The sequence below is a fragment of the Streptococcus sp. ZY171113 genome (assembly GCF_057748235.1).
The window spans coordinates 1548335-1779020 of the sequence record NZ_CM173243.1; the positions used below are offsets into that span (position 1 = coordinate 1548335).

At 48.7% G+C, this 230686-nt stretch carries 205 protein-coding genes, 1 tRNA gene, 7 pseudogenes and 1 riboswitch (2 of these 214 cut by a window edge); of the genes and pseudogenes, 63 read left to right on the top strand and 150 right to left on the bottom strand.

What is annotated here, in order from left to right:
• From AC3ARB_RS07375 to AC3ARB_RS07505, 27 genes and pseudogenes are all read right to left on the bottom strand, one after another.
• Window positions 1-20207, bottom strand: the 5' portion of a protein-coding gene (locus tag AC3ARB_RS07375; RefSeq protein WP_488319934.1) for a GEVED domain-containing protein. The gene continues 6331 nt to the left of window position 1, outside the view; only the first 20207 of its 26538 coding nucleotides appear in the window; the start codon lies at window positions 20205-20207; the stop codon falls past the left edge of the window.
• 241 nt (window positions 20208-20448) lie between these two features.
• Window positions 20449-21597, bottom strand: coding sequence for an N-acetylglucosamine-6-phosphate deacetylase (nagA, locus tag AC3ARB_RS07380; RefSeq protein WP_488319935.1), 1149 nt, complete (start codon window positions 21595-21597; stop codon window positions 20449-20451).
• A 232-nt stretch (window positions 21598-21829) separates the two neighbouring features.
• Window positions 21830-22024: a hypothetical protein gene (locus tag AC3ARB_RS07385; protein ID WP_488319936.1), complete on the bottom strand. Its 195-nt coding sequence runs from the start codon at window positions 22022-22024 to the stop codon at window positions 21830-21832.
• Between the two features lie 43 nt (window positions 22025-22067).
• Complete coding sequence (locus AC3ARB_RS07390) at window positions 22068-22397, bottom strand: hypothetical protein (RefSeq protein ID WP_488319937.1); 330 nt, start codon at window positions 22395-22397, stop codon at window positions 22068-22070.
• A gap of 107 nt (window positions 22398-22504) precedes the next feature.
• Complete coding sequence (locus AC3ARB_RS07395; RefSeq protein WP_488319938.1) at window positions 22505-22951, bottom strand: DUF4839 domain-containing protein; 447 nt, start codon at window positions 22949-22951, stop codon at window positions 22505-22507.
• A gap of 99 nt (window positions 22952-23050) precedes the next feature.
• A complete protein-coding gene (locus tag AC3ARB_RS07400) occupies window positions 23051-23431 on the bottom strand; it encodes a hypothetical protein (RefSeq protein WP_488319939.1) in 381 nt (126 codons plus the stop codon).
• 93 nt (window positions 23432-23524) lie between these two features.
• Complete coding sequence (gene ileS / locus AC3ARB_RS07405; protein WP_488319940.1) at window positions 23525-26284, bottom strand: isoleucine--tRNA ligase; 2760 nt, start codon at window positions 26282-26284, stop codon at window positions 23525-23527.
• A 480-nt stretch (window positions 26285-26764) separates the two neighbouring features.
• Window positions 26765-27490, bottom strand: a complete 726-nt coding sequence (locus AC3ARB_RS07410) for a DivIVA domain-containing protein (RefSeq protein WP_488319941.1) — start codon at window positions 27488-27490, stop codon at window positions 26765-26767.
• 9 nt (window positions 27491-27499) lie between these two features.
• Window positions 27500-28288 carry a YlmH family RNA-binding protein gene (locus tag AC3ARB_RS07415; protein ID WP_488319942.1) on the bottom strand — a complete coding sequence of 263 codons (789 nt, stop codon included), beginning with the start codon at window positions 28286-28288 and terminating at the stop codon, window positions 27500-27502.
• 1 nt (window position 28289) lies between these two features.
• The gene (locus tag AC3ARB_RS07420) at window positions 28290-28547 is read right to left on the bottom strand and encodes a YggT family protein (RefSeq protein WP_488319943.1); all 258 of its coding nucleotides are present in this window, start codon (window positions 28545-28547) and stop codon (window positions 28290-28292) included.
• A 3-nt stretch (window positions 28548-28550) separates the two neighbouring features.
• A complete protein-coding gene (locus AC3ARB_RS07425) occupies window positions 28551-29219 on the bottom strand; it encodes a cell division protein SepF (RefSeq protein ID WP_488319944.1) in 669 nt (222 codons plus the stop codon).
• A gap of 11 nt (window positions 29220-29230) precedes the next feature.
• Window positions 29231-29902 carry a YggS family pyridoxal phosphate-dependent enzyme gene (locus AC3ARB_RS07430; RefSeq protein WP_488319945.1) on the bottom strand — a complete coding sequence of 224 codons (672 nt, stop codon included), beginning with the start codon at window positions 29900-29902 and terminating at the stop codon, window positions 29231-29233.
• Between the two features lie 2 nt (window positions 29903-29904).
• A pseudogene (locus tag AC3ARB_RS07435) lies at window positions 29905-30057 on the bottom strand (cell division protein FtsZ); the annotation flags it as partial.
• 74 nt (window positions 30058-30131) lie between these two features.
• Window positions 30132-31212 (bottom strand): annotated as a pseudogene (gene ftsZ, locus AC3ARB_RS07440) (cell division protein FtsZ); the annotation flags it as partial.
• Between the two features lie 17 nt (window positions 31213-31229).
• Window positions 31230-32606, bottom strand: a complete 1377-nt coding sequence (gene ftsA / locus AC3ARB_RS07445; RefSeq protein ID WP_488319946.1) for a cell division protein FtsA — start codon at window positions 32604-32606, stop codon at window positions 31230-31232.
• Window positions 32607-32768: 162 nt separating this feature from the next.
• A complete protein-coding gene (locus tag AC3ARB_RS07450) occupies window positions 32769-33473 on the bottom strand; it encodes a 5'-methylthioadenosine/adenosylhomocysteine nucleosidase (protein WP_488319947.1) in 705 nt (234 codons plus the stop codon).
• A gap of 7 nt (window positions 33474-33480) precedes the next feature.
• Window positions 33481-33705 (bottom strand): hypothetical protein, encoded by a 225-nt coding sequence (locus tag AC3ARB_RS07455; RefSeq protein WP_488319948.1) that lies wholly within the window; start codon window positions 33703-33705, stop codon window positions 33481-33483.
• On the bottom strand, window positions 33698-34255 hold the full coding sequence (locus AC3ARB_RS07460) for an NUDIX hydrolase (protein ID WP_488321545.1): 558 nt from the start codon (window positions 34253-34255) through the stop codon (window positions 33698-33700). Before AC3ARB_RS07460 ends, AC3ARB_RS07455 begins: the two co-directional genes overlap by 8 nt.
• A 304-nt stretch (window positions 34256-34559) precedes the next feature.
• Window positions 34560-34829 (bottom strand): hypothetical protein, encoded by a 270-nt coding sequence (locus tag AC3ARB_RS07465; protein WP_488319949.1) that lies wholly within the window; start codon window positions 34827-34829, stop codon window positions 34560-34562.
• Between the two features lie 82 nt (window positions 34830-34911).
• Window positions 34912-36297: a bifunctional UDP-N-acetylglucosamine diphosphorylase/glucosamine-1-phosphate N-acetyltransferase GlmU gene (gene glmU, locus AC3ARB_RS07470; protein ID WP_488319950.1), complete on the bottom strand. Its 1386-nt coding sequence runs from the start codon at window positions 36295-36297 to the stop codon at window positions 34912-34914.
• Window positions 36298-36403: 106 nt separating this feature from the next.
• Entirely contained in the window at window positions 36404-37369 is a 966-nt protein-coding gene (locus AC3ARB_RS07475; protein WP_488319951.1) for a Gfo/Idh/MocA family protein, read from the bottom strand.
• Window positions 37370-37394: 25 nt separating this feature from the next.
• A complete protein-coding gene (locus AC3ARB_RS07480; protein WP_488319952.1) occupies window positions 37395-37670 on the bottom strand; it encodes a hypothetical protein in 276 nt (91 codons plus the stop codon).
• A gap of 137 nt (window positions 37671-37807) precedes the next feature.
• A complete protein-coding gene (locus tag AC3ARB_RS07485) occupies window positions 37808-38506 on the bottom strand; it encodes a 3-oxoacyl-ACP reductase (protein WP_488319953.1) in 699 nt (232 codons plus the stop codon).
• Window positions 38499-38735 (bottom strand): DUF2829 domain-containing protein, encoded by a 237-nt coding sequence (locus AC3ARB_RS07490; RefSeq protein WP_488319954.1) that lies wholly within the window; start codon window positions 38733-38735, stop codon window positions 38499-38501. Before AC3ARB_RS07490 ends, AC3ARB_RS07485 begins: the two co-directional genes overlap by 8 nt.
• Before the next feature lie 95 nt (window positions 38736-38830).
• Window positions 38831-39976, bottom strand: coding sequence for a tyrosine-type recombinase/integrase (locus tag AC3ARB_RS07495; protein ID WP_488319955.1), 1146 nt, complete (start codon window positions 39974-39976; stop codon window positions 38831-38833).
• Between the two features lie 405 nt (window positions 39977-40381).
• Window positions 40382-41053 carry a Fic family protein gene (locus AC3ARB_RS07500; protein WP_488319956.1) on the bottom strand — a complete coding sequence of 224 codons (672 nt, stop codon included), beginning with the start codon at window positions 41051-41053 and terminating at the stop codon, window positions 40382-40384.
• A gap of 30 nt (window positions 41054-41083) precedes the next feature.
• On the bottom strand, window positions 41084-41617 hold the full coding sequence (locus AC3ARB_RS07505) for a helix-turn-helix domain-containing protein (RefSeq protein WP_488319957.1): 534 nt from the start codon (window positions 41615-41617) through the stop codon (window positions 41084-41086).
• Between the two features lie 231 nt (window positions 41618-41848).
• On the opposite strand from AC3ARB_RS07505, the gene AC3ARB_RS07510 reads away from it, so the two are divergent.
• The 16 genes from AC3ARB_RS07510 to AC3ARB_RS07585 all read left to right on the top strand — a co-directional run bounded on the left by AC3ARB_RS07510 (window position 41849) and on the right by AC3ARB_RS07585 (window position 49395).
• A complete protein-coding gene (locus AC3ARB_RS07510) occupies window positions 41849-42046 on the top strand; it encodes a helix-turn-helix domain-containing protein (protein WP_488319958.1) in 198 nt (65 codons plus the stop codon).
• An 11-nt stretch (window positions 42047-42057) separates the two neighbouring features.
• Complete coding sequence (locus AC3ARB_RS07515) at window positions 42058-42255, top strand: helix-turn-helix domain-containing protein (protein WP_488319959.1); 198 nt, start codon at window positions 42058-42060, stop codon at window positions 42253-42255.
• 18 nt (window positions 42256-42273) lie between these two features.
• The gene (locus AC3ARB_RS07520; RefSeq protein WP_488319960.1) at window positions 42274-43083 is read left to right on the top strand and encodes a Rha family transcriptional regulator; all 810 of its coding nucleotides are present in this window, start codon (window positions 42274-42276) and stop codon (window positions 43081-43083) included.
• 239 nt (window positions 43084-43322) lie between these two features.
• Entirely contained in the window at window positions 43323-43763 is a 441-nt protein-coding gene (locus tag AC3ARB_RS07525) for a hypothetical protein (protein WP_488319961.1), read from the top strand.
• 2 nt (window positions 43764-43765) lie between these two features.
• Window positions 43766-43942: a hypothetical protein gene (locus AC3ARB_RS07530; RefSeq protein ID WP_488319962.1), complete on the top strand. Its 177-nt coding sequence runs from the start codon at window positions 43766-43768 to the stop codon at window positions 43940-43942.
• On the top strand, window positions 43930-44253 hold the full coding sequence (locus AC3ARB_RS07535) for a DNA-binding protein (protein ID WP_488319963.1): 324 nt from the start codon (window positions 43930-43932) through the stop codon (window positions 44251-44253). The genes AC3ARB_RS07530 and AC3ARB_RS07535 overlap by 13 nt, the downstream gene beginning before the upstream one ends.
• A gap of 2 nt (window positions 44254-44255) precedes the next feature.
• Complete coding sequence (locus AC3ARB_RS07540; protein WP_488319964.1) at window positions 44256-44549, top strand: hypothetical protein; 294 nt, start codon at window positions 44256-44258, stop codon at window positions 44547-44549.
• Between the two features lie 53 nt (window positions 44550-44602).
• Entirely contained in the window at window positions 44603-45808 is a 1206-nt protein-coding gene (locus AC3ARB_RS07545) for an AAA family ATPase (RefSeq protein ID WP_488319965.1), read from the top strand.
• 440 nt (window positions 45809-46248) lie between these two features.
• Window positions 46249-46707, top strand: coding sequence for a hypothetical protein (locus AC3ARB_RS07550; RefSeq protein ID WP_488319966.1), 459 nt, complete (start codon window positions 46249-46251; stop codon window positions 46705-46707).
• Window positions 46686-46919 (top strand): hypothetical protein, encoded by a 234-nt coding sequence (locus tag AC3ARB_RS07555; RefSeq protein WP_488319967.1) that lies wholly within the window; start codon window positions 46686-46688, stop codon window positions 46917-46919. Before AC3ARB_RS07550 ends, AC3ARB_RS07555 begins: the two co-directional genes overlap by 22 nt.
• Before the next feature lie 29 nt (window positions 46920-46948).
• The gene (locus AC3ARB_RS07560) at window positions 46949-47104 is read left to right on the top strand and encodes a DUF2292 domain-containing protein (RefSeq protein WP_488319968.1); all 156 of its coding nucleotides are present in this window, start codon (window positions 46949-46951) and stop codon (window positions 47102-47104) included.
• Window positions 47105-47175: 71 nt separating this feature from the next.
• Complete coding sequence (locus AC3ARB_RS07565; RefSeq protein WP_488319969.1) at window positions 47176-47985, top strand: hypothetical protein; 810 nt, start codon at window positions 47176-47178, stop codon at window positions 47983-47985.
• A 229-nt stretch (window positions 47986-48214) separates the two neighbouring features.
• The gene (locus tag AC3ARB_RS07570) at window positions 48215-48568 is read left to right on the top strand and encodes a replication protein (RefSeq protein ID WP_488319970.1); all 354 of its coding nucleotides are present in this window, start codon (window positions 48215-48217) and stop codon (window positions 48566-48568) included.
• Window positions 48565-48729 (top strand): hypothetical protein, encoded by a 165-nt coding sequence (locus AC3ARB_RS07575; protein ID WP_488319971.1) that lies wholly within the window; start codon window positions 48565-48567, stop codon window positions 48727-48729. The genes AC3ARB_RS07570 and AC3ARB_RS07575 overlap by 4 nt, the downstream gene beginning before the upstream one ends.
• Before the next feature lie 5 nt (window positions 48730-48734).
• Window positions 48735-49097 carry a hypothetical protein gene (locus tag AC3ARB_RS07580; protein WP_488319972.1) on the top strand — a complete coding sequence of 121 codons (363 nt, stop codon included), beginning with the start codon at window positions 48735-48737 and terminating at the stop codon, window positions 49095-49097.
• A complete protein-coding gene (locus tag AC3ARB_RS07585; RefSeq protein WP_488319973.1) occupies window positions 49075-49395 on the top strand; it encodes a hypothetical protein in 321 nt (106 codons plus the stop codon). Before AC3ARB_RS07580 ends, AC3ARB_RS07585 begins: the two co-directional genes overlap by 23 nt.
• A gap of 822 nt (window positions 49396-50217) precedes the next feature.
• Here the strand turns inward: AC3ARB_RS07585 and AC3ARB_RS07590 are convergent.
• From AC3ARB_RS07590 to AC3ARB_RS07600, 3 genes are all read right to left on the bottom strand, one after another.
• A complete protein-coding gene (locus AC3ARB_RS07590) occupies window positions 50218-51561 on the bottom strand; it encodes an MATE family efflux transporter (protein ID WP_488319974.1) in 1344 nt (447 codons plus the stop codon).
• Between the two features lie 110 nt (window positions 51562-51671).
• Entirely contained in the window at window positions 51672-52352 is a 681-nt protein-coding gene (locus AC3ARB_RS07595; RefSeq protein ID WP_488319975.1) for a CPBP family intramembrane glutamic endopeptidase, read from the bottom strand.
• Between the two features lie 9 nt (window positions 52353-52361).
• Window positions 52362-53021 (bottom strand): CPBP family intramembrane glutamic endopeptidase, encoded by a 660-nt coding sequence (locus AC3ARB_RS07600; RefSeq protein ID WP_488319976.1) that lies wholly within the window; start codon window positions 53019-53021, stop codon window positions 52362-52364.
• A gap of 180 nt (window positions 53022-53201) precedes the next feature.
• Here AC3ARB_RS07600 and AC3ARB_RS07605 point away from each other — a divergent pair, with 180 nt between their 5' ends.
• Both AC3ARB_RS07605 and AC3ARB_RS07610 read left to right on the top strand, forming a co-directional pair.
• Window positions 53202-54119, top strand: coding sequence for a metal ABC transporter solute-binding protein, Zn/Mn family (locus AC3ARB_RS07605; protein WP_488319977.1), 918 nt, complete (start codon window positions 53202-53204; stop codon window positions 54117-54119).
• Window positions 54120-54134: 15 nt separating this feature from the next.
• Window positions 54135-55898 (top strand): annotated as a pseudogene (locus AC3ARB_RS07610) (pneumococcal-type histidine triad protein); the annotation flags it as partial.
• A gap of 1586 nt (window positions 55899-57484) precedes the next feature.
• On the opposite strand, the gene AC3ARB_RS07615 reads toward AC3ARB_RS07610, so the two are convergent.
• Window positions 57485-58045 carry a TetR/AcrR family transcriptional regulator gene (locus AC3ARB_RS07615; RefSeq protein WP_488319978.1) on the bottom strand — a complete coding sequence of 187 codons (561 nt, stop codon included), beginning with the start codon at window positions 58043-58045 and terminating at the stop codon, window positions 57485-57487.
• A gap of 121 nt (window positions 58046-58166) precedes the next feature.
• Here AC3ARB_RS07615 and AC3ARB_RS07620 point away from each other — a divergent pair, with 121 nt between their 5' ends.
• Complete coding sequence (locus tag AC3ARB_RS07620; RefSeq protein ID WP_488319979.1) at window positions 58167-59012, top strand: DegV family protein; 846 nt, start codon at window positions 58167-58169, stop codon at window positions 59010-59012.
• A 220-nt stretch (window positions 59013-59232) separates the two neighbouring features.
• On the opposite strand, the gene AC3ARB_RS07625 is transcribed toward AC3ARB_RS07620, so the two are convergent.
• Window positions 59233-65523: an endo-alpha-N-acetylgalactosaminidase family protein gene (locus tag AC3ARB_RS07625; protein ID WP_488319980.1), complete on the bottom strand. Its 6291-nt coding sequence runs from the start codon at window positions 65521-65523 to the stop codon at window positions 59233-59235.
• Window positions 65524-65783: 260 nt separating this feature from the next.
• Between AC3ARB_RS07625 and AC3ARB_RS07630 the strand changes: the two genes are divergently transcribed.
• Entirely contained in the window at window positions 65784-67733 is a 1950-nt protein-coding gene (locus AC3ARB_RS07630; protein WP_488319981.1) for a S9 family peptidase, read from the top strand.
• Window positions 67734-67746: 13 nt separating this feature from the next.
• Entirely contained in the window at window positions 67747-68973 is a 1227-nt protein-coding gene (gene pepT / locus AC3ARB_RS07635) for a peptidase T (RefSeq protein WP_488319982.1), read from the top strand.
• Between the two features lie 62 nt (window positions 68974-69035).
• On the opposite strand, the gene AC3ARB_RS07640 is transcribed toward pepT, so the two are convergent.
• The 37 genes from AC3ARB_RS07640 to yycF form a co-directional block, all read right to left on the bottom strand.
• Window positions 69036-69932: an SIR2 family NAD-dependent protein deacylase gene (locus tag AC3ARB_RS07640; RefSeq protein ID WP_488319983.1), complete on the bottom strand. Its 897-nt coding sequence runs from the start codon at window positions 69930-69932 to the stop codon at window positions 69036-69038.
• Complete coding sequence (locus AC3ARB_RS07645) at window positions 69913-70743, bottom strand: protein-ADP-ribose hydrolase (RefSeq protein WP_488321546.1); 831 nt, start codon at window positions 70741-70743, stop codon at window positions 69913-69915. The genes AC3ARB_RS07640 and AC3ARB_RS07645 overlap by 20 nt, the downstream gene beginning before the upstream one ends.
• The gene (locus AC3ARB_RS07650; protein WP_488319984.1) at window positions 70736-71068 is read right to left on the bottom strand and encodes a glycine cleavage system H family protein; all 333 of its coding nucleotides are present in this window, start codon (window positions 71066-71068) and stop codon (window positions 70736-70738) included. The genes AC3ARB_RS07645 and AC3ARB_RS07650 overlap by 8 nt, the downstream gene beginning before the upstream one ends.
• Before the next feature lie 39 nt (window positions 71069-71107).
• A complete protein-coding gene (locus tag AC3ARB_RS07655) occupies window positions 71108-72088 on the bottom strand; it encodes an LLM class flavin-dependent oxidoreductase (protein WP_488319985.1) in 981 nt (326 codons plus the stop codon).
• Entirely contained in the window at window positions 72085-73278 is a 1194-nt protein-coding gene (locus AC3ARB_RS07660; RefSeq protein ID WP_488321547.1) for an NADH-dependent flavin oxidoreductase, read from the bottom strand. Before AC3ARB_RS07660 ends, AC3ARB_RS07655 begins: the two co-directional genes overlap by 4 nt.
• Entirely contained in the window at window positions 73278-74081 is an 804-nt protein-coding gene (locus AC3ARB_RS07665) for a lipoate--protein ligase family protein (RefSeq protein ID WP_488319986.1), read from the bottom strand. Before AC3ARB_RS07665 ends, AC3ARB_RS07660 begins: the two co-directional genes overlap by 1 nt.
• Window positions 74082-74307: 226 nt before the next feature.
• Window positions 74308-75003 carry a phosphoglycerate mutase gene (locus AC3ARB_RS07670; RefSeq protein WP_488319987.1) on the bottom strand — a complete coding sequence of 232 codons (696 nt, stop codon included), beginning with the start codon at window positions 75001-75003 and terminating at the stop codon, window positions 74308-74310.
• Between the two features lie 517 nt (window positions 75004-75520).
• Window positions 75521-75751 (bottom strand): DUF1797 family protein, encoded by a 231-nt coding sequence (locus tag AC3ARB_RS07675; protein ID WP_488319988.1) that lies wholly within the window; start codon window positions 75749-75751, stop codon window positions 75521-75523.
• 100 nt (window positions 75752-75851) lie between these two features.
• Window positions 75852-76448 (bottom strand): ribosome biogenesis GTP-binding protein YihA/YsxC, encoded by a 597-nt coding sequence (gene yihA / locus AC3ARB_RS07680; protein ID WP_488319989.1) that lies wholly within the window; start codon window positions 76446-76448, stop codon window positions 75852-75854.
• Between the two features lie 9 nt (window positions 76449-76457).
• On the bottom strand, window positions 76458-77690 hold the full coding sequence (gene clpX / locus AC3ARB_RS07685; protein ID WP_488319990.1) for an ATP-dependent Clp protease ATP-binding subunit ClpX: 1233 nt from the start codon (window positions 77688-77690) through the stop codon (window positions 76458-76460).
• A 19-nt stretch (window positions 77691-77709) separates the two neighbouring features.
• Window positions 77710-77880: a hypothetical protein gene (locus tag AC3ARB_RS07690; protein ID WP_488319991.1), complete on the bottom strand. Its 171-nt coding sequence runs from the start codon at window positions 77878-77880 to the stop codon at window positions 77710-77712.
• Window positions 77870-78382 carry a dihydrofolate reductase gene (locus AC3ARB_RS07695; protein ID WP_488319992.1) on the bottom strand — a complete coding sequence of 171 codons (513 nt, stop codon included), beginning with the start codon at window positions 78380-78382 and terminating at the stop codon, window positions 77870-77872. The genes AC3ARB_RS07690 and AC3ARB_RS07695 overlap by 11 nt, the downstream gene beginning before the upstream one ends.
• 78 nt (window positions 78383-78460) lie before the next feature.
• Window positions 78461-79018, bottom strand: a complete 558-nt coding sequence (locus AC3ARB_RS07700) for a YdeI/OmpD-associated family protein (protein ID WP_488319993.1) — start codon at window positions 79016-79018, stop codon at window positions 78461-78463.
• 9 nt (window positions 79019-79027) lie between these two features.
• Window positions 79028-79867, bottom strand: a complete 840-nt coding sequence (locus tag AC3ARB_RS07705) for a thymidylate synthase (RefSeq protein WP_488319994.1) — start codon at window positions 79865-79867, stop codon at window positions 79028-79030.
• 8 nt (window positions 79868-79875) lie between these two features.
• On the bottom strand, window positions 79876-83415 hold the full coding sequence (smc, locus tag AC3ARB_RS07710; RefSeq protein WP_488319995.1) for a chromosome segregation protein SMC: 3540 nt from the start codon (window positions 83413-83415) through the stop codon (window positions 79876-79878).
• Between the two features lies 1 nt (window position 83416).
• Window positions 83417-84109, bottom strand: a complete 693-nt coding sequence (gene rnc, locus AC3ARB_RS07715) for a ribonuclease III (RefSeq protein ID WP_488319996.1) — start codon at window positions 84107-84109, stop codon at window positions 83417-83419.
• A 692-nt stretch (window positions 84110-84801) separates the two neighbouring features.
• Window positions 84802-87210, bottom strand: coding sequence for a phenylalanine--tRNA ligase subunit beta (pheT, locus tag AC3ARB_RS07720; RefSeq protein ID WP_488319997.1), 2409 nt, complete (start codon window positions 87208-87210; stop codon window positions 84802-84804).
• Window positions 87211-87532: 322 nt separating this feature from the next.
• Complete coding sequence (locus tag AC3ARB_RS07725; protein WP_488319998.1) at window positions 87533-87985, bottom strand: ASCH domain-containing protein; 453 nt, start codon at window positions 87983-87985, stop codon at window positions 87533-87535.
• Window positions 87982-88500 carry a GNAT family N-acetyltransferase gene (locus AC3ARB_RS07730; protein WP_488319999.1) on the bottom strand — a complete coding sequence of 173 codons (519 nt, stop codon included), beginning with the start codon at window positions 88498-88500 and terminating at the stop codon, window positions 87982-87984. The genes AC3ARB_RS07725 and AC3ARB_RS07730 overlap by 4 nt, the downstream gene beginning before the upstream one ends.
• 11 nt (window positions 88501-88511) lie before the next feature.
• Window positions 88512-89552: a phenylalanine--tRNA ligase subunit alpha gene (pheS, locus tag AC3ARB_RS07735; RefSeq protein ID WP_488320000.1), complete on the bottom strand. Its 1041-nt coding sequence runs from the start codon at window positions 89550-89552 to the stop codon at window positions 88512-88514.
• Between the two features lie 513 nt (window positions 89553-90065).
• The gene (locus AC3ARB_RS07740) at window positions 90066-91391 is read right to left on the bottom strand and encodes a hemolysin family protein (RefSeq protein WP_488320001.1); all 1326 of its coding nucleotides are present in this window, start codon (window positions 91389-91391) and stop codon (window positions 90066-90068) included.
• 95 nt (window positions 91392-91486) lie between these two features.
• Window positions 91487-92119, bottom strand: coding sequence for an alpha/beta fold hydrolase (locus AC3ARB_RS07745; protein WP_488320002.1), 633 nt, complete (start codon window positions 92117-92119; stop codon window positions 91487-91489).
• 52 nt (window positions 92120-92171) lie between these two features.
• Window positions 92172-92780: a superoxide dismutase SodA gene (gene sodA / locus AC3ARB_RS07750; RefSeq protein WP_488320003.1), complete on the bottom strand. Its 609-nt coding sequence runs from the start codon at window positions 92778-92780 to the stop codon at window positions 92172-92174.
• A gap of 57 nt (window positions 92781-92837) precedes the next feature.
• Window positions 92838-93878 carry a DNA polymerase III subunit delta gene (gene holA, locus AC3ARB_RS07755; protein WP_488320004.1) on the bottom strand — a complete coding sequence of 347 codons (1041 nt, stop codon included), beginning with the start codon at window positions 93876-93878 and terminating at the stop codon, window positions 92838-92840.
• Window positions 93879-93938: 60 nt separating this feature from the next.
• Entirely contained in the window at window positions 93939-95522 is a 1584-nt protein-coding gene (locus tag AC3ARB_RS07760; RefSeq protein ID WP_488320005.1) for a hypothetical protein, read from the bottom strand.
• A 71-nt stretch (window positions 95523-95593) separates the two neighbouring features.
• On the bottom strand, window positions 95594-96823 hold the full coding sequence (locus tag AC3ARB_RS07765; RefSeq protein ID WP_488320006.1) for a DNA cytosine methyltransferase: 1230 nt from the start codon (window positions 96821-96823) through the stop codon (window positions 95594-95596).
• Between the two features lie 15 nt (window positions 96824-96838).
• Window positions 96839-97690 (bottom strand): DNA adenine methylase, encoded by an 852-nt coding sequence (locus AC3ARB_RS07770; protein WP_488320007.1) that lies wholly within the window; start codon window positions 97688-97690, stop codon window positions 96839-96841.
• Window positions 97683-99485, bottom strand: coding sequence for a ParB/Srx family N-terminal domain-containing protein (locus AC3ARB_RS07775; RefSeq protein ID WP_488320008.1), 1803 nt, complete (start codon window positions 99483-99485; stop codon window positions 97683-97685). Before AC3ARB_RS07775 ends, AC3ARB_RS07770 begins: the two co-directional genes overlap by 8 nt.
• Window positions 99486-99561: 76 nt before the next feature.
• Entirely contained in the window at window positions 99562-102219 is a 2658-nt protein-coding gene (locus AC3ARB_RS07780) for a valine--tRNA ligase (RefSeq protein ID WP_488320009.1), read from the bottom strand.
• 13 nt (window positions 102220-102232) lie between these two features.
• A complete protein-coding gene (locus tag AC3ARB_RS07785; protein WP_488320010.1) occupies window positions 102233-102496 on the bottom strand; it encodes a hypothetical protein in 264 nt (87 codons plus the stop codon).
• Window positions 102493-102876 carry a VOC family protein gene (locus AC3ARB_RS07790; RefSeq protein ID WP_488320011.1) on the bottom strand — a complete coding sequence of 128 codons (384 nt, stop codon included), beginning with the start codon at window positions 102874-102876 and terminating at the stop codon, window positions 102493-102495. Before AC3ARB_RS07790 ends, AC3ARB_RS07785 begins: the two co-directional genes overlap by 4 nt.
• A gap of 236 nt (window positions 102877-103112) precedes the next feature.
• A complete protein-coding gene (locus AC3ARB_RS07795; protein ID WP_488320012.1) occupies window positions 103113-103361 on the bottom strand; it encodes a DUF1912 family protein in 249 nt (82 codons plus the stop codon).
• 55 nt (window positions 103362-103416) lie between these two features.
• A tRNA-Thr gene (locus AC3ARB_RS07800) sits at window positions 103417-103487 on the bottom strand.
• Between the two features lie 349 nt (window positions 103488-103836).
• Window positions 103837-104646, bottom strand: coding sequence for a MurR/RpiR family transcriptional regulator (locus AC3ARB_RS07805; protein WP_488320013.1), 810 nt, complete (start codon window positions 104644-104646; stop codon window positions 103837-103839).
• Window positions 104647-105120: 474 nt separating this feature from the next.
• Window positions 105121-105924 (bottom strand): MBL fold metallo-hydrolase, encoded by an 804-nt coding sequence (locus AC3ARB_RS07810; RefSeq protein WP_488320014.1) that lies wholly within the window; start codon window positions 105922-105924, stop codon window positions 105121-105123.
• Window positions 105924-107267, bottom strand: a complete 1344-nt coding sequence (gene vicK / locus AC3ARB_RS07815; RefSeq protein ID WP_488320015.1) for a cell wall metabolism sensor histidine kinase VicK — start codon at window positions 107265-107267, stop codon at window positions 105924-105926. The genes AC3ARB_RS07810 and vicK overlap by 1 nt, the downstream gene beginning before the upstream one ends.
• Entirely contained in the window at window positions 107260-107970 is a 711-nt protein-coding gene (gene yycF / locus AC3ARB_RS07820) for a response regulator YycF (protein WP_488320016.1), read from the bottom strand. Before yycF ends, vicK begins: the two co-directional genes overlap by 8 nt.
• A 215-nt stretch (window positions 107971-108185) precedes the next feature.
• Here yycF and AC3ARB_RS07825 point away from each other — a divergent pair, with 215 nt between their 5' ends.
• A complete protein-coding gene (locus tag AC3ARB_RS07825) occupies window positions 108186-108671 on the top strand; it encodes a hypothetical protein (RefSeq protein WP_488320017.1) in 486 nt (161 codons plus the stop codon).
• Window positions 108672-108790: 119 nt separating this feature from the next.
• Here the strand turns inward: AC3ARB_RS07825 and AC3ARB_RS07830 are convergent, their stop codons facing one another.
• Window positions 108791-111112, bottom strand: coding sequence for a DNA translocase FtsK (locus AC3ARB_RS07830; RefSeq protein ID WP_488320018.1), 2322 nt, complete (start codon window positions 111110-111112; stop codon window positions 108791-108793).
• Between the two features lie 121 nt (window positions 111113-111233).
• On the opposite strand from AC3ARB_RS07830, the gene AC3ARB_RS07835 reads away from it, so the two are divergent.
• The 5 genes from AC3ARB_RS07835 (at window position 111234) to AC3ARB_RS07855 (ending at window position 115316) form a co-directional block, all read left to right on the top strand.
• Window positions 111234-112001, top strand: a complete 768-nt coding sequence (locus AC3ARB_RS07835) for a peptidylprolyl isomerase (protein WP_488320019.1) — start codon at window positions 111234-111236, stop codon at window positions 111999-112001.
• A gap of 186 nt (window positions 112002-112187) precedes the next feature.
• Window positions 112188-112925: an ATP-binding cassette domain-containing protein gene (locus tag AC3ARB_RS07840; RefSeq protein WP_488320020.1), complete on the top strand. Its 738-nt coding sequence runs from the start codon at window positions 112188-112190 to the stop codon at window positions 112923-112925.
• Window positions 112915-113574: a methionine ABC transporter permease gene (locus tag AC3ARB_RS07845; protein WP_488320021.1), complete on the top strand. Its 660-nt coding sequence runs from the start codon at window positions 112915-112917 to the stop codon at window positions 113572-113574. The genes AC3ARB_RS07840 and AC3ARB_RS07845 overlap by 11 nt, the downstream gene beginning before the upstream one ends.
• Window positions 113575-113608: 34 nt before the next feature.
• Window positions 113609-114448, top strand: a complete 840-nt coding sequence (locus AC3ARB_RS07850; protein ID WP_488320022.1) for a MetQ/NlpA family ABC transporter substrate-binding protein — start codon at window positions 113609-113611, stop codon at window positions 114446-114448.
• Window positions 114449-114473: 25 nt separating this feature from the next.
• On the top strand, window positions 114474-115316 hold the full coding sequence (locus tag AC3ARB_RS07855; protein ID WP_488320023.1) for a MetQ/NlpA family ABC transporter substrate-binding protein: 843 nt from the start codon (window positions 114474-114476) through the stop codon (window positions 115314-115316).
• Window positions 115317-115357: 41 nt separating this feature from the next.
• Here AC3ARB_RS07855 and AC3ARB_RS07860 read toward each other — a convergent pair whose 3' ends face one another.
• Complete coding sequence (locus tag AC3ARB_RS07860) at window positions 115358-117814, bottom strand: ATP-dependent Clp protease ATP-binding subunit (protein ID WP_488320024.1); 2457 nt, start codon at window positions 117812-117814, stop codon at window positions 115358-115360.
• Between the two features lie 3 nt (window positions 117815-117817).
• Window positions 117818-118273 carry a CtsR family transcriptional regulator gene (locus AC3ARB_RS07865; RefSeq protein ID WP_488320025.1) on the bottom strand — a complete coding sequence of 152 codons (456 nt, stop codon included), beginning with the start codon at window positions 118271-118273 and terminating at the stop codon, window positions 117818-117820.
• A 675-nt stretch (window positions 118274-118948) separates the two neighbouring features.
• Between AC3ARB_RS07865 and AC3ARB_RS07870 the strand changes: the two genes are divergently transcribed.
• Window positions 118949-119056 carry a putative holin-like toxin gene (locus AC3ARB_RS07870; RefSeq protein ID WP_105125669.1) on the top strand — a complete coding sequence of 36 codons (108 nt, stop codon included), beginning with the start codon at window positions 118949-118951 and terminating at the stop codon, window positions 119054-119056.
• A gap of 162 nt (window positions 119057-119218) precedes the next feature.
• Here AC3ARB_RS07870 and AC3ARB_RS07875 read toward each other — a convergent pair whose 3' ends face one another.
• Both AC3ARB_RS07875 and AC3ARB_RS07880 read right to left on the bottom strand, forming a co-directional pair.
• Entirely contained in the window at window positions 119219-119536 is a 318-nt protein-coding gene (locus AC3ARB_RS07875) for a hypothetical protein (protein WP_488320026.1), read from the bottom strand.
• 101 nt (window positions 119537-119637) lie between these two features.
• The gene (locus AC3ARB_RS07880) at window positions 119638-120120 is read right to left on the bottom strand and encodes a hypothetical protein (RefSeq protein WP_488320027.1); all 483 of its coding nucleotides are present in this window, start codon (window positions 120118-120120) and stop codon (window positions 119638-119640) included.
• A gap of 374 nt (window positions 120121-120494) precedes the next feature.
• Between AC3ARB_RS07880 and AC3ARB_RS07885 the strand changes: the two genes are divergently transcribed.
• Together AC3ARB_RS07885 and AC3ARB_RS07890 are read left to right on the top strand one after the other, a co-directional pair.
• On the top strand, window positions 120495-120821 hold the full coding sequence (locus tag AC3ARB_RS07885; protein WP_488320028.1) for a helix-turn-helix domain-containing protein: 327 nt from the start codon (window positions 120495-120497) through the stop codon (window positions 120819-120821).
• A 361-nt stretch (window positions 120822-121182) separates the two neighbouring features.
• Complete coding sequence (locus tag AC3ARB_RS07890) at window positions 121183-121476, top strand: tyrosine-type recombinase/integrase (protein WP_488320029.1); 294 nt, start codon at window positions 121183-121185, stop codon at window positions 121474-121476.
• A 100-nt stretch (window positions 121477-121576) separates the two neighbouring features.
• Here the strand turns inward: AC3ARB_RS07890 and AC3ARB_RS07895 are convergent, their stop codons facing one another.
• Complete coding sequence (locus AC3ARB_RS07895) at window positions 121577-121819, bottom strand: type B 50S ribosomal protein L31 (RefSeq protein ID WP_488320030.1); 243 nt, start codon at window positions 121817-121819, stop codon at window positions 121577-121579.
• A 128-nt stretch (window positions 121820-121947) separates the two neighbouring features.
• Window positions 121948-125445, bottom strand: coding sequence for a YSIRK-type signal peptide-containing protein (locus AC3ARB_RS07900; protein ID WP_488320031.1), 3498 nt, complete (start codon window positions 125443-125445; stop codon window positions 121948-121950).
• 216 nt (window positions 125446-125661) lie between these two features.
• Between AC3ARB_RS07900 and murD the strand changes: the two genes are divergently transcribed.
• The 3 genes from murD to AC3ARB_RS07915 are packed head-to-tail and all read left to right on the top strand — an operon-like array spanning window position 125662 to window position 129191.
• A complete protein-coding gene (murD, locus tag AC3ARB_RS07905) occupies window positions 125662-127026 on the top strand; it encodes a UDP-N-acetylmuramoyl-L-alanine--D-glutamate ligase (RefSeq protein ID WP_488320032.1) in 1365 nt (454 codons plus the stop codon).
• Window positions 127019-128095: a UDP-N-acetylglucosamine--N-acetylmuramyl-(pentapeptide) pyrophosphoryl-undecaprenol N-acetylglucosamine transferase gene (locus AC3ARB_RS07910; protein WP_488320033.1), complete on the top strand. Its 1077-nt coding sequence runs from the start codon at window positions 127019-127021 to the stop codon at window positions 128093-128095. The genes murD and AC3ARB_RS07910 overlap by 8 nt, the downstream gene beginning before the upstream one ends.
• Window positions 128088-129191 carry a cell division protein FtsQ/DivIB gene (locus AC3ARB_RS07915; RefSeq protein WP_488320034.1) on the top strand — a complete coding sequence of 368 codons (1104 nt, stop codon included), beginning with the start codon at window positions 128088-128090 and terminating at the stop codon, window positions 129189-129191. Before AC3ARB_RS07910 ends, AC3ARB_RS07915 begins: the two co-directional genes overlap by 8 nt.
• A 66-nt stretch (window positions 129192-129257) precedes the next feature.
• Here the strand turns inward: AC3ARB_RS07915 and AC3ARB_RS07920 are convergent, their stop codons facing one another.
• The 3 genes from AC3ARB_RS07920 to typA all read right to left on the bottom strand — a co-directional run bounded on the left by AC3ARB_RS07920 (window position 129258) and on the right by typA (window position 134409).
• On the bottom strand, window positions 129258-131939 hold the full coding sequence (locus tag AC3ARB_RS07920; protein WP_488320035.1) for a cation-translocating P-type ATPase: 2682 nt from the start codon (window positions 131937-131939) through the stop codon (window positions 129258-129260).
• A gap of 341 nt (window positions 131940-132280) precedes the next feature.
• On the bottom strand, window positions 132281-132553 hold the full coding sequence (locus AC3ARB_RS07925) for a DUF3165 family protein (RefSeq protein WP_488320036.1): 273 nt from the start codon (window positions 132551-132553) through the stop codon (window positions 132281-132283).
• Window positions 132554-132567: 14 nt separating this feature from the next.
• The gene (typA, locus tag AC3ARB_RS07930) at window positions 132568-134409 is read right to left on the bottom strand and encodes a translational GTPase TypA (protein ID WP_488320037.1); all 1842 of its coding nucleotides are present in this window, start codon (window positions 134407-134409) and stop codon (window positions 132568-132570) included.
• A gap of 363 nt (window positions 134410-134772) precedes the next feature.
• Here typA and AC3ARB_RS07935 point away from each other — a divergent pair, with 363 nt between their 5' ends.
• Together AC3ARB_RS07935 and AC3ARB_RS07940 are read left to right on the top strand one after the other, a co-directional pair.
• Window positions 134773-136632 carry a DUF1542 domain-containing protein gene (locus AC3ARB_RS07935; RefSeq protein ID WP_488320038.1) on the top strand — a complete coding sequence of 620 codons (1860 nt, stop codon included), beginning with the start codon at window positions 134773-134775 and terminating at the stop codon, window positions 136630-136632.
• A gap of 342 nt (window positions 136633-136974) precedes the next feature.
• A pseudogene (locus AC3ARB_RS07940) lies at window positions 136975-137333 on the top strand (transposase); the annotation flags it as partial.
• Window positions 137334-137413: 80 nt separating this feature from the next.
• On the opposite strand, the gene AC3ARB_RS07945 reads toward AC3ARB_RS07940, so the two are convergent.
• From AC3ARB_RS07945 to AC3ARB_RS07955, 3 genes are all read right to left on the bottom strand, one after another.
• Window positions 137414-137800 carry a rhodanese-like domain-containing protein gene (locus AC3ARB_RS07945; RefSeq protein WP_488320039.1) on the bottom strand — a complete coding sequence of 129 codons (387 nt, stop codon included), beginning with the start codon at window positions 137798-137800 and terminating at the stop codon, window positions 137414-137416.
• 12 nt (window positions 137801-137812) lie between these two features.
• Window positions 137813-138781, bottom strand: a complete 969-nt coding sequence (locus AC3ARB_RS07950; RefSeq protein ID WP_488320040.1) for an ROK family glucokinase — start codon at window positions 138779-138781, stop codon at window positions 137813-137815.
• A gap of 150 nt (window positions 138782-138931) precedes the next feature.
• Window positions 138932-139147 carry a YqgQ family protein gene (locus AC3ARB_RS07955; RefSeq protein ID WP_488320041.1) on the bottom strand — a complete coding sequence of 72 codons (216 nt, stop codon included), beginning with the start codon at window positions 139145-139147 and terminating at the stop codon, window positions 138932-138934.
• Window positions 139148-139306: 159 nt separating this feature from the next.
• Here AC3ARB_RS07955 and rpiA point away from each other — a divergent pair, with 159 nt between their 5' ends.
• From rpiA to AC3ARB_RS08005, 10 genes are all read left to right on the top strand, one after another.
• The gene (gene rpiA, locus AC3ARB_RS07960; protein ID WP_488320042.1) at window positions 139307-139984 is read left to right on the top strand and encodes a ribose-5-phosphate isomerase RpiA; all 678 of its coding nucleotides are present in this window, start codon (window positions 139307-139309) and stop codon (window positions 139982-139984) included.
• Window positions 139984-141195 (top strand): phosphopentomutase, encoded by a 1212-nt coding sequence (locus AC3ARB_RS07965; RefSeq protein ID WP_488320043.1) that lies wholly within the window; start codon window positions 139984-139986, stop codon window positions 141193-141195. Before rpiA ends, AC3ARB_RS07965 begins: the two co-directional genes overlap by 1 nt.
• Before the next feature lie 163 nt (window positions 141196-141358).
• A complete protein-coding gene (locus AC3ARB_RS07970; RefSeq protein ID WP_488320044.1) occupies window positions 141359-141709 on the top strand; it encodes an ArsC/Spx/MgsR family protein in 351 nt (116 codons plus the stop codon).
• Window positions 141706-142266, top strand: coding sequence for a nucleotidyltransferase family protein (locus tag AC3ARB_RS07975; RefSeq protein ID WP_488320045.1), 561 nt, complete (start codon window positions 141706-141708; stop codon window positions 142264-142266). The genes AC3ARB_RS07970 and AC3ARB_RS07975 overlap by 4 nt, the downstream gene beginning before the upstream one ends.
• Before the next feature lie 9 nt (window positions 142267-142275).
• Entirely contained in the window at window positions 142276-143085 is an 810-nt protein-coding gene (locus AC3ARB_RS07980; RefSeq protein WP_488320046.1) for a purine-nucleoside phosphorylase, read from the top strand.
• Window positions 143086-143111: 26 nt separating this feature from the next.
• Window positions 143112-143267 (top strand): hypothetical protein, encoded by a 156-nt coding sequence (locus tag AC3ARB_RS07985; protein WP_488320047.1) that lies wholly within the window; start codon window positions 143112-143114, stop codon window positions 143265-143267.
• Window positions 143268-143298: 31 nt separating this feature from the next.
• Window positions 143299-143469, top strand: coding sequence for a hypothetical protein (locus AC3ARB_RS07990; RefSeq protein WP_488320048.1), 171 nt, complete (start codon window positions 143299-143301; stop codon window positions 143467-143469).
• Between the two features lie 9 nt (window positions 143470-143478).
• Window positions 143479-143655 carry a hypothetical protein gene (locus AC3ARB_RS07995; RefSeq protein ID WP_488320049.1) on the top strand — a complete coding sequence of 59 codons (177 nt, stop codon included), beginning with the start codon at window positions 143479-143481 and terminating at the stop codon, window positions 143653-143655.
• Between the two features lie 243 nt (window positions 143656-143898).
• Complete coding sequence (gene deoD, locus AC3ARB_RS08000; protein WP_488320050.1) at window positions 143899-144612, top strand: purine-nucleoside phosphorylase; 714 nt, start codon at window positions 143899-143901, stop codon at window positions 144610-144612.
• On the top strand, window positions 144605-145381 hold the full coding sequence (locus tag AC3ARB_RS08005; RefSeq protein ID WP_488321548.1) for a LytR family transcriptional regulator: 777 nt from the start codon (window positions 144605-144607) through the stop codon (window positions 145379-145381). The genes deoD and AC3ARB_RS08005 overlap by 8 nt, the downstream gene beginning before the upstream one ends.
• A gap of 16 nt (window positions 145382-145397) precedes the next feature.
• On the opposite strand, the gene AC3ARB_RS08010 is transcribed toward AC3ARB_RS08005, so the two are convergent.
• The 10 genes and pseudogenes from AC3ARB_RS08010 to gloA all read right to left on the bottom strand — a co-directional run bounded on the left by AC3ARB_RS08010 (window position 145398) and on the right by gloA (window position 155115).
• Window positions 145398-145748: a DUF3397 family protein gene (locus AC3ARB_RS08010; protein WP_488320051.1), complete on the bottom strand. Its 351-nt coding sequence runs from the start codon at window positions 145746-145748 to the stop codon at window positions 145398-145400.
• A gap of 426 nt (window positions 145749-146174) precedes the next feature.
• Window positions 146175-146843 (bottom strand): PIN domain-containing protein, encoded by a 669-nt coding sequence (locus tag AC3ARB_RS08015; protein WP_488320052.1) that lies wholly within the window; start codon window positions 146841-146843, stop codon window positions 146175-146177.
• Window positions 146840-147658 (bottom strand): ImmA/IrrE family metallo-endopeptidase, encoded by an 819-nt coding sequence (locus AC3ARB_RS08020; protein ID WP_488320053.1) that lies wholly within the window; start codon window positions 147656-147658, stop codon window positions 146840-146842. Before AC3ARB_RS08020 ends, AC3ARB_RS08015 begins: the two co-directional genes overlap by 4 nt.
• 8 nt (window positions 147659-147666) lie before the next feature.
• Window positions 147667-147999, bottom strand: coding sequence for a helix-turn-helix transcriptional regulator (locus AC3ARB_RS08025; RefSeq protein WP_488320054.1), 333 nt, complete (start codon window positions 147997-147999; stop codon window positions 147667-147669).
• Window positions 148000-148244: 245 nt separating this feature from the next.
• On the bottom strand, window positions 148245-149597 hold the full coding sequence (locus AC3ARB_RS08030) for a recombinase family protein (RefSeq protein WP_488321549.1): 1353 nt from the start codon (window positions 149595-149597) through the stop codon (window positions 148245-148247).
• Window positions 149500-150757, bottom strand: a pseudogene (locus tag AC3ARB_RS08035) (recombinase family protein). Before AC3ARB_RS08035 ends, AC3ARB_RS08030 begins: the two are co-directional and overlap by 98 nt.
• A 195-nt stretch (window positions 150758-150952) precedes the next feature.
• Window positions 150953-151382: pseudogene (gene tnpA, locus AC3ARB_RS08040) on the bottom strand (IS200/IS605 family transposase).
• Window positions 151383-151799: 417 nt separating this feature from the next.
• Window positions 151800-153161, bottom strand: a complete 1362-nt coding sequence (rlmD, locus tag AC3ARB_RS08045; RefSeq protein ID WP_488320055.1) for a 23S rRNA (uracil(1939)-C(5))-methyltransferase RlmD — start codon at window positions 153159-153161, stop codon at window positions 151800-151802.
• A 55-nt stretch (window positions 153162-153216) separates the two neighbouring features.
• On the bottom strand, window positions 153217-154518 hold the full coding sequence (locus tag AC3ARB_RS08050) for an LCP family protein (RefSeq protein WP_488320056.1): 1302 nt from the start codon (window positions 154516-154518) through the stop codon (window positions 153217-153219).
• Between the two features lie 219 nt (window positions 154519-154737).
• Entirely contained in the window at window positions 154738-155115 is a 378-nt protein-coding gene (gloA, locus tag AC3ARB_RS08055; protein ID WP_488320057.1) for a lactoylglutathione lyase, read from the bottom strand.
• A gap of 141 nt (window positions 155116-155256) precedes the next feature.
• Between gloA and AC3ARB_RS08060 the strand changes: the two genes are divergently transcribed.
• Window positions 155257-156915, top strand: coding sequence for an Rqc2 family fibronectin-binding protein (locus AC3ARB_RS08060; RefSeq protein WP_488320058.1), 1659 nt, complete (start codon window positions 155257-155259; stop codon window positions 156913-156915).
• A gap of 100 nt (window positions 156916-157015) precedes the next feature.
• On the opposite strand, the gene AC3ARB_RS08065 is transcribed toward AC3ARB_RS08060, so the two are convergent.
• The 38 genes and pseudogenes from AC3ARB_RS08065 to AC3ARB_RS08250 form a co-directional block, all read right to left on the bottom strand.
• Window positions 157016-157879, bottom strand: coding sequence for a DNA/RNA non-specific endonuclease (locus tag AC3ARB_RS08065; protein WP_488320059.1), 864 nt, complete (start codon window positions 157877-157879; stop codon window positions 157016-157018).
• Between the two features lies 1 nt (window position 157880).
• Window positions 157881-158069: a DNA-directed RNA polymerase subunit beta gene (locus tag AC3ARB_RS08070; RefSeq protein ID WP_488320060.1), complete on the bottom strand. Its 189-nt coding sequence runs from the start codon at window positions 158067-158069 to the stop codon at window positions 157881-157883.
• On the bottom strand, window positions 158066-159340 hold the full coding sequence (gene murA / locus AC3ARB_RS08075; RefSeq protein ID WP_488320061.1) for a UDP-N-acetylglucosamine 1-carboxyvinyltransferase: 1275 nt from the start codon (window positions 159338-159340) through the stop codon (window positions 158066-158068). The genes AC3ARB_RS08070 and murA overlap by 4 nt, the downstream gene beginning before the upstream one ends.
• A 122-nt stretch (window positions 159341-159462) precedes the next feature.
• Window positions 159463-159717: a KH domain-containing protein gene (locus tag AC3ARB_RS08080; RefSeq protein WP_488320062.1), complete on the bottom strand. Its 255-nt coding sequence runs from the start codon at window positions 159715-159717 to the stop codon at window positions 159463-159465.
• An 11-nt stretch (window positions 159718-159728) separates the two neighbouring features.
• The gene (gene rpsP, locus AC3ARB_RS08085; RefSeq protein WP_488320063.1) at window positions 159729-160001 is read right to left on the bottom strand and encodes a 30S ribosomal protein S16; all 273 of its coding nucleotides are present in this window, start codon (window positions 159999-160001) and stop codon (window positions 159729-159731) included.
• A 1069-nt stretch (window positions 160002-161070) separates the two neighbouring features.
• Window positions 161071-162117 carry a glycosyltransferase gene (locus tag AC3ARB_RS08090; protein ID WP_488320064.1) on the bottom strand — a complete coding sequence of 349 codons (1047 nt, stop codon included), beginning with the start codon at window positions 162115-162117 and terminating at the stop codon, window positions 161071-161073.
• 113 nt (window positions 162118-162230) lie between these two features.
• Window positions 162231-163376, bottom strand: a pseudogene (gene glf, locus AC3ARB_RS08095) (UDP-galactopyranose mutase).
• A gap of 152 nt (window positions 163377-163528) precedes the next feature.
• Entirely contained in the window at window positions 163529-164974 is a 1446-nt protein-coding gene (locus AC3ARB_RS08100) for a flippase (protein WP_488320065.1), read from the bottom strand.
• On the bottom strand, window positions 164964-166121 hold the full coding sequence (locus AC3ARB_RS08105) for a glycosyltransferase family 2 protein (protein ID WP_488320066.1): 1158 nt from the start codon (window positions 166119-166121) through the stop codon (window positions 164964-164966). The genes AC3ARB_RS08100 and AC3ARB_RS08105 overlap by 11 nt, the downstream gene beginning before the upstream one ends.
• Window positions 166122-166133: 12 nt before the next feature.
• Window positions 166134-167318, bottom strand: a complete 1185-nt coding sequence (locus AC3ARB_RS08110; RefSeq protein ID WP_488320067.1) for a glycosyltransferase family 4 protein — start codon at window positions 167316-167318, stop codon at window positions 166134-166136.
• Between the two features lies 1 nt (window position 167319).
• Window positions 167320-168453: a glycosyltransferase family protein gene (locus AC3ARB_RS08115; protein ID WP_488320068.1), complete on the bottom strand. Its 1134-nt coding sequence runs from the start codon at window positions 168451-168453 to the stop codon at window positions 167320-167322.
• A gap of 3 nt (window positions 168454-168456) precedes the next feature.
• Window positions 168457-169668 carry a hypothetical protein gene (locus tag AC3ARB_RS08120; protein ID WP_488320069.1) on the bottom strand — a complete coding sequence of 404 codons (1212 nt, stop codon included), beginning with the start codon at window positions 169666-169668 and terminating at the stop codon, window positions 168457-168459.
• Window positions 169668-170684, bottom strand: a complete 1017-nt coding sequence (locus tag AC3ARB_RS08125) for a stealth conserved region 3 domain-containing protein (RefSeq protein ID WP_488320070.1) — start codon at window positions 170682-170684, stop codon at window positions 169668-169670. Before AC3ARB_RS08125 ends, AC3ARB_RS08120 begins: the two co-directional genes overlap by 1 nt.
• Entirely contained in the window at window positions 170684-171820 is a 1137-nt protein-coding gene (gene wecB / locus AC3ARB_RS08130) for a non-hydrolyzing UDP-N-acetylglucosamine 2-epimerase (RefSeq protein WP_488320071.1), read from the bottom strand. The genes AC3ARB_RS08125 and wecB overlap by 1 nt, the downstream gene beginning before the upstream one ends.
• A gap of 10 nt (window positions 171821-171830) precedes the next feature.
• Entirely contained in the window at window positions 171831-172688 is an 858-nt protein-coding gene (locus AC3ARB_RS08135; RefSeq protein ID WP_488320072.1) for an SDR family oxidoreductase, read from the bottom strand.
• Entirely contained in the window at window positions 172688-173734 is a 1047-nt protein-coding gene (locus tag AC3ARB_RS08140; protein WP_488320073.1) for a polysaccharide biosynthesis protein, read from the bottom strand. Before AC3ARB_RS08140 ends, AC3ARB_RS08135 begins: the two co-directional genes overlap by 1 nt.
• Window positions 173735-173736: 2 nt before the next feature.
• A complete protein-coding gene (locus AC3ARB_RS08145; protein WP_488320074.1) occupies window positions 173737-174795 on the bottom strand; it encodes an acyltransferase family protein in 1059 nt (352 codons plus the stop codon).
• A 3-nt stretch (window positions 174796-174798) separates the two neighbouring features.
• Window positions 174799-176022: a glycosyltransferase family 4 protein gene (locus AC3ARB_RS08150; protein ID WP_488320075.1), complete on the bottom strand. Its 1224-nt coding sequence runs from the start codon at window positions 176020-176022 to the stop codon at window positions 174799-174801.
• Window positions 176022-176876, bottom strand: a complete 855-nt coding sequence (locus tag AC3ARB_RS08155; protein ID WP_488321550.1) for an NAD-dependent epimerase/dehydratase family protein — start codon at window positions 176874-176876, stop codon at window positions 176022-176024. Before AC3ARB_RS08155 ends, AC3ARB_RS08150 begins: the two co-directional genes overlap by 1 nt.
• Window positions 176877-176878: 2 nt before the next feature.
• A complete protein-coding gene (locus AC3ARB_RS08160; RefSeq protein WP_488321551.1) occupies window positions 176879-177481 on the bottom strand; it encodes a sugar transferase in 603 nt (200 codons plus the stop codon).
• 6 nt (window positions 177482-177487) lie between these two features.
• Complete coding sequence (locus AC3ARB_RS08165) at window positions 177488-179281, bottom strand: polysaccharide biosynthesis protein (RefSeq protein WP_488320076.1); 1794 nt, start codon at window positions 179279-179281, stop codon at window positions 177488-177490.
• 324 nt (window positions 179282-179605) lie between these two features.
• Window positions 179606-180541, bottom strand: a complete 936-nt coding sequence (locus tag AC3ARB_RS08170) for a glycosyltransferase family 2 protein (protein WP_488320077.1) — start codon at window positions 180539-180541, stop codon at window positions 179606-179608.
• A gap of 90 nt (window positions 180542-180631) precedes the next feature.
• Entirely contained in the window at window positions 180632-181363 is a 732-nt protein-coding gene (locus tag AC3ARB_RS08175) for a tyrosine-protein kinase (protein WP_488320078.1), read from the bottom strand.
• Window positions 181364-181371: 8 nt separating this feature from the next.
• Window positions 181372-182061, bottom strand: coding sequence for a Wzz/FepE/Etk N-terminal domain-containing protein (locus AC3ARB_RS08180; RefSeq protein ID WP_488320079.1), 690 nt, complete (start codon window positions 182059-182061; stop codon window positions 181372-181374).
• A gap of 131 nt (window positions 182062-182192) precedes the next feature.
• On the bottom strand, window positions 182193-183209 hold the full coding sequence (gene galE, locus AC3ARB_RS08185; RefSeq protein ID WP_488320080.1) for a UDP-glucose 4-epimerase GalE: 1017 nt from the start codon (window positions 183207-183209) through the stop codon (window positions 182193-182195).
• Window positions 183210-183302: 93 nt separating this feature from the next.
• Window positions 183303-183602, bottom strand: a complete 300-nt coding sequence (locus AC3ARB_RS08190; protein WP_488320081.1) for a hypothetical protein — start codon at window positions 183600-183602, stop codon at window positions 183303-183305.
• A gap of 169 nt (window positions 183603-183771) precedes the next feature.
• Entirely contained in the window at window positions 183772-184401 is a 630-nt protein-coding gene (locus AC3ARB_RS08195; protein ID WP_488320082.1) for a glycosyltransferase family 2 protein, read from the bottom strand.
• A 90-nt stretch (window positions 184402-184491) separates the two neighbouring features.
• On the bottom strand, window positions 184492-185223 hold the full coding sequence (locus AC3ARB_RS08200; protein WP_488320078.1) for a tyrosine-protein kinase: 732 nt from the start codon (window positions 185221-185223) through the stop codon (window positions 184492-184494).
• Between the two features lie 8 nt (window positions 185224-185231).
• The gene (locus tag AC3ARB_RS08205) at window positions 185232-185921 is read right to left on the bottom strand and encodes a Wzz/FepE/Etk N-terminal domain-containing protein (RefSeq protein ID WP_488320079.1); all 690 of its coding nucleotides are present in this window, start codon (window positions 185919-185921) and stop codon (window positions 185232-185234) included.
• 8 nt (window positions 185922-185929) lie between these two features.
• Window positions 185930-186661, bottom strand: a complete 732-nt coding sequence (cps4B, locus tag AC3ARB_RS08210) for a capsular polysaccharide biosynthesis protein Cps4B (RefSeq protein ID WP_488320083.1) — start codon at window positions 186659-186661, stop codon at window positions 185930-185932.
• Window positions 186662-188134 carry an LCP family glycopolymer transferase CpsA gene (gene cpsA / locus AC3ARB_RS08215; protein ID WP_488320084.1) on the bottom strand — a complete coding sequence of 491 codons (1473 nt, stop codon included), beginning with the start codon at window positions 188132-188134 and terminating at the stop codon, window positions 186662-186664.
• 134 nt (window positions 188135-188268) lie between these two features.
• Window positions 188269-189507 carry an ABC transporter permease gene (locus tag AC3ARB_RS08220; RefSeq protein WP_488320085.1) on the bottom strand — a complete coding sequence of 413 codons (1239 nt, stop codon included), beginning with the start codon at window positions 189505-189507 and terminating at the stop codon, window positions 188269-188271.
• A 9-nt stretch (window positions 189508-189516) separates the two neighbouring features.
• The gene (locus AC3ARB_RS08225; RefSeq protein WP_488320086.1) at window positions 189517-190212 is read right to left on the bottom strand and encodes an ABC transporter ATP-binding protein; all 696 of its coding nucleotides are present in this window, start codon (window positions 190210-190212) and stop codon (window positions 189517-189519) included.
• A complete protein-coding gene (locus AC3ARB_RS08230; protein ID WP_488320087.1) occupies window positions 190202-191398 on the bottom strand; it encodes an efflux RND transporter periplasmic adaptor subunit in 1197 nt (398 codons plus the stop codon). Before AC3ARB_RS08230 ends, AC3ARB_RS08225 begins: the two co-directional genes overlap by 11 nt.
• Window positions 191399-191524: 126 nt before the next feature.
• On the bottom strand, window positions 191525-192307 hold the full coding sequence (locus tag AC3ARB_RS08235; protein ID WP_488320088.1) for an ABC transporter ATP-binding protein: 783 nt from the start codon (window positions 192305-192307) through the stop codon (window positions 191525-191527).
• Window positions 192300-193199: an ABC transporter permease gene (locus AC3ARB_RS08240; protein WP_488320089.1), complete on the bottom strand. Its 900-nt coding sequence runs from the start codon at window positions 193197-193199 to the stop codon at window positions 192300-192302. The genes AC3ARB_RS08235 and AC3ARB_RS08240 overlap by 8 nt, the downstream gene beginning before the upstream one ends.
• Window positions 193200-193212: 13 nt before the next feature.
• A complete protein-coding gene (locus tag AC3ARB_RS08245; RefSeq protein ID WP_488320090.1) occupies window positions 193213-194154 on the bottom strand; it encodes an ABC transporter substrate-binding protein in 942 nt (313 codons plus the stop codon).
• Window positions 194155-194177: 23 nt separating this feature from the next.
• Complete coding sequence (locus AC3ARB_RS08250) at window positions 194178-195152, bottom strand: ABC transporter substrate-binding protein (protein WP_488320091.1); 975 nt, start codon at window positions 195150-195152, stop codon at window positions 194178-194180.
• A gap of 415 nt (window positions 195153-195567) precedes the next feature.
• Here AC3ARB_RS08250 and AC3ARB_RS08255 point away from each other — a divergent pair, with 415 nt between their 5' ends.
• The 7 genes from AC3ARB_RS08255 (at window position 195568) to AC3ARB_RS08285 (ending at window position 200076) form a co-directional block, all read left to right on the top strand.
• Window positions 195568-196062: a DUF6568 family protein gene (locus tag AC3ARB_RS08255; protein WP_488320092.1), complete on the top strand. Its 495-nt coding sequence runs from the start codon at window positions 195568-195570 to the stop codon at window positions 196060-196062.
• A 39-nt stretch (window positions 196063-196101) separates the two neighbouring features.
• A riboswitch (TPP riboswitch) is annotated at window positions 196102-196200 on the top strand.
• Between the two features lie 56 nt (window positions 196201-196256).
• Entirely contained in the window at window positions 196257-196775 is a 519-nt protein-coding gene (gene thiT, locus AC3ARB_RS08260; RefSeq protein WP_488320093.1) for an energy-coupled thiamine transporter ThiT, read from the top strand.
• Between the two features lie 82 nt (window positions 196776-196857).
• On the top strand, window positions 196858-197700 hold the full coding sequence (locus tag AC3ARB_RS08265; RefSeq protein ID WP_488320094.1) for a DUF368 domain-containing protein: 843 nt from the start codon (window positions 196858-196860) through the stop codon (window positions 197698-197700).
• Entirely contained in the window at window positions 197697-198176 is a 480-nt protein-coding gene (locus tag AC3ARB_RS08270; protein ID WP_488320095.1) for an aminoacyl-tRNA deacylase, read from the top strand. The genes AC3ARB_RS08265 and AC3ARB_RS08270 overlap by 4 nt, the downstream gene beginning before the upstream one ends.
• On the top strand, window positions 198173-198568 hold the full coding sequence (locus tag AC3ARB_RS08275; RefSeq protein ID WP_488320096.1) for a PaaI family thioesterase: 396 nt from the start codon (window positions 198173-198175) through the stop codon (window positions 198566-198568). The genes AC3ARB_RS08270 and AC3ARB_RS08275 overlap by 4 nt, the downstream gene beginning before the upstream one ends.
• Before the next feature lie 132 nt (window positions 198569-198700).
• Complete coding sequence (locus tag AC3ARB_RS08280; RefSeq protein ID WP_488321552.1) at window positions 198701-199021, top strand: PadR family transcriptional regulator; 321 nt, start codon at window positions 198701-198703, stop codon at window positions 199019-199021.
• A 2-nt stretch (window positions 199022-199023) separates the two neighbouring features.
• The gene (locus AC3ARB_RS08285; RefSeq protein WP_488320097.1) at window positions 199024-200076 is read left to right on the top strand and encodes a hypothetical protein; all 1053 of its coding nucleotides are present in this window, start codon (window positions 199024-199026) and stop codon (window positions 200074-200076) included.
• 202 nt (window positions 200077-200278) lie between these two features.
• On the opposite strand, the gene AC3ARB_RS08290 is transcribed toward AC3ARB_RS08285, so the two are convergent.
• From AC3ARB_RS08290 to AC3ARB_RS08320, 7 genes are all read right to left on the bottom strand, one after another.
• Entirely contained in the window at window positions 200279-201208 is a 930-nt protein-coding gene (locus AC3ARB_RS08290; RefSeq protein WP_488320098.1) for a metal ABC transporter substrate-binding lipoprotein, read from the bottom strand.
• Window positions 201205-202047 carry an iron chelate uptake ABC transporter family permease subunit gene (locus tag AC3ARB_RS08295; protein WP_488320099.1) on the bottom strand — a complete coding sequence of 281 codons (843 nt, stop codon included), beginning with the start codon at window positions 202045-202047 and terminating at the stop codon, window positions 201205-201207. Before AC3ARB_RS08295 ends, AC3ARB_RS08290 begins: the two co-directional genes overlap by 4 nt.
• Window positions 202040-202771 carry a metal ABC transporter ATP-binding protein gene (locus tag AC3ARB_RS08300; RefSeq protein WP_488320100.1) on the bottom strand — a complete coding sequence of 244 codons (732 nt, stop codon included), beginning with the start codon at window positions 202769-202771 and terminating at the stop codon, window positions 202040-202042. The genes AC3ARB_RS08295 and AC3ARB_RS08300 overlap by 8 nt, the downstream gene beginning before the upstream one ends.
• 185 nt (window positions 202772-202956) lie before the next feature.
• A complete protein-coding gene (gene mmuM, locus AC3ARB_RS08305; protein WP_488320101.1) occupies window positions 202957-203910 on the bottom strand; it encodes a homocysteine S-methyltransferase in 954 nt (317 codons plus the stop codon).
• A 9-nt stretch (window positions 203911-203919) separates the two neighbouring features.
• Window positions 203920-205302: an amino acid permease gene (locus tag AC3ARB_RS08310; RefSeq protein WP_488320102.1), complete on the bottom strand. Its 1383-nt coding sequence runs from the start codon at window positions 205300-205302 to the stop codon at window positions 203920-203922.
• 154 nt (window positions 205303-205456) lie between these two features.
• A complete protein-coding gene (locus tag AC3ARB_RS08315) occupies window positions 205457-205792 on the bottom strand; it encodes a hypothetical protein (RefSeq protein ID WP_488320103.1) in 336 nt (111 codons plus the stop codon).
• The gene (locus AC3ARB_RS08320) at window positions 205782-206684 is read right to left on the bottom strand and encodes an HAD family hydrolase (protein WP_488320104.1); all 903 of its coding nucleotides are present in this window, start codon (window positions 206682-206684) and stop codon (window positions 205782-205784) included. The genes AC3ARB_RS08315 and AC3ARB_RS08320 overlap by 11 nt, the downstream gene beginning before the upstream one ends.
• Before the next feature lie 153 nt (window positions 206685-206837).
• On the opposite strand from AC3ARB_RS08320, the gene lysS reads away from it, so the two are divergent.
• The 3 genes from lysS to AC3ARB_RS08335 all read left to right on the top strand — a co-directional run bounded on the left by lysS (window position 206838) and on the right by AC3ARB_RS08335 (window position 209756).
• Window positions 206838-208328 (top strand): lysine--tRNA ligase, encoded by a 1491-nt coding sequence (gene lysS / locus AC3ARB_RS08325; protein ID WP_488320105.1) that lies wholly within the window; start codon window positions 206838-206840, stop codon window positions 208326-208328.
• Between the two features lie 251 nt (window positions 208329-208579).
• Window positions 208580-209134, top strand: coding sequence for a GNAT family N-acetyltransferase (locus AC3ARB_RS08330; RefSeq protein ID WP_488320106.1), 555 nt, complete (start codon window positions 208580-208582; stop codon window positions 209132-209134).
• Window positions 209135-209222: 88 nt separating this feature from the next.
• On the top strand, window positions 209223-209756 hold the full coding sequence (locus AC3ARB_RS08335) for a biotin transporter BioY (RefSeq protein WP_488320107.1): 534 nt from the start codon (window positions 209223-209225) through the stop codon (window positions 209754-209756).
• 61 nt (window positions 209757-209817) lie between these two features.
• Here the strand turns inward: AC3ARB_RS08335 and gorA are convergent, their stop codons facing one another.
• On the bottom strand, window positions 209818-211170 hold the full coding sequence (gene gorA, locus AC3ARB_RS08340) for a glutathione-disulfide reductase (RefSeq protein ID WP_488320108.1): 1353 nt from the start codon (window positions 211168-211170) through the stop codon (window positions 209818-209820).
• A 119-nt stretch (window positions 211171-211289) separates the two neighbouring features.
• Entirely contained in the window at window positions 211290-212387 is a 1098-nt protein-coding gene (gene dinB / locus AC3ARB_RS08345) for a DNA polymerase IV (RefSeq protein WP_488320109.1), read from the bottom strand.
• A 334-nt stretch (window positions 212388-212721) separates the two neighbouring features.
• Here dinB and AC3ARB_RS08350 point away from each other — a divergent pair, with 334 nt between their 5' ends.
• From AC3ARB_RS08350 to AC3ARB_RS08365, 4 genes are all read left to right on the top strand, one after another.
• Window positions 212722-214290 carry an ATP-binding cassette domain-containing protein gene (locus AC3ARB_RS08350; protein WP_488320110.1) on the top strand — a complete coding sequence of 523 codons (1569 nt, stop codon included), beginning with the start codon at window positions 212722-212724 and terminating at the stop codon, window positions 214288-214290.
• Between the two features lie 18 nt (window positions 214291-214308).
• The gene (locus tag AC3ARB_RS08355; RefSeq protein ID WP_488320111.1) at window positions 214309-215298 is read left to right on the top strand and encodes an ArsR/SmtB family transcription factor; all 990 of its coding nucleotides are present in this window, start codon (window positions 214309-214311) and stop codon (window positions 215296-215298) included.
• Between the two features lie 190 nt (window positions 215299-215488).
• Complete coding sequence (pflB, locus tag AC3ARB_RS08360) at window positions 215489-217819, top strand: formate C-acetyltransferase (RefSeq protein WP_488320112.1); 2331 nt, start codon at window positions 215489-215491, stop codon at window positions 217817-217819.
• Between the two features lie 120 nt (window positions 217820-217939).
• On the top strand, window positions 217940-218359 hold the full coding sequence (locus AC3ARB_RS08365) for a DUF6568 family protein (RefSeq protein ID WP_488320113.1): 420 nt from the start codon (window positions 217940-217942) through the stop codon (window positions 218357-218359).
• Window positions 218360-218423: 64 nt separating this feature from the next.
• Here the strand turns inward: AC3ARB_RS08365 and AC3ARB_RS08370 are convergent, their stop codons facing one another.
• Genes AC3ARB_RS08370 through AC3ARB_RS08380 form a run of 3 tightly spaced genes read right to left on the bottom strand, consistent with a single transcriptional unit; the run spans window position 218424 to window position 220527 of the window.
• Window positions 218424-218873 (bottom strand): hypothetical protein, encoded by a 450-nt coding sequence (locus AC3ARB_RS08370; protein ID WP_488320114.1) that lies wholly within the window; start codon window positions 218871-218873, stop codon window positions 218424-218426.
• Window positions 218870-219793 (bottom strand): serine hydrolase domain-containing protein, encoded by a 924-nt coding sequence (locus AC3ARB_RS08375; RefSeq protein ID WP_488320115.1) that lies wholly within the window; start codon window positions 219791-219793, stop codon window positions 218870-218872. The genes AC3ARB_RS08370 and AC3ARB_RS08375 overlap by 4 nt, the downstream gene beginning before the upstream one ends.
• Window positions 219793-220527 (bottom strand): CppA N-terminal domain-containing protein, encoded by a 735-nt coding sequence (locus AC3ARB_RS08380; protein ID WP_488320116.1) that lies wholly within the window; start codon window positions 220525-220527, stop codon window positions 219793-219795. The genes AC3ARB_RS08375 and AC3ARB_RS08380 overlap by 1 nt, the downstream gene beginning before the upstream one ends.
• A 90-nt stretch (window positions 220528-220617) precedes the next feature.
• On the opposite strand from AC3ARB_RS08380, the gene AC3ARB_RS08385 reads away from it, so the two are divergent.
• Both AC3ARB_RS08385 and AC3ARB_RS08390 read left to right on the top strand, forming a co-directional pair.
• Entirely contained in the window at window positions 220618-222897 is a 2280-nt protein-coding gene (locus AC3ARB_RS08385; RefSeq protein ID WP_488320117.1) for a Xaa-Pro dipeptidyl-peptidase, read from the top strand.
• A 130-nt stretch (window positions 222898-223027) separates the two neighbouring features.
• Entirely contained in the window at window positions 223028-223327 is a 300-nt protein-coding gene (locus tag AC3ARB_RS08390; protein WP_488320118.1) for a YbaB/EbfC family nucleoid-associated protein, read from the top strand.
• 51 nt (window positions 223328-223378) lie between these two features.
• On the opposite strand, the gene AC3ARB_RS08395 is transcribed toward AC3ARB_RS08390, so the two are convergent.
• From AC3ARB_RS08395 to AC3ARB_RS08405, 3 genes are all read right to left on the bottom strand, one after another.
• Window positions 223379-223867 (bottom strand): DUF2625 family protein, encoded by a 489-nt coding sequence (locus AC3ARB_RS08395; protein ID WP_488320119.1) that lies wholly within the window; start codon window positions 223865-223867, stop codon window positions 223379-223381.
• Between the two features lie 3 nt (window positions 223868-223870).
• Window positions 223871-224464, bottom strand: a complete 594-nt coding sequence (locus AC3ARB_RS08400; protein WP_488320120.1) for a 3'-5' exonuclease — start codon at window positions 224462-224464, stop codon at window positions 223871-223873.
• Between the two features lie 77 nt (window positions 224465-224541).
• Window positions 224542-225063 (bottom strand): DUF536 domain-containing protein, encoded by a 522-nt coding sequence (locus AC3ARB_RS08405; protein ID WP_488320121.1) that lies wholly within the window; start codon window positions 225061-225063, stop codon window positions 224542-224544.
• A 118-nt stretch (window positions 225064-225181) separates the two neighbouring features.
• On the opposite strand from AC3ARB_RS08405, the gene aao reads away from it, so the two are divergent.
• Window positions 225182-226354 carry an aminoacetone oxidase gene (aao, locus tag AC3ARB_RS08410; RefSeq protein WP_488320122.1) on the top strand — a complete coding sequence of 391 codons (1173 nt, stop codon included), beginning with the start codon at window positions 225182-225184 and terminating at the stop codon, window positions 226352-226354.
• 39 nt (window positions 226355-226393) lie between these two features.
• On the opposite strand, the gene AC3ARB_RS08415 is transcribed toward aao, so the two are convergent.
• From AC3ARB_RS08415 to AC3ARB_RS08435, 5 genes are all read right to left on the bottom strand, one after another.
• Window positions 226394-227206, bottom strand: a complete 813-nt coding sequence (locus AC3ARB_RS08415) for a Cof-type HAD-IIB family hydrolase (RefSeq protein ID WP_488320123.1) — start codon at window positions 227204-227206, stop codon at window positions 226394-226396.
• Window positions 227207-227271: 65 nt separating this feature from the next.
• Entirely contained in the window at window positions 227272-227892 is a 621-nt protein-coding gene (locus tag AC3ARB_RS08420; protein WP_488320124.1) for a trimeric intracellular cation channel family protein, read from the bottom strand.
• 173 nt (window positions 227893-228065) lie between these two features.
• The gene (locus AC3ARB_RS08425; protein ID WP_488320125.1) at window positions 228066-228269 is read right to left on the bottom strand and encodes a heavy-metal-associated domain-containing protein; all 204 of its coding nucleotides are present in this window, start codon (window positions 228267-228269) and stop codon (window positions 228066-228068) included.
• Between the two features lies 1 nt (window position 228270).
• On the bottom strand, window positions 228271-230499 hold the full coding sequence (locus tag AC3ARB_RS08430; protein WP_488320126.1) for a heavy metal translocating P-type ATPase: 2229 nt from the start codon (window positions 230497-230499) through the stop codon (window positions 228271-228273).
• Window positions 230492-230686 carry the 3' portion of a CopY/TcrY family copper transport repressor gene (locus tag AC3ARB_RS08435; RefSeq protein WP_488320127.1) on the bottom strand. The gene runs 237 nt beyond the window's last position, so the window shows 195 of its 432 coding nt (coding positions 238-432); the start codon falls outside the window, past its right edge — the gene reads right to left on this strand; the stop codon is at window positions 230492-230494. The genes AC3ARB_RS08430 and AC3ARB_RS08435 overlap by 8 nt, the downstream gene beginning before the upstream one ends.

The following is a 230686-nucleotide window of genomic DNA, read 5'->3' on the forward strand; positions in this document are numbered from 1 at the left end:
GTGATAGCTGGCTTACCAGTCTGGGTTGCACCCTGCTTGTCCGTAGACGCCGCAGGAAGAACCGTTGTCGCCATGGCCTTAACCAGCGGCTTGTAGGTCGCAGAAATCTTCTGCTCAAGGATTTCAGCCTCGCCATTCTCGTTGGTAACTTTAACCGCTGCTTCAACTGTCACACCTTGGCCTTGGCCCACAAAGCCTGGGGCTGGAACGAAGGTCACGACACCTGTATCAGGATTAATGGTGTAGATACCCTCGGCCGTTGTCAGAACATTGTCAACCGCATTTGGAATGCTGTAGCCTGCGATTTCACGTTTAGTTTCAGCCTTGCCGTCCTTATCCTCATTGTTTGTGAGGGTGAAGGTCGGACGGCCTGTTTGCGTCGCTCCTGGGAAGTCCCCAGAGGTCGCATTCTCTTTAGTGTTGGTTACTTCTTCAACACTTGGCGTGTACTTGGCTGTCGCTGGGTCTGGCAAGAGAGCTGTCTCACCATTCTCGTTAGTCACTTTGATGGTACCGAGAACTGTCACGCCACGACCTGTGCCCACGAAGTCTGGTTCTGGAATGAAGGTCACCGTACCATCAGCTGCGATGGTATAAGTTCCTTCATTTGGAACAACAACCTTACCAGTCTCATCCGCACCTTGGAGGGTGAAGACCAATTCACGCGTGGTGTTTGGTTTGGTGTCCGCATCCTCAAGACCAGTGGTGATGGTGATGACTGGCTTGCCAGTCTGGGTCGCACCCTGCTTGTCAGTCGACGTCGCAGGAAGAACTGTTGTCGCCATGGCCTTAACCAGTGGCTTGTAGGTCGCTGTGATTTTCTCGGTGAGAACAGCTGATTTGCCGTCTTCGTTGGTAACTTTAACAGCTGCCTCAACCGTCACACCTACACCTTGACCCACAAAGCCTGGAGCTGGAACGAAGGTTACCACACCTGTATCAGGATTAATAGTGTAGATACCCTCGGCCGTTGTCAGAACATTGCCTGTCGCTCCTGCGATAGTGTAGCCTGCGATTTCACGAGTCGTGTTAGCCTTGCCGTCCTTGTCCTCATTGTTTGTGAGAGTGAAGGTCGGTTGGCCAGTTTGGGTCGCTCCTGGGAAGTCCTCGGAGGTCGCGTTGGTCTTGGTGTTGGTCACTGCTTCAACACTTGGCGTGTACTTGGCTGTTACTGGGTCTGGCAAGAGAGCAGTTTGGCCATTCTCGTTGGTTACCTTGATGGTACCAAGAACAGTTACGCCACGGCCTGTACCCACGAAGTCTGGTTCTGGAATGAAGCTTACCGTACCATCAGTTGCGATGGTGTAGGTACCTTCATTTTCAACCACAACCTTACCAGTCTCGTCCGCACCTTGGAGGGTGAAGACCAGTTCACGCGTGGTGTTTGGTTTGGTGTCCTCATCCTCAAGACCAGTGGTGATGGTGATGGATGGCTTGCCAGTCTGGGTCGCACCCTGCTTGTCGCTAGAATTCGCTGGGGCAGACGTTGTCGCCATGGCCTTAACCAGCGGTTTGTAGGTCGCAGAAATCTTCTGCTCAAGGATTTCAGAGTCACCAATCTCGTTAGTCACTCGAATGCTAGCTTCAACCGTCACACCGGCACCTTGGCCGACAAAGCCTGGGGCTGGAACGAAGGTTACGACCCCAGTATCTGGGTTAATGGTGTAAGTTCCCTCAGCTGTTGTCAGAACATTGTCAACCGCATTTGGAATGCTGTATCCTGCGATTTCACGCTTGGTTTCAGCCTTGCCGTCCTTGTCCTCGTTGTTGGTCAACTCGAAAGTCGGTTTACCTGTTTGAGTCGCTCCTGGGAAGTCCTCAGAGGTCGCATTGGTCTTGGTGTTAGTCACCGCTTCAACCGTCGGCGCGTAAGTCGCAGTTGCTGGGTTAGGAAGCAGAGCTTCTTGCCCCTTCTCATTGGTTACCTTGATGGTACCGAGAACAGTTACGCCACGGCCTGTACCCACGAAGTCTGGTTCTGGGATGAAGGTCACGGTACCATCAGCTGCGATGGTGTAGGTACCTTCATTTTCAACCACAACCTTACCAGTCTCGTCCGCACCTTGGAGGGTGAAGACAAGCTCACGTTTAGACGCGTCCTTATTATCCGCATCCTCAAGACCTGTTGTGATGGTGATGGCTGGCTTACCAGTCTGGGTCGCCCCCTGCTTGTCCGTAGAGTTTGCTGAGGCAGTGCTAGTCGCCATAGCCTTAACCAGCGGCTTGTAGGTCGCTGTGATTTTCTCGGTGAGAACAGCTGATTTGCCGTCCTCATTGGTAACTTTAACAGCTGCTTCAACTGTCACACCTGCACCTTGACCCACAAAGCCTGGGGCTGGAACGAAGGTCACGATACCCGTATCAGGGGCGATAGTGTAAGTACCTTCACCAGCAACCGTCAGGCTGGTGCCTGTCGCACCTGCGATGGCATAGCTGTCAATAGCACGAGTCGTGTTAGCCTTGCCGTCCTTGTCCTCATTGTTTGTGAGGGTAAAGGTCGGTTGACCTGTTTGAGTCGCTCCTGGGAAGTCCTCGGAAGTCGCATTGGTCTTGGCGTTGGTCACCGCTTCAACCGTCGGCGTGTACTTGGCTGTCGCTGGGTCTGGCAAGAGAACAGTTTGGCCATTCTCGTTAGTCACTTTGGTAGTACCAAGAACAGTCACACCTTGACCTCTACCCACAAAGTCTGGTTCTGGAATGAAGGTCACCGTACCATCAGTTGCGATGGTGTAGGTACCTTCATTTTCAACCACAACCTTACCAGTCTCGTCCGCACCTTGGAGGGTGAAGACAAGCTCACGAGTCGTGTTTGGCTTGGTGTCTTCATCCTCAAGACCAGTGGTGATGGTGATGGATGGCTTGCCAGTCTGGGTCGCACCCTGCTTATCGCTAGAGTTCGCTGGGGCAGACGTTGTCGCCATGGCCTTAACCAATGGCTTGTAAGTTGCAGAAATCTTCTGCTCAAGGATTTCAGAATCACCGTTCTCGTTGGTAACTTTAACAGCTGCTTCAACTGTCACACCTGCACCTTGGCCCACAAAGCCTGGGGCTGGAACAAAGGTTACCAAACCAGTATCAGGATTGATGGTGTAGGTTCCCTCGGCCGTTGTCAGAACATTGTCAACCGCATTTGGAATGCTGTAGCCTGCGATTTCACGAGTAGTAACAGGTTTCTCGTCCTTATCCTCATTGTTTGTGAGAGTAAAGGTTGGTTGGCCAGTTTGCGTCGCTCCTGGGAAGTCCTCAGACGTCGCGTTGGTCTTGGTGTTGGTCACCGCTACAACCGTTGGCGTGTAGGCCGCTGTCGCTGGGTTAGGCAAGAAAGCAGTTTCACCCTTCTCGTTGGTCACCTTGATGGTGCCAAGAACAGTTACGCCACGACCTGTGCCCACGAAGTCTGGTTCTGGAATGAAGGTCACCGTACCATCATCTGCGATGGTGTAGGTACCCTCGTTTGGAACCACAACTTTACCGTCCTGATCTGCACCTTGGAGGGTGTAGACCAGTTCACGAGTGGTGTTTGGCTTGGTGTCTTCATCTTCAAGACCAGTTGTGATGGTGATGGCTGGCTTACCAGTTTGCGTTGCACCCTGCTTATCCGTAGAGGTTGCAGGAAGAACTGTTGTCGCCATGGCCTTAACCAGTGGTTTATAGGTCGCTGTGATTTTCTCGGTGAGAACAGCTGATTTGCCGTCCTCGTTGGTAACTTTAACAGCTGCTTCAACTGTCACACCTGCACCTTGACCCACAAAGCCTGGAGCTGGAACGAAGGTCACAGTGCCATCAGTTGCGATAGTGTAGGTACCCTCAGCTGTTGTAAGGGTTCGGCCGTCACCAGGAGCCCCCGCAATCGTGTAGCCTGCGATTTCACGAGTAGTACCAGGCTTCTCGTCCTTGTCCTCGTTGTTGGTCAACTCGAAAGTCGGACGGCCTGTTTGAGTCGCACCAGGGAAGTCCTCGGAGGTCGCATTCTCCTTAGTGTTGGTTACCGCTTCAACAGTCGGCGTGTAAGCCGCTGTCGCTGGGTTAGGCAAGAGGGCAGTTTGGCCATTCTCGTTAGTCACTTTGATAGTGCCGAGAACAGTTACGCCACGACCTGTGCCCACGAAGTCTGGTTCTGGGATAAAGGTTACCGTGCCATCAGCTGCGATGGTGTAGGTTCCTTCATTTTCAACTGTAAAGCGAGTGCCGTCACCTGTCGCACCTTGGAGGGTGTAAACCAGTTCACGTTTAGACGCGTCTTTATTGTCCGCATCCTCAAGACCAGTTGTGATGGTGATGGCTGGCTTGCCAGTTTGGGTCGCACCCTGCTTGTCCGTAGAAGTTGCTGGGGCAGTGCTGGTCGCCATAGCCTTAACCAGTGGCTTGTAGGTCGCCGTGATTTTCTCAGTGAGAATTTCTGACTCATTGTTCTCGTTAGTCACTCGAACGCTAGCCTCAACCGTTACACCTGCTCCTTGACCCACAAAGCCTGGAGCTGGAATAAAGGTTACGACCCCAGTATCTGGGTTAATGGTGTAAGTTCCCTCAGCTGTTGTCAGAACATTGTCAACCGCATTTGGAATGCTGTAGCCTGCGATTTCACGCTTGGTATCAGTCTTGCCGTCCTTGTCCTCGTTGTTTGTGAGGGTAAAGGTTGGTTGACCTGTTTGAGTGGCTCCTGGGAAGTCCTCAGAGGTCGAATTGGTCTTGGCGTTGGTCACCGCTTCAACCGTCGGCGTGTACTTGGCTGTCGCTGGGTCTGGCAAGAGAACAGTTTGGCCATTCTCGTTAGTCACTTTGGTAGTACCAAGAACAGTCACACCTTGACCTCTACCCACAAAGTCTGGTTCTGGAATGAAGGTCACCGTACCATCAGTTGCGATGGTGTAGGTACCTTCATTTTCAACCACAACCTTACCAGTCTCGTCCGCACCTTGGAGGGTGAAGACAAGCTCACGTTTAGACGCGTCTTTATTGTCCGCATCCTCAAGACCTGTTGTGATGGTGATGGCTGGCTTACCAGTCTGGGTTGCACCCTGCTTGTCCGTAGAGGTCGCTGGGGCAGTGCTGGTCGCCATGCGTTTCACATTTGGAACATAAGTCGCTTCAATCTTCTTCTCGAGGATTTCAGAATCACCGTTCTCATTGGTCACTCGAACGCTGGCCTCAACCGTCACACCTGCACCTTGACCCACAAAGCCTGGAGCTGGAATGAAGGTCACCGTGCCATCAGTTGCGATAGTGTAGGTACCCTCAGCTGTTGTGAGAGTTCGGCCGTCACCAGGAGCACCCGCAATCGTGTAGCCTGCGATTTCACGAGTAGTGCCAGGTTTCTCGTCCTTGTCCTCATTGTTTGTGAGAGTGAAGGTCGGTTGGCCAGTTTGCGTCGCTCCTGGGAAGTCCTCAGAGGTCGCATTCTCCTTAGTGTTAGTCACTTCTTCAACACTTGGCGTGTACTTGGCTGTTGCTGGATTAGGCAAGAGAGCTGTCTCACCCTTCTCATTGGTCACCTTGATGGTACCGAGAACAGTCACACCTTGGCCTGTGCCCACGAAGTCTGGTTCTGGAATGAAGGTTACCGTACCATCAGTTGCGATGGTGTAAATTCCCTCATTTTCAACTGTCAAGCGAGTGCCGTCGCCTGTCGCACCTTGGAGGGTGAAGACAAGCTCACGCGTGGTGTTTGGTTTGGTGTCCTCATCCTCAAGACCAGTGGTGATGGTGATGGCTGGCTTACCAGTCTGAGTTGCACCCTGCTTGTCCGTAGAGGTCGCAGGAAGAACCGTTGTCGCCATGGCCTTAACCAGCGGCTTGTAGGTCGCTGTGATTTTCTCGGTGAGAACAGCTGATTTGCCGTCCTCGTTGGTAACTTTAACAGCTGCCTCAACCGTCACACCTGCACCTTGGCCGACAAAGCCTGGAGCTGGAACGAAGGTTACCAAACCGGTATCAGGATTGATGGTGTAGGTTCCCTCGGTCGTTGTCAGAACATTGTCAACCACATTTGGAATGCTGTAGCCTGCGATTTCACGCTTGGTATCAGTCTTGCCGTCCTTATCCTCATTGTTTGTGAGGGTGAAGGTCGGACGGCCTGTTTGCGTCGCTCCTGGGAAGTCCTCAGAGGTCGCATTGGTCTTGGCGTTGGTCACCGCTTCAACCGTCGGCGTGTACTTGGCTGTCGCTGGGTCTGGCAAGAGAGCAGTTTGGCCATTCTCGTTAGTCACTTTGGTAGTGCCGAGAACAGTCACACCTTGACCTCTACCCACGAAGTCTGGTTCTGGGATGAAGGTCACCGTGCCATCAGTTGCGATGGTGTAGGTACCTTCATTTTCAACTGTCAAGCGAGTGCCGTCGCCTGTCGCACCTTGGAGGGTGTAAACCAGTTCACGTTTAGACGCGTCTTTATTGTCCGCATCCTCAAGACCTGTTGTGATGGTGATGGCTGGCTTGCCAGTTTGCGTTGCACCCTGCTTGTCCGTAGAGGTCGCAGGAAGAACCGTTGTCGTCATAGCCTTAACCAGCGGCTTGTAGGTCGCCGTGATTTTCTCGGTGAGAACAGCTGATTTGCCGTCCTCGTTGGTAACTTTAACAGCTGCCTCAACCGTCACACCGGCACCTTGGCCAACAAAGCCTGGGGCTGGAACGAAGGTCACTGTGCCATCAGTTGCGATAGTGTAGGTACCCTCAGCTGTTGTGAGGGTTCGGCCGTCACCAGGAGCACCCGCAATCGTGTAGCCTGCGATTTCACGAGTCGTGTTAGGTTTCTCGTCCTTATCCTCATTGTTTGTGAGAGTGAAGGTTGGTTTACCTGTTTGAGTAGCACCTGGGAAGTCTTCTGACGTCGCGTTGGTCTTGGTGTTGGTTACCGCTTCAACCGTCGGCGTGTAAGCCGCTGTCGCTGGGTTAGGCAAGAGGGCTGTTTCACCATTCTCATTGGTCACCTTGATGGTACCAAGGACAGTCACGCCACGACCTGTGCCCACGAAGTCTGGTTCTGGGATGAAGGTCACTGTGCCATCTGGAGCGATGGTGTAGCTACCCTCATTTTCAACTGTCAAGCGAGTGCCGTCGCCTGTCGCACCTTGGAGGGTGAAGACAAGCTCACGTTTAGAGGTGTCCTTGGTGTCTTCGTCCTCTAGACCTGTTGTGATAGTAATGGTTGGCTTGCCAGTTTGCGTTGCACCCTGCTTGTCAGTCGACGTCGCAGGAAGAACTGTTGTTGCCATGGCCTTAACCAAAGGCTTGTAGGTCGCCGTGATTTTCTCAGCGAGAATTTCTGACTCATTGTTCTCGTTAGTCACGCGAACGCTAGCCTCAACTGTCACACCGGCACCTTGGCCGACAAAGCCTGGGGCTGGAACGAAGGTCACAACACCTGTTTGTGGGTCAATCGTGTAAGTTCCTTCACCCGCAACCGTCAAGCTGTTGCCTGTCGCACCTGCGATGGCATAGCTATCAAGAGCACGAGTCGTATTAGCCTTGTTGTCCTTGTCCTCGTTGTTGGTCAACTCGAAAGTAGGACGGCCTGTTTGCGTCGCTCCTGGGAAGTCCTCAGACGTCGCATTGGTCTTGGTGTTGGTCACTGCTTCAACCGTCGATGTGTAAGTCGCAGTTGCTGGGTTAGGAAGCAGAGCTTCTTGCCCTTTCTCGTTGGTCACCTTGATGGTACCAAGAACTGTCACACCTTGACCTCTACCCACGAAGTCTGGTTCTGGAATGAAGGTTACCGTACCATCAGCTGCGATGCTGTAGGTTCCTTCATTTTCAACTGTCAAGCGAGTGCCGTCGCCCGTCGCACCTTGGAGGGTGAAGACAAGCTCACGTTTAGAGGCGTCCTTGGTGTCCGCATCTTCAAGACCAGTGGTAATAGTGATGGCTGGCTTACCAGTTTGCGTCGCACCCTGCTTGTCCGTAGAGGTTGCTGGGGAAGTGCTGGTGGTCATCGCCTTAGCCAATGGCTTGTAAGTCGCCGTGATTTTCTCAGTGAGAATCTCAGACTCATTATTCTCGTTAGTTACGCGAACGCTAGCCTCAACTGTCACACCGGCACCTTGGCCGACAAAGTCTGGGGCTGGAACGAAGGTCACCACGCCAGTAGCTGAGTCGATGGTGTAAGTACCCTCGGTCGTTGTCAGAACATTGTCTGTCGCTCCTGCGATAGTGTAGCCTGCGATTTCACGCTTGGTTTCAGCCTTGCCGTCCTTGTCCTCGTTGTTGGTCAACTCGAAAGTCGGTTTACCTGTTTGAGTCGCTCCTGGGAAGTCCTCGGACGTCGCATTCTCTTTCGTGTTGGTCACCGCCTCAACAGTCGGTGTGTAAGTCGCAGTTGCTGGGTTAGGAAGCAGAGCTTCTTGCCCCTTCTCATTGGTTACCTTGATGGTACCCAGAACTGTCACACCTTGACCTCTACCCACAAAGTCTGGTTCTGGGATGAAGGTCACAGTGCCATCAGTTGCGATGGTGTAGGTACCTTCATTTTCAACCACAACCTTACCAGTCTCGTCCGCACCTTGGAGAGTGAAGACCAGTTCACGTTTAGACGCGTCTTTATTATCCGCATCCTCAAGACCTGTGGTGATGGTGATGGTTGGCTTGCCAGTCTGGGTTGCACCCTGCTTGTCCGTAGAAGTTGCTGGGGCAGTGCTAGTCGCCATAACCTTAACCAGTGGCTTGTAGGTCGCTGTGATTTTCTCAGTGAGAATCTCAGACTCGTTCTTCTCGTTAGTCACGCGAACGCTAGCCTCAACCGTCACACCTGCACCTTGACCCACAAAGCCTGGCGCTGGAACGAAGGTTACCAAACCGGTATCAGGATTGATGGTGTAGGTTCCCTCGGTCGTTGTCAGAACATTGTCTGTCGCTCCTGCGATAGTGTAGCCTGCGATTTCACGAGTCGTGTTAGCCTTGCCATCCTTGTCCTCATTGTTTGTGAGAGTGAAGGTCGGTTGACCTGTTTGAGTAGCACCTGGGAAGTCCTCAGATGTCGCATTGATCTTGGTGTTGGTTACCGCTTCAACAGTCGGTGTGTAAGCCGCAGTTGCTGGGTTAGGAAGCAGAGCTTCTTGCCCCTTCTCATTGGTCACCTTGATGGTGCCAAGAACTGTCACGCCTTGACCTGTGCCCACAAAGTCTGGTTCTGGGATGAAGGTCACAGTGCCATCAGCTGCGATGGTGTAGGTACCTTCGTTTGGAACCACAACTTTACCAGTATCGTCCGCACCTTGGAGGGTGAAGACCAGTTCACGTTTAGACACGTCCTTCTTGTCCGCATCTTCAAGACCTGTTGTGATGGTAATGGCTGGTTTGCCCGTCTGGGTCGCACCCTGCTTGTCCGTAGAGGTTGCTGGGGCAGTGCTGGTGGTCATAGCCTTAACCAATGGCTTGTAGGTCGCCGTGATTTTATCAGCGAGAATTTCTGACTCATTGTTCTCGTTAGTCACTCGAACTCTGGCCTCAACCGTCACTCCTACACCTTGGCCGACAAAGCCCGGGGCTGGAACGAAGGTCACCGCGCCAGTAGCTGGAACGATGGTGTAAGTACCCTCGGTCGTTGTCAGAACATTGCCTGTCGCTCCCGCAATGGCATAACTATCAAGAGCACGAGTCGTGTTGGCCTTGTTGTCTTTGTCCTCATTGTTGGTCAACTCGAAGGTCGGACGGCCAGTTTGCGTCGCTCCTGGGAAGTCCTCAGACGTCGCGTTGGTCTTAGTGTTGGTCACTGCTTCAACCGTAGGTGTGTAAGTAGCAGTTGCTGGGTTAGGAAGCAGAGCTTCTTGCCCCTTCTCATTGGTTACCTTGATGGTGCCAAGAACAGTCACACCACGACCTGTGCCAACGAAGTCTGGTTCTGGAATGAAGGTCACCGTACCATCAGCTGCGATGGTGTAGGTACCTTCATTTGGAACCACAACCTTACCAGTCTCGTCCGCACCTTGGAGGGTGAAGACAAGCTCACGCGTGGTGCTTGGTTTGGTATCTTCGTCCTCAAGACCAGTTGTGATGGTGATGGCTGGCTTACCAGTTTGGGTCGCACCCTGCTTGTCAGTCGACGTCGCAGGAAGAACTGTTGTTGCCATGGCCTTAACCAGCGGCTTGTAGGTCGCAGAAATCTTCTGCTCAAGGATTTCAGAGTCACCGTTCTCGTTAGTCACTCGAACGCTAGCTTCAACCGTCACACCGGCACCTTGGCCGACAAAGCCTGGGGCTGGAACAAAGGTTACGACCCCAGTATCTGGGTTAATGGTGTAAGTTCCCTCAGCTGTTGTCAGAACATTGTCAACCGCATTTGGAATGCTGTAGCCTGCGATTTCACGAGTAGTACCAGGCTTCTCGTCCTTATCCTCATTGTTTGTGAGAGTGAAGGTCGGACGGCCAGTTTGCGTCGCTCCTGGGAAGTCCTCAGAGGTCGCATTCTCCTTAGTGTTAGTCACTTCTTCAACACTTGGCGTGTACTTGGCTGTTGCTGGGTCTGGCAAGAGAGCAGTTTGGCCCTTCTCGTTGGTCACCTTGATGGTACCGAGAACTGTCACGCCTTGACCTCTACCCACGAAGTCTGGTTCTGGGATGAAGGTTACCGTACCGTCAGCTGCGATGGTGTAAGTACCTTCGTTTGGAACCACAACTTTACCGTCCTGATCTGTACCTTGGAGAGTGTAAACCAGCTCACGTTTAGACGCGTCCTTATTGTCCGCATCCTCAAGGCCAGTTGTGATGGTGATGACTGGCTTACCAGTCTGGGTCGCACCCTGCTTATCGCTAGAATTCGCTGGGGCAGACGTTGTCGCCATGGCCTTAACCAATGGCTTGTAGGTCGCTGTGATTTTCTCAGCGAGAATCTCAGACTCATTGTTCTCGTTAGTCACTCGAACGCTAGCCTCAACCGTTACACCTGCTCCTTGACCCACAAAGCCTGGAGCTGGAACGAAGGTCACCACGCCAGTAGCTGAGTCGATGGTGTAAGTACCCTCGGTCGTTGTCAGAACATTGCCTGTCGCACCTGCGATGGCGTAGCTATCAAGGGCACGAGTGGTGTTGGCCTTGTTGTCCTTGTCCTCATTGTTTGTGAGAGTGAAAGTCGGTTTACCTGTTTGCGTCGCACCTGGGAAGTCTTCCGAAGTCGCATTGGTCTTGGTGTTGGTGACTTCTTCAACACTTGGCGTGTACTTGGCTGTCGCTGGGTCTGGCAAGAGAGCTGTTGCACCCTTCTCGTTGGTCACTTTGATGGTACCGAGAACTGTCACGCCACGACCTGTGCCCACGAAGTCTGGTTCTGGAATGAAGGTCACAGTGCCATCAGTTGCGATGGTGTAGGTACCTTCATTTTCAACCACAACCTTACCAGTATCATCCGCACCTTGGAGGGTGAAGACCAGTTCACGTTTAGACGCGTCTTTATTGTCCGCATCCTCAAGACCTGTTGTGATGGTGATGGCTGGCTTGCCAGTCTGGGTCGCCCCCTGCTTGTCAGTCGACGTCGCAGGAAGAACTGTTGTCGCCATGGCCTTAACCAATGGCTTGTAGGTCGCTGTGATTTTCTCAGTGAGGATTTCAGACTCATTATTCTCGTTAGTCACTCGAACGCTAGCCTCAACCGTCACACCTGCACCTTGGCCGACAAAGCCTGGGGCTGGAACAAAGGTTACGACCCCAGTATCTGGGTTAATGGTGTAAGTTCCCTCAGCTGTTCTCAGAACATTGTCAATCGCATTTGGAATGCTGTAGCCTGCAATTTCACGTTTGGTTTCAGCCTTGCCGTCCTTGTCCTCGTTGTTTGTGAGGGTGAAGGTCGGTTGGCCAGTTTGAGTCGCTCCTGGGAAGTCCTCAGAGGTCGCATTGGTCTTGGTGTTAGTCACCGCTTCAACCGTCGGCGTGTAAGCCGCTGTCGCTGGGTCTGGCAAGAGAGCTGTCTCACCCTTCTCGTTGGTCACTTTAATCGTACCCAGAACTGTCACACCTTGACCTCTACCCACGAAGTCTGGTTCTGGAATAAAGGTCACCGTGCCATCAGCTGCGATGGTGTAGGTACCTTCATTTTCAACCACAACCTTACCAGTATCGTCCGCACCTTGGAGGCTGTAAACCAGTTCACGAGTGGTGTTTGGCTTGGTGTCTTCGTCTTCAAGACCTGTTGTGATGGTGATGGCTGGCTTGCCAGTTTGGGTCGCACCCTGCTTGTCCGTAGAGTTTGCTGGGGCAGTGCTGGTCGCCATGGCCTTAACCAATGGCTTGTAGGTCGCTGTGATTTTCTCGGTGAGAATTTCTGACTCATTGTTCTCGTTAGTAACTTTAACAGCTGCCTCAACCGTTACACCTTGGCCTTGACCGACAAAGCCTGGGGCTGGAACGAAGGTTACCAAACCGGTATCAGGATTGATGGTATAAGTACCCTCTCCTGCAACGGTCAAGCTGTTGCCTGTCGCTCCCGCAATGGCATAGCTGTCAATGGCACGAGTGGTGTTGGCCTTGCCATCCTTGTCCTCATTGTTAGTGAGGGTGAAGGTTGGCTGGCCAGTTTGAGTCGCACCAGGGGAGTCCTCTGACGTCGCATTCTCCTTAGTGTTGGTTACTTCTTCAACACTTGGCGTGTACTTGGCTGTCGCTGGGTCTGGCAAGAGAGCTGTCTCACCCTTCTCGTTAGTCACTTTAATCGTACCCAGAACTGTCACACCTTGACCTCTACCCACGAAGTCTGGTTCTGGAATGAAGGTTACCGTACCATCAGCTGCGATGGTGTAGGTTCCTTCATTTTCAACTGTCAAGCGAGTGCCGTCACCTGTCGCACCTTGGAGAGTGTAAACCAGTTCACGTTTAGACGCGTCTTTATTGTCCGCATCCTCAAGACCTGTTGTGATGGTGATGGCTGGCTTACCAGTCTGGGTTGCACCCTGCTTGTCAGTCGACGTCGCAGGAAGAACCGTTGTCGCCATGGCCTTAACCAGCGGCTTGTAGGTCGCAGAAATCTTCTGCTCAAGGATTTCAGACGCACCGTTCTCATTGGTCACTCGAACGCTGGCCTCAACCGTTACACCAGCACCTTGGCCGACAAAGCCTGGGGCTGGAACGAAGGTTACGACCCCAGTATCTGAGTTAATCGTATAGATACCCTCGGCCGTTGTCAGAACATTGTCAACCGCATTTGGAATGCTGTAGCCTGCGATTTCACGTTTGGTTTCAGCCTTGCCGTCCTTGTCCTCGTTGTTGGTCAACTCGAAAGTCGGTTTACCTGTTTGAGTCGCTCCTGGGAAGTCGGATGAGCTGGTATCTTTTGAATCCCAAGTCACGACATCAACATAAGGTTGATAGGTGGTCTCAATTCGCTCGGCTAAGGTTACTGGTTCAAAGCGTTTTCGCTCGTCCTCAGTCAAATCAGCTGGAATTTCGCTCGTCACGGTCACAAGAGCTTGAACCGTCACCGCAGGAGCCTGGCCAGTAAAGGTTGGTTCTGGAATAAAGCTCACTTGACCCGTCTCATCGACCCTGTAGGTTCCGACTCCAGCCACCACTAGGCGATCCGTGCCGTCGGTAGCATCTTTGAGGGCATAAGCTGTAATCTCACGCTTGGTCACCGCTTTATTGTCGTTGTCGTCATTGCTGGTCAGGGTGAAAATCGGCTTGCCTGTCTGGGTCGCACCCTGCAGGTCTCTTGAGGTCGCCAATCGGAAGGTGCCTTCAACAGCCGTCACGGTCGGCGTGTAGGTCGCTGCAATCCGCTTAGCCAATTCCTTCGGTTCAAAACGCTTGGCTTCTTCCTCACTCAGACCTTCAGGAATCTCGCTCGTCACGGTCACAATGGCCTCGACCGTTACTGCTGGAGCCTCACCAGTAAAGGCTGGCTCGGGGATAAAGGTCACTTGACCTGTCGCTTCATCAAGCGTGTAGGCACCAACACCAGCAATCAGTCGGCGTGTGGTTCCGTGAGTCGCATCTTTCAAGGCATATCTCGTGATCTCACGCCGGGTCGTATCATTGCTGTCCTTGTCCGCATTACTGGTCAAGGTGAAGGTCGGCGTCCCTGTCTGGGTTGCCCCTTGCAAGTCCTTAGAGGTCGCCAAACGGAAGGTGCCTTCAACAGCCAAGACGCTCGGGGTGTAGGTTGCTTCAATCTTCTGGTCCAATTCCTTAGCCACACCATCCTGGTTGGTCACCGTGATGGTTGCCTCAACAGTTACTGCTGGAGCAGGACCTGTGAAGGTTGGTTCTGGGATAAAGGTCACCTCGCCAGTTTCAGCATCAACCGAGTAGGCACCAACCCCCTCAATCAAGCGAAGGGTGGTTCCATGGGTCGCATCCTTAATGGCATAGCCGGTAATCTCACGGCTGGTGACGTCAAGATTATCCTTATCCGTGTTCCCGTTGAGAGCAAAGGTCGGTGTCCCTGTCTGGGTCGCCCCTTGAATGTCCTCGGAGGTCTTAGACTGGCTGCTTGGTTGCACCGCCGTTACGGTCGGAGTGTAGGTCGCCTCAATCTTCTGAGCCAGAGGCTTAGAAACATTGTCACCGTTGGTGACTGTGATGGTCGCCTCAACGGTTGCTGGGGTCGGGGTGCCAACGTAGGCTGGGTCTGGAACAAAGGTCACCTGGCCAGTCTTAGAATCAATTGAGTAGGTACCAACATGTTCAAGAACCACCTTGCCATCAGCGTTAGCACCCTTGAGGGCAAAGCTGCTAATCTCACGCTTGGTCCGATCCAGTTGGTCCTTATCCGTGTTTTCATTGAGCCTGAAGTCTGGCTGACCTTTCTGGGTCGCCCCTTGGATGTCCGTGGAAGTCTTAGACTCACTGGCTGGCTTAACAGCTGTCACCGTCGGCGTGTAGGTCGCCTCAATCTTCTGAGGCAGAGCCTTAGACGTGCCGTCTTGGTTGGTAACTGTAATCGTTGCCTCCACAACAGCTGAAGTAGCCGTGCCCACAAAGGTTGGGTCTGGCACAAAGGTCACTTCCCCAGTCTGGGTGTCAATGGTGTAAGTCCCAACACCTGTCAGAACCACCTTGCCACTAGCGTCAGCACCCTTGAGGGCATAGCTGCTAATCTCACGCTTGGTCCGCTCCAGTTGGTCCTTATCCGTGTTCTCAGTGAGGGCAAAGGTTGGTGTCCCTTTTTGGGTCGCCCCTTGAATATCCTCGGAAGTCTTAGGCTCTTTAGCCGTTATCAAGGGGTTTACCGTTGCCTGATAGGTGGCCTCAATCCGATTGTCCAAGGCCTTGGCGCCAAAACGTGCTTCCTCTTCTTGGGTCAATCCCTCAGGAGTAGCACTGGTCACGGTCACAATGGCCTGAACGGTCACCATCGGTGCTGAACCCGTAAAGGCTGGGTCTGGCACAAAGGTCACCACACCCTGGTTATCCACACTGTAAACACCGACACCAGCAATCACACGGCGGTTAGGGCCGTCGTTGGCATCTTTAATGGCATAGCCTGTAATCTCACGTTTGGTAGTTGGATCCGAATCCTCGTCATTGATGGTGGTCAAGGTAAAGGTCAAGCGACCCGTCTGGGTTGCACCTGGCAAATCATCGGTTCGATCAGGTGTGCTGGCGGTCTCCAAGGGCAGGACCTCTGGGGCAAAGACGCCCTCAACCATCTGGTCAACCCGTTCTAAAATCGCCTCTTTACCCTTCTCATTGGTTACTTGAATCTTACCTAGAACGGTTACAGGTGTTGGCGTTCCAAAATAACCTGGTTCAGGAATAAAGCTGACCTCGCCATTCGTCGCATCAACGCTGTAAACCCCTTGGCCAGGAAGGACCAGTCGCTCCACCGCAAGCGGATTGCCCTGAGCATCAGTTCCCTTGAGGGCATACGACACCACCTCACGCGCCGTGATGTCAATATTATCCTTATCAGCATTAGCCGTCAAGGTAAAGATTGGCTGACCAGTTTGGGTCGCCCCTTGAACATCTCGGTCCCTAACCGTCGTTGCTGTCCCACTCACAGGACGAACAAACGGCTGGTAGCTAGAGGTGATAAAGTTAGGCAAGTCACTGGACTGACGGTTCTGGTTGGTCACCGTCAAGGTCCCACCAACATAAGCTGGCAAGGGCCGACCCGTAAAGGCTGGGTCTGGAACAAAGCTCACCTCGCCGTCATTTGCTCGAATGCTGTAAGTCCCCTGACCCTTAATCTCAACCGTACCAGCTGCTGTCAAGGTCACTTCTTGACCAGAAATGGTGTAGGTGCCTGGCGTCGTCAGGGACTGATCCGCATCATCAAGGAGGAAGAGCTTATAATTACCCAAACGACGAGTCGTTGTCGCCAGGTTGTCCTTATCTGTATTGTTGGTCAAATTAAAGGTTGGTCGCCCGATCTGGGTTGCCCCCTGCAAGTCAGAGGTGTCCGCTGGTATCTGCCTTCCCGTCACCGGGTTAACCGTTGGCGTGTAAGTCCCTTCTGCCTTATCGGTCAGGGTCAGGGTCTGACCATTATGGTTGACCCTAACTGCTACGGTCGCCTCGACCACCGCAGGGGTCACTGGCCCCTTGTAAGCAGGGTCTGGCACAAAGGTTACCTCGCCAGTCCTTGCCAGGGTGTAGGTTCCTTGACCAGCGACTGTCAGGCTTTGACCATTGCCTGTGGCCCCTTTGAGGGCGTAGCCCGTCACCGTCCGACTGACAGCCCCATTGGCCGCCGTGTCAAAACGAGGCTGGCCTTTTTGGGTAGCCCCTTGCAGGTCGTTGCTGACAACGGGACTAGCGTCAGGTGTTTCTGCCACCACCGTTGGGGTGTAGGTGCTGGTCGCCATGGTGCCGTTAACGTCTGGGCGTTGCACCCTAACTGGAGTGGCTGTTCCGGTAAATTCTGGCCTTGGCACAAAGGTCACCATGCCGTTCGGCGCTACCGTGTAGGTTCCCTGGCCAGCGACCGTCAGGCTAGTCTGGCCGTTGTCAAAGGTCGCTGGACGCGTGTTATCGATTGGCACATCGGCATGACCTGGGGTAAAGGTCACTTGACCCGTCTGGGTTACCCCTTGGAAATCAAGGCTGGTCGCTGGACTAGCTGTCGGAGTCACCGCTGTAACCGTTGGGGTATAGGTGTTGCTGGCCACCGTCCCGTTAATATCTGGACGTTGAACCGTCACCGTCGTCCCTTGACCTGTAAAGGTCTGCAGGGGAACAAAGGTCACCAAGCCATCACGAGACACCGTGTAAGTCCCTTGGTTAGCGACAGTCAGGGTCGTTTGGCCATTGTCAAAAGTAGCTGGCTTAGAAACGTCAATCGGCACTTCCGCATGACCTGGGGTAAAGGTAATCTGACCCGTCTGGGCCTTGCCTTGCAGGCCTGTGCTCGTTGTGCCAGTCGCTGTCGGGGTAACACGCTCAACAGTTGGGATATAGACCCCGTCCATGGTCCGCTGGCCGTTGACACCGTCGTTGATGTTTGGAACAGTTTGAGCGGTCCAAGAAGAAGTCAAGCCATTCTTATCAGTCCCACGAAGAACAACACCCCTGGCTGTGCCAACGAAGGTCGGCAGCGGGGTAAAGGTCACCGTGCCATCATCAGCGACAACATAACTCCCCTGACCAGTCTCAGTATAACTCCTCACCAAGCGACCATCTGGAGTAACAATACGAACGGCAATGCTCTCGTCCATTTCATTGTGACGATTCGCTTCAGAACGGTCAGCACCATAAGCGGTAAAATCTACTTTTGCAGACTGATTCACCCCCTGAGGGCCTGTCGTGGTTTCTTTTTCACCCCGAGGTGGGACAACTACCGTAAGCAGGAAGTCCTCAACCTCACCTGAGATAGCTGTTCCCGTCGGCTCTGCCACTTCGTTTTCGCTCATGGCAATCCGCACACGCGCCGCCACACGGTGGATACCTGGGTCAATGCTTTCCCAAAGGCCACCGATACCAAAGTTCAGCGATACCGTACCGCTACCCGTTACAGTCCCCTTGGTTCGCTCGTTCTCCTCGAATTGCCCATTACCGTTCAAATCCAACCAACCTGAAATGTGGGCGGGTTGCGTACCATCGGAATTAGCCAGCACGTTGAGCACATAGTTGGGGTTGGTCACGTTTAACTCAGGGTAACGTTTACCTCGACCCAGCAACTGCTCCTCACCCTCGTCGCCATCCAAGCCAGTTTCTGTCACAACTTCGTCATCGGCGGTAAAGGCATGGGCAAAAACGCCTGGTGCCACCTCAACCGTCTGGGTACCGGTAATATCATTTGGCAAAACAGACGGGTTGATGTAGTCAAAGTCAGGTCGAACTGACCCTAGATAAGGCTGAGCACTAGCAGTTGTTCCCGAACCACGGTTAATCAGGTGAATGGCCTGACCATAAGAGTCAGGAGCATCCCCAGTATCGGCAATCAAGAAACCAATCTGCATGGCCTGGTTACCACCTGTGTTGATGTACATACCAACCTCGGTCGCCCCTTGGGTGATGAAGAGCGGTGCAGTAGTCCCCCTATCAGCCCCCCTACGTTTAGTACTCACGTAAGGACCAACAACCTGAGTCCCCACACCGGCATTGGTCACATCAGCAGGTTGCAACATGTATTTCAGTTGGTTAGCACTGATACCACCTCTTGCAAAAGAAGCAGAGTCGACAGTCACAAGATTGGCATCACCGCCATTGTTTAAGACCAATGGTTTCCAGGAGTCCGTCACTCCAGGCTCATTAACTACGGTAAAGACGTCAAACTCACTACCGTTGGTGGTCATGGTAATAAATTCCCGATGACCAGCCGATTCACCATCAGAGATGATCATGGTTGACGGCACTTCACGACCGCCAACAAAAGTGGTTACCTTGAGCTGGATACCGATGTTCCCACCACTAGCCTGAGCAGTAAAGGTGGTCAGATTAGTGCCCGTATCCACTCCTGCAGCTTTCAAGTTTGACCAAACTGTGTCTTGCGGGGCAACAATGACTTCAGCAACGGTTGTCTGGTGACTGGCCCCTGACCGCCAGTGGTTGTTGAGGTTGGCATTATAGCCACTAGCGGCATGGGTGTCGCCTGTAATGGTAATCCCTAGGTCTTTTTCAACCCGCTCCTTAAAAATATCGGTAGCGTTAAAGGGTTTGAGGCCTATAACTTCCGCCCGAACCCGGTAGCCAGGGAAGAGTTCCTTATCATAGACTGTTCCAACTTGAAGAGCAGGGAAGTCATCTTTATGTTGCTTGGTAGGTGAAAGAGGAATCCCGGTTTGTCCCCGACGAGCCCAACCTTTAATATTGGTTACTGCACTGGCGTCACCAAAGTCAATCCAGAGGATTTGGTTGGTCATGGCCAACTTCTCTTCACGGGTATAGTTGACTGCACGGAAGCCCGAATACCCTTCAGTCTCTTCTGGAGCTGCGGAGCCTGTGGTCTTGTCATCCAGACGAACATTGAAGTTAACCAGGTTGTTACGGCCGCCACGTTCCACGACCACCGCCGCCATGGCTGAGGCCTGGTTGTCGGCCAGGACATACTTGGCTAGAGCTGGGGCTGTGCCCACCTCGCTATGAACCACCACTTGGAAGCTGACTGGCTCGTCCTTGGCTTGAGTGGTTTGCTGGTTGACCGAACGGCTGGTTTGGTAAACCACCTGACCAGTCGCCACATCGGTGTAGGTCACCTTGTAGGTGGTTGCTGCGGTTCGAGGGGTCGCTAAAACAACCGCTTGCTCAGCCTGGCTGTCGCCAGAGCTGGCCTCGGTTTTTTCGGTTTCAGGGCTGGTTTCCTTGTCACTTGGCTGGGTTGTTTCCTCGGCCTTGGTTACTGTCGCCTTGTCAGCGACCTTGTCTTCCGCCACTGGCTGGACGGTTGGCTCAGCCTTGGTTTCTATCACCTTGTCAAGGACCTTGTCTCCCGCCACTGGCTGGCTGCCTTCAGCGACCTTATCACCTGCCCCTACCTGGGTCTTCTCAGGCTCCTTGACCTCCTCAAGCTGGGCTGGGCCTGCCTCAGCTTCAACTGCTGGGCTTTCAGCAACCTCGTTCTCTGCTGGAGCTGGCTCAGGTGCTGGGCTATTGGCCTCCAAAACCTCTGGTGAAATAGCCGAGCTGACCTCGGGTTCAGGGTCCTCACTCGGCGCCTCCTCTGTCGGGCTGGTGCTGGTCGCCGTCTCTGGCTGAACCTTGGATAAAAGGACCTCCTGGGCACTAACCACAGGGCCGCTCAACATAAAAGACCCGACCAAAACTGAGGCAACACCAACGGTCAACTTCCTCAGGGAATAACGTCTAAAAATATCAGGTTTGTGACTTCTGGAAAGTCGCTTCTTATCTGCCATATAGCTATCCTTTCTGTACGTTTAAGACTGTAAAATAAACGACACCAATTGGCCTTGATTTGCACATTTGTGAAAAACGATACAATAAGACCAGTATAATTTCCATTATACTAAAAAAACTTAGAAAAAGCTAATCATTTTAGGGGATTAGGGACAGAAAAACAGGGGGAGATTTAGGGAGAATTTTTAGAACCCCTATCAAAAAACACAGCTCCTTTCGGAAACTGTGTTTGTCCTCGTTTTAAGCCTGATAAACCTTTTCACCGTCGATAAAGGTAGCTTCCAACTCCAGATTTGGTCGCAGGACGATGAAGTCAGCCTCATGGCCTTTTTTGATTTGGCCACATTTGTCGTCAATCTTACAAGAGATGGCTGGGATAAGGCTAGCCATGCGAACTGCCTCAACTCGAGTAGCAATCCCCCAATCGACAACGTTCTTCAGTCCCTGATAGAGCTTGAGGATAGACCCTGCCAGGCTGGCTGGGTTATCCTTGAGACGGGCTGTGCCATTTTCCACGATAACCGGGAAATCACCCAGCATGTAGTCGCCCTCGGGCATGCCGCCCGCCCGCATGCAGTCGGTGATCAGGGCCACATGGTCGTGGCTCTTCTGGCGGATAAGGATGTCGCAGGCCTTAGGGTTGACGTGGTGGCCGTCGCAAATCAGCTCGGCATAGGTGTTAGGGATGTCATAAACCGCCCCCACCATGCCTGGCTCCCGGTGGTTGAGGCCCCGCATGCCATTGTAGGCGTGGACCCAAACGCTGGCCCCAGCATAAACCGCTTCTTGAGCCTGAGCAAAGGTGGCGTTGGAGTGCCCCATGGCCACCACCACGCCCTGGTCGGTCACGTGACGGACAAAGTCAGCCACACCCTCCCGCTCGGGTGCCAGGGCAATCTTGGAAATCAGGCCCTGGGCAGACTTCTGCCAGGTCTCAAACTGCTCGATGGATGGGTCGCCCATGTAGGCAGGGTTTTGAGCCCCCTTGAACTCCTCGGTGAAGTAAGGCCCCTCAAAGTAAAGGCCACGAATCTTGGCTCCCTTGGCGTTCTTGGCCGCCACCACCTTGCCACAGACCTCGTTGAGAATCTCAAAGGTGGAGGTCAGGGTGGTCGGCAAATAGCTGGTCACCCCAGTTGACGGCAAACCAGCCGAGATGGTTTCGATGGCCTCCACCGTGTTGTCCATGACATCGCTGCCGCCAAAGCCGTGGATGTGGGTATCCACCAGACCAGGGGCAATGCTGTAACCCGTGTAGTCCAAAATTTCTGCCCCAGCAGGTGCTGCCGCTACCCAGTCGCCAAAACGACCGTCAACGATGGCCAGGTAGCCACCCTGACGCTCTTCGTAAGGGTAGAAAAAAGAGTCCGCCTTGATGTATGTCGTCATTGAAATCGCCTCCATATTTTTCTTCTATTATACTCCTTTTGAGTCATTTTGTAAACGGTCTAGACCAGTTTTAGCCGAAAACAAACAGGTTTTTCAACAAACACTCCCCTGAACGGTGGACTGGGGAGTGATAGGGATGTTTGAGCTGACCAATGGACGAGCGCCTTAAACATTGCCCATCATGACAGCATGCTTGAGGTGGTCCTGATAGACAGCAACCTAGGCTTTCCAGTCAGCCTTGAACTGCTGAAAAAACAAGGTTAGCAAAGACCTCGTGGGGCTTGTACGGTTCAATCCAGAAGGCCTTGTCAACGGCCTTATCCTGACAAACATCGGCCAGGTTAGTCCGCATGTTCTGCCCGTCTGCCGAATCAGGTCGCTCTGTGACAAAGTCTTTTTTGAGCTGGCCCAGGTGTTCTATCTTCAATCGGTCAACCTTATTTTTCTCTACCAGACCAGCAAACTTTTGCCTAGAGGAACATCCCGCCAGCATAGACTTTGAGCTGAGGTTTGATTTGCTCATAGTGGAAGCTGTCATAGGCCCGCCAGGCTTGATGGGCCTCCTCGGTCAATTTGGAGGTGCTGAGGCCAGCAAAGAAAGCAAAAGCCCGATGAAACTTCTCGACTTCAATCAAAAAGGCATTGTCAACAGCTTTGGCCCTTCGAACATAAGCCACCGCATCGGTCAGTCTGGAGTGCATGTTTTGCTCATCTGCAGAGCCAGGCAACTCCGTAGCAAAAACTTTCTTGAGCTGGCCCAAGTGTTCCAGCGTTGCTTGAATCAATTGATAGTCTGTCATAACGACCACCTGCTTTCTATATGTTGTTATTATTAATTTTACTCCTTAAAAATTGACTTGTCAAGTAAAAAGCGAAACAACTGAACAGCTGTTTCGCTTGGAAATCGCTAACGTGCTGAAACCTCAATCGGTTCCAAAATCAATAATTCTCCCCTCGTAAATTCAATCACACGTGCCTTGATGTGCAGGTTTTGTCCTAAATAAAGATCGGCTAACTCACTAAGTACAGACATGGCTGGAGCAATATTTTGGAACTGCATATTAACCCCTAAATAATGTGTTTCTTCCATAGACATCCAATCCCCGCCATTGATTAAAATATCGTATCGAGTTTTGTAGTTTCCATGAGGATTGATGTAAGCCACATGACCATCAAATTCAATCACTTTCCCTTTATATTTTTCAGCAAATTGACGCCCCAACTCTGGTCTATTGCTGGTTAAAATAGCTGCCAAATCAGGGTGAGCTTGCCCGATTACTTCTGGGATTGGTTCTTCACTAGCTTCTGTTTGCGAAGAACTGCTCGTTTCAGATGACGATGAATTGCTAGACAATTGCGTTGAGGAGCTGTCCTCGCTAGAGCTTGAGGAACTTTCTTGACTAAAAGAGGTCGAGGACATTTCCGGCTCTTCTTCTATTTCCTTAAGAATAATTTACTTTCGATTCGACTCAAAACGATAACGCAAGTCCATTTCGCCAGTCACCTCAAAACTCACTTGCCCATCAACACTAGGGTCATCATCTTTTTTCAGAACCAAGTGATGCTGCCCCCTGGTCAATTCTGCCGTAAAATTGCTAGTTGTGCCGTGGTCAATTGTGCCTAATGGCTGTTCATCCAAGTACACCTGGACATCGTATTTGCTAAATAAAAGATTTTCCTGTGACTCCAACTCTAAACTAACTGGGTAGGTCTTTTCTGTGACAGCATTGATACTAGAATTATCAGCAGTTGTGTCCGCACTGCAAGCTCCAAGTATTAATAAAGCCAGGCAAGTCACAAGCATGCCTACAAATTGTTTCGTGTATTTTAACATGATACTCCTCCAAAAAAACTATACCTCCATTATATATATATACCTTGTCAAGCAAAAAGATTAGGAAATTTTCATTCCCTAATCTTTTTTTCATTACTCAAATCCCTGAGCCACAGCTTCTGGGAATTCAGCTTCCACGATACTTGCACAGTGGTCACAGATAATCGCATTGTAGCTGCGTTCTGACACGGTGGTGTCGATGCGGCGGCAACGCCCACAAACCTCACCTGCGGCACGTTCAACGGTAAAGCTTTCTTGCTCACCCTCAAGCAAGGTCAATTGAGACACGATGAGGAGTTGAGCCAGGTCGCTCTCAAGAGCATCCAGAGTGGCTTTCTGATCAGCCGTCACGGTTGCGGTCAGGTGAGCCTCCAGAGACTTACCGATAACCTTCTCGTTACGGGCTTCTTCCAGGGCTTTTTGGGCCTTGCTGCGGAAGGCCATAAAGTCTTCCCAGGCCTCCAGAATAGCGGTGTCGCCTGCGATGATGTCTGCCTCTGGCAAGTCAGTCAACTGGACAAATTCTGCGGTTTCGTGCTCCAAGTAAGACCAGATTTCCTCAGCGGTGTGGGGGATAATCGGTGTCAAAAGCTGGGTCAGTTTGACCAGGATGTCATAGAAGACCGTCTGCATCTGACGACGGGCTCTGCTATTTTTCCCTTCAATATAAACCACGTCCTTGGCGAAATCAAGGTAGAAGGCTGACAAATCAACGTTGATGAAGTTAACCAAGCTCTTGTAGATGGTCAGGAAGTCGTAGTTGGCGTAGGCTTCACGGATGGTGGCCACCAGACGGTTGAAGTTGACCGCCATGTACTGGTCAACCGGACGGAGCTCGCCAAAGGCCAGGCGATCGGTCTCTGGATTGAAGTCGCTGGTGTTGGCGATGAGGAAGCGCAGGGTGTTGCGGACCTTACGGTAGGTCTCAGAAACCTGACCGAGAATGTCCATGGACACCCGAACGTCGTTTGAGGTATCCACCGATGCCACCCAGAGACGGAGGATTTCTGCCCCGTACTGCTTGGCCACGTCGTTTGGCGAGATGATGTTGCCCTTAGACTTGGACATTTTCTCGCCCTTGCCGTCCAGGACGAAACCTTGAGACAGGACGCCCTTGTAAGGGGCATGGCCGTTAACAGCGACAGAGGTGATCAAGGACGAGTTGAACCAGCCACGGTACTGGTCAGAACCTTCCAGATAGAGGTCGGCTGGGTAGGCCAGGTTTTCACGGGCCTTCATGACCCCGTTCCAAGAGGAACCAGAGTCGAACCAAACGTCCATGATGTCGGTTTCCTTGGTGAAGATGCCATTTGGCGACCCTGGGTGGGTGAAGCCTTGAGGCAAGAGGTCTTTGGCCTCCGATTTCCACCAGATGATTGACCCTTCTTTTTCAAATAGCTGAGCAACGTGGTCGGTCACTTCCTTGGTCAAAATGGCGGTGCCGTCCTCCGCATAGAAGATTGGCAGGGGAACCCCCCAAGCCCGCTGACGAGAGATAACCCAGTCGCCACGGTCCCGAATCATGTTGTAGAGACGAGTTTTACCCCAGGCAGGAATGAACTCGGTTTTCTCAATGTTGTCCAAGATGTCCTGACGGAACTTGGATACCGATGCAAACCATTGTGGCACCGCTCGCCAGATGATAGGCTTCTTGGTCCGCCAGTCAAATGGGTAGGAGTGGTTGATGACTTCGCTGGCCAAGAGCAGGTCACCCAGTTTTTCGGTGACTGTTGGCACAACCTTGTCGTAGAATTGGCCCTCAAAGTCAGGACCAGCTTCAGCAGTCATCAAGCCTCGGCTATCAACCGTCACCGCTACTTCTAAGTTATACTTGATACCGACATTATAGTCATCCTCACCGAAACCAGGGGCCGTGTGGACAATACCCGTACCTGACTCGGTGGTGACGTGGTCGCCAAGGATGACCAACTCATCCACTGCGGTATCCCAAGGGTGCTCGGTCACAATGTATTCCAGTTCTGACCCCTTGTGACGGGCCACAAGTTCGAAACTCTCCCAGCCAAATTTAGCGGCCAGCTTGTCCACTAGAGCCTCACCAACGACAAACTTACGGCTGTCGCCGGCAGGTGTCACCACCACATAGTCCATGTCTGGCCCAACGGTCAAACCACGAGAGGCCGTGATGGTGAATGGGGTTGTCGTCCAAACCACGATGTAGGTATCGGTGTCCAAAACGCCCTTGCCATCCTTAACCTTGTTGGCATAGTAGAGAGAGGTCGAATCAATGTCATGGTACTCGATTTCCGCTTCAGCCAGGGCTGATTCCGATGACCAAGACCAGTAAACTGGCTTGGCACCACGGTAGATGTAGCCCTTGTCAGCCATAGCTCCAAAGACACGGATTTGTGCCGCCTCAAAGTCTGGAGTCAGGGTGATGTAAGGATTGTCCCAATCCGCTGAAACACCCAAACGCTTGAAGTCTTCCCGTTGCTTGTCTACTTGTGACAAGGCGTAGTCGCGGCACATTTCCAGGTAGGTGTGGAGTTCAAGTTCCTTGCGTTTGACGCCTTGCTTGGCCAGAACCTGCTCGATTGGCAGACCGTGGGTGTCCCAACCTGGCACAAAAGGTGCTGAGAAGCCTGACATGGACTTGGAACGAACGATGATGTCCTTGGAAATCTTGTTAAGGGCGTGACCAACGTGAATGTTACCGTTGGCGTATGGTGGGCCATCGTGGAGGTGGAAGCCTGGCTTACCAGCGTTCAGCTCCTGACGGCGTTGGTAAATCTTAGCTTCATCCCAAGCCTTTTGCCACTCAGGCTCCTTGGTCGGCAGACCAGCTCGCATGGGAAAGGCCGTCTGGCCCAGATTGAGGGTTTCTTTTAATTTCATAATCTTCTTCTTTCTATTTTTTTATCGTTTAGAGCAATGGTAAACACGGTCGAAACAGACGTCCCCATCTACTGGTTAAAATGGGTAAGCTCCCGAAATGTGATAAACTTTTCTAGAATAACCCGAGGACGACGATTTTCAAGACCATTCGACAATAATGGTCTGGAAAAACTAGTGCAGGTTTTAGCTGGTTCCATAGAAACCAGCCTACCACTATGAGCAGGCTTGACCTGCCATAGTGGTTAAAGATGTAAAAAACGAGCCTTCATCGCAAAGGACGAAAGCTCGTGGTACCACCTTAATTCAGACAGGGCAAAAAGCCCTGTCCCTCTTTGGCTGGTAAGGTCAGCCACCCCTGCTAATCTACTAAGTTTTCAACTAGCATGCTAAAGAAGGATAGGCCTACTAAGAGGGATTGCAAGGCTTACACCAACCCTTGCTCGCTGAAAATATCTTATTAGGTCTCTGTTTCTTGTTCGCTTAAATCTTTAATTTGAAGGTTTGGCTATCTTTAGAAGCTGACGGGTCATGCCTTTCAGCTTTGGCGTTGGCCTCAGCAATCCGACGTTGGAGCTCTGCCATTTCTTCCGCAGAGAACTGACGGGTCGCATCAATCGACTTGCTGTCGTCAGCGTCAGGCACGTGCTCACCTAACACTTTTTCGACAACCTCTTTAAACGCAGCATCTGAATTTTGCAGGTAAACAGCTGTCGGCTGGAGCAATTCGTCCCACTCAGGAGAGTTAACCAAACCTAGTTGCCCCTCAACAATCGCCAAGAGGCGTTGGTGGAAGATACGGCTCTGACGTTTGAGGTCTTCGGTTTCAACCGCAACCCGCTTGGCATCGTCTGAAGCACTGCGTAAAATATCATTGGCCTTAACCTTGGCTTCTTCAATCAGCTGTTTAGCATCGTAGCTGGCCTTACTGAGCAGGTTATCGGCTTCAACACGGGCTGAAGCTTTCACTTTTTCAGACGTTTCTTGGGCTAAAATCACCGACTGGGTCAGCGACTCTTTCATGTCACTAAAGTAAGCCAACTTTTCTTCCAGGTCACGGATATGCTGCTCTTGCTCACGCGTCGTCCGAACAAGACTTTCATAGTCACCAATGACAATATCTAAAAATTCATTGACTTCGTCACGATTGTAGCCACGAAATTCATTTCTAAAGGATTTTTCCTTAATATCAAGTGCCGTTAACACCATAACTTCTCCTTATTTTTTCACGATTTCTTCAATCATTAGTTTGTGCTTGTTGGTCTTGGTTACCCCAAGATCTTCTAGCAAGCGAAAACGCCCATAACCTCGGCAACTAACCAAATCACCCAGATTGAGCTGTGTTTCAGCCTTAGTGACCTCACGATAATTTAGCTTCACTCTTCCTTTGACAATCAGCTCTTGAGCCTGACTTCGAGACAGGCGAGTCACCTCGGCTACCAGTTTGTCCAAGCGAAAACTAGATACCAAAATCAGACGCGTATTGCCGCTCTCCTCAATGGTGAGAAGCTGGTCAAAGGGGATTTCCTTCAAGGATACTCCTGTTTTGGCCATCTTATCCGTATGACTAACAATGTAATTCACCATTTGCTTGGCAAGGACAACCTGAGCCCTGCCTTGGGACACCAAGACATCACCAATCACTTGGCGATTGACGCCCAAGCCCTTGACCAAGGTCCCTAAAATCTGCGAATGGCTGAGCTGGCTAAACTTGGCCTGGTAGGAAATTTCCAGGAGGGCGATTTCAAAATCTGCTTCATCCAACTCATAGTAAGTCGGTGCAAGCAACAAACGAGCGTATTCCAAATCAAGCACTTGCTTGCTCGAATAGTAGGTCACACCCGCTTGACCCAAAACGCTTTGGGCAATTTCTTGCTGCCTCGGGTCCAAAAAATCAGTTAGTTGAACCACATATTGCCGCTCCAGGCGATCAACCAAATCCATGAGTTTGTCTACAAAAACGTGTTCCGTCGCATCAAAATGCTGATAGAGCTTGTCTTGTCCCATCCTAGAACACCAAAGACAGTAAGAGACGTTCGAGAAGCTCCAAACCAAACATGGCTGCAAACACCGTGAAATCTAAACCACCGATTTGCAAGTTAAAGCGGTAAAGAGGCTTCAAAATTGGACTGACAAGGAAGTCAAGCCCCTCTCCAAGCTTGGATTGCCTCAGACTAGGAACCCAGGACATCACAGCATAAGCCAGCAACAGATAGGAATAGACCTGTCCGATAAGCCGTAAAAACTGAACGATTAGTATCAACATGGCTTATCGCCTCTTGATGTCGTAATCGTAGCTAACTTCTTGCCCCTTGGTTTGCGGACGAACGTCCTCAATGTCAACAATTACACCACTTGGTGTCAAGAGGTAAATGGTCGCACCAATCCGTTGAAAGTGACCATTTACCACACGACAAGCCCCTGTCAAAAAGTCAATACAGCGACGTGCTTGAGCTTCCTGCATGTATTCAAAATCAACCAGGACGCATTGGCCCTCCAAAAAGATGTCTGCGATGGTCGTCGCATCTTCATAACGTAGAGGGTGCTTCAAGCTAATCTTGGTCTGACCAACTTCCCGACTGACAGGGGCTACTGGCCGCTGACTTTCTCTCGGTTGAGGACGACTGGTTGGAGCTGTTGGCCGTTCTGGCAGGGGAACACTTGGACGCTGGGCCTGTTCCACCTGTGGTCGATTGGGAGTCGCATCCTCCACTTCCCTCACACGGTCATGCTGGGGACGACTGGTTGGAGCTGTCGGACGCTCATAACGAGGGCCGTCTGGCTCCTTTTGAGTAGACTCTTCCTTAACTTTTTCTTCCTTTTCAGGCATAGCTGGCGCTTCCAGATAGGAGTCTTCTGTAACCTCGTCAACCCCATCAGCCAAATCATCTGAGCTAAAATAAGCAGCAATTTTACTAAATCTATCGCGTAATGCCATAGGTCTCTCCTTTACTCAAAGAATAAGGAACCAATGCGAACAAAACTAGCACCTTCTTGAATGGCAGATGAAAAATCCCCACTCATGCCCATGCTTAACTCTGTCAATGGCATATTCTTTATCTGTTTTTCTTGCAAGGCCTCTTTCAAGCGTCTGGTTTCTGAAAAAATCTGAGCCAACTCTTCCTGGCTGGCCTCAAATGGGGCCATGGTCATCAACCCAACAACCTCAATTTTATCCAAATCGGCCAGCTCCAAAACAAGCTGGTCCAATTCATCAGGAGAGAAGCCATGTTTACTGACTTCACCAGAAACATTTACTTGAAGGAAACACTTAATGGGCGATACCGCCCGTTTTTGGATTTCATGGGCCAAAGACAGGCTGTCCAAGGCATGAAAATAATCCACATGATTGATAACCTCCTTGACCTTTCGGCGTTGGAGACTACCAATGAAATGCCAAACCAAATCCTGACCCTGGCAAGTTGCTTTCTTGTGGAGAAACTTATCCACACGATTTTCACCCAAATGGCGAACACCTGCGTCAATCAGGTTTTGCGTTGTTTCTACGTCAACGTATTTGGTCACTGCAATCACTTGCACACTGTCAGACGGGCGACCTGCCTCTTGGCAGGCCGCCGCAACCTGATCAGCAACCACTTGAACCTGTTGCGTCAGTGTCATGATTAACGATTTCTAAAGAATGGTGGTGTTTCCAGTTCGTCATCACCATCAAACTTGTTCTCTGAGAATGACGACATGGTCAGTTGGCTTTCCAGCTGACCTTCTTTAGGACGGGCAATAGCGTCACGTCTCAAATCCCAGTTGCCAAAGGCGTCTTGTTCTTGGTAATAGTCCGTTGAACGTGCTGCTGGAGCTGCTGAGAAATCACGAGGCTCAACCGCATCAAACTGTGGTCGGCGATCGTAAGCCGCTTGACTAACTTGCTCGCTGGCATACTGGGCACCAGCTTGTTGGCCTGTACTAGCCTTGAAAGCCCGTGGTGTGCTACGGAATCCTGAAACTTGCTCAACCTTGTCCTTGCGAACACCTGTTGCCACAACGGTCACGCGAATTTCGTCCCGCATGCTGTCATCAATTGAGGTACCCAACCAGATGTTAACACCGTTACCCGCTGCTTGACCAACGATTTCTGAGGCTTCTTCAGCTTCTGTCAAGGTCATGTCCAGACCACCTGTAACGTTGACGATAACATCTTCTGCACCGTCGATGGTGGTTTCAAGAAGCGGTGAGTAGATGGCCTTACGAGCTGCCTCAACAATCCGCTCTTCACCGGTACCGATACCGATACCCATGAGGGCATTGCCCTTGTTGGCCATGACGGTTTTGACGTCTGCAAAGTCCAGGTTAATCAAACCAGGGCTGGTAATCAGGTCGGTAATCCCTTGAACCCCTTGGCGAAGAACGTTGTCCGCTTCGCTGAGGGCTTCAAGAAGAGGGGTTTTCTTGTCGACAATTTCAAGCAAGTTGTTGTTAGAAATGATCAGCAAAGTATCGACTTGCTCACGCAATTCTTCAATCCCTTGAATGGCATAAGAGCTCCGCTTATTGCCCTCAAAGCCAAACGGACGGGTCACAACCGCAACAGTGAGTGCACCAATGCTCTTGGCAATGCGGGCGATAACTGGTGCAGCACCTGTACCAGAGCCACCACCCATACCAGCAGTGATGAAAACCATGTCCGCACCAGAAAGTGCTTCTGTCAAGGTCTCTTCGCTTTCTTCAGCAGCCTTACGACCAACTTCAGGTTGACCGCCTGCACCCAGACCACGGGTCAACTTAGGACCAAGCTGGATAACGGTTTCGGCCTTAGACGAGCTCAGGGCCTGGATGTCCGTGTTGGCAGCGATAAACTCAACCCCTGCAACACCTTCGTCAATCATGCGGTTAATGGCATTACCGCCGCCACCGCCGACACCGATAACTTTAATAATGGCACCTTGAACAGATGCGGCATCAAATGAAAATCCCATAATTCACCTCATTTTTCTTAATCAAACATATTGCCAAAGAAATTCCGAGCGATGTCGCCGATATTTTTCTTGGCTGGTTTTGTTGTTTGTGTTGAATTAACTGTTTTAGCTGACTGCTCAGTTGGTGTCGGGTTTGCAACACGGTCACGAGCTGTCTCGACAGGACGTGCTGTCGATGGGGTTTGTGGCTTCGATGGGGTAAAATCAATCGGTTTTCTCCGTAAGAGTTCCTCACCTGCTACTGCTTTTTGAGCAATAGCATCCACTTCACTCATGTGACCAGCATACTCAACCAAGCTAATCACATTTGAGAAAATCGGGTTGCGAATACCAACTTGGTTTGGCATGTGCAACTTGACTGGCACACGGAAAATCTCCTGAGCCAAATCAACAACACCTGGCAAGATTGCCCCGCCACCCGTCAAGACCAGACCACCTGGCATTTCCGCCAAACGACGGCGGTCCAAATCTTGCTTAATCCGTTCCAGCGTCTGACGCACACGTGCCGTGATGATTTCAGCCAAATAACGTTCTGTAATCTCAACAGGTTGGCTCTCTCCGACAATCTCCACCTGAACGGTCTCTGTCGTGCTGGCCGTTGCCAAATCTGCACTACCAAAGTTGTACTTCAGGTTTTCAGCGGTCTGCAAGGAGGTCCGAAGAACCTTGGAAATATCCTTGGTCACATAGTCCCCACCTTCCATGTGGACATCTGAATACTGGAGTTCCTGGTTACGCATGATAGCCACCATGGTCTGACCGCCACCCATATCAAGAACAGTTGCACCAAATTCACGCTCGCCCTCATTGAGAACCGAGTGGGTCAAGGCCAACGGACTGATGATGATGTTTTCCAACACCACACCAGCCTTCTCAACTGTCTTACGCAGGTTATGCAACATGGTCGCTGGACCAGTGTAGATGGTACCACGCACCTCCAAACGAATCCCCATCATGCCCCGTGGGTCACGAATGCCTTTGAAGCCATCCAGGATAAACTCCTCTGGAATGAGAGAGATGATTTCCCGTTCAGGGGTAATGCTCTTGGTCAAGGCTGACTTAACCACATTTTCCACATCTTCATCACGGATTTCCTTAGAATCCCCTTGAACAGCAATCATACCTTGTGCTGGCTCAATTTGCAACTGATTGGCTGGCAAGCCGACACTGATTCGATCAATGGTCATGCCAGCTTTTTCTTCTGCCTGCTCCAAGGCTTCACGAATGCTCTGGGTTGCTGCTTCAATGTCAATGATGATGCCATCCTTGATGCCCTTACTCGGAACATTGCTGACACCGATAACGTTCATATTGGCGTTGACAAACTCCGCAACAATAACCTTAATCGAGCTCGTCCCTATATCTAATCCTGTAAAAAAGCCATTTCTAGCCATTCACTCGACCTCTCTATCTTCTAATCATTTTCATCTGTTCGCTGCCAATCTTTGACAGACAAAAAACAGACTTCTCTCTGATAGTATAACACAAACTGGCACAAAATGTTATCTTTTTGTGCCAGTCTTTTTTGATTTTTCAAGCCTAAATCAAACTTGTCATTAAATTGTAACATTTCCCAAGGCTGCAAGCCCCGCCAGGACCATCTGGGCCGAACGTTTTCCGGCTTCAATGATAAATTCTTCAAAGCTCACATTGGCCTCATGGTCAGCTGTGTCACTCATGGCACGCACCACCAAAACTGGCAAGCCCAAACTATGAGCCGCCTGGGCAATAGCCGCCCCTTCCATTTCAACCGCCAAAACCTCTGGAAAATGCCCTTTGATGTCTTGGATAATTGCAGAGCTGGCAATAAAGCTGTCACCTGTCGCTATCAAACCGACCCTAGACCTCTGCTCCTGCTCGGCTAGGACTGCCTCAAAAGCCTTAACCAAGGCCGTATCACAGGGAAAATACAAGGGTTGACCGGACATTTGCCCGTGAGGGTAACCAAAAGCAGTCAAATCCACATCATGATAAACCAGCTTATCGGCTAGAACCACATCCCCAACTGCCAAGCCCTGGGCTACGGCCCCAGCTGAACCCGTGTTGATGACGGCTGTTACGCCAAACCGATCAGCTAAAACAGCTACGCTCATGGCTGACATAACCTTCCCAACACCACTCTGCACCAAGACCACTGACTGGCCTGACAAGTTACCCGCATGGTAGGTCCTCCCTAGAACCTCATGATCCTTACGGTTATCTAATACCTCTAACAAGGCTGCCAGCTCCTGGGGCATGGCAGCGATAATTCCAATCGTCATCTGTCACCTACAATCTAAACATGGCATAAAGCAAGGCTAACAGCAGAAGGAAAACCAGCACCAAGAGACGATTCAAGGTGGATTGAAACCCTCCGCGTCGCGCATGCTCCCGCGTTCTACTTTTTTTAATCAAGGGCTTTGGAACCTCCGCACTCACTTCAACGTGCTTGTCCCAGTTATCCCCTTTTTTTGCCTCAGCTATCACCTCATCAGTCAAGAGCGGCTTAGGCATGCTGACCACCTCGATTCAGGGCATAGTGTTGCAGGGCGATGATGGTCTTGGCGTCCTCGATGTCACCAGAAGCCACCAACTCCATGCACTCCTCATAGGTCAACTCCAAGAGCTCGATGGTCTCATCAGCGTCCTTGGGACGAGGGTTAGGCACCTTGGTCAGGTTGGTCGCCAGGTAGAGGCGGAGTTTCTCGTTACAAAAACCGATGGCGGAGTAAAACTGGTAGAGGAAGGTCAAGTCGCCCGTGTAGCCCGTTTCCTCCTCCAGCTCCCGCAGGGCTGTAGCTTCTTCCGAACCTGCCTCGCCAAGCTCCAGCTTACCAGCAGGAATCTCATAACTGACCTTTTCGATGGCCTTGCGATACTGTTTAACTAGGATAATCTTGTCCTCTGGCGTCACCGCCAAAACACAGACCGCCCCCTTATGGAAAATCAATTCCCGCGGGGCAGTTCCCAAGCCGTTCGGCAGCTCGACCTCATCGACCACCACCTTAAAAATATGGCCGTCAAAAATTTCCTTACGGCTGATGGTTTTTTCTTCAAATTGCATGATTATTTCCTCCGATTGCGTAAAGAAGTGCCTAGATTTTTCCAAGAAAAACTCTTTTTCTTCAGGGCTCAAATAGCCATTCTTGTTGGCTTCATTCAGGTAAGCTGTAAATTCTGAAACTTCCAATTCATAATAGGTTTCATCTGTCCAATAGGCGGCACTGTGGTTTCTTTGAACACATCGCTCCAAAAGGATTGTCTGTCCTTCAAAGAGACAGACTGTTTCAATCATCCACTCATTCTCGTAAAACTTAACCCGAAACCATTTTTCTAGATTCTTGACTTGACCACCTTGATCGTCAACCTTAATCTGAACCTGCTTCATCTTCTACCACCTTTTCTGAAAAATAAGACTCATAAACCAGGACTAGGCTCTTCCTATCATTCGCTGTCAGAAACTTTCTAGCAAGAGCCAAATCTAGAAAGTCCAGAAAAAGTTCCTTAGACACCTTAAAATACTCAAATTGCACCCAGTAAACAAAGCTACGTTCCATCGGGAACCTAGTTTCGAAGAGGAGCTCGTCCTGTAAGTGAACAAGGCTGACAACAACATCCCCCTCATGTCCCATTGACACTAGCCTTGTCACCTCTAGTGCCCTCTTTTCACTATAAATGGGGTCCTTCAGCAAGTCAAGGAATTCTGGAATGGTTTTTGGATTAGTTCTTGTCATGAGCTGGATAATGTGGCAGGCGTTTGGCATAGCCGTCCTTGTTCTCCTGGCGATTACGGCCGATGGCCACGCTGTCCGCTGGTACGTCCTTAGTAATGGTTGAGCCTGCCGCTGTCAGGGCATTGTCCCCGATGGTCAATGGGGCAATCAGAGTTGAGTTTGAACCAATGAACACATGGTTACCAATTGTGGTTTTGAATTTGCCTTTGCCATCGTAGTTAACGGTGATGGTGCCAGCACCAAAATTGACATCGCTACCGACTTCTGTGTTTCCGATATAAGTCAGGTGACCAGCTTTGCTATTTTCCCCGATAGACGAGCCCTTGACCTCCACGAAGTTGCCGATGTGGACCCCACGAGCCAGACTAGAGTCAGGGCGAATGTGGGCGTAAGGACCGACCGTTACGGCGTCTGCCAGGTCAGAGTGCTCAATCATGGAGTTGGTGATGACCGCCTCCTCACCGATGGTGCTGTCAACAATGTAGGTTCCGCTGGTCAGAAGGGTCGCTCGACCAACCTTGCTGTGGCCCTTGATGGTCACGTTAGGCTCGATGATGACCTCAGGTGCCAGCTCAACATCGCTGTCGATGTAGGTGGTCGCTGGGTCAATCAAGGACACCCCGTTAATCATGTGGGCCGTGTTGATACGGTCCCGCATGATGCGTTCAGCCGTGGCCAGAGCTACTCGGTCGTTGACACCCAAACTCTCGTTAAAGTCGCGGAGCTTGTAGGCACCAACCTTCTCACCAGCTTCCTTGAAAATACCGATAACATCGGTCAGGTAATACTCACCCTGGGCGTTATTGGTAGTGATGTTTTTGAGGGCTTCAAAGAGGCGTTTGTTATCGAAAACATAGGTGCCGGTATTGATTTCCTTGACCTGCTGCTCGAAATCGCTGGCGTCTTTTTGCTCAACAATCTTGATGACTTCCTCGTGCTGATTGCGAATAATCCGACCGTAACCAAAAGGATTGTCAGCCTCAGCCGTCAAGATGGTCGCCACGTTCTTGTGGTTGATGTGGAACTTGATCAGGTTAGCCAGGCTCTCACCCGTAATCAGGGGCGTATCACCTGCAATAACCAGGGTTTGACCGTCCAAACCTGCCAGGGCAGGCTCAGCCATCATGACCGCATGGCCTGTCCCCAACTGCTCGCTTTGAAGGACAAAGTCAGATCGCCCATCCAGTTCAGTCTGAACCAGCTCCGCCTTGTGGCCGACAACGGTCACCAACTGCTCTGGAGCAATGGCTTGCACGCTACGAAAAACGTGTTCCAGCATGGTCAAGCCCGTCACACGGTGGAGGACCTTGGGCAGGTCAGATTTCATGCGGGTTCCTTTACCCGCTGCAAGAATAATCGCGTAATTTGACATGGATAATTTCCGTTCACTTTCATTTTTTAAGAAAATGGCAGAGCTGGCTAAGAAAAAAGCCCAGGCAACTGCCCAGGCTCTATTATAGCATATTCTGCCAGTCTTGTTAAGCCAAAGCCTGACAAGCATCGTCCAAGACTGTCATAACCGCTCGGCTATGGTCCAGCTGGGCTTGGGCTGCCGCACGGTCATCAGTACGAATCATGGCCTCAAAGGCGACAAATTCCTCATACATGCGGTGGTGGGGGCTGTTGTGGTCTCCTATCACCGGTTCTTGACCATTGAGGGAAAGGGTGACCTCTGGCATGGCATTGGTTGGTCCCGTCAGGGTCAAGGAACCCTTGTTGCCCTGAATGGTCGAGCTGATTGGGGCCGAACTGTCCTTGGAGCCGATACAAACTGCCTTAAAATGGCCGTAGTCCATGGTCAGGATGCCAGACGTGTCCACGCCCCGCTCCAGGTTGGGCAGGTAGGTTACCCTCTCTGGCCGACCAAAGAGGCCGACAACCAGGTGAATGTTGTAGATGTTGAGGTCACGCAGGGCCCCGCCACCCTGAGCAGGGTCAAAAGCTGGTGCAATCTCCCCACGCTTAAAAGCATCGTAACGAGAGGAATACTGGGAGTAATTACAGGTCACAATCTTGACCTCACCCAACTGGTTCAGGTTGGCCTTCATATAGGCAAAGTTACCCAGGTACTTGTTGGTGATGGCCTCCAACAAAAAGCGGTTTTTCTGCTCTGCTATGGCCACCAAATCCTCCAAATCGGCCGCTGCCAAGGTAAAGGGCTTCTCGCAGATGACGTGCTTACCCGCCAAGAGGGCCTGCTTGGCATAGGCGTAGTGGAGGTGGTTGGGCAGGGCCACATAGACCGCCTCGACTTCAGGGTCGGCGAGGAGTTGGGCGTAGTCGCTAGTGGCGTAGCCAATAGCAAAGCGGTCAGCCAGTTCCTGGGCGATAGGCAGGCTCCGAGGGGTTGACAGGATGGCTGTCAGCTCAATCCCTTCAACCGTTTGAAGAACAGGCAAGACCTCCTTGACAATCATGCCAGTACCTAATAAAGCGAGTTTCATGGTATTTCCTTTCTTTCTCTCTCACCTAAAAAACCTGACCTGCATGGCCTGACCAAGGGTGCATCATCCAATACATCCCATAGTAGTTCCCCATGTAGCCTGGTGGGACTGAAATCAGATTGCCCTCAGTTAAGTTAAACTGCTCCATGACCTGGGACAGGGGAACGGTCCTGGCCTGGCTTTGCTCGTGTTCTTGGTCGCAAACAAACTGCCAGTCTCCTGCTTGGCCGTGATAGGCTCTCTTGAGTTCTCCCCCCTCAAGCAGGTGACAACACACTAAAACTGTTTCATCGTGAGACATGGGATTTTCCTTTCATTTTTGCTTTTCCGACGGTTGTTTTTCCAGTAGTTGCTGGAGCTTTACTGCATTAATTTGGCACTCTAGACTACTTTTCTTATTCTGCCAGTCCTTTCAGCTAAGAAGCCAACCAGACCTCTCTACTTCAACCCCCAACCACCGTCAATGGTGATGATTTGACCCTGCATAGACTGGGCTCTCCCTGAAGCCAGAAAGAGGGTCAGGTCAGCGATTTCGTCTGGCTGGGTCCAGCGGCCAATCGGGGTTTGGTCAGCCACCCAGTCAGCCAGGCCGCCGGGCTCAAAGTCGACTGCGGTCATGCCCGTCTGGACAGCACCTGGCGCGATGCCAAAGACCTGGATGCCTGATTTGGCATAGTCTAGGGCCAGCTGCTTGGTGAAGCCCGCCAGGGCGTGCTTGGAGGCTGTGTAGGCCGATCCGCCGCCGCCTGCTAGGCTGGAGGCAATGGAGCACATGGTGATGATGGTGCCTGATTGATTAGCGACCATTTGGGGTAAATAGTGGCCGACCAATCTGGTCACGCTGAAAAAGTTGACCTCAAACAGACGTCTAAACTCCTCTTCTGTCGTGTCCAAATGGGGCTTGTAGGCATCCAAAACACCTGCGGTCAAGCAGAGCAAATCTGGACTGGGACAAAAGTTCGCCAGCAGCGATAAATCACCTGTCACATCCTGCTGGAGGAAATGAAAGTCCCCTTCCAAATCAGGTTTCTCAGAGACGTCCACCCCATAGACTGCCCAGCCATTGTCCAAAAGCAAACGAGCCTGGGCCAGGCCGATCCCCGAGGAGACGCCTGTAACAAGGGCGGTTTTAGTCATGGACTTCCACCCAGTCGGTGGCCAGCACATCACAAGGGGTCGGGCTCCACATGGAGAAGCCCTCACCCTCGCCAGTCACGTTGATGAGGAAGTAGGGTGTGGCCTTCAATTTTTGGCCGTGGACCTCGATGGTGTCAAAGAGCTGAACGTAGTTTTCAGCCCCACCCCAGCCGGTGCGAACGTACTTTTTCTTGGCTTTCAGGCCTGGTAAAATCTCTTCAAATGTCATGGTAAACTCCTTTCAGTATGTAAAAACGTTGATTTTATGGGCTTTTTCAAGGGAAGCCTAACCCCTCTTTTTAGTTTTTGTGGACTTTTTAGGGACTAGAGGCTGGCCATGGCTTTTTCAAAGTAGGTTACCGCCTCTTTTTCTTTGTCCTTGGATAGATGCCCATAAATATCCATGGTCATGGCTAGGGTCGAATGGCCTAGACGGTACTGGAGTTCTTTATAGCTAATGCCAGCGTTTAGCAAGAGACTGGCGTGAGTGTGGCGGAAAGCGGGGAAGGTGAAGCGGGGAATGCCTACCTCTTTGCAACGCCTATCTAGAAATTCTTGTCTAGTGGCCAGGTTTTGGCGCCCCTTGGTCGGGGTGCTAAAAACAACCGTTGGCCCTTCTGCTCCTGCCTCGCGGAAGATTTGTCCTTGTCTGACTTTGTAGAGCTTGAGCAAGTTGACTGTCTTTGGGTCTATGCTGATGATCCGATGTCCCGCCTTACTCTTCGGCGTCCCCACCTTATCCACTAGGCGGTGATAGTTCTTGGAAATGCTGACGGTTGCCCCTTCTAAATCAATATCCGACCAGTCGAGGGCGGCCAGTTCACCGAAACGGCAACCCGTGGCCAAGAGCAGGCTATAAAGCACATAGTCGAAAAAATAACGGTAAGCCTGATGAGAAAGGTTTTCCATATAAGCCAACAAGCGTTTAAGGTCGCTGGGATCAATGAACTTAATCGCCTTACTTTCTCTTTCTGGTTTTTTGGGTAAAATGGTTTCCCGGGCGGGGTTATAGGGCAAGATTTGGAGACTAACAGCATGCTGGAGTATTCGCCGATTGATTGAGTGAACCACGGCAAAGTGGACATAACGGGCGGATAGTTCATTAACAAACTTCTGAACAACTACAGAAGTCAGCTTCTCGGGTTTGATATGCCCAAAGGCTGGCACAAGGTGGTTGGCAATAAGGCCTTTTGTCTGAAGGTAGGTTTGAGGCTTGACGGTTAGCTGATAGCTTTCCAGCCACAAGTCAGCTAATTCCTGATAGGTCTTGACCGCTACAGCCCTATGGACCGTTGACCCTGCTTTCTCAAAGTCTAGGATTTTACGCCTTGCCTTTTGGTCTAGTTCCCTCTTGGTGCGTGCTGATACCGTTGTTTTGACTTTCTTTCCTGTCACGCTATCGATGCCCAGGTAAACGCTGGTGCGGTAAACGGTCGAGCCGTCTTTTTTGGTGTAAGTTGTGATTTTCATGTTCTAACCTCTTTCCTAACTATCAGCAGGCAAGCCGTTATCAAGGGTTTTAGGTTGAGTTAGTTCATGAAATGGGATATAATGAATTTGTATTTCATATTTTTCATTATACCCAAGGAGTCAGCAGCTGCTGGCTTTTTTCTAGTCCTGACCGTTAGCCAGCGGTCAGGACTTTTCTTTTTGCCTAGAATGCTCCCAGAATTGACGAGACCGCCCCTATTTTCGCTTGTTTTGAGGCAGTCGGTAAATCAGGGCAAGGGCTAAAAGCTCGCTATGGGGCTTATATGAGCTTGTGGTGGTTGTTTCCATTTTGGAAAGAGCTGGGGCTATCACGCACCCCACCAGCGGACTTCTACAAGTCCGTTTTTTCTTTTGGATTTGTGGTAGGTCTGAAAAGTTCCTACATCACGGAAACAGTCCTAGGCGTTCCCGTTCGGCTTGCAGGGATTGGCCTAGCATATCAGCCAGGGCAGTCACGTCCTGATTGGCCAGGGCTTCCATGTAATCAGCTCTGCTATTTTTTGAAATGATGACGGGGGCATCCAGCCAGAGCATAGCCAGGTAGAGCACTAGGAGGCGGCCCGTCCGTCCGTTGCCGTCGCTGAATGGGTGGATACGCTCAAACTGGATATGGCTATCAGCCAGTACCTCAAGGCGTTCCTGGTCAGTCTGGGCCTGGTCTAGTCGCCAGTTGGTGTTATCGCACCATTGGAGCATGAGGGGGTAAACCTCGGCAGGGCTTGCGGTCTGGAACTCAGCCCCGATGATGGCGTTCTGCTGGGTCTTGAACTGCCCCCGGTCATGCTGCAGGCGGTCAGTCAGTCGCTCATGAATGCCTAGGACGACATCGATGGACAGGGGCGATTTATCCGCCAGGAGATCCAGTAGGTAAGCAAACGCCCCCTTGTGGTTCTCAATCTCGTAGAACTCACGGACGGATTTGCGACCAGTCGGCAGGGCGTTTTCTAGGATAATGCTGACGGTTTCGGGGAGCGTGATGGTGTTGCCCTCAATCCCGCTGGAATGGTAGGACATGCGGACAAGCACATCATCAAGATAGCTGTTGGAGTAGGGCATAGGTACCGCCTTTCTTTTAAGTTATGAGTGTTAAAACTCCCACTTATTGCTTTCTTTCGGTGGCTTTTTGACTTTATCAGCCATTTCAGCGACTAGATTTTTTACGATTTGCTTGTCAGCCTTTGGTAAAATACCGTAGTTAAGCAGAAGCTCTTCTTCTGGAGTGTATGAAAGACTGTTAACGGCAGAAAGAAAAGACATCAGTGTGGAAAAATCTGGTTCAGGATTATATCGTCCACCTTCCACATACTGGTTTTCTAATTCTTCTAGCATATCATCGCCTAGTATGGTGGCGATTCTAGCCTTAACAGGGTTCGCCCAGTCATTGGGGTCTTTTTTGTTTAGTTGTTGTCTTACCTCGTACTCGTCTCTATGGTGGCTATATCCTAGCAAGTAAGCCACCGACACCCCAAAATAATCCGCCAGTTGCTGGGCTTTGTCAGGTTTGATTTGGCTTTCACCGTTTTCCCAGCTTTGCAGAGTTCGTAGCGGTGTACCGGTTTCTTTAGCAAATTCTTTCTGAGTTTGCTTTTTTTCTTTTCGCAATTCTTTTAGTCGATTCATTTTTATCAACACCTTTCAAGCACATTATAGCACTTTTTAAGCAAGTACGCAAAAAAATCGCATATTTTGCAAAAAAACACTTGACACCGCTAAAAAGTTGCGGTATTATGTTTTTGTGACGCAGGAAAACAGCGGTTTTCTAGAAATCACTCAACACTTTTCACCCACTCAGCGGTCTGGTTTGACGGTTAGGCGTCCGCCGCTATAATCATCAGAGAAAGGAGCTAGGACATGAAAAATAATTTTCGGGTACTGCTGGCCAAGAAACGGAAAAAAGTTTCTGACGTTGCTGAGGCTACGGGTATTGCCAAAAGCACGCTGACGGCCTTGTACTATGAGCGAACCAAACGCCCTGACATTGAAACGCTGACCAAGGTGGCTAACTACCTGGGCGTGACGATTGACGAGCTACTGACCCCAGAGGAATAGGAGAAAACACCATGACACCAACACTAACACAAGCACGATTACAAGCAGGCTATGACTTGGAAACCGTGGCAGACAAGACAGGGCTGACAGTTGCCACCGTGGCAGACTATGAGGCTGACAGCAGCGACATCGATTGGCTAGCTCTTGAACAATTATGCGACCTTTACCGCACGCACCCTAACAATGTATGGTTAGGCGTTACGACTTAAAACAGAAAGCAGGCAAGCATGAGAAGAAATTACCAAAAATTTGTAGATGAGTTTCTAACTGAAACGGGAATGAGTGGGGCAGAAATGGCAAGAGCTATTGGATTAACGGCTGACACTATCCAAGGGCTACGCCGTGGCAGTATCTCAAGTCCGCAACATACCACTAAGCGGAAAATCAATCAGTTCGTTTTGAATTACCGGAAAGAAAACAAGACGAAAACGACACCGCAGACCAATCTTTTTGAAAATCTGTTCGAAACCCAGGTACAGACGTCTGAGCTGACCTTGACCGCTGAGGATGGTACCCAATACGTTTCCAGTCGGAGCGTGGCAGAGTGGACGGAGAAAGAGCACTTTATCTTGCTACGAGATATTGAGAAATATATCAGCTATTTAACTGATGATGAACAAAATACAGAACTGTATTCTAGCTCAACCATGCGGTTTGAAAGCTATTTTGTAGAAGATAGCCACCAAGTCGAAGAGGGTGGCAGACGTTACAAGTTTTACTGGTGCAGTCGCAAGGGTTGCGAGATGATCGCCAACAAGATGACCGGTAAAAAGGGCGTGAGGTTCACGGCTCACTATATCGAGGTCTTCCATGCCATGGAGCAGGCTTTGAAGGCTGACCAACCGACCCCAGCCCCTGAGAAGCTCACAGAGCCCACAGAGACCGCTCAGACCGCCCCAGAGCTACCGCAGGGCTTGCGAGAGGTTGAACGGCTGTATATGGACACCCTGGCCCAAGAAATCGCTAAGACGGACGACATGGCCACCAAGATGCAACTGGCTGAACGGCTGACCCAGCTTGTGCAGTCGATGAATTAAAAAAAGCACCCCCAGGGGTGCGTGAGAGCAACAAAAAAGGCTTAACCGACGACCAATCGCAAAGCCTTTGACATCAACAACTAAAACACAATAACAAGCAGGCAAGCCGTTATCAAGGGTTTTAGTAAGTTTTCATAGCTAGATTATACCATAATCGGCTAGGATTGACCAGCCCCTTCCCCGACCATCAAAAGCAGGGGCAACCCGTATGGTAAAGACAAACCGAGAGAGGAAAAAACATGGAACAATTTTTTAAAGATTTTGAAGCAAAGTTACAAGTGACTGATGAAAAGCTGGATATTCTGAGCGAGTGGCATATAGCAAAGGGGCATACTGGAGCTACTGAAATCGCCGAAGAATGCAGAACAGCTATAACGTCTTTATGGATTGAATTTTACAGGCTATCAGAGACTTATAAACAGCGTGAAGCCAGCCATGAGGCGTTTTATCAAGCTAATGTAGAAACAGTGATCAATGAACTACGCCGACAGGACGAGCGAGAAGCAAGGGTTAACGAATTGCTGGATAGAAACCGTCCGAACTGTTTACTTTTTGATTTACTAGCAAAAGAGATGGAAACTTTTAGAACGGAAGACCAAGGAGAAGTGTCCTCATATTCTATTTGGTACTATCTACGCCGTCTAGTCAAAGAAGATTTAAAAGCGAGGGGAGTTATCTAATCATGAACGAGCTTAACTTGACCATGCCCCAGTTATTGGCTTTTCTGGCTATCACACTCCCCCTGGTGGCCGTTTTATGGGTTGACCTACTGATGGTAAGGCCAGAGGAACAGACGGCCTTATACGAGCTATTAGAGGCCCTAGAACGAGGGCAGGAGGAAACAGGATGGAACACTTAGAAAAAAGGGTCTTGGAATTGATACCCACAGGCCGACAACGCCCCAAACCAGCCAAGGAAATAGCCCAGGCGGTGAGCATCTCAGAGCGGTCAGTTATGGACATCATCGCCCGACTGATAAGCAAGTACCGAGTTCCCATTATTGGGGAGCGTGGCGATAATCACGGCTATTATATCCCAGCCGATGAGACCGAACGCTTGGAGGGCTTGCAGGCTCTACGCAACCAAACCACAGAGCAGACCAACCGCTTGAACGTGGTCACCTATTGCAGTTTGACCGAGTGGCGGACATTGCTAGAAAGCGAGGGCTAGGCATGAACCAAATAACACTATTCACCCGTGAGTGGCTACAAGAATTTAAGCGTAATTTACTGGCCACGGTGGGGCGTTTCCTGGAGTTGCAGACCAAACCCCAACCGAGGGTAACAGGTCTTATCAGTCGCCAGCAGGCTATGACAGAGCTAGGCATTAAAAAAGCCCAGACTTTCAGAGACTGGGAAAAGCTAGGACTAAAACCCTACCACCCACCGATGGAGGACACCAGGACCATTTTTTACAAGGTCAGCGACCTATTAGAGTTTTTGGGGGCGGAAGATGGCAAGGTATAACATGCACCCCGCCCAGGGTGGCGGACATTACCACGACATCAAGGAGGGAAAAGATGACATCGATTTTTAATTTAGGAGATATCTACACTTCTAACAAGGTAGGAGGCTCACCATCAGCCATCAAAGGTTTATTGAGGCGTGGCCAGGTTATGGCGTTATCAGCACCTAGAAAGTCGCTAAAAACAAGTCTGGCAACTCAGTTGACGCTAACCGTTGCAAGGGGAGGTAACTGGATTGGTTGGGATTGCCATAAGTTACGGGTGCTATTTGTTAACATCAACCACGCAGAAAATGACTGTTTGCTGAGATTTTCCCATCAATTACACGCTTTGGAGATTGAGGAGCAGGAAAAATTAGACGTTGACATTTTAACCGTCGGCAAAGGTGGCACGCTGAGGGAGTTGATTGATCACTTAACGGAAAACATGGGCGGTTACCCCTTGATTGTCTTGGATGGTTTGGACTATTTGACATTTGAACAGGCAGAGTTAAATCCTCTTTTGCATCAATTGACCGAAAAACTAAAGTGTTGTTTGGTCGTCACTACGAGCCACCAGCAGAGACCACGAGGAAACGAAGAGGCCCAGCAGGCGACCAAGTGGTCAGAGGCGTTAGGTTATAGCGATACATTGCTAGAGTTTTTTGAATTACAGTTACATCCTGAATTATTGAGGCGTGAACGCTTGGAGGCAGTTTGGCCCCTATCTAAAAAAATTCTAGAAAACCATGCCAAAAACTACTACCTGATGAACATCAAAGGAGATTACCCAACTAAGGCAAGCAGTACCAGCGAGGAACTCAGGGAGCATTTAGCTATTGCGTTAAGAGAGTTACCGGAGGAAACATTAACAGGGCTTTTGAATCAGTTTGACCACATTGACTTGCCACTAAAATATCGGACCTATTGGCGACTTGAAGTGGTCACCGCAAACCAGCCGCCAGAAGATGGGGAGAACCATTTATTTTACTATCCGACCTTGAAACAAGATGAAGAAAAAATCTTGATTTTCCATGAGCCAGGGATTGAGCTGGACGAAAAATATTTAGAAACGTTTTCGCCATTCGATGAAGACAAAGCCGAGGAGGTGGCCAAGCAACTTTCTAAGCGATTAGAGCAGTTTGTAGAAAAATTTGACCGCTACCCAAATAAAAAAGAGTTTGCGGATTTTTGTAAAATATCACGCCCGACCCTTGATAAAAAATTAAAGCTTGCTGGAGAAAATTTATTATATACAGATACAGAGGTCAGGTTCGTGTAAAGTGTAAAGTAAAGTAAAATGCGTGTAAAGTTTACAGTGTAAATTTACACGTGTAAAGTGTAAAAAATGTGTAAAATTTTTACACGATTTTACACTTTACACGGCACGTTATCCCCCTCTTGTGTAAAGTGAGTAAAGAGGGTGTAAAGTTTACACATGATTTTACACGACAACACCCCTTAAAGCCTTGATATAATCAGCTTTCCAAGCAGGTGTAAAGCGTGTAAAATGGTGTAAAATTTTACATTGTAAAAAAGAGAAAATCAACCTAAACAAGCTATCGCAGTTTAGGTTTTGGGAGTTTTCCGAAAAAACGAAAATAAGGAAAGGGAAAAGGGGCGACTGAGCTACGCCCCCTTTATCCCTTGTCCTGAATTATTTTCGGAAGTGCGAGGAATTGGATAAGATATTTAAAAAACAATATATGAGGTAACGAGGTCATGCACTGGATAGAAGATAAAAATTTTTTAAGCAGCCGCAACATGCCACCGATGAAGAATAATGACGAGGTCTTGACGTGGTTAGCAGATAGTGACGTGATGTGTTATGTGTTTGGATTGGCTAGAACTTTTTTAATTTTTGATTATGATACGCATACTTGGCGAGGGATAAACTACGGCAAAACTGATAGGGTGCTACCGTCTAAGAAGAAAGGGATAAAAAGACGAACTAAACGAAACTATGAACTTTTTGAGAGGGCTGGGATTGATTTAGTAGAACCGTGCTTTTCAAACCATCGCATCAGCGACTGGGAAAATTTTAGCCAGTCTGCTATTATCCAACGACTGAAACAAGAAAAAGACATTCTGAGGCATATTGCTGTCTTAGCAATTGCCCAGAAACATATCTTGACGATTGAGAGGGAGGGGGTGAAAATATGGCAAGGGGCGGACTGGTAACCCAGCAAACCTTTAGCTATACCTTTGCCTATCGCCCTGATATGCTGGCCTTTAAGAATGGTCTGGTTGGCTATTTTGTGGGCAGTCACGAGGGCCTGGCCTATGCCATTGACTACGGCAAGGGGACGGTATCGGTGACCTATGAGCATGACCAAGACTTATCAAGCGACCTGGAGCGAATAGCTAGGGCATTTGATAGTAAGCAAAAATAGACAAATATAGACAGATAGGAGGGGGAATATTGAAAATTGAAAAGGACTTTATTTATTTTGAAAGAAATGGTAAAATAGATTTAGTAACAAAGCCAGAGTTTGGAAGTATCACTTTAAAAATTCAGGATGGTGTAGTTACTGAAGTCGAGACAATCGATAGGAAAAAATATAAAAAGCTGACTTAACAATGCGTTGAGAGGCACTGAGATTATTATATCTTGGTGCCTCTTTATTTTTGATATAAAGGAGTAGAAAAATGATTGATTATAATAAACTGATTCAGGAAGCAGATGAAAAAGGGGCTGAGATTTACGGTATTGTCGAATGGGAAAGAGCTAAAAAGACTGGTGAGACCTTAGAAGGAACTACGCCAGATCCCAACACAGTAGGATTGAGTGATGGAGACCGCTGGGCCATTATCAATAATGAGCTGGCGAAAAGATTTGAAAATCCACTGGACAGTTATAATCTTGCGAAGAAAGAGGAAGAACTAATAGAGATCGGTAATCAAGCACGGGCGATTGTTGATGAATTTAATGAGTGGGTTAAAAAGTTAGAGAAGAATAGCGACTATACAGAAGAGGGCAAAGTTAAATTGTATAACTCTAAAAGAAGTGAGGCAGAGGCGGCTATTAAAAATTTAGGCGATCGTCAGCATGACATTTCTATTGAAATTGGTAATGCTCGCTATAAATCGATGGAGGAAGCTTTATCAGCAATCAAGCAAAATTCTAAACCGTCTGACTTGACGGCATCTGATATTGCTTACATGCAAACTATTTTATCGCAAGATAATAGCGAAAAGACAAGAATGGAATTAGCTGATAGTTTCAATTATCATTTATCGGCTCTAAATATTATCAACGCTTATCGCAATAAGGAAGATCTAAATTCTCATGAAATTGTACACCCTCTAGAAAATCAGCTCAGAGCTAAGCCAAGTTTGATAAGGTTGACTGATGTAAAAATCAATAATATTGGGTTTTATACCTATCAGCTATTGAGAAATTTAAATAATAAACTTTTCTTGAGCGGGAACGAACATAGGGGGAGTGATTTGTTTTGATTAGTAGTAAGGTTATCAGGCGGCGGTTGAAACGCTTGGCTGGTTTAACTATTGATCAGAAGAGCGTTATAAATATCGATGATTGTATTAAGCAATTGCGAAACGGTGATACGGTAGATTGGGAACGTTATTCGGTAACGCCAATCCTTAAGAGTATAATCGAACAGTTAGCTAATCAAGGAGGTGAACTAGAATAGACGAGAAACTGACACCTAAACAAGAGAGGTTTATGCTTGCCCTTGCGACGTCGCCCAGCATTGTCAAAGCTTGCGAGGTGGCAGGCATTGCCCGAAGTACGGGGCAAAAATACTTGAAATTAGTGGCCTTTCGCCGTGCTTTTCGTGAGTATCGTAGTGAGCTGATGCAACAGACGACAACGCAGTTGCAGACGGCCAGCCTTGAAGCGGTACAGGTTTTGCGGGAAATTATGCTAGATGACACCGTAAGCCCCTACGCTAGGCAACAGGCCGCCCAAACCATCCTAACAACAGCATACAAGGCCCATGAAATCGAGAGCGTTCACGAGGTTTTAGAAGAGTATGAGATGCGTTTTTCTGAGTTAGCTGAAGGAGGTACCCCGTGAAGAAATCAGCGATAAAAAGGCGACTTGAAAAGTTGAGACCATTAGAGCAAGGTGGTCGAGTCTATTTTGCGGACACGCAAGAAGAGGCCGACAATTTCAGTAAGCAAAGATTGCCTGCTGGTTCAGTGATTTTTATCGGCGATTGCGACATACTGGATTGAGTAGCATGACCATTAGGGAGCGACTTGGCAGCCTAAAAGTTATCGCCTGGCTTATTGCAGACTTGGAGCAAGAAAGAGAGTGGGCCAAGACTACGTTGGATCCGTTCCCTGGTCAATGGAAAAAATGGGAGGATATGCACCAGGGTAGTATTGATGAACTGAAAACCCAGCAGCAGGCCACCCATGACCTTATCGGCCGATTGAACTACCAAATTGACCGTGACATGATGCTGGCCAGGTATCGGGATGGCTTGAAGTGGGAAGAGGTTGCCCAACGCTTGCAGTATTCGGCCAGTAACCTCAAACGACGGCATAAGCTGGCCATCGAGGAACTGGAGGCACTAGATGACGAAAACCAAACACGCTGAAAGGGTGCTGAGGAATTACCGCAATTTTCAAAAGCTGGCCAGTCTATCAGACAAACCCTTTTCAGTACATGGTCAAATGTTAGCCGATGAAATAGACAGGGTCATAAACGGGTTGGCAGGCCTTGAAAAAGCCATCTTGGTCAATTGGTATCAGACCACGCCAAAAGCACGGCAGAGCCGTCAGCAGTTTTGCCTTGATCATGGGATTAGTACCGAGGACTACAACCAGGTAAGAAATCAGGCCCTTGCCAGCTTTGCCCGTGAGTATCTTGGCGGTGTTTTGTTGATTATGGACTGAGAGGCATGCAGAGCCACGAGAACAGGGCAAATCAAGCGACTAGCTACCCAGTCAGAGAAATAGGCACGCACCGCCTAAAATCGCTCTACGGCCTTTATATGAGCTTGTAGCGTGTCCTATTTTTGTGGTATAATACCCGTGGCGTTAACCTATACCGCCTGGAAAGGAGGTAAGGAGAATGCTCAAAGCTCTTTTACTCTTTTTGCTTGCTGCAATCCTTGAGGCCGTTATCGGTTGGATTGTGACTTACTGGCTAGATAAGTTTATCAAGTAAGCAAAAATCACAGGTTAGCACCGTCTAGCCCACAAGAAAAGCCCTCAGCTACTCGCAATAGCTGGGGGCTTTGTGTTGGCGTTAGCGACTGCTAAGCCTTTTACTCTTCCCTCACATTATCGCAAGTTTTGGTTAAGTTGTCAAGGGTTATGCTATCACGCACCCCATGCGAGGATACACTAGGAAACAGTAAAACACAGTAGCAAGCGGTGCGTGACTATGCTATAATGGTATCACCTTTTTCTTACATCGGCAGGGCAAAAGAAAAGCACCTTATGAGGTGCTAGTTCCTTGCCTGCTGAACTCGTGTACCTAGTTTTTGGCTAGGTCTTTTTTTGTGGACTTTTTAGGGACTTTTGACGATTTTTCAACATCTTTTAACAATAGGGCGAAACCTCAAAAACCTTTATTTTATGCGATTTTTTAGGCTATATCAACCGCTAACAGTTTTCCGTCTTGACAATCTCTTCAAATGTCATGGTTGTCTCCTTTTTCTTACCATTTTACCATAAAAAAACAGCTCTTGAATAGTGAAGAGCTGTTTCTGATTAAAGTTGTGTAGTGAGCCGTCTCAGACTAGATCGTAATGACAGGTACAACTGGATTGTCATCGGCACCCAAATCAAGGGTTCGCAGAGGATAACTCCCAGATAACCCAACTGAGGGATTAAAAAGACCACGAACAGCACTTTTCCGACCAGCTCAATCACACTGGACAACAATGGGGTCAGTTTTTGCCCCAGTCCCTGGAGACCATTTCGAAAGACAAAAAGACAACCCAAAACAGGGTAAAAGGGGGTCACCAACTTTAGGTAACGGTCAGCATTGTCCAAGAGCTCTGCTTCTTGCGACCCCGACACCAGACTCACCAAAACAGGAGCAAACAGGTAGAGGAGGGCCATCGCGATAAGGCCCCAGATGGTGGTCAACAAACAGGCCGTTTTGATGCCCCGAACAATCCGTTCTGTCTGCTTGGCCCCAAAATTTTGCGACACAAAGGTGGTCACACTGGCCGATACCGCCGTCATCGGCATGAGCGACAGGGCCAAAAGCCGACGTGCCGTGGTCTGGGCCCCGATAATCAGTACCCCAAAACCATTGATGGCCGTCTGCAAAATCACCGTCCCGATGGACACGATGGAAAACATAAAGCCCATGGACAGGCCCTGCCCCAGCAGGTCACCGTAAATGCCCTTGTCCCAAGAAAGATGACGTTTTTGCGGGATTAAGATGGGAACTTTTTTCCAGATGTACCAATAGCAGAGCACCGCAGCCACCGCCTGAGACACGATGGTTGCCAGCCCCGCAGATTGAACCCCCAAGCCCAACTGGGTGATAAAGTAAAGGTCCAAAACAATGTTCAAACAGGCCGAAAAAATTAAAAAGTAAAGGGCGACCAAACTATTACCAATGGCCCGCAAGAGACCAGCTCCCATATTGTAAGCAAAGGTCACCCCAATCCCCATCAAAATCATGTGGATATAGGTATAAGACTGGTCCGCAATCCCATCAGGTGTCCCGATAAAATCCAGCAAGGGCTTGAGCCCCAGCTGTCCCAATAGCATAATGAGGCCACTCAAGACAGCAACAATGGTCAAGGTTGCCGCCACAGACTGCTTGAGCTCTTCCTCAGCCTTAGCACCGTAATGGCGAGCGATAACAATTCCCATACCATTACCAACCCCCAGCGAAAAGCCGATAATCAACTCAAAAATCGCCGCCGTCGCCCCAACAGCTGCCAAAGACTCCTCACCCAAATAGTGGCCAACAATCATGATGTCAGCTGTGTTGTACAGTTGCTGAAAGACATTAGATACCAAAATCGGCCAAGCGAACTGCAAGAGGGTCGGCAAAATCGCCCCCTTAGTCAAGTCAATGACCCGTTTCGTCATACAGCTTCTCCTTCTACTGAAAATACCTCTATTCTACATAAAAAAGACAGGGAGAGCAAGCCTAGCGTTTGCCCTTCCTGATAACTGATATTGCCCTCATTTACAAAAAACTATGAAAAATAAAAAGACCAGGTCGCTAAGGCATTATTCAAAAAATGCAAGCTAATCGGATAAGCCAAATTATCTGTCCGCTTATAAAGGTAAGCAAGAATGAAGCCATTCCCTCCATAAACAAACCAGCTGGGTAAATCGGTCGGGCCATGCAAGGCTGCAAAAACAATGCTCGATACCAGTACAGATACCCAATTGTTCCGACCAAACAAGCGCGTCATCAAAATACCACGAAAACATAGTTCTTCCACAAAGGCAGGCAACAGGGTTGTACTGAACCAAACAAAGGTCGGAGGCAGCTTCCCAATTTCTTCAATAATAGCTTGATTATTGGCGGTTTCAGATTGCCCAATCGCCTCCAGCCAGAGGTAGGCCAGTTGGTCAAGCAACTGGACAAGCCCCAAAAGCAAGCCGATAAGTACCACCGTCTGCCAGCGAAAGAAGGTCCAATCAAACCGCACATAGCCCCACTTTTTTGCCAAAACATAGGTTAGATAGGCAACCAACACGACCGATAAAGAGCCGATAAGTGTTTGAGACCAGGAATAGCTCCCCTGCCACGGGACCGTCATTAGGGCATCTGGAATAACAAAAAGCACTAAAAGGCCAAAAAAACAAAGAAATGAGGTCATCCAATTAACAAGACCCAGCTCCAAAAATTTCTCTTTAATCCTGCACATTTTTCCCCCTTAAAACCAACCCATCAAGCTCAAGAAGCCAAGGAAGTTGTTAAGGCTGTGAGCCAAGATAGCATACTCTAGTCGCCCTGATTTGTATCGGATAAGGGCCAAAATCAAGCCCATACCGCCGTAAATCAACCAGCTGCCCACATCAGTCGGACCATGTAAGAGAGCAAACAGTAGGGTCCCTAGAACATGCCCCAGCAACTCAAAACGACCACTGAATACTGCTGGTATAAACCCTCGACAGAGCAGCTCCTCACCTAGTGGTGCTCCAATGACAACTGCCAAAAAGATAAAGAAAACGGGCAGCTGTCGAGACAGGTCTTCAATGAGTTGTTGATTGGCTGTTGTGGTCTGACCCCCTAACTCAATGAGATAGGACCCCAGTAAATTCACCACATACATCAGGACAAAGGCAGAACCTGCTGTTAGCCAAGCAGACCTAGACCACCAAACACGATCAAAGCTAATCAAGCGTCGCCATTTCCCCAGCCATAGGAATAGGGCAATTAAAAAAAGTTGAAAACCAACAAGGATAGGAACAAGCCCAGCTGGTACACTGTGACCCATCAGGATAGCAGCCCCAGCGATTCCCATGGGAAGTGACCCAAAAATAAGAAGAAATACCGCTAAACCAGCATTTAGAAAACGTTCTCCGATTGACATCTCTCATCCTTTCTAGCCCTGCGGGGCAAGACCGTTAAACACTGTAATTACCTTACTATTCTACCAGTTATTGTAAACTTTTTCAAGATTTTCCTAATTCAAGGTGGGTATTAGGAAATCGCTTGACAAAGTCCTTAACCGGTGTTACAATTTTATCATTAACCAGTTAAGGAGGACAACATGAAACACCCTTTTAAGGCCATCTTGGTCTTTTTGGTCGCTTTATTGGCCTTGACTGGCTGTCGGGACAAACCCACCCAGAACAGCCAAGGTTTGAGGATTGTGACCAGTTTCTACCCCATCTACGCCATGACCAAGGAGGTCTCTGGCGATCTCAACGACGTGCGGATGATTCAGTCTGGTGCTGGGATTCACGGCTTTGAACCCTCAGTATCAGATGTCCAGGCCATCTACGACGCCGACATCTTCATCTACCACTCCCACACTCTGGAGAGCTGGGCTGGGCGATTAGACCCTAGCTTGGAGAATTCCGATGTGATTGTGGTCGAAGCCTCAGAAGGCATGAGCCTGGAACGGGTGCCTGGCCTAGAGGACATGGAGATTAGAGAGGGCATCGACGAAGCCACCCTCTACGACCCCCACACCTGGGTTGACCCGACCCTTGTGGCCGAGGAGGTACGGTTAATTGCCGAGCATCTCAGCCAGTTGGACCCAGAAAACGCCGACGTCTACCAGAAAAACGCGGAAAGCATGGCAGCCACAGCTGAAAAAATGGCTGAGGACTTCAAAGCACGCTTTGCTAAGGTCAAGCATCGGACCTTTGTCACCCAGCACACCGCCTTTTCTTATGTGGCCAAACGGTTCAATCTGGAACAGCTGGGCATCGCTGGTGTCAGCGACCAGGAACCAAGCCCCCGTCAGTTGGCTGAAATCAAAGATTTCATCGACACCTACAAGGTCAAGACCATCTTTACCGAAAAAGGGACGTCAGACAAGTTGGCCAAGGCCTTAGCCACTTCAACCAAGGTCCAACTCAAGGTCCTCGAACCCCTGGAAGCTGACCCACAAAACGACCTCAGCTACCTGGAAAACCTGGAAGCCAACCTGAGCGTGTTGGCTGAAGAACTCGAAAACTAGACGAAAGGATTTGTCATGAAGAAAAAGTATATTTATAGCTCCGCAGCAGCCCTCCTGCTCAGTATCATCAGCTATCAGGCTGGTCTTCAGCAGGCCACCCTTGCCAAAGAAGACAACCGTGTGGCTTATGTTGGCGAAAAAAGCGAAGCTAGCAAGAAAAAAGAAATCATCACTGACACCAAAAACATGTCTCCTGATGAAGTCAGTGCCAAAGAAGGCATCAACGCGGAACAGATTGTCGTTAAAATCACTGACCAGGGCTATGTGACTTCTCACGGTGACCATTACCACTATTATAACGGTAAGGTGCCATTTGATGCCATCATCAGCGAGGAGCTCATTATCAAAGACAGCGACTACGTCTTTAACCAAGCCGATGTGGTCAACGATGTTAAAGATGGCTACATCATTAAAAAAGATGGTCAATATTACCTCTACCTCAAGGATACCAAGAAAACAACTAACGTCCGCACCAAGGAAGAAATTGCCCGTCAACAGGAAAGTTCCGGCACCAGCAGACCGAGTCATGAAACTGGCCGCGGCTCTGCCAACAGCTCAGGTAGCTCTCACAGCAATAGCTCAAGACAATCCAGCGGCAACTCTAACAATCAGGCTTCTGGAAACAATAGCCAGTCTAGTGCCAAGCCTTACACCACCGATGACGGCTATGTCTTTAGCCCGACAGATGTTATTGATGATTTGGGTGATGGCTTCCTCGTTCCTCACGGTGACCACTTCCACTTTATTCCTAAAAACGACCTATCTCCTGGCGAATTGTCTGCGGCTCAAGCCTTCTGGAATGCTAAAAAATCAGGACAAGCAGGCAACAGCAAGCCTCAAGCTCCAAGCAGTCACACCGCGTCACATTCAACCTCTGCTGGTTCAACAACAAGTCATCAGCCAGTAGGCAACCATGCCGTGACCGCTCCTACTCACCAGCAGACAAACACTGGACACACCACTCATCAACAGCATGCTGCAGCGACTCCTACCCCTGCTGGTAATACCGTAGCTACCAACAAGCCTGCAACCGCACAGCCACAGACCCCACCAGCAAATCAGGCTGAAACCTTGTCTGACTTGCTGCAACAACTGTACGCTCAGCCATTGAGCAACCGCCACGTGGAAGCAGACGGCCTGGTCTTTGACCCAGCCACCATCACCAAACGGACGGCCTCTGGTGTCGTTGTCCCACACGGCGACCACTTCCACTTTATCCCATTCAGCCACATGTCTGAATTAGAGGCTAAAATCTCACGGATAATCCCTATCGGACAGGCCCTGCCAGCACCAAGCCAACCAGCGGCACCCGTTGCTATCGCAAAACCTGCCCCAACAACCCCACCAGCAACACCGACCAAACCAGTTGTTACCGAAACACCTGCGAAACCAGTCCTACCTGAAACGCCTGTAACACCGACTAAACCAGTTTACCCTGAGACACCTACAACGCCAGTTAAACCAGTCCTACCTGAGACACCTACACAGCCAACTATTCCTGAAACGCCAGCTGAAGACAGCAACAAAGGACCAGTTGACCTCTTGGGCAAAAAGATTGAAAAATCAGCCAAGGGCAAGGACGGCCTGGTTTATACCACCAGCGATGGTTACACCTTCACCGCTGAGAGCATCCTGGAGTACGATGACCAAGGCCTGCGGGCTGAACACGGTGACCACGAGCACTACATCTTCTTCCACGAGCTGGAGGACTTTGAGCTGGAGGCCGCCCAAAACTACATCAACCGTGAACACCTGACCGCTGTCAAGCCAAGCACTTACAGCAAGGCTGAGATTGAGGCCAAACTCCGTTACATTTCCTTGGAAAATGGGGTGCCTTACGACCTCTTGATTGTAACAGGTAACCAGGTCATCATCCCTCACGGCAACCACTCCCATATCGGCAACCTGGACAACTACCCTGTTGCCCTGCGACTGGCTGACCACCACGATTTGGACGAATACCGAAACCTCTTGATCAGCCTCAAGATGAGCCACCTGCGTCTGCAAGACGGCGTGCGGTCTGCTTACCGCCGCAACGATGTGGTTGTTGTGGTTAACAACGATGGCAGCGAACGCGAGGTCAAACTGGAAGCGGTCAAACTCAATCTGGACTACGAGGAAGTGGATTACAGCGGCTTGGTAACTGCTGTCGATCCGAACGAGGCTAAGTTGGCCTACATTGCTAAACAGTACGGCGTGCCTAGAGACCATGTTCGCGTCCTCTTTGACAACCTGGTTATGGTTGAAGATCGTGGAGGGGTCAACTTGGATTTGGTGGACATCAACGATGAGGTCATCTACACTCTGCGTGACCGTGGTAACCAGCCTGCTCCAGTTGAAAACAAACCAACTGATCATCCAAAAGTTGAAACAGGCGATGTGGTTAATCCAACAACACCTGCCAAACCGGCCGAAGAAACAGAAACACCTGCCCCTGAGACCAACAAGCCACTTACGAGCGACCGTGCCAGCTTGATTGCCCACCTGGGCCACCACTATGGTGCCGCTGCTGAACAAGTCAGCTATATGCCTCGTATCGGCTACATCGTGGTCCCAGTCTCAGGAGAAGAAAACTTGATTATCTCTGAAGAATTGGCCAAGGCCAGCCTCAGCGACCCAAGCCTCCTGCCAGCTCTGACGGCTAAAGAGGAGGAAGAAGAAACTCCGATTGTGGACAATAAACCTGAGACTAAACCTGAGACCACTCCTACCACGCCTGCAAAACCAGTTGAAGACCAGGAAGCCCCTGCTCCAACTCCTGTCACAGACAAGGAAACTCCTAAAGAAGACAAGACTAATCCTCTTACTCCAGACAAGGAAAAGGATAGTTCTAATCTCACTGAGGACAAACCTGCTGATGAAACACCTGTGACGCCTGAGACCAGCACTGACTCAGAGACAGCTGATAAGCCTGCTCCAAGTGAAGAACCTAGCACTGAAGAAGCCGCCGCAGAGGAGGAAGGGGAATTGGACGACTACGATCGTGCTATGAGAGCTCGAGCCAAAGAATTTGGCATGGATGCGGAAGCCTTTGAAGACGCCCTGATTAACATCGCTTTGGAACACAATGTCGGCCTCGACAGTTTCCAATACCATCCTGAAAACCGAACCGTAAGCTTTATTGATGCCAACGGCAAACGTCAAGTTGTTCGAGTTCCAGGGCATTAAAATAAACGCCTAGCTTAAAATAACTGACAAAAAACTCCCCTTAGCGTATCGACTACAGACAAGACTGTCTCTCGAACGCTCAAGAGGAGTTTTACTATCATACTAAAAACACCCCTTTTTCTAGTTTACTAGATACCGCAGGGGTGTTTTATTTGGTCACACTTTTAGAATCAGTTCTCTAAAGATTCAGGCTTGTTTTAGTTGGGCAATAGAGGCAGGCCCATCGCTGCCATTTCCTCAATAGACACGACCATCCCATCGCCAATCCACTTGGCCAAGGTCGCAATGATGGCATGGCTAAAAAATGACGTCGAATAGGTGGACAATTTTCGGCGACTGAGCCGTTGGTAGGCTCTAAAACGCTTGGCCACAGTAGCTGTCAAAACGTGATGAAATTGATGGTGAAAGGCCAAACGAAAGAGTCGAACCTCCCGCTTAGCCTCTGACAGCAAATAAGCCCAGGCTTGAACCACTTGATTTTTCAAATCAAATTGCTTCAAGCCATAAAAAATCCCCTGCAAGGTCCTGGTCAACAGTTGCGAAAAAATCGCCTCCTTGCTCTTATAGTGACGATAAAAAGCATTTCGCGACACCCCTGCACGCCCGACCAACTCCGAAACCGTGATTTGATCCATACTCTTTTGCTCAAGGAGCAATAGCAGAGCAGTCTCTAAAGCCTCCTTGGTTAAGCGTTTAGCTTCCAGATTAGATTGTCGAAGGTTTTGAAGGGAATTTTGTGACATGAATTTTTTCGGCATAACAGTCTCTCTCTGAGTGTGACAGCCGATAAGTGGAATAAGACAAAATCGGCTTTCTATGCTATAATTTTAAGTGAAAGCCCCTCATTTGTCAAGTCACGGGGCAACGGAGGACTATGCTATGACATGGAAAATTATTGTAGATTCAGGTTGTAATTTCAGACAACTCCCAAACCTTGCACCAGACACCACCTTTGTCAATGTTCCCTTGACCATTCAGGTCGGCGACCAGGTTTTTGTTGACGATGATGGCCTTGATATTGCAAATATGATGGCAACCATGTATGCCAGTTCAGCTGCCGCAGGATCAGCCTGCCCAAGCCCAGAAGCCTATCGCCAAGCCCTCGAAGGAGCTGACAAGGCCATTATTGTGACCATTACAGGAACCTTGTCTGGTAGCTTCAACAGTGCCCGTTTGGGAGCAGAGATGTACCTCGAAGACTATCCTGATGCTCAAATCCATGTCCTTGATTCCCTCTCAGCTGGTGGTCAGATGGACCTCTTAGCCTTAAAAATCAATGACTTAATCGCAGCTGGTCTGGAATTTGAACAAGTCGTTGCCGACATCAAAGCCTATCACGCCAAGACAAAATTGCTCTTTATTCTGGCCAAGGTAGATAATCTCGTTAAAAATGGCCGTTTGAGCAAGTTGGTAGGAGCCGTTGTTGGCCTCCTCAACATTCGTATGGTCGGACAAGCCAGCCAAGAAGGCACCCTGGAACTTCTCCAAAAGGCCCGTGGCCAGAAAAAAGCTGTCCCAGCTGGTGTCGAAGAAATGATTAAAGCTGGCTACAAAGGCGGACGTGTGATGATTGCCCATAGCAACAATGACAAAATCTGCGACCAGCTGAAAGCGGCAATCACCGAAAAATTCCCTAACGCCATCATTGACCTCATTCCCACAACTGGCCTCTGTAGCTTTTATGCTGAAGACGGCGGCATCTTAATGGGATATGAAATTGACTAACACCTCTTCAAAAACCCACCAGCTATGCTGGTGGGTTTATTATTTTTCTCTGCGAGAAAAACTGGCTGGAAGCCATAACAGCCACGGCCTTGCCCCTCTTGAAATGAGGAGCAAGGCCGTGGCTTAAAGCTTTTATGATGTCATTGTCCACTTGACAGGGAGCAGTTCACTAGGCAAGTGGAGGCTATTGCATTTAAGAGTAACAAGCTCCTAGAGACAGCTAGTCATTCTTTTTAAGACCAGCCAAGCCAAGTGTCGCCAAGAGGCTGGCTGCACCGATGGCCATCAAGACTGAATCGGCATCACCTGTCTCTGGCAGGCTTGGTTTGCTGCTGTCTGTACTTGTTGCTGGTGCTGGACTAGCCACAGGTGCTTGGGCAACTGGCTGGATAGCCACTGGAGCTGGTGTGTTAACTGGCACCTGGTCTACTGGGAAGACTGGTTTCTCATCAGCTGTCACGCTGTCACCTTTTTGAGTGACTGGCCTTTCTGGTCCAGTCGCTTTTGCTGGCAACTCGTCAGCCCTTACACCCTCACCATGTTGAGTAAGAGGCGTTTCTGGTCCAGTCCCATTAGCTGGAACCTGGTCAAGTGGGAAGGACGGTTTTTCCTCTTCAGTTTCAGGAAGGAGTTTAGCGTCTGGCACTTGGTCGATTGGGAAGCTTGGTTTCTCCTCAGCCGTCACACCCTCACCGTGCTTAGTAACCAGTTCTTCTTTCTCTTCAGGTTGGACAACTTTGGTGCCTCGAAGGACAATATGAGTGACTGGCAGGCTAACGCTCTTCACATCAACCAGGCGTTCACCCGTTTTGACACCGTTGGTAAAGGTGTCCTCATAGACCTTGATGAGGCGACCATTGACACCAACCTGGGCCACGACCTCTTGGCCCAGAGGCAGGCTAGCATCGTCCAGGTACTCAGTGTCAAAGGCGATGGTCTCTGGCACCTCACGAGGAACTGTCGTCGTCGTGGTAATCGGACGGGTGCCGACCAGAACAAGTCTATTCACAGGCTCAACACGATCTTTTTCTTCGACCAAGCGTTCCTCACTGGTTTCATCAGCCTTTTCATAGACACGGGTGACATAGCCAACTCGACCTTCTCGAATCAATTCCTCCTGACCGAAATCAAGGCTGTCCACCTCTAGTCGATCCGTGCCAAACGGCAATTCTTCCCGTTCTTCTCGACGAATCGGCACTTCTGGCCTGGTAGGAGATTCGGGACGAGTACCAATCACGATAACCTCATTGACTGGTTCTTCTCGACGAACTTCTGGGTCCAGAACGGCGATGGTCACCCACTTGCCGTTGACCAGCTGCTGGCGAACCTTCTTAACAACTTTACCAGGTTTGCCCTCAACCTCAACCTGACGATAACCGACTGGCTTAGTGGCATCTTCACGAGTTGTTGAAGTAAATGGCAGAGCTTCATCAACGAGTTCTTCTCTGGTCTCTGCTTCTTTCAACTGACCTAAAGCATGGGCAAAACGAGCAATCTGACTAGCCGTTACCAGGTTTTGACGCTGCAATTGGTTAAAGAGGGTTTCTAATTCCTGGATTTGAGCATCCGATTCACCCAGACGGGTTTTGGCTGCTGCCAGGGCCGTGGTGTATGGCGTCAAGTCATCTGGAGCATTGGTCGGAACAATCAGACCCAGACGCAACTCAGCTGCTGACACATACTTGTTTGCCTCGCTAGCACGGTTACCGTAGGTTTCTGTTGCGGTCAAAATAATCTGTTTGGCCGCAATTTCCTTGCCAAATTCAATTCGTTTGGCCTTGGCATCATCAGCCCAGTTGGAGATGGTAAAGGTATGACGCTCATCATTACTATCAACCACGACCAGGCTACCTGCCTTGAGGCGACCGTTCGAGCCAGACTGACGAGGAACGTATTCCAGATGGGTCAGGTTAATCGGTTCACGCAGAGTAGCCGTTGCTGGCTTGCTAAAGCCGCTGCCATCCCAGGCGGAGTGCCACATGGTGCCAGCATTGCCATCAAAGGCCTTCCAGAAGTTCTCATTCTGACCAGCCTGTTCACTGGCGGTTGCTGACTCGATGTCCTGACTGGTTACTGCCACCTTATGGCTGACCAGGTTCATGCGAGCCGCTGCTGCTTGGTTGGCCAATTCTCTGGCCGCATCCAAGCTCAAACCAGTACCCACACCAGCCATCAACTCCACAACACTATCCTTGTAGGCCACCAGGCTATCCTTGGTATAGGTGCCATCTTCGATTGGCAAGTGAAGTTTTACCGCCTCTTCCAAAATCAGGTCAGGTGTGACCTCAATCTCCTCAATCCGCAGGTTATCCATGATGAAGTCGTTGTAGCCACGGAAGTTGGCATTGCCACCTGACTCACCCTTGGTGTCGCCACCACGGCTGGTTGAGAAGATACCAATCCAGCTCTGACCAGATTCGCTGCCATTAATCACATAGGTGGCTCGACCAGCCTTTTCACTACCCTCCCAGGTGTTCTTGAGTGGGTGCATGGTCAACTGGTCTGGGCTACGGTACTCGCCTTCACCGATAACAAAGGCGTAAGCATCATCTGAACCAGCCTCGTAATCGAAGGTCACCCGATAGGTCTTACCAGCTTCAAAGGCAAAGTTTTGCGGCACAGTCTGGTAAACCAAGCGGTTGCGGCCAACTAGGCCATTAGTCTTGAGTGACCACTTGCCGTCGATAACATCATCAATCTTCTTGCCATTCCAGCCCCGTTGGGTGTATGGTTCGTTCTTCTCTGACAAGTGGGTTCGGTTGTCCTCAACCCCTTCGATGCCACCTATAACAAATGGGAAGATTCCCTGTGGCACATGCTCAAAGTCTTGGAAGAAGACCTTGGTCTTGCTGAAATCATGCTCACCACCGTACATGGTCGAGTTGTTTTCAAAGACACGCACCTCGTCAAAGTAAACCAGGCCCTCACTGGCAACCGCCTCACCCTTGCGGGTCAAGGTCAGGTTGACATTTGAAACATCCTCACCTGTCGTAAAGAAGACATAGAGGTTCTGGAAGTAGCTCTTGTTGTCAACGGTCGCATTCCGCTCCCAAGTGTTATGGGCATAGGCTTTGACATAGTTGAGGGCCAGCGACTGACCAGTGCTGTTGCTGATGATCTTGTCACCAGTGTTAACAGTCAGGGTCGCCTCTGCTGTGCTGCGGTTGTCCACACCGACATAAACGGCATAGGACGTGTTTGGTTTGAGGTCAGTCAGGCGTTGGGACACGGTCACATCGCTGGTGCTTGATGACAGGGCCAACATTGGGTTGTCACCTTGTGAACGGACAATAGCCGCCTTATCGGTCTTATTGATGGCCCATGGGCTCAAGCTACCGCTGTTAAAGCCTTGGTCAACGATGTGCATGCCATCGCTCCACTTGACGTCTTGGTTGGTCTGTGGACTGCGGTAAAGCACATAGGCCTCATTAGCTGGCACGTCGATGGTGACGCGACCATTAGCCACGGTCAGTTGACGCTCCTCAGCCTTACCAGTATCGGTCAGCTTATAGAGGTAAACTGGACCCGTTTGCCAGTCACTTGGCAGTTCCCAGCTGGTGCTGCCTGCTTGGGTGTTGAAATAGTAGAACTTCTTATCAGCCGTCGCCAGATCACCGCCATTGGCATCCCAATCCCATGGAATCAGGTAGGCAGAGCCATCCATGACGGTACGACCGTCCAAGGTCATGGTCCGCTCACGGTAGCCTGCGGCGTTGACATCATTGGACTTACGACGGATAACCAGCTGGCGGTTGTTATCATCCTTGAGCTTGATTTCCATCTCTGGGGTCCAGTTATAGGTCTGGCCGTTATCTGTCATGCTGACAGGGGTGCCGTTGGTCCAGTTGGTCACCTTGAAGTGCTGGACAAATTTGGTTGGAATGTTGGCACGGAAGAGGTTGGTCATGTAGCCCAGGTAGTCACTGCGGCCTTGCCAACCTTCAAAATCCTTCATGTCGTAACCACCCAGAAGTGGGTTGTTGGCGGCACCACCGTAGTTTGGATAGTCCCCCACCCATGAATCTTTTTGGTGGTTGCGGATGAAGCGAACGATGTTACTGTTGATGCCCTTGAGTGAGAAACCACCATAGGTCAAATCCGATGCCCAGTGTTGGAAGGTTGAATCGTATTCACCAGCATAGCCCCATTCGTAGGAAGCCCGCCAGCCGTTCTCGTTAATCTCTCTGGACAGCATGTGAGTGGCCCAGGCAGAATCGTTACCAGCTTGGCCATTGCCCCAAACATCGACATAGATAAAGTCTAGCCCCTCACCAAGAGCGTCCCTCAGGTCCTTGAAGCGGTCGAAACGACCGTTGGCCATGTCGTAATCGGAGTTGATGTTGATGCCCTGGTCAATCCAGTTCCAGCCGTAACTATAAGAGCCGTCAGCGTTCTTGCGCAGGCGTTCTGGGTTGAAGTACTTGGACTCTGGGTAGGTTTCAGAGGCGTTGACGTGGATACCGAGCTTGGCACCATAAGGACGAGCCTTTTCAATCAGGGTCTTGAAGTCCTCAACCCCACCAATCCGTTTACCGACGTCCGCATAGTTGAGGTGCCCAGAGTCGTGACCCTCACTACCGTAACCTTTAAGAAGAATCGATTGCCCCAGACCATCGGTGTGGAGGGTGATTTTCTTGATGCCGTCAAGGGTCATGAGGAAGGGGTTCTGAGCCTGAGAACCAAAGTTCATGGCAATCCGGTAAGCCACCAAATCAGGCACACTCTCATGCCCTTTCGGATTGTTCATGATGGTCCGATAAGCGATGGCGCCATCCTGCCAGTCCACGCGGCCGTCCTCGTTTTGGTCCTTGGTCAAGACCACCTTGGCACTTGGCAAAACAAAGGTCCGCTCGTCGTAAACCTTGTTTTCATAGGCCCGCTGGTAGATGTAAGGCGAGCTTTGGATACCGATAAAGTTCTCACCGTTGGCAGAGAATTTGTTGGCGGTCAGACGAGTGAAGTCGTTGGCCCCACCACCGTAGTTGTGTTGGGAGTTGCTCCAAACCCCTGCTGCCAGCTTGTTGTTGGATACAAAACCATACATGTAACCACGAGCTGCCATATTAGCCATGGTCTTGGTCACCGCCACCTCTTCGTCACCCGTCTGATGGGTGTTAGTGGACATGCGGGCCCCATTGAACTTGGCTTCGCTATCAGCACTTGAGACAGATACCAGGTGACTACCAGGCAACTCAATGGTTTCAATCAGTTTGCGTTTGTCATCAATGGTGCTACCAGCTACCACATTGTTGTGGTTGACCACTTCGGTCACATCATAGTGGAGCTCATTCTTGACCAGCTTAACCTGAACCTTGAGGGTAGCATTCACCAAATTTTCATCAGAACGGACATTCAGAGTGTAGCGAGCGGTGCTGTTATCAACCTTCTCATAAGCCACTTCTGGAGCCAACTCGTGACCATTGATTTTAACCTTATTGTTAGCGATGACCTGACCTGGCAGGGTCTCACCGTCCAAGGTATATTCCCGAATCCGTGGGAAAGCACGGTCAATCTTGGCTGTCAACTCACCTGAGCTCAAGGTATCATAATGGTACTGACTCTCGTCAACCCGAGTATCATCAACCGTTTCAGTCTGAGGTTTGGCAGCAGCGACTCCTGATTGGTCGTCCGTCTTGATGTCCACTCGGGTCACTTGACTGCCGAAACGGCCGACTTTAAGGGCAATCTTCTTGCTATCACCCAGAGCTTCCATAACAGCTGTTGGGACGGTAAAGGTATCAAAAACAGGGTTACCGTTGACGCTGGCATTGAGCTGGCCGTCATGCTTGAGGCTGATTAAGAGCTCGTTGGTTGACCCCTTAACTGGCTCTTGGGCACTGCGGTTCTGCAACCATTGGCCCGTTTGACCAGCCGCCTTGTATTCCCAGAACCAGCCGCCGCTATCGTAACCGACAAAGATATGGTTGTTGTGGTCCTTGTGGTTGAGGAAAACGCCAAAACGACCAGCATCTGGCTCGGATTGTTCCACAAAGGTCAGACCAACCGTCGCATTGCCAGTGTCGTCCACCCGCAGGCCCTCTTTTTCAAACAGGGCTACATTAGTACCGTTATCGTTACCCTCTGATGGCGCTAGAGCGTTGTAGCGGACACCTCCAGCTTCCTTGACCTCAACGGTTCCTGCCACGCTTGACGTCGCTCTCCAGTCCACCGTCTTAGCCGCTGGGCTGGTGGTTGACGCCATGAGTTCAGGCTCTTTTTCTTCTGTTTTGGGGTCAATGGCTGACGCTTCTAAAGAAGAGGCTGCTAAGTCATCCGCTGGAGCTTCTTCTTTCTCGGGTTCAAGGCTTTTAGCTGCTTCTGCTTGTGGTTCTGTTTTAGCAGGTTCAGGCACCAGGGCTGAGTGCCCCTCAGGAGCCAGTTCCCCTGTCTCCTGATCCGCATGAACAGTCGTTCCACCGACAATACTCATGCCAATCAATACCGAGCAAACACCGACACTCAGCTTCCGAATGGAAAAACTTGAGCGTTTGGAAAATAGGTCTTTACCCATGATAAAAATCCTCCTTTTTTGCACACAAAAAGTGTAATCGTTTTCTCAATATCTATATAATAACGAAAAAAACAAGAAATAGCAAGTCCTTTTTGTGTGTTTTTGACGGTTTTTTTGAATAAATAAACAGAAGTTATAAAACTAAGACAAGTATCTTTCTAATCAAACAGACCTGCTCTGCTATTTCCAAAAAAGTTAACAGAACAAGAGGAAAAATGTGATATAATGAGAAGGAAACCATACGGAACCTTTGGAGGAAAATGATGAAAAAAATCAGCAATGACAGCCTTTTTGACCTAAAAAATATCAGCGACCTGGTGACGCATGATGGCTATGCTTACTTTGTTGAAACAGGCATCGACAAAGCTTCAAATGCCTATCAAGCCCAACTTTACCGCCTCAATCTGACAAGAGGTGATAAGGTTCCTTTCGGCAATGGGGGAAGTTTTTACCGTGATTTAGCCCTGAGCCCCGACAAACAATACTTGACCTTCCTGGGTAAAACAGATGCTAAAAGCCCTGCTCAAGTTTATCAAATCCCCCTGACTGGTGGCTCTGCTATTGCCCTCACTAAGGAAAAAACGGGGGTGTCTCGCTACCTTTGGGCAAGAGACGCCAAAACCATCTACTACCAGACAAGCCCAGAAGTTGACAACGATAAGACTGAGGACAAGGAGCTCCTTGCTCCTCGTGTCTTTAACAAGGTTCGTTACCAGATGGACGGCCGTGGCTACCTGACCGAGAACCAAGCCTATCAGGTTAAATCCTTGTCGCTCGGTCAAGAGCCTCAACTGGTCTTTGAGGCTGACCAAGACTTCTCTTTGGCTCATGTGACGGCTGATGGCAAGCAGGTGCTCTATAACCAAGCCAAAACCACTCCAGAAGATTTTTCTTGGCCGCTGGGCCAGGTCCTGAGCTACCAGCCAGACATTCAAACCAGCAAATCCCTGACTGCCCATGTGGATAATGGCAACCTGTCCCTGGTAGCGGTCAGTCCTGATGAAGCCTACTACCTCTTGGTCGGTAACCAGTTTGATTACCAGTTCGTCACCCAAGACCAGCTCTACCTCTATGACGTGGCGAGCGGGCAGTTGACTTCTCTGACCAAAGATCTGGACCATTCCGTCGGTGATGAAATTGTGGCTGACTTCCAGCAGGGCAAGATTGGAGTTGCCATTAACTGGCTGGACAAGGAGCGTTTTGTCTTCTCGGTGACTGATCAGGGCCGTGTTCTCCTCTATCAGGGCCATGTATCTGGGGAAATTCGCCCCCTCATCGAGCAAACGCTCCATGTGACGGGAGCAGCCTATCTAGCTACTGAGGAAGCCTTTGTCCTCTCCTACTCGACAACGACTGTTCCTAGCCGCTTGGCCCTTCTAAAAGACGGTCAGCTACAAGACCTCTATGACCCCAACAAGGACTTCCTGACTGAACACCAGCTGGTTGAACCGCAAGGCTTTACCTATAAAGGCTACGCTGATTGGGACGTTCACGGTTGGTACCTGCCACCTCTTGAACAAGCTGACAAGCACCCTGCCATCCTTTATATCCACGGTGGCCCTCAGGTCTGCTACGGGGAATCCTTCTTCCATGAAATGCAGGTTCTGGCTGCCCAAGGCTACGGGGTCATCATGCTCAACCCTCGTGGTGGTAGCAGCTACGGTCAGGAATTTGTGGCCGCTATTCTTGGAGACTATGGTAACCACGACTACGATGATTTGATGCTGGGTGTTGACCATGTCCTGGCCCAACACCCTGAAATTGATGCCAGTGCCCTTTATGTAGTGGGCGGTAGCTACGGTGGCTTCATGACCAACTGGATTATCGGTCACACCGACCGTTTCAAGGCTGCCTGCACCCAGCGAAGCATTTCCAACTGGCTCAGTTTCTATGGTGCCAGCGACATCGGTCCCTTCTTTGTAGAAAATCAACTGCAGGCCGATTTGACCCAGGCTGACAAGCTCTGGCAGTTATCCCCTCTAGCTCATGCCCACAAGGCCAAGACACCTCTGCTAGTTCTCCACGGGGAAGAAGACCGCCGTTGCCCACTGGAGCAAGGCCAGCAAATCTATATGGCTCTGAAAAAAGCTGGTGTGGAGACCAAATTCATCACCTTCCCAGCCTCCAGTCACGGCCTATCCCGTGATGGCCTGCCAAATTTGAGAATTAAACGCCTAGAAGCCATCCAAGACTGGTTCCAAACCCACTAGAAAGAAGAAACCCATGTACCCAAATTTATTAGACCGTTTTTTGACCTACGCTAAAATCAACACCCGAAGTGACATCAGAAGCAAGACCACACCAACCACTGAGAACCAAAAACGCTTCACTCTGGATGTTCTCCTGCCAGAAATGGAACGGATTGGACTGACCGATATTCACTACATTGAAGACAATGGTTACCTGGTCGGTACCCTGCCAGCCACCGATCCAACCATGACCCGCAAAATCGGCTTCATTGCTCATGTAGACACGGCAGACTACAATGCGGAAAACATCCAACCACAGGTCATTGAGAACTACGACGGCAAGCCCATTCTTTTGGCCAAAACAGGGGCCCATCTGGATCCCAAAGATTTTCCCCAGTTGCACAACTATCTGGGCGATACCTTGATTACAACGGACGGCTCTACCCTTTTGGGAGCAGACGACAAGGCTGGCATTGCTGAAATTTTGACAGCCATGGAATACCTGATTGCCCACCCTGAGATCCCTCACGGGGAAATTCGTGTGGGATTTGGGCCGGATGAAGAAATTGGCATCGGGGCAGACAAGTTTGACGCGGCTGATTTTGATGTGGACTTTGCCTACACCTTGGACGCAGGCCCGCTGGGTCAAATCCAGTACGAAACCTTTAATGCGGCGTCAGCTACCCTGCATTTCCAAGGGCGAAATGTCCATCCAGGTACCGCTAAAAACCAGATGATTAACGCCCTCCAAATGGCCATTGATTTCCATAATCAGTTGCCAGAACACGACCGACCAGAAAAAACGGATGGTTATGAGGGCTTTTACCACCTGCTGACCATTGACGGCGTAGTGGATCAGGCCAAGGCCCACTACATTATCCGAGATTACGATACGGTGAATTTTGAACAGCGCAAGCAATTTTTCAAAGACCTCGTGGCCAAGATGAATCAGGAACTAGGTGAAGAACGAGTAGTCCTGGACATGTACGACCAATACTACAACATGCGTCGGGTTATCGAGGAGGATATGACCTCCTTCAACCTTGCTGTTGAGGTCATGACTGAGCTGGGAATCGCTGTCGATGTGGCCCCAATTCGTGGCGGCACAGACGGCTCCAAAATCTCCTTTATGGGCATCCCGACTCCCAATCTCTTTGCGGGTTGGGAAAATGCCCACGGCTGCTATGAATTTGTCAGCCTCCAAACCATGGCACGTGCTGTTGATGTCATTATCGGCATTGTCAGCCGTCGAGAGGCCTAAAAACAAAAAAGCCTCACAAAGCTTGTAGCGGTGACTCGCAAGGCTTTGTGAGGTTTTTGTGACTATCTGCCATAAACTGGCAAGCCCAATTCTCCTGTCGCCTCGGCCAAGAGCTGGGCGATATCTTCTGTCAAGGTCAGGCTTTGGGCCCGCACCTCGGTCGGAAAGCGGTAGAGCTTCTGGTTGAGGCTGACAAAACGGGCCTCTGGGTTGGCCACCGTCCGAGCCTGAAAAGGCTGCTTGATGTATTGGGGCGTGGTGTAGCCAACCCCTATCTCGATGTAGAGGACCTTGCCCACCTCATGTTGGCTGAGGAAGGTCTTGTAGCGGGCCTCTTGCTCGTGGAAATCACCATCTTCTACCATGCCACTGTCAGCGTTTCGCTTATTGATTTCCAGCGGGGCGTCACAGACTGGGCAGAAGGGAATTAAGTCCCTTGGCACCTTCATGTCAGCCTGCTGGGCAACCATTTGCCACATGAGCTCATCATTCCGATAGGTCTGGGCATGGCAATGGCGGCTGCATTGCATGAGGGCATACTTGCCCTGAATATGGAAAAGCCGATCCGTGTCATAGTCGGCCACCTCAAAGGCATTGTCCGCATTGGTCGTGATGACAAAATAGGGCTTACCCAGCTGGGTCAGCATGGTTTTGAGGTTGACATAGGCCGCTCCCAAGGGCTGGTCCAGATAGTTGAGGACCACGAAACGGCTATGAAAGGCCCAATACTCCTCCAAACTCTCCAGATGAAAGAGACTGGCCTGGAGCATGTCCAAAAAGCCATACTTGGCAATAAAATCAGGGAAATTGTCCTCAAATCGGCTACCGATATAGGTAAAGCCATCCGAGGCCGACATGCCAGCTCCAATACCAACCACAATGGCATCCGCCTCGGCCATGAGGCCAGCCAAGAGCTGGCCTTGGGTTAGGTCACTTGTCTCAAACGACGTCCAAGTCATCGGGCACTCCTTTCGTATGGTCCTTGGGGGCAAGCCCCAGCAATTGGCGATAAATCACCTGGTCCTCTGGGTCATAGACCGCAAAAATCACCTGTAAACTGCTCTCACGCGCCGCCAGCCAACTGGTGACCGTCTCCACTGCGATCTTAGCCGCCAGGTCCTTGGGAAAGCCAAATTGGCCAGTTGAAATGCAAGGCAGGGCTAAACTAGCCAGCCCCTCTTTATTTGCCAAGTCCAAACAGGCCAGATAGGACTGTTTGAGCAAATCGGCTCGAATGAGGGAAACAGGTTTTCCTGCTGGGATAAAGGGCCCAACCGTGTGAATCACCGCCTTCGCAGGCAGATGAAAGGCAGGGGTCAACTTGGCTTGCCCCACCGCTTCCTTCCTGCCCTGCTCTGCCATTAGCCTAAAACAGGCCAAACGCAGGGCCGTGCCAGCCCAAGTGTGGATGGCGTTGTCCAGGCAGGCGTGGTTGGGTTCAAAACAGCCCAGAAGCTGACTGTTGGCTGGGTTGACGATGGCTGCCACAGCCAGCTCCGTCAGGTCGCCCTCGTAGAGGTAGAGGTTGTGTCCCACCTCCTGGCAGTCCGCCAAGGTCTTGACCGTTCGGCCATTTCGCCAGGTCAGGTAGCGGGCCTCAAGCTCCAGGTAAAGAGCCGAAGCTTCTCCAGCAGGTCGGGTGTTGACCAGGGCCCGCCAGCTTGTCTCTGCCTCAGTCAAGTCATCTGGTAAGGCCTCAGCCTCACCACGCTCCGCCTGCAAGAGCCCAATCATGGCCTGCAAGAGGGCCAGTTGCTCCTCCTTAGGCATCTTCCAAGCCAGCAAACGCCGCCTCATCAACGCCCGTCAAGCGAACCAACCAGTTCTCCTCAGCTTTTGGAGAGTTGAGCAAGGTCGGTTGGTCTAGAGCTGCCTCGTTCCTGGCCACAATGGTGCCTGCCAGGGGCGACAGGATGCCCATAACGGTCTTGGACGCCTCCAAATTGAGGATCAGGCCGTCTTTCTCCAAGCGGTCGCCCTCCGCAAATTCCACGTAGCCGATGGTGCCCACGTCATCCTGCAACTCAGGTGTCATGCTGATGGTGTAGGTGTCGTCCGTTTTCTCTACCCAGAGGTAGTTTGCAAATTTTTTCATGATTTTCCTTCTTTCTTTTTTGAAAAATAGCAGAGCAGCCTAGCTGATTAGGTCAGCCAAGAGCTCCAAACTTCTTAAACGATTGTCAAATCCAGGGACCAGAGGGATAATTAACAACTCATCTGCCTGACCGACCTGGGCCAAGTCAAGCAATCTCGCTCGAACCTGGTCAGGTGTTCCAACCAGCAAGCGTTCCCGCTGCTTAATGAGCAGGTCTTCTTCCTCAGCGGTCAGCTGGTAGGCCTTGGCCGTCGCCACACTGGGAAAGGTCTTAAAGTGATTAAAGTCTTCCTTGCCCAAGAGCCAGATTCCGACAGCTCTAGCCAAATCCTCAGCTGCTTCAGTCGTCTCAGCAACCACCACAAAGACGGCCAAGATGGCCTGGGGCTGGGCCTGATAAACCGATGGCTTAAAGGCCTGACGGTAGCGGTCAAAGCTAGCTCGGATAACCTCAAAAGGGTCATCAAAGAGGTAGGGAAAGAGGCCCAGCACATAACCCAGGCCTTGACGGCCGGCCACCTGAGCCGACTGGCCACCCATACCCAGAGTAAAGGCTGGGGGCAGGCCAGCCCCACGAGGGTTGGCAAAGGGTTGGGTCTCGGCCGTCAAGTAGGCCGTGATTTGAGCCAAAACCGCCTCAAAGTCACCAGAACCCTGCTGGCTCTTGAGGGCCCGACTCACCCGAGCCGTCCCCAGAGAATTGCCCCAACCCATGTCTATCCGATTGGGATAAAGGCTGGTCAGGGTGGCCACTAACTCAGCCAACTTAAAGGGGCTATAATGCAAGGCCATGATGCCCCCAGATCCAATCCGAATCCGCTGGGTTTGGCTGGCCAGATGGGCCATGACCAGCTCTGGGCTGGAAATGGCAAAGGCATGGACATTGTGGTGTTCAGCCACCCAAAAACGGTGGTAGCCCAAGCTGTCTGCCCGCTGGGCCAGCTGGACCGTCTCTGCCAGAGCCTCCTGGGCCGTCCGGCCCTCATCAATCAGGCCATAATCCAAGACACTTAATTTCATTGATTCTCCTTGTCATAATTGGCCGCCAAGCCCCGAAAAACCGCCCGCGACTGGTCGGGCAGGCTCTCCCCATAGTCCATCAGAGGCACGATGTCCTTGAAGGCCGCTTGGGGAATGGCCAAGCGTTCCAGTTTGTCTGGTTTGATGAGGAGTTCTATCTGGTCAGCCTGATGGCTTTCAATCTTCTGGGCAAATTCTGGATCCACCAAGAAAGGGGTGGACAGGCCAATCAAGTCAGCCGTCTCCAGGGCCTCCAAACATTTATCAGGAGTATTGATGCCCCCCGTTGCCATAATGGGCAGGCGGTGGCCAAACCGCTCCCTGATAACCTGGGTGACCAGGCGACCCTGGTCAGGTCCAGCAGACCGCACCCGGTTCCTGAAAACGTCATGTCCCCAAGAGGCTAGAGCCAGATAGTCCAGCTCTGCCATGTCCAAAAGCCAGGTCAACAAGGTGCTAAAGTCCTCAATGGCGTAACCGATGCTAGCCCCTCGGGTCTCCTCAGGCGTAGCTCGGAAGCCCAGGATAAAGCCCGACGGGGCCTCAGCCTTGATGACCGCCTGAACGGCTCGGAAAATGTCCAAGGTCAACTTGGCCCGGCTTTCCAAGCTCTGACAGCCGTAGGCATCGGTCCGCTGGTTGCTGAAGGTGGAGAAAAAGGTCTGAATCAGGAGCCGCTGGGCCGAGGACACCTCAACCCCAGCAAAGCCCGCCCTGATAGCCCGTCTGGTCGCCGCCGCATAGGCCTCAACCAGCTCCTCCAACTGCTGTGCAGTCAACTCCCGCACCTCATGGGGAATGGGTGAGTTGAGTCGCATGGGGCTGGGGCCATAGACAAAGCCATCCCGAGCTAGGGTGTGGCTGGAAAAACGGCCAGCATGGGTCAGTTGTAAAACAGCCTTGGCCCCCTGGGACTGCATGGCCCCTGCCAGCTGGGTCAAGCCAGGAATGGTGGTGTCCTCCGCCACACTAAAACCATACTCAAAAAGCTGGCCTGCTGGGTCCACATAGGCTGCCCCTGTGATTTGCAAGGGGGCTGAAGCTGCCCGTCGCTGAGCGTAAGCCAAATCCGCCTGCGTCACCAGACCAGCCGCCGTTGACGAATTGGTCACCATGGGCGACAGGACAAAACGGTTGGCCAGAACTGTCCCCTTGGGCAGAGTCAGAGGACTGAATAAGTCAGTAACCATCATCGCCCACCTCCCTGAACCAGCTGGTCAAAGGCTTCAAAATCCAGCTCATTTTCCAGCGTGACCTGATAGGTTTTGAGGGACTGGCCCAAATCAGCCAAGGCCACCAAGAGCCGCTCCCTGATTTCTGCCACCGTGAAATCCGTCGGGCAGAGGTCAGAGAGATTGGCCATAGAAGCGGGATTGACCTCAGGGTAGGTAAAGGTGGTTGCCTGGCCACCGATGCCAGCGGCGTAAAAATCGGCCACCAACTGGCCTCGCTTGGCCTGGTCCCCACAAACGCTGAGGTAGATGGACACCACAATCCCATCCTTAATCCGCCGCTGGGCCAGACCAGCAAATTTCTTGCCAGCGATGGACAGGTCGAAGTTGCCTGGGCAGTAGGAATCCACCACCTCGTAGGCCTCAACCGTCACCCCCTGGTCAACTAAGAGCCGCTCGACCAACTCTTTCATGAGCTGATAGGCAGCCTTTATCTCCAGCTTCTGGTCAAGCGGGTTGGGCAAAAAGAGGGAAAAATTCAGAACCCCCTCATCCGCCACGACCGCAAGACCGCCCAAATTTCGAACCACAGGCTGGTAGCCCGCCGCCTCAATGACAGTCAACCCCCGCTCCAAATCAGGCACCTGCTTGTCCAACATGCCCAAAATCACCGTCTCCTCCAAGGGCCAGAGGTGGGCGATAACCTGCTGAGGGTTGCGATTGACCTCACGCAAAAGAACCTCCGTCCAAATAAAGGGGGAGCTAGGCTGGTCAAAGGCATAAATCGGATAGGCCGCCAGGCGACTGAGGTAAGTGGTCATAGGAACTCCTTCTCTCTTCATTATACCATAAGTTTGCAGGATGAAACCAGTTTCAGCGAAAAAAGCTCGGCTTCCTCCCTTTTTGGGAAAAATAGCAGAGCTGGCTAGAGGATTATCATAAACTTTTCTGACTAACACATCACCTCTCCTAAAACCTGAAACCGTGAGGCCTTTCAGAACTAGACGACAAAAAAACTGGCCGCAGCCAGTTTTTTTGTCTCAAATCTTATTCGCCGCCGAGGTAGTACTCTTTAGTGATGTTGAGTTTCTCATCCAATTCGAACACCAGTGGTGGGAAGTTTGGAATTTCAACATCCATGATTTCGTCATCTGACAAACCTTTGATGTGCTTAACAAGGGCACGGATTGAGTTACCGTGAGCACCAACGAAGACGTTTTTGCCGTCTTTAAGAGCTGGAGCAATCTTGTCTTCCCAGAACGGAAGGGCACGCTCAAGGGTCACTTTGAGGTTTTCTGCATCAGGGATAACAGACCCATCAAGGTGAGCGTAACGACGGTCAGTGTGGGCTGAGTGCTCATCGTCTTTGGCCATATCTGGAGGCAAGACATCGTAAGAACGACGCCAGATGTGGACTTGGTCATCACCGTATTGCTCAGCAGCCTCAGCCTTGTTTTTACCAGTCAAACCACCGTAGTGACGCTCGTTCAAGCGCCAAGACTTCTCAACTGGTACCCAAAGCTGATCAGCAGCTTCAAGGGCCAAGTTAGTGGTCTTGATGGCACGTTTCAGAACTGATGTGAAGGCCAAGTCAAACTCAATACCAGCTTCTTTGATCAGCTTACCAGCGTCGATCGCTTGCTGTGTCCCTTTATCAGACAAATCAACATCTGCCCAACCTGTGAAGAGGTTGGCCTTGTTCCACAAAGACTCACCGTGGCGAGCAAAAACCAATTTTACCATTTGGATTCTCCTTTTTTCTATGTGGGTCTAGGCCCACTTACCCTTACTATTTTACAGGATTTTTGTGAAAAATGCTACTAAAACTTGCGATTTTTTTGGAAAAATGGGAGTGGGGCAAAAATCGGCAACCCAAAGGGCTCGATTTTGTCGCCCCACCCCCGCACAGTTGAGTAGGGCTGTAAAAGCTGATGAAAGCAGCGAATTAGAGCCCACTCAACCACTGCGTCTTGCATAACAAGCGATATAGCACTAAAAATCCGAGACTTCATTTCCCAAAAGAAAAGGCCAGGAAGGCAGAACCAGCCAGTCAAGCAGAGCAGCAAAAAACGGCCAGTTGCCTAGCCGTCTGCTGCTCTTAGAACCTGTATTCACAATCGAAGTATTTGATTGACTAGGCTAGTTTTGGTGCAATCGAGAAACATTTTTGCAGAAATACTGCCCGTATTACCAAAAAATGTGACAAAGAGTGAGCCAAAACTAGCCAGTCAGGTGAATACTGAGATGTGAGTACAGGTTCTTAATAGAGCAGGTCGTAGATTTCCATAGCAATCAGGTCGATGCTATCGAAGGTGTAGCTTTCGCGGGCCGCCACATCACGGAGAGTGAAGGTTGGGCCGTTTTCTGGGTCGTTGTTGAAGGCCACTTCTGCCACCACAACACCCTCACGTTCAAAATTACGTTTCAGGTTGCTACCGTCTGTTGCCATCAGCTCCAGGCGGTTGATGATTCTAACCAAATGTGATTCCATTTGTTTTCTCCTATCTTATGTTTACCCTACCATTTTACCATATTTTTAGGCTGACCAAAAGAAAAATCACCAAATTTAGCGATTTTTCCCCTCTTTTTTCCTATAAACTGTCCAAAATAGCGTCCCAAGCCGCGTCATACCCCTCTCTGGTTTCAGACGAAAAGATGATAAAGGTATCGGTCTTGTCAAACTCCAGCTTTTTCTTGATGGCTGCTTCATGCTTGTTCCACTTGCCACGGGGGATTTTATCAGCCTTGGTAGCGACGACAATAACTGGAATCTCATAATACTTGAGAAACTGGTACATCTGGACATCGTCCGCTGTCGGGTCATGCCGCAAATCCACTAGGCTGACCACGGCACAGAGATTGTCCCGACTGGTCATGTATTCCTCAATCATCTTCCCCCATTTGGCTCGTTCGGTCTTGGAAACCTTAGCATAGCCGTAACCTGGGACATCGACAAAGCGAATCTTGTCATCAATGTTGTAGAAGTTGAGAAGCTGGGTTTTCCCCGGCTTGCTGGAGGTCCGAGCCAGGTTTTTCCGACCCAGCAAGGTGTTGATAAAGCTGGACTTGCCCACATTGGAGCGACCAGCTAGAGCAATTTCTGGCAGGTCGTCTTGGGGGTAATGGCTCTTGTTGGCAGCTGACAGGAGCAGGCTAGCATTGTGAGTATTGAGAACTTCTTCGCTCATGAGCCCTCCTTAGGCGGTTTCGAGGACAGGTTTGTCTGTCCCGTCAACAGCGGCCTTGGTGATCCGAACCAGAGTAACCTCTTCTTGGCTTGGCACTTCAAACATGACGTCCAGCATGGTTTCTTCGATGATAGAGCGAAGGCCACGGGCACCAGTTTTACGCTCGATGGCTTTGCCAGCGATACTTTCCAGAGCATCTTGGTCAAATTCCAAATCAACCCCGTCGTAAGACAGCAGGGTCTGGTATTGTTTGACCAAGGCGTTCTTAGGTTCAGTCAAAATCCGCACCAAGTCATCAACAGTCAGCTGCTCAAGAGCTGCGATGACAGGCAAGCGACCGATAAATTCTGGAATCAGGCCAAATTTCTGGATGTCTTCCGAGATGATTTCTTGCATGTAAGAGGCATCGTCATCAATCTTGCGGCTGTTTTGGCCGAAACCGATGATTTTCTCACCCAGACGTTGCTTGACAATCTCTTCAATGCCATCGAAGGCTCCACCCACGATAAAGAGGATGTTCTTGGTGTCAATCTGAATCATCTCCTGGTTAGGGTGCTTGCGACCACCCTGCGGTGGGACGCTGGCAACTGTACCCTCAATGATTTTCAGGAGGGCCTGCTGAACCCCTTCACCAGACACGTCACGGGTGATGGAGACATTCTCCGATTTCTTGGCAATCTTGTCAATCTCATCCACATAGATAATGACCCGCTCAGCCCGCTCGATGTTGTAGTCAGCGGCCTGGATGAGTTTGAGGAGGATATTTTCCACGTCCTCACCCACATAGCCAGCCTCGGTCAGAGCAGTCGCATCTGCGATGGCAAAAGGCACATTGAGGCTCTTGGCCAGGGTTTGGGCCAGGAAGGTCTTACCAGAACCGGTTGGGCCAATCATGAGGATGTTGGATTTCTGCAAATCCACTTCCTCGTCTTCATCTCGGCTCTCTGCAAAGCTAATCCGTTTGTAGTGGTTGTACACCGCTACTGCCAGAGCCCGTTTGGCTCGGTCTTGACCGATAACGTAGGTGTTAAGAATGTCCAAGAGTTCCTTGGGTTTTGGCACATCAGCCAAATCAGCCAGCACTTCTTCTGACAGTTCTTCTCGGATAATTTCCTGAGAGAGTTCCACACATTCGTTACAGATGAAAACGCCGTTTCCTGCAATGATTTTGCGGACTTCTTCTTGGTGCTTGCCACAGAATGAACAACGCACAAACAGGTCAGTGGTTCGATTTCCTGCCATGATTTCCTCGTTTTTCTAATTAAAATAAGCTGCCGTAAAAGGCATGAATGGTCACAACAATATTGCTAAAGGCATTGAGGAGAAAGAAAATCCCCAGGCCATAGCGGCGTTTTTGAAAGGCTGGACCTGCTGCTAACAGGCAAATGCCACAAAGAAAGGCGGTAATCACCCCTAAGATGCTACGTTGCACGGTTCTCCTCCTTTGTTCTCTGGTAGGTCGTGATGGTAAAGGCATGTGGGTTGGCCTCATCAGCCTCGATGACCTGCTCTGCTATTGGCACAAAAAGGGACCAATCCAGGGCAGGGAAATGGGTGTCGCCAGCAAAGTCGCCAGCCACTCGGGTCACAATCAGGCGGTCGCAGTGGGGCAGCATGGCCTCATAGACCTGGGCACCACCAACGATGTAGAGGTCCTTGTTCTGGCCCTCGAACCAGTCCAAAACGGCCTGGGGACTGTTCAGGGTCTCAACCCCGTCAAGGCCAGCCTGCCGGCTCAAAATCAGGGTCTCCCGACCTGGCAGGAGGCGACGGTTCATGCCGTCAAAGGTCACCCGCCCCATCAGGAGGGCCTGCCCCATAGTGGTCTCCTTGAAATGCTGCAATTCCTTGGGCAAATGCCAGGGCAGGCGGTTGTCTTTTCCAATCAACCCCTGCTGGTCCTGGGCCCAAATGGCAATGATTTGTTTGCTCATAAGCCCTTCCAAACTTAGTTTAGTGAGACTATTTTACCAAATTCCAGCAAAAAATGCTCGAAAAAACTTTTCGAGCACCTAATCTTCCCCCAAACGCCCGTAATCGTCCCAGTCCCCGTAGAGCTTGCCCTGACGGGTTTGGGTCAATAGCCGAGCTAAACTCTTGTCATAGGTTTGGGGTTGGTTTTTCCGTTGAAAGGCCAGATTACTGAGCCTGACCTCCTGATAGAGCCGAGGAAAGCTGGAAAAGGTCTCCCAGACCCCTTCTGCTTTCAGGATATCAACCAAGTCTTGGTCCAGGTCAACCGTCAAGTCAGGCAAAACAGCCCGGCCCTGGTCGGTCATGAGGCCAAGTTTTTCCAGGCGTTTGACCCTGGCCTTGTTGAGGGCTGTCCAGTTGGACTTGGGCCGCCTGGGTGAAAACCGTTGCCAGGTCTGACCATCCACCTTTTTCAGGGTGCTGTCAATCCAGCCCAAGCACAGGGCTTCTTCGACAGCGTCCAGGTAGTAAAACACCTGCTCTGCCGTCGGCCGTCCCCGCTTGAGCTGGAGCCAGCACTCGGTCTCAGCTCTGCCATGTTCCGAAAGCCAAGCCCGAAAGGCCTGACGGTTCGTTAGGTTCAGTTGGTTCTTCATGGGCAACTCCTAAATAGCCAAGTCAAACTTGAGCTGGGGCAGGACAGGATCGTAGTCCACCAACTCAAAGTCTTCTGGCTTGATGGCAAAGAAATCTGTACCGTCTGGGACATTAAGAACCAAACGAGGATGGCAGTTGGTCGGCTCTCGGCGGAGCAATTCTTTCGCCTGCTCAAACTGGTTGTCGTAGATGTGGAGGTTGTTGATGAAGTAAAAGAACTTGCCCACCTTCCAACCAAAATGCTTGGCAATCATCATCTGCAAGGCCACATACTGCATGGCATTGATGTGGTGGGCCACCAGCATGTCGTTAGACCGCTGGGTCAGGGTGGCATCAAGGAAAATCTCATCGCCAACCTGACGGACGTCAAACATGGTCTGGAAGGCACAAGGGTAGAGGCCGTCAGTCGCCTCAAAGGCTTCATAATCCCAAAGGGAAATGACATTGCGACGGTTCCAAGGGTTGTCAGCCAATTGCTTGAGGAGCTTGCCAATGATGTCATGCTTTTTAACGATAGCCCCGTAACGTTGACCGATAGTCCCTGTGCCTGCAACCTCCCAGTCATTCCAGTAGGTCACGCCATACTTGTCCTGCAAAACTGACAGGTCGCTGGTCTGGTCCTGATAAATCCAAAAAATCTCACGGATGGCTGATTTGATGGCGATGGGGCGCAGGGTGGTAATGGGAAAGTCGCCCTGGCTCAGGTCGTATTCCGCAAAGGAACCCGTGATGTACTTGGAGTTGGCCGTACGACCGTCCTTGTACTTAGGTCTAGCCTGCTGGCTAAAGACCCCATCTTCTAAAATCTCGCGGATATTGTCTTTAAAAATCTGGTCTGCTTTGGTCATGATTTTTCCTACTTCACTAATTCTTGGGCATCCTTGAGCTTGACGGACACGATTTTGGACACGCCCGACTCCTGCATGGTCACCCCGTAGATGCTGTCTGCCGCTGCCATGGTCCCACGGCGGTGGGTCACCACGATAAACTGGCTGGACTTGTCAAAGCGGTTGAGGTAGTCGCCGAACCGTTTAACATTGGCCTCATCCAGGGCCGCCTCCACCTCGTCCAGAATCACAAACGGTATGGTTTTGACGCGGATGATGGCAAATAGCAGAGCGAGGGCCGAGAGGGCCTTCTCCCCACCTGACATGAGGTTGAGAGACTGGATCTTCTTGCCAGGAGGTTGGACAGAAATCTCCACCCCAGCGGTCAAAATGTCGTTCTCGGTCAAGACCAAGTCAGCTGAACCGCCCCCAAACATCTGGGTAAAGGTGGTCTTGAAGCTCTCTCTGATGGCTTCAAAGGTTGATTTGAAGCGGGCCTTGACCTCGCCATCCATGTCGTCAATGGTGGCCTGGAGCATATTTTTAGCCTCCAAGAGGTCGTCTCTCTGGCCAGACAGGAAGGTCAGACGGTCAGCCACCTCCTTGAACTGGTCAATGGCTTCTAAGTTGATTGGCCCTAGGGCCTTGATTTTTCTGTTCAGATCCTTGAGGGTCTGGCGGGCCAGAGGCAGATTCTCTAAAGGCTGGGCAGCCGCCACCGCCTCACTATAAGACAAGGAATAATCTTCGCTCAGGCGGCGGGCCAGGCCTTGCAGGCCCTCGGTCACCTGGGTCAGCTGGACATCCAGGGTCGCCTGCTGGCGAATCAGGCCCTCGTTGCTCTGGCTGGCCTTTGTCAGGGCCTCATCAATGTCCTCCAAGGCCGCCTGACAGTCTTCCAATTCAAACCGCAGGCGAATTTGCTTGGTCTGCTCCTCCTCCTGCTGGCGGCTGGCCTCCTCGTGCTGCTGGCTCAAACGGGCCAGGTCTTCAGGGGCCAGGTTCTGACTGTCCTCAGCCACAAAGGCCTGCAAGTTGTCACGCTCCGCCCGCAGGCGGGCCAAATCGCCCGCCAAGCGGCTCTGGGTACTGGCCTCAAAGGCCTTGGCTGAGGTCGCTTCTTGTTGACGGATTTGGAGCTGGTTCAGGGCCTGTTGGTGGTCTTCCCGTTGCTGGTTGATGCTAGCCTTGTCGGTCTTGAGCTGGTCGATGTCAGCCGTCAGGCGGGCTTTTTTCTCAGCAATGCTGGTTAATTGGGCCTCGATGGCCGCCTTGTCCTCCGTCAGGTCGGTCTGACCTGTGGCCGCTTGACGGGCCATTAAGGCCTGATGGACCTTGTTGAGGTCTGCCAGACGCTCGGACAACTGCTCATAGGCCAGGCGCTGCTTTTGCTCCTCCAGACGGGCGGCTTCGCCGGCCTCCTTGATGACCAAGAGGTCAGCCTCCTGCTGCTCGATACTGGCTCGCACCTGGCCGACCAGGCTTTCCTGGGCCAGCATCAGGCTTTTCTGCTCTGCTATTTCCCCAGACAAGCGATCAAGCTCCGGCTGGATAAAGGTCGTGGACTGCTGGCGGTTGGCACCACCCGAAAAGGACCCACCCGGTCGCAGCTCGGTGCCGTCCAGGGTCACCAGGCGAACCTGGTAGTTGAGCTGGCGGGCCGCTGCCGTGGCCTGGTCGGTGGTCTCAAAGATGGCCGTCACGCCCAAGAGGTTGTGGATGATGGTGGCCACTTTGGCGTCAAAAGCCACCAAATCGCTGGCCAGCCCCAGATAGCCCGGACTCTGCTCCAGCTTGATCCGATGGTGGTCGGCCAAGACCCGAGGTTTGATGGTCGTTAGGGGCAAAAAGGTGGCCCGACCCTGACGGCTCTGCTTGAGAAAGGCGATACCGGCCTTAGCGGCCGCCTCATCCGCAACAATCACGTGCTGGCTGGCGCCCCCAAGGGCAATGTCCATAGCCGTCTGGTAGCGGCTGTCAAAGGTCACGGCCTGACTGACCGCCCCCAAGATACCTGGCAGGCGGTTGCCAGCCTGCAAAACAGCTCGAACCCCGGCGTAGAAATTGCTATGGTTCTTCTGAATCGCTTCCAGACTGGTCTGCTTGGCCTCCCTGGTCTTGATGCCATCCAAGAGGTCAAAGAGCTTGGTCTGTTCCTGACTGTACTTGGCTTTAGTCGCCTGCAAGGTCTGGTCAGTCTCTTGGTAGTCTGTCAAGAGGCTGGCCACCTGGTTCTGGGCAGCCTGATAGTCGGCCAAGGCCTGCTGGGCCTGGGCCTTGACCTGGGCCAAATCAGCCGTCAGCTGCTGGCGTTCCTGGTCTTCCTGACTGGCCTGTTGAGCCTGCTGGTCCAATTCAGCCGTCAGGGCAGTCAGGCGGTTGGTCAAATCAGCCTCTCTTTGCATGAGGCCGACAAAGTCCTCCCGCAAGGCCTCAATCAGCTGGTCTGGGCTCTGTGAAAAGCGAGCTAAGTCTGCCTGACTGGCCGCAATCTGCTGGGCCAAGTCCGCCAAATCAACCGCCAGCTGCTGGCTGGTGGCCAGGCTCTGAGCTTCCTCAGCTTCCAGTTCTGACAAGCGGGCTTCCAACTGGGCTAATTGGTCCCGGGCCTGATCCTTGGTTTTTTCAGACTGGTCCATTTCCAACTGTTGCCGCTCCAGCTGGCCCTTGAGGTCAGCCGTCAAGCGGGTCAAATCAAGGAGCCTGGTCTGGCTGGCTTCCAAAGCTTCAGACAGGCTCTGTCGCTTGGCTTTGAGGGCCTGGTTTTGGTCTTCCAAGTCTGACCGCTTGGCATGGTAGGAGCTCAACTGGTCAGAGACCTGAGCCAGCTGACCTTCCAAGTCCTCCTGCTTGGCCTTTTCCAGACCGATGTCCGTCACCAGCACATCCAGTTGCAACTTGGATCGTTCCCCATCCAGCTCCAAGAAGGCCGTGGCCGTCTCAGCCTGCTTCTCCAGGGGCTTGACCTGGTTGTCCAGCTCGTAGATGATGTCTTCCAGACGGTCCAGGTTGTCCTGGGTCTGGTTGAGTTTGGTCTGGGTTTCTTTCTTTCTAGTCTTGTATTTGAGAACACCAGCCGCCTCTTCAAAGATGGCCCGACGTTCCTCTGGCTTGGCATTAAAAATCGCCTCGACCCGCCCTTGAGAGATGATGGAGAAGGAATCCCGACCCAGACCCGTGTCCATAAAGAGGTCATGGATATCCTTGAGCCGGACCTTTTTCCCATCAATCAAATAATCGCTATCCCCGTTGCGGTAGATGTGGCGTTCCACCGCCACCGTCTCCTTGGCCCCAGCCAAAAAGCCGTCGCTATTGTCCAAGACCACCTTAACCGCCGCATAGTTCTGGGCCTTGCGGTCCTGGGTTCCCGCAAAAATCACATCGGGCATCTTGCCCCCCCGCAGGCTCTTGGCCGACGACTCTCCCAGAGCCCAACGCAGGCTCTCGGTGATGTTGCTCTTGCCTGAACCATTGGGACCAACGACCGCCGTTACCCCCTTGTCAAAGGTCACCTTGGTCTTGTCCGCAAAGGACTTAAAGCCCTGCATTTCAATCGCTTTTAGAAACATACTAACCTCGTTGGAGCTGGTCCAAGGCCGCCTTGGCCGCCTCCTGCTCCGCTAACTTCTTGGATTTGCCCTGGCCCTTGCTAAGAACCTGGCCGTTGACCAAGACCTGAACCTCGAAAAGTTTGGCATGGGCTGGCCCAGATTCTCCGATGACCTCGTAGCTGATGGCCACGTCCCCATCTGCCTGCAAGAGCTCCTGCAAAGCTGTTTTGTGGTCCGACACTCGGGCGTAGTTGCCCTCTTCGACCTGAGCGATAACCACCTGATTGAGGAAGGCCTCGACGGTTGCCATATCCGTGTCCAATAGCAGAGCTCCTAAGAAGGCTTCAAACAGGTCAGCTAGAATGACTGGCCGTTGACGCCCACCCGTCTTTTCTTCCCCCTTACCCAGCTTGACATAGGCATCAAAGCCACAACGCCGAGAAAAATCAGCCAAACTCTCCTCCCGCACAATGGCCGACCGAAGCTTGGACAGGTCCCCTTCCGGTTTCTTGGGGTATTTCAGGTAAAGGTAACGGGAAATAACCAGCTGCAAAACAGCGTCTCCTAAAAATTCCAAACGCTCATTGTGTGAAACCTTTAGGAGGCGGTGCTCATTGGCAAAACTAGTATGAGTAAAAGCCGTCTCCAGTAAGCTCGAATCTGAAAAATCGATTCCAAACCTATTCCGCAAATGTTCGACTAAGGTCATCATGACCTCCTTTCTTAACGATGAAAAATAATCCTCACTATTATATCATAAAAACAGCCCGAAGGCTCTTGTAAGGACATCTATACCGAGCCGTACGCATGAAGAAAATGCATGCAACTATCTTTTTGAGTTACATGCATTTTTCGGAAATTTTCTTGAAAACACCTCGATAATCGGTACTATTCTATTCATCTCATGAAAATTATACCAAAATTTTCATCTAAAAAGTGCAACACTTCTCTGAAAAATTGTTTTCTGAAATCGTCGTTTTCTTCATGCGTTTGTCCTACATCTATACCGAGCAGTAAGAGTGACAAGCAAAATTACCTAAGCCTTACAGGTCATAATTTATCGTACGTTCGTTTATTTTAGAACGCTAAGGTTTTCTGAAGGCACAAACTTAGAGATAAGAGAGCAAGTTGCTGGTCGCAAAACAAACTGACATCAGACAAAAAATCAATGAAGGTGCTGCATCATTTCACACAACTTAAAATCAACAAAAAATTGAGCTTACATCCAACTTTACCACCTTTAATCGTCAAGATTGGCTCTCCCCTACTTTAGGACTAACCTCTATCATAAGGTCGGGAAAATTTCTGGTCAACCGCTTGTCACTGCTCTTCCCCAACAGATCTAATCCTAAAGGGCCTTTCAACACTAAAAAACCTCGACAAATTGTCAAGGTTTCTTGGGTCTTACCGCACCTCTGCTCCAACCTGCTCGGTCAGGGCCTTGGTGATTTTGGCCATGTAGTTGGCCACTTCCTCGTCGGTCAGACTGGCGTCGGCTGCCTGGAAGGTCAAACTGTAGGCCATGGATTTGGTTCCTGCCGGCAACTTGTCGCCCTCATAGACGTCAAAGAGCTTGATGGCCACCAGGCGTTTGATGCCTGCGCTAGCCATTGTTTCCAAAACGGCCTGATGGGTGGTTGCTTTTGGCAATAGCAGAGCCATGTCACGGCTAACGGCAGGGAACTTGCTGATGTCTTCAAAGACCGCGCGCTCAGGCAGGGCCGCCTCGATGGCCGTCAGGTTGAGCTCCGCCACATAGGTCTCTGCGATGTCATAATCCTTGGCCGTCTGCGGGTGAACCTGGCCGATAAAGCCAAGCACGGTGCCGTCAGCCAAGCTGATGCTGGCAGTCCGACCTGGGTGCATGCTAGCCAAATCCTGCTTGGCGGTGTAAACCACGTTCAAGCCCAACTTGGCAAAAATAGCTTCCACAATGCCTTTGAGGTAGAAGAAGTCAACTGGCACCGCTGGGGTCTGGAAGTCTTTTTCCGCCACCAAGCCTGTTACGGCGATGGCTAGACTGTCGATTTCCGTCGGCAGGTCTGTTTGCGGGTTGCCAGTTTGGGCAAAGACACGGCCGATTTCGTAGAGGGCCAGGTTCTTGTTCTTACGGTTGCTGTTATAGCTGATGATGTCCAGCATGCCAGCCACCATGTTCTGGCGGAGAACCGCCCGGTCTTGGGTCATTGGCCACATGAGTTCGGTCAGCTGGGTTGGATTTGGAGTGAACTGAGTCGCTTTTTCAGTAGTTGTCAGGGCGTAGGAGATGACCTCCGTCAGACCTGCTCCTTCTGCCAGGGTCTGCACCTGACGGCGGAGGGTTTGGGTGGTGGTCAATTCACCAGCTGTACCAGCCGTGCTTGGCAGGGTTGATGGGAGCTTGTCGTAGCCATAAATGCGGGCAATCTCTTCCACCAAGTCGGCCTGAATGCTGATGTCCCAACGGCGTTTTGGCACACTGACCGTAAAGCTATCAGCAGAGCCAGCCAGGCCGAAACCGAGTTGGGCAAAGATTTGCTCCAAGTCAGCATAGGTCAACTCAGTGCCCAGACGGCTGTTGACATGGGCTAGGCTACTGGTCACCTCAACTGGTGCGGTGTCCAAGTCACCTGCTACCAAGCTACCTGCGGTTGGCTGACCGCCTGCCAATTCTTGTAGGAGGGCCGCCGCGAAGTCAAGAGCTTCAGACACAGTCGCCACGTTGACACCTTTTTCAAAGCGAGAGGAGCTTTCTGAACGGAGGTTGAGGCGGCCAGAGGTCTTGCGGATGGACTTGCCGTTGAAAACAGCGGCTTCCAGAACCACATTTTTCGAGGTTTCATCAATCTCAGTTGATTGACCGCCCATAACACCCGCCAAACCGACTGGCTTATCGGCCACGGTGATCACGATATCTTCTGTGGTCAACTCACGCGCCACGCCGTCCAGGGTCACCAGCTGTTCACCAGCACGGGCCTGACGAGCCACGATGTCACGGCCCTCAAACTTGTCCAGGTCAAAGGCGTGCATGGGCTGGCCAAAGTAGAGCAGGATATAGTTGGTCACGTCCACAACGTTGTTGGTTGGGCGGATGCCTGCATTCATGAGGAGGTTCTGCAACCACTGCGGACTTGGAGCAACGGTGACGTTCTCCACTACACGAGCCTGATAGCTGGCCACCTGGTCACTCTCGATAGCCACGGAAATCAGGTCGCTGGTCTGCGTTTGGCTTTCGCTCAGCGATTTTTCAGGGAAATGGGTGGGCTTGCCATAGATAGCCGCCACCTCATGAGCCACGCCTCGCATGGAGAGGGCGTCAGCACGGTTAGGCGTGATGGAGAGCTCGATGATTTGGTCGTCCAAATCAAGGAGGGAGAAGACCGGCTGGCCAACCTCAGCCTCTTCAGGCAGAATCAGGATGCCATCGGCAAAAGCTTTAGGCACCACGCTGTCGGAAATGCCCAGCTCGCCCAGGGAACAAATCATACCCAAGGACTCCATGCCCCGGATTTTGCCCTTTTTAATCTTGTAGTTGTCGGCGATTCGAGCCCCTGGCAGGGCCACCATGACCTTGATGCCGGCACGGACGTTTGGTGCCCCACAGACAATTTGGCGAGGTTCCTCATCGCCTGTGTCCACCTGGCAGAGGTGGAGGTGGGTGTCAGGCACGTCCTCGCAAGAGAGGACCTGGCCAACCACGATATTGGACAGGCCCTCAGCTGGAGAGGTCACACCCTCCACTTCGATACCTGTTGTTGACATTTTTTCGGCTAATTCAGCAACTGGGACGTCGATGTCGACCAGTTCTTTGAGCCATTTGTAAGATACTAACATGGAATCTTCTTTCTGTTTTTCTTTTTCGTTTGATACTCTCCTTAGGTGGTGGCGCCGTTGTGAGCTTGAGGGCGCTTAGCTCTAAGATTTTCTACCTTGTCAGCCTAAGGGCTGCCAAGGAAAATCAAGAGCTAAGTCTACTCAATCTCCCTAACTAACTGGAAAGCCCTAAGTCTTTCCAGTTGCGCACAACTCACCACGGCGGAGAGTATCTTTTAGGGCAAGCAGAGCTTGCCCTCTGACATTAGCAACTGTCTGAATGATAAGCTAAGCTCGCTGGATAGCGAAGACAATTGTAGGTGTCCTAGCTTCGCTCGTTTTCTTAATCTTGATTTGGAACGGGATAGACCACTTCAAATTCTTCGCAGACCATGAGACTTTGGCCATTGAAGGTTAGGCCTGCTTCTTCATACCAAGGTCTAAAAACTTCTTCGTGGACTTTCCGCCAATAGGCTAGACTGCGGTCACCTTCGCCTTCTTTGTAGGCGTGGTCTTCTGTTACCTCGTCAAAAGTGGTCACATAGACCTTGGTTGGCTTGGTCACACAGACGGCCTTACCTTGACTGTCCAAGATGATGTCATAGCCTTCTGTGTCTGGCCGGGATTCGTTTTCCAAGGCATAGAAATCATAACCTGAGGTGGTAGCCGTTTTCTTTCCTTCTAAAACTAGCTGGGCTAGCTCATCTGGTAGGCCACCGAAGGCCCAGGCCTCGTAATCATCTCCTGCTTGGGGGTTAATCTTTTTATAGTCTTCCCATAGTTCTTGGGGTGTCATCGGTCAATCCTCCGTTTTAGGAGCCAATCCACATCGACCTTGTCGCCGACTGGAAAAGTGTGTTCAGCAAATTTTTCAAAGCCGTAGTTGGCATAGAAACGCTGGGCCTTGAAATTGTGTTCCCAGACGCCCAACCAAACCCAGTCCTGATCGGACTGACTGGCCAGTTTCAGAGCTTGTTCAAAGAGCAACTGACCGTAGCCCTTTCCTTGATGGCTTTGGAGCAGGTAAATCCGCTGGATTTCAAAGCCATTTTCCAATTCTTGCTCGGTCTGGGAAGGTCCCCAGTTGACCTTGAGGTAGCCGATGGCCTGCCCCTTTTCTCGCAAGAGATAGGTGAGTGAGTTGGGGTCTTGGATTTCCTGACTTAGGGTGTCCAGGTGATAGGCTGTGGCAAAGTAATCTTGCAGGTCGTCTTCGGTGTTATCCTGACCGAAGGTTTCCCTGAAGGTGGTCATGGCTAACTGCTGCAAATCTGTCAGGTCAGCTAGGGTTGCCCGAGTCAGCTCTGCCATTTCCCCTACCACTAGAACTGCTCCGAGAAGCGGGCGTCGCCCTGGTAGAAGCCGCGGATATCGTTGATGCCGTAGCGGAGCATGGCGATCCGCTCCTGGCCGAGGCCGAAGGCGAAACCTGAGTAGTGCTCTGGGTCAATGCCACTCATTTCAAGAACGCGAGGGTGCACCATGCCGGCACCGAGGATTTCGATCCAGCCAGTCTTCTTGCAGACGTTACAACCGTCGCCGCCGCACTTGAAGCAAGAGACGTCCACCTCAACCGATGGCTCCGTGAATGGGAAATAAGACGGACGCAGACGAATCTTGCGGTCCTCGCCGAACATCTTTTTGATAATCATCTCCAGCGTGCCTTTGAGGTCGCTCATGGCGATGTTCTCGCCCACGACCAGGCCTTCAATCTGATGGAACTGGTGGCTGTGGGTGGCATCATCGGTGTCCCGACGGAAAACCCGTCCTGGCGAAATCATTTTAAGAGGGCCCTTGCTGAAATCGTGCTGGTCCATGGTCCGAGCCTGAACAGGACTGGTGTGGGTACGGAGCAAGATTTCCTCGGTGATGTAGAAGGTGTCCTGCATATCACGGGCTGGGTGGTCCTTGGGCAGGTTCATCCGCTCAAAGTTGTAAAAATCACGCTCCACCTCAAAACCGTCCACGATTTGGAAGCCAAGGCCCAGGAAAATGTCCTCAATCTCCTGGCTGGTCTGGGTCAAGATGTGGCGGTTGCCCTGGTTAATCGGGCGACCTGGCAGGGTCACGTCCAAACTCTCAGAAGCCAGTTGCAGCTGGATTTTTTCTTGTTCCAATAGCTGAGCGGCTTCATCAAATGCCGTAGTCAAGACATCACGCACTTCGTTGACCAGCTTGCCGACAATGGGTTTCTGGTCATTGGATAGGTCTTTGAGGCCCTTGAGCAGGTCAGTCAGGGAACCTTTTTTCCCCAGAACCTGAACCTTCAAATCCTGCAAGTCCTTAGCCCGATCAGCTCTAATCTCCTTGAGTTGAGCCAGCGTGCTCTCTCGTAATTCCTGTAATTGTTCTTGTAAGCTCATGATCTTCCTTTCTGTGTTGAGCAGGTCTGGGTGGCAGGTGAAAACAGTTGGAAAGCTACTGCTCGTGTTGTCGGTTGCTTTTAGGACTAGGCAGGGCTCCGAAAGCAGTACTGGTGGTACGGTAAGGAGACCTAACGATGTCATAAAAGGTAACCGGCAGCACGAGACAAAAAACGTGCCAATACTCCCCTATCACTAGCGGAGCGTTGACACGCGGTACCATCCGTTTTCATCTGCCAAGCAGACCTTAATTTGTCGTCTTTGTGTCAGTGAATTCAACCAGCTTTCACTGGATTGGCTTGCAGTCATGGCCAATCTCCCTGGACAGTTTCCCTTGGTTTACTAGTCTGACAGACGAGTATTCAGTTCTTATAGCCCTATATCTTTAATTGATGCCTCATTTAGGTCGCTTTGCCGTACGACTAGTACAGCCCGCAGCGACCTTCATGGTCCTAAATTAAAGCTAAAGCACTATGTCAATTCTATCAAAAAACTTGCCTGCGGGCAAGTTTTTTAGTCGTTTTCTTCTAGGGCTTCAATGAGCACTTTGAGTTTAATCACGCGACCATTTTTAACCTTGTCGTTAATCAGAGTGACTTGCTTGTCCTTGCTGGTCACCTGGTAGGTTTCCTTCTCTTCTTGAGTCGGAATGCTACCAATCCCAGCCAGGTAGAAACCGGCCATGGTATCAACATCATCATTTTCCAGTTCCAAGTCAAAGTGGTCATTGAATTCATTGATGGTCATGGTGCCCTGAACGATGTAGGTGTTTTCGGCGATTTCAAAGACAGACTCGGCTGCTCTGTCGGTCTCGTCATCAATCTCCCCGACAATCTCTTCCAAGAGGTCTTCAAGAGTGACTAGGCCCGCTACCCCACCGTACTCATCCAGAAGAATGGCCATCTGCCGTTGACTGCTCCGCAATTCCCCAATCAAATCGTCCACAAAGACCGTGTCAGGCATAAAGAGGACGTCCTGCATGAGGCGGCGAATGTTGAGGTTATCAAAGCCCTCCTTGTAGGCGGCGTGCAGGAGCTTTTTGATGTGAATGAGGCCGATGACCTTGTCCTTGTCCCCGTCATAGACAGGGATACGAGAGAAGTTTTCCTTGAGGATGGCAGCGACAATAGCAGAGCTGTCATCGTTGATGTCCACCATAAAGGCGTCAATCCGAGGGACCATGACCTCACGGGCCAGCATCTCATCAAGCGAGAACACGCCCTGAAGCATCTCAATCTCGTCAGCATCCAGCTGACTGTCGCTCTTGGTCAGGAAATACTCAATCTCATCCCGCGTCATCTGCTCGTCCGCATCGTCAAAGGCCATGGGCGTCAGGCGACTGAGCAGATTGGTCGAAGCCGACAGGAGCCAGACAAAGGGCGAGGCCAGTTTTTCCAAAAGCAAGACCACTGGTACCGAGTAGATGGCCAGGCTCTCCTTGAGGTTCATGGCAATCCGTTTGGGGTAAAGTTCCCCCAAAACGATGGAAATGTAGGTCAGAAAAGCCAGAGACAGGAGACTCCCTGCCGTTTTTGCCGTTACCGTGTTGCCAAACCAGGTCGCAATCACAGCTCCCAGATTATCCGCCAAGCGGGCACCCGAGAGCAAGGTAATCAAGGTGATGCCCACCTGAATGGTGGACAGGAAATTATTGGGATTTTCCAGCACCTTGACCAGGCGGACGTATCGCTTGTCGCCTTCTTCGGCCTTCTGCTCCACTCGTGAACGGTTGAGCGACACCAGGGCCATCTCCGTGGCCGAGAAAAAGGCGTTAAAAAGGGTCAACACCAACAACAAAAACAGTTCTAAAACAATGGTCTGACTACCGGGGTCTTCCATGGATGGTCTCCTCTAAAAAAATATTACGTTTACCATTATAGCATAATCGCTCCTTACTTGTCCATTTTGGTGAAATAGCAGAGCTAAACAGCCACTTAGGCATCCGTCAAGGCCTCAACCCCAGCCAAAAACGACCTTATCGCCATTGCCAATCGGCCGGGCTGGTCCTTGGTCATCTCATGCCCTGAACCTGGGATGAGGTCAAAATGGCTATTCTTGAGCAAACTAGCCAATTCTCGACTGGCCTTGTGATTGATTTTGTCCTGATCACCGCAGAGCAAGAGAACAGGCTTGTCGCAGGTGGCCAGATGCCTAGTCAGGTCAAATTCAGACAAACTACCATAAAACCCCAGCAGATTGGCCTTGTCCATGCCCTGTTTCTTGAAAAACCAGTTGGGAATGAGCTTGAAGATAAAAGACTGGAGCTGATAGGTCCGATTGTTCTTGAGCCGATACTGGCCAGCCACCACAACCGCTCCTGCGACACGGGGATGATTCAACAGACTCAAAGCCAGCATGGCTCCCAAGGACAAGCCAACCAGCACAACCGGTTCCTCAGACTGGGCTAATGCTGCCTTGACCAAATCGGTCAACTCCTCAAAAGTAGCTGGTAAGCGGCCAGCCTCAAAGAGGTCCAAAGTGACACAATCACTAACCTGTAACTCAGCTCGAACCTGGTCCCAAGCTCGGCTATTTTGACCCAAACCATGTAAAAAAATCAGTTTCATTGGGTGTCCCTCCTATGCAAAAAGTACCGGGTTACCCCGGCACCTCGTGTGATTATGCTTTTGCAGCTTGATACAACTCATCAACCTTAGTCCAGTTAATGATGTCAAAGAAGGCTTTGATGTAGTTAGGACGCACGTTGCGGTAGTTGAGGTAGTAGGCGTGCTCCCAAACGTCCAAGCCAAGGATTGGGGTCAAGCCAGTCATGATTGGGGTATCTTGGTTGCCAGTTGACGTCACTTCAAGCTTGCCTTCCTTGTTGACCACCAACCAAGCCCAACCTGAACCAAAACGAGTGGTTGCAGCTGTTGTGAAAGCCTCTTTGAAGGCATCGAATGACCCAAAAGTCGCTTCGATGTCAGCCAAAAGCTCTGCAGGCACCTCTGTTTTCTCTGGAGACAAGAGTTCCCAGAAGAGGGCGTGGTTGAGGTGACCGCCACCGTTGTTGATGACAGCCTGACGGATGTCAGCTGGAATGCTGTCCACATCTGACAAGAGAGCCACCAAATCTTCACCGATTTCAGGATGTTTTTCAAGGGCAGCGTTGACGTTAGCCACATAAGTCGCATGGTGCTTGTCGTGGTGGAGGGTCATGGTTTCTGCGTCAATCACAGGCTCCAAGGCGTCGTAAGCGTAAGGCAGGTCAGGTAAAATAATTGCCATTTGAACAATTCCTCTTTTCTTTTGATAGTTCTATTATAAAGGAAAATGGCAGAGCTTTCAAGGTTTCTGCCCAGCAATTTTCAACAAGGCGATGTCAAAGAGGTAGTCCTTGTCATAGACCCCCGTCTTAATCTGATAATCCGCCTCAATCAAGGCCAGAACCGACTGTTTGAGCTGGGACACAGACAGGCCTCGACTATCCCGCAGGGCAAATTTGACCTGGTAGGGATTGACCTTGCGGCCCAAACTCTCGGACAAATCTGCCACCATCTGGCCCTCCGACTGGCCCTTCCTGGCCAAGAGCTGGACCTGCAAAAAGAGCCGCAACTGCCCCAGCATGATGGCAATCAACTTGACCTCCTCCTCGCCCTGGAGTCGCAAATCCCGCACCAGCTCCCTGGCCGCATCAATCCGCCCGCCCAAAATCAGCTGGGTCAAATCAAAAATATTGTCTTGCAAGGTCTTGGGGATAGCCTCTTCAATGTCCTTTTGGGAAATGGCCGAGCTGTCCAGCTTGTAGTCCTTTAGAAAGAGCAGGTTCTGGTTGATTTGCCCAAAATCCATCTGAGACTTAGCTAGCAGTAAATCAAAAGCCCCAGGCTCAAAGACCAGACCCAGTCGCTTGATTTCCCCCAGAAAATGGCTTCGCAAGTCAGCCTCTTTCAGGGGTGCCGCTTCAAAGACCAGACCATCCCGCTTGAGGAGCTTGACCAGCCGCCGCTTGCCATCCAGCTTGCCAGCCGCCAAGACCACCAAGCGGGTCGTGTCCACCGGATTTTCCAGATAGGCTTCAAAGGCCTTGAGCTCCTTTTCATCCAGATAGGCCTTCTTATCGGTCGTGATATCCTGAAAATTGTCCAGAATCACCACCTTCTGGTCGGCAAAAAAGGGCAGGCTCTCCAAGTCCATAGCCACCGCCGCATAGTCGCTCTCCGCCATGTCAAAATAAGCATAGGCCAAATCACTAGGCTCATAGCCAATCCTATCCAACAAGGTCGTCTTCAGGTGGGCATAAAGCCCTACATCCTCACCAGCCACTATCGTCAGGGCAGGCAAATCAGCTACTGTTAATTGATTAAGCGTTTTGAATTGTGTCATACCCCCATTATAACAAAAACCACGACAACTTGTCGTGGTTGGAGACGATTGAATTTTTTCCTAATAATTGAGTTTACTCACCCATCCAATCGCGTCATGCGGTGGGGTATCAATATCAATCCAGATAAATTCAATCCCAATCACACCATCTTTAAATTTACTAAGGCGAATACCGTTAATCTGCAACTCTTCGAGTTTCTTGCCAGTCAATACTTCTCGCTCTTTCAACTGGAAAACACCACGTAAAATCCACTCCCCTAGAATCTCTTGTTTCTCCGTTGATTGAATAGCTTTTCCTGTCTCTTGGTTGATATAAGCCTTAATGACATCGCCAGAAGACAGAAATTTCAAATCAAAGGTACGATTTTCCTTTGGAAGAGCTAATTTCTTTGTCCCGTCTTCAAAAGTTCCAATATTGACACCAAAGAAATGAGGGTTTTTGTCGTGAAAATTCTTGGAATCTGGTAATGGAATATAGACCTCGCTGACTGGTCGGTAAACTAATTTTTCAATTTCTTTAGCTAAATTTTCAACTCCAGATGCCTTTGCAAAGTGTAGCAAATCAGAACGGATAGCCTTCATTTCTGATTTTTCTACCTTAGTAGACCATTTTTTCAGCAGTATGTCTTCTAAAGCCTGAATAACATAGGCACGCTCTTCTGATGATAAGTTTTGCCCAAAGGTATCTCTGATTTTTTCAATACGAGCAATTCGATCTTTTTTAGCTAATTTTGAGCCGCCATCAAAGGCATTAAAGCCTGAACTTTCTTCAACCTGACCATTCTTATCCGTAATGACCCAGGAGACTGTTTCAATGATTTCCGTCTCTGCTTTTGTCTCATTTAACAAATGCAACTGCTCAAAAACATAGAAGGGATCTTCAATGTAATGAACATCCCACTGGTCAACAACAATCTCTTTGTTGTTAAAGGTCATGTGTAGTTGGCTATCTGCCGCAGTGTATTTATAAATATGATTTCCATCCGTAAATCGGAAATTGGTTGGATTTTTCTGATTGGTGGATCCCAGAATTTCTAAACGATCAATATCAATGGGAAGATAGGAGGTTTCTCCCACGAAAATCTGAGGACTTTCTCCCTTTGGTGTCGGCATCAATACATGATATACTGAATCAACCGATACATCATCTGATTTAAAACCTTTAATCTGAGCCTTAGAGGATTCAATCCTCTGATTACGTAGAGAAGCAATCCGAAGTGCCAACTCCCTATAACGTTCTTGATTCTCTTTATCGGCAGTCGCTTTGTCGGGAGAAATATCCGCATAGAATTTAATCTCACTCAAAATATCTGTCCATGACTGGGAATCTTTCTTGAATTGAGCCACCTTCTGATCGCCAGAACCTATTCCAAAAGACTTGATACCAACCAAATACTTATGCTTATCATCAACAACCACAGAGGCATCATAAGAAGTGTTTGCTATATCTTCTGCTACTGCATTAAACGCTTTCTGAAAAACAGTTTCTTGAAACTTAGAATTGACAATCGGAGCTACATAATTTTGCCCATCGTGTCCTTCTTCTGCCTCTGCCTTTTGAGAAAAAGCCTCGCTCAAGCTCGCAAAGTTAGTAATTAAGGTCCGATACTTGTCTTTTTGCTCTGCCTTTAGATTTTCCCACATAATCTTACCTCACTTCGTCTTATCTCAATTATACCAAAAAGAGATTAGGTTTTCACTAATCTCTCAACTAACTAGTTATTCGTAAAAGCAATGCTATAAAACTCCAAATGACCACCTTTTTTAATAAGTCTTAAATAATCCAAATCCGATAAAATCCCTAAACCATCTTGATAAAAATTAATCGTCTCCACGGCTTGCTCATAGGTATCAACATAGTCTCGAACATAGGATTGTCCCTCAAACTGACCATTCATCTTGGTATAGATGATTGCAACATTTCCAGTACGTTCCAATTGTAAGGCAATTTTGGTTTGGTTCAAAGCACTTGCAATATTAGCTGCAATTCGCTTAATAACAGGAACAACCACACTATTCCCAGCTTGTTTATAAAGTTGACCATTAGAAACATTTTTAGGAATCTTAAAAGTTTTTGGATAGCCTTGAACATTGAAGGTTTCCTTAGGAGTAAGCTTCCGAATCTCGCCACTATCTGTCAAAATCAACGGGACATTATGCCCACCCATCCCCATATTAGCTGTCAAGGTTGGAACCACACCACTTTTGTTCTCACGAACATACTGGCGACGCCATTGATAAACGGTGTCTTGACTGTCAATAGATGATTTTAATTCATCATAAAACGGTTGCTTACCGTCACGATAATAGTAATTTTCTTCCAGACTTGCACCAAAATCAATGACATCTTTCAAGGTAGTTGTTAACTTAATCTCGTCTGGAAATTCAAAATGGTCATAGGCTTCCTTGTTATCAAAACCTACGATATAAATACGCTCACGGTTCTGAGGAATATTTCCATAATCCTTACCATTGAGAACTTTCCATTTGATAAAATAATTATTCTCCGTCAAAGCTTCACGAATAACTTTAAAAGTATTTCCGTGGTCATGGGAAACCATATTTTTGACATTTTCCACAAAAATAGCTTTTGGTCGCTTGGCTTCAATCATGCGGAGCAATTCGAAGAAAAGACCGCCACGATCATCTTCAAAACCTTTACGGTAACCAGCAATCGAAAAGGCTTGGCAAGGGAAACCACCGACGATAACGTCCACTTCTCCTTTTATATCCTCAGCTGGAACAGCGTGAATATCACGTCCATCCAAAAATGTATCGGGGTAATTCAACTGATAAGTCTGCCTCGCATACTTATCAAACTCGTTAGCATACACCACTCTGAACTCGTTGGTCTGCTCAAAGCCCAACTCAATTCCACCAACGCCAGAGAAAAATGCTGCAATCGCGTATTTCTCTGCCTGGTTCGAACTTACAGAATTTGTCATGTAAGCACCTGCTTTCTAAAAAATTTGTAAAAATCTATCGATTTCCTTTGAAGATACTCGGTTACTAAAGAAAATATATTCCATACCTTTTTTTGATTTTCCAGCACTATAATTAAGAGAGTACGGGAAGTACTCAAAGTTAGAATATAATTTCTCAATTTCATCGTGATAGTCATAGGTAAGAATCCATTTATGATGTTCCATATACTTCACAATTGTATCTCTCAATTCAGCATGATCTACGTATTCATAAAAGTTTGTATATAGTTGCTTTCCTTTAATAAAATATGGAGGATCAAAAAAAGTTAGTGAACGCTTTGTACGTCTAATATTATTTTTGATAAAATCAATAGCATCTAAGTTATACAAGCTAATTCTGTTCCTATTACTAGCTATCAGCTCAATTTTACTTATCAGCACCTCTGCATTATACCGACAATCCATTTTATAATTACCTGATTGGTTTCTACCTCCTATAGGACCAGCTTGAATTATCCCAGATCGATTTGTTCGATTTAAATAAAACGTAGAAAATCCAAGAGTAAGTAAGTCAACACTTTCTTTGTTTTTTTGAATACTCTGCTGTTTACCCCATTCTTCAATTGTAAATTCTGCTTCTCGTACTTTTTTTATAAAAGCTTCAGTGTTATGTAAAATAGAGTACCACATTGCATAAATCGATTTATCAAAATCGTTTAACATTATTTTCTTTACATCATTATTAAATAATAATTTAAGCGCTACTGCCGCACCTCCGCAAAACGGCTCTATATAAGTATCAACATCATTGCTATGTACCAAATATTTGACATATTGATAGGTCTTATTTTTTCCTCCAGGATAGCGTAACGGGCTAAAATTATCCATTATTTCCCCCCTCCGATAACTTGTCAAATATAACAGAAAAATATCTACTAAACTTTCTTCCAATAGATTGAATGCTAACGGTACTAATTTCCGTCTTATAATCATGAAGCATACCATTCAAAGTTTCAATATCAATCTCATGCTTATTTAAAGCTTTAGACTCTGTCTTTGAAAGTTTATTTTTTGTTACCAAATGATTTTTTACCGAAGAAACAAGTGAAGGTAGATTCTCCTGAGATTGTTGCAACCCAACTAAATCTGAATATGCTTTTGTAGAATATTCAATTAAATTTCTAAGGAGGAATGCAATAATAATATGATTGCCAACATCTCCTGACAAAACATTGTAATTTTGTAGTTTTCTTATCACTTCACAAATTTTAAAGTACTCATGCTTTGCAGATATTTTCGCTAACGCTTCAATATACCATTGGGTGTTAAACAGAACTTGATAGTCTTGATGCACAGTAACTACTTCTATATTTAAAAGTATTGGAAAGGATTTTCGTTCAGCATCATATTCGGCATTGATAGTGTATCTACCATTATCAGATCTCTGATTTACTACATTATTATCAATTACAATATTTCTGCTTTCACATCTAATTACAACTCTCTTATATTCTGAACTCTCCCTTGGAACTTTATTATTCTCATTATCAATCAAATCAATACAGTTAATTAAATCATAATTAGGTGTACTAATAACAACTTGTTCCTTAGGAACAAAGAATTTATATTTTGGTTCTTGACTTTGTGTATCATTATTATCCGTAATATTGTCATATGTATCATTTACTGACGAGTTAGATGGTTCCTCATTCCCCTGTCCACAATCTTCACTAGTTTTTGCATCATTATTTAGAGAATTACTAAATGAACCTTCGTCAGAACCTGTTATTTTTTCAAACTCTTTATATTCTTTAATTTTTTCAGCTAAATTAGGTATCTTTTCGATAATCTCTTTCCACTGTTCCTGTTTAGCAAAAGTTCGTGTATCTAATTGTTTATCAATCCAAACTGCTTTACCTAGCAATCCTAATATTTCATGGTAAACTTTATCATTTTTTGATATAGTTTGAAACTCATCATTAAACTCAAGTTCCAACTCTTTAACTAATGGTCTTAAAACTCGTGATACCAGAACATCTGTATCTAAGTGAGTCAACTTTTCCAAATTAGACTGATAAGTTAAAGTTGCATTATGCACAGAAATTAAATAATTTAATTGTTGTATAGCATTTCTTATAGCAACTTTACCTTCTGGTGTAATAACTTTAATTTTATCCAAAGATTCATCACGTGTTAAACCTTTATTTCTATACTGATTATAAAGGTTATGGTAAAATACTCTTTTATCCGTAGCACTCCATGTCTTAATCCCATCCACATGTTTTGCACTAATTTTAAAAAGTGCATCATCTCTTGTAGATTCGGTTACAATATCACAACTAACTTCGAAATTTTCTATACGCAAGTTTAATCGTTCAATTTTTTTGCGTTCCGAACTTTTCAACAAAAATTGGTACTGAAATAAAAGTTTTAACGAAGCAATTCTTCTATTACCCTCTAATACCGTATAATGACCTTGTTCATTTTTTAGAACAATAACACGCTCACCTAATGTGTTATACCCATTTTCTGCAATTTGAAATGCAAGCTCTTTAATCTGTTCAAAATCAAGCAAATATTTGATTATTTCTTCCTCACTTTTAAAATCAAACATTGAAAACCTAGGATTACTAAAATCTAAATCAATGTTTAGTGGGTTTAAAATTACAGTTTCTAACTTCATTTTTCACTCCAAAAATATATAATCACTCCATTATACCACAAAACCCAGCCTTTTTTAAGCTGGGCATTTATTTCTATTAGCTTAACTTCACCAACTTCTCCATCTCTGCAATCCGCTGTTTGGTCGCGTCATACTTGGTTTGGTAGTCGGTTTGTTTTTGGCGCTCGGCGGCAACGACTTCTGGTTTGGCGTTGGCGACGAAGCGTTCGTTAGACAGTTTCTTGGTAACCATGTCCAGCTCTTTCTGCCACTTGGCCAGTTCTTTGTTGAGGCGTTCTAGTTCTTCCTCAACATTGAGGAGGTCGGACAGAGGGAGGAAGAGTTCAGCTCCCGTGATGACGGCTGACATGGCCAGTTCTGGGGCGGCAATGACAGAGCTAATCTCCAGCTTCTCTGGGTTGGTGAAGCGTTTGATGTAGTTGATGTTCTGGTTGAAGAAGCTTTCAAGCTCGCTGTCTGCGGTCTTAATCAGCAGGGTAATTGGCTTGCTTGGTGCCACGTTCACCTCAGCACGGGCGTTGCGGACAGCCCGAATCAGGTCTTTGAGGCTTTCAACACCTGCGTGTGCTCTGCCATTTTCAAAAGCAGGATCAACCACTGGGTAGGCTGCCGTCACGATGGAATCAGCCGCATACTGGCCGAAGATTTCCTCGGTCACAAACGGCATAATCGGGTGGAGGAGGCGGAGGATGGCGTCCAGGGTGTAGAGGAGGACGGAGCGGGTCATGACCTTCTCGGCCTCGTTGTCGCTGTAAAGGACCTCCTTGGTCAGCTCCACGTACCAGTTGGCGAAGTCTTCCCAGATGAAGTTGTAGAGGATGTGGCCGGCCACGCCGAACTCGAACTTGTCGAAGTTGTCGGTCACCTTGCCGATGGTCTCGTTGAGGTTGTGGAGGATCCAGCGGTCGGTCACGTTGCCAGCTTCCTCGGCAGCAACCTTCTGGACATTGGCACGCGCCTCATCGAGGGTCAGGCCCTCATTGTTCATGAGGATGTAACGGGAAATGTTCCAGATCTTGTTGATGAAGTTCCAAGAAGCATCCATCTTCTCGTAGCTGAAGCGGACGTCCTGTCCTGGGGCAGAGCCGTTAGACAGGAACCAACGCAGGGCATCTGCACCATATTGGTCGATGACATCCATTGGGTCGATACCGTTTCCGAGCGACTTAGACATCTTGCGGCCCTGCTCGTCACGGATGAGACCGTGGATAAGGACATTCTTGAATGGGCGACGGTCTGTGAATTCCAGGGATTGGAAAATCATGCGAGACACCCAGAAGAAGATGATGTCATAACCTGTTACCAAGGTTGAGGTTGGGAAGTAACGGTTGAAATCATGGCTGTCGGTGTCAGGCCAGCCCATGGTTGAAAACGGCCAGAGGGCTGAGCTGAACCAGGTGTCTAGCACGTCTTCGTCCTGCACCCAGCCGTCGCCTTCTGGTGCTTCTTCGCCGACATACATGTCGCCTGCTTCATTGTACCAGGCTGGGATTTGGTGACCCCACCAGAGCTGGCGAGAAATCACCCAGTCATGGACATTTTCCATCCATTGAAGGAAGGTATCGTTGAAGCGTGGTGGGTAGAAGGCAACCTTGTCTTCGGTCTCTTGGTTGGCAATGGCTCGTTTAGCCAATTCATCCATCTTGACGAACCACTGGGTGGACAGGCGAGGCTCAACCACGGCACCTGACCGCTCAGAGTGACCAACCGAATGGACACGTTGTTCAATTTTAACCAGGCTACCGATTTCTTCCAGTTTGGCAACAACAGCCTTGCGGGCATCGAAACGGTCCATGCCTGCAAATTCAGCAGCCAATTCGTTCATAGTGCCGTCGTCGTTCATGACATTGACTTGTGGCAAGTCATGGCGTTGGCCAACCAGGAAGTCGTTGGGGTCGTGGGCTGGGGTGATTTTCACGACACCTGTTCCGAATTCTGGGTCAGCATGCTCATCGGCCACGATTGGGATAGCCTTGTTAATGATTGGCAGGATAACGTTTTGACCAATCAGGTCCTTGTAACGTGGGTCTTCTGGGTTAACAGCCACCGCCACGTCACCAAACATAGTTTCTGGTCGAGTAGTCGCAACTTCTAAACCGCGCGAGCCATCTTCCAACATATAGGTCATGTGGTAGAAGGCACCTTCAACGTCCTTGTGAATAACCTCGATGTCAGACAGGGCGGTACGGGCAGCAGGGTCCCAGTTGATGATAAACTCGCCACGGTAGATGAGGCCCTTCTGGTAGAGGTCCACAAAGACCTTGCGGACGGCCTTGGAGAGGCCCTCATCCAGGGTGAAGCGGTCCCGCTGGTAGTCCAGAGAAAGACCCAGCTTGCCCCACTGCTCACGGATGGTAGCGGCATACTCGTCCTTCCACTCCCAGACTTTGTCCAGAAATTTCTCACGGCCCAGGTCGTAGCGGGAAATGCCCTGCTCCCGCAGGCGTTCCTCAACCTTGGCTTGGGTGGCAATCCCTGCGTGGTCCATACCAGGCAGCCAGAGGGTATCAAAGCCCTGCATGCGTTTTTGGCGGATGATGATGTCCTGCAGGGTCGTGTCCCAGGCGTGGCCCAAGTGGAGCTTGCCCGTCACGTTTGGCGGCGGAATCACGATAGAGTAAGGCTTAGCCGTCTCGTCACCTGACGGTGCGAACACGTCTGCCTCAAGCCATTTGGCGTAGCGACCAGCTTCTACTTCAGCTGGGTTGTATTTAGGGGAAAGTTCTTTTGACATGGGATGTCCTTTCTTAAATAATAGTTTTCATATAATTTTCAAAATCAGCAAAGGATTGATAATAAAATTTATCCGACTCATGGTTAACAATGATTAATAAAGGTAAGGATGAGAACGAAAAATCTTCCTGTATTTCTTGCAACACTTTTTGGAGTTTTTTACTCGTTAAAGGATAACTCTTTTTATCCACTTTGCCACCTGTAAAGATTCTCTGAACAGAAAAACTTCTTGGCAAAACCGTCACAATAATCTCTTCGAGATAGAAACACATTGTCATGCCCCAACCACCTCAATCTTGACCCCATCAGGGTCTTCAAAGTAGAGAGCATAGTGGTTCTCTCCTCCTGCGTGGGGATAACGGTCATCGTAGAGAAGGTTGACGCCTCTGGCCAGTAAATTCTCTCGGAGTTGGTCAATATTTTCCCTGCTGCCGCCGTGAAAAGCCAGGTGATTGAGCCCAGTTCGGCAACGGTGGTAGCCTGCCTCCAGGAAATCAGCCGGCGTTTGGACAAAAACGATGTAGTGCTCGGCCATTTTCATAGAAAAGCCTGGAGGCCAGTCTTGATAGGGCTCATAGCCCAGGCGAGGGAGCAAAAACTCGTAGAAATCTCGGCTTTTTTGCAAATCCGACACGTAGAGTTCGATGTGGTGGAGCATGGGCCTCCTTTCTGACAACAATAAAAGCCCCTGCCATCTGACAGGGACGAATTTCTTTCGATTTCCGCGGTACCACCCAAATTCGGGTTTGCACCCGCAACTTTATTTATTGATTTGTTAACTGTCAGCAACCAGTTTTGACATTTGGGCGGATTTCTCAGCAACACCGCTTCCTGTACCAAATGGGGGTCAAAACACCTCTGATAGGCTTATTTTACCACGTCTTTTGGAAAAAATCAATAATGACGTTGGCCCAAAAGGCCATCTGGTAGGTCATGGAAGGATTTGCCAGCGTGGTAGTTGGCAAACTTGCCCAAGAGGTAGTTGTAGGCATCTAACTTGGCCTCGTAACGGATGTAGGCCTGGGCTGCCGCCTCGTCACCTGTCTCATCAGCCACTTTCTTACTCTCCACCATGGCCATGTCGTTAATCATAATCTGGGTCTTGACCCAGGCCTCAAAATCCGCCCAAAACTGCTCTGCCATTTTCCAACACCTCCAAAGATAAAAAATAGAGCCAGTCCGCTGACCAGCTCTTCTCTGCCACCACCGAGAATTGAACTCGGAACTGAGCATTACCATTGCTCTATTATACCATTTAACTATAGCGGCGATTACTTTTATAGTATATCACCTCTGAAGAAAAATTGCAAGCCTTTTTTGCAACTTTTTTTGTAAGATATCCTAAAACTTCCAAAACAGTTTGGATTGAAAACGGTATCTTCCAAAAGTCAGCGTCATCAAAATTTTACAAGTTCAAATTCAATAAGGACTACGGTAGTCGGCCTTGCGTTCTCTTTGGGAGCAGCGGCTCCGTTGACACCGAACCTAAATGCCATAGCAAACTTTTGGCGAATGTTCCTAAGTGCTGAGGTAACTCCAACATGAACCTTTAAGTATGCATAAGAAATCTTATCATTTCTAAGATGGATATCCCCGCTACAATCTTAACAGATCCTTTTTAATCAATGATGGTATCCTTGAAGATGGTTTCTTTTTTCGATTTGTCAATAGAAAGGTAATAGGCATAGAGCACGTCCATCATCATCAGGAGAGGAAATTGTGGGGAAATGCGATTACCATAGCTGAGGTGGTGGGCAGAAGCTACCAAAATATGCTCGTCAATCTGACTATCTTGGGGAGCTTGGGCAGAGATGAGGACCGTTTTAGCTCCCTTTTTACTGGCAATCTCTAGGGAATTGAGAATGGCTTGGGTTTGGCCGGTCAAGGAGAGGCCAAAGACTATACAGCTATCGTCCAGAATGCTGTTGGTCCAAATCATATTATCAGCCTCAGAAATGGCATCACAAATCAGGCCTAGTCGTGTAAATCGAAGTTTGGTTTCTTTGGCGACCAAACCCGAACTGCCCACCCCATAAAAGTAGACCCTGCTGGCCTTGTCTAATAAACTTGCAATTCGCTCCAATTTATCCTCATCAACCAAATCATTGGTTTGATCAATAATGGATTTGTAGTCAACGAGAACCCGTTTGGTCAAATCTTTTTGGATGTGCTTGAAATTTTCATCCAGTTGTTTTTGATTGCTTTGGTAATCAAAAACAAATTCACGATAGCCTTTGAAGCCACATTTTTGAGCGAAGCGGGTCAGAGCTGCCGGAGAAACATGTAGGGTTTGGCTAACGGTGGCTGAACTGAGATCACTGAGATCGGCTTTACCATCCAAAAAAAAGTAAGCGATGGTCTTCTCAAGTTTGGTCAGTTGACTGAGGTGGTTCTCGATATGCGTCATCAGGTGCTGGCTTTGAGGCATGTGTCAATCCTTGTTTTTTTCTACTAGTATAGCATAAATTGTTTGGAAAATAAATGAATATAAACAATCTAATAGAACAGGCCAGATTAAAACAAACCTGTTGCCCTTCCTTATCTTACCCCAACAACTGGTCGTACAAAAAATTGGAATAAGAAAAGTATTTCTGAACGTAGACAAACTCTCTAAACGACAGAAAAAGAGCAAATACAGAGTTTCAACATCCCCTTGCATTCACTCTTAAACATTCTGGTTTAATAGCGTTTTAAGAGTTTTTATATTTTTTAACAAAAGAAAAAGAGGCTGGGACAAAAAGATTTTGAGTTTTCGAAATCTCATACAATTATCCCCTGATGAAACAAAAAAAGGCGAACAAAGAGAGGTCCTGATTTTCAGAAATCCTTCTCTGTTCGCTTTTAATATTGGGGTTTGGACTTTTGTCCCAGCTCTTCGGTCTGACCACCCCAAAGGTGGTTGCTAAATTTTGGTCAAGGGGCTGGCCGTGTCGGGCGAGGTGTCGTAAACCTTGAGTTGGTTGCCGACCTCGATACCGGCCTGCATGAGGCTGGTCTCCATGGTCATTCGAGCCAGTTCCTTGATGTTGTTTTCCTTGCTCAGGTGGCCCAGGTAGATTTTTTTAGTCCTGCTGCCCAGGGTTCGAACCATGGCAGCTGCCCCATCCTCATTGGACAGGTGGCCCTGGTCGGATAGGATCCGTTGCTTAGTTGACCAGGGGTAGGAGCCTGCCCGCAGGATATTGACATCATAGTTGGATTCAATCAGATAGGCGTCAGCATTTTCAATAATACCCGCCATCCGATCGGACACATAACCTGTATCCGTCAAGGTGACAAAGCTCTTGTTATCCTTCATGAGGCGGTAAAACTGAGGCGAGGCCGCGTCATGGCTAACGCTGAAACTCTCCATGTCCAAATCACCAAAGGTCAAGACAGAATTTTCCTCGAAGATGTGCTTGTGGCCCACATCAATCTTCCCCAAGGCCTCATCCATGGCCATCCAAGTTTTTTGGTTGGCGTAGATGTCTAGGTCGTACTTACGGGCCAAGACCCCAACCCCGTGGATGTGGTCCTTGTGCTCGTGGGTCACGAAAATAGCGTCTAAATCCTCTGGTTTGCGGTCAATTTCCGATAGGAGGCTAACAATTTTCTTACCAGACAGGCCTGCATCGATTAGGAAACGTTTTTTAGGCGTTTCCACATAGAGGCAGTTACCTGTTGAGCCTGAGGCCAAGATACTGTATTTGAAAGCACTGGTTTGCATTAGGCCTCCTCCCATTCGTCCAAGGACATGGCTTCACGGTCATAGGGAAGCACCAGGGTAAAGGTTGATCCCTTGCCTTCTTCGCTCTTAGCCCAGATAAAGCCCTTGTGGAGCTTGATGATTTCCTTGGCAATGGCCAAGCCCAGACCAGTTCCCCCTTGCTCACGACTTCTAGCCTTGTCCACCCGATAAAAGCGGTCAAAGACCAGCGGTAAATCTTTTTTAGGAATTCCCAGCCCTTGGTCTGAAATGGACACGATTAACTGGCTGTCTGTGGTCTTCATGCTGACGGTAATCTTGCCCCCATCAGGCGAATACTTAATAGCATTGTTGAGAATGTTCTCGATGACTTGGGTCATCTTGTCCGTATCAATTTCAACCCAGATGGTCGTGATGGGGTAATCTCGCACCAGGTCATACCGCTTGCCACTGATGGTGTGCTGGCTCTTAACCAGGTCAAAGCGGTTAAGGATATGGGTCATAAAAGCGGTAAAGTTTGTCCACTCGACATTGAGGGCAGTCGCCTGGTTATCAATCCGTGACAGGGCCAAAAGGTCTGTAATCATCCGCATCATGCGATTGGTTTCATTGAGAGACACTCGGATAAACTCTGGGGCCACTTCCTCCCGCAGAGCCCCCTCATCCAAGGCCTCCAGATAGGACTTGACCGAGGTCAAGGGGGTCCGCAACTCGTGGCTAACGTTGGATACAAAGAGACGGCGTTCCCGCTCCTCCTTGTCCTGCTCAGTCGTGTCATGAATCACGACAACAAGACCTGAGATGAACCCTGATTCTCTACGGTTGAGGGCAAAACGCATCCGAAGGGCAGAAAATTCGCCAAAGGCATTGCGACGATTGATGGTAAGGGTCGGGGTCTTAGATACCAAATCATGATAGGTGTAGTCGTGGTCGCCATCAAACAAGTCCACGATGTTCATCTTGAGGGCCACTTCTCTGCTCAGGTTCAGGTGCTTTTGGGCAGTTTGGTTAATCATGATGATTTGGCCAGCTCGATTGGTCGCAATAACCCCGTCTGTCATATAAGACAAGATAGAGTCCAAGCGGTTCTTTTCCTGAGACAGGTTTTCATGGGTAGCATGGAGGACGTCGGAGAGGTCGTTAAGCTGGTGGGCCAGCTCACCCAAGTCATTTTTAGCCGTCACCTGAATGGCTTCGCCATAGTTTCCTTCGATTAACAGTTTGACCTTTTCATTGAGCCGCCTAATGATTTGAGCTTCACGGTAGTCCTTGATGCCCAAGTAGAGGAAGTAAAGAGCCACGAGCAACAGCAACCCCAGGAGGACAAACTGAACCAGGGTTAAATTTTCAAACGCCTTAGTCATAGGATTTCATGTAGTAGCCCACTCCGCGGCGGGTCAAAATGTACTCTGGACGACTAGGCTGGTCTTCGATTTTCTCCCGCAAGCGACGGATGGTCACATCCACCGTCCGCACATCGCCAAAGTAATCGTAGCCCCAGACCGTTTCCAAAAGGTGCTCCCGAGTCATGACCTGCCCCATGTGGTTGGCCAGATGATGAAGCAGTTCAAACTCCCGATGGGTCAGTTCCAGCTCGGTCCCGTGTTTCTTGGCCACAAAGGCATCTGGTACGATTTCCAAATCGCCCACCACCAGGCTCTTATTGGCAGAACTAGCATTTTCCTCGGTCACGGCTGCCTCGATGGTTTCGGTCCGTCTCAGGTGGGCCTTGACCCTAGCCAGCAATTCCCGGTTAGAGAAGGGCTTGGTCACATAGTCATCTGCCCCGATTTCTAGGCCGATAACCTTGTCAAACTCGCTGTCCTTGGCTGACAACATGATGATGGGCAGGTGGCTGGTCTTACGGATGACCTTGGCCACCTCCAAACCATCCAGCTCTGGCAGCATCAAATCTAGAATCACCAAGTCTGGCTGCTCCTCCTCAAAGGCGGTCAAGGCTGCGCGGCCATCATAGGCCGTTACCACCTCATACCCCTCCTTGGTCAAATTAAACTTGATGATGTCCGAAATCGGACGCTCATCGTCAACAATCAAAATTTTCTTCATCTGGGTTACCTCACCATTACCCTTTGCAGGGCTTTTTTCAATTATACCAAAATTTCTGCCACTTGAGAAATCTGGACTACCCAGTCTAACAGCCCTTCCTTAAATCAACCTGACAAGCCAATCCTTTCTAGCAAGCAACTCTCATAGCTTTTTTCTACTAGCTAGACCTGATACTTTATGTTATAATAAATTTAAAACTATCAGGAGGACAGCTCATGCTTATTGAACTCTACACCGAATCCCCCGACAGCTTTAGCCTAGCCACCATCGTCCACCAGACCCCCGGCTGGCTCCTAATCAAAACCTATGACGAGTTGGGCCACCAAGACAGCTGGCAGCTGATTGCCAGCCATGTGGTTCAAGACAAGGTTAGCTCCAGCCCCTATCTGGACTTTTATGCAGATTTGATTGCTGGTCAGGAGCAGGCCGAGCAAGCCCCTATCAAACCAGATGAGGCAACGGTGGCAAGCTTTCTGACAGCTTTTCAGGGCCAGCTAATGACCGCCTGCTGGTCGGATGACCTAGAGGCCTTTGGTCTCCTCCAAAACCAGGACGGCAACTGGACCCTCCAAGCCTTTGATTGGGAGAGCTTTTCCTTTGGGGAAATAGCTGAGCTGAAAACAAAGGACTTGGTGCGACTCATTTGGGAGGTCCGTTCAGGACACTTACTGGACTACCTGAACCGCTCCACAAGAAAATAAGCATGAACTCCGTTTTCAATCACCTAGTGGCAGTAGCCGTTTAATGAAGTTGTTCAAAACCTAGCCAACGAAATACCGCCATCAGTCAATGCTGATGGCGGTTTTTACTAATCTACTTTCTAAGAGGTCATCAGAACCTTTCTTGGTTTGGTGCCTTCAGCTGGGCCAATGACCCCTGCTTCTTCCAACTCACCAAGCAAGTCTGTCGCTCGGTTGAAACCAATGGACAGGCGGCGTTGGAGCATGGAGGCGGAAGCCTTCTGGGTCTCTATGATGAGGGCCTTGGCCTCCTCAAAGAGGGGATCTCCCTGACCAGCTCCGCCATTGCCAGAAGCATCGTCCTCCGCCACCTCACCAGGGTCAAAGGTCTCATCGTAGTCGGCATCGGCCTGGGCCTTGATGAAGCTGACAATCCGCTCCACATCATCGTCGGAGATGAAGGAGCCCTGGAGGCGGACAGGGTGGTTCTCGTCAATGGGCTTGAAGAGCATGTCGCCTCGGCCCAGAAGTTTCTCGGCCCCGTTGACATCCAGAATGGTTCGGCTGTCGGTACCGCTGGAGACAGCAAAGGCAATCCGGCTCGGGACGTTGGCCTTAATCAGGCCGCTGATGACGTCAACCGATGGCCGCTGGGTGGCCAAAATCATGTGGATACCAGCCGCACGAGCCTTTTGTCCCAGACGGATAATGGCGTCCTCGACCTCCTTGCTGGCCACCATCATGAGGTCGGCCAACTCGTCCACGATAACGACCAGGAGGGGCAGAGGGATGTGTTTCTGGTCAGAGGTCTTGTTCCAGTCCTCCACCTTGGCGTTGTAGCCAGCGATGTTGCGGACCCCAACCTTGCTGAAGAGCTCGTAGCGGTTTTCCATCTCATCCACCACCTTTTGCAGGGCCTTACTGGCCTTGCGGGGGTTGGTCACCACAGGAATGAGCAGGTGGGGAATGTCGTTGTAGACCGATAATTCAACCATTTTGGGGTCAATCATCATGAACTTGACCTCGTCAGGCCGAGCTTTCATCAGAATGCTGGAAATGATGCCGTTGACGGCCACCGACTTACCAGAACCGGTCGATCCTGCCACCAAGATATGGGGCATGCGAGCCAAGTCAAAGGAACGGCTAGAACCGTTGACTGCCTTACCAAGCGGCACTTCCAAGAGCTTGGTCGGGTCGGTATTGGACTGCTCCCAGAGCTCGCGGAAGGAGACGGTGGCAATCTCAGAGTTGGGCACCTCGATACCAATCAGGGACTTTCCTGGAATAGGGGCCTCGATGCGGACATCCTTGGCCGCCAGGGCCAGGGCCAAATCGTCTGCCAGATTGGAGATGCGGTTGACCCGAACCCCGACAGCTGGTTTGATTTCATACTTGGTCACGGACGGGCCGATTTCCGCCCGCTCCACGGTCACCTTGATGCCGAAGCTGGCAAAGGTCTGCTCCAATATCTTGATGTTCTCACGAACAATCTTTTTCTCCTTGGACTGGTTTTTGGGCTTATCTGGGGCAAAGAGATCAATGCTGGGCAGTTTATAGAGGAGGGCTTGCTTGAGCTGGCTCGGTCCAGGGAAGCTGGATTGAGGCTGACGCAGGTCTTCCACTTCGACCAAATCAAAGTCAAAATCGGGGTCATAATTGCTGACGGAAGGCTCTGGGAGGAGGATTTCCACATCCCGTTCAGGCCATTCATCTGGCACAGGCAGTGGCTCTTCCTGGTCAAGGACGTCATCCAATGCCGCCTCAGCAAGCACTTCTACTGGTTCTTCTAAGGCTTCTGCTTGAGCCAGGCGAGCCTCCTCTTTCTGGAAGAACCTCTCCTGCCGCCGCAACTCTAACCTTTCGCGATAAGAAGCCCAGCCATTTCCCAAAAAACGGCTAAAATCATCCACCGTCCAAGGGCTCATGAGGAACAAGCCCAGGAAGAAAAAGAGGCCGGCAATCAGATAGGTCCCTTGATGGGAAAAGAGAAAACTAACGGGCTGATAGAGAAGGGAGCCCAGCAGTCCCCCGCCCATAAAATGAGCCACTCGGACTGCAAGTAGCTCCTGCAGCCCCACATTAAGGGTCATCAGAATAGCCCCCTTCTCCCCCAAGGGTGCCTGGGCCATAAAATAGGCCTGCCAGCCAAGTGAAAGGCTCATGAAACTGGTCCAAAATCCAACCACCAGGCCCTCTCGTCCCCTAAGGTAGGCTCTCGCCCACAGGTGAACTAAAACCACGGGTAGGGCAAGCAGGCTCAGTGAACCAAAGACTAGCCGAGCCAGGTTATAGAGGCTAATCCCCATCAGTCCTAAACGAATGATGGCAAAGAAGATGGCCAAACTCACCAAACCTTTAAGCACTGTGGTTTTAACGGCCCTCTCTGGTGAGGGCGATTCTTGTTTTTTATGAGACCGTCTGGAACCAGGCCCAGAGGTCTTTGCTCTAGTCTTTTTTGTCATAGGTCTATTTTACCATAGACCGCTTATTTTGCCCATCGCCAGCTAGGCAGATGGAAAAATCATTGGGACTTTTCCATTTTTATGGTAAAATGAAATCAAAACCTTATATGGAGATATCACAATGAAACACCTTTTCGTCCTATCCCTCCTGTCCATCAGCCTTCTGACCGCCTGTCAGGCCCAGAACCAAGGTACCGTTAGCTCAACCAGCAACCAGACCCTCTCGTCTAGCGACATTCAAAAGCAATTAGAAGAGCGACTGGTCCAGCTCAACCAGCTTGATTTTCCTCAGATGAACCCTGACATTGCCGCCAATGAAGCAGCCGTCAAATTAGCCACCTCAAAAGGTGACATCACCATCAAACTCTTCCCTGACCTAGCACCGCTGGCTGTGGAGAACTTTTTGACCCACGCCAAAAACGGCTACTATAAGGGCGTCAGCTTCCATCGGGTTATCGAGGGCTTTATGATTCAAGGCGGTGACCCAGAAGGGACTGGCCGAGGCGGCCAATCGATCTGGGCTGGCAAGGATGCCAAGATTGACAACGGCAGCGGCTTCAAGAATGAGCCATCCGACTTGCTCTACAACATTCGAGGGGCTCTGGCCATGGCCAATGCTGGCCCAGACACCAACGGCAGCCAGTTCTTCATCAACCAGAACCAGGAGGACCAGTCCAGCAAGCTCCACCCCCTCTACTACCCTGAAAAAATCATTACTGCCTATAAAGAAGGCGGTAACCCTAGTCTGGATGGCGGCTACACCGTCTTTGGCCAGGTCATCGAGGGCATGGACATTGTGGACAGCATCGCAGCCGTCGAAACCGACAGCCAGGACAAACCTCTGGAAGCCGTAACCATCACAGCAGTTGAGATTATCAAGGATAAGTAAACTGGCACAAGGCAGTTAGGACAGGGTCCTAACCGCCTTTTTCGTTTTTTTGTGGCCAATAGCAGAGCTGTACTGGTACAGGCGTAACTTTTTTTCTTATTATATAAAAGAAACAAATCGTTTTCATCTTTATTTCTTGAAAACGATAACCTATTTATGATATATTAGACGGCGAAGGAGGTTTTTATGCTCATTGACTTAGAAAAAGTCGGAAAATCCTACCCAAAAGCTAACTTTAACTTGGAAAATATATCCTTTCAGGTCAAAGCCAGAGACTGCATCGGCCTGATTGGCCAAAACGGGACAGGCAAGTCCACCATTTTGAAAATGATGTGCGGTCTAGTACCTCATGACCGTGGCCATATCACCTATCAGGGACAGGACATCAGCTCCCTGACCCCTGACCACTTACGAGCCATGCGTAAGGAAGTGGCCTACATCTTCCAACAGGCCAATCTCTTGGAAGGGGAGACCGTCCTCTACCACCTCAAACTGGTTTACACCTTGAGACGGGAGAAGCCTGACCTGGCAGAAATTGACCGGACCCTAGCCTTCATGCGATTGACCGACCTCAAGACGGTGGCCTGCCGCAACCTGTCTGGGGGACAGAAACAGAAGGTGGCCATCGCCATGGCTATCTTGCAGCAGCCCAAGGTCCTGCTCTGTGACGAAATCAGTTCAGCTCTGGACGCCAATAGCGAACGGGAAATCTTTGACCTGCTGGACCAGCTCCGTCAGGAAACGGACATCGCCATTGTCATGATTTCCCACAACCTAAGCCTGCTCAAGAACTTCTGCGACCAGATTCTGATTTTGGACAAGGGAACCATTGCCGAGCGTTTGGTGCCTGTTAAGACAGCAGACGGCGATCGGGACCAGCACTACCTCACCTACCTCAAGGAGTTTTTCAGCCATGCCAACTAATATCAGCAGCCACATTCCTGGCATTATTGAGGCCTTCTGGGAAACCAACTTTATGGTGGGCCTATCCATGGTCTTCTGCTTTATCCTGGCCCTGCCCTTGGGGGTCGTCCTCTTTGGCCTGAGAACCCCGGTTCTCTTTGAAAACAAGCCGGCCTACCAGGTTCTCAGCACCTTGCTCAACACCCTGAGAAGCATTCCCTTTCTGATTTTTATCTTTATCTTGATTCCGGTCAGCCGCTTTCTCTTTCAGACCTCCTTTGGTAATCTGGCGGCCACCCTGCCCTTGACCCTGGTCTCGGTCAGCCTCTACGCCCGTTTTGTTGAACAGGCCCTGCTCAGTGTGCCACAAGCCATCATCGACCGCAGCTTGAGCATGGGGGCCACCCCCTTGCAGATGATTGCCTACTTCCTCTTGCCTTCCAGCAAGCGGGATCTGGTCCTGTCCTTTACCTCGACCACCATCTCCATCTTGTCCTACTCGACGGTCATGGGGGTTATCGGGGCTGGCGGCCTGGGCGAATACGCCTATCGCTACGGCTATCAGGAGTACAATTACCCCCTCATGTATGCCATTGTCGTGATTTTTGTCATCTATGTCTATGTGGTCCAAAATGTAGGCTACTTCCTGGCTAAATGGATTAGCCGCTAACTCTGTTATCATTTTTATAAAAGGAGATTCTGTCGTGAAGAAATTCATGCTCACCGCCCTCACCCTCTTGTCTGCTGCTGGCTTGGCAGCTTGCGCTGGCAAATCTGCTGACACGAGCTCATCCAGCTCTGCCATTGACCAAAAACCAAGCGAGCCGCAAGTGGTCAAGGTCGCAGCCCACGTCTACCCTATGCTAGACATGCTGGAAATGGTCAAGGACGACCTGGAAAAAGAAGGTTATGCCCTTGAAATCGTCAAGGTTTCTGACAACGTTCAGGCCAATGTGGCCCTCCACAACAAGGAAGTTGACGCCAACCTCTTCCAGCACAAGCCCTTCATGGAGCTCTACAACCAGGGCAACGGGGCTAATCTGGTGCAAATCCAGCCCATCTACACCAACGCCGCTTCCTTCTATGCCAAGGACTTCAGCACCATCGAAGACCTGCCAGAGGGTGCGGATGTGGCCATCCCGAGCGACCCGTCAAACATGGCTCGGGCCCTACGCCTCTTGGCCGAACACAAGATTATCGGTCTGGACAATGACGGCTATGCGGTTAGTCTGGACAATGTGACCGACAACCCTAAAAACCTGACCTTCACCCCTGTAGGCCTCCTCAACCTCAACGAGGCCTACCAGGAAAAGGACATGATTTTCAACTACCCAACCTACATCTCTAAAATCGGCCTCAACCCAACCGACAACGGTTTGATTTTTGAAGCCGAAGACGATGTGACCTTTGCAGCTTCTCTTGTTGCCCGTGAAGACAACAAGGACAGCGATGCGGTCAAGGCCCTCAAAACGGCTCTGACCAGCGACGAAATCCGCAACTTTATCGACACCCAACTCAAAGGCCACGCCAAACCAGCCTTTTAAGCCCCTAATAATGAAAGGAAATCCCATGAAAAAATTGATGCTCTCTGCCCTGACCCTCTTCTCAGCTGCAACCCTTGCTGCCTGTGGTAGCCAGTCTGCCGACACGGCCGCTTCAAGTTCAGCAGCGTCATCTGAAGCACCAAAAGAACCTGTTGTGGTCAAGGTTGCTTCCCACACCTCACCCATGACTGACATGTTGGAATTGATTGTGGACGATTTGGAAAAAGAGGGCTATGCCCTGGAAATCGTCAAGGTTTCTGACAACGTTCAGGCCAACGTGGCCCTCCACAACAAGGAAGTTGATGCCAACTTCTTCCAACACAAGCCATTTATGGAACTCTTCAACGAGGGAAATGGGGCTGAATTGGTTCAGGTTCAACCGATTTACAACGCCAACGTGTCCTTCTATGCTAAGGACTTCAGCGACATCACCAACTTGCCTGATGGTGCTGATGTGGCTATCCCAAGCGACCCAACCAACATGGCTCGAGCCCTTCGCCTCTTGGCCAAGCACGAGATTATCAAACTGGGCAAGGACAGCTACACCGTTACCCTTGATGACATCACTGAAAATCCTAAAAACCTGACCTTCTCACCAATCAGCCTCCTCAACCTCAACGAGGCCTACAACGAGAAAGCCATGGTCTTCAACTACCCTGCCTACATCAGCAAAATCGGCTTGACCCCAGCTGACAACGGCCTGATTTTTGAAGACGTCAGCGACAACACCTTTGCCGTTTCCCTGGTTGCTCGAGCAGACAACAAGGACAGCGATGCCGTTAAGGCCGTCCAAGAAGCCCTGACTAGCGATGAAATCAAGGACTTCATCGACACCAACCTCAAAGGTCACGCTCAACCAGCCTTCTAGGCTAGACGCAAAAAACACCTGGAAATCAGGTGTTTTTTTTATCATGATACCGACTTGGTAAAGGTCAGCTGGCCCTTACTGAGGCCGATTTTGAGGGTTTGGCCAGCCTTGAGCTCTCCTGAGAGGATGAGCTCGGCCAACTTGTCTTCGACTTGGGTCTGGATGGTACGACGGAGCGGACGGGCGCCCAGCTCGCTGTCGTAGCCGTCCTTGGCCAGGTGCTTGATGGCTGTTGGCTGAATCTTGAGCGTCATGCCCAGCTCTGCCATTTGCCGCACCAGCGGCTGAACCATAATGGCCGCAATCTCGTGAAGTTGAGGCTCTGTCAGGCTATGGAAGACCAGTTTCTCGTCAATTCGGTTGAGGAACTCTGGGCGATAGGCCTTTTTAAGCTCCTCGAAAATCCGTTTTTCCATAGCGGACTGGTCCTGAGACAGGTCCTTGGCCCCGAAACCGACGGTTTTGTCGTCCCGAATGGCTGTCGCTCCTAAGTTGGAGGTCATGATAACCACGGTGTTACTAAAGTCCACCTGGCGGCCCTTGGTGTCTGTCAACTGACCATCATCCAGGAGCTGGAGGAACATGTTGAAGACATCGGGGTGGGCTTTCTCCACCTCATCAAAGAGGAGGACTGAGTAAGGCTTGTTACGGACCTTCTCCGTCAGCTCACCGCCCTCATCGTAGCCAACGTAACCTGGAGGGGCACCGTTGAGGCGGCTGGCCGCAAATTTCTCCATGTATTCACTCATGTCAAAGCGAATCAGGGCTGATTGGTCATCAAAAAGGACTTCAGCCAAGGCCTTGGCTAATTCCGTCTTTCCGACACCTGTTGGCCCTAGGAACATGAAGGAACCGATTGGCCGCTTGCCGGTCCGTAGGCCAGATTGGTTGCGGCGAATGGCCCGACTGACCGCTGAGATGGCCTGGTCCTGACCAATAACCCGCTTGTGGAGTTCTTTTTCCAGATTGAGGTACTTGAGGCTATCGGCCTGAGTCATCTTGCCAACTGGAATGCCCGTCAGCTGGCTGAGGGTATCCAAGATAACCTCCCTGGTCACGGTTGCTGATGGTCGCTGGTCAACCTGCTTGCTGGCTGCCTTGAGCAGTTTGGCCAGGCTCTTGAAATCACCAGCTAGGATGGCCTGGTCTTGGTCAGACAAGACAGGAAGCTCTTCTTTTTTCAAGAGGCCTTGAACCCTGGCTGAGGCCTCATCCAAGAGGTCAATGGCTGAATCTGGCAGGTTCTTGCTGGTCAAGTAGCGTTTGGCATACTTGACCGCCGTCTCAACCGCCTCATCAGTGATGGTCAGATGATGGTAATCCTCGTAGGAGGCCTTGAGCCCGTGGAGAATCTCCAAACTGTCTTCCAAGCTCGGCTCTTCTACCAAAATCTTAGCAAAACGCCGAGACAGGGCCGCATCTTTTTCGATGTGCTTCTGGTATTCGCTGAGGGTGGTTGCCCCGACCATATGGAGGGTCCCACGAGACAGGGCTGGCTTGAGGATATTGGCCGCATCCAGGGTGCTGTCAATCCCAGCTCCAGATCCCATAATGGTATGAACCTCATCCACAAAGACAATCACATCACCTGCCTCTTCGATATCGGCAATGATTTGGGTCATCCGCTCTTCAAAATCTCCGCGGAAACGGGTACCCGCAACCACTGTGGTCATGTCCAGTTCCAAGACCCGCTTGTTGAGAAGCTCGTAAGGCACTTCACCATGGACAATCCGCTGGGCCAGGCCATAGGCTAGGGCAGTCTTTCCGACACCCGCTTCACCAACCAGAACAGGGTTGTTTTTGGTCTTTCTGCTAAGGACCTGAACCATGCGGGCAATTTCCTTGTCCCGCCCCAGAACAGGGTCAATCAACCCCTGACGCACTTGCTGGGTCAAGTCCTTGGTATAGTCCTCCAACTCCCCGATTGGAGTGGGCAGACTGCCTCCCATCATGTTCATGTTGAGATTAGGCAGTTTTTTAGGCCGTTTTAATTCGTAGATGGCCTTGATTTGTTCCTTGGTGACACCTGCTTGATGTTCCAAGGCCCGACGCAAAGCTGACAAACTGACACCTGGACGCTCACCTGCCTGTTCCTCAAAGCCAAGCATGGCTAACAACTGCATTGGTAAAAGAACCTTGTTAATCAACATGGCAAAGAGCAAGTGCTGACTTCCCACCTCAGTGCTCTCAGTCAGCTCTGCTATGGTTGCCGCATCAGCCAAGAGCAAGTCCACCACACGAGACCAAGGACGAGGATCAAAGTCTTCAGGGAACTCTTGCTTAGGGACACTTTCTAGGGTCAAAATAGCTGCCGCTTCATAATCCGCATAGGACAGACCCTTTTCTTCAAACTCTGCAAAAACCATGCCGGCCACTGAATCCTGGACAATCACCATGGCCAAAAGCAGGTGCCAAGACTCCAGGTAGGCACTCTCGTAACGGGCTGCCTGACGTTGGGCAACCAGCAAAATATCCGTTAATTTCTGTGAATAGTTCATCGCTTATCCTTTTCGGTCTAATTGTTGCAAAAGGTGGCAGAGCATCTTGGCCCTCAACTGAGCAGCCTCCTGGCCCAAAACCCCATCGCTGGCCAGACTAGCCACCAGCTGGGTCTCCCGTTGGGTCATGATGCCCTCGTCAGACAAGTAGGTTAGCACCTGACCCCAAACCTGTTCACTGACCTGTTCTCCCACCTCAGCCAGAAGGTGCCTGAGCAGCTGATGCTGGTCAGAAAAAGTCAGGCGGGCAATACGAATGTAACCAGCCCCACCACGCTTACTTTCCACTAGATAACCCTGTTTCTCTGTAAATCGTGTCTTGATGACATAGTTAATCTGACTGGGCACAACACAAAAACGATCTGCCAGCTGGCAACGTTTGAGCTCTGCCCAGCCTGCCTGTTCAACCAAGGCTCTGATGTAGGCTTCAATCTGGTCTGAGGTGCTTTTCGCTGTCATCGGCCCTTCCTTCCTTGACTATCTTTGACCTTCCTATTATACCAAAAATTTTGCCCCCTTGTAAAATGAAGTGTGGCTAACAGCCCCTTTCCAACTTCAAAACAAAGCAAACATCAGCTCTCTAATAAAAGTTGCTACAATATAAAACAGCGACGGTACTCTACTAAAATCCTATCGAACAGGCAAGCCAATGAAACAATGGCGGTTCACTCTTTCGTCAAACTCTTCTATTGCTAAACGGGAGCTACTGATGGAACCTTTACAAGATGACAACAGATACAATAGCCATCACGCACCAAAAAAGCCTCCTCCGATGTCTCGGAAGAGGCTTACTGGCAACAGTTCTGTACTGTAAATAGGGTTTCTTATTTGAGACCGTATTTATTATCAGTTAGTCGGTCATCAGTTTTCAATAAACTTAGAAAGGCAATCTTATCAGGTATTAAGCTAAAAATGGTTGTCGTCTGCTATCATCACTTCATTGAGATGGCAATCATTTTGGCAATCAAAAACTAAAGTCTTGTCGGCAGATAAAAGGAATCCATTTGAAGAAATGATTTAGCCGTGGTATAATGGAGCAGTAAATAAGTTATGACGGTAGCTACGAGTTTCGTAGAAAGGTGGTGGTGCTTATGAAAGTAAGTGCTAAAATCTGGGTAGAAAGGAGTAGCTCTTTTGTCCACAGCAGAGGCTTTACAGTTGATGTTGGAGTTCGGTGGCTTTGTCCTCAGTCTCTTATCGCTGATTATTGTCCTTATTAAGCTGAATGATAAAAAGAAATAACCGTCTCAAACTTTAGCGAGTTGACGGTTATTTCTTAATCTAAAACTTAGCTACCGTCTTAAACGGATTTACACTGGGAGTTGTTGGAGCAACTCCCTTTTATAATTCCATTATAAGCTATTGGTGGGGAATTTGCAAGTGAGAACTAAATTGTGTACGAAATTATTGCCCAATTGAATCAACAAATGTTTGTAACTCATCTCGGTATTCTTTCAAGAATTTAACGAGTTCCTCTTTACCCATTAGCTTCTTAGTTCCCATACTACCATAGGCGTCTTTTTGTTGTTGGACGCCTTGGTCTATACCTTCCTTCATGCTTTGAAAAGTAGCGTCGTCACTAAGACCATATTCGTCTAATTTTTTCTGAGCATTATCATAGTAATTGTTAACAATTTTTCCATAAATTTCAATGTAGTCGTTATAAGTTTTGATAGCTTCAATATCTGCATCTGTTACTGGCCCAGTAGAAGGTTTTGTCACAGGGGCTGTACTTGCTTCTGTGGTACTGGTGCTAGTAGAAGGTTGCGTTGATGATTGGCTTGAAGTTGAGCTAGTAGATGATGCTTTACTACTAGCTGTTGTTACTTTTTTTCAGATTTTTGGTACTCCTTATAATCATCTGCTGTAAAGAAAGTTACCGTCCATCCTGTTGGGTCATACCCCTCATCAAAAGTAATTTTATCGCCTTCTTCAAGGTTCACACGATATGGTTTCCCAACTTCCTCAATCATTTCAAAAACTTTTGACTTATCACCAGATGTGAATACCTCAACAGTGGCGTAAGCATTTTTAGCTTCATCATCTGCCGAATATTGTATATCCGTCAAAACGACATAGTAAGAACCTGGTTGGATGTCAGTAGGAACTTTATAGCTACCTGGTGCAAAAAACTCAACAGTCTCTCCACTCTGTCCGGTTTCCGTTGTACTTGTTTTTTCTACACTCTGTGTAGTTTCAACTGTATCTGTTTTTGAGTCTGCTGTACTGCTATCATTTTTACCACATCCAACTACTAAAGTTAAGGAAGCCAAAGTAAGTAAAGCGATTTTTTTATATTGTTTCATGTTTTTTCTCCTTCAAAAAGTTTGTAATTTTATGATAATGGCTAAAGGTTTGCGATAGCTATTTTTATTCTTGATAGTTTTAGATAGAGTTTTGTAGGTTTCATAATTTCAAAACTTGCCATGCTTTCTCCTCTAAATTCCTATTTTAAGATAGACCCCACTTTGATTATAAAACGGCTTAACAACAAGCCTATTTAAGTTTTAGTTTGAATAGTAATTATTGAAAATAGGGGTTTTACTCAAAACTTCATCTACTCTATTTTCTACATTATATCACAAAGGTTCTAAAAACAGAACTAATAATAAAATTGTTCTGAAATTGTGGATATATTTTAATCAAAGTCGATGTTATTCTAGGTTCAGAGGATAATATCATGGAGAACAACAATTTATCACGGTTTGTAGCCGATAGGGTCAAAGAGTTAAGAAAGCATAAAGGATTAACCCAGGAAGCCCTTTCTCATGCTTCAGGGCTAGATGTAAAATATGTTAATAAGTTGGAGAACTACAGGCATACCGCACGTTTAGAAACTTTGGAATTATTACTAAAATCGTTAGAGCTAACCTATAGTGAATTTTTCAATTTCGACATTCAGGCTGATACAGCACTGATTGAAGAATTACTTGTAACTATCTCTAGACTACCTAAGGATAAGCAAGAGAAAAAAATCAAGGCTCTTATTAGCTTGCTTGAAGAATAGAAAATACCACTTGATGTTCAAATGAATCAAGTGGTATTTTAGATAAATGATACCATGTGCATCGAGTAGATTTACATATCGGGTTTGATGGTATCTCCGTTTATCTATAAAGTTTTGCTCTTGAAAATGAGTAATGTGGTAAACAGACTTATCGTTTAACTCTGTTACAAGCCCTGCTTTTTCTAGAGTATTTAAGATAGCTGATTTTAGTCCTGTCAATCGTAATATCATGTAGGCTTCACATACACCGTCATCATCAGTATTTTGTAACATGTGAAAATAAAGAGCCTGAGACCCTATCACTGTAGCTAAATTAAAGAAGTGGCAACGTTATCGGAAAGAGCAAGCCTTTCCTACTCGCTTGAAAGATGATGGTTTGGTCTTTGTCAATCTCGATGGTCAGCCTCGTAGTTTTGATTACATCAACTATCATCTAAAGGTAATTTTGAAGAAGTACGGTCTTAAAAAGATTACGCCTCAAGGGTTTCCGCATACGCATTGTAGTTTACGTTTTGAAGCTGGAGCTACAGTAAAAGAAGTACAAGAGCGTTTGGGTCACGAAGATATAAAGACAACCATGAATATCTACGCCCATGTGACAAAGGAAGTAAAAGAGCAAACCGCTCAAAAGTTTGCTCAATTCATGAGTATGTAGGCTGATGGCAATCAAAATAACCATCACGCACCAAAGAAGCCTCTCCCGATGTCTCGGAAGAGGCTTACTGGCAACAGTTCTGTACTGTAAATAGGGTTTCTTATTTGAGACCGTATTTTTTGTTGAACTTGTCCACGCGGCCATCTGCTTGAGTGAACTTTTGACGGCCAGTGTAGAATGGGTGAGAGTCAGATGAAATTTCCACACGGATAAGTGGGTAAGTTTCGCCCTCAAATTCTACAGTTTCTTTAGACGGCTTAGTAGAACCGCTAAGGAATTGGTAACCAGTCGTTGTGTCAAGGAAAACAACTGGACGGTAATCTGGATGGATGTCTTTTTTCATGTTAATGGTCCTTTCTGCCATAGCCCTTTGCGAGCCATAGTTATTAACCATTATATTTTATCAAAAATAGCAGAGCTTGGCAAGAGATTTACCCACTTTTTACCAATTTATTTGCCAGTCACCTTGTCCTAGTCCTCCCGTTGCTTGGTTCGTGCCATACCAACTAGACCTGTGTTGAATAAGAAAGCACCAATCAAAGGAACAATACCATCCAGCTCTCCTGTATTTGGCAGAGCTGGGGTAGCCACCTGCTCTTTGAACTGCGGTGTGGAACTAGTAACTGGAACGGCCATGACTGCTGGGGCAGACTGGACTGACACCTCTGAGGTTTTCGTCTCCTTACCAGCTATCAAACTTTGGAGAGTTCCTGACAATGGCTCCGTCGTCGGAGCAGTATCTGAAACTACTGTCTCCTCCTCTGGCAGAGGGTCGGCGGTCGGAGCCTCCGTTGGAATGGCGGTCTTGTCCTCTGGCATAACATCAGCAAAGTCTGTTGGGTTGAACACATACTCAGGCAGAGGGTCTACGGTAGGGGCTGTATCTGGAATAGCGGTCTGCTCCTGTGGCATAACATCAGCAAAGTCGGATGGGTTGAACACATACTCAGGCAGGGGTTCTGCGGTCGGAGCCTCCGTTGGAATAGCGGTCTTATCCTCTGGCATAACATCAGCAAAGTCGGCTGAGTTGAACACATACTCAGGCAGAGGGTCGGCTGTCGGAGCCTCCGTTGGAATAGCAGTCTTATCCTCTGGCAGAACATCAGCAAAGTCGGATGGGTTGAACACATACTCGGGCAGGGGGGCTGCTGCTGGAGCTTCCGTTGGAATAGCGGTCTCCTCCTGTGGCAAAACATCGGCAAAGTCGGATGGGTTGAACACATACTCGGGCAGGGGGTCGGCTGTCGGGGCTTCCGTTGGAATGGCGGTCTTATCCTCTGGCATAACATCAGCAAAATCGCCTGGATTGAACACATACTCGGGCAGGGGGTCGGCGGTCGGTGCCTCCGTTGGGATGGCGGTCTTGTCCTCTGGCAAAACATCGGCAAAGTCGGATGGGTTGAACACATACTCGGGTAGAGGGTCGGCGGTCGGTGCTTCTGTTGGAATGGCGGTCTTGTCCTCTGGCATAACATCAGCAAAGTCTGTTGGGTTGAACACATACTCGGGCAGGGGGTCGGCGGTCGGTGCCTCTGTTGGAATGGCGGTCTCTTCCTTAACTTGGTTGGCCAAGGCCAGGCACAAGTCTCGCTTGGTCCGCAGGGCCTCTAGGGTGGCCAAAATAGCCTGATAATCTGCCTCCAGTTTGGCTTTTTCTTGTTTCAAGTCCGTCAGGTCAGCCTGACGCTTGGCCAGATTCGCAGCCAGTTGGTTAGCGGTAGCTAGGGCCTGACGGAGGGCTTGCTCCTCAGCTTTTAAAATCTGCTCCTGTTGGCTGAGTTGGTCTAGACTTGCCCTAAGCTTGGTCTTGTCCTCTCCAAGCTGGGACAGGGCCTTATCAGCAATCGCTAAGGCTTCCTGAGCAGCTGCCAACTGGGCTGGGGTCACGGTGCTAGCAGTCAAGTTCTCTAGCTTGGCCAACTCCTCCTGCAGGCGGTTCAACTCCTTGCCTGTCGGTGACTTGGCGTTCAAAACCATGGTGGTCACAATCTGACGGGTCTGGAAAACCTGCTGCTCAATCTTAGTCATGGTCTCCTCAAAACGCTCTGGCTCAACAGGATAGATAAAGGTGGTCTGAGGAAGGAATTGAGCAGGCGAACTGGAAGTAGAGACAATATCATCTCCCCAATAGTGCTTCACCTCTTGTGTCTCAATAAGGGGGTCAATTTGCTGTATGTCGTCAGGTTCATTTCCAAACATAGTATATACAAACCACTGACCATCATCAGTTAAGGCAAATACTTTTGAGAAGTGTTTATGTTCTATCAAAAACTCGGAAGTAATCGGAAAATGTCTAGCATTGACACCCGTTCCATTTGGAAGCTCCCCGTGAAATGCTCGTTTGACAGGCAAACCACCAATCATATCAGTTTTATCATCATGGATATGTTGTGCTACTTTTGAAAAAGCACTACTTTCAGGAGCAAAATAAAAGCTAGTGCCTTCATACTCAATTTTTGAGACTTTCTCAAATGATTGGGCTTTAGTAAAGATATTGACATTCAACCTCGTTCTATCCCCATCTGTACTAGAGGTTTTAAACTCTTCAAGACTTACCCTAGTATCATCAGGATTCCCAAATACCCCTTTGTCCGCCAAAGTAGGTGATAGACCTGGCAGGCTGGTCAGAGTATAGCTGAAGTCCCCGCCTGCCGCCCCCATACCCAAGGCCACATTATTGAGGTTGAGCAGGTTTTTAGCGTGACCAAAGCTGGGCTTAGTATTGGTGTACTCGGCGAACCACTGCATGAGCAGATAGTAGGCCAGTTCCCGGTCGCTGTGGATAAACTGGTCGTTCAGGTGGCGAAGAGGGGTAGTGGAAAAGGCCAGGTTTTCCGTCACCCGATCGTTGCCACCTGGCGTCTTGAGGTTGTTGGTGCTATGGCGATCTTTCTTATCGGGAATCAGGCCCTTGTTGAGCTCATCTGCACGGAACTGGGCATAAGCCAGGGCATCATCAGTCACCACAATGTTTTCAAAGGAAATGCCGTTGAGGGCACGAAGTTCCTTAATGTAGTCCACCGTGTGCTGAGACACCTGACGCAGGTCTGGCTTATAGTCAGGGTTGTAGGGTTGCTCAACACGAACAGGTGCACCGCTGTAACGGACACTTTCCACCGCCCATGACCGACGAGAGCGATCAGCGAAAAAGTCCTCGTAAATCCCTGATGTCCGACGAACAACCGCTGTCTTACCTGTTTCTGCAAAGTAAGCTCGGCTATCTTCCAACTCCGCCTCCAGGGTCTTATAGAGGTAACGGCGGTACTCAATGTCCGTCACCTGAGCCTCAGGAGGCACCGCCTCAAAGTAGCTCCGACCATCTGGTAAGACCAAATCATGGATAACTGGTACCGATTCGTTGGCATCCACCCAACTCTTGGCCTCAGCGATAGCTGCCTCAACCCCTGCGATTTTTTCTTTGAGTTCAGAAATTTTTGAAGCATTCTCGGCCTGGACAGCTTTCTCAGCCTGATCAGTCGCCACCAACTGGGCCAGGTCTTGGGCCGCCTGGTCACGCTTGGCTTGAGCCTCTGGTTGGGCCTGCTCCAAATCTGCCAAAGCCGTGGTAGCCAGGCTAGTCATCTGGCTGGTGTTAGCCTGCTGAGCCTGGTTGCTGTCTAGGTCAGTCTGAATGGCCTCTTCTGATGGTCCTGGGTTAGCGGTCAAACTTGAGATGGCTTGCTCCGTCTGGCTAATTTCCCCAGTCACAGTAGCGAGTGCTGCCTCTGTTTGCCCCAGAGCCTGCTCCTGCTGGCTGATTTCCTGGTCTAAACTCTCCTTGGTCTGGTCTAGATTGCACTCACAGTCCTGCTGGGTGGTCTGATCCACAGGGGCCATATCTTCCGCCTGAACGGTCACACCAGTTCCCAAGAGGGCCACGGTCCCCAAGAGAACGCTGGCAGTCCCCAGACTGGATTTTCTCAGTGAGAACCGCTGGGCAAGATCAAACAAACGACGTTTCTTCATCATAAGCTAAACTCCTAAACATTATATCATTCCTATTATACCCCCCCCGATGATTTTGTCAACCAATAGTCAGAATCGTTCAGAAATTTCTGGGCTTGCTATCTGACAGAACGTCATTCGTTTGCCTATCCAAATCAAACTGGCCACCAACTTCTCATTACCCTTTCCCTCTAAATTATGGTAAAATAAAAGGGCATCTTGTATAGAATGGAAGAAGACATGAACCCAATCACAACATTTCAAAATCAAAAAGTCCTTGTTCTGGGCCTGGCCCGCTCTGGCGTGGCAGCAGCCCGCCTCCTAGACAAGCTGGGGGCCATTGTCACCGTCAATGACAGTAAGCCCTTTGAGGAAAACCCAGACGCCCAAAACCTCCTCGAAGCAGGCATCAAGGTGGTCTGCGGTAGCCACCCGATTGACCTCTTGGACGAGGACTTTGCCCTCATGGTCAAAAACCCAGGCATTCCTTATAGCAACCCCATGGTTCAAAAAGCCCTGGAAAAGGGCCTGCCCATCTACACTGAGGTCGAGCTGGCCTACCTGATTTCTCAGGCGCCGATTGTGGCCATCACAGGCTCCAACGGCAAGACCACAACCACAACCATGATTGCCGAGACATTTGAAGCAGCTGGCCGCCGAGGTCTGCTCTCTGGCAACATCGGTTTCCCAGCCAGCGAGGTGGCTCAGACCGCGACCGCTGACGACACCCTGATTATGGAACTGTCTAGCTTCCAGCTCATGGGCACAGACAGCTTCCGCCCTCACATTGCCGTCATCACCAACCTAGTGGCCAGCCACATCGACTACCACGGCGACTTTGATAACTACGTGGCGGCCAAGTGGAACCTCCAAAACCGCATGACAGCCGACGACTACTTGGTCCTTAACTGGGAACAGCCCTTGGCAAAAGAGCTGGCGCAGAAAACCCAAGCCACGGTGGTCCCATTTTCTAGCACCCAGCAGGTGGACGGGGCTTACCTGATGGACGGTCACCTCTATTTCCGAGGAGAAGCCATCATGCCAGCTGATAAAATTGGCGTCCCAGGCAGCCACAACGTGGAAAATGCCCTGGCAACCATTACAGTCGCTAAATTGTCAGGCCTGCCCAACGAGGCCATCGTTTCCGCCCTCAGCGGTTTCGGCGGGGTCAAGCACCGCCTCCAGCAGGTGACAACCATTGACGGGGTCACCTTCTACAACGACAGCAAGTCCACCAATATCCTGGCTGCCCAGATGGCCCTGTCTGGTTTTGACAAGAGCAAGGTTGTCCTGATTGCGGGTGGTCTGGACCGAGGCAATGGATTTGATGAGCTCTTGCCAGACATCCAGAACCTCAAACACATGGTGGTTTTGGGTCAATCCGCTCCTAAATTGATTGCAACTTGTGAACAGGCTGGTGTGGCTTACAGTCAGGTGACTTCCGTCTCAGAGGCAGCCAAGGAGGCCTTTGCCCAGGCTGAGGCAGGTGACGTGGTCCTCTTTAGCCCAGCCTGTGCCAGCTGGGACATGTACAAGAACTTTGAAGAGCGGGGCGACGATTTCCTGAAAACTGTTGACCAGCTCAAGGGAGGTCAACATGTCTAAGAAGATTGTTCTAACAGGCGGTGGGACCGTTGGCCACGTGACCCTCAACCTCCTACTGATCCCTCTGCTCATCGCTGACGGTTTTGAGGTCCATTACATCGGTGATAAAAAGGGTGTCGAGCACCAACAAATCAGCCAATCAGGTCACCCAGTGACCTTCCATGGCATTGCGACTGGTAAACTCCGCCGCTATTTCAGCTGGCAGAACCTGATGGACATCTTCAAGGTGGCCTTTGGGGTCTTGCAGTCGCTGGGCATCTTGGCCAAGGTTCGGCCCCAGGCCCTCTTTTCTAAAGGCGGTTTTGTGTCGGTGCCACCAGTTGTGGCCAGTCGTGTGCTGGGCATCCCAGTCTTTATCCACGAGTCTGATTTGTCCATGGGCCTAGCCAACAAGATTGCCCTCAAATTTGCTACCAAACTCTACACGACCTTTGAACCTGAAATCAACTCTCCCAAGGTCGAACAGGTTGGGGCGGTGACCAAGGTGGCTGACCAGTCGCTATCTGACGATTTGGCTGACAGTTTGGCCGCGGTTAAGGCTCACTTTGACCCTGCTCTGAAAACCCTGCTCTTTGTGGGGGGGTCGGCTGGGGCCAAGGTCTTCAATGACTTTGTCAGCCAGAACCCTGGCCTGACCCAGTCTTACAACGTTATCAACCTGACAGGTGACAGCAGCCTCAACACCCTCAGCCAAAACCTTTACCGTCTGGATTATGCCACCGACCGTTACCTGCCCTTGCTAGATATGGCTGATGTGGTGGTCACCCGAGGCGGCTCCAACACCCTCTTTGAACTGGTGGCCATGCAAAAACTCCATGTCATCGTCCCGCTTGGCAAGGCAGCCAGCCGAGGTGACCAGTTGGAAAATGCGGCTTACTTTGAGAAGAAGGGGTACGCTGCGGTTCTTCAAGAGGAAGAGCTGACGCTGAACAAACTGAATCAGGCCGTCAACAAACTCTTGGGCCAAGAAAACACCTACCGCTCTGCCATGTCCCAAAGCCCAGAAATCACGGCGCTAAGCAGTTTCTATGGGCGGCTCTTGACCGATATGGGGGTGAGGCATGGCTAAGAAATCCAAAAAGGCGACTAAAATCCCTGAACAACCACCCTTAACCGAGTGGCAGAAACGAAACCTAGAGTTCCAACAACGCAAGCTGGAACGTCAGGCTGCTCAGGAACGAGCCGAAGCCCAAAAACAAGAGGAGAAACGCCAACAACTGACGCAGCAGCTGAATAAATCCAATGAAAAAGCACCTCAAAAAAGTGCCGATAAAGGGAAAAGTACCGCTAGTCCAAAAACTAAGCCCGTCAAGCCCAAGAAGACCCTGCTGTCAAGTGCCGATAAAAAAGCCTTGCCCCTCTTGCTCCTTTCGGCCCTGGTCTTGCTCTTGTCCTTGTTTATGATTAGTCCTTATAGCAAGCAAAAGACCTTTATAGTCACCGGCAATGATCATGTTTCCCAAGCAGATGTGGTGACGGCCACAGGCATCAAGGATCAGGATTACATCACTAGCCTGATTGGCAGGCTCAAGGCCTACGAGAAAGCCGTCGCTAAAAACAATCCTTGGGTCAAAACGGCTAAAATCACCTACGATTTTCCCAACACCTTTCACATCTCGGTGGAAGAGTCTCCCATTATTGCCTACAATCAAACCAAGGACGGCTACCGTCCTGTCCTGGCAAACGGTCACCTGATTGCGACCTATGGTGATGGCCAACTGCCTGAATTGGCCTTGGCCTTGCCATTTGAAAAGGAGGCTGACCGCCTTAGCTTTGTCAGTCAGTTCATGACCCTGACTCCTGAACTCCGTAGTTCCGTTCAGGGCTTGACCTTTGCCAATTCACAGGCGACAAAAGACCTGCTCGTTCTAACCATGGCTGAGGGGCATACGGTCCGGGTTCCCCTGTCTGAAATCGCCTTAAAACTTCCCTACTACCAATCCATTAAGAAAGACTTGATTTACCCAACCATTGTGGACATGGAGGTGGGAATCTACACCACTTTCCCTGAACTGGAAACGCAGGCTTCTGAAACCAAGGCCAGCAGAGAACGGGAACGTAAAGAACAGGAAGCCCTGGCCAGCCAAGCAGCCAGCACAGCTGCTAGTAGCAGTCAGACGGAAACCAGTTCCTCTTCAACGACCGCCTCGTCCTCTTCTGACTAAATTCACCAACAACAAAAACCAGCTCCTGAAAAACAGGGGCTGGCTTTTTGAGCTCATTATAAGGGCTTAGATGGCATTTTTATCATGACCGAGTGAGCGTTGAACGGCTTTCACGATTTCAACCACAACCAGCATGAGGCCTGAACCAATGATGGCTACCAACCATTGGGTTGGGGTCAAAACGGTCACGTGGAAGAACTTGCTGAATCCAGGAACCACGATGGTCACCATGAGCAAGAGGAAGGCCGCAACAACTGACCAGTTGAAGAGCTTGTTCTTGAATGGGCCAACGGTGAAGATGGACTGGTAAACAGACTTCACGTTGAAGGCGTGAACCAACTGGATGAGGCCCAGGGTTACATAAGCCATGGTCAGAGCATCAGCATGGATGGCTTCGTAGCCAGTATGCTCTGGGAATTGCAGGGCAAACCAGTAAACACCAAGCACCAAAATGGTTTGCAGGATACCTTGGTAGATGATTGACTCAAGGACACCGCCGTCAAAGAAGCTTGACTTACGGCCACGAGGCTTCTTAGCCATAACGCCTGGCTCAGCAGGCTCAACACCCAAGGCAATCGCAGGAAGAGTATCAGTTACCAGGTTAATCCAGAGCAAGTGAACTGGCTCCAGAACGTCCCAACCAAAGAGGGTTGCCAGGAAGATACAGAGCACTTCAGCCGTGTTGGCAGAAAGCAAGTACTGGATGGTTTTTTGGATGTTTGAGAAGACCTTACGTCCTTCTTCAACCGCCACGATAATGGTAGCAAAGTTATCATCAGCAAGGACCATGTCAGAAGCACCTTTAGAGACTTCTGTACCGGTGATACCCATACCGATACCGATATCGGCAGTCTTCAGAGACGGTGCGTCGTTAACCCCGTCACCGGTCATGGCAACAACCTTGCCTTCATTCTGCCAAGCCTTAACGATACGCACCTTGTGCTCAGGTGATACACGGGCATAAACAGAGTATTGCTTGAAGACTTTTTGGAACTCCTCGTCGCTGAGTTCATTGAGTTCCGCACCCGTAAACACGTGATCTTCCGTATCTTCTGGATCGATGATTCCTAGTCGCTTCGCAATAGCTTCCGCTGTGTCTTGGTGATCACCAGTAATCATGATTGGACGGATACCAGCTTCTTTAGCCACACGAACGGCTTCCGCTGCTTCAGGACGCTCAGGGTCAATCATACCAACCAAGCCTGAGAAGACCAAGTCGTTTTCAACAATTTCAGTTTCAAGAGTTGGAACAGTCTCCGTGTACTTGTAAGCCATCATGAGGACACGAAGGGCTTGTTTGGCCAGAGACTTGTTGGTGGCCAAAATCGCCTCACGGTCAGCATCTGTGATTGGACGGATTTGACCATTGTCTTCAATCTTAGTCACACGTTTGAGGAGCTGGTCAGGGGCACCCTTAACGGCGACGAAGTAACGGCCGTCAGCTTGCTGGTGGATAGTTGACATGAGCTTACGCGTCGAGTCAAACGGCAATTCAGCCACACGAGGCTCGCCAACCAGGACTTCACGAACGTCAAAGTTCTTGTCCAAACCGAACTGCACCAGGGCAGTCTCCGTTGGGTCACCAATCAATTTACCAGATGGGTCAACCTTGGTGTCGTTGGCAAAGTTCATGACACGGAGGGTTGAGTTGCTGGCTTCAAAAGCTGCTGACGCATTGAGCAACTCACCGTTGGTGTAAACTTTCTCAACGGTCATCTGGTTCATGGTCAAGGTACCCGTCTTGTCAGATGCGATGATTTCCGTTGAACCCAGGGTTTCTACCGCTGGCAACTGACGGATGATGGCATTACGCTTGGCCAATACTTTTGTACCGAGGGACAAGACAACGGTAACGATGGCTGGCAAACCTTCTGGAATAGCCGCAACCGCCAAGGCGATAGCTGTTGTCAAACCTTTCAAAGCTGCTTGACCACGCAAGAGACCAACCACAAAAGTCACCGCAGCGATAACCAGAACCGCATAGGTCAAGATTTTAGACAGGTGGTGGAGGTTTTGCTTGAGTGGGGTATCGCTCTCGTCAGCGTTAGCCAACATGCCGGCGATGTGACCAACCTCGGTGTACATACCAGTATTGGTCACCACACCTGAACCACGACCGTAGGTCACGTTTGAGTTCTGGTAGGCCATGTTGACCCGGTCACCGATTGGGGCATCCGCCGCCAAGTCAACAGACAGGTCCTTATCAACTGGAACAGATTCACCGGTAAGAGCCGCTTCTTCGATTTTCAGAGAGTTGGCTTCCAGGAGACGCATGTCCGCAGGCACAACGTCACCCGCCTCCAGCATAACGATATCGCCAGGCACCAATTCTTTTGAATCCACTTCGATTACGTGGCCGTTACGACGAACACGAGCAACTGGTGACGACATGTTTTTGAGGGCTTCAATGGCTGCCTCTGCCTGACCTTCTTGGTAAACACCAAAGGCGGCGTTGAGAACAACGACAGCCAAGATGATGATGGCATCGGGCAAACCGTGAGTCCCTTCGGTCACAACCGTCAAGACTGCCGCCACCAAAAGGATGATAATCATCAAGTCCTTGAATTGGTCCATGAATTTTTGGAGCAGGGTGCGTTTTTCACCCTCGTCCAATTCGTTGCGGCCGTAAGTTGCCAAACGTTCCTTGACCTGGTCGTTTGACAGGCCATCAATGGTACTGCCTAGATCGGCCAAGACTTGGTCGCTAGGCTTGGTGTAGTATTGGTCACGTTTTTGTTCCTGTGACATGGAATCTCCTTTCGGTCTTTTTCCCACAGAAAAAGACCTGTTTATTTTCTAAACAAGTCTCGCGGTTTAAGGTAGGGCCGGAAATTGCTTTCGACATGACGACACTACCACGATTGACCCTCGGACCAACCGTCTGCTACTCCCTTGATATGAATAAAGATATTATACACAAAAAGATAAGAAAAGACAAGAATTTTAGTTTGTGACCAAAACAAACGCAGTGGCTCTCTAGTCAGGTAATCTCAGAAAAATCCTTAGAAACCGCCTCAACACACCTACTCATTTGCCATTATCCTATGACCGCACAAAAACACGCCTCCGTAGGGAAGCGTGCGATTGTCTTATTTTTGCCGATTAAGGCCCTTTGACACCTTGGTCTTTGCACTCAGACCAAGCATGTCCTTAATCACATAAACTCCCAGCAAGCTCATCAGAAAACCAACGAAAAACTCTGGGGGCGATTGGAGCACCCTGACAAAACCCAGGACACTCAACACCAAAAAGATGCCGATGCTACCAACCAACAGTACAGTGTTCATGGTTCCCTTGACCGTCTTAGGCACCCAAACCAGGTAGTAGAGGGTCAAAAGAAGCCCAGCAATCAGGTAGAACATGCGAGCCTCCTTGATTAGTCCGCCAGCTTTTTGTACTTGGCAGCCTTCTCACGCTCGGCTTTGTTGAGCAATTGCTTACGCAGACGGATGGATTCTGGGGTAACTTCCATGTACTCGTCGTCATTCAAGAACTCCAGAGACTCTTCCAGGGTCAAAATGCGTGGGGTCTTGATGACAGAGGTTTGGTCCTTGGTTGCAGAACGGACGTTGGTCATCTGTTTGGCAGTTGTGATGTTAACGGTCAAGTCGTTCTCACGCGAGTTTTCACCGATGATCATGCCCTCGTAAACTTCCGTACCAGGGTTGACAAAGATGGTACCACGCTCCTCAATCCGCATGATGGAGTAAGTCGTTGCTTTACCTTGGTCGATAGACACCAGGGCACCACGGTGACGGCCACCGATTTCACCTGGAACAACTGGCAGGTACTGATCAAAGGTGTGGTTCATGATTCCGTAACCACGGGTCATAGAGAGGAACTCGGTTGAGAAACCGATCAAGCCACGGGCTGGCACCAAGAAAATCAGACGGGTTTGACCATTGCCGACCATTTGCATGTCCAGCATGTCACCCTTACGCTCAGAGAGAGCCTGGATGATTGACCCTTGGTATTCTTCTGGAGTGTCGATTTGTACCCGCTCGAATGGCTCGCACTTGACGCCATCAATGTCCTTGATGATAACTTCTGGACGAGACACTTGAAGTTCGTAGCCCTCACGACGCATGGTTTCAATCAGGATAGACAAGTGAAGCTCACCACGACCCGATACGGTCCATTTGTCTGGTGAATCGGTGTTTTCAACGCGGAGGGAAACGTCGGTTTGGAGTTCAGCCAAGAGGCGTTCTTCCAGTTTACGAGAGGTCACCCATTTCCCTTCACGACCCGCAAACGGCGAGTTGTTGACCAAGAAGGTCATCTGAAGGGTTGGCTCGTCGATACGAAGAACTGGCAGGGCTTCAACCGCATCAGTCGGCGTTACGGTTTCACCAACGAAGATGTCTTCCATACCAGAAACGGCAATCAAGTCACCAGCCTTGGCTTCCTTGATTTCACGACGCTCAAGGCCGAAGAAACCAAAGAGCTTGGTGACACGGAAGTTTTTGGTCGTGCCGTCCAGTTTGGACAGGGTTACCTGGTCACCAACCTTGATGGTTCCACGGAAGACCCGACCGATACCGATACGGCCAACGAAGTCGTTGTAGTCCAAGAGCGATACCTGGAACTGGAGGGGCTCGTCTGAGTTGTCAACAGGAGCTGGAATGTGCTCAATGATGGTGTCGAAAATCGGAGCCATGGTTTTTTCCTGGCTGGCTGGGTCATCTGACAAAGATGAGGTCCCGTTGATGGCAGACGCATAAACCACTGGGAAGTCCAGCTGGTCGTCATCGGCACCCAGCTCGATGAAGAGCTCCAGCACCTCGTCCACAACTTCTGCTGGACGAGCAGACGGCTTGTCAATCTTGTTGATCACAACGATTGGGGTCAGGTTCTGCTCCAAGGCCTTTTTCAAAACGAAACGGGTCTGAGGCATGGTGCCCTCGTAAGAGTCAACCACCAACACAACACCGTCAACCATTTTCATGATCCGCTCAACCTCACCACCGAAGTCCGCGTGTCCTGGCGTGTCCATGATGTTGATGCGGACATCGTTGTAGGCAACGGCCGTGTTCTTGGCCAAGATGGTGATCCCACGCTCTTTCTCGATGTCGTTGGAGTCCATGGCCCGCTCAGCCAACTCGGTCCGCTCATCCAGGGTTTGTGATTGCTTGAGCAACTCGTCAACCAAGGTCGTTTTCCCGTGGTCAACGTGGGCGATGATGGCAATGTTACGAATATCTGTTCTTAAAGTTGTCATATAATCCTCTATTTTCTAGTTTAACTGAACAATTATAGCATACTTTTTGGAAAATAGCAGAACAGACGATGGTGTAAATGTTTTCAACTTTTTTCTGTCGTCAGAATTAATCTAGTCTTTCTCTTAAAACATCAAAGAAATTTTCCCAACAAATTTTTATGATGACCTATTGTTTGGTTTTTTGTGTTGTTTTGTTTCTGAAATTATTGGAAGAAGCCAATTTGTGAAACTTTGTTGAAACAAAATTGAAAAACAGTCGTTTTTTTTTTTTTTTTTGAAAACTTTTTTCAAACAAAGAAGCAAAATGTTTGACTTTTCAAAAGGATAATCTTATAATAAAATAAAACAGAAGAGGTGAAATCTATGACAAACCATCAAAACCACTTACATAGCACTGAAAAAAATTTCCGTTACGGTATTCGAAAGTTTAAATCCGGTGCTGCATCAATCGCCATTGCTTCTAGCTTTCTATTCTTAGCTACACCATCAGTCCAAGCCTTAGAACCAGAGGCTCTTTCCGTCGAGGTGGTTAGCGACAAAGAGGTGGTTAGCGACAAAGAGGTGGTTAGCGACAAACAGGAACAAGATAGCAATCAGATGTCCCAAAACACTTCCCAGGAAACAGCTCCCCCTCAGACTTCTCCACGCAATGTTGCCAATCTTGAATTCGATAATGAAGGTGAATTGTCGTTGACAGATGAATTTAGTCATGAACCAACACCTGAAACACCTCCAGTTACTAACTCAGTAATAGAACCTGTCACCACAGTTGAACAAACTGCTCCCAGTGTACAAACAACTGTCCACGAAATCTATACCTTTACTCAAGCACCTTTCGATATACCAGTTGCTCTTGTAGCATCTTCTAGTCCTGTTGAGGCCAGTATTCAAACCGTCACTTCCAATTCTTCTAATCCTCTATCAGAACTTGAGGCAACAGCAAATGGACATCTTGTTGGTCAAATTACCACACCCGGTTTACATCACCTGCAAATCTCCTACACTAATCAAGGAGGACAAACCACAACTGAAACAATAACCGTTCACGCTCTGGAAGTTAGAGCTTTAAAATGGGCTCGTTTCTTTAATGCTCAAATCACAAACGAGCAAGTTCTTAACAACGTCCTTGTCAATCTAGGTAATGATACGACAATCGCTCCAGAACAAATCACCAAACGTGTCTTAACATCGCTCAGTGATTTTCCAACAAGTACTGAACGCATTGAAGTTGAAATTAGTTTGTCAAACGGCCTATCTACAATTGTCGATGCGACTCCAATTATTAACCGCAAACCATTAATTGAAGCTGTTGAAACAGCAGCCCGTAACAAACGACTTGCACTAAGTAGCAATCGCGAATTGACAAGGGAAGAAAAAGCAGATTTACGAGCAACTATCGAGCTTGAACGCCAGGCAACCATAACAGGTATCCAATCATCGCCACTTTCACAGGTGCTTGCTATCCAGACAGAGGGACTAAAAAAACTGACAGCAATCAGTCTTAACTCTCCCTCAAAAACGGAAGCCCGCCTAAGCTTAACCCAGCTTGCTAATGAGAAAAAAGAGGCACTCAACCGTCGTGAAGACCTGACAGATGAAGCTAAACAAGCCGCTCAAGCACTTCTAAACCGAGAAACCATCAAATTACGTGATGCAATTGCCAAGTCTCAAACAAAAGCCGAGATTGCTATTGTCAAGCGTAAAGCAGCTGAAGTCATTCAAGGAATCAATCCAGTCGCTGATAAAATTATCAAACCGGTTCTTCCCCCAACAGTGTCGACCACCTCAGAAACTCCTGCTGATGAGCAAGCGTTACGGGATATTATCAATGATGAAGCTCGTAAAAAACGCCTCGCTCTGACCTTCCATCACGATTTAACTGTTGAGGAAAAAAACGAAGCACGTTTAACCATTGAACGTGCTCGTCAAGCCGCCTTATCCAACCCTTATTCCGCTCAAGAACTTGAGGCTCTCAAAGCTATTACTCTAAGCTCCCCTCTAAAAACTGAAGCTCGCCAACGTTTGATGCAGTTGGTTGAAGAGAAAAATGCAGAGCTGGAAGGACGTTCAGATTTAACAACAGCCACTAAGCAGGCTTCACAAACCCGCCTTAAACGTGAACTCATCAAACTTCAAGATGCCATCAATAAGGCAAGGACAAATTCTGAGGTTGCTATCGTCAACCGTTATATTAAAAAAGTCATTCAGGCTATTGTCCCTTAAAACAGATAACTTGGTGTAACCTACCGTCATATCAACCAGCTCATCAGCACAAATCATTAACGATGACCAAGCCTTACTGGACATCATTAATGATGAAGCCCGTAAAAAACGGCTGGCTGTCAGAGCCAGCCGTGACCTGACCACTGAAGAAAAGAATCTTACTCGCCAAGCCATTGAACGAGCTCGTCAAGCAGCTCTAGCCAATCCTAGCTCACTCCAAGAGGCTGGGCAAAAACTAGTTTCAGAATAGAAAAACGAGCATTTCCGCAGTTGGAGATGCTCGTTTTCCCATGTCATGGTTTATAATTATTATAACCACAAAACAACTAGAAAGCCATGACGATGTATAAAGAGTATAACACAAATCAGTTGAGTTTGGAACTAAATCTTGCTTACGATATTCCGATGACGCCGAGGCTAGGCTCATCAGTCTTTTTGTGGACTGTATCCCTCATTCTGTTTTACTGGAAGAGAAGTCTAACACTGGCCGTCCGGCCTTTCATCCTGCCATGCTCATGAAGATGACCCTCTTCGCTTATGCCCGCCAGGTCTTTTCTGGTCGCAAAATCGTGCAAATGAACGAGGAACTGATTCCCATGAAATGGCTGATCCAGGAGACCTATGTCAGCTACAAGACCATCACTAATTTTCGTTCTAGTAAGCATGCCAACAACTTGATTAAGACTGCCTTTATCCACTTCCCCAAAACAGTTTATTTTTTGGTGGATAACTTCCCCATATAACAGAGAAAAAGCCCTCAATTCTGAGGACTTTTCACCATTTATTTCACTTTCCCATCCCAGTTCTCAAAGCCGTCTTGGAGAACATAGACATCTGTGAAACCTGCTTTTTTGAGGCTAATGGCCGCATTAGCCACTGCCTGACTGCGGGTCGTGTCGTAGAGCAAGACAGGTTTATCCTTGCGGAGGGCCGATAGGGATTCCTGAAATTGCAGAGCAGGGAAATTACGGGCCCCCAAGATATGAGCTTTCTTGAAGGCTTTTGGCTCCCGAATGTCAATCAACTGACCCGTTCTCAAAATAGCCTTGAAATCCTCGTTGGACAGGTAGGTAGCTGCGTTTTTCACTCGGAAATGATTCCACACCAGGTAAATCATAAGGGCGGGAGCTACCAACCAAGCCATAAGGGTTGTAAAGAGACTAGACATGACAGACCTCCCTTACTTGACAAACTGACTGGCCAGGCTAGCAGCACCGATGATACCCGCATCGTTACCCAGCTCTGCCATTTTCAAAACCGTGGACTGCCGCACCTGAGGGAAGGCAAAGCGGGTGAAGTTGGCCGCAATCCGAGAACGGAGGAACTCGCCCGCCGCAGAGACGCCGCCGCCGAAAACCACGCTGTTGGGGTTGAGGATGTTGGAAATGTTGGCTGACGCCAGACCCAGGTAGTAGGCCACCTTGTCCACCACGCGGTTGGCAAAGGCATCGCCGCTCTCGGCCGCCACAAAGATGTCCTTGCTGGTCACGGTATCGCCATTGTCGATGGCCGCCTTGATGGCAGAAGCCCCCTCATAGCTCTCGGCCAAGAGACGGGCCACACGGACCACGCCAGTCGCCGAAGCCACGGTCTCCAAGCAACCCGTGTTGCCGCAGGTGCAAGCAAAGCCACCGTCTGGCTCCACGATGATGTGGCCAATCTCACCACCAGCACCCGCCAGGCCGTGGATTAAGTTGCCGTCAGCGATGATGCCACCACCGACCCCCGTGCCCAGAGTCACAAAAACCACGTCCGGCTGGTTGTCCCCAGCCCCGACCCAACGCTCGCCCAGGGCCGCCACGTTAGCGTCATTGTCGATGGCAAAGGGGATCTTTAGGGCTTGTTCAATAGCAGAGCCCACTTCCTGGGTTTTAGCCCAGTTTAGGTTGAAGGCGCCCGTGACCGTTTTTTTCTCACGGTCAACCGCACCAGGCGAGCCCATGCCAATACCAGCGATGTCTGCCGCCGTCAGGCCGTAGAGCTCTAAGCGGTGCTGGATGGAGGCGATGATGTCAGGCACGATGTGCTTGCCCTCGTCCAAAATGTTGGTCTCAATGGCCCACTTGTCCTGAATCTGACCATCCAGGGTCAAAAGCCCAAATTTGACGGTCGTCCCGCCCAAATCAATACCCAGTAGTTTTTTTGTCATTTATAGTTCTCCTTTTTCTGTCTGAGGTGGTGTCAGATGATGCTGTGGTCTAAGAAGTCGTCTCTGTTATAAGATACCCTTCTTCCGCATTATTGTTCTAGAACAAAATCCGAGTTGGAGCTGTTGCTACTCCTCACCAACCTGGTCAGTTTATCCCAACTTGTTTTCTTCCCGCTGGCTTTCCAAACGGTGTTCCCGCCGCAAAATCAATTCGGCGACAATGAAATCCTCTCGGTCCAACAGGCCACCGTCATAAAGCCACTTGAGCTCTATGCTCATGACTTCAATATCGTAAAGGCGTTTGCCCATGTAAACAATCAAGCCAAAGCCTTTCAACAACTGTTGCACATCATAGAGGGTTTTCATGCTCTTAGTTTACCAAAAAGTTTCACGATTTTCAAGTCATTTTTTGAAAACGGTTGCTACGGTTGAGAGACACACTTAGCGACTGCACCGCTTTCAACTTTCTAGCAAAGCTGACCAAAATATGGTAAAATAAAGAGAAAACCATTTGAGGAGGACCACATGGAAGAACTGAAAAAACAGGCTGGACTAAAGGCCGCTGAATACGTCAAAGATGGCATGGTTGTGGGTCTGGGAACAGGCTCGACCGCCTATTATTTTGTGGAGGAAATCGGCCGCAGGGTCAAGGAAGAAGGCCTTCAGGTGACTGGGGTAACCACTTCCAGCCGAACGACTGCTCAGGCTGAGGGCTTGGGTATTCCTCTGGTGTCGCCTGATGCGGTTGACCGAATTGATGTGACTGTTGATGGGGCCGACGAGGTTGACCCAAACTTCAACGGCATCAAGGGTGGTGGCGGTGCCCTGCTCATGGAAAAGGTGGTGGCAGTGCCGACTGACCATTACATCTGGGTGGTTGATGAGACCAAGCTGGTCAGCCAGCTGGGAGCCTTCAAGCTCCCAGTTGAGGTGGTTCAGTTTGGTGCTGAACGCCTGCTCCGCCATTTCGCCCAAAAAGGCTACAAACCGGCCTTCCGGGAAACTGAGGGCCAGCGCTTCATCACCGATATGGGCAACTTCATCATCGACCTGGATTTGGGGGCAATCGCTGACGCAGAAGCCCTCGCGGCGGAATTGGACACCACAGTCGGTGTCGTGGAGCACGGCTTGTTTAACGGCCTGGTCGATACCGTGATTTCGGCAGGCAAGGACGGCCTGACCGTTTTAGAAAGAGGAAACTAATGTCTAAATTTGAACGCATTCATGTCATTGTCATGGACTCGGTGGGGATTGGTGCCGCACCTGACGCTGACCAGTTTTTTAACGCTGGGGAAAACGACACCCAGTCAGATACCTTGGGTCATATCGCCGAGACCTCTGGACTCAAGCTGCCTAACCTGACCAAGCTGGGTCTGGGCCATATCCCTCGTGAAAGGCCTCTGGCAGGCATTTCTACGGAAAATGAGCCGAGCGGTTATGTGACCAAGTTAGAGGAAGTCTCTTTGGGCAAGGACACCATGACCGGCCACTGGGAAATCATGGGCCTCAACATCACCGAGCCTTTTGACACCTTCTGGGACGGTTTCCCTGAGGAGATTTTGGTCAAGATTGAGGAGTTTTCAGGCCGCAAGATTATCCGTGAGGCCAACAAGCCTTATTCTGGTACGGCTGTCATCGATGATTTTGGCCCTCGCCAGATGGAAACAGGCGAGCTGATTGTCTATACCTCAGCTGACCCAGTCCTCCAAATCGCTGCCCACGAGGAGATTATCCCGCTGGAGGAACTTTACAAGATTTGTGAGTACGCCCGCTCCATTACCTTGGAACGCCCAGCCCTCCTGGGTCGGACTATCGCCCGCCCTTATGTGGGCGAGCCGGGCAATTTCTCTCGCACGGCTAACCGCCACGACTACGCTGTGTCGCCTTTCCAAGATACCGTCCTTAACAAGCTGGCTAATGCTGGTGTGCCGACCTACGCTGTCGGTAAAATCAGCGACATCTTCAACGGGTCTGGCATTACTAATGATCAAGGCCACACCAAGTCTAACAACCACGGTGTTGATGTCTTGATTGAGACCATGAAGGACGCAGCCTTTACCCGTGGCCTGTCCTTCACCAACCTGGTGGACTTTGATGCGGTTTACGGCCACCGCCGTGACAGCGATGGCTACCGTGACTGCTTGGAGGAGTTCGATGCCCGCCTGACTGAGATTTTCGAAGCTATGGGCGACAAGGACCTGCTCCTGATCACCGCTGACCACGGCAACGACCCAATCTACGCTGGTACTGACCACACCCGTGAGTATGTTCCCCTTCTGGCTTACAGCCCAAGTTTGACTGGTTCAGGAGTCCTGCCAGTCGGCCACTTTGCCGATATTTCAGCGACGATTGCTGACAACTTCGGTGTGGACAAGGCCATGATTGGCGAGAGTTTCTTGGAGGCTTTGGTTTAATAGCAGGAGGGACAATGCAGAAATCGGTAAGTCAGGCATCCGATTTTGTCGTACTGCCCCCGCACGGTTGAGTCGGTTTCTCACAGTCATTTGGCCAAGAGAAGCCCCTCAAGCACTGTTCCTTGATTAGAAGTCTATTTTTGCTAAATTGGGAGAAAATGAGATGACGACACCAGTAACTATCTACCACAACCAGGCCTGCAGCAAGTCCCTCAAGGTCTTGGATCTCTTGACCGAGGCTGGCTACGAACCGACAGTTATCAACTATTTGACAGAAGTGCCAAGTGTCGAGGAGCTAAAAGCCCTCAACCTGCCAGCCCAGGACTTGATTCGCCAGACCGACCCGCTCTATGCGGAGTTAGGACTGCCAGAAGATTTGTCTGACGAGGACATTTACACCACCCTGACCCAGCACCCATCCCTCATTCAACGGCCGATTGTTAAGACAGCTAAAGGCAGTCTGATTTGCCGACCTGTGGAGCGAGTTTGGGAGTTGGTGGAGAAGACACCATGATTGAAAAAGTCGAACGCTTGATTGACCAAATCAACCAGATTCATCACCAATATTCTCAGGATTATTTTGAGACGGGTAAGGTGGAAAAGGTCAACCTATCTCATACCTTATCCAAAGTGCCTTTGGACCATATTTTGTCTTATCGGTTGAACCTGCACGAGGTGATTAACGATTACCTTTATCGGGCAGACGTTAAGGATATCCATTTCTATTATCGTGTGAAGACGACTGAATCTATCGTGGATAAGGTTGCTCGCTATCAAGCGAGAGAAACTAAATACCCTGTCAATAATATCTTGAATGATATTTTTGGGGCACGAGTGATTTTGTCATCGGATCAAATTGGGAAAGTTTTGACGTCCTTGGACGACTGGAAAAATCAGTACGGTCTCAAAAATTGGTACCTGAGAGATGTTGATGGTTATGTTGGCATCCATGTTTATTTCAAGAACAAGAACAATTTCTACTACCCTTGGGAATTGCAAATCTGGGATGAGAAGGATGCGGAAGCTAACATCGCCAGTCACATCAAACACAAACGACATTTTGTTAAATAAGGAGAACCCATGTCATTACTAGAAAAGATTAGAGAAACCCAAACCTTTTTGGAAGAAAAGGGCATGACTGCACCAGAATTTGGCCTGATTTTGGGGTCAGGTCTGGGTGAGCTGGGCGATGAGATTGAAAATGCCATCGTCCTGGATTACGCTGATATTCCTCACTGGGGGCAATCCCATGTGGTCGGCCACGCTGGCAAGCTGGTTTACGGCGATCTTTCTGGCCGTAAGGTCCTGGCTTTGCAAGGCCGTTTCCATTTTTATGAGGGCAACCCCATGGAAACCGTCACTTTCCCTGTTCGGGTCATGAAGGCCTTGGGATGCCATAGTGTCATCGTGACTAACGCCGCAGGCGGCATTGGCTTTGGCCCAGGAACCCTCATGGTCATCAAGGACCACATCAACATGACGGGCACCAACCCTCTGATTGGCCCTAACTTGGACGACTTCGGCCCCCGCTTCCCCGATATGTCGGACGCCTACACCAAGGCTTACCGAGAGCAGGCTTTCGCTGTTGCGGGAGAATTGGGGATTGCTCTGTCAGAGGGCGTTTACCTGGGCGTGAGCGGCCCTACCTATGAGACACCAGCCGAGATCAGGGCCTTCCAAACCATGGGTGCCCATGCGGTTGGCATGTCCACGGTGCCAGAAGTCATCGTGGCGGCCCACTCAGGTCTGAAAGTTCTGGGTATCTCAGCCGTCACCAACTTTGCAGCAGGCTTCCAATCTGAACTCAACCACGAAGAAGTGGTGGAAGTGACCCAGCAAATCAAGGGCGACTTCAAACGCCTTGTTAAGGCCATTTTGGCGGCCTTGTAAAAACGATAAAACAGAGGAGTAAACACATGAAAAGCTGGCAAGTTAATGTTTTTGCCTTCTTAGCAGGGGCCAATTTGGTTCTAGCACTGATTGCCTTTCTGCAAAAGGACAGTTTTTGGAATAATCTGCTCTTTGCTTTGCTGTTTTCGGCTATTGCTTGGGGCAATCGGCGTGAGAAGTAGGCTGATGTGTCGTTGAAAAAGGAGACGGTCTATGAAAAAATCGACGGTTCAACTCATTTGTGTGGTTTTTGGACCCAGTGCTCTTTTTGAAAGCTACCAACAATTTACCAAGGGTAAGCCAGAGTTGGGTTGGCTATTTCTGGTCTTTGCCTTGGGATTTGCTTGCCTATGGTTTATCCTAAACAAGCAGAAGAAATTTTAGGAGTTCGATATGAAAACCCCTAACTTTTACCTTGTTGCTGCGACCCTCAATGGTCTCATCGCCATCTATCATCTTGTTTCTGGCAAGGGCACCCTCAGTATGGGGCATCTTGTCATTACTGTCAGTCTGCTAATCCTCTGCAAAAACACTAAAAAACCCAAACTAAGCGACCGCAGTCGCAGATGAATTTATCATCAAAGAAAGGAATGAGAGTTTGTTCATCTGATTTGAACACGAGCGAAAAGCTCGCTCACCTTTCTGACACTTAGTTATACGATTTATTATCAAAGAAAGGACAGGGCACTGGGTTCATCTGATTTGAACTCGGGCTAGAGGCTTTGTCAAAAAGATAACTCGCCTTAGACGCAAGCGTCGTCACTTGAGTTCCTGTTTTGACTGTGCCTCTTTAACGCCCTTAGTATCATTATTATGTCTATCCACATTTCAGCAAAACCAGGCGAAATCGCCGATAAAATCCTTTTGCCAGGTGACCCCTTGCGAGCTAAATTCATCGCGGAAAACTTCCTTGAAAACGCCGTTTGCTTTAACGAGGTTCGCAACATGTTCGGTTACACCGGTACCTACAAGGGCCACCGCGTTTCTGTTATGGGAACCGGTATGGGCATGCCGTCCATCTCGATTTATGCCACGGAACTGATTCGTGACTACGGTGTTAAACGCCTGATTCGTGTCGGCACAGCTGGAGGCCTCAGCCCTGACATCAAGGTGCGTGATTTGGTGCTGGCTCAGGGAGCTGCGACCACCTCAGCCATCATCCGCAACGACTGGCCAGACTACGACCTGCCACAGATTGCGACTTTTGAGCTCTTGGACAAGGCCTACCACATTGCCAAGGACCTGGGCATCAAAACCCACGTTGGTAACGTCCTGTCCTCTGACCTCTTTTACTCCGAACGCCTCTTTGCCAAAAATCTGGAGCTGGGCAAACTGGGCGTCAAAGCGGTTGAGATGGAGGCCGCTGCCCTCTACTACCTAGGGGCCAAATTTGGCGTTGAAACCCTGGCCATGATGACCATCTCTGACCACCTCCTGGACCCTAGCCAGGACACAACAGCTGAGGAGCGTCAAAACACCTTTACCGACATGATGCAGGTCGGCTTGGAGACCTTGATTGGTGACTAAATCCCCTGCCTTCAAAGAGCTCCTGGCCATCTACGCCTACCAGCCGGCCCAGGTTTTGACGGCTGGCCAGCTCTCGCCCGATATGGCTCTGCTCCTGGCTTCCCTGGTCGAGCGGCGGGAACTCAACGTGGCCTTTCTCTATGACCGTTTTGGGGAAATGGCAGAGCTGCTAGACCACTACGGCCTGCCCCCACTCAGTCCCAGCATGGAAGAGGAGTTGCTGGTCAACTACCTCTATGACTTGGAGGCCAAGGTCAAGTCAGGCCAGTTGATTGACTTTGTCCGTGCAGTTAGCCCCATCATCTATCGGCTCTACCTGCGGCTGCTAACCCAGCAGGTGCCTGACCTGAAAAACTACATCAAAAACGCCAAAAATGACCAATATGACCGCTGGCTCTTTGACCGAATGACCGAGAATAAAGACCCAGCCATTCAAGCCTTTATCAGTCGCAAACGAGATAGTCGGGTCACATCCAGTAGCCTCTTGGATGTTCTGGACTTGACCACGGTGTCTGAGGAGATTAAATCAGCAGCTCGGCTATTGCGGCAGCTGGAAAAAAATGTCCGCAATCCCCTGGCCCACCTGATTAAGCCCTTTGATGAGGCTGAACTCCATCAGACGACAGGCTTCTCGTCCCAGGTCTTCTTGGAAAAACTGATTTTTCTGGCCCAGGCGTCAGGTTTGACCTACGACCAGACCAGCTTTTACTTTGACCAGGCCAATCACGTCCTGCTTAAAGCACATGATGATAGCCCTAAAAAGACCTGAGCCAAGCTCAGGTCTTTTAGACTAATAAAAATATCGCAAGAAGGGTTAAGAGGTAGGCAAAAAGGGCCAAAAAGAAGTTCCACCGCCAGAATAATTTGAACCATTTTCGATAGGAAAAATGGTCTGAGGCTTTGGCCAACCACAGGGTCAAAATGATGGCCAGTACAGCCACCAAAACAAGGTAATGGGGGAGAAAGGAATTGCCGAAAAAAGATTTTGAGACCAGGACAAGACTAAGAGCGTAAAGTGGCCAGGTCAAATCCGTTACCAAAAAGGTCTTGGTTTTCAGAGGAATGGCAGTATGAATCCCTTGAGCTAAAAGAGGCAGGGTAAAAACAAGGCTTGCGGCTAATAATTTATAAATCATCATACTCCTATTGTAGCGTGAAATGGAAAAAATGTAAACTCACCGATGGGCAACAGTTGCTAATTCCCTAAAAAATTCTTCCTGTAACGAGACAACTTGACACCGTCTTGAATTTTTGTGACAAAAGACTGATTAATCTTCCAGACGACTGACTGTCCAGACCAAAACCAAACCTTGTTTCTGAGGAATTCACCAGTTTCTTCAACTGCTCACTGTTTTCACTGGCTACGTCGTCTCACTCCTAGCATTTTGACAGTTCCTGCATAGACGGAACGAAAGCAGCAAGCTGGACGCTTAATCTGCAGATTTCTCTAACAAACCAACTACCTCAACGTGTGCTGAGAGCTTTCTTCTATACTAATAGACGAAAGGGGGTGAAAGAGATTTTAGAATGATACTGTGGAACGGAAAATATAATCTTGAGCTTCACTTGCTACTTTTTATTTCTTTACTTAGTAAGCTCAGTTTTTCTTTAATATCTATCTTGGTTTGTAAAATTAATTCATTAATCCATACTGTATCATCATTTCTATATGGATCTTGAAAAAACCTTCGTATAAATTTTTTCAACTGAGTACTAAATAACCATCTCAAGTTAGAACTATCGTTTATTATATTGAAATCTATGACTGTTTGCTTTGCATCAACACTAGCAAACAAATATCTTAGTATCAAGATATCGCAAAAAGTAAACGGCATTATTTCATCTTCAAACTGTAATAGAGACATATACGGCCCTCCATATTTAGTATCGTCTGTTACTAATGAACAAGCCCCTAATGTCTGAGCTAAGGAAATTGCGTAAACCTCACCTAAATCACCAGCACTATATAGTATTTTATTTTCTTTAACCTTTTCTCTGAAAATATTTAGAACTTCTAATTCCCTTAAATATTCTTCTGTATATAATTTTATTCGTCCACATGTAATATCAGAATCAACCAAATGTAGAATATCTTTACCATGGTTATTCAGCTCAATGTTTCTAATCTGCTCATAAATCAGTATCTCATCCTTGAAAAAGTCGAACAATATTTCTTGACAATTTGCTCTATAAAAGTGAATAATGACATTTGTATCTAATGAGGCTTTCAATACTTTAAACCTCCAATTAGTTCATCTAAATCACAATCAGTCTCTGAATTACTTTTCAACTCATCGCTAATATCATCGATTGTTAAATTATAATATTTTAAAGTTTTTTCCAACGTTTCTTTAGGAATCGCATTATTATTATAATTAAAAATTGCATAGTCAATATATTCAAGAGGTATATCGACAACTTCACTTACAATATTTAATTTTGAATTTCCACCAACACTCCTTAAAAGATTCCCAACTTTTTTTTCAATCTTCTCACTATCAAGTTGAAGCTTTTGTTCAGGTGTAATGAGTTGTAAACTTTCAAGTCTGTTTAATGCCATATCAAAACTAACATTAAATTCAGACATCATTATAGCAATATCTTTTGCAGAAAGATTTTCCTTAGATGCATTATCTAACTCTAAATCCAGAAAACGTCTTATTTCGTCTTCTGGCATCAATAAGCAAGCAGCAAAATAATTCGCTTCTTGTTCTTGTTCATTTACATTTAAACCACTGACGGTTTGTGAATTATCTATAAATGAAGTGTTCGACGTAAAATGTAATACAATATGTCCAATCTCATGAGCTAGTGTAAATATCTCCCGAGATAGTCGCACACTGCTATTTGTAAAAATAATTTTATCTTGATTTCTTTTTACTGTAAATCCTAAATCAGCAGTTTCTCCTAACGGATATCTAAATACTTTATACCCTAATCTTTCACAATCTTTGAATAAATCAACAATACCGTATCTACTCGTAATACAGTTTTCCCTCACAGCATCTACTTTTTTACGAATATATTTCTTTCTACTATTTTCCATCAACACACCTAATCTTCAAATCCAGTAAGTTTTTTGTACATGTTTTTATTTGCATAAAATAAATCCAGCATATCAAAAATTTCATTAGATGCCCACTCTGTCTCTCCCACTCTAAATGCTACACTGGGTACTTCATCCAAAACTCTCGTTATATCTCCAACTGTAACATCAAAAACAGCAGCAATTCTAGATAGTATATCCAGTGTGATATTATTTGTTCCTTTTTCTATTCTCGCATATTTTTGACGACTCACACCAATTTGCTCAGCAACAAACTCTTGATTTAAATTTTTTGCATTCCTCAAAGACCTAATACGGCCACCTAATATTTCATTCATCATTGTTCCTCCATTATTTCCTAACATAATTTTACCAAAAAATATAACTTTGTTCAACCAGAATGTTATAAAACCATAACATTCTGAGCGATATTAACTTGTAGCCATTTCACTTATAGGTAGGAAGTAAATAGAACCTGGCTGGAAAATAACAGTTTAGGCTTATAGCTCCTTACAGCATCCCCATTTAACGCAAAAAGGCTGTAACCACAATGGTTTCCCACTGTCGTCACAGCCTTTCTTTTTCTCTATAAGTCTACCTCAGTTCCTTCCAGAACGCGAACCGTGATGTCGCCATCAAGTCCTATCCTGATATGGTCTAGCACTCGGCACATATCTGAGGGGTTGAAGTCTATCTGCTCCTGCCTAAGCAGGTCACTCAATGCCATGCTGTAGTGCTTATCCAGTAGGCGATTCTCTGCTAAGATTTTCTCCCACTTGCCATCAAGAAAATCAATGTTCTCGCTTAGTAGCTCTAACGCCTTTATGAAAATCTGCTCGAGTGTCGCCTCATCCAAATGGCTACTGTAACACCCTTCCACTCCCTTTATGCGATAGCGGTTGTTACATTGCCAAACTTTACGTTTCCCTCGGCTGGTTGACCAATTCTTTCGTCCAAAGGCAGAGCCGCAAGCTTCGCAGAACACCTTGGTGGTAAATGGGTTGTTCTCACTCTGCATGATATAGGACTTGAGCTGATGTTCCTCTCGGTAGTTTTTGCACCTAGCGATTTCCAATTGAACAGTCTCCCAAGTCTCCTCATCAATGATGCCCTCATAGCTGTCTTCCACATAGTATTGGTTAACCTGTCCATCATTGGCAATCCGTTTCTTGGTCAAAAAGTCAACGGTGTAAGTTTTCTGAAGTAAGTCATCCTCTTTGTACTTTTCGTTCTGAAGCATTTTGAGGATGGCTCCTGGACACCAGTTTGCCTTGCCTGACCAACCCTTGACGCCTTCCTTATTGAAATGCCTTGCGATGAGTTCTGGATTGTAGCCGTCAAGGTACATGTCATAAATGTCTTTTACCACCTGGGCTTGTTCTGGGTTGATGATGAGCTTACCCTCTTCATCCTTATCGTAACCCATGAACTTGGTCGCATTGACTTGCACTTCTCCTCGCTCGAAACGTTTTCGAATACCCCAGGTCGCATTCTCTGAAATGGAGTGTGACTCATCCTGGGCTAAGGAGGATAAAATGGTAAGAAGTACCTCGCCCTTGGCATCCAAGCTATCGATGTTCTCCTTTTCAAAGGTAACCCCAATCCCAAGTTCCTTGAGTTCACGGACACACTTAATGCAGTCCAAGGTGTTTCTCGCAAATCGAGAAATAGACTTGACTAGGATGCGGTCAATTTTACCTTCCCTACAGTCTGCTATCATGCGGTTGAAGCCCTCACGCTTCTTGGTATTGGTTCCTGAAAGCCCCTCGTCGGTGTAAATGTCTACCAAGTCATAATCGTCATGCTGGACGATATAATCTTGGTAATGTCGCACCTGGTTCTCATAACTTGATAGCTGTTCGTCTTGGTCGGTGGACACTCGACAGTAGGCGACCACCCTCAACTTGGGGTTGAGTTGGTGTGTTGTCTCCACCTGCACCTTCTTGGCAGGTATAAGTGTAATCTGCTTTGCCACGGTCGTTCTCCTTCTTTTTGATGGTGTATTGTTTTGTCAAGTCCAGTTTCCAACTATCCAATAAGGACCCTTTGATTTTTATACCCTCGCAAGTTGACTTCCCCTGTTTAAGATAAGTCGCACATATCCAAGTGGGGGTGCGATAGGGAAGCTGTCGGCGTAGGCTTTTCTTACAGTAAGGGCAGAAGAGCTTTCCTGTATAGGGATAGCGTTTGGCATAAACTGCTGGGTTGGTTGTCCCCTTTCGCTTCTGTCGGCACTCCTGGGCTTGTTGCCACAATTCTTTGGAAACAATAGCTGGGTGGTGATCTTCCATGTAATAACTATCTACCGAACCTTTGTTCAGTAAAGTATGATGGCCAAGTGATGGGGTATAGAATTTTTGAAAGTGCCAATCCCCTTTATACTTTTCGTTACTTAATAAATTTCGGATGGTGCTTTCGTGCCATTGACGATTGGTTACCGTCAGCACCTGATTCGCACTCAGCTCTTTGACAATACGATTTGCCCCTTTTTCCTGAAACATAGGCTTCGAAAATACGCCTTACAATCTCAGCTTCTTTTTGGTTGATAACCAACTGCCTATCTACGACATCATAGCCCAAGAAACGCCTGGCATTAATATGGAATTCCCCTCGTTGAAACTTCTTCTGATAGCCCCATCTCACGTTAAAACTGTGGCTGGTTAACTCCTCCTCCGCATAGGAAGCTAGAACTGTTAACATGACCTCTCCTTCTGAAGAGAGAGTATGGATGTTTTGCTCTTCGAAGAAGATATCTACTCCCAAGAGTTTCAACTCACGGCCGACACTCAGAATGGTTTCCGTGTTTCGTGCAAACCGACTGATGGACTTGGTATGAATACAGTCAATCCGACCTTGCCGACAAAGCTCCAGCATCCGTTGAAATTCTGGTCGAGCTGTTTTCTTACCTGAAATCCCCCTATCCATAAACACACCAATAAAATCGACATCGCTTCTATCCTTCTAGTGATTGTGATAGTAGGCAATTTGATTCTCAAACGACGCCAGTTGTTCTTCTTCCATACTCGATACTCGAACATAAGCACAAACCCTTAATCGCTTCGGTTTCCTTGTTTTAGATTCAATTTTTCGAACCGTCATCTGTTTTCCTCCTACCACTATATATCACTCTAAAGCCTTTATTTATCAAGTCATAAGGGCTTAAGTCAAAACCACCCGTAAAACGGGTGGCTTGTACACCGCCTGTAAGGCGATTCCCTCCAGCCGCTTCTAAAGACGCTTACTGAACGGTGTTCAGGCTGCTTGATTACTTAGACTAGCCCGTTTAACGGGCTTTTATCTTGTTCTGAAACCTCCGTCCGAAAACGGTTCCTCATATTCTTTAACACTCAAGAATCGAGTGCAATGTCATTCCTCTCTTGCTCACGGATATACTTCGCCACTGTTTTCTCATTAAGACCAACTGTGCTCACGTAATAACCCCGAGCCCAAAAGAGCGATTTCCGTACTTATACTTCAAAGAGCATGTTTATCAAATATCATCAGAGCACTTTTACTTTTCAGATAACCCATAAAATCGGAAATCGCAAGCTTTGGTGGTATCAACACGAGCATATGAATATGATCAGGCATCATGTGTCCTTCTATGATTTCTACACCTTTGTAAAGACACAACTGCCGAATGATACTAATTAAATCTTCACGAACCTTGTAATAGATTGCCTTACGGCGATAGAAGGTGTAAACACGATATGATAGAGCACATCCATTTGGTGTGTGATAAGCTGTAACTGGTTGAGCCATTTCTCTCGCTTTCCCTTTTCTAGGCTCAAGCTCAACCAGTCCACTGGACTAGTTGAGTCCTCCTTATTTAGCCTGAACAAGACTTATCCTGGAAAAATAAATGGAAGCTAAAAGCCTTGTCAGCCACCAGCATAGCTGGTGGTTTTATTGTTTTTCTCTGCGAGAAAAACTGGCTGGAAGCCATAATAAAAAAGGCAAGAACACTCTAAACTGTTCTTGCCTAAGCAATAATGATAATGACGTATCTACTTTTTGTCTACGCAGTCAACCTCCAAATAGACGTTAACATCAATGAACTTTTTTTGAACCTTTTTTATATCAAAATTTGGTTTTTCAATAAAGACAAAATGCTTGAAGAAGTGCTTAAAATAAAGGATTTTTAGCCGTTCCTTCGTTGTAGCAACACTACGCACTCCACATGATGCGTCTGTGGAAAAAGATCAACAGGCTGCACCTTGGTCAGCTGGTAGCCCAGCTCAGCATAGAGTTTAACATCACGCGCCATGGTCGCCACGTTGCAGGAGATGTAGGTGATTTTTTCTGGGGCCATGGCTGCGCTGGCACGGATAAAGCTCTCTGTCAGGCCTTTTCGTGGTGGGTCAACCAGGATGACACTTGGTCTAATGCCCGCTTTTGACCAGTTTTCCATAGCGGATTCAGCGGTGTCAGCCACGTAGCTGGCATTGGTGAAGCCGTTGCGTTGGGCATTTTCTTGGGCGTCTTGGACAGCCTTTTCCACCACTTCAACCCCGTAAACAGCCTTGACCTGCTTGGCCAGAGAGAGACCAATGGTCCCAATTCCAGAATAGGCATCGATAACCACGTCGTCTGCACCTAAATCCGAAAAGTCAATGGCGGTCTGGTAGAGCTGCTCTGCCATTTCCGTATTGACCTGATAAAAGGACTGGGCCGAAATGGCGTAGGTATTGCCCAAGAGGGTGTCTTCAATGGTGTCGCTGCCGTAGAGGGTGGTGAAGTCAGGACCAAAAATAACATTAGTCTTTTGGTCGTTGATGTTCTGGATGACCGATACCAGATTAGGGAAGTCGGCCACCAGCCGCTCAATCAGCTGGTCAATGCGAAAGAGCTTGGGACGGGTTGTCACCAGAACCAGCATGAGTTGGCCGCTAACATGGCCACGACGGACCACCAAGTGGCGGATAAGCCCCGCCCCAGTCTCTTCATCATAGGGCTTGAGGTCAAAACGGCGGAGCAAGTCCCGTGTGGCATTGATGAGGCGGTCAATCTCTGGGTGCTGGATGTAGTAGTTCTCGATGGGCATGAGGTCGTGAGAATGCTTGCGGAAAAAGCCAGTATGGAGCTCACCATTAACCCGACGGACAGGAATGCTGGCCTTGTTGCGGTAGGCAAGTGGGTTTTCCATACCCAGAGTATCCGCGACAGGCACCTCAGTGATGCCTGCAATCTTGCTGAGTGTGGTCTCCACCTGCTTTTTCTTGAAGGCCAACTGCTGGTCATAAGTCAAATGCCCCAAATCCGCAATGCCAGTTCTCAGGTAGTCGCTCTTGATGTCCTGGTTGCGATGAGGTGATAGGCTATGGTAGGCCTCTACCTTGCCAAAACCAACCGTCTTTTTGACCTTCAAAACCCGCATGGCGATGGTCTCACCTGGCAAGGCATTGTCCACAAAAAAGACCTGGCCCTCGTGTTTGGCCACGCCTTGACCCTCGTGGGTCAAGTCGACAATCTCAACGTCAATCACATCATTCTTTTTTAACATGTCTTCTCTTTTCTAAAAAATGGGTGTAACCCTTGGTTACACCCATTATACCATATTATCGTAATCCCAGCTCTTCTAAACGGTACTGGTAGGCCTCAAAATCAATCAGAAGCCCCTGACCGCCATAGCTATCGTAAGCATCCACCCAGTCGCCTTGTTCTGGGATGGTCATCCGCTGAATACCATTTTGAGCTGCTGTTAGACCGCTCAGCCCATTTTTTAAGACAAATGGAAAGGAAATGTTGGTAGAGGTCAAGGAGTAGATTTTTCCTAGAGCTTCCGAACCAGTAAAGAGTATGGTTGGGTCCTTGACTTGTGCAATAATGGCTTGCATGACCTCTTGTTGTCGACGGGTTCGACCATTGTCTCCTTCATCATCGCCTCGGAAGCGGGCGTAGTTGAGCAGGGTTTTACCGTCCATCTGTTGTGGGCCTACGGCAATGGTTTGATAGAGACCTGTACTGAGGTTCTCTCCCAAATCATCGGGAACGTCAACACTGTTTACAACTTCTCCCTCAATGGTGGAAAACTGGGCGTCCATATAAACCCCATTTGGAAAGAGGGTATCAACGGCCAAGGCGAAGGTCTCAAAGTCAATCATGGCATAATATTCAATATCAATGTCAAAATTAGCCTTCAAGGTTCGTCGCATCAGTTCAGCTCCTCGGTTATTATCCTGTTCCCCTAGTGTAAAGGCTGAATTCAGCTTGTAATCATAAGTATCCGAATAGCTGTATCCCTCAATGTTCACTAGGGTATCTCGCATGAAGCTGACCAGTTTGACCTGGCCTGATCGGTTACCGATATTCACCACCATGATGGTATCTGTGCGAGCTTCAGTTGATTCCTCTGTGACCCGTTTGTCGCTCCCTAAAATCAATATATTGACCCCGTCACGAGTCTTTTGACCAGCAAAATACTCTGTCAGGGCTGGTTGAAGCTTATCTTGACCGCTGCCGATGCCTAGCATCCCCTTGACAAACATGGCAGACATGGCCAGCAGAAGAACCAGCATTAGGCTGATAAAACCTTTGAGCAAACGCCCGAAACAACCTGAGTTTTTTTGGTGGTGGGTTAGTTTAGCTGGTTTTGTCCCTGTTTTCGGACGAGTTTTAAGGGGCTTTTTAGGCTTTGTCACAGCTTCTGATCGAGATGGAGCAGTTTTAACCCGTCTCTTTGTTCGCCGTTCCAAAGGTGGTTCCTGACTGGGAGTATTGAAAACAGCACCTTCTAACTTGGCTTCCAAATAGGACAGCTCCTCCATCTGTTTATCAGTCAATGGTATGACGCTCTTTTTCAAAAAATAATACCGAGATTGTTCATGATCGGATAGTAACTGTTTCAATTTTACACTCATGTCCAGCTCCTTTCCCTTGTTACTCTCTTCATTCTATACCGAAAGCCACTGACTGTCAACTGTTAGGGGAAGCAAAAAGCCTGTTCTACCTTAATCCTGTCTCTACTGAGCTCCTCAAGGTCAAGAGATAAGCATTCCACCTAGCAAAAAACTCAAAAGTCCTTGTCAAATGAACTTCTGAGTCCTTTCATACCATTGTCAAACAAGGTATTTGCTCTGCTATTTTTTCAAACGAATGACTTCAATCTTATAACCGTCTGGGTCTTTCACAAAGTAGTAGTGTGGCTCTTGCCCTGGCAAGCCTTTAAGGTCAGTCACCTCGTAGCCAGCAGCCATGTGGGCAGCGTGGCTCTCTTCCAAGTTCTCAACGCCAACCGCCAAGTGGCCGTAGCCATCGCCCAGGTCGTAGCCAGGGTGGTCGTAGTTGTAGGTCAACTCCAACTCAAAGTCCTCGCCCTCAGTCTTCATGAAGACCAGGGTAAACTTGTGGTCTGGGAAGTCCTTACGACGAACTTCCTGGAAGGGAAAAGCAGTGCTGTAAAACTTAATAGACGCCTCCAGGTCTTTGACGCGGATACAAGTGTGCAACAATTTCATGAGCAAGCTCCAATCTTTTTGATAAGTCTATGATAACGAAAAATACCATAAATTTCAAGTTTTCAGCCCCTTTATGCTATAATAGAGACAGCAAATCTGGCCGTTTCTAATCGGACCAGACCCTAGAGAAAGAGGTATTTCATGTCCTTTGACGGCTTTTTTTTACACCATTTAACCAAAGAATTGGAAACGGCCCTGGTTGGGGGGCGAATTCAGAAGGTCAACCAGCCATTTGAACGAGAACTGGTTCTGGGCATCCGTAACCACCGTACCAACTACAAGCTGCTCCTGTCGGCCCACCCTGTCTTTGGCCGGGTTCAGCTGACCCAGACCGAGTTTGAAAATCCCAAGGTTCCCAACACCTTCACCATGCTCATGCGGAAATACCTGCAAGGAGCCATCATCGAGGCCATCAGTCAGGTGGACAACGACCGGATTCTGGAGTTCAAGATCTCCAACAAGAACGAGATCGGTGACCAGGTCCAGGTGACTTTGATTGCGGAAATCATGGGCAAGCATTCCAACATCATCCTTGTGGACAAGGCCGAGAGCAAGATCATCGAGTCCATCAAGCACGTTGGCTTCTCCCAGAACTCCTACCGCACCATTCTGCCTGGCTCGACCTACCTGGCCCCACCTGCTACCGACAACCACAACCCCTTCACCATCAGCGACGCCACGCTCTTTGAGGTCCTCCAGACTCAGGACTTGACCCCCAAGAACCTCCAGACCCTCTTCCAGGGCCTGGGGCGGGACACAGCAGCTGAGTTGGCGGCTACTCTTACCACCGATAAAAAGCTTCCTGCTTTTCGGGCCTTCTTTGCCCAGGAGGCTACTCCTTATTTGACGGAAAATAGCTTTGCTGCTCTGCCATTTTCTACCAAAAAACAAGCGACCGAGAGCCTCTCGCAAGCCCTAGAGGCCTTCTACCGCGACAAGGCCGAGAGCGATCGGGTCAGCCAACAGGCCAGCGACCTGGTCCAGCGAGTGGACGCCGAACTGGCCAAGAACCGCCTCAAGCTGATCAAGCAAACCGAGGAGCTGGCAGCCACGGAGACGGCCGAGGACTTCCGCCAAAAAGGGGAGTTGCTGACCACCTTTATCCACCAGGTCCCCAAGGACCAGGACCAGGTGACCCTGGACAACTACTACACCGGTGAACCCCTGACCATCGCCCTGGACAAGGCCCTGACCCCCAGCCAAAATGCCCAACGCTACTTCAAGAAATACCAGAAACTCAAGGAGGCAGTCAAGCACCTGACCGGTCTGATTGAGGAGACCAAGCAGACCATCCTCTACCTGGAAAGTGTGGAGCTCCTGCTCAGCCAGGCCAGTCGGGAGGACATTGCAGAGATTCGGGACGAGTTGGTTCAGACCGGCTTTATCCGCCGCCGCAGCCAGGACAAGCTCCACAAACGTAAGAAACCAGAACGCTACCTGGCCACGGACGGCAAGACCATCATCCTGGTCGGCCGCAACAACCTCCAAAACGAGGAGCTGACCTTCAAGCTGGCTCGGAAAAACGAGGTCTGGTTCCACGCCAAGGACCTGGCTGGCAGCCACGTGGTCATCAAGGACAACCTAGACCCGACTGATGAGGTCAAGACTGATGCTGCGGAGCTGGCCGCCTACTACTCCAAGGCTAGGCTATCCAACCTGGTCCAGGTGGACATGATTGAGGTTCGCAAACTCAACAAACCGACCGGCGGCAAACTAGGACTAGTCACCTATACGGGTCAGAAAACCCTGCGTGTCACCCCGTCGGCTGAAAAAATTGACGCCATGAAACTCAAGGACTGATTGGCTCCCATATCAAACGAGACAAGAAAAAGCTTCTCACTGGTTGCAAGAACCTAGCTGAGAAGCTTTTTTCGGTGGTCTAACCACCTCATTTCAGGACTTAATTGGTTCGCTCCACCCGCCCTGTGCGGTAGTCAAAAACCAGCCCTTCCTGAACATTAGGAATAAAAACATTAAATTCCAAACTGCCATCAGAAGATTTGGCCTCCAAGTGACTACCGCTGGCCAGGATATTATTGCCCTCGTAAATCAAGGTCACCCGGTAACGAACGGTTTTGTTGTTATCCAGTGCCTTACGAATCAGGGTCTCATAATAGTTCTGACCTGTTGAGCCCTCATTATTGGCCTGATTGGACCAGGCGGACTGAGTGGCGATGTTAGCTGGATTACTGGTTGAGGCATCAAAGCCTTTGAGGCTACCTGCCAAGGCATAGCCAATCAAATGCCCCCGATCCACTGCATGGTCGTATTCCCCAGGCAGGTCATGAATCTGGTGCCAACCTGGTGGGCGGTAGCTATTACCACCTTGGCCTGTCTGGTCCCTGTCTCGGTACTGACGGGTTGACTTATTAAGCAAGGCATTGGCCCGCCAAGGAACAGTCTTTCCTTGAACTTGCTTGGTTTCATTGTTAACATAAGGGAGACTGGCCACACCAGCATCCAAGTCTGTCTTGTTACCCTTGACGACAAAGGCCCCCACTCCATTCCAAGCCACCTCTCCCCCCAACTGTTTGGCCACTTGGTCAGTCAGGACAGAACTGGCCAGCTCTTGGTCTGGTGCTTCTTCTAGGGGCTGGGCGGTTGTTTTCCAGAGGCCAATAGCAGAGCTAGAAGCCTGGCCTCCTGTCAAAAAATCCGTGACCTGGTTGACTTGATTAGTTGATACCCCAAAGACTAGGGCAATGATTAGCCCTGCAAGAGAAAGGAGGGCTTTCTGCTGTGATTTCCCGTATTTTCTTGACATCTTACTTTCCTGTAAATTTTCCAATCAGTTCCTGCCACTTATCTGGTGACAAAATGCTCCAAATATTTTCACCATCTCCGATAACGCCATAGCCAACCATCAGGCCAAGAGCTAGGAAAATCACTCCCAAAAGAGCCAGGGCTAGAAAGAGCACCAAGCGTCGCCAAACATAACTCCAACCTGTCCTCATGACACACCACCTTCACGACGGATAGCAGCTCCCAACTTGGCCAATTTCTCATGGAAGTTGTAGTAGCCACGGTCCAGGTGGCTAAGATGGGTCACAATGGTTTGCCCCTGAGCCACCAAGCCCGTCAAAATCAGGGCTGCACTAGCTCTCAGGTCTGTTGACATGACCTGGGCACCCTGCAAGTCGCCACCACCGTGAATAATTGCCGTATCTCTGAGGATTTCCGAGTAAAGACCCATCCGACGCATTTCTTCCAAATGCTGGAAACGATTTTCAAACACGGTCTCAACCATGGTTGACTCACCAGGGACGACAGCCATAAGAGCCGTGAATTGAGCCTGCATGTCAGTTGGAAAGCCTGGGTGAGGCAGGGTCTTAACAAGGGTTGGCTTGAGCTTGTTGACATCTGAACGCACACGGATACCACCTGCCTCTTCCGTTACCTCAACACCCATTTCCATCAATTTGGACAAGAGGGGGCGATTGTGTTCCCAGAGGGCATCTTTAATCAGGACATCACCGCTGGTCATGGCCGCAGCGACCATAAAGGTTCCTGCCTCAATTCGGTCCTGAACCACATCGTGTTCAGCGCCGTGCAGGCGTTTTACTCCATTGATGACCAGGGTTTCGGTACCAGCACCTCTGACATCGGCACCCATTTTGTTGAGGAGGGACGCGAGGTCAACGATTTCTGGTTCCCGCGCAGCGTTTTCGATAACCGTTTTACCTTCCGCCAAGGTGGCTGCCATCATCAGGTTCTGGGTAGCTCCGACACTTGGGAAGTCCAAGTAAATGTTAGCACCCTTGAGCTTGTCTGCCTTGGCCGTGATGTCACCGCCAGACTGGCTAATCTGGGCACCCATTGCCTCCAAGCCCTTCAAGTGCAAGTCGATGGGACGGCTACCGATGGAGCAACCGCCAGGCATGGAGACAACGGCCTCCCCGCAACGGGCCAGGATGGGACCCAGAACCACAATGGAAGCCCGCATGCGGCTAACATACTCATAAGGTGCCTTGTGGTGGATAAAGGCTGTCGCGTCAACCACCACCTCGTGGGCAGCCTGGTCGAAATCAACAGTAATACCCAAACCACGCACCACATCGTTCATGACAAAAACGTCCGACAAAATCGGGACATTTCGCAGGGTCGTCTTACCGTCCTTGGCTAGAATAGTAGCTGCCAAGAGTGGCAGAACTGCGTTTTTCGCCCCCTCAATGGTCACCTCGCCCTGCAGGCGGGTCTGGCCGCCATCAATAATAATCTTGTCCATCTTAACTCCATTTCTTAACTGTACTTAGGCCTATTATACCACGTTTTTCCCTGAAAGGCTCTTTGAACCATTCAGACAACCTAAAAACTCCCACCACTAAGTGGTGAGAGTTTAGAAACAGACTAGGCCTCAGCCTTGTCCTTCTCGTCAATGACGATTCTAACTTTTTTACCCTGAGTTGGAACAGAATAGACAACCGTTCTAATCGCAGTGATTGTGCGACCCTTTTTACCGATAATCCGTCCAATATCCTGCTGGTCCAAATCAAGATGATACTCCAAAAACTCAGGTGTATCTTGAATTTTAATGGTAAACGCATCTGGTTGTGAAATCAAAGGTTTCACAATCGCAATAATCAGATTCTCTATTGTGTCCATAGGTCAGTCTCTTATTTTGAGAATTTTTGCTCGTGGAATTTCTTCAGAACGCCAGCTTGTGATAAGAGGCTACGAACAGTGTCAGACGGCTGAGCACCGTTAGCTAACCACTCAAGAACGCGGTCTTCTTTGATAGTCACCTTGTTTTCAGCCAAAAGTGGGTTGTATGTACCAACAGTTTCGATGAAACGACCATCACGTGGTGCACGTGAATCTGCAACGTTAATACGGTAGAAAGGCTTCTTCTTAGAACCCATACGAGTCAAACGGATTTTTACTGCCATTTTTATAATCTCTTTTCTTTTTTTGTTTTTGGGGTCAATAGCAGAGCTACTAACCTACATTAACTATTTTACCACAAAAATCTCCCCTGTCAAGAAAAAAACTTGACAGGGGAGGAATTCTACACATGTTCAAGAAAATAGTAAATACCCTTAGGCTAATAATCCTCTCGAATCTCTTAATGCTGTTCTCAGTGCCTTTTGATGCAAGAACAGTAAATAAGATAAGCAATACCATAACCAACAAATGCCCATAGCAGGGGCAGGAACCAACCTAACAAGATGAACATCATCACCATGCCTAGTTCAACAAATAAGTGCCTCACAATGGAAAGATTTAGGCGTTTGACCAATAAAGGCTCGCCACTATCTATATAATAGATCAAATTAACTAGAAATTATATCAAGTCTGACAATTATTCTAGTAAAGAACCATAGTTTCATCAACCTATCTCAATAGCCTCATCTTCAATTTTACTAAAAATTCATGAATCGCTTCAACATTAAATGCATATAATAAAACAACGTAAACTATACAGCCTATAACTGACGATAGTAAGAGGACCAAAACTGTCGTCGAAATAGTCATCAACAAACCAGCTACTGCCCCTCCCATAATAGCAGTAGCCAATAGGAATTTCAAATAAAAATGCCAATAGGTTAGCAATTTAAAGCCAGAAGCCTTTAACAAATAGAAGGCTACTAGCAATTCGGCTAAGACTGTGGTCCAGGCAGCACCGTTTTGATGAAATAGCGGGATCGATAAAAAATTACAACTAATGTTCAGGACAGCACTATAGAATGTCGCCTTTAAAATCTTGGACTCTTGACTTTGGCACCACCAGTCCTCTTGGAACATCCGAAAAAGCCTAACTCAGCTGTCCAACCATCTTCCTCCGGAGGACTTGTTCAATTGGCATAACAAATCTCGATGTCTCCTTTCGACAATTCGATAAGGAATAGAATGGCCAACAGTAACAAACCTGTGTTGAAGGATTTTTCGAACGGAATAACATTACTATGTTCTCAAGTTGCACATGGACAATATTTTCTGATAATAGGTATTAAGAATCTACATGAAAGATTCTCTCATCAAAGCTTTTTGAATTGCCCTTTTAGTAAAAGCACCCTCTCTCAACTCTGAAGCTAACACGTTAATATTAGCTTTCATTTCTTGATATTGTTCACTTGAAACATTATTGATAACAGATGTTATATTCGATAAATCATTTACTACAATACCTATATTATGATTCAAAACAAAATCAGCTACAGCAGCTTCCCTCCACGTGATGATAGGTAACTCTGCAACAATAAATAAGGATGTTTTATGAGGATTATTAAATTTTAAATATTGCCCTGTCATTCCTCTACAGCCATCAATACTATCTCCATCCCAAACAAGACCAAAACTGCCTTTAATGTTTTCAATCAGTCTCTCTGGTGAAAAACTTCCCTTATAATGACCATTAACTGCCAGTCGTTCCTCATCCAAACCAACACCATATAAATTGACTTGTAAATCTGGGTTGCATTCTACCATTTGGTATATATACGAGCTTTTCTGAGGAACTAAGTTTCCAGCAATCGTTAACGGCTGATCTACTTCTCTAATATCAGTGACTATCGAATCTGTAAGGTAATCAAAAATTTCCAATACCACAAGCTTATTATCAACTATCCCTTTTTCAATAAGATATGTTTTCATGCAGTCATTATGAACGATAATTTTATCATATAAGTCTATTGCTTGTATTTCCCTCTGTTCAATCTCTCCAAAAGCTCTTAGACTGTTTAGATCATGTATCAGAGTTGTTAACTTAATTCCTTTCCTTTGGATGAGGCGAAGAAACACTTTCCCCAACCTACTAATGTCCGTATGATTCTGAAATAGTAAATTATCCCCCCTTTCCACCATTAAATACAGCTTACCAAAGTAAATTAACGGTATAAGAAAGCTCCAATAAATCTTTTGAAAAATATTCAATTTTCCTATTTTTATTTGAATAGGATAAACTGTCATCCCCAAATCCCGACAAATTGATATAATATCTTCCGGAGCCTTAGTACCTGCGTGATGAAACTTGCCACCTATTGAAATTTCAATACAATAATCCATTCTATCTCCCTTTTCTAAAATAACAACTCCTCAAAGAGAAAAATTCTCTTCTGATAAAAAAGTTGATTCATTAGTAACAATAGCCATTACTTACTCGATAATTCTTACCTTACTCACTTCTGCTCATTCCCGTTCAATTCATTTCTGACACAAGTCAAGGCAGCATCGATGACCTGGTGCATGTCGTAGTAACGGTAGTGACCCAGACGCCCACCGAAAATCACGTTTTCCTGAGCCTCAGCCAATTTCTTGTAGGCCTTATAGAGGTGGTTGTTGCGGTCGTTGTTAACAGGGTAGTATGGCTCATCGCCACGGGTCCAGGTTTTAGAATACTCGCGAGTAACCACTGTCTTAGGCTGGGTACCAAATTCAAAGTGCTTGTGCTCAATGATGCGGGTAAATGGTGTCTCTGCGTCTGTGTAGTTGACCACGGCATTCCCCTGATAGTTTTCCATATCCAGGGTTTCGGTCTCAAAGCGCAGGCTCCGGTATTCCAACTCGCCCAATTCATAGTCGAAGAACTCGTCAATCATACCCGTGAAAACCACTTTAGGGTAGTCTGCCAGGTACTGGTCCTTGTTAGCAAAGAAATCCACACCTGTTTCAACGTCAATGTTATCATGGGCCAACATCTTCTCAACGATTTGGGTATAACCACCGATAGGAATCCCCTGGTAGCTGTCGTTGAAGTAGTTGTTGTCGTAGGTCAGACGAACTGGCAAGCGGCGAATGATGAAGGCTGGCAATTCTGTACACGGCTTCTCCCACTGTTTCTCTGTGTAAGACTTAATCAATTTTTCATAGATGTCTGTACCAACCAGAGAAATGGCTTGTTCTTCCAGGTTTTCTGGGGTTTTACCACCCAAAACCGCACGCTGCTCAGCAATTTTCGCTTCAGCCTCAGCAGGCGTCACCACACCCCACAGTTTGTTAAAGGTGTTCATGTTGAAGGGCAGGTTGTAAATCTCGCCCTTGTAGTTAGCTACTGGCGTGTTGGTGTAGCGGTTGAACTCCGCAAACTGATTGACATAGTCCCAGAGGGCCTTGTCAGAGGTGTGAAAGATATGCGCACCATATTGGTGAACCTGGATACCTTATTGGTGAACCTGGATACCTTCTTCTTCGCGGGTGTAGATGTTTCCCGCAATGTGGTCACGTTTTTCAATGACCTTAACTTTTTTACCCTTGAGGGCGGCTTCATGGGCAAAGACTGCACCAAAGAGACCAGCTCCCACAACTAAATAATCATATTGTGACATAATTTCTCCTTATTCAAATGTTTAAATATACTCAGCTTTAATTCCATTACAATAACTATACATATCTCCTTGATTTCCATTACTCTAATAAGGGACGACTAGACATATATTTTCGGAAATCTCTAGTACACACTTCTGAGACTTTATTATAGCTATTTGCTATCAGTAATTCGCATCCCTATTTTTGAAAAATAAGAGATAACAATTTCAACACCTAGCAGATATAAGACTAAAAAATAAATTATTACACCCCAAATAGAAGAAATTAAAATAGAGTATATAACACTATCAACACTGCTTATAAAAACATAGACTCCCCCACCCATTATAGCAGTAGCCAATAGGAGTTTCAAATAAAAACGCCAATAAGTTAGCAATTTAAATCCAGAAGCCTTTAACAAATAGAAGGCTACTAGTAATTCAGCTAAGACTGTGGTCCAGGCAGCACCGTTTTGATGAAATAGCGGAATCAAGAAAAAATTACAACCAATATTCAAGACAGCACTATAAAATGTCGCCTTTAAAATCTTGGACTCTTGACTTTTGGGTAACAAGAGACAAGTCGATAAAAATGTCGCCAATAAAGCGAAAAAGATAGCTAGTACTAAAATCTGCAAACTCATACTCGCAGGAATAAAGGACTCACCCGCTATGAAAAGAATGATTTTATCAGACAAGAGGTAAAGCCCAACAATGACGGGCAGCATGACTATAATTAGGTACTGCCAAGTTTTCTCCACAACTTGATCAAATTTTTCAGATTCTTGGCGAATCAAATAATAGGACAACCTTGGTGTCGTCACAGCCAATAAAGAGGCCAAGATATTTTTGACAATTGTATAAATCCTCACCGAGGTTGCATACAAACCGACTTCATAATCCCCTGATAAAAAACCAAGCATGGTCATGTCTGAGTTAACATAAATAACCATGGCAACCGAAGTCGCAAATAAGATAAAAATCGGTTTAAAATGTTTCTTAAGCTCCAAATTTAGTGTCAATCTGAGATCAACAAACCTTCTTAAGTATAAAAAGTTTAAAATACTTGAACCTGATTGCGAAACAACTAGAATCCAAGCATAATTAAGTAAGTCCTCTCGAGTATGCACAAAGAGAAAAATCAATAGAATGGATACAATTTGAAAAAGAATTGTTCTTAAGGTAACATATAAGAAGTCCTCTATAATCGTAAAAAACCAAGATACAGAAATCGTTGTCCCAAGAATGGTTATTGATTGAATGATTAACAATAACAGGTAATCCTTCAGGCTATCAATGAAAAAAATCGATAGAAAAAGTAGCAAATAAGCTATTCCTGTTGCCAAGACATTCAAAGAAAAGAGTTGACTAACCAGCTTTGATAGCTTTTCTTTGCTATCCTTAACCTTTGCCCCTTCCCTCACTGCATAAGCCGGTATCCCTAAACCAGATAAGAGGATAAAGTAGCTCATGTAACTTGACACAAAATTGATTTTACCGACATTCTCAATCCCCAAAATTCTATTGATATAAGGTAAGGTAATAAGGGGAAACAGTATGGTAAGGACGGTTCGTAACATATTTAACAGAGCATTGACATGTAATTTTTTAGTCTTCAATATGTTTGTCCTCAAATTCTTTATAGACTGCTTGTAGATGACTTTCAATCAATTCTGAAGCTTGATGAATGCTTTCAATCTCCGAAAACTGTAAAACCTTTTTTCTAGCCAGCCGATAACGGATGGATTTCATCACTCGATTTCCAATACGTTCAAACGAGTAAAAAAATCGTCTAACACCATCTCCTTGTTCAACTGGAATGACCGCCGAAAACTGAGGATAAAGACCGCTCAGCCGGTAGCGTAGCGGAAAGCTCTGATAGCCTGATAGAAGAGTCGGGTCTAGGTCTTTGACAGCTGCTAAAGCTGAGTCTGCCCAGATTGTCTCGACACTGTAAAGACGCGGAACACGTTCATCCCATTGGTAGTTCTCATGACCATTAAAATGAGGAGCATCTTCTAACTTACCTGTGTGGGCTCCCGTCGCTGACGAGGACGAGCCACTTGATGAGCAAATACCAGAAATAGTTAATGGAATGCCTAGGGTCACACATGGCCGATCAGCCAATAGGGTTAATGCCATTGATAAATAAATGTCTGGAGAGAGACCGCCAACAAATTTTCCTGTCTTATCCTTAATCTGTTTTAGCAAGTCATAAGAGACTAAACCATGATAAATCTTGACCATTTCTTTATCTAAATAGTCCAGACCACCATCATTCAAGAGTCTTTTAAGTGATTTCTTAGTGTCAATAGTCCAGATATGGGTATTAGACGATGTGATTCTTAGATTTCCATTGTCCTTATCTGGACTATATACTTTAGAATCTGGCCAAAAATAAACAAGGTCCAACGAAGGCCGAATAGCCTGAATCCCTTGCTGCTCTGCCCATAGGGCTGCTGGTCTTAAAAAGCTAGTCACACCATCATCATCACCAATCATACAGACATACCTGCCCTCAACCAAAGACAGAGCCTGATCGAAGTTATCAACAAATGACAAGGGACTATCTGAATAATGATAGGTGATATTATCTCTCATCAACAAATCATCTATTTGTTCCCTCAAGGTGGGCTGATCACTATTGTCCTGAATAACAATCTGACAATCATCCGATAACTGTGCTAATACTTGACGAATAGACTGCTCAGCATAGACAGCACGATTTCGAGTTGGTATGACAACAGAGAGTAAAAATTTCCCCATTTCTTTGCTCCTTTACTTCAAAATAGCCTCAAAAAATTGATTCAACTCATCCTGCGTTTTGCTGTAATGGTGCCATTCCTCTGACGCACGGTAATTATTAGCCCCTAGACGGGCTTGTAAAGCTACATCGTTCTTTAACAAGGTTAGTTTTCGAGCTAAGTCACTAGCGTTTTTAGGTTCAAACGTCAAAGCATTGTAGCCATCTTGAAAATATTCTTGAGTTGCCTCATAGTCCGATAAAATCACAGGTTTTGAAAAATGGCCTGCCTCAATAGCTGGTCTAGGCTGATGGGCTGCAGTGGACGGAAACACAATCACATTAGCCATTGTCATGTATTCGGCGATACCTTGGGTAAAGCCGGTTAATCGCACCTTGTCTGCTGCCATCAATTTATGCAGACGCTTCTTAACAGAAAGCAAAAACTGCACATAAGACAACTGATAGGCATGCTTTAGCAGATGTGACCAGGACAAGAGGGATTGGTCAACTTTTCCTGCGACAAAAAATAGGCTATCATCATCCAATTGTTCAATAGCTTTCAAAAGCACATCCAGCCCTTTGATTTGAATGGTTCCACCCATAAACAGGCCAACAAAACGTTCCTTAGCTAACTGGTGTTTTTGCCGGACGTCTCCTGCATCTAATCTTTTGATATCATTGGGGTCCAAACAATCTGGAACAACTAATTGATGGGGGCGGGATAAGGCTAAATAATCTTTCTCATGTGCCGCAATATAAGCAACACCAGCAAAATGGTTCTCGTAAATAGCCTTAAAAATTTTATTCAAAGGATTTTTTGTAAAGGTTTCACGAACAATTCCAATATTGATGACCTGTTCAGGAATAAATTTAGCAATCGGTGCAATCACAGAGGTGTTATAAAAAATGCAGTCGGGTTCAAGCGACATGAGCTCATCAACCAATACTTTCACCTGCTTGAAACGAAAGAGCGTGTTCCAAAAATAGCGACTCAAGTAACTTGGTCGCCCAGAATAAATATTAACTGATGGAATTGGGGCTTTTATTTCGTAAGTGTCTAAGCCAAGGACTTCTGCTTGTTCGACAATCTCTCGACTACCATTAGGAACGGCTAGTAGCACTTGATAAGTTTCCTTTAACATCATGGCCACATCAAATAAACTTTTTGTACCTCCGCCTAAGCCAGAGACATGATGCAATAATATGATTTTCTTCATTTTACATTAACTTCCTAAATGCTTCAACAAACTCTTGGTGCATCTGTTGAATATAATGACGACTGTCATAAGGTTGGGACCAGTCGATAGCCTGAACTGCCTCTGCCAGGTCCTTCGGTTGATCCGAGGTAGAAAAATAGAGCAAGTCTCCGACTTGTGAAGTCCGAATCGCTGGCAAGTCTACCGACAAGACCCTTAAACCATTGGAGAGGTAACTTAAAATTTTAGATGGGAAGGACGAATCATTATAGGCCTCATCTAAATTTTGTGGACACAAGCCTAGATGGCACTTCTGTAAGAAACGACTGTAATCATCGCCTGATAAGATGCCCTCATAGACCACTTGACACACATTCTGACGGTTGGACTGCTCGATGCTCTCTTTTAGCTGTTGAACATCTTCATCTTCTCCAAAACCTAGAATATGAATTTTATAACGTTCAGGTAGATGGGCTGCTAAACCAACAGCCTGCCCAGAACCCTTGGTGCTGTTGATAACACCCGCATAAACCAAATGAATGAAGTCATCCTCAAATTGTTCACCATACTCCGGCATCACCTGATAAGTGCCATTGAGAATCGCATATGGGCGATTAGTCGGATTGATTTTTTGATTCAAAAGTTCCGTAGAGACAATTAATTTCTCTGCTTTTTCAAACAAATACCATTCCATTTTTTTCTTTAATGGCGACATGGGGATAATTTCTTGAAAAATTTCTGAGGCAAAATAAAGTATCTCAATATTTCGGTACTTTGCCCATAAACGAAACAAGAGTAGTGGTTCATAAAGGACAGGAGAATCAACGAAAAAAACCGTTTCATTCGCATCACATGTCTTCATCAAGTACCAGGTCAACCATAGTCGGTTCCTAATTTTCCCAAGTTCTCTCAGCAGGGGGTTGCGATGGCCTCGGCTACTCGCCTGGGTTAGGGTCACCCCTTCCCGAATGCTCTCACTCCGAAAAGGATAAAATCCCGACTCGTGTCTCGTTTCTGCAGCTGAGATAATCTCTGCTTTCTCCCCTAATTGAACCGCAATATTGGCTAAATAATCAACAACAGCAGCAGTCGCTGGAGAAAAAACCCTCTTCTCCTCTGCGTATCTACCACTATCATGAAAACTGACAAATTTCATTCGCTACTCTTCTCCTAAGGAATAAATAAATATATAAGAAATTGGGATAACCAAACCTAACTGAGTCGATGTAAAAACAGGATTAATAATTGATAAAACTACGAATAGTAAAGCATTGAGTTGGAGAATCGTTTTCCCTGTTTTTGGCACTCTCCTAGACATACCACTCAGTAGATAAGTAAATATTAGCACCAATAATAGCACTAATGCTACTCCCACTAAACCTGAGCTACCTAATAAGTCTAGTACCTGTGAATGCCCTCCAACAGATAGGGGATCTCTGGCCCCATAGAGAGGATTAGCACTAAAACTCTCTAGACTCATTTGATAGAGACGCTGCCTCTCTCCAATATCACTACCTAAATCAGAAGAGTTAGTCAATAAGCGATAAATTTCAATAATCCTAATCTGAACACTGGCATAATTCGAAAATAAGCGAATCAAGTAATTGAAAATGGTATCTAAATTAAGGTAAACAACGATTGATGGCAATAAGCTAAATAAAATCACGAAAAATTTGGTTACTGCCTTTAAACCAATTGTATAAGACAGCACCGTAGCTGGAAGCAACAATAGAATAAGGCTTGTGTATTGTGTTTCGATAGCACAAAGTACGGTTAATGAAAATAAAAGGAGGTAACGCTTTAATCTACTATTTTTATAAAGGTATAGAAACAACGGAACCATAAACAATAGTAAATAAGAAAACCCAAAACTCCCTATATTCTGCAGCCGATATAAAATTTTTAGTGAACTATCCAGAGTTGATGTCGCTAAGAATCGTGATGGGATATTATATCGTAAGTTACCAATTATTGTCGTCAGCAAGGTTACTATCAGTAACATTTGGAACCATGATTTGATTTTTTTGAACGATATTTGCTCTCTCAATGCCCCTTGACTTGCGATATGACTCAACCAAAACAAGGGAAAAAGAAACTGGAAAGCAATAAATACTGATGTCAAAAATGAATAGTTTAGCTGCCATTCGCCAATATGGAGAACTCTAACCACACCTAAACTAATCACCAAGGCTAAGAGAATGCGTATATCAAGCTTTCTATGCATAAAAATCGCACATAGAAACAAGAAAAAACTCAATAAAACAAATAAATTGTATACACCCAAGTTAACTGATACAAGTGGAAGCAACATAGGAATTAGGAATAAGCCAAAGCTCCACTCCATTAAGGTCACACTACTAACTCTAAACATTAGTAACCCCCTACAACCTTTTCAAAAGAAGATTTTTTCGGCAAAATTGCCTCAAAGCTTTCTTTTATCAATGCAACACACCGCTCAAATTCAGCGTCCGTCATCTCCGTGTCGTTCAAGCACATCATCGGAACTTCTTGTTTTCTAATGCAGGACACTGCTTCGTCAATATGATAAGCTGGAATTGATTTTCCGACTTTCAGGGAACGTGGGTAAAAATTACCACTTGCCAGCTGCCATTCTTTAAAGACCCATTGGTTAACATCTGTCATCTGCCTAAAACGATTGCGACACGTTTCATCAAGGATATCCTCATAACGTTCCCAAACCTCTTTGAAGGTTGATTTCAAAAAAGAAACCGGCAAATGCTGTTGAAGCATTCCAGGGAACCGCGGTGCTGCTAGTAAGAACAGGGTTCTTAGGTTATCAATACCATATTTGTAATTAAACCACCCAAATGGGTTTTTCTTAATCACTTCCCGCATATTAAAGGCATTATTAATAACCCCAATATCGCGAAACGGTGCCATGATATACATGTCTTCCATGTTGTAACAATGAGCCGTTAGAACGGCTGAATCACATGGTTTACCATGGTTAAAGAAAAAATTTGGCTTAAGCGATTTTAGTAGAAAAGTATCATCGTTAAAGTAGACAAATTGCTCTGCCAACCCCTCTATACGATGAAGATTAAGCTCAATGGTATGACTGGAGAAGGTTGGTAAATAGTGCTCAGGAATAAAATCACTATGCTTAACAATATTTAGCTTAGGATTTGAAGTATCCAACCATTTGGGCAGGTGGCCCCAAGTGACAAAATGAATCTTATTGACCCAAGGGCAGAAAGTTTCCACCCCCCGAAACCAATACTGTAAATTATCCCAGTCACGGTACCGATGAGTGCTATTGTCATCGCTCTTTTTAAGGTTCGGCTCATAAGATTGACGTTCTTGTCGCCATTCTGGATCATTGCCATCTACCCAAATCATGACAAAATCAATTTTTGGTTCTTGCACTAATCTTTTCTCCATACCATTTTATTGATAATACCAACATAACTTTGGATAATCTTCACAACTTTTGTGCTAACGTTATTATCAACGTATGCTGGAACATCACTTGCAAAGGCCCCTTCATCATTCAGACCAACGGCAACGTTGACCGCTTGGAGAACCTGTTCCTCACTGATTGAACCAATTGTAAAGACACCTTTTTCCATTGCTTCTGGTCTCTCTGTTGAGGTCCGAACAGATACTGCTGGAAAATTAAAGTAAGCACTCTCCTCAGGTAGCGTACCGCTATCAGAAACCACACAAAAGGCCTCTTGTTGCAATTTATTATAGTCAAAGAAACCTAAGGGCTGATTCTGAATGACACGTCGGTCAAATTCAAATCCACGCAACTCAATAAATTTCTTAGACCTTGGGTGACATGAGTATAAAATCGGCATATCGTAGGTCTCTGCCAAGGCATTAACAGCATTCATCAACGAAAAGAAATTTTTCTCAATATCAATATTTTCTTCCCGGTGAGCGGACAATAGAATGTAACCTTTCGAAGTCAAACCTAAGCGGTCAAGAACGTCACTTGCTTCAATGGCATCTCTATTTTTATCGAGAACCTCTGCCATCGGAGAACCGACAACATAGGTGTACTCTGGTTTTACACCAGAATCTAGAATGTATTGTCGAGCATTTTCTGAATAACAGAGGTTGACATCACTTGTAATATCAACAATTCGACGGATAACTTCTTCTGGTAGGTTCTCGTCCTTACAACGGTTTCCAGCTTCCATATGGAAAACTGGAATTTTAAGACGTTTGGCAGCAATTACCGATAGGCATGAATTGGTGTCACCCAAAACGATAAGAGCTTCTGGTTTTACCTCTGATAAAATATCATAAGACTTAGCAATAACATTTCCCATGGTATGACCAATGTTATCTCCGACGACACCGAGGTAGTGGTCTGGTTCACGTAAGCCGAGTTCTTTGAAAAACACCTCGTTTAGGGTATAATCATAGTTTTGACCGGTATGAACAATAACATGATCAAAGTACTGGTCACATTTTTTGATGATTTCTGACATTTTAATGATTTCTGGGCGGGTTCCCAACAGTGTCATCAACTTTAATTTTTTGATTTCCGGCATTTCTTCTCTCCTAGAGGTCGTAATGTGGGTAAAGTTCTTTGTGGTCTCTCATCCACTCGGCGAGTTCTTTCACCATCACATCGTAGCTGGGAATTTCGTAATCAAATCCTTCAAAACGAGTTCGGACCAACGATTTATCAGCGGAAAAACTGCTCTCCTTGGTGATATCGATTTGATCTTTTCTGATGTGAGTGTTAAACAAGTGTAATAAATCGTATTTGGTAATTGAAGTACTTGGTACAGTGTTGTAGAGGCCATTAGCACGTCTGAGTGCAGCTTGTTCCATCGTTTTAGCCAATTGTAAGGTTGTTTGCCCTGTCCAAATAGCTTTTTCAAAGCCTTTTACTGGTCCTTCTTGTTTCATAAACCAGTTTAGTAGGCCAATACCATTTTGATTGATATCTGGTCCAACAATGGAATTTCTCAAGGTGATGTTTTTATCATCGTCTAATTCACCAAGAGCTTTAGATTTATCGTAGAAGAGGGTGCCATTGGGAACAGACTCTTCGGTGTATTGCCCTTCTTTTCCAGAAAACACACAGTCCGTACTCATCTGAATAACCTGTGTTTTGGTGCCTGCTGTGACTTTGGCCAAAAAGTGTGGCAAGTAAGCATTAATCATGACGGCATCAGCATGGTTGTTCTCTGCAAACTCATTTAACAATCCAACACAGTTGATCACACTATCAAATTTATCCTTGCCGATAACCTCTGTCAAAAAGGCTGTGTCTGTAACATCTCCGACGACAGAATCGACCAATTCTGACGGTGTTCTCGCAAAGCCTAACACATCATGCCCTTGTTCTTTCAGATAAAGTGAGATGATGTGGCCAGCCATACCATTACAGCCTAGAACTAAAAATTTCATTAGCGGTCTCCCCATGTTGCCAAAACTTCTTGAATATAATCCAAGCTCAACAACTTCTCCTTAACTTCTTCCACAGACATCAAAGTTGTGTTGTTACTATTAAATTCTGTCAGAACATTTCTTTCTGCGTTACCTTCGCTAAAGTACTTATCGTAGTTCAGTTCACGCTTGTCTGATGGTACTCGATAAAAATCGCCCATATCAATGGCATTAGCACACTCTTCATTGGTCAACAAGGTCTCATACATCTTTTCACCATGACGAATACCGATAATTTTAATTTCATGACCAGGAGCAAAAATCTCCGTCGTTGCCTTGGCCAATGTTTCAATAGTACAAGCTGGTGCTTTTTGAACAAGAATATCACCACTGTTACCATGACGGAAGGCAAACACCACCAAATCAACGGCCTCTGGCAAGGACATGACAAAACGAGTCATATCTGGAGAAGTGATGGTAATCGGCTTACCTTCTCGGATTTGTTCAATCCACAGTGGTACAACTGAACCACGGGAGCAAAGAACGTTACCATAACGGGTGCAGTTGATTTTTGTTTTTTCCTCACTCACGGTGCGGCTCTTAGCAACAATGACTTTCTCCATCATCGCTTTAGAAGTCCCCATAGCATTTACTGGGTAGGCAGCCTTATCTGTTGACAAACAGATAACAGACTTGACACCTGCATCAATGGCAGCTGTCAAGACATTTTCTGTCCCGATAACATTTGTTTTGACAGCGTCCATTGGGAAAAATTCACATGATGGCACCTGTTTTAGGGCTGCTGCGTGGAAAACAAAATCCACACCATACATGGCATTTCGAACTGACTGAATATCCCGTACATCACCTAGATAAAATTTAATCTTATCTGCGTATTCAGGGAATTTAGCTTGGTATTCATGACGCATATCGTCTTGTTTTTTCTCATCACGAGAAAAAATTCTAATCTCAGCAATATCGGTTTTCAAAAAACCATTCAGAACAGTGTTACCAAATGAGCCTGTTCCTCCTGTAATAAGTAAGGTTTTGTCTTTAAAATCTGACATGATTATTCTCCTTTTTTAATAAAGTAACGCTTTTCCAAAGGAAGCGATAGTTTCTTATCAACAATATGAACTGATAGAAAAGCAAACACAGATGTCAAGATAGTTGTTATCAAAAACATCATAACAGCAAACAAATTATTTTCTAACCGACTAATGTAAAAATGATGAATCGCATTTAGAACAACCATATGGTAAAGGTAGAACGCATAAGAATAATCTACTTTCAACCGTTTTCCCTTACCCGAATAAGCAAGGGCAAACAATGCAATCATCAATAGAAAGGTCGTTATCACATTATAACGTACACCTTCAAACATTACCGTTAAATGTGATGGGAGAAAATTCCAAACAATATAAAGTATAACAATCGGAAAACAATATTTGCTCAAGTTTGGAATAATAATATTCCTTTTATAATAAACCATCATTCCAAATAAAAAGATATAAAGGAATGGCAGAATAGATACCGATAATAACTTATAAATAATTTCTGGATAGAGAGTATGAAGCTTCTCTAAAACTATCGCAAGAATTGCTAAGGATGATAAGAGGAGCACCCAAATTTTGACAGATGCATCTTTTAATCGTTTAGCAAACCAATAAACTAAAATATAAAATTGGATATCGACAGTAATTGTCCATAAGGCACCGTTCGGAACTCCTACTCCGTACTGGCTTAACCAACTTCCTGTATAAAACTGGAAAACTGTTAATTGGGTTATCAAATATAGAACCAACTCTTTTAGCGTTGGGTAGAATCCTGCTCCAAAAATAATAATCATCACATTAAGCAAGACACAAATCCAAAGTGCAGGAAATATCCTAAAAAATCGTCTCACCCAAAATTCTTTGAGAGGATAACGTTCAACTGACCGTGCCACCAGAAAGCCACTTAAACAGAAAAACAGCGGAACCCCTCTAACAATGTAGGCCATTTTATGGATAATAGGATTATCTATTCTGAAATGACCCAAAAAATGCCCTAATAAAATGATAAAAGCAACAACGAGTCTAATAATATCAAAATAATTATCGTTAAGACTAACTTTTTGTTCTTTCAAGAGCTACCCTCCCATAAATACTTCATCTAAGCGATTTAAGAGTTTTTCTTTATTGAATACCTTTCGAGAATACTCCAGGGCTGAATGGCCTAGTTTTTCTCTCTCCTCGGTAGACATAGCTAGTAATCTTTCAATCGTCAAGGTCAACTGATTAGCATCTTCGGCAGGACTTCCAAAACCAGCCCCTGCTTCCAAAATAATATCTTGAACTTCTCCATCAGCTGATACTAGAATTGGTTTCCCGCAGGCCAAACAGGATTGCGTCTTAGAAGGAATTGTTATTGAGAACACCTCACTCTTAGATAATGAAATCAATAGAGCATCAGCCATTGCCAGGTAAGCAGGAATTTGTTGGGCAGGTTTTCTGTCAATGAACAGGAAATTGGACTCCAATTTTTGATCACTAACTTCCCTTTGGAGCAACTCCTTATAACGACCATCACCTATTAAGACAAAAGTAACTGCTCGTCCTTTTTCTTTTAACTGATTGGCGACCTCAACTAGGGTACTTAGACCTTGAGCATAACCGATATTACCTGCAAATACAATATTAAACCGTTCCGTATCAAAGTGTTCTCGAACGCTCTCATCAACTACCGCTACGGGTTTATAGTAATCCTCGGCATATTGAGGCCAAAATTCAACCTTGTCAGCCTCAACACCTCTTCGATAAATCGGAGCCATAAAACTCTTAGAACTCGTAAAGATTCGCTGACTATTATGATAAATGTAGTCAACCATTTTTTGAATCGGATACAACAAGTATTTATTTGTTATGCCTGTGATAATGGCAACATTCTCCGGCCATAAATCCGTGACGTACAAGTAATGGGGGACCCCCCGCATTTTCGCATACTTGATTCCCACCAAAGCCTGAGTCATCGGAGATACCTCAAACGTGTAAACTAAATCTGCTTGAAGTTGCGTTTGCTTAACCCATTTGTAGCCTTCTACAACAAAGGACAGGTAATTCCGAATGAGATTAAGAGAACCTTTTTGGCGTGCACGAATGGGCAAGCGAATAATATCAATTCCCTGCCAAGTCTCAAAACGTTTTGAGGTATGGCTATAACCTTCATAAAACTCACCTTGAGGGTAATTAGGAATTCCAGTGACGACCGTCACTTGATACCCACGCTTGACCCATTCTTGGCACATGTCATTGATTCTAAATTCCTCGGGATAAAAATATTGAGAAATAACTAAAATATGCTTTTTCAATGCCACTACCTACTCTCAGTCGAAATCACCGATTCTTCAAAAGTTTTCACATGATAATCAAAATCGTATTGACTTAATTCTTTAGAGTAGACCATGTTGCCAAACAATTTCTTCATACTATCAAAACCAAAAAGAAGATGAATCAGAGGGTTAAAGACCCTTGTCTGATAAATCTTTTTGCCATGAACCTTAGCAATCTCTTGAACAAGGTTAGATGTACAGATGTAATCCTTGTTCTGAGGGAAAAAGACACCAGTTTCTTGTCTAAGCATGACCTGCTTTAAAAACTCACACAAATTATCAATGTGGAGCATGCTACGTTGATTTTCTATGTTGGGAAAAACAGGTGTCAAACGTGCCAACTTGGATAACCTAGGATAATTTCCTTTAGAGTTTTTGCCATAAATCATCGGTGGTCGAAGAATAGTGACCTTGAATGCCTCATCTGCCAACTGATTGAGTGCTTTTTCAGCCTGTAACTTACTATCACCATAGAAATCACTCGGAATTGGCTCCGTCTCCCTAGTAATCACTCGCTCTTTAGCTGTACTATCACCATAAACAATAATACTACTCATAAAGACAAACTGTGCTATACCCTCAGCTTTGGCTTTTTGGGCAACAGCTGTCGTCAAGTCTGTGTTAACTTGATAGTAAAGGTCTTTCTTACTAGGATCTTTGGAAAAATGAGCAATCCCAGCAACATGAAAAATAGTATCATAGCTTGAAAAATCTTTTTGAGCCCAATCATTCCTTTGAAGGTCATGCTCCTCCACAAAAAAATCAGAATCGCCGTCAACATAGTTCATAAACGAGCGACCGATATAACTATTGGCCCCTGTAATGAGAACACATTTCATCATCAACTCCTTTTCCCTTGGCCTGTTCCACCCTCAACAACACCTTCGCTTCTAAAGACACTTAAAAATGTCCCTAAAAAACACTTGATATCGAGAGCTAAGCTCATGTTTTGGACGTAGTACCCATCTAGTTTGGCTTTGACGTCAATTTCTAATTCGTCACGGCCGTTAATCTGAGCCCAACCCGTCAAACCTGGACGGATGGCATTGGCACCGTACTTGTCTCGCTCAGCAATCAAATCGTACTGATTCCAAAGAGCTGGACGAGGACCGACGATGGCCATTTCTCCTTTAAGGATATTAAAAAGCTGTGGCAACTCGTCCAAACTGGTTTTCCTTAAAAAAGCTCCTGCCTTGGTAATCATCGCCGAGGGGTCAGCCACCAAGTGGGTCGGCATATCGGCTGGTGCATCCGTATACATGGTCCGAAACTTATAAATGTTAAAGTGTTCCTTATGGCGACCGACACGTTTTTGCTTAAAGATGACTGGACCTTTTGAATCCAGCTTAATCCATACCGCAATAGCGACTAAAATCGGACTAAAAACAAGAATGGCAACTGCGGCTACTAAAAAATCAACCAACCGTTTCAACATAACATATATCATTTCTTACCCCTGTTTTGCAAAAGCAATCAAGCTTTCTTTTAACTCCTCTGTCGATAAGGACAAGAGGCTGCTAATGTAGGCTTCAACCACAGCCTTCTCCTTGTTCTGGACTTTGCCAACAAAAATCTTATGATGAACTTGTTCACCAACCAATTCGTCTCCTGTCAGCAACTCTTCGTACAACTTTTCACCTGGTCGAATACCTGTCTCAACAATTCCAATGTCTTCAATCCGATGACCACTCAACTTGATGACCTTCTTGGCCAAATCTCTAATCAAGACTGGTTCACCCATATCCAAGACAAAGATTTCACCACCTTTAGCCAGATAACCTGACTGGATAACCAAGCGACTAGCTTCTGGAATGGTCATAAAATAGCGGGTCATTCGGAAATCGGTCACTGTTACTGGCCCACCTTTGGCAATCTGCTCCTCAAAGAGGGGCACAACACTGCCTCGACTGCCCAAGACATTACCAAACCGTACCGCTGAAAATTGCGTACCATTCTCGCTGTTGAGATTGGCCACAACCATTTCAGCAACCCGTTTGGTAGCCCCCATGACATTAGGCGGGTTAACAGCCTTATCAGTGGAAACCATGACAAATTTAGCCACCTTGGCAGCTTTGGCGGCTTCAGCCACATTTTTGGTGCCAAAAATATTATTTTTAACCGCCTCGCGTGGGTTGTATTCCATCAGAGGCACATGTTTATGGGCTGCTGCGTGGTAAACAATATCGGGCTGATAGGTTGCCATCACCTCAAAAATGAGGTCTCTGTCCTGGATATCAGCAATAACTGGAATAATTTCTATCTGGCCCTGATACTTGCCTGTCAGTTCACGATGAATTTGGTAAATCGAGTTTTCACCATGTCCCAAGAGCAGCAAACGTTTGGGAGAAAACAAGGAAACTTGACGACAAATTTCTGAACCGATTGAACCGCCAGCACCTGTTACCAAAACAGTTTTCTCTGCAAAATAAGTACCCAGGTCATCCTGATTAAGAATAACTTCTGAACGCCCCAAGAGGTCCGCAATCTCTACTTTTTTCAGGGTCGCAACAGATAGCTTGCCTGAAATCACATCCTCAACTGCTGGCATGGTATTGACTTCAACCCCGACTTCGTTACAGAGGTCAATCAATTTTTCACGTTCCTCCTTGGATAAGGACGGGATAGCAATGGTAACTTGATCAATCTCTAATTCATTTACCAGACGAGGCAGGTCATGGCGACTACCAAGAACCCTTTTCCCTTCAAGATAGGTACCGTGCTTATTGACATCACCATCAATAATTCCGATAACTTCAATATCTGTCGATGATGACTCAACCGTTCTAATAAACAGTTGTCCCCCCTTACCTGCTCCTGCAACGAGGGTTCGCTTACGTCCCTGTTCGCGACGCTTGCCCCCAGAAGGCTCCTTAATCAGTCGCCAAATCAGACGAGGTGTTACAATCAGAATGATGGAAAATACCGCTGAAAGAAATAGAAAACGTTGACTCCATTGCTCCTGAGTAAGGCTGAGAACAATCCCCAATAAACCACAGGATAGCAGTACCGCTAAAGCAATACTAAAAACATTCTTATGACTCGTAAAGCGAGTTATAATCGAAAAGACACGCAAATAATTTGCAATCACAAGGTAACTCACCAAAACAATGCCCACCGATATGGGAAAATAGCTTGACAGATTAGAAGCCAAATCCTTCATAAACAAGGCACTAAATAAGAGGGAAAGTAAAATCATAACGGCATCTAAAACCATCAAAATTCCTCTTTTAAACTGTCGATTCATTCGTTCATTCTCCTTTAATTGTCCCTTACCGTCCCTCAAAAAGAATGTTCGGTTTTTACCCCCCTCCCCCCCCCGAAATTTGAAGTTTTCGTTTGGGAGTCTGTGACAAGTTCTACTTTTTTAACTGAATGTCAATACGATTTAAAGTTCTATACCTTAACTCATTATTGAAAATGTAAGCCCCTTTTAAAGGTATACTCTTTCTTTTTCCTAAGCTTAATCGTCAAAACTATTGGGAAGTTGGCTCTGCTAATACTAAGCATCTTGATACATACGTTCTGTGCCAAATTTGGCCTCCCAACCCATAAAAATTGTAGCAAAACATTATTGTCCTAAGAATCGTCTTACCGCATTTGAAAGGTTAACAGCCGTTAGTATGGCATTAAGTTTCGTCTTTAATCTAATATGCGGAGCCCACAATAACTTAGGAAAGTAAGTATAAAAATAACGGTCGATCCCTACTTGCAAGTCTCTAGGAACTTGACTGGCTAGCTGAATCCGATTCTTCAAGTTAATAACTGCCGGTGCCAAATAAGCCACTTCATATGTTGAAAATTCTGGAAAGTTTGAAACAATCAAGTCAAATACCTCTTTTTTCATTTCCAAAACATCAAATACGGAATGATTCAATCTATGGGTAGTGCTTCCATCCCAGCGTCGATAGGCATAATAGATTTGACTTGAGACAACCATTTGACGACTTCTTTTCGTCGTCAAATAAGAAAACAAACTATCTTCAGCAATCCGTCCAACAGGAAAGCGAGAATCTCCAATCACTTCTCTTCTGAAAAGACGGCCACCAATCATTCCTGGAATCTTATTGGTCAACTGATAGGTCAATGCTATCCTGCCATCAATCACTTCATCACAAAATGGTCTATCAACGCTCTTATCAGGATAAATCCAACGATAACTCATATTGACGATATCCGCTTGCTCAGCCACCAACACGTCTAAGACATCAGCTAAGGCATGATTTTCAATCAAATAATCATCCGAATCAATGAAAAAAATATAATCACCTTTGGCATGGTCTAAACCTACATTTCGTGCCACCGATTGCCCCTGGTTTGTTTGGGAAATCAGTTTGATGTTCCTATGTCGTTCTGCATAAGCTTGGCAAATCGCTAAGGACCCATCTGTTGAACCGTCATCAACTAAAATAATTTCAAGCTCAACACCTGTTTGAGCCAAAAGGCTTTCCAAACATTCAACCAAATAAGCTTCTACATTATAAACGGGAACAATAATCGAAATCATAGACCTCTCCCATCTCTCAAGCCAGCAACTGCAATAGCAATCTGCCTTCTAGACGTTAGGTTATTCAAAAACCGTCCTCCCGCTCGTTCTTTAATCATTTTTTTGTTTTCGTTTCCGTTTCTTAGGTTTAGCGGTCTGCCCATATTGCCCATACTGGCCATAAGAGCCGTATGAACCGTAGCTGTCAATGCTGTTGCCAACCTTGTTAAGGATAACACCTAAAAACTGAGCACCACTCTGCTCCATCTGCTCCTTAGCCTTGGCCACAAAGCGGCGTTTGATGACTCCTGATTCGGTAACGATGATAGAGGCATCACATTTTTTGGCAATGATAGCCGAGTCAATAACCAAACCAATCGGTGGCGAGTCAATAATGACAAAATCATACCACTCTCTGACATTGTCCAACAGTGAGTTGAAATGAGCATTCTGTAAGAGGCTGGTCGGGTTGGGTGGCACCTGGCCTGACGGAATAACTGAGAGGTTCTCAACATTGGTGTCACAGATGACCTCTAACAACTCACTATTACCTGATAGGTAAGATGTCAACCCTTGGATCTTGCCTGTCGCCTTGAAGGTCCCTGACATGACCGAGTTGCGGGTGTCCGCATCAATCAAAAGGGTGGTAAAGCCTGCTCGGGCAAAGGAAATCGCTAGGTTAACCGACGTCGTACTCTTACCCTCACCAGGTTGAACCGACGTCAGCACAATAGTCCGAATATCTGCACCGCTGAACTGGATGTTGGTCCGAATAGAGTTGTAATACTCCTCCGTCTTCTTCACCTCATGGGCACGATGCCTTACTAATTCTAAATGAGCCATGACTCCTCCTACTTCAGTTGGTCAATATCTGGCACAATACCGAGCAAGGTCATGCCGAGAACTTCTTCGATATCTTCTGGACGTTTAACACGATCGTCCAAAACTTCTGCCAAGAGCACACTAACGACCGCCAAAAAACCACCGACTAAAAAGCCCAAAATGGTGTTGCGTTGAACACGTGGAGATGAGGGGCGTTCTGAAGGCTCAGCTTCTTCTATGGTATTGATTTTTTCGACGTTGGTGACGGCCTTGATTTTCTCAGCCGCCACTTCTCGAACGGCGTTGGCCAAACGAGCTGCTTCTTCTGGGTTACCATCACGAACAGAAATCGAAATAATCCGTGTCTCCGTTGGGATAGACACTGAAATCTTAGAAAGAAGACCTCCTTCTTTCATGGAAAGCTTCTCTCGGGCAATCACATTGGACAAAACATCCTTAGAAACGATGATTTCCTTGTAGTCCTTAACCAAGAAATTTCCTGTCTGGAAATCCTGGGCGGTCAGCGTTTCTTGACCAGCTTTCTGGTTAACCACGTAAATCTTGGTCGTCGAGGTGTAAATCGGGTCGAGAACAAACAAGCTCAGAGATAGAGCAACTGACGCTGAAAACAATGACACCAGAATAATCTGGAATTTTCTATACCACAACTTCTTCAACAACTGAAGTAAGTCGATTTCTACTACTTGGGTCGTGTCCATGAGGTCTCCTATAAGTCAAAATAATAGCAAATGGCTAAAAGAAGCCATTATCCTAGTCCATTATATCACAATTCCCTTAGATATAGCAAAAGAATGCCTTATGAAAGCATTCTTTTCCTTGTTTCTTGAGCTTAATCATCAAAACCGTTCGGGTGTTGGCTCTGCCAACGCCAAGCGTCTTGGCACATGCGTTCGATGCCGAAACTAGCCTCCCAACCGAGCTCTGCCTTAGCCTTGTCAACACGAGCATAGCAAGCCGCGATGTCCCCCGGACGACGCGGGACAATCTTGTAAGGAATAGGACGACCGACCGTTTTAGACATCTCGGCCACAATTTCTAGCACTGAGTAGCCCGTACCAGTTCCCAGGTTATAGACCGACAAACCAGTCCCTGGCGCTAAACGCTTGAGGGCAGCCACATGGCCCTTAGCCAAGTCAACCACATGGATATAGTCACGGACACCCGTTCCATCAACCGTATCATAGTCATCCCCAAAAACACTCAACTCCTGCAACTTACCGACAGCCACCTGAGTGACATAGGGCAAAAGGTTGTTTGGGATACCCCTTGGGTTTTCCCCTAACTCCCCTGACTCGTGAGCACCGATTGGGTTGAAATAGCGGAGCAGAACCACATTCCAGTCCTTGTCAGATTTGTAAAGATCAGTCATGACCTCTTCTAACATCAACTTGGTCCGACCGTAAGGGTTGGTAGCCGACAGGGCAAAGTCTTCTGTAATCGGTACTGTTACTGGATCACCATAAACCGTCGCAGATGAGCTAAAGATGATGTTTTTGCAGTTGTAGGCCGCCATCACCTTGAGCAGATTAACCGTTCCTGAAATGTTATTGTCGTAGTAATGAAGAGGAATCTGTGAGGATTCACCAACTGCCTTCAAACCAGCAAAATGGATAACACCATCAATCTCATGGGTTTCAAAAATCCCTTCCAAACAAGTCTGGTTGCGAATATCCCCTTCATAGAAGGTCACCCTTTTACCAGTCAAGGCTTCAACAACAGCCAAACTCTTGGCACTAGAGTTACTAAGGTTGTCTAGGACGATAACCTCATGCCCCGCCTCCAAAAGTTCCACACAGGTATGAGAACCAATATAACCTGTTCCACCAGTCACTAAAATAGTTGACATATGCGTCTCCTTTATATCATAAAAATAGTAACACGATTATTAACCAGTTCCACTCTAACAGAGAACTGGAGCATACTTCCACTAAGGCCAGGCTTACTTGCGAAGAAGTTTACGAACTGTATTCGATAAATTGACCGCAGTCAAAATGGCATTTATCTTGGTCTTAAGCCGAACATACGGGTCAAAAAGCAATTTGGGGAAGTAGGTGTAAAATTGTTGGTCAACAGCTGTTCGTAATTCTTCAGAGACCTTCTTGGTTGCTTGTACACGATTTTTCAAAATAACAGCTGTTTCGGCGAAATAGACAGTCCTGTACTTAGCCATTTCAGGATACAATACACTGACTTGTCGGTAGATGTTCTCCTTAATATCAAAAACATCTAGTAAACTCATGTCCCGACGATGAGTGGTGCTACCATGCCAACGTCGATAAGCATAATAAATCTGATTTAGAATAACATTTTTACAGCTATTCTTAAAACTTAGAACCTGTATCCACAATAAAAATGTTAAACCGATTGGACTAAGTTTGACCCAATTGAGGACGCTTTTTGCAGAAATACTAAGCGTAGACCAGAGTATCTGACGGTGAGTGAGCAAAAATGAGCTTGTTCAAGTCATTGGTTACATTGTGAATACAGGTTCTTAGATAAGAAAACAACTGGTCCTCAGAAATCTTTCCAACAGGGAATCTGTAACCTTTTAAAATATCCTTCCGAAACATTTTGGCCCAAACTGTAACCGAAATCCGATTGGTCAACTGATAGGTCAATGCTATCCTGCCATCAATCACTTCATCACAAAATGGTCTATCAACGCTCTTATCAGGATAAATCCAACGATAACTCATATTGACGATATCCGCTTGCTCAGCCACCAACACGTCTAAGACATCAGCTAAGGCATGATTTTCAATCAAATAATCATCCGAATCAATGAAAAAAATATAATCACCTTTGGCATGGTCTAAACCTACATTTCGTGCCACCGATTGCCCCTGGTTTGTTTGGGAAATCAGTTTGATGTTCCTATGTCGTTCTGCATAAGCTTGGCAAATCGCTAAGGACCCATCTGTTGAACCGTCATCAACTAAAATAATTTCAAGCTCAACACCTGTTTGAGCCAAAAGGCTTTCCAAACATTCAACCAAATAAGCTTCTACATTATAAACGGGAACAATAATCGAAATCATAGACCTCTCCCATCTCTCAAGCCAGCAACTGCAATAGCAATCTGCCTTCTAGACGTTAGGTTATTCAAAAACCGTCCTCCCGCTCGTTCTTTAATCATTTTTTTGTTTTCGTTTCCGTTTCTTAGGTTTAGCGGTCTGCCCATATTGCCCATACTGGCCATAAGAGCCGTATGAACCGTAGCTGTCAATGCTGTTGCCAACCTTGTTAAGGATAACACCTAAAAACTGAGCACCACTCTGCTCCATCTGCTCCTTAGCCTTGGCCACAAAGCGGCGTTTGATGACTCCTGATTCGGTAACGATGATAGAGGCATCACATTTTTTGGCAATGATAGCCGAGTCAATAACCAAACCAATCGGTGGCGAGTCAATAATGACAAAATCATACCACTCTCTGACATTGTCCAACAGTGAGTTGAAATGAGCATTCTGTAAGAGGCTGGTCGGGTTGGGTGGCACCTGGCCTGACGGAATAACTGAGAGGTTCTCAACATTGGTGTCACAGATGACCTCTAACAACTCACTATTACCTGATAGGTAAGATGTCAACCCTTGGATCTTGCCTGTCGCCTTGAAGGTCCCTGACATGACCGAGTTGCGGGTGTCCGCATCAATCAAAAGGGTGGTAAAGCCTGCTCGGGCAAAGGAAATCGCTAGGTTAACCGACGTCGTACTCTTACCCTCACCAGGTTGAACCGACGTCAGCACAATAGTCCGAATATCTGCACCGCTGAACTGGATGTTGGTCCGAATAGAGTTGTAATACTCCTCCGTCTTCTTCACCTCATGGGCACGATGCCTTACTAATTCTAAATGAGCCATGACTCCTCCTACTTCAGTTGGTCAATATCTGGCACAATACCGAGCAAGGTCATGCCGAGAACTTCTTCGATATCTTCTGGACGTTTAACACGATCGTCCAAAACTTCTGCCAAGAGCACACTAACGACCGCCAAAAAACCACCGACTAAAAAGCCCAAAATGGTGTTGCGTTGAACACGTGGAGATGAGGGGCGTTCTGAAGGCTCAGCTTCTTCTATGGTATTGATTTTTTCGACGTTGGTGACGGCCTTGATTTTCTCAGCCGCCACTTCTCGAACGGCGTTGGCCAAACGAGCTGCTTCTTCTGGGTTACCATCACGAACAGAAATCGAAATAATCCGTGTCTCCGTTGGGATAGACACTGAAATCTTAGAAAGAAGACCTCCTTCTTTCATGGAAAGCTTCTCTCGGGCAATCACATTGGACAAAACATCCTTAGAAACGATGATTTCCTTGTAGTCCTTAACCAAGAAATTTCCTGTCTGGAAATCCTGGGCGGTCAGCGTTTCTTGACCAGCTTTCTGGTTAACCACGTAAATCTTGGTCGTCGAGGTGTAAATCGGGTCGAGAACAAACAAGCTCAGAGATAGAGCAACTGACGCTGAAAACAATGACACCAGAATAATCTGGAATTTTCTATACCACAACTTCTTCAACAACTGAAGTAAGTCGATTTCTACTACTTGGGTCGTGTCCATGAGGTCTCCTATAAGTAATGATTATCTAGTAATTGCTGGGCATTGTTGACAAAGAGGTCGTCTGCCCGTTGTTGACCAAAGTCTGAACAAATCCGTTCGTAGGCCTTGCTCATCTGAGGCTGGCGTTCTGCCGTGTTATGCATGTCACTGGCCACACAATGGACCAGGTCATTCTCAAGGAAAAAGCGGGCCCGTTTCTTAAATACCTTGTATGAATCACCAAAAAGCTTCGGTTTGAGAACATTAGAACTATTGATTTGCATATAAGCTCCCATATTGATGAGCTCTGTCACTTTTTTCAAGTCAAATTCCAAGGCATTGTAACGTTCGATATGGGCAATAATCGGGGTCAGACCTGACATCGCCAGCTTGTTAACAGCCTGATGCATGTCCTTATAAGGCGTCACTGTGCTAAATTCCACCAAAACAAACCGAGTCTCAGCCATAGTTGGCACCTTGCCCTGCTCTAATTTCTCTAGAATGTCCGGCGTGAAAAAGAGCTCGCCACCATAGTGAAGCTTCAGGTCAGGGAATTTCCGCTTAGCAGCCTCCTTGACATCCAAGAAATTAGTCAAAATCGTTTCTTCAGGCGTTTCAAACATCCCCTTGCGACGATGCGAGGTAGCTACGATCTGACGAACCCCTTGATCATAGCTCATTTGCAACAAATCCAGAGACTCCACAATCGTTTTGGGGCCGTCATCCACGGCAAAAATGATGTGCGAATGAATATCAATCACTTAGTTTCCCTCCATCGTGTCATAAATGGCTTGCTTGGCAGCCTCTAAACTAGCCTGATCCAAGCTCACCATATACAGGGCTGCCTCTGGCATCGCATAGGATGGCAACTGACCGATTGAACCCGTTCCAGAAACGGCCTGTGAAGTCACCTGATACTTGGACTTACTGGCCAACTGACCATTAGCCAGGGCCAACATCTCTGATAAAGGCATGTCAGTCTGAACTGATGTCCCCAAGCCATCAATCAACGCATTGTAACTGCTCAAGGAATTGACCGAAGCCAGCTTATCAATCAAGGCAGCGATAACTTTTTGCTGGTTTTTCCCACGGTCATAATCCCCATCCTGCAAGCTGTATCGCTCGCGAACAAAGCCCAGAGCCTGATCAGAATTAAGACTAACGGTACCGACAGGGAAATGATATCCACCGTACAGACTGGTAAATTCTTGGTCATTCACCACTTCAATCCCACCAACTAAATCAATCAAATTAATAAATGAAGTAAAATTCAAGCGGGCATAATAATCTAATTTAATCCCATAAAGGTTTTCCAAAGTGCCAATCGAAGCATCAACCCCATAGATACCAGCATGAGTCAGTTTATCCGGTTGACCTGCCCCGCCACCTGCAATCGGCACATAGGCATCACGCGGTGTTGTTGTCAGCAAAATCTTCTTTGTCCGACGATTGACCGTCATGATGATGTTGACATCCGACCGTGAAACCGTCGAGATAGACCCATGAGAATCGATACCGCTGATGTAAATGTTGAAACTGTCAGCTGTCTCCTTGACATCCTCAGCTTTGGGTGCTCGTTCAACAGCCTTTTCAACCTTGGTTGTGTAAATCACTTTAATCTTATCGGCAAATTGGTCATCAATAGCTTCCAACAAAGGCACATAAGCGTCATTAAGCACCATGGCCTTTTGACCATCTGCCAAGATTTGCTCGTAAGCCACTTGGTAAGAGGACACCATTTCTGTTGCTGGACTAGGCAACTGAGCCTCCTGCAACTGCGCCAGCAAATCAGACAAACCAGCCTGATCATTGGCTGCCCCCAAGAGACTGGTAACTCCCGATAGGTCCGTCAATGGACTGTCTTTACTAACCGCCACCGCCAGGTTGGTCTGAGCAATTTTAGTGGTTTGGTTAAACTGATTGGCAAGGTTAATGGCCGAGCGACCAACAAAAATCCCGCCAAGCAAGCAGAGACTGGCTAGAAACAGGAAAATTTGGGTAAACACTGTTGCTTTTTTCAGCAACCACAAGAAGAGGCTTAAAAGGAAAAAGCCTACCAAACCGCCAAGCAAGAGAACGGCCGTCTTTTGGGTATCAAACAGGTGATGTGTCATCACCAAGTAGCCAAAATAGGTCGCAAGTGCCGTGTAGAACACCAAAAACAGCAAGCTAATCACGCTTAATTTTTCCTGACGACGCCCACTTGACGGCTTTCTTGCTGCACGTTTTTTCATCTTATTCCTGCTGACCTTCCAACTTGTTAATCTCCTACATTATACTCCTTTTTGTGACGTTTTTCAATAAGAAACACCCTAGATTGTTTGATAAGGCAGAGAAAAAACAGGTGGCTTACCACCTGTTTCAAGGATCACTCGTATCTCAGGGCTTCGATCGGATCCAGCTTGCTGGCACGGTTGGCTGGCAAGAGGCCGAAAAGAATACCAATGAAAGCTGAGAAGAGCAAACTTCCTAGCGACGCCGTCCAGGAAATACTGAAAGTCAATTTAGGATTTATCTGACCGATGAGCGTGGTCAACCCGTAAGCCAAACTCAAGCCAATCCCACCTCCCAGCACAGTCAGCACAACAGCCTCAATCAAGAACTGAGTTAGAATCTTGCCACGGGTGGCCCCCAGAGCCTTCCGGAGACCGATTTCACGGGTTCGCTCGGTAACAGACACCAACATGATGTTCATGACCCCGATGCCACCAACCAAGAGGGAAATCCCAGCGATGGAGCCGATAACAATCGTCACCATAGCAATTTCAGCGTTCAGCTCGGCCATATAGTTACTCATATCAAAAATCGAGTAACGCCCTTCTCTCAGACCAGCCACTTGGGTCAAGGTTAGAGCAGCCTCGTGACCAATCTCATCTACCCGTAGGGGGTCTGAGGCATAGATGATAATGCTCTGTGCATTTTCAGGAATCCCAAATTCCGCAACAACTTGGTTGAGCACCATGATAGCATTGCCATCAGAAGCCATCCCATACATGGCTGTCCCTGCGTTGGGATCCTTATAGACACCAACAACACGATAGGTCTTTTCACCGACCGAGACCACCTTATTGAGAGCCTCTTCATTAGAGCCAAAAAGTTTAACGGCCAGCTGAGTATCCAACATGATAATCCGAGCAAACTGACGATAATCCTCTTTGGTGAATCGGCGACCAGCTAGAATATCGTAGTTTCTAACATCAAAATAGGTCTCACTAATCCCTGTAATGTTAACGCTATCTGCTTTCTTATTCCTAAATTCTACTGCCGCAGTTGTGTTGTTAGTCAGATAGTAGTTATCTGCACCATCAACACGAGTGATAACTTCCTTCAGCCAATTTTCATCTGGACTAGGGGCCTCAGCCTTGTAGCCCCCACCAAAAAATGCTCCGAATGCCTCACCTGCGTCTTCTTCAGGCTCGCTCTCATAAAACAGATTGATGTACTGGCGTTCCTTGGACATAGCTTTCGTGAACGATTGTTTAATCCCGTCCCCCAAGGCCATGATAACCACCACCGAAGCAACCCCGATGATGATGCCCAGCATGGTCAGAAAGGACCGCAACTTATGCCCCATGATGGAGCTAATGGCAAATTTCCAATTTTCCATAGTCCCTCCTTAACGATTTCGTCTATCTTCGGTGATTTCACCGTCCCGAAGGACGATGACCCGCTTGGCGTGGGCCGCAATCTCAGGCTCGTGGGTAACCATGACAATGGTCTTACCCTCGTCGTTCAAGGCCTTGAGCAGGGCCATGATTTGCTCACCCGTTTTGGTGTCCAAAGCCCCTGTTGGCTCGTCCGCTAAGATGATCGACGGATTATTGACCAGAGCCCTCGCGATAGCCACCCGTTGTTTCTGTCCTCCGGACAATTCTGACGGTAAATGCTTCATCCGTTGGCCCAACTCGACCTTTTCCAGAAAAGTTGCAGCCAGCTCCTGACGTTTAGCAGCTGGTACCCCAGCATAAATCAGGGGTAACTCCACATTTTGCAAGGCATCCAGCTTGGCCAGGAGGAAAAACTGCTGGAAGACAAAACCGATTTCCTGGTTACGGAAGTGGGACAGCTCCTTCTCAGACAGGTCTTCTACCTGGGTGCCGTTGAGCTGGTAGTCACCACTTGTCGAACGGTCCAAGAGGCCAATGATGTTCATCAGGGTTGACTTACCAGACCCAGACGGACCCATGATAGCCAAAAATTCACCCTTATCAACAGTCAAGTCAATGCCTTTCAAAACCTGCAAGTCCTCGTCACCATTGCGGTAGGACTTGGTGATGGCTTCCAGGCGAATCAATTTGTCATCACTTGTCACTAGGCACCTCCCCTGGCATGTCTGCCGCGTCCACAACTTCTTCTGGTTTCAATTTTTGACCGTCCTTGAAATCAAATCCTGGGTTGCTAATCACCGATTGGTTGGTCTCAAGACCAGAAGTCACCTCTTGGTTAATAGCATCAGCTCGACCAACCGTCACTTCAACCTTGTCCAGGGTCATCTTGTCCTTGTCATAAACCCAGACATAAGATTTGTCACCTTCTTGGACCAAGGCTGATGTTGGCACCAGCTTGCTAACAGATTTATTGATGACCTCGATATTAACCTTAAAGCCTTGACGAAGACCAGCTATATCCCCGGTAATATCAACCTTGAAAGGATAATTCGCTCCTGAACTAGAGCCTGAACCACCTGTACTAGAGCCTGCTTCTGACGGGTAGTTGGAAATGTACGAAATCTTACCTGGCCAGGACTTGTCTGGGAAAACCTTGGAGGTCAATTTGACCTCTTGATTAACCGTCATATTGGCCAAATCGTACTCCGTCAAGCCTCCCTCAACCTGAAGCTGACCTTCACTGACAATGTGAACCACCACTTGGCTTGTGGTCTTAGAAGGGTCAAGGGATTTGGTCACTTCAACAACGGTCCCCTCAACAGTACTCAAAATCAGGAGCTGATCCAGAGCTTCTTGAGCCTTATCCACATCCTGTTGGGCACTGGCATAGGCATCGTTAAGGTCGGCCAATTGGTTGTTTGCCGACCGTTGCACCTCGGCCGCATTGCTAGTGACCGAACCATCTTCACTCACTGTTTCCGTTGCAGGCAGACCATAGGTTCTCAATTCGTAAATCTGACGGCCAACCTTGTCCCGTGCACGCACCGCTTGATCATAGGTAGCTTGGGCATTTTTCGTCGAATACTGAATTAAGGCTTGTCCAACTTTAACCTTATCCCCAACATTAACATGAAAGGTTGCCACTTCACCCTTGGCACTATCGTAATACACCTTTTGCTCACTCAAGGCTTTGACGGTTCCTGTCAAAAGTGTTGAGGAAGCAATAGATCCCTCGGTGACAGGTGTCACCTGATAGGCCATCCCCATGTCCTCAGGAGAACGCCCCCCTCGGCCAAAGACCAAGTATCCCCCCAATAACAGAACAGCTAATCCGCCACCTGCAAACCCAATCACTTTTTTAGACAATTTCTTTTTACCTTGTTTTGACATGCTTATTCTCCTTTTGTATCGTTTTTTTAAGACAATTATAATCTAACACAAAAATCCTGTCAAGCAAAAACTAGCACTTTTGATCATTTCACAAAAAAACTTGAAGCACGAGGCTTCAAGTTGCGATTAGGCCAGGTGATGGCCGCTGGATTGATGAAAAAGCTGGAGCAGGTCTGGCACCGTCAGCCGAGCTTTTTCCTCGCCTGAGATGTCAACCACCACACGCCCTTCATCCAGCATGATCAGGCGGTTGCCGTACTGGATAGCGTGCTCCATGTTGTGGGTAATCATGAGAGCAGTCAACTGGTGACTGGTCACGATTTTCTGAGTCAACTGCATGACCAAATCGCTGGTCTTAGGGTCCAGGGCCGCCGTGTGCTCGTCCAAGAGCAAGAGCTTGGGCTTGACCAAGGCCGCCATAACCAGGGTTAGGGCCTGGCGTTGGCCGCCTGACAGAAACTCCGTCGCCACCTTGAGGCGGTCCTCCAGCCCTAGGCCCAGTTCTTCCAAGGCTTTGGTAAATAGCTGACGCTGCTTAGCCTTGACACCCCAGGAAAGGCCACGGCTCTCCCCACGCTTGTGGGCGATGGCCAGGTTCTCCTCAATGGTCAAACGGGAAGCCGTCCCCATGCGAGGGTCTTGAAAGACCCGGCTGATGTCCTTGGCCCGTTTGGCCGTCGGCAGGTCCTTGATGGACTGACCTTCTAGGAGAATTTCCCCCTCATCAACCAGCAGCGTTCCCGCCAGACAGTTCATGAAGGTTGATTTACCAGCCCCGTTACCACCGATAACAGAGATAAAATCCCCCTCATTGACGGTCAGGCTCAGGCCACGGAGAACATGGTTTTCATTGATGGTACCTGCTTCAAAGGTCTTGTGTAGGTTGCTTAATTCCAAGAGTTTACGCATGATGTTCTCCTCCTAACTTGGGTTTTCGGATGGCCAGTTTGCCCTGGATTTCTGGCACATAGAGCACCAGAGCCAAAAGGCCGGCCGAGAAGAATTTGACCATGTCCGCATCGACAAAGGGCAGGGACAAGATGACCAGCAAAATCAAACGGTAGATGACAGACCCCAGAACGATGGTCACCAGTCGCCAACCGATGGTCAAATCACGCACCAGCACCTCTGCGATGATGATGGAGGCCAGGCCGATAACAATGGTGCCCACCCCAGAATTGATGTCCGCGTAGCCATTATTTTGAGCCAAAAGTGCTCCGCAGAGGGCCACCAGACCGTTGGAGAGGGCGTAGCCCAGGATTTTCATGGCATCGGTGTCAATCCCGTTGGCCGCACTCATGGGAATGTTGTCCCCAGTCGAGCGGAGGGCCAGGCCAAGCTCAGTGTAGAGCAAGAGGGTCAAGAGGCCCAAAACCAGGGCCAGAACCACTAAACCGACGACCACGGCTGCCGTGGTCTTGTCCAGGCCCAAGCCCCGCAACTGGGTCAGGAGGGTTTCCTGCTTGAGCAGGGCCAGGTTGGCCTTGCCCAAAACCTTGAGGTTGACCGAGTAGAGGGCCGTCATGACCACAATCCCAGTCAAGAGGCTAGGAATTTTCATCTTGGTGTGAAGGAGACCAGCCACCAGACCAGCCAGGGCACCTCCCCCAAAAGCCAAGAGGGTGGCTAGGATGGGGTTAACCCCCTGCACGATAGCGATGGCGGCGATGGCACCACCCAAGGGGTAACTGCCCTCGGCCGTCAAATCCGCCACATCCAAAATCCGAAAGGTCAAATAGACCCCAATCACCATGACCGACCAGAGCAGGCCTTGGGAAATGCTTGAAAAAATCAATGACATCGTGTTCTTCTTTCTAATCTACTGAGAGTGTTGACAGGTCCAGGCCAAGTTTTTTAGCCATGTCCTGGTTGATATGGAGGGTCAAATCCTGGGGCAATTCCACCGCTACCTCGGCTGGTTCTTTACCAGACAGGAGCTTGACCGCCTGACGGGCCGTCTGGGCACCCAGAGCCTTGTAGTCGGTTCCGTAGGTCAAGAGACCGCCCACATCCACCATATCGGTCGAACCACCGATAACAGGGACTTGTTTCTCCACGGACAGCTCACCCACCAAGGCCATGGTTGAGGCGATGGTGTTGTCCGTTGGTACAAAGACCACATCCACCTGACCCATGAGTTTGCTGGTGGCATCCTGAACCTCATTGCTGGAGGAAATGCCAGATACCACCACCTTATAGCCTGCGGCATCCAAGGCTTTTTGCGCCTCTTTCACCTGAATTTCCGAATTGGTTTCGCTGGTGGTGTAGAGGATACCGACCGTCTTAGCTTCCGGCAGGGCTTGACCGATTAAAGCCACCTGCTTGTCAATAGGCGACTGGTCGCTGGTCCCTGTCAAAAGGCCGTCAGGCTGAGCCAAATCAGCCACCAAGCCTGCTGCAACTGGGTCCGTCACCGCCGTAAAGAGGACAGGCGTGTCCTCCGTTGCCGTGGCCAGGGCCTGGGCTGCTGGGGTGGCGATGGCCAAAACCAGGTCATTGTCCCCAACCAAACTTTCTGACAGGGTTTGGAGCTGGGCCTGGTCGGCCTGGGCATTTTGGTAGTCCCAGGTCACCTGGTAGCCCGCCGCCTCCAGTTCCGCCTCAAAGCCCTTGCGGGCCGCCGTTAAGGACTCGTGCTCCACATACTGGAGGATGCCCACCTTGACTTCTTCCGCCCCCTTCTTGTCTGTTTGTTGGCAGGCTGCCAATAGCAAAGCTGCTAAACCGACACCCACATACTTAACCAAATCTTTCATTCTATTTCCTCAATTTCTATTTCTTATTCCTCTAGGGCCTTGATGGTCTCAGGGTCAATCCCCAAGAGCTTGGCCATGTCTTCGTTGACGGCAATGCTGGTGCTTTCTGGGCTGGCAACAGCCAGGTCAGCTGGTTTTTCCCCCTTGAGAATTTTCACAGCCAATTGGCCGGCCTGTTTCCCAACCGCCTTAAAGTCCACACCAGAGGTGAAGAGCACCCCGTCCAAAACAGCCTCGTCGCTGCCCAGGGCTGGCACCTTGGCTTCCTTCAACACATCACCAATAGTAGCGATGGTTGAGGCCACCGTGTTATCCGTCGGCAGGAAAACCGCATCCACCTGGCTAGCCAGGCTGGTCATGGCCTGCTGGACGTCGTTACTGCTGGTCACCGTTTTTTCAACCACGGTGATGCCCTTGGCCTCCAAGGCTGCCCGAGCCGCCTTGGCCTGAGACTCTGAGTTGACCTCGCTTGAGGTGTAGAAGATACCAACAGTCTTGGCCTCTGGCAAGAGTTTGACCAAGAGCTCAATCTGCTTGGCCACATCTAGGGCATCGGTTGAACCCGTCATGTTACCGCCAGGTTTGTCCAAACTCTCCACCAGACCAGCAGCCACAGGGTCCGTCACCGCTGTAAAGAGGGCAGGGGTCTGGTCGTCTGCATTCAGCAAGCCTTGGGCTGCTGGGGTAGCGATGGCCAGGTGCAGGTCGTTTTTGCCCACCAACTGCTCCACCATGGCTTGCAGGTTGCTCTGGTCAGCCTGGGCATTTTCAAGAGTGACGGTCAGGTTGTCCCCCTCCACAAAGCCACCTTCAGCCAGACCTTCCAAGAAGCCCTCACGAGCCGCATCCAGGGCTGGGTGCTCCGCAAACTGGATAATGCCCAGCTCAACCGTCTCATCCTTGGCAGTCTGACCACAAGCAGCCAGGCTCAGGGCAGCTAGGCTAGTAACAGTGACAAACTTGGTCAATTTAGCGATTTTAGAAAACTTAGTAAACATAAACAACTCCTTTTTGATGTAAAAAACAAGAAAACCACCTAGATAAACTCTAAGTGGTTTCCCAAAAGGATTGCCTAAAAAACGACAAGGCTGGTGTGTCCACTTAGATTTTATCATCTATGTGGACAGACAACGCAAAAGTCCTGGCTCCCCATAGATACAAACAACTGTTTGGTGTGTTTGTACCTATGCTTAGCATAAGGACAAACACTATCTAAAGTAGCCATAATAGAAAGCTGCAACAACGATAGTTCGTGTTTGGTTGGTCACCATACCCTAATCCTCCTTTGATTGATTTGTTATTAGTTTACGCTATTTTGGTCACGCTGTCAAGCATTATTTGTGCCAATAATCAGTTTTTTCAAAAAATAGGTCTAAGCTTTCTTTTCTTCTTGATTTTTGTTAAACTAGTTCCATGAAAAGATTATCTTATTTGATAGCTATCAGTCTCCTACTGACAGCCTGCACAGCAAATCAATCCAGTAGCCCAACCAACTCTAGCAGCTCAGCTATTGCCCAAAGTCAAGTCACTCAGGAAGAGGCCCTGACCTACAAGGACTATGTGGCCAGTCTGACGCCTATCAGTTTTGATGAGCTGGCCCAGAAAATGGCCAAAGGCGAGTCTTTCCACCTCTTTTTAGGGCGGGAAACCTGCAAGTACTGCAACATTTTTGTGCCTAAGCTCCATCAGGTGCTGAGCGAGCAGCCGACCACAGTCTACTACTACAACACCGAAGACGCTAGCGACCAAAACCTCCAGGCCTTCCGTGACAAGTTTGGCATCCAAACCGTGCCTAACCTCAGCTACTACGAGGGCGACCAACAGATCGCAACCCTAGAAAAGGGAAGCGAGTCCAGCCTTGAGGAAATTGCTGCTATTTTAGACTTGGCGGCCGATTCAAGTTCTTGACAAAAGCGTTTTCATCGGCTATACTAAAAGTGTTAACCAAATACCACAAAGGAGTGCCTCTGGCTGAGATTGCGTTTCGCAAAATCCTCATGACCTGATCTCGTTAGGACGAGCGTAGGGATTGTGCCATTAAGCTTAAGCCCCTCCTTTGTGACCCGCACAAAGGAGATTTTTATTCCCACAACCGCTTGCCCTTGCTGACCGAGATTGCTATTTTTACTGCCCTGGCTGTTATCTTTGACCGCCTGACCCTCTTCACCATGCCCCAGGGAGGGAGCGTGACCTTGGTCATGTTGCCCATTTTTCTTCTGGCCTTTCGCCGAGGGGGGACAGCTGGGCTGACCTGTGGTTTCTTGGTTGGCACCATCCAGCTCATTTTCGGTGGCTACTTCCTCAACCTCTTCCAGGTAGCTCTTGACTACCTCTTAGCCTATGCTGCGGTGGGGCTGGCTGGCTACTTCAAATCGGCCAAACCGCTGACCCTGCCGATACTGATTAGTGGGAGTGTCCTAGCTGGCTTGAGCCGCCTGACCAGCCACGTCCTCTCTGGCATCATCTTCTATGGTGACTACGCTCCAGCAGGCACTCCTGTTTGGCTCTACTCTCTGATCTACAACGGGAGCTTTTTGATACCCGCTCTGCTCCTAGCCATTCTGGCCCTGGTTCTTCTCCACCACAGTCGGCCACAATTCTTCTTGTCCAATTCATTCTGAGCTTACAAATCCTCTAAAACGTGCTATAATGGAACCATTATGGCACGTTTTTAGTGACCAAATCCGTTAGATTGGAGTTTCTATGATTTCTTGGATTACTCGCCTGATCAAAGGCGTTGTCATCGCCCTGGGCTTTATCCTGCCTGGGGTTTCTGGCGGGGTACTGGCCTCGATTTTAGGCCTCTACGAACGCCTGATTGGCTTTTTGGCCAATATCCGCAAGGACTTTGTCCAAAATGTCCTCTTCTTCATCCCTGTCGGGATTGGGGGGATTTTGGGGATTGCCCTCTTCTCAGCCCCCTTGGAGTACCTCCTGGCCAACTACCAGGTCCCTGTCCTCTGGGCCTTTACCGGGGCCATCCTGGGCACCCTGCCCTCGCTCTGGCAGGAAAGCACCCAAAAATCCCAGCGAGACAGCCTGGACTGGCTGACCCTGATTGGCACCTTTTTAGTGTCTGGGGTCTTGCTCTACTTCCTCAACAACCTGGTCGGCACCATTCCAGCCAACTTCGCTGGCTTTGTTTTGGCGGGTAGCCTGATTGCCCTGGGCATCCTGGTGCCTGGCCTGTCCCCCTCTAACCTGCTCCTGATCATGGGCCTCTACTCGCCCATGTTGGCCGGCTTCAAGAACCTGGACCTGCTGGGGGTCTTCCTGCCCATCGCCATCGGTGGTGCCCTGGCCATGATCCTCTTTTCCAAGGCCATGGACTACGCCCTCAAGACCTGGCACTCCCGGGTCTACCACTTCATCCTAGGCCTGGTCCTGTCCAGCACCCTCCTCATTGTCCTGCCTAACCCTTACAGCACCGAGTCCATCTCTTACGCTGGTTTAGGCTTTGGGGAAATGGCTAGCGCTGCTCTGCTATTTCTCGGAGGCATCGGCCTGGGGCTTTGGATGACCAAGCTGGAGGACACCTACAAGTGAGCAAGAAAACCAAGTTAAAAAAGACCCTGGTCGAGCAGATTTTGGACAAGGCGGGTGTCGCCCATGAGGCCATCGCCTTTGACCAGCTGCCCCCAGAAGAGCGGGCCAGCATCCCCCAAGACCAGATTTTCAAAACCCTGGCCCTGACTGGGGACAAGACGGGACCGGTCATCGGAATTGTGCCCCTGACTGCCCAGCTGTCGGAGAAAAAACTGGCCAAGCTGTCAGGCAATAAAAAAGTGGCCATGGTGGCCCAAAAGGACCTGCAAAAAACGACCGGCTACGTCCACGGGGCCAACAACCCTGTCGGTATCCGCCAGAAACACGCCTACCCTATTTTTATCGACCAAACGGCTCTGGAGCTGGGGGAGATGATTGTTTCGGCTGGCGAAGTCGGTCGTAGCATCAAGATTGACGCTCAAGTCTTGACTGACTTTGTTGGGGCAAGCATTGCTGACCTCAAGGAGGACAAATGAGCGATTTTAAGATTAGCCCGATTACAGCCTTTGATAACTACGACCTCAAGCGGTTGGACCCAGGACAGGTGGAACTGACCACCGTCGTTAGCCAAACCACCCTGAATGTCTACGGAGCGGCCCACGGCGGCTACCTCTTCACCCTGGCCGACCAAGTTGCCGGACTGGTTTGCCTGTCTCTGGGCAAGACCGCCGTCACCATCCAAGCCAACATCAACTACCTGAGGCCAGGCCAGCTGGGCGACCAACTCCTGGTCACTGGTCAAATCAGCCACGACGGCCGCACTACCAAGCTGGTTGAGGTCACCATCACCAACCCAGACCACCAGCCTGTCTGCAAGGTCAGCTTCACCATGTTTGTGACTGGGGAGAGTGACATCAAACTAACTTAATCAATCACCTGCTCCTCTGGCAGGTGATTTTTTAAGTTTCTACTTGACATTGCCTAGTAGGTTTGATAGACTAAGATTAAATAAACTACTTGATTTAACCAAGTAGCGAAAGAAAAGGTGGTGGGTGACTTGGTGGATAGTCAATTGCTCAAAGGGGTTTTAGAGGGCTGTGTCCTCAGTATCATCAGCCGACAGGAAACCTACGGCTATCAAATTTTAAGCGATTTGGAAACGGAAGGTCTGACAGATATCGGGGAGGGGACCCTCTATCCTGTCCTGACCCGACTCAGCAAAAACGGCTTGATTGCCTGCCGCAAGGCCAAGTCTCCTCTGGGACCCATACGAAACTACTACACCATCACCCCCAGCGGGCAAGAACGGCTGAATCAATTCAAAGCTGAATTTGACCTGCTGACCAGAACAACGGCTAATATTTTAAGCAAGGAGGACTAGCCATGAACCCATTTTATCTCGCTGAAAACCTGATTGCCGACTACAAGGAAGTCTTTGAGCAGGCTGTTCTCTACGGCAGTAATCAAAAGTTGAGCGAACATGATTTTGAGGAGGCCTTGCTCAACCTTTACGACCTGCTCTACACGGCCCAAACTGAGGGCAAGCCGGTCCAAGACCTGATTAAGACCGATGTCAATAGCTTCTGCCAAGCCTATTTTGACGGGCTAGAGGTCCATCGTGTCCTCCAGCACTGGCCCAAACTGGTCTGGCAGTCAGCCAAGACCCTCTTGATTATTGAAGGCATCATCTTTTCCTTGGACTGGCTAGCTGGGACTAGAGAAAATGCCATCAACTTGGCTTATTATGCCTATGGCATGGGAATTGCTTTTCTGCTGGACACCCTCGTCAAATGGATTTACCAGCTGGTCAAGAGACACCAGGCGTTTAGAGCAAAATATTTCTATGCTTTCTGCTTGGTCATGGTCCTCCTAAGTATCCTCCTGTCCGTACAGTTAGGTAAGGCCTTCCCCCTCCTGGCTCCTCGCCTCTGGGTTCTGGCCATCGCTTTGGGCATCTTCTGCCTGCTCAGCCTTTTCCAAGGGATAAAAAATCAGAAAACCTATGGCCGATGGACCAATCCCGAGGAACGTGCGGCCAAGCGGGAGAAAAGAGGCCTCACCAAGCAGATGAGTGAGCAAGCCTTTGACCAGGCCTATACCAGAGAGTACAAAAAGAAGGTCAGAAAGAGCCTGACCAAGGGCAAGAGCCTGGACACCATCGTGGCCAAGATTAAGAAAGACATCCGTCTGGAAGAGAAATTATTTCACCTCCTTCCCTGGTTTGCTGGGCTGATTTACCCCTTCTTCATTGCTATCGAAATCAACAACTCAACCCCAATGGACCTGCTGATCTACATGGTTCTCCAGGGCAGCATTCAAGGTGCCTGGTGGATCTGGTTTCGAAGATTCCTCGTCAAGTCCCATGCCCAGCGACAACTCTTTTTGCAAGAACTGATGGCTAATCAAGATCGACTAGATGACTTTTTGGACACTTAGTTTTTGAGAACAATGCTGTATTTTATTTTCACGAAAATTTCAGAAAAAATCCCCAATCTCACCAGTCCCACTAAAAAAAGCGGGTACGAAACCCGCTCCTTAAAGGACTTGTAATTATTTTAACGGTGTTAGTTACAAACTGGCTGAGCCAGTTTCCTTTAATCTGTTCGACCACTTGGGTGGTCTTTTTTCTTTTATTGATTTATTGGGCCAGGCCTTGGGCAATCTTGTCCAAGTTCCAGGCCATCATGGCGTAGTAAGAATCGCCTTCCTGGCCTTTTTCAGCCACGGAATCGGTAAAAATGTCTGCGTAGATTGGCAAACCAGTGTCCTTGGACACGGCTTCCATAGGCCGTCTGTCCACCGAGGACTCGATAAAGAGGACTGGCACCTGGGACTGGCGAAGTTGCTCCACCAGCTTGGTCACCTGTTCAGGCGTGCCTTCTTCCTCGGTGTTGATTTCCCAGATGTAGGCCGACGGCACCCCGTAGGCGGCTGAAAAGTACTTGAAGGCTCCCTCACTGGTCACAATCAATTTCTTCTCCTCTGGAATGGCTGCAAAGGCTGCCTTGGCTTTCTGGTCCAGTTCCTCCAACTTGGCCACATAGGCATCCAGGTTCTTCTGGTAGGTCGCCTTGTTGGCCGGGTCCTTGGCCATCAGGGTCTTGGCGATGTTGGTGGCGTAGATGATGCCGTTTTCCAGATTGAGCCAGGCGTGGGGATCTTCCTTGCCCGCCTGGTGCTGGCCCTCCAGGTAGATGACCTTGACCCCATCGCTGACCGCAAAATAGTCCTCGTTTTCCACCTTGCCCGTCAACTTGATGAGCTTGGTGAACCAGGCATCGCCCCCTGTTTCCAGGTTGAGACCGTTGTAGAAGACCACATCGGCCGCCGTCGCCTTTTCCATGTCCGCCGCCAGCGGTTCGTACTCGTGCGGGTCCTGGCCGATGGGCACGATGCTGTGGAGGTCGATGAGCTCACCCGCCACCTCCTGCGTCATGTCCGCCAGGATGGAGTTGGTCACCACCACCTTGAGCTTGCCGCTCGCTTCTTCTGTCTTTGGGGAATGGGCAGAGCAGGCCACCAAGAGGCTGGTCAGTAAGAGGGCCAAGAGGGCGTAGAGTTTTTTCATGTCTGTTTTCCTTTCTGTCTAAAAATGGTTTGTTTGGGAGAGAAAAGAAAAACAGTGATGAAAAATAAGGTGGCCACCAGGACGATACTAGAGCCGACTGGCAGGTTGAAACTGTATCCCAGAAAGATACCGACTAGGGACGCCAGCATTCCCAAAAGAGCTGAGAGAGCCATCATGGCCCGCAAACTCTGGGTCAGGAGGTAGGCCGTGGCTGCCGGGGTGATGAGCAGGGCCACGATGAGGACTGTGCCCACGCTCTGCATGGCCACCACCGAAACCAGGGTCAGGCAGACCATGAGCAGGTAGTGGTAGCGGCTGACCTTGAGACCCATGGCCTGAGCCAAAATGGGGTCAAAGCTGGTCAGCTTGAGGGGCTTGAAAAAGACCAGCAGAACCAGCAGGACCGCGGCCGACACGGCTAGAGTCACCCACTTATCGCTGTCCTGAACCGCCAGAACATTGCCAAAGAGGATATGGGACAGGTCGGTCGAGCTCTTGGCCAGGCTAATCAGAATAATCCCCAGGGCCAGAAAGGCCGAGAAGGTAATCCCGATGGCCGTGTCCCCCTTAACGGTCGAGTTCTCCTTGACAAAGGTGATAAGAACCGCCGCCATAAGACCAAAGACCAGGGCTCCAACCAAGTAGTTGAGGCCAAGCAGGTAGGAAATGGCCACCCCAGGCAGGACCGCATGGGCGATGGCATCTCCCATCAAGGACATGGACCGCAGGATGATAAAGCATCCCAAAGCACCAGCCACCGCCCCAATAACCAGGGCTGTAACCAGGGCATTTTGCAGGAACTGGTAGGATGCTACCGCCTCGACAAAGCGACTAAGCATGGGCCACCTCCCAACCGAGGACTAAAACCTCGCCATAGGCTGCCCGCAGCTGGTCAGGGGTGAAAACCTGGTCCACTGCCCCTGCCGCCACCAGCTGGCGGTTGAGGATGACCAGTTGGTCAAAGTAGGCTCTGACCGTGTTCAGGTCATGATGAACCACCAGAATCAGCTTGCCCGCTGCCCGCAAGTCTCGCAAGAGCTGGATAATCAAGTCCTCGCTGACCCTGTCAATGCCCACAAAGGGCTCATCCAGAAGCAATACCTCTGCCTCCTGAACCAGGCACCTAGCCAGCAGCATGCGTTGAAACTGACCACCCGACAGGGCTGCGATGGGCCGTTTGGCCAGGTCGGTCAAGCCTAGCTGGTCCAGAACCTCGGCCACTCGGTCCCAATGAGTCTGGCTCAGACGGCCAAAGGCCCCCAGCTCCTGGTAAAAGCCTAGCGACACGCATTCCCTAACCGTCATGGGAAAGCTGACGTCAATCTGACTTTTTTGGGCCACATAGGCCACTTTTTGATAAATGGCAGAGCCGGTTTGACCCGCCACGCGAATGGTCCCCTGAAAGGGGACCAGGCCCAAGAGGGCCTTGATCAGGCTGGACTTGCCTGCACCGTTGGGGCCAATCAGACCCACGATGCCAGGTCCAGTCAGTTCCAAACTCACCCTGTCCAGAACCTGATGGCGACCGTCATAAGACACGGTCAGATCTTCTATAATTATCATTACTATTCTCCTTTTTGAAAATCCTCTACAAACCGAGGCTTTCATGAACCAATTAACAATAATTACAATCACTTCATTATCATATAAAGTCTAAAAAAAGTCAAGAGTTTATCAGCAAGACCACCATTTACATTCTTTCGGTAAATTTTCAGAAAAAATCGCTAGGCAAAAGCCTAACGATTGCTTTACTCATGATGACAGAGGCCCTCAACCAGGGCAGCGATGTCACTCGGTCTTGTTCGGCAGCAACCGCCGACAATCTTAGCTCCCAGAGCCTGCCACTCCTTGGTCATGTCCAAGAGACTGGCTGACACCGCAGCATTGGCCTGCCAGGTCTGGGTCTGGCCATCATAAATCTCCCCTGAGTTAGGGTAGGTCACCAAGGGTTTTTGGCTCCCCTTTCTCAATTGGCTCAGGGCCTCCTGGAAAATCAGCGGCGAGCTACAATTGAGCCCTAGTGCTAAAATCTGATCCTGCTGGTCACAGTAGTTGGCCACCTCAAGCAAGGGTGTCCCATCAGACAGGGTCAGGCCATCTTGGGAAGTCACCGACAGGTAGGCCTCCACCTGAGGGAAATCCTCCGCCAAGAGTTCAGCCAAGGCTTGAACCTCCTCATAATTTGGTACAGTTTCTAAGGCCAGCAACTCCACGCCTTGGTCAACCAGGATGGCAAGCCGTTCCCGATGGAAGTCCTTGAGGGCCTCTTTGCCAATCGCATAGCGGCCCGTGTACTCCGAACCGTCGGCCAAATAGGCCGCATAGGGCCCCACATCACCACTAATTAAAGGGTAAGGGCGACCAGCTTTTTCGGTTGCTGTCAACTGAGACCAGACCTCCTCGCGAGCTTCCTTGGCCAGGGTCACGGTCAGCTTGACGATATCACGAGCCTGGTCTGCTGTCAAACCAGCCTCTACCAAGCCTGGCAGGGTGGCCTGGTAGGTGGAGGTGGTCACCAGATCACAACCTGCTAAAAGGTAGTCCTTGTGGATGGCCTTAATCAGCTCAGGTTGGGTCAAGAGGTACTTGGCCGACCACAATTTCCCTGACACATCATGGCCACGATATTCCAATTCCGTCCCCAAGGCCCCATGCAAAATCAACTGGTCTTGACTCTCTAACAAGTCCTTAAAACGTCCCATTGGTTTCTCCTAAAATTTCTTGTAGCGAATATAGTAGTAAGCATAGCAGGCAATCATGAAAGGAATGCCGAAGTAAAGGCCAGCTACCTGACCTGGGTCAAAGGCAATGCCCACGATGGACAAGACCAGCAAAATGGTCGTTAGCCAAGGCAGCACCGGTGAAAACGGCGTCTTGTAAGTCAGCTCATCTTCTGAATGCTCCTTGAGCCATTCTTTGCGGAAATTAATCTGGGCAAGCGGAATGGCCAACCAAGCAATGACCACTGCAAAACCAGCGATAGAAACCAGGGCCAAAAAGATGGTGTCTGCCGCATAAATGCTAGCCAAAAGGGCAATCAGAACCCCAGCCATAGACAGGAGCATGCCCCGCATAGGAACACCATTCTTATTGAGTTTGACAATTTTTTCGCTAATCATGCCCTCATTGGCCAGAGACCAGAGCATGCGGCTCGTGGCATAGAGGCCTGAGTTGGATGCTGACAGGATAGCTGTTAGGATGATGAAGTTCATGACATCCGCAGCGTAAGGGATGTTGAGCTTGTCCAAAACTGCTACGAATGGGGCCTCAGACACACCCGCCTCAGCCATTGGCAAGAGGGCAGCCAGAACCACAATGGTCAAGCTAAAGAAGATGACCAAGAGGGTAATGGTCTGACGGATGGCCTTAGGCAGGGCCTCCTTAGGATTATCCGTCTCACCAGCGGCAATCCCAATCATCTCGACACCTGAAAAAGCATAGTTAACTGACAACATGACCGACACCACTCCGATAAATCCCTTAGGCAAAAGTCCCTCAGCCGTCAGATTACTAAAAAGTGGTGCAGCAGTCGTGCCCTCGATGGGCAAGACTCCAAAAATAGCCAACAAGCCAAGGACAATAAAGCCAACAATAGCATAAACCTTGATGCTGGATAGGTAGTACTCCGCCTCCGCAAAGGCTCCGACACTCAAGGTGTTTAGGGCAAATATCAGAGCGGCAAAGAGGCTTGCAAAGATCCAAACAGGAACCGTTGGGAACCAGCGTTGCATGAGCAAACCTGCCCCGACAAACTGTGAAGCCAAGGCCACCACCCAGCAAATCCAGTACATCCAAGCCACCATGAAACCCGTTCCTGGGCTAATGTACTTGGTCGCATAGGTGTGGAAAGAGCCCGTCACGGGCATGGCAACTGCCAACTCTCCCAGAGAAAACATGACCAGATAGACCATGACTGCCCCAAACAAGTAGGCAAAAATGGCCCCAAAGGGCCCCGCCTGGCCAATGGTATAGCCAGAACTCAAGAAGAGCCCTGTACCGATAACCCCACCGATTGATAACATGTTCAGGTGGCGAGCGGTCATTTCCCGCTTAAATTCCCCCTGATTGGTCACCTGATGATTTTTTTCTTCCATATGTCCTCCTTAAAAATAAGATACTCCTATCCTATCACAGTCGTTTTCTGAAAGCAATGTTTTCAAGTATAGGATTTTTAGCCCGCAACTTATAGTTTGAAACTATATGGCAAAAAAACTGGGACAACCCAGTTCTTTATGCTTATTTCTCTAGCTAATCGTCCAAGACTTGTTCATCAAGCCACTCTGTATAGGCTGCGGTCTCTTGGCAAGAAGTTATCCAATTCGCTAAAAAGGCTTCTGTCACTAAACGATCACCCTTAACCAGTTGAACGGACTCACCCATGTTTTTAAGCGTCTGTACCAGCTCTTGCAAGGTCATCAATTCTTCCAAATCAAGTATGGAAACCTTGAACATCACCTCTTCAGCTAGAAGCTTGGCTTTTAGTTCCCCAGCGCCATCCCTTGTGTATGACCGAAACAAACGGCAGAGGTCAATCACTTGTTTTGGACCACGGATAATCAATCCTAGTGCCTTATCATCTGCCATATTTAGCCCTTAAAAATCGCTCCTGCTTCTTGTCCAGACGCAGCAAAATCACCACCTTGTCGATAGACATGTTGCTCTCAAGCAGGCGTTCGGCCGCCATCATGAGGCCGTTGTTGATGCCCAGCTCCAAAATCGGGTTGCGTTTGTCGTTGACGTCCACGATAAACTTGTTGTCTGGCAGGTCAAAGAGAACCTTAACCGCCCCGTATAGCTGCTCAAAGCTGTCAATCTCCAGGTCAAAGACCGGCTTGGTCCCCTTTTTGAGGGTCCGGCCTCGGTGGTTGAACCACATGGACCGCCAGCCCCCGTTATGGGCCCCCATGACATCGTTGTCATAGGAGTCCCCCACATAGAGGGTGGTTGCTGGGTTGAAGTCAAATTGCTGGGCAGCCAGGTTGAAAATTTCCTTCTCAGGTTTTTGGAAGCCAGTGGCCTGGCTGACGATGACCCGTTTAGGGTCAACATAGTCATAAAGACCAAGTTTTTTGACCTTTTTCAATTGGTGCTCGGTTGGGCCGTTGGTGATGACCCCCATGGGAACACCCTTGGACTTGAGGAAATCCAGGGTCATCCGCATCTCATCCAACATGGTGATGTTGTCCAACTCATGCTCGTAAACCTCCTGGAAATGAACCCCTGTCGCCTCATCAATTTCTCGGTAACCAAATTCCAGCAGGGTCTCCTTGCAACGCCAAAAACGGAAATATTCCACCGTCCACTCCCCAGCCATGACCCGAGGAAAACCGATGTCCGAGTAATGGCGGAAACGGATATAGGCCGGCTTGATCTGGCTCATGTCAAAGTCTGGAAAGCACTTTTCCATGGCAATCCGATAAGGGGCCTGCTGGTCATAAATGGTATCGTCAACGTCAAACACGATTGCTGTAATCATGATCCACCTTCTTCTAACTTTTTCTACATCCTATATTATACGATTTTTCAAGAAAAACTTCAAACCCTGCTCGGCCATTTTCCAAAAGAAAGAGCGTGCGTTTCGAGGTTTTTTATGGTAAAATGGGGAGAAATGACACTTTTGGAGGAAACTATGTCACATCTTGAAGAACTCAACGACCAGCAGCTGGTCCGCCGTGAAAAAATGCAGGCCCTGGCCGCCGCTGGAATCGACCCCTTTGGCAAACGCTTTGACCGCACCGCAAATTCTGACGAGCTTAAACGCCAATTTGACGACAAAACCAAGGAAGAATTGGAAGCCCTTGGAGCGACCGCTGTTATCGCTGGCCGTCTCATGACCAAGCGTGGCAAGGGTAAGGCTGGCTTTGCCCACATCCAGGACCGTGAAGGCCAAATCCAGATTTACGTCCGCAAGGATGATGTCGGTGAGGAGGCTTACGAGATTTTCCTCAAGGCTGACCTGGGCGACTTTTTGGGCGTTGAGGGTACCATCTTCAAAACCAACGTGGGTGAGCTCTCGCTCCACGCCACCAAACTGACCCACCTGTCCAAGGCCCTGCGTCCTCTGCCAGAGAAATTCCACGGTTTGACCGATGTGGAGACCATCTACCGCAAGCGTTACTTGGATTTGATCACTAACCGTGACAGCTTTGACCGCTTTGTGACCCGTTCTAAGGTCATCGCTGAAATCCGCCGTTACCTGGACGGGCTTGGCTTCCTTGAAGTGGAAACCCCTGTTCTCCACAACGAGGCTGGCGGTGCTGCTGCTCGGCCATTTATCACCCACCACAATGCCCAAGGCATCGACATGGTGCTTCGTATCGCAACCGAACTCCACCTCAAACGCCTGATTGTCGGTGGTATGGAGAAGGTCTATGAAATCGGCCGTATTTTCCGTAACGAAGGGATGGACGCTACCCACAACCCTGAGTTTACCTCTATCGAGGTTTACGAGGCTTATGCGGATTACCTGGACATCATGAATTTGACTGAGGGCATTATCCAGCACGTGGCCAAGGCTGTTAAGGGCGACGAGCCAGTTATCTACCAAGAGACTGAAATCAAGCTCCACGAGCCTTTCAAACGGGTTCACATGGTTGACGCCATCAAGGAAGAGGCTGGCGTGGACTTCTGGCAGGACATGACCTTGGAAGAGGCCATCGCCATCGCCAAGGAAAAACACGTGCCAGTTGAAAAACACTACACCGAAGTGGGTCACATCATCAACGCCTTCTTTGAGGAGTACGTGGAGAAGACCCTGATTCAGCCAACCTTTGTTTACGGCCACCCAGTTGCCGTGTCACCACTCGCTAAGAAAAATGACGAGGACCCACGCTTCACCGACCGCTTCGAGCTCTTCATCATGACAAAAGAATACGGTAACGCCTTTACCGAGCTCAATGACCCGATTGACCAGCTGGAACGCTTTAAGGCTCAGGCTGCCGCCAAAGAGCTGGGCGATGACGAAGCAACCGGTATCGACTACGACTACGTTGAGGCCCTGGAGTACGGCATGCCACCAACTGGTGGTCTGGGCATCGGTATCGACCGCCTCTGCATGCTCTTGACGGACACCACGACCATTCGGGATGTGTTGCTGTTTCCGACAATGAAATCTCTATAGGTTGGGATAAGAGCTTAGTCACCACAGCAAGTTCACACCTCGCTTTCTCGTTTTTAGGAGAGGTGCTGACACAGTCCACTGGACTGTTAAAGTCCCAACGATGAAGTCAATCTAGGTGGGGAACAAATTTCCGAAACCACAACAGGTACTCCGTTCGCTGTCCAATTTTCAGGCGAACTGCTGAAGAAACCCAGAATAAACCAACCGACCCCAGTCTCAACAGGCTGGGGTCTTGCGAAAGGATAAACAAGATGACAGGACAAGTAAGTCTAAAACCATTAACAGAACAAGAACTCGTCCAGATTTGGCAGACGGGTTTTCGAGAGGAAAAACCTGCTTGGAAGGAGTGGAACGCTCCCTACTTTGATGACTACCAGCCCTACAGCAGTTTTGACCATTTCAAACAGTCCGCTGAATACCGCTCCTTGACCTCTGAACAAAATAGGGGAATCTTCTTAGACGGTCAAGTGATTGGGGTTATTTCCCGTTACTGGGAATGCGAGGCAACTCGGTGGCTAGAAATTGGCTTGGTCATCTACGATCCCCGTTATTGGAGCGGAGGCCATGGAACAACAGCCCTAAAACAATGGGTAACAGATACCTTTGAGGCTTTTCCACACATTGAGCGAGTTGGTCTAACAAGCTGGAGCGGCAATCTTCGCATGATGCGGGCTGCTGAAAAGCTCGGTTTTACCAAAGAAGCAACCATTCGCAAGGTTCGCTACTGGCAAGGACATTACTACGATTCAGTCAAGTACGGAATCCTGAGAGAAGAGTGGGAAGAGCTACTGGGCCAGAAATCATAAACTCCCCCTTGACATCCCCCTCAACTATGCTAAAATTTAGTTAACCTTTTAATTTTTAAGGTTAACTATTTTTGTTTCGAGGTATTATATGTCCAACCAAACCACACGTTCCCTGGTCCAGACGGCCTTTGGGGCCACCCTGATTGCGGTCCTAGCCACCATCAGCCTGCCGACTCAACCCGTTCCCTTCTCCCTCCTGACCCTGGCCATCGGCCTGGTGGCCACCCTCCTGGCGCCCCGGCAGGCGGTCCTGGCCGGCCTCATCTACCTCCTTCTGGGAGCTATCGGTTTGCCGGTTTTTGCCAATGGCGGAGCAGGATTCCAGGTTCTCTTCTCCCCAACAGCTGGCTACCTCTGGGGCATTCCGCTCTACCTTGGGGCAACGTCCCTGCTGACCAAGCCTGATTCAAGTCTGGTGACCATCTTCCTAGCTAACCTGGTCGGTGACAGTCTCCTCTTTGTCGCTGGCTGGCTGGGACTCCAGTTTCTGGCTGGCATGACCCCACAAGCTGCCTTTACAGCTGGTGTCCTGCCCTTTATCTTTTTTGACTTGATTAAAGTAATCATCATCACAGCACTTGCTAAACCTGTCCTCAAGGCCATCAATCACCTGCCAAGATAGCAGCGTCTCAACATCAAAAAAAGGCGACTAGAACCCTTGTTTTCTAGTCGTCTTTTTCAACTTACCGCATGGTGACAAATTCTTCTGCCCCTGTCGGGTGGATGGCAACAGTGTTATCAAAGTCAGCCTTGGTAGCACCCATTTTGACTGCGACAGCAAAGCCTTGAATCATCTCGTCCACCCCGTAGCCGATGCCGTGGAGGCCGACAATTTTCTCTTGTTCACCCGCCACAACCAGCTTCATCTTGCTGAGCTGGCGGTTGTCAGCCAGGGCCGTGTACATGGCGGTGAAGGTTGAGGTGTAAACCTTGACCTGGTCCTCACCGTAAGTTTTCTTGGCCTCTTCTTCAGTCAGGCCGACTGTCCCGATGGCTGGGTGGCTGAAGACCACGGTTGGGACAGTGGTGTAATCCATGAGGAAATCGGTCTTCCCATTGAAGAGCCGTTCTGACAGGCGACGGCCTGCGGCCACGGCAACTGGGGTCAGCTCGACCTTACCATTGACATCACCCAAAGCATAGATGCCTGGCACAGAGGTTTCTTCCCGGTCATTGGTGGCAACGTAACCACGCTCATTCAGTTCAACACCTGTGGCTTCGAGATTGAAACCTGAGACATTTGGCTTGCGACCGATGGCCCAGATCAGGGCATCAACTGTTTGGCTCTGCCCATTTTCCAAAAGAAGTGTCAGGCTACCGTCAGGGTTTTTGACCACCTCTTTAGGCGTGGCGTAAGTATGGAGGGTAGGACCATTCTTGGCCATCTCCTCGACCAGGGCCTCAACAATGTAGCTGTCAAAGGTCCGCAGGGGGGCGTGCTGGCGAACAAAGAGGTGGGTCTCCGATCCCAGAGCGTGGAGAACGCCCGCCACCTCAACAGCGATGTAACCCGCACCGACCACGGCCACTCGCTTAGGCAGCTCATCCAGGGCAAAGAAACCATCCGAAGTGATGCCGTGCTCCGCCCCAGGCAGGTCAGGAACCACCGCATGGCCGCCGGTAGCAATCAGGATGTGGGGTGCCGTGTAGGTCTCTCCACCCGCCTCAACCGTGTGGGCGTCCACAAAACGGGCATAGTGATTGACCAGCTCAACCCCATTATTGGCAAAGCCTCGACCGTAAGCTCCATGAATACGATCGATGTAGGCCTGGCGGTTGGCCTTGAGGGTGGTGAAATCAAAGTGGTTGGTGGTCACGTCAAAACCGTAATCCGCCGCATAGTGGTTGAGAACCTCGGCCACCTGAGCCCCGTACCACATGACTTTCTTGGGCACACAGCCCAAGTTGACGCAGGTGCCACCAATGGCCGCCCCCTCAAAAACTACCACCTTGGCCCCGTACATGGCCGCTCGATTGGCTGACGCGATGCCCCCGCTCCCCGCTCCAATCACGATGTAGTCATACTGTTTGGTCATTGTTTTCTCCTTTTCTCTTTTGGGAAATAGCAGAGCTGGGACAGCTCCTTTCCCCTGATTATAATTCAACTCTACCATAAAAAAATGTAGCAGACAATTTTCTGCTACGGTATTACTCGCTACTTGAAGAGTTGATTTTGGTCCAGCGGCAATTCTTCCAATCCCGTCGCCGTCACCCCCAGCAATCGAATGCCTGATGTGTTCTCGTCAAATTCATCAAAAATCTCATAGGCCACCTTTTCAATCAAGTCAAAATCCCTGGTCGCCTCCTCCAGGGTCCGCCGCTTGGTCAGGGTAGTAAAGTCGGCATAGCGGACCTTGACCACGATGGTCTTACCCTGCTTGCCGTGGCGGTTCAGGAGATCCGCCACCCGACGAGCATTTTTGGTCAGCTCGAGCTTGATGTCCGCATCGTCATAAAGGAGCTTGGCGTAGGTCCGCTCGCTGCCCATAGACTTGCGAACCCGATCGGGTTTAACAGGACTGTTGGAAATCCCTCTGGCCTTGCGATAGAGGTCATAGCCGAAACGGCCGAATTGGTCAATCAAGGTCAATTCTGGCACGGCCTGCAAGTCTGCCCCAGTAAAAATCCCCATCTGGTGGAGGCGTTCCACCGACTTTTTCCCAACTCCATGGAATTTCTCGATGGGCAACTTGGCCAAAAAGGCTTCTGCCTCTTCTGGCAAAATCAGGGTCAGGCCTGCTGGCTTCTGGAAGTCGCTGGCCAGCTTGGCCAAGAACTTGTTGTAGGACACTCCAGCTGAGCAAGTCAGGCCCAACTCCCGCCAGACATCATGCTGGATCAGCTTGGCAATCTTAACCGCCGAGGTCAGCGCCAGCTTATTTTCCGTCACATCCAAATAAGCCTCATCAATGGACATGGGCTCAATCAGGTCGGTGTAGCGGGCAAAAATGGCCCGCACCTGCTGACCCACCGCCTGGTACTTGGCGTAGTCCACGGGCAGGAAAATCCCTTGAGGACAGCGGTCATAGGCCTCTTTTGAGGACATGGCAGAGCGGACACCGTATTTCCGAGCCTCGTAGTTGCAGGTCGAGACCACACCACGGCCACCCGTCAGGCGAGGGTCACTGCCGATGATGACCGGTTTCCCCCGCAGGCGGGGATTGTCACGCTCCTCCACCGCAGCAAAAAAGGCATCCATGTCTATATGGATGATTTTACGACTGGTGTCCTTAATCAGAGGAAAAATCAGCATGGCAGTCCTTTCAAGAGCTTTCTTACTATTATACGCTTTTATTAACATTTTTCAAATTGTCTAAACCTCGAATGTAAATAAAATTAAAATTTTTTTAAAAAACAATTGACATCTAAGGCTTTATATTTTAAAATGTAAATGCAAATCTAACTAAGTTTTGTTTAGGCTTACCAAAGGAGGTGTTGAACATGACAAATTTTGATAAAGTTATCATTATCATTGTGATTAAAGATTAATCACCAGATTAGTTGCTGTTTACTTCTCAAAGGATCAGCCAAACAAGACCACTTAAAACTTGTTTGTTTTTTTTCATCATGTTCAAGGAGAAACAATTATGAAACTTTTAAAGTATAAAGGAGTTCCCTTAGCGACTGGCGCAACCATTCTGAAATCATTGCTTGATGTTGCCACCTCCTACTCCCTCTCGCTGCTGGTTGTCACAGACAGCAAACAACTGCTCACAAATGCCCTCTTGGTGCTCTCACTCTACCTGGCCCACAGCATCTCCCTCTATTTTTCCCTCTTTCTATCTGCCAAGGCTCGTGCTAACTTAACCCGAACCCTAGCCCAAGAGCTTGATTACCATTTTTCACAAATCAGTTTTAAAAGCTACCACCAAAAAAATTACGGCGAACACCAATCTCTCTACATTAACGATATTCCAAAGGTTATCGATCTAACCCTGACTCGGTTTTTATCACAGATTGAAAAACTGACAACTGCTCTCTTTACCTTCATTTCTCTCATCAGTATTCACTACAGTATGGGGTTTCTAGCTCTTCTAGCTTTTCTAGTCATGTCCCAAATTCCCAAACTCTTTAACAAACAGTTGAGCCATTACATCACTGGCATGCAAACCAGTAAGGCAACCTATACCAGCCAGATCCGTGAGCTCTTGCAAGGTTTCACAACCTTTTTTGAACACCAAAGTTTCCCGCTATTTTTCAAAAAATCAGCTCAAGCAACCAAGGCCTACACTGACTATAGCCTAAAAACAGAAGGTTTCACAGCCATGATGAGTGCCGTCCTCACCTTTGTCAATGCACTCGTTACAGCCCTAGCCTTGGTTATCCTAGCCTATCTAGCTGTCTTGGGTCAGGTGAAGCCTGGTAGCCTCTTAGCTGTCAGCAGCTTAATCCCAAGTTTTGGCAGTTCGGTGATGACTTTTTTATCTGAACGTCAATTCTATCAATCAGGCTTAGACCTCTTTGAAAGCAATTTTTCATTTGCCAAGGGATGGATTCAACCACAAGAGTTAGCACAATTAACTAGCGAACAGCACCCAAAACTAACAGAACCGATTCAAACACTAGCCACCACCAATCTTCACCTCGCGTTCGAGCCTCCTCTCCTCTTCCCAAACCTCACCTTTGAAAAGGGACATAAGTATGCTATAATGGGGGAAAGTGGCTCTGGGAAATCAACCCTCTTAAAGGTTCTTATCGGTGAAATCGAGGATTACCAAGGACAAGTCCTAATCAATGAGAAACCGAAACCAGCCTCCGCAAACTTGTTCAATCAGGTCGCTTACGTTAACCAAGAAACCTTCCTGTTCAATGACAGCATCAGAAACAATATTGATTTAGCTGGTCAACTCAATGACCTAGCCATTCAGAACCTCCTAGACCAGGTTGGCTTAAGTCAATTTTCACCTGCAACAATAATTGAAGAAAATGGTAAAAATTTGTCGGGCGGTCAACGCCAACGTTTGGCTCTGGCACGTGCTTTAGCCAGGAAAAAGGAATTCTTGGTTTTGGATGAAGCGACAGCCAACCTAGACGCTCAAACCAGCACCTTGATTGAAGACCTTGTCTTAAACCTTAATCAAACAGTTATCATGATTACTCACCAGTTAAGTCAAAAAACTTCTGACGCAATTGATGACTTAATAACGCTACACTAACAATTGGAATGACTACTAATGACGGACAGAGAACAATTACTAGATTTTATCCTGGCACTCAACTTGGTGAAAGAACCTCTTTCAGCCTACCCTGAGTACGAGACCTTGACAAGTTTGGTCTCTAAAGACTATCTTGATCAACTGAAACACTTCCAACAAGCCCTTACTGCTCTGGAAGACTGGCCCTTTTTTATCAATGCTGACTACAATATTCCCTTGGCTTATCTATCAGCACAAACTACTCTTCAATCCATCCAACAGTTCATTGATGGTCTTGCCAGTCTCTCTTCTCAGGAATTTCAACACCTGGTTAGCCAGACTGCTTTTGATGGCATCATTGAAGACCTCTCTTTTGAACACATCAATCAATCAAACCTCAGCAAACTCAATAAATGGCATGTGTCCAGTCTAATCTTCAATTCTGAGCAAGAACAAAGCAAGCTCATCGAGTTGTTAAGGCACTCCTGGCAACTCTATGAGGAACATCTCAAAACTTGCCTGTCGCTCCTAGAGCACTCACAACTCACTTGGCCCACACAGCTAGATGTTTATAACAAGGTCTGTCAAGCCTACATTTCTCAGGAGCAATTTAACCAATGCCAAGAGAGATTGTTACTCCCATCACTGGGGCATAAGTTTTTTTATCTTCAAACGCCTATAGCCAATGTTATGGGAATTGGCCCATTTACAGTAACCTATTTTGAACACTTGGGTAGACAAACCCATTATGGCCAGGAGGTCAGAGAACAGGTCTTAAAAACCCTAGCTGATCCAACACGTTTTGGCATTCTTAACTTTATCAACGACGGTATTTGGTCTAACAAAGTTATCGCCCAGCGGTTCGGTATTTCCTCAGCCGCAGTCAGTTATCAGCTTAAGCATTTGGTTGAACATGAGATTGTTTTATACGACCCCAACTTGCGAACCTATTCACTCAACAAAATAAAGCTCAGCCATGTCCTAGAAGATATCAAAAAGGAACTAAACTTGGAAACCATCAACAGCTAGCACTGAACCATCAAGTCTGGAACACTTGATGGTCTTTTTTCTGCAAACCTAACATTTTTATAGAACAGTTTAACCACCTCCTTAATCTGTATTATTAAAGAACTTATTCACAAGTCCTATTTTTAGTGGACGACACCGCTTACCTTGTGATACAATAAACGTGTCAATATAACACAAAAGGAGACCTATAATGGCAAAAGTAACAACCAACACTGATGTTTTTGAAAAAGCCTGGGAAGGCTTTAAGGGGACTGACTGGCGTGAAAAAGCAAGCGTGACCCGCTTTGTTCGTGCCAACTATACCCCTTACGATGGCGATGAGACCTTCTTAGCTGGGGCAACAGACCGCTCCCTCAAGATTAAGAAAATCATCGAGGAAACCAAGGCTGGCTATGAAGCCACTCGTTTCCCTATGGACATTGATCGCGCAACTTCAATTGCTGACATCCCAGCTGGTTTCATCGACAAGGACAACGAGCTGATTTTCGGTATCCAAAACGATGAGCTCTTCAAGCTCAACTTCATGCCACGCGGTGGTATCCGTATGGCTGAAACAACCCTGATTGAAAACGGCTATACACCTGACCCAATCCTGCACGAGATTTATACCAAGCATGCCACAACTGTAAACGATGGTATCTTCCGTGCCTACACCGCTGACATCCGTCGTGCCCGCCACTCTCACCACGTGTCTGGTCTGCCAGATGCCTACTCTCGTGGCCGTATCATCGGTATGTACGCTCGCTTAGCCCTTTACGGTGCTGACTACCTCATGCAGGAAAAAGTCAACGACTGGAACGCCATCACTGAGATTGACGAAGAAACTACCCGCCTCCGTGAAGAAATCAACCTCCAATACCAAGCCCTGCAACAGGTTGTCAAATTGGGTGACAGCTACGGTCTTGACGTTCGTCGTCCAGCCTACGACACCAAGGAAGCTATCCAGTGGACTAACATCGCCTTCATGGCTGTCTGCCGTGTCATCAACGGTGCTGCAACCTCTCTGGGTCGTGTGCCAATCGTGCTTGACATCTATGCCGAGCGTGACCTGGCTCGTGGTACCTACACCGAGTCTGAAATCCAAGAGTTCGTTGATGACTTCGTTCTCAAGCTCCGTACCGTTAAATTTGCTCGGACTAAAGCCTTTGACGAAATCTACTCAGGTGACCCAACCTTCTTGACCGTGTCTATGGCTGGTATGGGTAACGATGGCCGCCACCGTGTGACCAAGATGGACTACCGCTTCTTGAACACCCTGGACAACATCGGCAACTCACCAGAACCAAACTTGACTGTTCTGTGGACAGACCAACTCCCTTATGCCTTCCGTCGCTACTGTATGGCCATGAGCCACAAACACTCATCTATCCAGTATGAGGGTGTAACAACCATGGCTAAAGACGGCTACGGTGAAATGTCATGTATCTCTTGCTGCGTGTCACCACTTGACCCAGAAAGCGAAGAAAAACGCCACAACATCCAGTACTTCGGTGCTCGTGTTAACGTCTTGAAAGCCCTCTTGTCATCTTGGAACAACGGTTACGACGATGTTCACAAAGACTACAAGGTCTTCGATGTGGTTGAGCCTAACAACTCAGAAATCTTCGAGTACGATGAAGTTATCGCTAACTTTGAAAAAGCCCTTGACTGGTTGACAGACACTTACGTGGATGCCATGAACATCATCCACTACATGACAGACAAGTACAACTACGAAGCCGTTCAAATGGCCTTCTTGCCAACTCACTTGCGTGCCAACATGGGCTTCGGTATCTGTGGCTTTGCTAACACCGTTGACTCCCTCTCAGCCATCAAGTACGCTCAGGTGAAACCAATCCGCGATGAGACTGGCTTTATCTACGACTACGAAGTGTCTGGTGACTTCCCACGCTACGGTGAAGACGATGACCGTGTAGATGACATCGCTAAATGGTTGATGGAAGCCTTCTACACTCGCCTGGCTCGCCACAAACTCTACAAGAATGCGGAAGCTGCGGTGTCAATCTTGACCATCACCTCAAACGTTGCCTACTCTAAACAAACAGGTAACTCACCAGTTCACCGTGGGGTCTTCCTCAACGAAGACGGTTCTGTCAACACCTCTAAGGTAGAATTCTTCCCACCAGGTGCTAACCCAACCTCTAAATCACGTGGTGGTTGGTTGCAAAACCTCAACTCCCTCAAGAAACTTGACTTCTCACACGCCAACGACGGTATCTCATTGACCACTCAAGTGTCACCTAAGGCCCTTGGTAAGACCTTCGATGAGCAAGTTGGCAACCTGGTAACCATCCTTGACGGTTACTTCGAAGAAGGCGGTCAGCACGTTAACCTCAACGTTATGGACCTGCAAGATGTTTACGACAGCATCATGAAGGGTGAAGACGTTATCGTTCGTATCTCAGGCTACTGTGTCAACACCAAGTACCTGACCAAGGAGCAAAAAACTGAGCTCACCCAACGCGTCTTCCACGAAGTCCTTTCTATGGACGACCATGCCAAAGAAGTTTCAGGCGTTTAATCCCTGACAAGCAAAAAATCTCAGCTCTAGCTGGGATTTTTTGTGTTTTTGGGGGAAAATAGCAGAGCAGGGCACTTGTTTTTCCCTTGTTTACGAATAACCTATTAGGAGGACAGATAGATGAAAAAATCACTACTACTCTTGTTCAGTTTACTCGGCCTAGCCTTTTGCTTCAGCTCTGCCATGGCCCAAAGCCTTGACACACCCAACCCCCAGCTCATTCAAGAGGTCAGTCTAGACACTGTCAAGGTAAAAATTCGTGCCAAAGAGACCTTCTACCTCTTTGTCGGACGTGATGACAATGTGCATGCCCAACTAGCACTCGCTCAACTAACTCAAGCCAGTCAAGACAAACAGGTGACCATTTATTACCTCAACCTCAAGGGCATCAATAGCAGATCCTACAAGGCGTTTTCCAAAAAGTACACCATCCGCTCCCATGCCTACCTGGCTAAATTCAGCCAGCGGCAGCAAGTGGCTGTCTACCACAACGATTGGACTGCTGGAGAAGAGGACTTAACTAGCTTTTTAACCCCATAACACAAGACAAAAATCACCAAAAGTAAACTCCCCAGTAAGCCAGCCAACTGGGGAGTTTGTTGTTTCACGACTTAGGCTCTCGTCCCTTGAAAAAGATAACCAACTCAAGAATAGGAAAAATGACTGGCAATGCCAGCAGAAGGACGGCCGCAAGACCCCTCACCCAAATTAGTACATCAAGTAAGAAGGCACCTTGAGTTAAACCTAGACCAACACCAATATACGTTGAACCAACTATCACAGCTAGGCTTCCTCCGACACTCCCCCAAGCCAGTCTCACCATCGCCCGACACCAAGGAGCAAGCAGATGTTCTTTAGGCAGGCGTTCCTGACGATGATGGAGGTAAATCAGGTAAAGCAAGGACAAGGGAAAAAAGGAAACAATGCTAAGGAAAAATGGTATTAACCCACTCGGTGTTTCTGACAATTGCCACAGATAGATAACTAAGAGCAGGGACATGCCTGGCAAAACAGATAACACCAGCCCTTTCTTGGTTACTGTCGTCTTTTTCATTCTAAAATCTCCTTTATCACATCATACAATTCCTGCCGCTTGGCAATCCAAAGTGGGCGGTCATCGTAGGCATAGGTCCGATTGGTCAGGAAAATCACGGCCTGCTGGGACTGGCGGTTAACCATGATAAAGGGGCCTGTGTAGCCTGTATGGTCAATCCAGTCGCCCTCCAAGTTCCAACCCAGAGAACGTGGCTTATCAGCTCTGCTATGGTTCACAAACAAATCCATACCAAAGTCCGCCGTCAAGTAATGCTGGCAGAAGCGCTTCAAATCCTCTACTGTCGAAAAGAGGCCAGCCGACCCCGCTCGCACGCCCAGGGTCTTGGCCTTGGGGTCGTGAACCAGGCCATCGGAGACGCCCTTGACCGTCGGCACAGCCCCAGGCCGTGGCCCAAAACTGGTCTGGTCCATGCCCAAGGGGCCAAAAACCCGCTCCTCAAAGATGCGGTCAAGAGGCTGCTCCAAGAGGGTTTCCAGCAAAAAGCCCAAGAGCAGAAAGTTAATATCGGTGTAGAGAAAAGCCTTGTTCTCGGTCACCTTGATGCGGTTGATGGCCGCAACCAGCTCCTCAGCCGAGAGCTGGTCCCGATTGGGGATAAAGGGATCAATCCCTGTCGCATGGGTCAAGAGCTGGCGGATGGTCACGGTCGGCTCCTCAAAAGCTGGGTAGTAGGCCTGCAAGGGCTGGTCTAGCTCCAATCTCCCTTCAGCCAGCAACTGGATGACCACGGTCGCCACGCCCACCACCTTGGAGACACTAGCCAGATCATAGACCAGGCCTGGCACGGTTGGTTGCCCCTCTGCCGTCTCCCCCAGATACCAGTCCTGCCATTTTCCTTGGTTGAAAATAGCCAAGCTGGCACCGAGATAGAGTTGGTCAGCCAGTTGGGACTGGATTTTCTGGAGGATCTTGTCCATCAGGCCATAAACCACAGTTCTAACTGATTAGGCAGGGTAACAATCAGCAAGGTTTCTTTTTTGTTGAGGAAAATTTCTGCTCCTAACTGGCTAAACTGGCTGGCAAGAGCCGCCAGGTTCACATCAGCTGCCACAAGGCATTCGATGCTCTCCAGGTCCCAGGTTTCATGAGCTGGAACTGCCAAATCTTCTCCCTGGCTGGCAATTAGACCAACCGACAAGGGAAGGTCAGCAAAAAACGGGGTCAGCTGGTCTGGCTCAGTCACATGAAGGTCAAGCTTGGTCAGGGTCAACTGAGACAGACCTGCAAAATCAGGGCTAGCTGGCAAGTCTGGGTAGTCACAAGCTACCAGGCTGGTCATATCTTGTTCTCCGTGCAACAGGAGCACATGCCCCTCTGGTGACAGGGCTGAAAACGCATAGCCCTGTTCCCCACGGTAAACCTGCTGAACAGAGACCTTGCGGGCTAAGAGCTCTGCTATTTCACCAGAATCAGCTCGAAAGGCCAAGCAAGCGAGCTTCTGAGAGCCACGGACCGCACGGGTGCGAACGGAGGGCGACTCCTCCAAAACCAGGCTGGGCGTCTCCTGACGGTGACCACCGAGAAAACTCAGGGCGTTTTCTTCATGGAAGAGTTTAAAGCCCAAGGTTTGCGTGTAAAAATCAATGTTCTGTTGGCGGTTGTTGACCCGCAAATAGGGGGTCATGAGCCGAATTTTATTGCTTATTGTCATAATCTTATTTTAGACTAAATGTGCAATTTTGACAACTGTTTAGACACGGAAGCTGACTTGCGGTATAATAGTAATAAAAAAGGAGACCCTATGCGATACAACCAATACAGTTACCTGACACCGACCCCTGACAGCCTGACGGCCGATTTCCAGCTCCTGGGCTTTGAGCTTGATCCAGCGGCCAGCGGCAAGGCCAATCTGGAGGCTTTCTTGCGCCGCTTCTTCCACCACTACCCCGACACCGACTACGCCCTCAGCCTCTGGGCGGCCGATGAGGCGACCGACCTCTTGACCTTCTTCAGCTCTGACCGAGACCTGGACGCCGAGGCCTTTACCACCATCCTCTTGCAGGTCCTTGGCTTTGTGCCTGGTGCGGACTTTTCGGATGCCTTGGCTTTTGGGGAAAAGCTGGCGCTGCCCATCGTCTTTTCCGAAGGCAACCTGCTCCCTCAACTCCACCAGCTCCTGGCCACCCGCATGAAAACTGGACTGACGGTGGTTGACCACCTGGTTAGTCAGGGAATTATCCCAGTTGATAACGACTACCACTTTTTCAACGGCAAGAGCCTGGCCACCTTTGACACCAACGACCTGGTGCGTGAGGTCGTCTATGTGGACAGCCAGCTGGACACCGACCAGGACAGCCAGACTGACCTGATTAAGGTGGCCATTATCCGACCAAAGACCAACCACAAGTTGCCCGTCATGATGACGGCCAGCCCCTACCATATGGGGGTCAACGGCCCACTCAGCGAAAAATACCTGAGTAAAATGGAGGGCGAGTTGGCCGTCAAGGAAGCTGGCTCCATCACCGTTGAGCCCCATGAACCTATCTTCCCAGACCACAAGCCATCTGACCTGCCAGAAAGCCCTGCCCTTGAGACCTTCTCCTACATCAACAGCTACACCCTCAACGACTACATGCTGGCGCGGGGCTTTGCCAACATCTATGTCTCTGGTGTCGGCACAGCTGGCTCGACTGGCTTTATGACCTCGGGGGACTACCAGCTCATTGCCTCCTACAAGGCTGTTATCGACTGGCTGGGCGGCCGAGCGGTGGCCTACACCAGCCACAAACGGGACAAGCAGGTTAAGGCTGATTGGGCGACGGGTGACGTGACCACCACGGGCATTTCCTACCTGGGTACCATGTCCACGGGCCTGGCGACCACAGGTGTCGAGGGCCTCAAGGTCATCATCGCTGAGGCTGGCATCAGCTCTTGGTACGACTACTACCGAGAAAACGGCCTGGTCTCAAGCCCTGGTGGCTACCCAGGTGAGGACCTGGACAACCTGACCGTCTTCACTGCCTCACGGAGCATCTTAGCTGGGGATTGGGTCCATAGCAAAGCTAGGTTCGAGGAACTCCTCGCCAAACAGGCCCAGAGCCTGGACCGTGAAACAGGAGACTATAACCAATTCTGGGAAGAACGCAACTACCTGCCCCATGCCCACAAGGTCAAGGCCACCGTGGTTTACACCCACGGCCTCCAAGACTGGAATGTTAAACCAAAACACCTTTACAACATGCTCAGAGCCCTGCCAGAGACGGTAGAAAAACACGCCTTCCTCCACCAGGGTCAACACGTTTACATGAACAACTGGCAGTCCATCGACTTCCGTGAGAGCATGAATGCCCTCCTGACCCAGAAAATCCTGGGCCTGGACAGCAACTACCAGCTACCAGCTATCATCTGGCAGGACAACGCCGCAGAGCAGACCTGGCAGACCCTGGAGGCCTTTGGTCAGGACCAGGCCCGTCAGCTAGACCTGGGACAAGGTGAGCAAGTCATCCACAACCACTATGACCAAGAGACCTTTGACCGCTACTGCAAGTCCTTCCAGGCCTTTAAGGCTGACCTCTTTGAGGGCAAGGCACAGGCTATCAGTCTGGACCTGCCCGTCTCAGAAGCCCTGCTCCTCAACGGTCCTGCCCAAGTGACCCTGACCCTCAAGTCCTCAACCAACAAGGGGCTAGTCTCTGCTCAGCTATTGCACCAAGGAAAAGCCAAACGTCACACGGACACGCCTGGGATGCTGGGGGCCAAGACCATGGACAATGGCCGCAACTTCAACCGTGAGGAGGTGCGGGAGCTGCCCTTTGTCGAGACGGCCAATCGGGTCATCACCAAGGGGGTGCTCAACCTGCAAAACCGTGACGGCCTGCTGGACATCAAACCTGTCCCTGCGGGCGACTGGCTGACGGTTAGCTTTGAGCTCCAGCCAACCATTTACCGCCTGGCTGAAGGGGATGTCCTGCGACTGGTCCTCTACACGACCGACTTTGAGCACACCATTCGGGACAACAGCGACTACCAGCTGACGGTGGATTTGAGCAAGTCCAGCCTGAGTTTGCCTTGTGAAAACTAAGCAAGTTATGCTATAATCACTAGAGTGGCGTCCTATATTACCCGATTGTTAACAGTCTGGTCAATTTTGGTCAACTTCATAAAACTAACAGGGGCTAACCCCTTGACAGGAAAGGAATCTTAGAAATCTCATGATGAACATGCAAAACCTGATGAAACAGGCCCAAAAAATGCAGAAGCAAATGGAAGCCAAACAGGCTGAACTGGCCGGTACAGAATTTGTCGGCAAGTCTGTCCAGGACCTGGTCGTGGCAACTTTGACTGGGGACAAAAAAGTGGTGTCTATCGCCTTCAACCCTGCGGTAGTTGACCCAGAAGACACCGAGACCCTGGCTGAGATGACTGCCCAGGCCATCAACGCTGCCAGCAGCCAAATTGATGAAGCGACCAAGAAAACGCTTGGTGCCTTTGCTGGCAAATTGCCGTTTTAAGACAGATAAAAACGCCCTTTCATTGGAAAAGGGGCGTTTTTGTTTGCCTAGTTACCGCTGACCGAGAGACCTAGCCCAATCAGCATTGAGAGACAGGAGTTCCTGGAGAGGAACAAGTCCTCTACTGGCCGTTTCAGGACCATACTCCGCTGACCATAAGGGAGGATAGGTTGAAATGGCTAGACCAGCCTTAACCTGCTCTGCCATTGGCTCCGCCCCAGTAAACCAAAAAGTTTCATAAAAGAGGGCCAAGCGGTCACTCTGAGCCCACTCTAAAAAGTGCGGGTAGGTCAACTCTAAGTCCTCCCAGGCCAGGGTATCAGGCGCAAAATAATGAACCGTCTGCTGACCATCGTAGAGCGCAAAAAGACCACCAAAGGCGTCCAGGGCAATCAAAGTTCTGGCTGTCGGGTAGATTGTGTGAAAGACTTGATTTTGGGGCAGAAGCCCTTCTTGAGCCCCTAGAAGCAAGAGGCCGTAACCACAATAGCTGTCTTTGAGCTGCAAGGGCTGGTCTAGCAAGGTATCCAACCAGGTCATGGCCTAATCCTCAAAAAGCCCTGCCAGACCAAGTCCTGCAAAAGGGTTGTTGCTGACGGTTTCCTGCTGGTCAATCAGTTTGCGATTGTCATCAAATTCCTTGAAGGCTTCGTAAACCTGGGCGGTCATACGGGCATCTTCTAGGCTGTTGTGGCCCCGGCCCTTAATCTTGAGGAAGTCAGCCACACTCTGCAAACTCAGGCGAGCAATCCCGTTGAGGTCGCTGCTGCGACGTTCAAAGGCCTCGTCATACAAGTCAACCGCATACTGGCCAGCCAGATCCAGGCCATGGGCCTGCAAAATTGGTAGGTCGCTCTTGGCCGCATTGTAGCCAACAAGGGCTGTGTCTCCGATAAAGGCCGCTAACTCGGCCACCACCTGGTCAGCCTTGGGAGCGTCCTTGAGCTTGTCACTGGTGATGCCCGTCAGGCCATTGATAAAACTCTTGAGGGGCTGGTCTGTGTAAACATAGCTATCAAAGTGAGCCACTTCCTGGCCACCGTCAAACTTGACCGCCGACACCTGCAAGAGGTCGTAGTAGTCACCCCGATCGATAAATTCCAAATCAAAGGCCACATAAGTTTCTAAAGTTCTCATCTCTCTACTCCTATCCTAAAAAAGAGCGGTTCAACCACTCTTTTTACCTGCCAGACAGCTACCACTGAGTAGCTCAGCTATTTCTTAAACAAACGGGCAAAAAAGCCTTTTTTCTCAGGTTCAGCTGGCACAGGCGTAGTCACAGCCTCTTGAGCCAAATGTTTGGCCTCGTCCAGCTCCAGCTTGAGGGTATCCCGCTCCTTGAGGGCTGTCAGGGTCAGTTGTTGCTGCTGGTCAATCTGCTTGTCCTTCTCGGCAATCTGCACATCCTTGACCTTGAGTTGCTCCGTCAGCTCAGCCATCTGCTGATCCTTGGCCTTGAGTTGCTCGTAAAGTCGAGTGATTTCCGTGTTCTTCTCGTCCACCAAAATCTCTAAAAACTCCCGGTGCTTGACCTCGTCGCTAATCGGCTCATCCTCAAAAATGGTCTTCTTGTATATCTCTTCCAGCTTGATTAGGCCCGACCGAGTCACAACCGTTACCCCATTCTCGTTTTTCGCCACATCCTCGTCGTCCAAAGTCTTAATCCGATTGTTAATGGCTTGACGACTCACACCCAAAATTTCCGCCAGCTCGCTGACCGTTTTTTCTACTACCATCGCTCTTTCCTCGTTTTTTCTTACCAAAATCATACCATAACCCGCTCTATCTGTCAATTTTCCCACGATTCGGGCAAGCCCAATAGCAGAGCTGACCAGTTTGTGGTACAATGAAAGCATGACACATTTTGATACCATCGTTATCGGAGGCGGCCCTGCTGGCATGATGGCCGCCATCGCCTCCAGCTACTACGGCCAAGCTACCCTCCTTGTGGACAAGAACCGTAAACTCGGCAAAAAACTCTCTGGAACAGGCGGCGGCCGCTGCAACGTGACCAACAACGGTAGTCTGGAAGACCTGATTGCAGGTATTCCAGGCAATGGCCGCTTCCTTTACAGCGTCTTTTCCCAGTTTGACAACCATGACCTGATTAACTTCTTCCAGGAAAATGGGGTCCAGCTCAAGGAAGAGGACCACGGCCGCATGTTCCCTGTGACTGACAAGTCCAAGACCATCATCGACTGCCTGGAAAATAAGATTAAGGAGCTGGGTGGCCAGGTCCGTACCCAGTTCGAGGTGGTCTCGGTCAAAAAAATCGATGACCGCTTCCAGATCAAGTCGGCTGATGATCTGCTGACCTGCGACCGCCTGATTGTGGCCACAGGCGGCAAGTCCTACCCCTCCACAGGCTCGACTGGCTTTGGCCACGACATCGCCCGCCACTTCAAACTGGAGGTGACCGAGCTTGAGGCCGCCGAGAGCCCGCTCTTGACCGACTTCCCCCACAAGACCCTCCAAGGCATTTCCCTGGACGAGGTGACTTTGTCCTACGACAAGCACGTCATCACCCACGACCTGCTTTTTACGCACTTTGGCCTGTCTGGGCCTGCTGCCCTGCGGCTCTCGACCTTCGTCAAGGGTGGAGAGACCATCTTCCTGGATTTTTTGCCCAACCATAGCAGGGCTGACCTGGAAACCTACCTAGAGGACCAGCGGGAGAAGTCCCTCAAAAACGCCCTCAAAGCTCTGTTGCCAGAGCGGGTAGCAGACTTTATCGCTCAGCCATTTCCCGAAAAAGTCAAACAGCTGACCCACAAGGAACGTGAAAGCCTCTTGGAAAGCCTCAAAAACCTGGCCATCCCTGTGACCGGCAAGATGAGCCTGGCCAAGTCCTTTGTGACCAAGGGCGGCGTGGACCTTCGAGAAATCAATCCCAAAACCCTGGAAAGCAAAAAGGTCCCTGGTCTCCACTTTGTCGGCGAGGTGCTGGATATCAACGCCCATACGGGCGGCTTCAACATCACTTCCGCCCTCTGTGGCGGCTGGGTGGCTGGTAGTTTGCATTTTTAAGCCAAACGGGCTTTCGACCTGGTTGAAAACCCGTTTTTTTTATAGAACGTAGGCCTTGACGGCTTGGGCTACTCCCGCTTCGTCGTTAGTCCCCGTCACGTAGCGGGCTGACCGCTTAACATGCTCCTCGCTGTTGCCCATGGCCACGCTATGACCGGCATAGGCCAGCATTTCCAGGTCGTTGTTGGCATCACCGATGGCCATGACGTCTTCTGGGGAATAGCCGAGCTGGTCAGCCAGTTCTGCCAGAGCAGAGGCCTTGGTTGCCCCTTGGGGCAGGGTTTCAAAGATGTAGTGCTGACTTCTGACCGTACTAAAACGCTCTGCCAACTGGGCTTCATACTGGGCCTGGAAGGGGTCAAGGTACTCAGCCTCACCCACAATCATGGCCTCGAAGTAAACCGTGTCCCTGCTCAGCAATTCCTCCAAGGTCACACAAACGGGCTCGGTATAAACCAAGGAGGCGTCCCAGTGGATAATGGGCAGGGCCTCATCGGCCACGACAAAGTAATGGTCACGGTCAAAGGCTGTCAACTGAACGCCAGGAACGTCCTTCTGGAGGTCGTAGAGGTAGCGGATCTCGTCGGCAGTCAGGTGGCGGTCAGCCACCAGCTCCAAATCCTTAATCTTGTGAGTGGAGCAGCCATTGTTGACGATGATGTAGTCGTCATCGGTCAGGCCCAGCTGGTCGATGAAGGGCTTGACCCCAACCAGAGGTCGGCCGGTGCAGAGCACCACCTTGACCCCAGCCTGGGCGGCCTTTTGCAGGGCCTCGATGTTGGCTTGGGGCAATTCTTTCTTGCTGTTGAGCAGGGTGCCATCCATATCGATGGCAATCAGTTTAATGGTCATGTCGTGTCCTTTCTGAAACCGTTTTATAGCACCATTATACCACAAATCAGCCTGGTCTGCTGACTTTAATCGACAGACCGGTCCTTCCGCCAATTAGCCTTGGGCAGGTGCCAACCCTGCTTGTAGCCCAGCATACGGAAGATAACCAAGAGCACAGCTAGGGTATAGTAGCCAGCATCGCTGCTGACCACCTGGAAGTGGATCAGCACCGCTGCCAGAATGGACCAGCCGGCATAAATCTCACTCTGGAGAACACCTGGCTTGCGACCTGCCAAAACATCACGGATAATCCCGCCTCCAGAACCCGTCAAGACCGCTGCCACAATCAGGGCACTCAGGGGCTGGTCCAAACGCTGGGCATGCAGGGCACCTTGGATGGAAAAGGCCGCCAGACCGATGGCATCGGTCAGAACACCCACCCGCTTCCATTGCTTGTCCACCAGGTGGGGTAGGAAAAAGACCAGCAAGATGGAGCCAATGGCCCAGTTGAACTCGATTTCCTGGCCCCAGAGAGCCGACATGGGCAGGCCAATCAAGAGGTTGCGGATGGTACCGCCCCCAAAGGCCGTCATAAAACCCAGGGTAAAGACCCCTAGAATGTCAAACTCTTCCTCCATAGCCATCATGGCCCCTGAAATGGCAAAGGCCACCGTTCCAATAATGTTCAAAATTCCCCAGATATCCATGACTTGTCCTCTCACTTGTTCTCCTTCTAGTTTATCATGGTATCCGAAAAATAGCTATTAGATTTTGCCTATAAGGGCTTATAACAAGGACAAAAATCAGAAAAAGACTGGAAATAACCAGCCTTTTTTGTTCTATTCTTAACAAACCTTAATAGACAAGGCAGTTGTCACCCTTAAACTTCCTTGCCCAACTGGAACTTGGTGCCCTTGAGGGCTCGGTTCATGGTCATCTTCCAGGCGGTGCCTGTCACGGTCACCTGTCCCTTGTCCAAATCAACAGCCACCTGATCAACCGCCTTGAGGCTGCTGAGTTTTTCCGTCACGGTCGTCACACAACCTTGGCATTTCATACCGCTTACTTCATACGTTCGTTTCATTTTACCATTTCTTTCGTTTTAATCGGAGGGTGTTGGCAATGACCGACACCGAGCTCAGGCTCATGGCCAGACCAGCCAACATAGGATTGAGCAGAGGCCCACCAAAAAGATAGAGCAGGCCCATAGCCACCGGAATGGCCAGTACATTGTAAATAAAGGCCAGGAAAAGATTTTGCTTGATAGCCTTGAGAGTCTCGCGACTGATGGCAAAAACCTTGAGGAGCCCAGCCAAATCAGCCGTCATCAGAACCACATCCGCCGCCTCGACAGCGATATCGGCACCCGCTCCGATGGCAATACCTACATCCGCCACGGTCAGGGCTGGGGCATCATTGATACCATCCCCCACCATAGCCACCTTACGACCTTTGGCCTGCAAGTCAGCCACCACGCTGGCCTTGTCTTGCGGTAGCACCTGGCTGATCACCTCGCTGATGCCCACTTCTTGGGCAATGGCTTGCGCTGTTTTCTCATGGTCACCGGTCAACATGACCACCGACAGACCTGCCGCCTTGAGCTTGGCCACCGTTGCTGGCGCTTCTGGCCGAATGGTGTCTGCCACCGTCAAGAGGCCCAAGAGTTGGCCCTCTCTAGCTAGGAAAATCGGTGTCTGACCCGCCGCCGTCGCTACTGCGACAGCAGGCTGAGCAGTCGACAAATCAATCCCCTGCTCCACCATCAGTCGGTCATTGCCCAGCCAGTAGTCCTGCTCGGCTATTGTCCCAAATAAGCCGTAGCCAGCCAGAGTGTCCAGCTGGTCCACAGGCAGGAGGGCCAAATCAGCTGCTGCTGCCGCTTCCAAGATAGCCACACTCAGGGGGTGCTGGGACAACTGCTCCAGAGAGGCCGCCAGCTGCAAGACCTCGGTCTCGCTAGCTCCGTAGGCCTGGCAGGTCACCAGCTGGGGCTTGCCCAAGGTCAGGGTGCCTGTCTTGTCCAAGACCACCGTGTCCACCTGATGGGCCAGCTCCAGCATGTCACCCCGCTTGTAGAGGATGCCCTGCTCGGCCGCCAGACCCGTGCCTACCATGATGGCGGTCGGCGTGGCCAGTCCCAAGGCACAAGGGCAGGCGATAACCAAAACTGCTAAGCTCGTGGTCAGGGCAAAGGCAGGCGTCTGGCCCATACCCAACCACCAAAAGAGGAAGGTCAAACCAGCCAAAGCCATAACCGCAGGCACAAAGACCCGCGAGACCTGGTCGGCCAGCTTGGCAATAGGAGGCTTGCTGCTTTGAGCTTCCTCTACCAACTGAATAATCTGAGCCAGCAGGGTCTCCGAACCGATTTTTTCTGCTCGGTACCGGAGGCTCCCCTGACCGTTGATGCTACCAGCGTAAACAGGCGAACCGACGCTTTTCTCAACAGGCATGGCCTCACCGGTCAAGAGGCTCTCATCGATGGCCGACTGGCCCCAGATGACCTGGCCGTCCACCGCCACCTTTTCGCCTGCTGCCAACTCAATCTCATCACCGACCACCAAATCCTCAATAGGCAGGCGGTAGGTCTGACCATCCCGTCGCACCGTGGCCTCCTTGGCCGATAGATGGAGGAGTTTTTTCAGAGCTTGCGAAGTCCGCCCCTTGGACAGGGTTTCCAGATACTTACCAAAGGTCATCAGGGTCAAAATCACCGCCACCGCCTCAAAATAAAGGTCGTGGGCGTGGTGACCGTGACCAGCCAAGACAGGACGAGCCGCATTGAAACTGTAAAGCAGGGCCGCAAAACAAGCCACCGCCACCAGACTATCCATATTGGGATGGCCTTTGAAAAGGGCCTTGAAGCCCCGCTTGAAGAAGCCCAGAGACAAACCAACAACTGGCAGGGTCAAGAGGATATTGGCCCAGACATAGGTGACTGGCGACTGGTCAGGCGATAAAGCCGCAGGAACCGGCAAGCCCACCATGCTGCCCATGGTCAGGTAAAAGAGAGGTAAGGTAAAGACTGCCGACCAGATTAAAGACCGCTTTAGCCGACCCAAATGGGCCTCCTCACGCTCCTCCTGACTGGGGCTGGTTCCCGCCTCATAGACCTGGGCCTCATAGCCCGCCTGCTCAACCGCCGCCAAGATGGCTTGGTCGCTGAGGCTGTCGGCCCGCGCCACCGTTAATTTTTCCGTGGTCAAATTGACCGTTGCCACAGATATCCCGTCCAGCTGGGCCACCGCCCGCTCGACCGTTCCTGCACAGGTTGCGCAGGTCATTCCTGACACCAAAAATTCTTGTTTAGCCATGACACCCTCCTCCACAAGCACATTGACCCGGCCTGCACAGACAAGGCACCCGGTCAACAAGCCTTTCTTTTTTTGACAATAGCAGAGCTTCTAAGCCAGCCACATCATCCGCTGTCATAGGCAGGTCTGCTAAAACCTGACTGAGCAAGCTCAGGTGCTGCCGCTGGCAAATCTTGCCCAAGAGACC

What these genes read in the sequence shown, in the direction of transcription:
- nagA (WP_488319935.1), bottom strand. Translation starts at nt 21,597, where the DNA reads ATGACGACATACATCAAGGCGGACTCTTTTTTCTACCCTTACGAAGAG.
- AC3ARB_RS07390 (WP_488319937.1), bottom strand. Translation starts at nt 22,397, where the DNA reads ATGACAGACTATCAATTGATTCAAGCAACGCTGGAACACTTGGGCCAG.
- AC3ARB_RS07400 (WP_488319939.1), bottom strand. Translation starts at nt 23,431, where the DNA reads ATGTTAAAATACACGAAACAATTTGTAGGCATGCTTGTGACTTGCCTG.
- ileS (WP_488319940.1), bottom strand. Translation starts at nt 26,284, where the DNA reads ATGAAATTAAAAGAAACCCTCAATCTGGGCCAGACGGCCTTTCCCATG.
- AC3ARB_RS07410 (WP_488319941.1), bottom strand. Translation starts at nt 27,490, where the DNA reads ATGGTGTTAACGGCACTTGATATTAAGGAAAAATCCTTTAGAAATGAA.
- AC3ARB_RS07415 (WP_488319942.1), bottom strand. Translation starts at nt 28,288, where the DNA reads ATGGGACAAGACAAGCTCTATCAGCATTTTGATGCGACGGAACACGTT.
- AC3ARB_RS07420 (WP_488319943.1), bottom strand. Translation starts at nt 28,547, where the DNA reads ATGTTGATACTAATCGTTCAGTTTTTACGGCTTATCGGACAGGTCTAT.
- AC3ARB_RS07425 (WP_488319944.1), bottom strand. Translation starts at nt 29,219, where the DNA reads ATGGCATTACGCGATAGATTTAGTAAAATTGCTGCTTATTTTAGCTCA.
- AC3ARB_RS07430 (WP_488319945.1), bottom strand. Translation starts at nt 29,902, where the DNA reads ATGACACTGACGCAACAGGTTCAAGTGGTTGCTGATCAGGTTGCGGCG.
- ftsA (WP_488319946.1), bottom strand. Translation starts at nt 32,606, where the DNA reads ATGGCTAGAAATGGCTTTTTTACAGGATTAGATATAGGGACGAGCTCG.
- AC3ARB_RS07450 (WP_488319947.1), bottom strand. Translation starts at nt 33,473, where the DNA reads ATGACGATTGGAATTATCGCTGCCATGCCCCAGGAGCTGGCAGCCTTG.
- AC3ARB_RS07455 (WP_488319948.1), bottom strand. Translation starts at nt 33,705, where the DNA reads ATGCCTAAGCCGCTCTTGACTGATGAGGTGATAGCTGAGGCAAAAAAA.
- AC3ARB_RS07460 (WP_488321545.1), bottom strand. Translation starts at nt 34,255, where the DNA reads ATGCAATTTGAAGAAAAAACCATCAGCCGTAAGGAAATTTTTGACGGC.
- glmU (WP_488319950.1), bottom strand. Translation starts at nt 36,297, where the DNA reads ATGTCAAATTACGCGATTATTCTTGCAGCGGGTAAAGGAACCCGCATG.
- AC3ARB_RS07475 (WP_488319951.1), bottom strand. Translation starts at nt 37,369, where the DNA reads ATGAAACTCGCTTTATTAGGTACTGGCATGATTGTCAAGGAGGTCTTG.
- AC3ARB_RS07480 (WP_488319952.1), bottom strand. Translation starts at nt 37,670, where the DNA reads ATGTCTCACGATGAAACAGTTTTAGTGTGTTGTCACCTGCTTGAGGGG.
- AC3ARB_RS07485 (WP_488319953.1), bottom strand. Translation starts at nt 38,506, where the DNA reads ATGACTAAAACCGCCCTTGTTACAGGCGTCTCCTCGGGGATCGGCCTG.
- AC3ARB_RS07490 (WP_488319954.1), bottom strand. Translation starts at nt 38,735, where the DNA reads ATGACATTTGAAGAGATTTTACCAGGCCTGAAAGCCAAGAAAAAGTAC.
- AC3ARB_RS07495 (WP_488319955.1), bottom strand. Translation starts at nt 39,976, where the DNA reads ATGAAAATCACAACTTACACCAAAAAAGACGGCTCGACCGTTTACCGC.
- AC3ARB_RS07500 (WP_488319956.1), bottom strand. Translation starts at nt 41,053, where the DNA reads ATGCCCTACTCCAACAGCTATCTTGATGATGTGCTTGTCCGCATGTCC.
- AC3ARB_RS07505 (WP_488319957.1), bottom strand. Translation starts at nt 41,617, where the DNA reads ATGAATCGACTAAAAGAATTGCGAAAAGAAAAAAAGCAAACTCAGAAA.
- AC3ARB_RS07510 (WP_488319958.1), top strand. Translation starts at nt 41,849, where the DNA reads ATGAAAAATAATTTTCGGGTACTGCTGGCCAAGAAACGGAAAAAAGTT.
- AC3ARB_RS07515 (WP_488319959.1), top strand. Translation starts at nt 42,058, where the DNA reads ATGACACCAACACTAACACAAGCACGATTACAAGCAGGCTATGACTTG.
- AC3ARB_RS07520 (WP_488319960.1), top strand. Translation starts at nt 42,274, where the DNA reads ATGAGAAGAAATTACCAAAAATTTGTAGATGAGTTTCTAACTGAAACG.
- AC3ARB_RS07525 (WP_488319961.1), top strand. Translation starts at nt 43,323, where the DNA reads ATGGAACAATTTTTTAAAGATTTTGAAGCAAAGTTACAAGTGACTGAT.
- AC3ARB_RS07530 (WP_488319962.1), top strand. Translation starts at nt 43,766, where the DNA reads ATGAACGAGCTTAACTTGACCATGCCCCAGTTATTGGCTTTTCTGGCT.
- AC3ARB_RS07535 (WP_488319963.1), top strand. Translation starts at nt 43,930, where the DNA reads ATGGAACACTTAGAAAAAAGGGTCTTGGAATTGATACCCACAGGCCGA.
- AC3ARB_RS07540 (WP_488319964.1), top strand. Translation starts at nt 44,256, where the DNA reads ATGAACCAAATAACACTATTCACCCGTGAGTGGCTACAAGAATTTAAG.
- AC3ARB_RS07545 (WP_488319965.1), top strand. Translation starts at nt 44,603, where the DNA reads ATGACATCGATTTTTAATTTAGGAGATATCTACACTTCTAACAAGGTA.
- AC3ARB_RS07550 (WP_488319966.1), top strand. Translation starts at nt 46,249, where the DNA reads ATGCACTGGATAGAAGATAAAAATTTTTTAAGCAGCCGCAACATGCCA.
- AC3ARB_RS07555 (WP_488319967.1), top strand. Translation starts at nt 46,686, where the DNA reads ATGGCAAGGGGCGGACTGGTAACCCAGCAAACCTTTAGCTATACCTTT.
- AC3ARB_RS07565 (WP_488319969.1), top strand. Translation starts at nt 47,176, where the DNA reads ATGATTGATTATAATAAACTGATTCAGGAAGCAGATGAAAAAGGGGCT.
- AC3ARB_RS07570 (WP_488319970.1), top strand. Translation starts at nt 48,215, where the DNA reads ATGCTTGCCCTTGCGACGTCGCCCAGCATTGTCAAAGCTTGCGAGGTG.
- AC3ARB_RS07580 (WP_488319972.1), top strand. Translation starts at nt 48,735, where the DNA reads ATGACCATTAGGGAGCGACTTGGCAGCCTAAAAGTTATCGCCTGGCTT.
- AC3ARB_RS07585 (WP_488319973.1), top strand. Translation starts at nt 49,075, where the DNA reads ATGACGAAAACCAAACACGCTGAAAGGGTGCTGAGGAATTACCGCAAT.
- AC3ARB_RS07590 (WP_488319974.1), bottom strand. Translation starts at nt 51,561, where the DNA reads ATGACGAAACGGGTCATTGACTTGACTAAGGGGGCGATTTTGCCGACC.
- AC3ARB_RS07595 (WP_488319975.1), bottom strand. Translation starts at nt 52,352, where the DNA reads ATGTGCAGGATTAAAGAGAAATTTTTGGAGCTGGGTCTTGTTAATTGG.
- AC3ARB_RS07600 (WP_488319976.1), bottom strand. Translation starts at nt 53,021, where the DNA reads ATGTCAATCGGAGAACGTTTTCTAAATGCTGGTTTAGCGGTATTTCTT.
- AC3ARB_RS07605 (WP_488319977.1), top strand. Translation starts at nt 53,202, where the DNA reads ATGAAACACCCTTTTAAGGCCATCTTGGTCTTTTTGGTCGCTTTATTG.
- AC3ARB_RS07615 (WP_488319978.1), bottom strand. Translation starts at nt 58,045, where the DNA reads ATGCCGAAAAAATTCATGTCACAAAATTCCCTTCAAAACCTTCGACAA.
- AC3ARB_RS07620 (WP_488319979.1), top strand. Translation starts at nt 58,167, where the DNA reads ATGACATGGAAAATTATTGTAGATTCAGGTTGTAATTTCAGACAACTC.
- AC3ARB_RS07625 (WP_488319980.1), bottom strand. Translation starts at nt 65,523, where the DNA reads ATGGGTAAAGACCTATTTTCCAAACGCTCAAGTTTTTCCATTCGGAAG.
- AC3ARB_RS07630 (WP_488319981.1), top strand. Translation starts at nt 65,784, where the DNA reads ATGATGAAAAAAATCAGCAATGACAGCCTTTTTGACCTAAAAAATATC.
- pepT (WP_488319982.1), top strand. Translation starts at nt 67,747, where the DNA reads ATGTACCCAAATTTATTAGACCGTTTTTTGACCTACGCTAAAATCAAC.
- AC3ARB_RS07640 (WP_488319983.1), bottom strand. Translation starts at nt 69,932, where the DNA reads ATGACTTGGACGTCGTTTGAGACAAGTGACCTAACCCAAGGCCAGCTC.
- AC3ARB_RS07645 (WP_488321546.1), bottom strand. Translation starts at nt 70,743, where the DNA reads ATGCCTAAGGAGGAGCAACTGGCCCTCTTGCAGGCCATGATTGGGCTC.
- AC3ARB_RS07650 (WP_488319984.1), bottom strand. Translation starts at nt 71,068, where the DNA reads ATGAAAAAATTTGCAAACTACCTCTGGGTAGAGAAAACGGACGACACC.
- AC3ARB_RS07655 (WP_488319985.1), bottom strand. Translation starts at nt 72,088, where the DNA reads ATGAAATTAAGTGTCTTGGATTATGGCCTGATTGATGAGGGCCGGACG.
- AC3ARB_RS07660 (WP_488321547.1), bottom strand. Translation starts at nt 73,278, where the DNA reads ATGGTTACTGACTTATTCAGTCCTCTGACTCTGCCCAAGGGGACAGTT.
- AC3ARB_RS07665 (WP_488319986.1), bottom strand. Translation starts at nt 74,081, where the DNA reads ATGACCACTTACCTCAGTCGCCTGGCGGCCTATCCGATTTATGCCTTT.
- AC3ARB_RS07670 (WP_488319987.1), bottom strand. Translation starts at nt 75,003, where the DNA reads ATGGTAAAATTGGTTTTTGCTCGCCACGGTGAGTCTTTGTGGAACAAG.
- AC3ARB_RS07675 (WP_488319988.1), bottom strand. Translation starts at nt 75,751, where the DNA reads ATGGAATCACATTTGGTTAGAATCATCAACCGCCTGGAGCTGATGGCA.
- yihA (WP_488319989.1), bottom strand. Translation starts at nt 76,448, where the DNA reads ATGAGCGAAGAAGTTCTCAATACTCACAATGCTAGCCTGCTCCTGTCA.
- clpX (WP_488319990.1), bottom strand. Translation starts at nt 77,690, where the DNA reads ATGGCAGGAAATCGAACCACTGACCTGTTTGTGCGTTGTTCATTCTGT.
- AC3ARB_RS07695 (WP_488319992.1), bottom strand. Translation starts at nt 78,382, where the DNA reads ATGAGCAAACAAATCATTGCCATTTGGGCCCAGGACCAGCAGGGGTTG.
- AC3ARB_RS07700 (WP_488319993.1), bottom strand. Translation starts at nt 79,018, where the DNA reads ATGAAGAACCAACTGAACCTAACGAACCGTCAGGCCTTTCGGGCTTGG.
- AC3ARB_RS07705 (WP_488319994.1), bottom strand. Translation starts at nt 79,867, where the DNA reads ATGACCAAAGCAGACCAGATTTTTAAAGACAATATCCGCGAGATTTTA.
- smc (WP_488319995.1), bottom strand. Translation starts at nt 83,415, where the DNA reads ATGTTTCTAAAAGCGATTGAAATGCAGGGCTTTAAGTCCTTTGCGGAC.
- rnc (WP_488319996.1), bottom strand. Translation starts at nt 84,109, where the DNA reads ATGATGACCTTAGTCGAACATTTGCGGAATAGGTTTGGAATCGATTTT.
- pheT (WP_488319997.1), bottom strand. Translation starts at nt 87,210, where the DNA reads ATGTTAGTATCTTACAAATGGCTCAAAGAACTGGTCGACATCGACGTC.
- AC3ARB_RS07725 (WP_488319998.1), bottom strand. Translation starts at nt 87,985, where the DNA reads ATGACACCCCAAGAACTATGGGAAGACTATAAAAAGATTAACCCCCAA.
- AC3ARB_RS07730 (WP_488319999.1), bottom strand. Translation starts at nt 88,500, where the DNA reads ATGGCAGAGCTGACTCGGGCAACCCTAGCTGACCTGACAGATTTGCAG.
- pheS (WP_488320000.1), bottom strand. Translation starts at nt 89,552, where the DNA reads ATGAGCTTACAAGAACAATTACAGGAATTACGAGAGAGCACGCTGGCT.
- AC3ARB_RS07740 (WP_488320001.1), bottom strand. Translation starts at nt 91,391, where the DNA reads ATGGAAGACCCCGGTAGTCAGACCATTGTTTTAGAACTGTTTTTGTTG.
- AC3ARB_RS07745 (WP_488320002.1), bottom strand. Translation starts at nt 92,119, where the DNA reads ATGAAACTGATTTTTTTACATGGTTTGGGTCAAAATAGCCGAGCTTGG.
- sodA (WP_488320003.1), bottom strand. Translation starts at nt 92,780, where the DNA reads ATGGCAATTATTTTACCTGACCTGCCTTACGCTTACGACGCCTTGGAG.
- holA (WP_488320004.1), bottom strand. Translation starts at nt 93,878, where the DNA reads ATGACACAATTCAAAACGCTTAATCAATTAACAGTAGCTGATTTGCCT.
- AC3ARB_RS07760 (WP_488320005.1), bottom strand. Translation starts at nt 95,522, where the DNA reads ATGTGGGAAAATCTAAAGGCAGAGCAAAAAGACAAGTATCGGACCTTA.
- AC3ARB_RS07765 (WP_488320006.1), bottom strand. Translation starts at nt 96,823, where the DNA reads ATGACAAATTCTGTAAGTTCGAACCAGGCAGAGAAATACGCGATTGCA.
- AC3ARB_RS07770 (WP_488320007.1), bottom strand. Translation starts at nt 97,690, where the DNA reads ATGGATAATTTTAGCCCGTTACGCTATCCTGGAGGAAAAAATAAGACC.
- AC3ARB_RS07775 (WP_488320008.1), bottom strand. Translation starts at nt 99,485, where the DNA reads ATGAAGTTAGAAACTGTAATTTTAAACCCACTAAACATTGATTTAGAT.
- AC3ARB_RS07780 (WP_488320009.1), bottom strand. Translation starts at nt 102,219, where the DNA reads ATGTCAAAAGAACTTTCCCCTAAATACAACCCAGCTGAAGTAGAAGCT.
- AC3ARB_RS07785 (WP_488320010.1), bottom strand. Translation starts at nt 102,496, where the DNA reads ATGACAATGTGTTTCTATCTCGAAGAGATTATTGTGACGGTTTTGCCA.
- AC3ARB_RS07790 (WP_488320011.1), bottom strand. Translation starts at nt 102,876, where the DNA reads ATGCTCCACCACATCGAACTCTACGTGTCGGATTTGCAAAAAAGCCGA.
- AC3ARB_RS07795 (WP_488320012.1), bottom strand. Translation starts at nt 103,361, where the DNA reads ATGGCAGAGCAGTTTTGGGCGGATTTTGAGGCCTGGGTCAAGACCCAG.
- AC3ARB_RS07805 (WP_488320013.1), bottom strand. Translation starts at nt 104,646, where the DNA reads ATGCCTCAAAGCCAGCACCTGATGACGCATATCGAGAACCACCTCAGT.
- AC3ARB_RS07810 (WP_488320014.1), bottom strand. Translation starts at nt 105,924, where the DNA reads ATGCAAACCAGTGCTTTCAAATACAGTATCTTGGCCTCAGGCTCAACA.
- vicK (WP_488320015.1), bottom strand. Translation starts at nt 107,267, where the DNA reads ATGACTAAGGCGTTTGAAAATTTAACCCTGGTTCAGTTTGTCCTCCTG.
- yycF (WP_488320016.1), bottom strand. Translation starts at nt 107,970, where the DNA reads ATGAAGAAAATTTTGATTGTTGACGATGAGCGTCCGATTTCGGACATC.
- AC3ARB_RS07825 (WP_488320017.1), top strand. Translation starts at nt 108,186, where the DNA reads ATGCTTATTGAACTCTACACCGAATCCCCCGACAGCTTTAGCCTAGCC.
- AC3ARB_RS07830 (WP_488320018.1), bottom strand. Translation starts at nt 111,112, where the DNA reads ATGACAAAAAAGACTAGAGCAAAGACCTCTGGGCCTGGTTCCAGACGG.
- AC3ARB_RS07835 (WP_488320019.1), top strand. Translation starts at nt 111,234, where the DNA reads ATGAAACACCTTTTCGTCCTATCCCTCCTGTCCATCAGCCTTCTGACC.
- AC3ARB_RS07840 (WP_488320020.1), top strand. Translation starts at nt 112,188, where the DNA reads ATGCTCATTGACTTAGAAAAAGTCGGAAAATCCTACCCAAAAGCTAAC.
- AC3ARB_RS07845 (WP_488320021.1), top strand. Translation starts at nt 112,915, where the DNA reads ATGCCAACTAATATCAGCAGCCACATTCCTGGCATTATTGAGGCCTTC.
- AC3ARB_RS07855 (WP_488320023.1), top strand. Translation starts at nt 114,474, where the DNA reads ATGAAAAAATTGATGCTCTCTGCCCTGACCCTCTTCTCAGCTGCAACC.
- AC3ARB_RS07860 (WP_488320024.1), bottom strand. Translation starts at nt 117,814, where the DNA reads ATGAACTATTCACAGAAATTAACGGATATTTTGCTGGTTGCCCAACGT.
- AC3ARB_RS07865 (WP_488320025.1), bottom strand. Translation starts at nt 118,273, where the DNA reads ATGACAGCGAAAAGCACCTCAGACCAGATTGAAGCCTACATCAGAGCC.
- AC3ARB_RS07880 (WP_488320027.1), bottom strand. Translation starts at nt 120,120, where the DNA reads ATGAAACAATATAAAAAAATCGCTTTACTTACTTTGGCTTCCTTAACT.
- AC3ARB_RS07885 (WP_488320028.1), top strand. Translation starts at nt 120,495, where the DNA reads ATGGAGAACAACAATTTATCACGGTTTGTAGCCGATAGGGTCAAAGAG.
- AC3ARB_RS07895 (WP_488320030.1), bottom strand. Translation starts at nt 121,819, where the DNA reads ATGAAAAAAGACATCCATCCAGATTACCGTCCAGTTGTTTTCCTTGAC.
- AC3ARB_RS07900 (WP_488320031.1), bottom strand. Translation starts at nt 125,445, where the DNA reads ATGATGAAGAAACGTCGTTTGTTTGATCTTGCCCAGCGGTTCTCACTG.
- murD (WP_488320032.1), top strand. Translation starts at nt 125,662, where the DNA reads ATGAACCCAATCACAACATTTCAAAATCAAAAAGTCCTTGTTCTGGGC.
- AC3ARB_RS07910 (WP_488320033.1), top strand. Translation starts at nt 127,019, where the DNA reads ATGTCTAAGAAGATTGTTCTAACAGGCGGTGGGACCGTTGGCCACGTG.
- AC3ARB_RS07915 (WP_488320034.1), top strand. Translation starts at nt 128,088, where the DNA reads ATGGCTAAGAAATCCAAAAAGGCGACTAAAATCCCTGAACAACCACCC.
- AC3ARB_RS07920 (WP_488320035.1), bottom strand. Translation starts at nt 131,939, where the DNA reads ATGTCACAGGAACAAAAACGTGACCAATACTACACCAAGCCTAGCGAC.
- AC3ARB_RS07925 (WP_488320036.1), bottom strand. Translation starts at nt 132,553, where the DNA reads ATGTTCTACCTGATTGCTGGGCTTCTTTTGACCCTCTACTACCTGGTT.
- typA (WP_488320037.1), bottom strand. Translation starts at nt 134,409, where the DNA reads ATGACAACTTTAAGAACAGATATTCGTAACATTGCCATCATCGCCCAC.
- AC3ARB_RS07935 (WP_488320038.1), top strand. Translation starts at nt 134,773, where the DNA reads ATGACAAACCATCAAAACCACTTACATAGCACTGAAAAAAATTTCCGT.
- AC3ARB_RS07945 (WP_488320039.1), bottom strand. Translation starts at nt 137,800, where the DNA reads ATGTCTAGTCTCTTTACAACCCTTATGGCTTGGTTGGTAGCTCCCGCC.
- AC3ARB_RS07950 (WP_488320040.1), bottom strand. Translation starts at nt 138,781, where the DNA reads ATGACAAAAAAACTACTGGGTATTGATTTGGGCGGGACGACCGTCAAA.
- AC3ARB_RS07955 (WP_488320041.1), bottom strand. Translation starts at nt 139,147, where the DNA reads ATGAAAACCCTCTATGATGTGCAACAGTTGTTGAAAGGCTTTGGCTTG.
- rpiA (WP_488320042.1), top strand. Translation starts at nt 139,307, where the DNA reads ATGGAAGAACTGAAAAAACAGGCTGGACTAAAGGCCGCTGAATACGTC.
- AC3ARB_RS07965 (WP_488320043.1), top strand. Translation starts at nt 139,984, where the DNA reads ATGTCTAAATTTGAACGCATTCATGTCATTGTCATGGACTCGGTGGGG.
- AC3ARB_RS07970 (WP_488320044.1), top strand. Translation starts at nt 141,359, where the DNA reads ATGACGACACCAGTAACTATCTACCACAACCAGGCCTGCAGCAAGTCC.
- AC3ARB_RS07975 (WP_488320045.1), top strand. Translation starts at nt 141,706, where the DNA reads ATGATTGAAAAAGTCGAACGCTTGATTGACCAAATCAACCAGATTCAT.
- AC3ARB_RS07980 (WP_488320046.1), top strand. Translation starts at nt 142,276, where the DNA reads ATGTCATTACTAGAAAAGATTAGAGAAACCCAAACCTTTTTGGAAGAA.
- AC3ARB_RS07985 (WP_488320047.1), top strand. Translation starts at nt 143,112, where the DNA reads ATGAAAAGCTGGCAAGTTAATGTTTTTGCCTTCTTAGCAGGGGCCAAT.
- AC3ARB_RS07990 (WP_488320048.1), top strand. Translation starts at nt 143,299, where the DNA reads ATGAAAAAATCGACGGTTCAACTCATTTGTGTGGTTTTTGGACCCAGT.
- AC3ARB_RS07995 (WP_488320049.1), top strand. Translation starts at nt 143,479, where the DNA reads ATGAAAACCCCTAACTTTTACCTTGTTGCTGCGACCCTCAATGGTCTC.
- deoD (WP_488320050.1), top strand. Translation starts at nt 143,899, where the DNA reads ATGTCTATCCACATTTCAGCAAAACCAGGCGAAATCGCCGATAAAATC.
- AC3ARB_RS08010 (WP_488320051.1), bottom strand. Translation starts at nt 145,748, where the DNA reads ATGATTTATAAATTATTAGCCGCAAGCCTTGTTTTTACCCTGCCTCTT.
- AC3ARB_RS08020 (WP_488320053.1), bottom strand. Translation starts at nt 147,658, where the DNA reads ATGGAAAATAGTAGAAAGAAATATATTCGTAAAAAAGTAGATGCTGTG.
- AC3ARB_RS08025 (WP_488320054.1), bottom strand. Translation starts at nt 147,999, where the DNA reads ATGATGAATGAAATATTAGGTGGCCGTATTAGGTCTTTGAGGAATGCA.
- rlmD (WP_488320055.1), bottom strand. Translation starts at nt 153,161, where the DNA reads ATGTTAAAAAAGAATGATGTGATTGACGTTGAGATTGTCGACTTGACC.
- AC3ARB_RS08050 (WP_488320056.1), bottom strand. Translation starts at nt 154,518, where the DNA reads ATGAGTGTAAAATTGAAACAGTTACTATCCGATCATGAACAATCTCGG.
- gloA (WP_488320057.1), bottom strand. Translation starts at nt 155,115, where the DNA reads ATGAAATTGTTGCACACTTGTATCCGCGTCAAAGACCTGGAGGCGTCT.
- AC3ARB_RS08060 (WP_488320058.1), top strand. Translation starts at nt 155,257, where the DNA reads ATGTCCTTTGACGGCTTTTTTTTACACCATTTAACCAAAGAATTGGAA.
- AC3ARB_RS08065 (WP_488320059.1), bottom strand. Translation starts at nt 157,879, where the DNA reads ATGTCAAGAAAATACGGGAAATCACAGCAGAAAGCCCTCCTTTCTCTT.
- AC3ARB_RS08070 (WP_488320060.1), bottom strand. Translation starts at nt 158,069, where the DNA reads ATGAGGACAGGTTGGAGTTATGTTTGGCGACGCTTGGTGCTCTTTCTA.
- murA (WP_488320061.1), bottom strand. Translation starts at nt 159,340, where the DNA reads ATGGACAAGATTATTATTGATGGCGGCCAGACCCGCCTGCAGGGCGAG.
- AC3ARB_RS08080 (WP_488320062.1), bottom strand. Translation starts at nt 159,717, where the DNA reads ATGGACACAATAGAGAATCTGATTATTGCGATTGTGAAACCTTTGATT.
- rpsP (WP_488320063.1), bottom strand. Translation starts at nt 160,001, where the DNA reads ATGGCAGTAAAAATCCGTTTGACTCGTATGGGTTCTAAGAAGAAGCCT.
- AC3ARB_RS08090 (WP_488320064.1), bottom strand. Translation starts at nt 162,117, where the DNA reads ATGGATTATTGTATTGAAATTTCAATAGGTGGCAAGTTTCATCACGCA.
- AC3ARB_RS08105 (WP_488320066.1), bottom strand. Translation starts at nt 166,121, where the DNA reads ATGGGGAAATTTTTACTCTCTGTTGTCATACCAACTCGAAATCGTGCT.
- AC3ARB_RS08110 (WP_488320067.1), bottom strand. Translation starts at nt 167,318, where the DNA reads ATGAAGAAAATCATATTATTGCATCATGTCTCTGGCTTAGGCGGAGGT.
- AC3ARB_RS08115 (WP_488320068.1), bottom strand. Translation starts at nt 168,453, where the DNA reads ATGAAATTTGTCAGTTTTCATGATAGTGGTAGATACGCAGAGGAGAAG.
- AC3ARB_RS08120 (WP_488320069.1), bottom strand. Translation starts at nt 169,668, where the DNA reads ATGTTTAGAGTTAGTAGTGTGACCTTAATGGAGTGGAGCTTTGGCTTA.
- wecB (WP_488320071.1), bottom strand. Translation starts at nt 171,820, where the DNA reads ATGCCGGAAATCAAAAAATTAAAGTTGATGACACTGTTGGGAACCCGC.
- AC3ARB_RS08135 (WP_488320072.1), bottom strand. Translation starts at nt 172,688, where the DNA reads ATGAAATTTTTAGTTCTAGGCTGTAATGGTATGGCTGGCCACATCATC.
- AC3ARB_RS08140 (WP_488320073.1), bottom strand. Translation starts at nt 173,734, where the DNA reads ATGTCAGATTTTAAAGACAAAACCTTACTTATTACAGGAGGAACAGGC.
- AC3ARB_RS08155 (WP_488321550.1), bottom strand. Translation starts at nt 176,876, where the DNA reads ATGAAATGTGTTCTCATTACAGGGGCCAATAGTTATATCGGTCGCTCG.
- AC3ARB_RS08165 (WP_488320076.1), bottom strand. Translation starts at nt 179,281, where the DNA reads ATGAATCGACAGTTTAAAAGAGGAATTTTGATGGTTTTAGATGCCGTT.
- AC3ARB_RS08170 (WP_488320077.1), bottom strand. Translation starts at nt 180,541, where the DNA reads ATGATTTCGATTATTGTTCCCGTTTATAATGTAGAAGCTTATTTGGTT.
- AC3ARB_RS08175 (WP_488320078.1), bottom strand. Translation starts at nt 181,363, where the DNA reads ATGGCTCATTTAGAATTAGTAAGGCATCGTGCCCATGAGGTGAAGAAG.
- AC3ARB_RS08180 (WP_488320079.1), bottom strand. Translation starts at nt 182,061, where the DNA reads ATGGACACGACCCAAGTAGTAGAAATCGACTTACTTCAGTTGTTGAAG.
- galE (WP_488320080.1), bottom strand. Translation starts at nt 183,209, where the DNA reads ATGTCAACTATTTTAGTGACTGGTGGAACAGGTTATATTGGTTCTCAT.
- AC3ARB_RS08190 (WP_488320081.1), bottom strand. Translation starts at nt 183,602, where the DNA reads ATGAGTTTACTAGATGTTTTTGATATTAAGGAGAACATCTACCGACAA.
- AC3ARB_RS08195 (WP_488320082.1), bottom strand. Translation starts at nt 184,401, where the DNA reads ATGATTTCGATTATTGTTCCCGTTTATAATGTAGAAGCTTATTTGGTT.
- AC3ARB_RS08200 (WP_488320078.1), bottom strand. Translation starts at nt 185,223, where the DNA reads ATGGCTCATTTAGAATTAGTAAGGCATCGTGCCCATGAGGTGAAGAAG.
- AC3ARB_RS08205 (WP_488320079.1), bottom strand. Translation starts at nt 185,921, where the DNA reads ATGGACACGACCCAAGTAGTAGAAATCGACTTACTTCAGTTGTTGAAG.
- cpsA (WP_488320084.1), bottom strand. Translation starts at nt 188,134, where the DNA reads ATGAAAAAACGTGCAGCAAGAAAGCCGTCAAGTGGGCGTCGTCAGGAA.
- AC3ARB_RS08220 (WP_488320085.1), bottom strand. Translation starts at nt 189,507, where the DNA reads ATGGAAAATTGGAAATTTGCCATTAGCTCCATCATGGGGCATAAGTTG.
- AC3ARB_RS08230 (WP_488320087.1), bottom strand. Translation starts at nt 191,398, where the DNA reads ATGTCAAAACAAGGTAAAAAGAAATTGTCTAAAAAAGTGATTGGGTTT.
- AC3ARB_RS08235 (WP_488320088.1), bottom strand. Translation starts at nt 192,307, where the DNA reads ATGCGTAAACTCTTGGAATTAAGCAACCTACACAAGACCTTTGAAGCA.
- AC3ARB_RS08240 (WP_488320089.1), bottom strand. Translation starts at nt 193,199, where the DNA reads ATGTCATTGATTTTTTCAAGCATTTCCCAAGGCCTGCTCTGGTCGGTC.
- AC3ARB_RS08245 (WP_488320090.1), bottom strand. Translation starts at nt 194,154, where the DNA reads ATGAAAGATTTGGTTAAGTATGTGGGTGTCGGTTTAGCAGCTTTGCTA.
- AC3ARB_RS08250 (WP_488320091.1), bottom strand. Translation starts at nt 195,152, where the DNA reads ATGTTTACTAAGTTTTCTAAAATCGCTAAATTGACCAAGTTTGTCACT.
- AC3ARB_RS08255 (WP_488320092.1), top strand. Translation starts at nt 195,568, where the DNA reads ATGAAAAGATTATCTTATTTGATAGCTATCAGTCTCCTACTGACAGCC.
- AC3ARB_RS08265 (WP_488320094.1), top strand. Translation starts at nt 196,858, where the DNA reads ATGATTTCTTGGATTACTCGCCTGATCAAAGGCGTTGTCATCGCCCTG.
- AC3ARB_RS08275 (WP_488320096.1), top strand. Translation starts at nt 198,173, where the DNA reads ATGAGCGATTTTAAGATTAGCCCGATTACAGCCTTTGATAACTACGAC.
- AC3ARB_RS08285 (WP_488320097.1), top strand. Translation starts at nt 199,024, where the DNA reads ATGAACCCATTTTATCTCGCTGAAAACCTGATTGCCGACTACAAGGAA.
- AC3ARB_RS08290 (WP_488320098.1), bottom strand. Translation starts at nt 201,208, where the DNA reads ATGAAAAAACTCTACGCCCTCTTGGCCCTCTTACTGACCAGCCTCTTG.
- AC3ARB_RS08295 (WP_488320099.1), bottom strand. Translation starts at nt 202,047, where the DNA reads ATGCTTAGTCGCTTTGTCGAGGCGGTAGCATCCTACCAGTTCCTGCAA.
- AC3ARB_RS08300 (WP_488320100.1), bottom strand. Translation starts at nt 202,771, where the DNA reads ATGATAATTATAGAAGATCTGACCGTGTCTTATGACGGTCGCCATCAG.
- mmuM (WP_488320101.1), bottom strand. Translation starts at nt 203,910, where the DNA reads ATGGGACGTTTTAAGGACTTGTTAGAGAGTCAAGACCAGTTGATTTTG.
- AC3ARB_RS08310 (WP_488320102.1), bottom strand. Translation starts at nt 205,302, where the DNA reads ATGGAAGAAAAAAATCATCAGGTGACCAATCAGGGGGAATTTAAGCGG.
- AC3ARB_RS08315 (WP_488320103.1), bottom strand. Translation starts at nt 205,792, where the DNA reads ATGGCAGATGATAAGGCACTAGGATTGATTATCCGTGGTCCAAAACAA.
- AC3ARB_RS08320 (WP_488320104.1), bottom strand. Translation starts at nt 206,684, where the DNA reads ATGATTACAGCAATCGTGTTTGACGTTGACGATACCATTTATGACCAG.
- lysS (WP_488320105.1), top strand. Translation starts at nt 206,838, where the DNA reads ATGTCACATCTTGAAGAACTCAACGACCAGCAGCTGGTCCGCCGTGAA.
- AC3ARB_RS08330 (WP_488320106.1), top strand. Translation starts at nt 208,580, where the DNA reads ATGACAGGACAAGTAAGTCTAAAACCATTAACAGAACAAGAACTCGTC.
- AC3ARB_RS08335 (WP_488320107.1), top strand. Translation starts at nt 209,223, where the DNA reads ATGTCCAACCAAACCACACGTTCCCTGGTCCAGACGGCCTTTGGGGCC.
- gorA (WP_488320108.1), bottom strand. Translation starts at nt 211,170, where the DNA reads ATGACCAAACAGTATGACTACATCGTGATTGGAGCGGGGAGCGGGGGC.
- dinB (WP_488320109.1), bottom strand. Translation starts at nt 212,387, where the DNA reads ATGCTGATTTTTCCTCTGATTAAGGACACCAGTCGTAAAATCATCCAT.
- AC3ARB_RS08350 (WP_488320110.1), top strand. Translation starts at nt 212,722, where the DNA reads ATGAAACTTTTAAAGTATAAAGGAGTTCCCTTAGCGACTGGCGCAACC.
- AC3ARB_RS08355 (WP_488320111.1), top strand. Translation starts at nt 214,309, where the DNA reads ATGACGGACAGAGAACAATTACTAGATTTTATCCTGGCACTCAACTTG.
- pflB (WP_488320112.1), top strand. Translation starts at nt 215,489, where the DNA reads ATGGCAAAAGTAACAACCAACACTGATGTTTTTGAAAAAGCCTGGGAA.
- AC3ARB_RS08365 (WP_488320113.1), top strand. Translation starts at nt 217,940, where the DNA reads ATGAAAAAATCACTACTACTCTTGTTCAGTTTACTCGGCCTAGCCTTT.
- AC3ARB_RS08370 (WP_488320114.1), bottom strand. Translation starts at nt 218,873, where the DNA reads ATGAAAAAGACGACAGTAACCAAGAAAGGGCTGGTGTTATCTGTTTTG.
- AC3ARB_RS08375 (WP_488320115.1), bottom strand. Translation starts at nt 219,793, where the DNA reads ATGGACAAGATCCTCCAGAAAATCCAGTCCCAACTGGCTGACCAACTC.
- AC3ARB_RS08380 (WP_488320116.1), bottom strand. Translation starts at nt 220,527, where the DNA reads ATGACAATAAGCAATAAAATTCGGCTCATGACCCCCTATTTGCGGGTC.
- AC3ARB_RS08385 (WP_488320117.1), top strand. Translation starts at nt 220,618, where the DNA reads ATGCGATACAACCAATACAGTTACCTGACACCGACCCCTGACAGCCTG.
- AC3ARB_RS08390 (WP_488320118.1), top strand. Translation starts at nt 223,028, where the DNA reads ATGATGAACATGCAAAACCTGATGAAACAGGCCCAAAAAATGCAGAAG.
- AC3ARB_RS08395 (WP_488320119.1), bottom strand. Translation starts at nt 223,867, where the DNA reads ATGACCTGGTTGGATACCTTGCTAGACCAGCCCTTGCAGCTCAAAGAC.
- AC3ARB_RS08400 (WP_488320120.1), bottom strand. Translation starts at nt 224,464, where the DNA reads ATGAGAACTTTAGAAACTTATGTGGCCTTTGATTTGGAATTTATCGAT.
- AC3ARB_RS08405 (WP_488320121.1), bottom strand. Translation starts at nt 225,063, where the DNA reads ATGGTAGTAGAAAAAACGGTCAGCGAGCTGGCGGAAATTTTGGGTGTG.
- aao (WP_488320122.1), top strand. Translation starts at nt 225,182, where the DNA reads ATGACACATTTTGATACCATCGTTATCGGAGGCGGCCCTGCTGGCATG.
- AC3ARB_RS08415 (WP_488320123.1), bottom strand. Translation starts at nt 227,206, where the DNA reads ATGACCATTAAACTGATTGCCATCGATATGGATGGCACCCTGCTCAAC.
- AC3ARB_RS08420 (WP_488320124.1), bottom strand. Translation starts at nt 227,892, where the DNA reads ATGGATATCTGGGGAATTTTGAACATTATTGGAACGGTGGCCTTTGCC.
- AC3ARB_RS08425 (WP_488320125.1), bottom strand. Translation starts at nt 228,269, where the DNA reads ATGAAACGAACGTATGAAGTAAGCGGTATGAAATGCCAAGGTTGTGTG.
- AC3ARB_RS08430 (WP_488320126.1), bottom strand. Translation starts at nt 230,499, where the DNA reads ATGGCTAAACAAGAATTTTTGGTGTCAGGAATGACCTGCGCAACCTGT.